General features: G+C 36.0%; 187 protein-coding genes, 1 other RNA gene and 1 pseudogene (1 of these 189 only partly in view). 82 read left to right on the forward strand and 107 right to left on the reverse strand.

Annotation, left to right across the window (positions count from 1 at the left end):
• Positions 1-50: 50 nt before the first annotated feature.
• On the forward strand, positions 51-620 hold the full coding sequence (locus APB85_RS12955) for a thioredoxin family protein (RefSeq protein ID WP_057481230.1): 570 nt from the start codon (positions 51-53) through the stop codon (positions 618-620).
• A 144-nt stretch (positions 621-764) separates the two neighbouring features.
• Positions 765-1,406, forward strand: coding sequence for a peroxiredoxin (locus tag APB85_RS12960; RefSeq protein ID WP_057481231.1), 642 nt, complete (start codon positions 765-767; stop codon positions 1,404-1,406).
• A 279-nt stretch (positions 1,407-1,685) separates the two neighbouring features.
• On the opposite strand, the gene APB85_RS12965 is transcribed toward APB85_RS12960, so the two are convergent.
• The 5 genes from APB85_RS12965 to APB85_RS12985 all read right to left on the reverse strand — a co-directional run bounded on the left by APB85_RS12965 (position 1,686) and on the right by APB85_RS12985 (position 10,549).
• Positions 1,686-2,618 carry a peptidylprolyl isomerase gene (locus tag APB85_RS12965; RefSeq protein WP_057481232.1) on the reverse strand — a complete coding sequence of 311 codons (933 nt, stop codon included), beginning with the start codon at positions 2,616-2,618 and terminating at the stop codon, positions 1,686-1,688.
• Positions 2,619-2,669: 51 nt separating this feature from the next.
• Positions 2,670-4,298 (reverse strand): amidohydrolase, encoded by a 1,629-nt coding sequence (locus APB85_RS12970; RefSeq protein ID WP_057481233.1) that lies wholly within the window; start codon positions 4,296-4,298, stop codon positions 2,670-2,672.
• A gap of 81 nt (positions 4,299-4,379) precedes the next feature.
• Positions 4,380-5,507, reverse strand: coding sequence for a hypothetical protein (locus APB85_RS12975; protein WP_057481234.1), 1,128 nt, complete (start codon positions 5,505-5,507; stop codon positions 4,380-4,382).
• A 265-nt stretch (positions 5,508-5,772) separates the two neighbouring features.
• The gene (locus APB85_RS12980) at positions 5,773-7,458 is read right to left on the reverse strand and encodes a TonB-dependent receptor domain-containing protein (RefSeq protein ID WP_317042965.1); all 1,686 of its coding nucleotides are present in this window, start codon (positions 7,456-7,458) and stop codon (positions 5,773-5,775) included.
• Between the two features lie 73 nt (positions 7,459-7,531).
• On the reverse strand, positions 7,532-10,549 hold the full coding sequence (locus APB85_RS12985; protein ID WP_057481236.1) for a tetratricopeptide repeat protein: 3,018 nt from the start codon (positions 10,547-10,549) through the stop codon (positions 7,532-7,534).
• Positions 10,550-10,709: 160 nt separating this feature from the next.
• Between APB85_RS12985 and APB85_RS12990 the strand changes: the two genes are divergently transcribed.
• Positions 10,710-11,393, forward strand: coding sequence for a cell division ATP-binding protein FtsE (locus APB85_RS12990; RefSeq protein ID WP_057481237.1), 684 nt, complete (start codon positions 10,710-10,712; stop codon positions 11,391-11,393).
• On the opposite strand, the gene APB85_RS12995 is transcribed toward APB85_RS12990, so the two are convergent.
• From APB85_RS12995 to APB85_RS13010, 3 genes are all read right to left on the reverse strand, one after another.
• Positions 11,390-11,650 (reverse strand): YgjV family protein, encoded by a 261-nt coding sequence (locus tag APB85_RS12995; protein WP_057481238.1) that lies wholly within the window; start codon positions 11,648-11,650, stop codon positions 11,390-11,392. The two genes, APB85_RS12990 and APB85_RS12995, sit on opposite strands and share 4 nt — an antisense overlap.
• A gap of 139 nt (positions 11,651-11,789) precedes the next feature.
• Complete coding sequence (typA, locus tag APB85_RS13000; RefSeq protein WP_057481239.1) at positions 11,790-13,589, reverse strand: translational GTPase TypA; 1,800 nt, start codon at positions 13,587-13,589, stop codon at positions 11,790-11,792.
• A gap of 383 nt (positions 13,590-13,972) precedes the next feature.
• The gene (locus tag APB85_RS13010) at positions 13,973-14,458 is read right to left on the reverse strand and encodes a DinB family protein (protein WP_057481241.1); all 486 of its coding nucleotides are present in this window, start codon (positions 14,456-14,458) and stop codon (positions 13,973-13,975) included.
• 144 nt (positions 14,459-14,602) lie between these two features.
• Here APB85_RS13010 and kdsA point away from each other — a divergent pair, with 144 nt between their 5' ends.
• The 5 genes from kdsA to APB85_RS13035 all read left to right on the forward strand — a co-directional run bounded on the left by kdsA (position 14,603) and on the right by APB85_RS13035 (position 20,498).
• On the forward strand, positions 14,603-15,421 hold the full coding sequence (kdsA, locus tag APB85_RS13015) for a 3-deoxy-8-phosphooctulonate synthase (RefSeq protein ID WP_057481242.1): 819 nt from the start codon (positions 14,603-14,605) through the stop codon (positions 15,419-15,421).
• Between the two features lie 79 nt (positions 15,422-15,500).
• Positions 15,501-16,643 carry a hypothetical protein gene (locus tag APB85_RS13020; RefSeq protein ID WP_057481243.1) on the forward strand — a complete coding sequence of 381 codons (1,143 nt, stop codon included), beginning with the start codon at positions 15,501-15,503 and terminating at the stop codon, positions 16,641-16,643.
• Between the two features lie 182 nt (positions 16,644-16,825).
• Positions 16,826-17,980 (forward strand): hypothetical protein, encoded by a 1,155-nt coding sequence (locus APB85_RS13025; protein WP_057481244.1) that lies wholly within the window; start codon positions 16,826-16,828, stop codon positions 17,978-17,980.
• A 23-nt stretch (positions 17,981-18,003) separates the two neighbouring features.
• A complete protein-coding gene (locus APB85_RS13030; protein WP_057481245.1) occupies positions 18,004-19,629 on the forward strand; it encodes a BCCT family transporter in 1,626 nt (541 codons plus the stop codon).
• An 11-nt stretch (positions 19,630-19,640) separates the two neighbouring features.
• Positions 19,641-20,498 (forward strand): universal stress protein, encoded by an 858-nt coding sequence (locus APB85_RS13035; RefSeq protein ID WP_057481246.1) that lies wholly within the window; start codon positions 19,641-19,643, stop codon positions 20,496-20,498.
• Positions 20,499-20,572: 74 nt separating this feature from the next.
• Here APB85_RS13035 and APB85_RS13040 read toward each other — a convergent pair whose 3' ends face one another.
• Positions 20,573-21,409 (reverse strand): endonuclease/exonuclease/phosphatase family protein, encoded by an 837-nt coding sequence (locus tag APB85_RS13040; RefSeq protein ID WP_057481247.1) that lies wholly within the window; start codon positions 21,407-21,409, stop codon positions 20,573-20,575.
• Between the two features lie 75 nt (positions 21,410-21,484).
• On the opposite strand from APB85_RS13040, the gene APB85_RS13045 reads away from it, so the two are divergent.
• From APB85_RS13045 to APB85_RS13055, 3 genes are read left to right on the forward strand one after another with little or no spacing between them, the layout of a single operon-like run.
• Positions 21,485-21,775: a hypothetical protein gene (locus APB85_RS13045; RefSeq protein WP_057481248.1), complete on the forward strand. Its 291-nt coding sequence runs from the start codon at positions 21,485-21,487 to the stop codon at positions 21,773-21,775.
• Between the two features lie 32 nt (positions 21,776-21,807).
• The gene (locus tag APB85_RS13050; protein WP_057481249.1) at positions 21,808-22,614 is read left to right on the forward strand and encodes an oxygenase MpaB family protein; all 807 of its coding nucleotides are present in this window, start codon (positions 21,808-21,810) and stop codon (positions 22,612-22,614) included.
• Complete coding sequence (locus tag APB85_RS13055) at positions 22,611-23,015, forward strand: ribosomal maturation YjgA family protein (RefSeq protein WP_229792184.1); 405 nt, start codon at positions 22,611-22,613, stop codon at positions 23,013-23,015. Before APB85_RS13050 ends, APB85_RS13055 begins: the two co-directional genes overlap by 4 nt.
• Here APB85_RS13055 and APB85_RS13060 read toward each other — a convergent pair.
• A complete protein-coding gene (locus tag APB85_RS13060; protein WP_057481268.1) occupies positions 22,997-24,202 on the reverse strand; it encodes an NAD(P)-dependent oxidoreductase in 1,206 nt (401 codons plus the stop codon). The genes APB85_RS13055 and APB85_RS13060 overlap by 19 nt on opposite strands.
• Before the next feature lie 134 nt (positions 24,203-24,336).
• On the opposite strand from APB85_RS13060, the gene ssrA reads away from it, so the two are divergent.
• Positions 24,337-24,739, forward strand: a transfer-messenger RNA (tmRNA) gene (ssrA, locus tag APB85_RS13065).
• Positions 24,740-24,987: 248 nt separating this feature from the next.
• Positions 24,988-26,247: a site-specific integrase gene (locus APB85_RS13070; protein WP_057481250.1), complete on the forward strand. Its 1,260-nt coding sequence runs from the start codon at positions 24,988-24,990 to the stop codon at positions 26,245-26,247.
• A 284-nt stretch (positions 26,248-26,531) separates the two neighbouring features.
• Here APB85_RS13070 and APB85_RS13080 read toward each other — a convergent pair whose 3' ends face one another.
• Positions 26,532-27,986, reverse strand: coding sequence for an alpha/beta hydrolase family protein (locus APB85_RS13080; RefSeq protein ID WP_057481252.1), 1,455 nt, complete (start codon positions 27,984-27,986; stop codon positions 26,532-26,534).
• A gap of 160 nt (positions 27,987-28,146) precedes the next feature.
• Positions 28,147-28,917 (reverse strand): LytR/AlgR family response regulator transcription factor, encoded by a 771-nt coding sequence (locus APB85_RS13085; RefSeq protein ID WP_057481253.1) that lies wholly within the window; start codon positions 28,915-28,917, stop codon positions 28,147-28,149.
• A gap of 89 nt (positions 28,918-29,006) precedes the next feature.
• Between APB85_RS13085 and APB85_RS13090 the strand changes: the two genes are divergently transcribed.
• Positions 29,007-29,402 carry a MotA/TolQ/ExbB proton channel family protein gene (locus tag APB85_RS13090; RefSeq protein ID WP_169929159.1) on the forward strand — a complete coding sequence of 132 codons (396 nt, stop codon included), beginning with the start codon at positions 29,007-29,009 and terminating at the stop codon, positions 29,400-29,402.
• Between the two features lie 156 nt (positions 29,403-29,558).
• Positions 29,559-30,863, forward strand: a complete 1,305-nt coding sequence (locus APB85_RS13095) for a Fic family protein (protein WP_057481255.1) — start codon at positions 29,559-29,561, stop codon at positions 30,861-30,863.
• A 222-nt stretch (positions 30,864-31,085) separates the two neighbouring features.
• Here APB85_RS13095 and APB85_RS13100 read toward each other — a convergent pair whose 3' ends face one another.
• The 9 genes from APB85_RS13100 to APB85_RS13145 form a co-directional block, all read right to left on the reverse strand.
• Positions 31,086-31,427 carry a hypothetical protein gene (locus tag APB85_RS13100; protein WP_057481256.1) on the reverse strand — a complete coding sequence of 114 codons (342 nt, stop codon included), beginning with the start codon at positions 31,425-31,427 and terminating at the stop codon, positions 31,086-31,088.
• A 411-nt stretch (positions 31,428-31,838) separates the two neighbouring features.
• Positions 31,839-32,636, reverse strand: coding sequence for a tetratricopeptide repeat protein (locus tag APB85_RS13105; protein ID WP_057481257.1), 798 nt, complete (start codon positions 32,634-32,636; stop codon positions 31,839-31,841).
• 3 nt (positions 32,637-32,639) lie between these two features.
• On the reverse strand, positions 32,640-33,113 hold the full coding sequence (locus tag APB85_RS13110) for a hypothetical protein (RefSeq protein WP_103294465.1): 474 nt from the start codon (positions 33,111-33,113) through the stop codon (positions 32,640-32,642).
• Positions 33,114-33,640: 527 nt separating this feature from the next.
• A complete protein-coding gene (locus APB85_RS13120; RefSeq protein WP_057481260.1) occupies positions 33,641-34,636 on the reverse strand; it encodes a S41 family peptidase in 996 nt (331 codons plus the stop codon).
• A gap of 276 nt (positions 34,637-34,912) precedes the next feature.
• On the reverse strand, positions 34,913-35,320 hold the full coding sequence (locus tag APB85_RS17685) for a two-component regulator propeller domain-containing protein (protein WP_083482181.1): 408 nt from the start codon (positions 35,318-35,320) through the stop codon (positions 34,913-34,915).
• A 15-nt stretch (positions 35,321-35,335) separates the two neighbouring features.
• The gene (locus APB85_RS13130; protein WP_057481261.1) at positions 35,336-35,698 is read right to left on the reverse strand and encodes a two-component regulator propeller domain-containing protein; all 363 of its coding nucleotides are present in this window, start codon (positions 35,696-35,698) and stop codon (positions 35,336-35,338) included.
• A 68-nt stretch (positions 35,699-35,766) separates the two neighbouring features.
• Positions 35,767-39,099 carry an FAD/NAD(P)-binding protein gene (locus tag APB85_RS13135; protein ID WP_083482180.1) on the reverse strand — a complete coding sequence of 1,111 codons (3,333 nt, stop codon included), beginning with the start codon at positions 39,097-39,099 and terminating at the stop codon, positions 35,767-35,769.
• Positions 39,039-40,046 (reverse strand): 2,3-diaminopropionate biosynthesis protein SbnA, encoded by a 1,008-nt coding sequence (sbnA, locus tag APB85_RS13140; protein WP_057481262.1) that lies wholly within the window; start codon positions 40,044-40,046, stop codon positions 39,039-39,041. The genes APB85_RS13135 and sbnA overlap by 61 nt, the downstream gene beginning before the upstream one ends.
• A gap of 655 nt (positions 40,047-40,701) precedes the next feature.
• Positions 40,702-40,890, reverse strand: coding sequence for a hypothetical protein (locus APB85_RS13145; protein ID WP_103294468.1), 189 nt, complete (start codon positions 40,888-40,890; stop codon positions 40,702-40,704).
• Between the two features lie 704 nt (positions 40,891-41,594).
• Here APB85_RS13145 and APB85_RS13155 point away from each other — a divergent pair.
• Complete coding sequence (locus tag APB85_RS13155; RefSeq protein ID WP_057481263.1) at positions 41,595-43,724, forward strand: catalase; 2,130 nt, start codon at positions 41,595-41,597, stop codon at positions 43,722-43,724.
• Positions 43,725-44,520: 796 nt separating this feature from the next.
• Positions 44,521-45,555, forward strand: a complete 1,035-nt coding sequence (locus APB85_RS13165; RefSeq protein WP_057481264.1) for a response regulator — start codon at positions 44,521-44,523, stop codon at positions 45,553-45,555.
• 289 nt (positions 45,556-45,844) lie between these two features.
• Here APB85_RS13165 and APB85_RS13170 read toward each other — a convergent pair whose 3' ends face one another.
• The 3 genes from APB85_RS13170 to APB85_RS13180 all read right to left on the reverse strand — a co-directional run bounded on the left by APB85_RS13170 (position 45,845) and on the right by APB85_RS13180 (position 54,661).
• Positions 45,845-46,735, reverse strand: coding sequence for an outer membrane beta-barrel protein (locus APB85_RS13170; RefSeq protein ID WP_057481265.1), 891 nt, complete (start codon positions 46,733-46,735; stop codon positions 45,845-45,847).
• A gap of 47 nt (positions 46,736-46,782) precedes the next feature.
• Positions 46,783-53,262 carry an HYR domain-containing protein gene (locus APB85_RS13175; protein ID WP_103294469.1) on the reverse strand — a complete coding sequence of 2,160 codons (6,480 nt, stop codon included), beginning with the start codon at positions 53,260-53,262 and terminating at the stop codon, positions 46,783-46,785.
• Positions 53,263-53,497: 235 nt separating this feature from the next.
• The gene (locus tag APB85_RS13180; RefSeq protein ID WP_057481892.1) at positions 53,498-54,661 is read right to left on the reverse strand and encodes a helix-turn-helix domain-containing protein; all 1,164 of its coding nucleotides are present in this window, start codon (positions 54,659-54,661) and stop codon (positions 53,498-53,500) included.
• Positions 54,662-55,868: 1,207 nt separating this feature from the next.
• Here APB85_RS13180 and ggt point away from each other — a divergent pair.
• Both ggt and APB85_RS13190 read left to right on the forward strand, forming a co-directional pair.
• Positions 55,869-57,569: a gamma-glutamyltransferase gene (gene ggt, locus APB85_RS13185; protein WP_057481893.1), complete on the forward strand. Its 1,701-nt coding sequence runs from the start codon at positions 55,869-55,871 to the stop codon at positions 57,567-57,569.
• A 101-nt stretch (positions 57,570-57,670) separates the two neighbouring features.
• Positions 57,671-60,541: a TonB-dependent receptor gene (locus tag APB85_RS13190; RefSeq protein ID WP_057482321.1), complete on the forward strand. Its 2,871-nt coding sequence runs from the start codon at positions 57,671-57,673 to the stop codon at positions 60,539-60,541.
• A gap of 157 nt (positions 60,542-60,698) precedes the next feature.
• On the opposite strand, the gene APB85_RS13195 is transcribed toward APB85_RS13190, so the two are convergent.
• The 4 genes from APB85_RS13195 to APB85_RS13210 all read right to left on the reverse strand — a co-directional run bounded on the left by APB85_RS13195 (position 60,699) and on the right by APB85_RS13210 (position 64,078).
• Positions 60,699-61,466 (reverse strand): DUF6090 family protein, encoded by a 768-nt coding sequence (locus APB85_RS13195; RefSeq protein WP_057481894.1) that lies wholly within the window; start codon positions 61,464-61,466, stop codon positions 60,699-60,701.
• A gap of 4 nt (positions 61,467-61,470) precedes the next feature.
• Positions 61,471-62,094, reverse strand: coding sequence for a DUF4386 domain-containing protein (locus tag APB85_RS13200; RefSeq protein WP_057481895.1), 624 nt, complete (start codon positions 62,092-62,094; stop codon positions 61,471-61,473).
• 113 nt (positions 62,095-62,207) lie between these two features.
• Positions 62,208-63,242 (reverse strand): serine hydrolase domain-containing protein, encoded by a 1,035-nt coding sequence (locus tag APB85_RS13205; protein WP_057481896.1) that lies wholly within the window; start codon positions 63,240-63,242, stop codon positions 62,208-62,210.
• A 71-nt stretch (positions 63,243-63,313) separates the two neighbouring features.
• Entirely contained in the window at positions 63,314-64,078 is a 765-nt protein-coding gene (locus APB85_RS13210; RefSeq protein WP_057481897.1) for a DUF6090 family protein, read from the reverse strand.
• Between the two features lie 1,871 nt (positions 64,079-65,949).
• Between APB85_RS13210 and APB85_RS17690 the strand changes: the two genes are divergently transcribed.
• Genes APB85_RS17690 through APB85_RS13215 form a run of 3 tightly spaced genes read left to right on the forward strand, consistent with a single transcriptional unit; the run spans position 65,950 to position 67,556 of the window.
• Positions 65,950-66,051 carry a BfmA/BtgA family mobilization protein gene (locus APB85_RS17690; RefSeq protein ID WP_373295146.1) on the forward strand — a complete coding sequence of 34 codons (102 nt, stop codon included), beginning with the start codon at positions 65,950-65,952 and terminating at the stop codon, positions 66,049-66,051.
• Between the two features lie 35 nt (positions 66,052-66,086).
• Entirely contained in the window at positions 66,087-66,248 is a 162-nt protein-coding gene (locus tag APB85_RS17695) for a hypothetical protein (protein ID WP_394365276.1), read from the forward strand.
• Between the two features lie 39 nt (positions 66,249-66,287).
• Entirely contained in the window at positions 66,288-67,556 is a 1,269-nt protein-coding gene (locus tag APB85_RS13215; protein WP_057481898.1) for a chloride channel protein, read from the forward strand.
• 39 nt (positions 67,557-67,595) lie between these two features.
• On the opposite strand, the gene APB85_RS13220 is transcribed toward APB85_RS13215, so the two are convergent.
• From APB85_RS13220 to APB85_RS13230, 3 genes are read right to left on the reverse strand one after another with little or no spacing between them, the layout of a single operon-like run.
• Positions 67,596-68,252, reverse strand: coding sequence for a hypothetical protein (locus APB85_RS13220; RefSeq protein WP_057481899.1), 657 nt, complete (start codon positions 68,250-68,252; stop codon positions 67,596-67,598).
• The gene (locus APB85_RS13225; RefSeq protein ID WP_057481900.1) at positions 68,236-68,943 is read right to left on the reverse strand and encodes a hypothetical protein; all 708 of its coding nucleotides are present in this window, start codon (positions 68,941-68,943) and stop codon (positions 68,236-68,238) included. Before APB85_RS13225 ends, APB85_RS13220 begins: the two co-directional genes overlap by 17 nt.
• Position 68,944: 1 nt before the next feature.
• Positions 68,945-69,223: a helix-turn-helix domain-containing protein gene (locus APB85_RS13230; protein WP_057481901.1), complete on the reverse strand. Its 279-nt coding sequence runs from the start codon at positions 69,221-69,223 to the stop codon at positions 68,945-68,947.
• Between the two features lie 507 nt (positions 69,224-69,730).
• Between APB85_RS13230 and APB85_RS13235 the strand changes: the two genes are divergently transcribed.
• Positions 69,731-69,967, forward strand: coding sequence for a hypothetical protein (locus APB85_RS13235; RefSeq protein ID WP_103294471.1), 237 nt, complete (start codon positions 69,731-69,733; stop codon positions 69,965-69,967).
• Between the two features lie 226 nt (positions 69,968-70,193).
• Here APB85_RS13235 and katG (APB85_RS13240) read toward each other — a convergent pair whose 3' ends face one another.
• A complete protein-coding gene (gene katG / locus APB85_RS13240; RefSeq protein WP_057481903.1) occupies positions 70,194-72,491 on the reverse strand; it encodes a catalase/peroxidase HPI in 2,298 nt (765 codons plus the stop codon).
• Positions 72,492-72,816: 325 nt separating this feature from the next.
• Here katG (APB85_RS13240) and APB85_RS13245 point away from each other — a divergent pair, with 325 nt between their 5' ends.
• The 13 genes and pseudogenes from APB85_RS13245 to APB85_RS13300 all read left to right on the forward strand — a co-directional run bounded on the left by APB85_RS13245 (position 72,817) and on the right by APB85_RS13300 (position 87,293).
• Positions 72,817-74,241 (forward strand): MATE family efflux transporter, encoded by a 1,425-nt coding sequence (locus APB85_RS13245; protein WP_057481904.1) that lies wholly within the window; start codon positions 72,817-72,819, stop codon positions 74,239-74,241.
• Between the two features lie 137 nt (positions 74,242-74,378).
• The gene (locus APB85_RS13250; RefSeq protein WP_057481905.1) at positions 74,379-74,606 is read left to right on the forward strand and encodes an ATP synthase subunit B family protein; all 228 of its coding nucleotides are present in this window, start codon (positions 74,379-74,381) and stop codon (positions 74,604-74,606) included.
• Between the two features lies 1 nt (position 74,607).
• Positions 74,608-75,096: a YqiA/YcfP family alpha/beta fold hydrolase gene (locus tag APB85_RS13255; RefSeq protein ID WP_057481906.1), complete on the forward strand. Its 489-nt coding sequence runs from the start codon at positions 74,608-74,610 to the stop codon at positions 75,094-75,096.
• Between the two features lie 160 nt (positions 75,097-75,256).
• Positions 75,257-76,153 (forward strand): helix-turn-helix transcriptional regulator, encoded by an 897-nt coding sequence (locus tag APB85_RS13260; protein WP_057481907.1) that lies wholly within the window; start codon positions 75,257-75,259, stop codon positions 76,151-76,153.
• 38 nt (positions 76,154-76,191) lie between these two features.
• Positions 76,192-76,857: a class I SAM-dependent methyltransferase gene (locus APB85_RS13265; RefSeq protein ID WP_057481908.1), complete on the forward strand. Its 666-nt coding sequence runs from the start codon at positions 76,192-76,194 to the stop codon at positions 76,855-76,857.
• Positions 76,858-77,076: 219 nt separating this feature from the next.
• Positions 77,077-77,457 carry a hypothetical protein gene (locus tag APB85_RS13270; protein ID WP_057481909.1) on the forward strand — a complete coding sequence of 127 codons (381 nt, stop codon included), beginning with the start codon at positions 77,077-77,079 and terminating at the stop codon, positions 77,455-77,457.
• Between the two features lie 81 nt (positions 77,458-77,538).
• Positions 77,539-77,952: a hypothetical protein gene (locus APB85_RS13275; RefSeq protein WP_057481910.1), complete on the forward strand. Its 414-nt coding sequence runs from the start codon at positions 77,539-77,541 to the stop codon at positions 77,950-77,952.
• Between the two features lie 188 nt (positions 77,953-78,140).
• Positions 78,141-80,672, forward strand: a complete 2,532-nt coding sequence (locus APB85_RS13280; protein WP_173636771.1) for a DEAD/DEAH box helicase family protein — start codon at positions 78,141-78,143, stop codon at positions 80,670-80,672.
• Between the two features lie 331 nt (positions 80,673-81,003).
• Positions 81,004-83,304, forward strand: a complete 2,301-nt coding sequence (locus APB85_RS13285) for an N-6 DNA methylase (RefSeq protein ID WP_201780897.1) — start codon at positions 81,004-81,006, stop codon at positions 83,302-83,304.
• Positions 83,304-84,041, forward strand: a complete 738-nt coding sequence (locus APB85_RS13290; RefSeq protein WP_057481912.1) for a hypothetical protein — start codon at positions 83,304-83,306, stop codon at positions 84,039-84,041. Before APB85_RS13285 ends, APB85_RS13290 begins: the two co-directional genes overlap by 1 nt.
• Before the next feature lie 16 nt (positions 84,042-84,057).
• Entirely contained in the window at positions 84,058-85,380 is a 1,323-nt protein-coding gene (locus APB85_RS13295) for a DUF262 domain-containing protein (RefSeq protein WP_057481913.1), read from the forward strand.
• Positions 85,380-85,961: pseudogene (locus APB85_RS17700) on the forward strand (DUF262 domain-containing protein); the annotation flags it as partial. The gene APB85_RS13295 and the pseudogene APB85_RS17700, both read left to right, overlap by 1 nt.
• A gap of 12 nt (positions 85,962-85,973) precedes the next feature.
• Complete coding sequence (locus APB85_RS13300) at positions 85,974-87,293, forward strand: HNH endonuclease family protein (RefSeq protein WP_233432783.1); 1,320 nt, start codon at positions 85,974-85,976, stop codon at positions 87,291-87,293.
• Here the strand turns inward: APB85_RS13300 and APB85_RS13305 are convergent, their stop codons facing one another.
• The 8 genes from APB85_RS13305 to APB85_RS13335 form a co-directional block, all read right to left on the reverse strand.
• Complete coding sequence (locus APB85_RS13305; RefSeq protein ID WP_057481915.1) at positions 87,294-87,857, reverse strand: GIY-YIG nuclease family protein; 564 nt, start codon at positions 87,855-87,857, stop codon at positions 87,294-87,296.
• Between the two features lies 1 nt (position 87,858).
• The gene (locus APB85_RS13310) at positions 87,859-88,164 is read right to left on the reverse strand and encodes a hypothetical protein (protein WP_057481916.1); all 306 of its coding nucleotides are present in this window, start codon (positions 88,162-88,164) and stop codon (positions 87,859-87,861) included.
• Between the two features lie 26 nt (positions 88,165-88,190).
• The gene (locus APB85_RS13315) at positions 88,191-89,708 is read right to left on the reverse strand and encodes a hypothetical protein (RefSeq protein ID WP_057481917.1); all 1,518 of its coding nucleotides are present in this window, start codon (positions 89,706-89,708) and stop codon (positions 88,191-88,193) included.
• 16 nt (positions 89,709-89,724) lie between these two features.
• A complete protein-coding gene (locus tag APB85_RS13320) occupies positions 89,725-91,704 on the reverse strand; it encodes a DUF2779 domain-containing protein (RefSeq protein ID WP_057481918.1) in 1,980 nt (659 codons plus the stop codon).
• A gap of 264 nt (positions 91,705-91,968) precedes the next feature.
• Positions 91,969-94,080 carry a tetratricopeptide repeat protein gene (locus APB85_RS13325; protein ID WP_057481919.1) on the reverse strand — a complete coding sequence of 704 codons (2,112 nt, stop codon included), beginning with the start codon at positions 94,078-94,080 and terminating at the stop codon, positions 91,969-91,971.
• Between the two features lie 435 nt (positions 94,081-94,515).
• The gene (locus APB85_RS17610) at positions 94,516-94,644 is read right to left on the reverse strand and encodes a hypothetical protein (protein WP_262506252.1); all 129 of its coding nucleotides are present in this window, start codon (positions 94,642-94,644) and stop codon (positions 94,516-94,518) included.
• Positions 94,645-94,697: 53 nt separating this feature from the next.
• A complete protein-coding gene (locus APB85_RS13330) occupies positions 94,698-95,081 on the reverse strand; it encodes a hypothetical protein (protein WP_057481920.1) in 384 nt (127 codons plus the stop codon).
• Complete coding sequence (locus APB85_RS13335) at positions 95,056-95,346, reverse strand: hypothetical protein (protein WP_057481921.1); 291 nt, start codon at positions 95,344-95,346, stop codon at positions 95,056-95,058. The genes APB85_RS13330 and APB85_RS13335 overlap by 26 nt, the downstream gene beginning before the upstream one ends.
• A gap of 617 nt (positions 95,347-95,963) precedes the next feature.
• Here APB85_RS13335 and APB85_RS13340 point away from each other — a divergent pair.
• The gene (locus tag APB85_RS13340) at positions 95,964-97,814 is read left to right on the forward strand and encodes an ATP-binding protein (protein WP_229792182.1); all 1,851 of its coding nucleotides are present in this window, start codon (positions 95,964-95,966) and stop codon (positions 97,812-97,814) included.
• Positions 97,815-97,823: 9 nt separating this feature from the next.
• The gene (locus tag APB85_RS13345) at positions 97,824-98,489 is read left to right on the forward strand and encodes a response regulator (protein WP_057481923.1); all 666 of its coding nucleotides are present in this window, start codon (positions 97,824-97,826) and stop codon (positions 98,487-98,489) included.
• Between the two features lie 291 nt (positions 98,490-98,780).
• Here APB85_RS13345 and APB85_RS13350 read toward each other — a convergent pair whose 3' ends face one another.
• The 6 genes from APB85_RS13350 to APB85_RS13370 all read right to left on the reverse strand — a co-directional run bounded on the left by APB85_RS13350 (position 98,781) and on the right by APB85_RS13370 (position 103,684).
• Positions 98,781-99,197 (reverse strand): hypothetical protein, encoded by a 417-nt coding sequence (locus APB85_RS13350; protein WP_057481924.1) that lies wholly within the window; start codon positions 99,195-99,197, stop codon positions 98,781-98,783.
• Between the two features lie 6 nt (positions 99,198-99,203).
• On the reverse strand, positions 99,204-99,617 hold the full coding sequence (locus APB85_RS13355; RefSeq protein WP_057481925.1) for a GreA/GreB family elongation factor: 414 nt from the start codon (positions 99,615-99,617) through the stop codon (positions 99,204-99,206).
• A gap of 17 nt (positions 99,618-99,634) precedes the next feature.
• Positions 99,635-100,915: a Glu/Leu/Phe/Val family dehydrogenase gene (locus tag APB85_RS13360; protein ID WP_057481926.1), complete on the reverse strand. Its 1,281-nt coding sequence runs from the start codon at positions 100,913-100,915 to the stop codon at positions 99,635-99,637.
• A gap of 12 nt (positions 100,916-100,927) precedes the next feature.
• Complete coding sequence (locus APB85_RS17370) at positions 100,928-101,092, reverse strand: hypothetical protein (RefSeq protein ID WP_160319248.1); 165 nt, start codon at positions 101,090-101,092, stop codon at positions 100,928-100,930.
• A 170-nt stretch (positions 101,093-101,262) separates the two neighbouring features.
• Positions 101,263-102,582 carry a sigma-54-dependent transcriptional regulator gene (locus APB85_RS13365; protein ID WP_057481927.1) on the reverse strand — a complete coding sequence of 440 codons (1,320 nt, stop codon included), beginning with the start codon at positions 102,580-102,582 and terminating at the stop codon, positions 101,263-101,265.
• Between the two features lies 1 nt (position 102,583).
• A complete protein-coding gene (locus tag APB85_RS13370; RefSeq protein ID WP_057481928.1) occupies positions 102,584-103,684 on the reverse strand; it encodes a sensor histidine kinase in 1,101 nt (366 codons plus the stop codon).
• Between the two features lie 315 nt (positions 103,685-103,999).
• On the opposite strand from APB85_RS13370, the gene APB85_RS13375 reads away from it, so the two are divergent.
• The 4 genes from APB85_RS13375 to APB85_RS13390 all read left to right on the forward strand — a co-directional run bounded on the left by APB85_RS13375 (position 104,000) and on the right by APB85_RS13390 (position 108,348).
• Entirely contained in the window at positions 104,000-104,938 is a 939-nt protein-coding gene (locus tag APB85_RS13375) for a sensor histidine kinase (RefSeq protein WP_083482205.1), read from the forward strand.
• Positions 104,931-105,608, forward strand: coding sequence for a response regulator (locus APB85_RS13380; protein WP_057481930.1), 678 nt, complete (start codon positions 104,931-104,933; stop codon positions 105,606-105,608). Before APB85_RS13375 ends, APB85_RS13380 begins: the two co-directional genes overlap by 8 nt.
• A gap of 582 nt (positions 105,609-106,190) precedes the next feature.
• The gene (locus APB85_RS13385) at positions 106,191-107,639 is read left to right on the forward strand and encodes a TrkH family potassium uptake protein (protein ID WP_262506257.1); all 1,449 of its coding nucleotides are present in this window, start codon (positions 106,191-106,193) and stop codon (positions 107,637-107,639) included.
• Positions 107,640-107,649: 10 nt separating this feature from the next.
• The gene (locus tag APB85_RS13390; protein ID WP_057481932.1) at positions 107,650-108,348 is read left to right on the forward strand and encodes a potassium channel family protein; all 699 of its coding nucleotides are present in this window, start codon (positions 107,650-107,652) and stop codon (positions 108,346-108,348) included.
• Positions 108,349-108,522: 174 nt separating this feature from the next.
• On the opposite strand, the gene APB85_RS13395 is transcribed toward APB85_RS13390, so the two are convergent.
• Complete coding sequence (locus APB85_RS13395; RefSeq protein ID WP_057481933.1) at positions 108,523-109,167, reverse strand: DsbA family oxidoreductase; 645 nt, start codon at positions 109,165-109,167, stop codon at positions 108,523-108,525.
• Positions 109,168-109,651: 484 nt separating this feature from the next.
• Between APB85_RS13395 and APB85_RS13400 the strand changes: the two genes are divergently transcribed.
• Positions 109,652-111,847: an APC family permease gene (locus APB85_RS13400; RefSeq protein WP_057481934.1), complete on the forward strand. Its 2,196-nt coding sequence runs from the start codon at positions 109,652-109,654 to the stop codon at positions 111,845-111,847.
• 228 nt (positions 111,848-112,075) lie between these two features.
• Here the strand turns inward: APB85_RS13400 and APB85_RS13405 are convergent, their stop codons facing one another.
• From APB85_RS13405 to APB85_RS13430, 6 genes are all read right to left on the reverse strand, one after another.
• On the reverse strand, positions 112,076-112,969 hold the full coding sequence (locus tag APB85_RS13405) for a carbohydrate kinase family protein (protein WP_057481935.1): 894 nt from the start codon (positions 112,967-112,969) through the stop codon (positions 112,076-112,078).
• Positions 112,970-113,128: 159 nt separating this feature from the next.
• Positions 113,129-114,871, reverse strand: coding sequence for a RagB/SusD family nutrient uptake outer membrane protein (locus APB85_RS13410; RefSeq protein ID WP_057481936.1), 1,743 nt, complete (start codon positions 114,869-114,871; stop codon positions 113,129-113,131).
• Positions 114,872-114,883: 12 nt separating this feature from the next.
• Positions 114,884-118,036, reverse strand: coding sequence for a SusC/RagA family TonB-linked outer membrane protein (locus APB85_RS13415; RefSeq protein ID WP_057481937.1), 3,153 nt, complete (start codon positions 118,034-118,036; stop codon positions 114,884-114,886).
• A 13-nt stretch (positions 118,037-118,049) separates the two neighbouring features.
• On the reverse strand, positions 118,050-119,645 hold the full coding sequence (locus tag APB85_RS13420; protein WP_057481938.1) for a glycoside hydrolase family 32 protein: 1,596 nt from the start codon (positions 119,643-119,645) through the stop codon (positions 118,050-118,052).
• A gap of 11 nt (positions 119,646-119,656) precedes the next feature.
• Complete coding sequence (locus APB85_RS13425; protein ID WP_057481939.1) at positions 119,657-120,997, reverse strand: sugar porter family MFS transporter; 1,341 nt, start codon at positions 120,995-120,997, stop codon at positions 119,657-119,659.
• Between the two features lie 243 nt (positions 120,998-121,240).
• Positions 121,241-123,970: a substrate-binding domain-containing protein gene (locus APB85_RS13430; protein WP_057481940.1), complete on the reverse strand. Its 2,730-nt coding sequence runs from the start codon at positions 123,968-123,970 to the stop codon at positions 121,241-121,243.
• A 431-nt stretch (positions 123,971-124,401) separates the two neighbouring features.
• Here APB85_RS13430 and APB85_RS13435 point away from each other — a divergent pair, with 431 nt between their 5' ends.
• From APB85_RS13435 to APB85_RS13450, 4 genes are read left to right on the forward strand one after another with little or no spacing between them, the layout of a single operon-like run.
• Positions 124,402-125,439: a patatin-like phospholipase family protein gene (locus tag APB85_RS13435; protein WP_057481941.1), complete on the forward strand. Its 1,038-nt coding sequence runs from the start codon at positions 124,402-124,404 to the stop codon at positions 125,437-125,439.
• A gap of 46 nt (positions 125,440-125,485) precedes the next feature.
• Positions 125,486-126,445 carry a hypothetical protein gene (locus APB85_RS13440; RefSeq protein WP_146035381.1) on the forward strand — a complete coding sequence of 320 codons (960 nt, stop codon included), beginning with the start codon at positions 125,486-125,488 and terminating at the stop codon, positions 126,443-126,445.
• Positions 126,445-127,293 carry a hypothetical protein gene (locus tag APB85_RS13445; RefSeq protein ID WP_146035382.1) on the forward strand — a complete coding sequence of 283 codons (849 nt, stop codon included), beginning with the start codon at positions 126,445-126,447 and terminating at the stop codon, positions 127,291-127,293. The genes APB85_RS13440 and APB85_RS13445 overlap by 1 nt, the downstream gene beginning before the upstream one ends.
• Before the next feature lie 44 nt (positions 127,294-127,337).
• On the forward strand, positions 127,338-128,855 hold the full coding sequence (locus APB85_RS13450) for an amidohydrolase family protein (RefSeq protein WP_146035383.1): 1,518 nt from the start codon (positions 127,338-127,340) through the stop codon (positions 128,853-128,855).
• 74 nt (positions 128,856-128,929) lie between these two features.
• On the opposite strand, the gene APB85_RS13455 is transcribed toward APB85_RS13450, so the two are convergent.
• From APB85_RS13455 to APB85_RS13505, 11 genes are all read right to left on the reverse strand, one after another.
• Positions 128,930-132,058 (reverse strand): efflux RND transporter permease subunit, encoded by a 3,129-nt coding sequence (locus tag APB85_RS13455; RefSeq protein ID WP_057481945.1) that lies wholly within the window; start codon positions 132,056-132,058, stop codon positions 128,930-128,932.
• Positions 132,059-132,063: 5 nt separating this feature from the next.
• On the reverse strand, positions 132,064-133,275 hold the full coding sequence (locus APB85_RS13460; protein ID WP_057481946.1) for an efflux RND transporter periplasmic adaptor subunit: 1,212 nt from the start codon (positions 133,273-133,275) through the stop codon (positions 132,064-132,066).
• A gap of 18 nt (positions 133,276-133,293) precedes the next feature.
• Complete coding sequence (locus APB85_RS13465) at positions 133,294-134,679, reverse strand: efflux transporter outer membrane subunit (protein ID WP_057481947.1); 1,386 nt, start codon at positions 134,677-134,679, stop codon at positions 133,294-133,296.
• 361 nt (positions 134,680-135,040) lie between these two features.
• A complete protein-coding gene (locus tag APB85_RS13470) occupies positions 135,041-137,209 on the reverse strand; it encodes a TonB-dependent receptor (protein ID WP_057481948.1) in 2,169 nt (722 codons plus the stop codon).
• 98 nt (positions 137,210-137,307) lie between these two features.
• Positions 137,308-137,568: a DUF6660 family protein gene (locus tag APB85_RS13475; protein WP_057481949.1), complete on the reverse strand. Its 261-nt coding sequence runs from the start codon at positions 137,566-137,568 to the stop codon at positions 137,308-137,310.
• A gap of 110 nt (positions 137,569-137,678) precedes the next feature.
• Entirely contained in the window at positions 137,679-138,383 is a 705-nt protein-coding gene (locus APB85_RS13480) for a TVP38/TMEM64 family protein (RefSeq protein ID WP_057481950.1), read from the reverse strand.
• A gap of 4 nt (positions 138,384-138,387) precedes the next feature.
• Positions 138,388-139,245 (reverse strand): SdiA-regulated domain-containing protein, encoded by an 858-nt coding sequence (locus APB85_RS13485; RefSeq protein WP_063870586.1) that lies wholly within the window; start codon positions 139,243-139,245, stop codon positions 138,388-138,390.
• A gap of 20 nt (positions 139,246-139,265) precedes the next feature.
• Positions 139,266-139,709, reverse strand: coding sequence for a PepSY-like domain-containing protein (locus tag APB85_RS13490; RefSeq protein WP_057481952.1), 444 nt, complete (start codon positions 139,707-139,709; stop codon positions 139,266-139,268).
• 98 nt (positions 139,710-139,807) lie between these two features.
• A complete protein-coding gene (locus APB85_RS13495; protein WP_057481953.1) occupies positions 139,808-141,076 on the reverse strand; it encodes a sensor histidine kinase in 1,269 nt (422 codons plus the stop codon).
• Positions 141,073-141,750: a response regulator transcription factor gene (locus tag APB85_RS13500; RefSeq protein ID WP_057481954.1), complete on the reverse strand. Its 678-nt coding sequence runs from the start codon at positions 141,748-141,750 to the stop codon at positions 141,073-141,075. Before APB85_RS13500 ends, APB85_RS13495 begins: the two co-directional genes overlap by 4 nt.
• A gap of 111 nt (positions 141,751-141,861) precedes the next feature.
• A complete protein-coding gene (locus tag APB85_RS13505) occupies positions 141,862-143,064 on the reverse strand; it encodes a porin (protein ID WP_057482323.1) in 1,203 nt (400 codons plus the stop codon).
• Positions 143,065-143,272: 208 nt separating this feature from the next.
• Between APB85_RS13505 and APB85_RS13510 the strand changes: the two genes are divergently transcribed.
• Complete coding sequence (locus APB85_RS13510; RefSeq protein WP_057481955.1) at positions 143,273-143,701, forward strand: PepSY-like domain-containing protein; 429 nt, start codon at positions 143,273-143,275, stop codon at positions 143,699-143,701.
• Between the two features lie 95 nt (positions 143,702-143,796).
• On the opposite strand, the gene APB85_RS13515 is transcribed toward APB85_RS13510, so the two are convergent.
• Positions 143,797-144,237, reverse strand: coding sequence for a universal stress protein (locus APB85_RS13515; protein WP_057481956.1), 441 nt, complete (start codon positions 144,235-144,237; stop codon positions 143,797-143,799).
• Positions 144,238-144,646: 409 nt separating this feature from the next.
• Here APB85_RS13515 and APB85_RS13520 point away from each other — a divergent pair, with 409 nt between their 5' ends.
• From APB85_RS13520 to APB85_RS17520, 8 genes are all read left to right on the forward strand, one after another.
• Entirely contained in the window at positions 144,647-145,393 is a 747-nt protein-coding gene (locus APB85_RS13520) for a LytR/AlgR family response regulator transcription factor (RefSeq protein WP_057481957.1), read from the forward strand.
• A 115-nt stretch (positions 145,394-145,508) separates the two neighbouring features.
• A complete protein-coding gene (locus APB85_RS13525) occupies positions 145,509-146,270 on the forward strand; it encodes a hypothetical protein (RefSeq protein ID WP_057481958.1) in 762 nt (253 codons plus the stop codon).
• A gap of 14 nt (positions 146,271-146,284) precedes the next feature.
• On the forward strand, positions 146,285-146,695 hold the full coding sequence (locus APB85_RS13530) for a hypothetical protein (RefSeq protein ID WP_057481959.1): 411 nt from the start codon (positions 146,285-146,287) through the stop codon (positions 146,693-146,695).
• Positions 146,696-146,711: 16 nt separating this feature from the next.
• Positions 146,712-147,230 carry a nuclear transport factor 2-like protein gene (locus APB85_RS13535; RefSeq protein WP_057481960.1) on the forward strand — a complete coding sequence of 173 codons (519 nt, stop codon included), beginning with the start codon at positions 146,712-146,714 and terminating at the stop codon, positions 147,228-147,230.
• Positions 147,231-147,261: 31 nt separating this feature from the next.
• A complete protein-coding gene (locus tag APB85_RS13540) occupies positions 147,262-148,206 on the forward strand; it encodes an NAD-dependent epimerase/dehydratase family protein (protein ID WP_308429987.1) in 945 nt (314 codons plus the stop codon).
• A 29-nt stretch (positions 148,207-148,235) separates the two neighbouring features.
• The gene (locus APB85_RS13545) at positions 148,236-149,018 is read left to right on the forward strand and encodes a hypothetical protein (protein WP_057481961.1); all 783 of its coding nucleotides are present in this window, start codon (positions 148,236-148,238) and stop codon (positions 149,016-149,018) included.
• A gap of 34 nt (positions 149,019-149,052) precedes the next feature.
• The gene (locus tag APB85_RS13550) at positions 149,053-149,457 is read left to right on the forward strand and encodes a RidA family protein (protein WP_057481962.1); all 405 of its coding nucleotides are present in this window, start codon (positions 149,053-149,055) and stop codon (positions 149,455-149,457) included.
• A gap of 20 nt (positions 149,458-149,477) precedes the next feature.
• Positions 149,478-150,335, forward strand: coding sequence for a nuclear transport factor 2 family protein (locus APB85_RS17520; RefSeq protein WP_229792180.1), 858 nt, complete (start codon positions 149,478-149,480; stop codon positions 150,333-150,335).
• Between the two features lie 153 nt (positions 150,336-150,488).
• Here the strand turns inward: APB85_RS17520 and APB85_RS13560 are convergent, their stop codons facing one another.
• Entirely contained in the window at positions 150,489-151,382 is an 894-nt protein-coding gene (locus APB85_RS13560) for a DUF808 domain-containing protein (protein ID WP_057481963.1), read from the reverse strand.
• Positions 151,383-151,583: 201 nt separating this feature from the next.
• Between APB85_RS13560 and APB85_RS13565 the strand changes: the two genes are divergently transcribed.
• The 7 genes from APB85_RS13565 to APB85_RS13600 all read left to right on the forward strand — a co-directional run bounded on the left by APB85_RS13565 (position 151,584) and on the right by APB85_RS13600 (position 161,015).
• On the forward strand, positions 151,584-152,219 hold the full coding sequence (locus APB85_RS13565; protein WP_057481964.1) for a hypothetical protein: 636 nt from the start codon (positions 151,584-151,586) through the stop codon (positions 152,217-152,219).
• Between the two features lie 206 nt (positions 152,220-152,425).
• A complete protein-coding gene (locus APB85_RS13570; protein WP_057481965.1) occupies positions 152,426-153,610 on the forward strand; it encodes a PepSY-associated TM helix domain-containing protein in 1,185 nt (394 codons plus the stop codon).
• Between the two features lie 239 nt (positions 153,611-153,849).
• Positions 153,850-154,299 carry a pyridoxamine 5'-phosphate oxidase family protein gene (locus APB85_RS13575; RefSeq protein ID WP_057481966.1) on the forward strand — a complete coding sequence of 150 codons (450 nt, stop codon included), beginning with the start codon at positions 153,850-153,852 and terminating at the stop codon, positions 154,297-154,299.
• Between the two features lie 323 nt (positions 154,300-154,622).
• Entirely contained in the window at positions 154,623-156,878 is a 2,256-nt protein-coding gene (katG, locus tag APB85_RS13580; protein WP_057481967.1) for a catalase/peroxidase HPI, read from the forward strand.
• A 275-nt stretch (positions 156,879-157,153) separates the two neighbouring features.
• Positions 157,154-157,651: a hypothetical protein gene (locus APB85_RS13585; protein WP_057481968.1), complete on the forward strand. Its 498-nt coding sequence runs from the start codon at positions 157,154-157,156 to the stop codon at positions 157,649-157,651.
• 1,010 nt (positions 157,652-158,661) lie between these two features.
• Positions 158,662-159,825 (forward strand): heparin lyase I family protein, encoded by a 1,164-nt coding sequence (locus tag APB85_RS13595; protein WP_057481970.1) that lies wholly within the window; start codon positions 158,662-158,664, stop codon positions 159,823-159,825.
• A gap of 335 nt (positions 159,826-160,160) precedes the next feature.
• Positions 160,161-161,015 (forward strand): polysaccharide lyase, encoded by an 855-nt coding sequence (locus APB85_RS13600; RefSeq protein ID WP_057481971.1) that lies wholly within the window; start codon positions 160,161-160,163, stop codon positions 161,013-161,015.
• 51 nt (positions 161,016-161,066) lie between these two features.
• On the opposite strand, the gene APB85_RS13605 is transcribed toward APB85_RS13600, so the two are convergent.
• The 18 genes from APB85_RS13605 to APB85_RS13690 form a co-directional block, all read right to left on the reverse strand.
• Positions 161,067-161,936: an aldo-keto reductase family protein gene (locus tag APB85_RS13605; protein WP_057481972.1), complete on the reverse strand. Its 870-nt coding sequence runs from the start codon at positions 161,934-161,936 to the stop codon at positions 161,067-161,069.
• A gap of 7 nt (positions 161,937-161,943) precedes the next feature.
• Positions 161,944-162,951, reverse strand: coding sequence for a Gfo/Idh/MocA family protein (locus tag APB85_RS13610; RefSeq protein WP_057481973.1), 1,008 nt, complete (start codon positions 162,949-162,951; stop codon positions 161,944-161,946).
• Between the two features lie 31 nt (positions 162,952-162,982).
• The gene (gene pssE, locus APB85_RS13615) at positions 162,983-163,462 is read right to left on the reverse strand and encodes a PssE/Cps14G family polysaccharide biosynthesis glycosyltransferase (protein WP_057481974.1); all 480 of its coding nucleotides are present in this window, start codon (positions 163,460-163,462) and stop codon (positions 162,983-162,985) included.
• A gap of 17 nt (positions 163,463-163,479) precedes the next feature.
• Positions 163,480-163,956, reverse strand: coding sequence for a PssD/Cps14F family polysaccharide biosynthesis glycosyltransferase (pssD, locus tag APB85_RS13620; protein WP_057481975.1), 477 nt, complete (start codon positions 163,954-163,956; stop codon positions 163,480-163,482).
• 69 nt (positions 163,957-164,025) lie between these two features.
• Complete coding sequence (gene asnB / locus APB85_RS13625) at positions 164,026-165,924, reverse strand: asparagine synthase (glutamine-hydrolyzing) (RefSeq protein ID WP_057481976.1); 1,899 nt, start codon at positions 165,922-165,924, stop codon at positions 164,026-164,028.
• Positions 165,884-167,044 (reverse strand): glycosyltransferase, encoded by a 1,161-nt coding sequence (locus APB85_RS13630; protein WP_057481977.1) that lies wholly within the window; start codon positions 167,042-167,044, stop codon positions 165,884-165,886. Before APB85_RS13630 ends, asnB begins: the two co-directional genes overlap by 41 nt.
• Positions 167,045-167,114: 70 nt before the next feature.
• Complete coding sequence (locus tag APB85_RS13635) at positions 167,115-168,011, reverse strand: polysaccharide deacetylase family protein (RefSeq protein WP_057481978.1); 897 nt, start codon at positions 168,009-168,011, stop codon at positions 167,115-167,117.
• Positions 168,012-168,043: 32 nt separating this feature from the next.
• A complete protein-coding gene (locus APB85_RS13640) occupies positions 168,044-169,117 on the reverse strand; it encodes a glycosyltransferase (protein WP_057481979.1) in 1,074 nt (357 codons plus the stop codon).
• A gap of 52 nt (positions 169,118-169,169) precedes the next feature.
• The gene (locus tag APB85_RS13645) at positions 169,170-170,132 is read right to left on the reverse strand and encodes a beta-1,6-N-acetylglucosaminyltransferase (protein ID WP_160319250.1); all 963 of its coding nucleotides are present in this window, start codon (positions 170,130-170,132) and stop codon (positions 169,170-169,172) included.
• Positions 170,133-170,426: 294 nt separating this feature from the next.
• Positions 170,427-171,476, reverse strand: a complete 1,050-nt coding sequence (locus tag APB85_RS13650; RefSeq protein WP_057481981.1) for a glycosyltransferase family 2 protein — start codon at positions 171,474-171,476, stop codon at positions 170,427-170,429.
• Positions 171,473-172,720: a hypothetical protein gene (locus APB85_RS13655; RefSeq protein ID WP_057481982.1), complete on the reverse strand. Its 1,248-nt coding sequence runs from the start codon at positions 172,718-172,720 to the stop codon at positions 171,473-171,475. The genes APB85_RS13650 and APB85_RS13655 overlap by 4 nt, the downstream gene beginning before the upstream one ends.
• The gene (locus APB85_RS13660) at positions 172,717-174,093 is read right to left on the reverse strand and encodes an oligosaccharide flippase family protein (protein ID WP_160319251.1); all 1,377 of its coding nucleotides are present in this window, start codon (positions 174,091-174,093) and stop codon (positions 172,717-172,719) included. Before APB85_RS13660 ends, APB85_RS13655 begins: the two co-directional genes overlap by 4 nt.
• Before the next feature lie 114 nt (positions 174,094-174,207).
• Positions 174,208-176,520, reverse strand: coding sequence for a GumC family protein (locus APB85_RS13665; protein ID WP_057481984.1), 2,313 nt, complete (start codon positions 176,518-176,520; stop codon positions 174,208-174,210).
• 15 nt (positions 176,521-176,535) lie between these two features.
• Positions 176,536-177,360 carry a polysaccharide biosynthesis/export family protein gene (locus APB85_RS13670; RefSeq protein WP_057481985.1) on the reverse strand — a complete coding sequence of 275 codons (825 nt, stop codon included), beginning with the start codon at positions 177,358-177,360 and terminating at the stop codon, positions 176,536-176,538.
• A gap of 40 nt (positions 177,361-177,400) precedes the next feature.
• A complete protein-coding gene (locus APB85_RS13675) occupies positions 177,401-178,747 on the reverse strand; it encodes an exopolysaccharide biosynthesis polyprenyl glycosylphosphotransferase (RefSeq protein ID WP_057481986.1) in 1,347 nt (448 codons plus the stop codon).
• A gap of 648 nt (positions 178,748-179,395) precedes the next feature.
• Entirely contained in the window at positions 179,396-180,082 is a 687-nt protein-coding gene (locus tag APB85_RS13680; RefSeq protein WP_057481987.1) for an MCP four helix bundle domain-containing protein, read from the reverse strand.
• A 135-nt stretch (positions 180,083-180,217) separates the two neighbouring features.
• Positions 180,218-180,907, reverse strand: a complete 690-nt coding sequence (locus APB85_RS13685) for an outer membrane beta-barrel protein (RefSeq protein ID WP_057481988.1) — start codon at positions 180,905-180,907, stop codon at positions 180,218-180,220.
• Positions 180,908-181,127: 220 nt separating this feature from the next.
• Positions 181,128-181,571 (reverse strand): Hsp20/alpha crystallin family protein, encoded by a 444-nt coding sequence (locus APB85_RS13690; RefSeq protein WP_057481989.1) that lies wholly within the window; start codon positions 181,569-181,571, stop codon positions 181,128-181,130.
• A 179-nt stretch (positions 181,572-181,750) separates the two neighbouring features.
• Between APB85_RS13690 and APB85_RS13695 the strand changes: the two genes are divergently transcribed.
• Together APB85_RS13695 and APB85_RS13700 are read left to right on the forward strand one after the other, a co-directional pair.
• Positions 181,751-183,040: a DUF2254 domain-containing protein gene (locus APB85_RS13695; protein ID WP_057481990.1), complete on the forward strand. Its 1,290-nt coding sequence runs from the start codon at positions 181,751-181,753 to the stop codon at positions 183,038-183,040.
• Between the two features lie 33 nt (positions 183,041-183,073).
• Positions 183,074-183,331: a DUF1456 family protein gene (locus APB85_RS13700; RefSeq protein ID WP_057481991.1), complete on the forward strand. Its 258-nt coding sequence runs from the start codon at positions 183,074-183,076 to the stop codon at positions 183,329-183,331.
• An 87-nt stretch (positions 183,332-183,418) separates the two neighbouring features.
• Here the strand turns inward: APB85_RS13700 and ettA are convergent, their stop codons facing one another.
• The 3 genes from ettA to APB85_RS13715 are packed head-to-tail and all read right to left on the reverse strand — an operon-like array spanning position 183,419 to position 185,836.
• Positions 183,419-185,110 carry an energy-dependent translational throttle protein EttA gene (ettA, locus tag APB85_RS13705; protein WP_057481992.1) on the reverse strand — a complete coding sequence of 564 codons (1,692 nt, stop codon included), beginning with the start codon at positions 185,108-185,110 and terminating at the stop codon, positions 183,419-183,421.
• A gap of 55 nt (positions 185,111-185,165) precedes the next feature.
• Positions 185,166-185,639, reverse strand: coding sequence for a DinB family protein (locus tag APB85_RS13710; RefSeq protein ID WP_057481993.1), 474 nt, complete (start codon positions 185,637-185,639; stop codon positions 185,166-185,168).
• 17 nt (positions 185,640-185,656) lie between these two features.
• The gene (locus APB85_RS13715) at positions 185,657-185,836 is read right to left on the reverse strand and encodes a CAL67264 family membrane protein (RefSeq protein ID WP_057481994.1); all 180 of its coding nucleotides are present in this window, start codon (positions 185,834-185,836) and stop codon (positions 185,657-185,659) included.
• 177 nt (positions 185,837-186,013) lie between these two features.
• Here APB85_RS13715 and APB85_RS13720 point away from each other — a divergent pair, with 177 nt between their 5' ends.
• The 3 genes from APB85_RS13720 to APB85_RS13730 all read left to right on the forward strand — a co-directional run bounded on the left by APB85_RS13720 (position 186,014) and on the right by APB85_RS13730 (position 189,962).
• Positions 186,014-187,657: an acyl-CoA carboxylase subunit beta gene (locus tag APB85_RS13720; RefSeq protein WP_057481995.1), complete on the forward strand. Its 1,644-nt coding sequence runs from the start codon at positions 186,014-186,016 to the stop codon at positions 187,655-187,657.
• Positions 187,658-187,671: 14 nt separating this feature from the next.
• On the forward strand, positions 187,672-189,309 hold the full coding sequence (locus APB85_RS13725; RefSeq protein ID WP_057481996.1) for a M1 family metallopeptidase: 1,638 nt from the start codon (positions 187,672-187,674) through the stop codon (positions 189,307-189,309).
• A 230-nt stretch (positions 189,310-189,539) separates the two neighbouring features.
• Positions 189,540-189,962 carry a DoxX family protein gene (locus APB85_RS13730; RefSeq protein WP_057481997.1) on the forward strand — a complete coding sequence of 141 codons (423 nt, stop codon included), beginning with the start codon at positions 189,540-189,542 and terminating at the stop codon, positions 189,960-189,962.
• A 62-nt stretch (positions 189,963-190,024) separates the two neighbouring features.
• On the opposite strand, the gene APB85_RS13735 is transcribed toward APB85_RS13730, so the two are convergent.
• The 7 genes from APB85_RS13735 to holA all read right to left on the reverse strand — a co-directional run bounded on the left by APB85_RS13735 (position 190,025) and on the right by holA (position 197,333).
• Complete coding sequence (locus APB85_RS13735) at positions 190,025-191,377, reverse strand: M24 family metallopeptidase (protein ID WP_057481998.1); 1,353 nt, start codon at positions 191,375-191,377, stop codon at positions 190,025-190,027.
• 11 nt (positions 191,378-191,388) lie between these two features.
• Positions 191,389-192,486 (reverse strand): AMP-binding protein, encoded by a 1,098-nt coding sequence (locus APB85_RS13740; protein ID WP_057481999.1) that lies wholly within the window; start codon positions 192,484-192,486, stop codon positions 191,389-191,391.
• Between the two features lie 61 nt (positions 192,487-192,547).
• A complete protein-coding gene (locus tag APB85_RS13745) occupies positions 192,548-193,489 on the reverse strand; it encodes a CPBP family intramembrane glutamic endopeptidase (RefSeq protein WP_057482000.1) in 942 nt (313 codons plus the stop codon).
• 3 nt (positions 193,490-193,492) lie between these two features.
• Positions 193,493-194,527 carry an o-succinylbenzoate synthase gene (locus APB85_RS13750; protein ID WP_057482001.1) on the reverse strand — a complete coding sequence of 345 codons (1,035 nt, stop codon included), beginning with the start codon at positions 194,525-194,527 and terminating at the stop codon, positions 193,493-193,495.
• Positions 194,528-194,554: 27 nt separating this feature from the next.
• A complete protein-coding gene (locus tag APB85_RS13755) occupies positions 194,555-195,235 on the reverse strand; it encodes a metal-dependent hydrolase (protein WP_057482002.1) in 681 nt (226 codons plus the stop codon).
• A gap of 189 nt (positions 195,236-195,424) precedes the next feature.
• Entirely contained in the window at positions 195,425-196,327 is a 903-nt protein-coding gene (locus APB85_RS13760) for a 1,4-dihydroxy-2-naphthoate polyprenyltransferase (protein WP_057482003.1), read from the reverse strand.
• Position 196,328: 1 nt separating this feature from the next.
• Positions 196,329-197,333, reverse strand: a complete 1,005-nt coding sequence (gene holA, locus APB85_RS13765) for a DNA polymerase III subunit delta (RefSeq protein WP_057482004.1) — start codon at positions 197,331-197,333, stop codon at positions 196,329-196,331.
• Between the two features lie 76 nt (positions 197,334-197,409).
• On the opposite strand from holA, the gene APB85_RS13770 reads away from it, so the two are divergent.
• The 3 genes from APB85_RS13770 to APB85_RS13780 all read left to right on the forward strand — a co-directional run bounded on the left by APB85_RS13770 (position 197,410) and on the right by APB85_RS13780 (position 199,794).
• Positions 197,410-197,877, forward strand: coding sequence for a type I restriction enzyme HsdR N-terminal domain-containing protein (locus APB85_RS13770; protein ID WP_057482005.1), 468 nt, complete (start codon positions 197,410-197,412; stop codon positions 197,875-197,877).
• Complete coding sequence (locus APB85_RS13775; protein ID WP_057482006.1) at positions 197,874-198,869, forward strand: glycosyltransferase family 2 protein; 996 nt, start codon at positions 197,874-197,876, stop codon at positions 198,867-198,869. The genes APB85_RS13770 and APB85_RS13775 overlap by 4 nt, the downstream gene beginning before the upstream one ends.
• A gap of 91 nt (positions 198,870-198,960) precedes the next feature.
• Entirely contained in the window at positions 198,961-199,794 is an 834-nt protein-coding gene (locus APB85_RS13780; protein WP_057482007.1) for an OmpA/MotB family protein, read from the forward strand.
• 73 nt (positions 199,795-199,867) lie between these two features.
• Here the strand turns inward: APB85_RS13780 and APB85_RS13785 are convergent, their stop codons facing one another.
• From APB85_RS13785 to APB85_RS13800, 4 genes are all read right to left on the reverse strand, one after another.
• Positions 199,868-200,704: an alpha/beta fold hydrolase gene (locus APB85_RS13785; RefSeq protein WP_057482008.1), complete on the reverse strand. Its 837-nt coding sequence runs from the start codon at positions 200,702-200,704 to the stop codon at positions 199,868-199,870.
• 99 nt (positions 200,705-200,803) lie between these two features.
• Positions 200,804-201,424, reverse strand: a complete 621-nt coding sequence (locus tag APB85_RS13790; RefSeq protein WP_057482009.1) for an L-threonylcarbamoyladenylate synthase — start codon at positions 201,422-201,424, stop codon at positions 200,804-200,806.
• 65 nt (positions 201,425-201,489) lie between these two features.
• Complete coding sequence (locus APB85_RS13795) at positions 201,490-201,702, reverse strand: hypervirulence associated TUDOR domain-containing protein (protein WP_057482010.1); 213 nt, start codon at positions 201,700-201,702, stop codon at positions 201,490-201,492.
• A 68-nt stretch (positions 201,703-201,770) separates the two neighbouring features.
• Positions 201,771-204,092: an ATP-dependent helicase gene (locus APB85_RS13800; RefSeq protein WP_057482011.1), complete on the reverse strand. Its 2,322-nt coding sequence runs from the start codon at positions 204,090-204,092 to the stop codon at positions 201,771-201,773.
• A gap of 161 nt (positions 204,093-204,253) precedes the next feature.
• On the opposite strand from APB85_RS13800, the gene APB85_RS13805 reads away from it, so the two are divergent.
• Genes APB85_RS13805 through APB85_RS13815 form a run of 3 tightly spaced genes read left to right on the forward strand, consistent with a single transcriptional unit; the run spans position 204,254 to position 207,677 of the window.
• Positions 204,254-205,534, forward strand: coding sequence for an amidohydrolase (locus tag APB85_RS13805; RefSeq protein WP_057482012.1), 1,281 nt, complete (start codon positions 204,254-204,256; stop codon positions 205,532-205,534).
• Between the two features lie 2 nt (positions 205,535-205,536).
• On the forward strand, positions 205,537-207,159 hold the full coding sequence (locus APB85_RS13810; RefSeq protein ID WP_057482013.1) for an FMN-binding glutamate synthase family protein: 1,623 nt from the start codon (positions 205,537-205,539) through the stop codon (positions 207,157-207,159).
• Positions 207,156-207,677, forward strand: coding sequence for a DUF7935 family protein (locus tag APB85_RS13815; protein ID WP_057482014.1), 522 nt, complete (start codon positions 207,156-207,158; stop codon positions 207,675-207,677). The genes APB85_RS13810 and APB85_RS13815 overlap by 4 nt, the downstream gene beginning before the upstream one ends.
• Here APB85_RS13815 and APB85_RS13820 read toward each other — a convergent pair.
• From APB85_RS13820 to APB85_RS13830, 3 genes are read right to left on the reverse strand one after another with little or no spacing between them, the layout of a single operon-like run.
• Entirely contained in the window at positions 207,674-208,597 is a 924-nt protein-coding gene (locus APB85_RS13820; protein WP_057482015.1) for a patatin-like phospholipase family protein, read from the reverse strand. The genes APB85_RS13815 and APB85_RS13820 overlap by 4 nt on opposite strands.
• Positions 208,597-209,499 carry a patatin-like phospholipase family protein gene (locus tag APB85_RS13825; protein ID WP_057482016.1) on the reverse strand — a complete coding sequence of 301 codons (903 nt, stop codon included), beginning with the start codon at positions 209,497-209,499 and terminating at the stop codon, positions 208,597-208,599. The genes APB85_RS13820 and APB85_RS13825 overlap by 1 nt, the downstream gene beginning before the upstream one ends.
• Before the next feature lie 3 nt (positions 209,500-209,502).
• Positions 209,503-211,617 carry a M1 family metallopeptidase gene (locus APB85_RS13830; protein WP_057482017.1) on the reverse strand — a complete coding sequence of 705 codons (2,115 nt, stop codon included), beginning with the start codon at positions 211,615-211,617 and terminating at the stop codon, positions 209,503-209,505.
• A gap of 121 nt (positions 211,618-211,738) precedes the next feature.
• On the opposite strand from APB85_RS13830, the gene recG reads away from it, so the two are divergent.
• The 3 genes from recG to pheT all read left to right on the forward strand — a co-directional run bounded on the left by recG (position 211,739) and on the right by pheT (position 217,651).
• A complete protein-coding gene (recG, locus tag APB85_RS13835) occupies positions 211,739-213,838 on the forward strand; it encodes an ATP-dependent DNA helicase RecG (RefSeq protein WP_057482018.1) in 2,100 nt (699 codons plus the stop codon).
• A gap of 225 nt (positions 213,839-214,063) precedes the next feature.
• A complete protein-coding gene (locus tag APB85_RS13840; protein ID WP_057482019.1) occupies positions 214,064-214,978 on the forward strand; it encodes a tetratricopeptide repeat protein in 915 nt (304 codons plus the stop codon).
• A 246-nt stretch (positions 214,979-215,224) separates the two neighbouring features.
• Positions 215,225-217,651, forward strand: coding sequence for a phenylalanine--tRNA ligase subunit beta (pheT, locus tag APB85_RS13845; RefSeq protein ID WP_057482020.1), 2,427 nt, complete (start codon positions 215,225-215,227; stop codon positions 217,649-217,651).
• Positions 217,652-217,814: 163 nt separating this feature from the next.
• On the opposite strand, the gene APB85_RS13850 is transcribed toward pheT, so the two are convergent.
• Positions 217,815-218,402, reverse strand: a complete 588-nt coding sequence (locus tag APB85_RS13850) for a DUF4136 domain-containing protein (RefSeq protein ID WP_083482207.1) — start codon at positions 218,400-218,402, stop codon at positions 217,815-217,817.
• Positions 218,403-218,532: 130 nt separating this feature from the next.
• A complete protein-coding gene (locus APB85_RS13855) occupies positions 218,533-219,087 on the reverse strand; it encodes a fasciclin domain-containing protein (RefSeq protein WP_057482021.1) in 555 nt (184 codons plus the stop codon).
• Between the two features lie 253 nt (positions 219,088-219,340).
• On the opposite strand from APB85_RS13855, the gene APB85_RS13860 reads away from it, so the two are divergent.
• The 3 genes from APB85_RS13860 (at position 219,341) to APB85_RS13870 (ending at position 220,576) form a co-directional block, all read left to right on the forward strand.
• The gene (locus APB85_RS13860; protein ID WP_229792179.1) at positions 219,341-220,069 is read left to right on the forward strand and encodes a hypothetical protein; all 729 of its coding nucleotides are present in this window, start codon (positions 219,341-219,343) and stop codon (positions 220,067-220,069) included.
• Between the two features lie 77 nt (positions 220,070-220,146).
• Positions 220,147-220,392, forward strand: a complete 246-nt coding sequence (locus tag APB85_RS13865; protein ID WP_057482023.1) for a putative signal transducing protein — start codon at positions 220,147-220,149, stop codon at positions 220,390-220,392.
• Positions 220,385-220,576, forward strand: a complete 192-nt coding sequence (locus APB85_RS13870; protein ID WP_057482024.1) for a hypothetical protein — start codon at positions 220,385-220,387, stop codon at positions 220,574-220,576. The genes APB85_RS13865 and APB85_RS13870 overlap by 8 nt, the downstream gene beginning before the upstream one ends.
• 85 nt (positions 220,577-220,661) lie before the next feature.
• Here APB85_RS13870 and APB85_RS13875 read toward each other — a convergent pair whose 3' ends face one another.
• Positions 220,662-221,672, reverse strand: a complete 1,011-nt coding sequence (locus tag APB85_RS13875) for a 3-oxoacyl-ACP synthase III family protein (RefSeq protein WP_057482025.1) — start codon at positions 221,670-221,672, stop codon at positions 220,662-220,664.
• Between the two features lie 139 nt (positions 221,673-221,811).
• Between APB85_RS13875 and APB85_RS13880 the strand changes: the two genes are divergently transcribed.
• Positions 221,812-224,271, forward strand: a complete 2,460-nt coding sequence (locus tag APB85_RS13880) for a S9 family peptidase (protein ID WP_057482026.1) — start codon at positions 221,812-221,814, stop codon at positions 224,269-224,271.
• 304 nt (positions 224,272-224,575) lie between these two features.
• Here the strand turns inward: APB85_RS13880 and APB85_RS13885 are convergent, their stop codons facing one another.
• Both APB85_RS13885 and APB85_RS13890 read right to left on the reverse strand, forming a co-directional pair.
• Entirely contained in the window at positions 224,576-225,886 is a 1,311-nt protein-coding gene (locus APB85_RS13885; protein ID WP_057482027.1) for an ABC1 kinase family protein, read from the reverse strand.
• 21 nt (positions 225,887-225,907) lie between these two features.
• Entirely contained in the window at positions 225,908-226,576 is a 669-nt protein-coding gene (locus APB85_RS13890; RefSeq protein WP_057482028.1) for a TetR family transcriptional regulator C-terminal domain-containing protein, read from the reverse strand.
• Between the two features lie 222 nt (positions 226,577-226,798).
• Here APB85_RS13890 and htpG point away from each other — a divergent pair, with 222 nt between their 5' ends.
• Positions 226,799-228,685 (forward strand): molecular chaperone HtpG, encoded by a 1,887-nt coding sequence (htpG, locus tag APB85_RS13895; RefSeq protein ID WP_057482029.1) that lies wholly within the window; start codon positions 226,799-226,801, stop codon positions 228,683-228,685.
• Positions 228,686-228,793: 108 nt separating this feature from the next.
• On the opposite strand, the gene APB85_RS13900 is transcribed toward htpG, so the two are convergent.
• Positions 228,794-230,686 carry the 3' portion of a tetratricopeptide repeat-containing hybrid sensor histidine kinase/response regulator gene (locus tag APB85_RS13900; protein WP_057482030.1) on the reverse strand. Its footprint extends 321 nt past the window's final position, so the window shows 1,893 of its 2,214 coding nt (coding positions 322-2,214); its start codon lies off the right edge, out of view; its stop codon occupies positions 228,794-228,796.

Consider the following 230,686-nt stretch of genomic DNA (forward strand, 5'->3'; position numbering starts at 1 on the left):
AGCCTCGGAGCATTTAATCCCGTTTATCGAGTAAATTTAAAAGAAAAATTATGGCCAGAACTGCTTCAAATATGATCGCTTTGGGTACACCGGCACCAGATTTCAACCTCGTAGATGTAATTACAAGCAATAGGTATTCTCTTAAAGATATTAGGGGCGCTAAGGGTACATTAATTATGTTTATTAGTAACCACTGCCCTTTTGTAAAACATGTAAACGAAGAAATAGTGCGGTTAGCTGGAGATTACCGGGTTTTAGGTTTCGGGTTTGCTGCAATTATGAGTAATGACGTGGAAAACTATCCTGCAGATCATCCAGATAATATGAACGAGGTTGCCAGAAAACATCAGTATTCTTTTCCCTATCTCTACGATGAATCTCAGGATGTTGCAAGAGCTTATAAGGCTTCCTGTACACCAGACTTCTACCTTTTTGATGATGATTTAAAACTAATCTATCGTGGCCAATTAGACGATTCCCGCCCGGGCAATGGAATCCCAGTAAACGGGCGACATTTGCGCGATGCTATGGATGCGGTACTTTCTAATAAAAAAGTTCCGGGAAATCAAAAACCCAGTATGGGCTGTAATATTAAATGGAAGTATGCGCCGGAACCTTAAATTTCCAACTTTGTTCAGTTTCAATTACTGAAAATCACAATCAGTTAATCTTATCACAAAGCAAGTAAATCCTATTGGTTTAATAGGTTTTACTGAATATTATTCTTTAATTTTATAGTACGAATCACTAAAAAAGATAATATTATGAGCGAGTTAAAATTAGGAGATAAAGCACCAAATTTTGATGCTGAAACTTCAGAAGGAAAAATCAATTTTTATGATTATTTAGGAGATAGCTGGGGGATTTTATTTTCGCATCCTGCCGATTATACACCGGTTTGCACCACCGAATTAGGAACGGTGGCAAAGTATAAAGATAAATTTGAAGCTCGTAACACTAAAGTGATGGCTTTAAGTGTAGACGGTGTAAAATCACATAAAGGCTGGATAGACGATATAAATGAAACCCAGAATACTACTGTAAATTTTCCAATTATTGCAGATGAAGATAAAAAGGTTTCTAATCTTTACGGAATGATTCATCCAAAAGCCGACGATACACTTACGGTACGTTCGGTGTATGTGATTGGGCCAGATAAAACCATCAAATTGATGATCACCTACCCGGCGAGTACAGGTAGAAATTTTGATGAACTATTAAGGGTTATAGATTCGTTACAACTTACTGCCTACCAAAAAGTAGCCACACCGGCTAACTGGAAGCAGGGAGAAGATGTAGTGATTAGCCCTTCGGTTTCTAATGAAGATGCAAAGAAGATGTTCCCAAAAGGTTTTAAAGAGGTAAAACCATATCTTAGAATGACTCCACAGCCGGATTCTAAGTAAAGATTATGAAAGAGTTTAGAAATGTTTTTCAAATCGTCATACTGAACTTGTTTCAGAGCCAGCTCCGAATTTTTTCGGAGATCTAAGATGTTGATAAACTATTCATGTTAGAATCCCGAAGTTAATGCGGTATAAAGTCTGAATAATCCCGAAGCCTCGGGACAACTTGACGAAAACAAGACTTTTTAGACTTGTTCTTTTAAAAAAATACCTCACAGGTTTTTCGAAACTTGTGAGGTATTTTTTATTCTTTGAGTTTCCCCTTTGGGGTTTGAGCTTTTATTTTACCGCAACCAATTCCACGTCAAAAACCAAAGCTGCATTTGGTGGAATTACAGCACCTGCACCACGTTCTCCATAGGCCAAATGTGAAGGAATCACGAAACGAGCCTGGTCTCCCACATTTAAAAGTAGAATACCTTCGTCCCATCCGCTAATTACGTGCCCTACTCCTACCGGAAATTCCAGCGGCTGATTTCTTTTATAAGAAGAGTCAAAAACGCTACCATCGGTTAGCATTCCTTTGTAATGCACAGAGACGGTTTGACCTTTTTCAGGTTTTGCTCCTTCTCCCTTTTTTTCAATTTTATATCGAAGTCCGCTTTCTGTGGTTTTAAAACCCTGGGAAAGTTTACCCAATAATTCTTCTTCCCTTTTCTTAGCGGCTTCTTCTCGTTTGGCTTTGGCGCCATCAAATTGTCTAAAAGACTCTACAGCATTAAAATTCTCAGCCTTTTCGCCAGATCTAATGATCTCTAGCTTTTCAATTTCATCGCCTTGCTTAATACTATCTACGACATCCTGCCCCTGAATCACGCTACCGAAAACGGTATGTTTTCCGTCTAACCAGGGAGTTTCTACATGGGTAATAAAAAACTGACTTCCATTGGTTCCGGGACCGGCATTCGCCATAGAAAGTTTTCCTGGAGCGTCGTGTTTTAGTTCCGGGTGAATTTCATCTTCAAATTTATAACCGGGACCTCCAACTCCTGTTCCCTGCGGGTCACCGCCCTGAACCATAAAGTTAGGAATCACCCTGTGAAATTTAAGTCCGTCGTAATAAGGTTTTCCCTGAGGAAAAGCCTCATTTTCAATTTCACCTTCGGCAAGCCCTACAAAGTTACCAACCGTTCCCGGTGCTTTTTCGTATTCCAGTTCTACTAAAATCTGGCCTTTAGTAGTATAAAATTTAGCGTATAATCCTTCGTTCATTTTCTTATATTTTTTTGAGAGGCAAAGATATCCATTTTTAGTCTAATGCTTTTAGTATACCTTTTCACCATTTACATATGTTTCTAAAACTTTAATTTCAGGAATCTCTGAATTCTCAACTTTCATAATATCCCTATCCAGAATAATGAAATCGGCAAATTTTCCTGGTTCAATACTTCCTTTTTCTTCTTCTTCAAAATTTGCATAAGCCGCCCAAATAGTCATTCCCTTTAAGGTTTCTTCTCTTGAAAGGGCTTGTTCTTTCATAAAACCATCTTCGGGAAAATTATCGGTATCCTGTCTTGCTACGGACGCATAAAAAGTAAGAAACGGACTCACCTCTTCTACAGGAAAATCGGTCCCAAGTGCAAGAATTCCGGCTTGATCTAATAACTTTTTGTAAGCATAAGCGCCCTTTATTCTTTCTTTACCTAAACGATCTTCGGCCCAGTACATATCGCTGGTCGCGTGTGTAGGCTGAACTGAAGGAAGAATATTCTTGCTGAAATATTTAAAATCTTCTTCATCTATTACCTGCGCATGTTCTACTCTCCACCTGCGATCTTTATCATTGGCTAAAAGTTCGTCATAAGTTTCTAAAACCATATAATTAGCCGAATCTCCAATAGCGTGTGTATTCAGCTGAAACTTAGATGCAGCTACACGTTCTGCTGTTTCCTTAAAATCTTCAACAGGCGAAAGCAAAGCCCCAAAATGGCCGGCACGATCGCTATATTCTTCTTTTAAAGCAGCACCTCTGGAACCAAGCGCTCCATCACCATAAAACTTTACCGAACGCACATTTAATCTTTCGGTTTTAATAGGATCTTTATCTAAATAGTAATCAAGATTCTCCTCTGTATTACTAATCATAGCATACAGCCTAATTTTAAGGCTTCCATCTTTATGAAGGCTATCCATAAGCTCTATGGTCTCTTTATTTATCCCAGCGTCTACAACTGTGGTTAATCCGTATTTAAAAGAGAGTTTTTGCGCATCCATTAAAGCGTTTACCTGCTCTTTGGTAGAGGGCGCTGGTTGGGCGTTGGCCACAAGTCCCATAGGATTATCTATAATAATACCGGTTAGCTCTCCATTTTCCTGTTCTATATCTCCTCCGCTAAAAGAAGTTTCGGTGGTGATTCCCGCTTTATCCAGGGCAGCCTGGTTGGCTAGAAGTGCGTGACCATCTATTCGGGTTACAGCAACCGGGGTGTCGGGAAATAATTGATCTAAAGTATCTTTATTAGGGAACTCTTTATTCTCCCAATCATTTTGATCCCATCCTCTACCGGTTATGAATTCCACATTTCGCTTATTTTGAAAATCAACAATGCGCTGTACTACCTCTTTAAAGCTCTTGGTCCCGGCAAGGTCTACACGTTGTTGTTGCAGGCCCAGTCTATAAAAATGAGCGTGACCGTCTATAAAACCCGGAAAAACACTTTTGCCACCGGCATCCAGTTTTTCTGAGACTTTATATTTTTTCTGAAGTTCTTCAGCAGTGCCTACCTCAAGAAATTTTCCATCTTTCGTTACAAAAGCTTCCGCAGTACTAAAGTCATCATCTACTGTATAAATTTCTGCATTATAAACCAATAGATCGGCTTCCTCTTTATTCTCAGAATTACAGGAAATTAAGGCGATACTTAAAAAGCAAAAAAGTACTATTTTTTTCATCTATTTATAATTTTAGATAAAAATAAAAAATGCGCCCGGTAAAGGCGCATTTTATTCAATTATTTAATTTTTTAAGCGATTTTAAAAGACCGAATTAATAATTTGATCACGTATACTTTTGTTGGCTGCAGCAGCAAGCGCTACCGAAACGAATAGGCCAATCATGGCGTAAGCAAAATCTTTAAAAATCATCTTACCGGCCTTCTTACGGTGTTTCTTACCTTTTTTATTTCTGGCCAAGCTTATCGCTATTTCCCTACCACCAATAATACCAAGGAATACCCAGGTAGTACTCATAGGTACTGTACTGATAAACAATTTATAGATAAGCAGAATTACATAAGTTAAATCTACTAAGGTTGCTGCACGAATATCTGAAATTCTGGATTTCTCACTAACTACTTCCTGAATTTTATCTCCCCTCAGGTAGAACAATAGTCCTAAACCTCCAAAAATGGTAAGTGCAAATACTACAAACTGAAAAGCATCCAGGCTACGAGGCAAGAATACGGCTATATTGGCACCATCCTGCATTACCCAAACTCCCCAGAGCGTACCGCTTACCACCCATTGAACGGCGGTCCAGCTATTGTTGAATTTTCTACTCTTAAAGTATTTTTTAATAAAATTATAGGAAAGGTACCATACCAAAAATGACAGTATGAAGGCCATAATATAGCCTGTCCAACTCTTCCATACCACCGAGGTAATCCCAGAGGTATCGGCACTAAAAACACTTAAAATAAGGAAAGTTGTAGAAACCGGCATCTTAAGCCTGGTTAGAATTAGCAAAACTAATGGTGCTATAATCTGAAAAAAGCTGAAAGACTCCGGGTGTGGATACGGCGAGGTTCCATCGGGCTTGAGAAGTCGTTGAAAGGTAACATCTCCATCAAAGTAGAACCAACTAAAGCTCACCACTCCAAGGAAAATAGTTCCTACATAGAGCCATAAAATCCACCAACGCTTAGACTTATTACTTTCAATAAAAGTCCCAAGAGACTGAATACTATCGTTCGCTACCGTTGCATAAGCAGCAAAGAAAAACCCAAGCCACATAGCGGCAGTTTTATTGCCAGTGAATATTCCGGCCATAATAATACCAACAATTACAATTGCAAGAAAAGCTTTTTCCTGAACCATAAAGTCCAGAATATTCAAATATGGACGGGACCGGTCACTCCGTTGAAACTTTTTACCTTTTGCCATTAAGTAGCTTTTTTAATTTTTTTAAATATTTTAAATATTAAGGTGTGGTAAATCTTCCTTAAAAATTGGATACAATATTAATTAGTTCTATTGTTAATTTTCAATTTTCAATGTTGTGTTATTGTTAAGGAATTTCCGAAAAAACAAACACGTAAAAAACTGATTACAAATACTTTATATCGTTTAAGCTAATAAATTGCGTTGATAATAATACAAAAAAGCACCTTAAAAAGGTGCTTTTTGAGATTTTGTATGGATTTATTTATTAAAAATCGAACTTATAAGTAGCTCCTGCAAGAACTTGTAATCCCTGAACTCTAAAATTAGTCCAACGTTCATAATCATTATTCAACAAGTTACTTCCTTTTGCAAATACAGAAAGCCTATCGTTAAAACGGTAACCTAAATGAGCATTTACATCAAAATAGCTATCTAGTGTAATGGTATTTAAGACTGGATCGTTTGAAGATACTATTCTTTCCTGGTCAAAGCGCTCTCCTATGTAAAATAAATTAGCACCGGTATACCATTGTTCGTTAATCTGGTAATCGGCATTCAACGATGCTTTAAGATCTGGAAGGTTCCAGGCTTCGGCTTCTCCATCAGTATTATAATCAAAGTATTCAGCATTTACTCCTAACCTGAAATTCTGGTTTACATCAACATTTATTTCACCGGCAATAGATAAGGTTTTTACATCGTCGTAAACAACTTCAAAAGAATTCCCATAGGCATAATTTTCGGTCATTATATCGTTTGCCCGGGGATTACGCTTAAACAAAGCTTTATTAAACTGGGACTGATATCCCGTTTTAAAATTATAAGAAACAGCATTACTTAATTTCCCTTTTGCACCAACATAAGCATTGTACTCATTATCTGTTGGCCTTATTTCTATACTTGGGGAAACATAAGGATTCTCCTGTATAAAATTATAATAGGTATTTTGTTGTAAACCACCTTCCAGACCTGCGTAAGGCGTAAAGTAATCACCACCCAGTCTATAACTTGCGGTTACTTTTGGATAGATGTAAAAATTGCCATCACTATTTTCAACATCCTGACTATAATAAAAAGCTACACCAAGATCTAAAGTAAGGTCATCTCTTAAAATTAATAAACTCGGGTTTATCCCGAAGTTCATAAAAGTATAATCGTAGTTTCCGAATCCAAGAAATTGCTCTCCCATTTGTCCCTGAACAATATCAGTATACACATTGGTGGTAATTAACTCATCTGCAATATTTACTTCAAAAGTACCGGTTGCATCAAAATGATTTTCTGAAGTTGAATAAGAATCGCCGGTATGCCTGAATTTTGCCCTGGCATTGTCGAAAAACGAATCGTAGAGCTCTATTTCTCCTCCTGCATAGACTGAAAAGTAATTCTGAGAAGGATCTATAGCATTAATTTCATCATTACTAAAGGTCTCATTTTGCGGCAAACCATACCAATTAAAGAGCTGATGTTGGGCACCAATTTCGGTTTTCCAATCTAAATCGCGGGTTTTAGAGTTATAACTTAGGTTAAGCTCGGTATCATAAAATTTATCATCTAATGCAATACCATCAATTCCTCCCTGGGATGAATTATGATCTAAATAAATTCCAAAATTATCGCTTCGGTTTACTTCCAGGTTGCTGTAAAATTCAGCTAATAAATTTCCGTAATTTCCGAAACCAAGACTTGCATAATTATCGTAAACCTTTACGCGTCTCTCTCTTTCAACAGTGGTAGCACGCCCTTTTGCCGGGGTAAAAGTGGAAGCCACCGGAACTGAAAAAATGCTATACTGTACAGGTCTTTTTTCGGTTCTAACAGAATCTGACTGGCTGGGGGTTTGCTTTATTTTGTTAGCGTCTTTTACCGTAGGTGTATATGGTTTTACCACAATCACGGTTTCACTATCTATAGGATCTTGAGCAAAAAGAACCCCGCCAATTAAAAACATACTTAAAAAAAGGCTCTTTTTTATTGAAAACATTTGCATATAGAAATTCTTAAATGTTAGGTTGAAAGTTGAATTAATTATTTGCTTCTACTGAAGAATTGGTTTTTGCAGCTTCTGTCTTTATTCTTGAAAGTTCCTGCTTGGCCTCCTGCACAATCTCAGGGTAATTTTGGAAGTTCTTAATTACATTTTCCAAAATATAAGTAGCCTGATACGTATCGTCTAACTCGTAGAAATTATCTGCCATTAAAACCAAACCTTTAGCTCCCCAGCGCTTATAGCCGGAAAAATCTTTAGCCAGAATTTGAACTGCAGCATTCGAAGCTTCGTAATTTCCGCTTTCATTTTTAAAATAAGCATCATAATATAAAGCTTCAGCGGCCAATTCTCCTTTAGCCGTTTTTTGTACTTCTGAATAAGCGCTTTTTGCTTTACTCATATTTCCTGAAGCAAAAGCCGCACGAGCTACAATTACACGAGCATCATTACGCGCTTCTGAATCTGACTCTGAGTTGGCTAAAACCTTATCGGCATAATTCGCCGCCTTAGCCGGTTGATCTAACTCGAGGTATGATTTCATCAAGTTAGACTGTGCGAAAATTGTATTCTGCTCAGAGCTGGCTTGTTTTTCAAGTTTCTCTAAGTAACCAACTGCTTCACGATAGTTTTCATTTTCCAGCAAGATTTCAGATAGTCTTGAAAGCGCCTGCTCGGTAAATTCATTTTTAGGCTTATCGGCTATAAAACGATAATTCGCTGCCGCTTTATCTTTATTTCCATCTCTGTAATATAACTGACCTAAATAAAAATTAGCGTTTATAGAATGGATTCCGTTAGGGAAACGTTGCAGATAATCTTCAAATCCGGTTATTGCGCGGTCATATTGATTGTTGAAATATTGATTTTCAGCAGATTCATAAGTAGTGTTGTCTAGATCGGCATCAGTAACTTCAACAAAATCTATATTTCGTACCCAGTTTGCGTACTCATCTGTACGGCCAAGATCTACATAAACCATCCTGGCAGTAGAAACGGCCTGCTTAGCTTCCGGTGTATTTGGGTAATCGTTAACTACTTTCTTCAATCTTTCTAAAGCACGATTTCCATTATCGGCATTGTAATGAATTAAGGCCTGGCGCAGCATTGCTTTAGGTACAAATGCGCTTTGTGGCACTTCTCTAATTAACCTATCGTAAGCAGATAAGGCTTCACCGGTATTATTGGCAGAAACATAGGTGTTCCCCAATTCGTACATAGCATCGTCTCTAAAAGAAGATCGCGAATATTGATTTATAAAGCTTTTAAGCTCAGAAATTTTAGTGTCTCTTCTATCTATAAAACCATAGCTCATCGCTTTTTGAAATGCAGCATAATCGTTATCACCACTTAGCGAAAGTGCTTTATCATAAGCTTCAATTGCCGGCCAATACTGGCTACTTACAAAATAGGTGTCACCAAGACGCAATAAAGCATCATTTCTACGAGCAACTTCGTTAGCGCTATTTTCAGAATAACGCTTAAAGAACTCTATGGCACGAGAATATTCATTCTTTTTAAAGTAAGCATACCCAAGATTATAATCCAGGTTATCCAATTCTTCTGTGCCTTTTGCGGCATTCATACCGGCAAATTCACGATATCCAATTATAGCATCATCAATTCGGTTAATATTATATTCACTTTCAGCTTTCCAAAAGGTGGCTTTTGCAGTTATTTCCTGATCTCTAGGTTCAGAAAGTGCTTTTTCAAAATTAGTGATGGCTTTTGCATAGTCTCCGTCTTCATAAAGCTGAAGCCCGTAATAGTAAGCTACTTTCTGGTAAGCTTGTTTATCGCTAAAGTTTCGGTTATTCTCCAGTAAACGCATCGCTTCTTCATAGTTACCTGAAGTAAGGAAAGAATCGATCAACAAACTCTCCATCGCCGCCCTGTTCTCAGAATCTGGATATTTTTCAATAAAATTAATCAAGACCTGCGATGGGCTTTCGTAACTATTTCCAATCTCATAACTCAGTTTAGCGTAATTCATATACGCATCTTCCTGAATTTCTGGATTAAAGTCCATCTCGCTGGCATTTTTAAAAGCGTTTAGAGCCTGCTGCTTTTGATTGGATTCTAAATAAGATTGCGCTAAATGATAATATGCATTTTGTGCAATTTGATTTTTCCCATCTATAATTTTATTGAATTCAGAGATCGCATTTTCATAATCTCCTTGCTTATAATAAGCGTAACCCAGTTGATAATAATCGGTATTGTTCCATCTTCCGCGTTCCCCATCGTATTCCTTCAAATAAGGCAAAGCTTCTTCATATTGTTCTAAGTTGAAATAACTCTCCCCTATTATCTTATTGAGTTGAGAACGCTCCAAGCGGTTCGCACTTTGTAATTGCTCCTTGGCCAGTTTAATAGCTTCCTCAAATTTACCTAACTTGAAGTTCATATCGGCCTGGAAGTAAGACAGGTCTTCACTATAGCGATCGTTACCTCTTACCGCTTCAAAATTTTCGTTAGCGGCTTCATAATCGTCGCCTTCATATGCCATATAACCGATGTAATATTTAGCCTGGGAACCAAATTCTTTCGAATCCCGAACTCTTTCTAAATACTTACGAGCCTGGTCGTATTGTTTTGCTCTAAAATAAGCGTATCCATTATTAAAATAAAAACGTTGGCGCTCTGCCCGGCTCATACTATTTTCATCAACTTTGTCATACCATTTGCGGGCTAATGAATATTTTCCGGTTTGAAAATAATAATCGGCTACATCACGATAAGCTGAATTGGTCTTGGTACTGGTAAGATATCTACTCACAAAACGCTCCATTAACCTGTCGGCGCCTGGCTGATTTAACCTTACAGCGGCATTGGCGATATAATAAGCGCAATCTCCTTCAATTTTCTCGTCTTCGGTTTGCTCTTTAACTTCATCAAATAAATTTTGAGCAGCTAAATATTGCTGATTATTATAAAGTTCGAGGGCTTTGTTAAATTCGGCGAGATCGTGCGTATAAGTGGCCGATCGCTGGGAAATTCCGTTAAAAGAAAAGAAAATTAAAACAACAAACAGTAAAATTTTGTTAGGTGTCATTTATAGATTTTTAAGTTGATGATTCAAAGATAATTTAAACCTTGCTTTAATAACGCCCATATAAAGTGATAATTATGTTAATGTAAAAAAAAGTAAACTCGCAGCTTTTGAAAAATGTATATTTACCAATATTTTTATCCCAAACTAAGCCTAAATATTTATGTCCAATACCGTCCTGGAATTAAAGAATGCTGCTATTTACCAGCGAGAAAGCCTTATTTTATCTGAAGTTGATGTAGAAGTAAATAAAGGTGACTTTGTATATCTTATTGGTAAAACCGGTACCGGAAAAAGTAGTTTTATGAAAACACTTTATGGCGATTTACCACTTACCGAAGGCGAAGGGACAATTGTAGATTATAATTTACGAACGCTCAAAGAAAAAGACATTCCTTTTTTAAGAAGAAAGCTAGGTGTGGTTTTCCAGGATTTTAAACTTTTAACCGACAGGAATATCAAAGACAACCTACTTTTTGTTTTAAAAGCTACCGGCTGGAAAGACCAAAAAGCAATGGAACATAAGATAGATGAAGTTTTAGATAAAGTAGGAATGAAATCTAAGGGCTTTAAATTTCCTTATCAACTCTCTGGTGGAGAGCAACAACGTGTTGCAATTGCACGTGCACTTTTAAATGATCCCGAACTTATTCTTGCCGATGAACCCACCGGAAACCTGGATCCACAAACATCGGTAGAAGTTATGGAAGTGCTTCAGGATATAAGCAAAAACGGAAAAACCATTTTAATGGCCACGCATGATTATGCTTTACTGCTAAAATATCCTTCAAAGACTCTAAAATGTGACGGGCAACGCGTTTTTGAAGTAGTTCAGAAATCAGTCTAAGGCTGAACTTCATCAGCTTTTACCCTGTGCGGCTTTCTATTGATAAAAAGATAGTAGAAATTAACGCATACAATTACTGCGTTGGTAATAATTACCGGCCAGGAATCTATTAAAACTCCGTAGGCAATAAAGAAGATACAGCCAAGGCTGTTTACGACTCTAAGCTTTATGATATTCTTCATAAAGAATGAAATCGCTACAAAAAAAGAGGAAAGGTAACCTATCCATTCGGTAAGACTAATTCCCAGGAATTCCATATAAAAAAGAAGAGTTTGTTTGAAAAGTTATTGAGCTCGTCATTCTGAACTCGTTTCAGAATCTAACATCTTAGACCCTGAAACAAGTTCAGGGTGACGGAGAAAACAACCTCCAAACAAACTCTTTTAAGTTGAGTGATTAAACTATTTTATTTCTTTTACGCTCGTTTTCTGTAAGATAGATTTTACGCAATCTTAAGTGGCTTGGAGTAACCTCAACATACTCATCTTTCTGAATATATTCTAAAGCTTCTTCCAAAGAGAACTTAAGCGCAGGAACAATCTTCGCTTTATCATCGGCACCAGAAGAACGTACGTTAGAAAGCTTTTTGGTTTTGGTAATATTCACTGCCATATCATCCTGACGTGAATTTTCACCAATAACCTGGCCTTCATAAATTTCCTCTCCCGGATCTACGAAAAACTTCCCTCTATCCTGAAGCTTATCTATAGAGTAAGGAATTGCTTTTCCGCGTTCCATAGAAATCAACGAACCGTTTTGACGTTGTGGAATTCCACCTTTCAACGGCTGATACTCTTTAAAACGGTGCGCCATAATCGCTTCACCTGCAGTAGCAGTAAGCAACTGGTTACGCAAACCTATAATTCCTCTGGAAGGAATCATAAACTGAATGATCATTCGTTCGCCACGGGTTTCCATACTTAGCATTTCTCCCTTTCTCATCGTCACCATTTCTACAGCTTTCCCTGAAACTTCTTCAGGTAAATCTATAGTTAGTTCTTCTACCGGTTCACTTTTCTCACCATCAATTTCTTTAATAATAACCTGAGGCTGACCGATTTGAAGTTCGTAACCTTCTCTTCTCATCGTCTCAATAAGAACAGAAAGGTGCATTACTCCACGTCCATAAACCAAAAATTTATCGGCACTATCAGTTTCCTGAACCCTAAGGGCAAGGTTTTTCTCTAATTCTTTGGTAAGTCTTTCTTTAATATGCCTTGAAGTCACAAACTTTCCGTCTTTTCCGAAGAAAGGAGAATCGTTAATTGTGAAAAGCATACTCATTGTAGGCTCATCGATTGCGATGGTTTTTAGACCTTCAGGATTTTCAATATCGGCAACAGTATCACCAATTTCAAATCCTTCCAGACCAACCAAAGCACAAATATCACCAGGTTGAACTTCTTCTACTTTTTTACGGCCCAAACCTTCAAAAGTAAATAGCTCTTTAATTTTTGTTTTCTTAATGCTACCGTCTCTCTTAACAAGCGAAACCTGCATTCCTTCTTTTAAATGCCCTCTTTGCACTCTTCCAATTGCAATTCTTCCTGTAAAAGAAGAGAAATCTAAAGAAGTAATAAGCATTTGAGGAGAACCTTCCTGAACTTTAGGCGAAGGAATATGTTCCAATACCATATCAAGAAGTGGTTCTATATTATCTGTTTTCTCATTAGGATCGTCGCTCATCCAATTGTTCAGGGCAGAACCATAAACCGTTGGAAAATCAAGCTGCCATTCTTCAGCACCCAACTCAAACATAAGGTCAAAAACCTTCTCGTGTACTTCATCTGGAGTACAGTTAGGCTTATCTACCTTATTTACTACAACACAAGGTTTTAACCCAAGATCTATAGCTTTTTGCAACACAAAACGTGTTTGCGGCATTGGGCCTTCAAAGGCATCTACTAAAAGTAAAACCCCATCGGCCATATTCAATACTCTTTCTACTTCACCACCAAAATCGGCGTGACCAGGAGTATCAATAATATTGATTTTGGTGTCTTTATAGACTACCGATACGTTTTTAGAAGTAATAGTAATACCACGTTCTCGTTCCTGATCGTTGTTATCCAGGATAAGATCTCCGGTGTTCTGGTTATCCCTGAACAAACGGCAGTGATACATAATCTTGTCTACCAGGGTAGTTTTACCGTGGTCTACGTGCGCGATAATCGCGATGTTTTTAATAGCTGTCATATAAGCGCCTCATTTTTAAGGCTGCAAATGTACGGCTATTTTTAAAGAAACAAGTATCTAATGCTACTTATTCAAAATAAAATATTCTAGACTAAACGCTCTGTAAATCAAAAGCTTAATTTCTGGGAAGCTATTTTATAAACTCAGGAGTTAGTTTTTAGCTTTTTGTAAATGAAAAAACCGAAATAAATTAATGCAATTGTTCCAAAACCTATTCCTAATAAAGGCTTTTCAGGTCTTTGGTAAATGAAGAAAATCGTAGCTGCGGTCATTATTAGCGCATTTACTAACAAACGCTTAGCGGTATAATAATTCCTAAACTGTTCTGTAATACTTCCCATAGCTTTATTTTTTTTTCAAAGCTATGAATTTAAAAGCAATCTTTAACTTTCATCGGCCGAGGGACCATAAGTGGCCGGTACCGGGATATCTAATAGCCGAAAGTAAACTCCTAACTGTGCCCTATGATGCGGCAACTGGTTAAACACCATCATTCTAAGCACACTATATTTTGGCATATCCATTAAAACCTTTTCGTTCTGGATCATTTTCCAGTTCTTTTCATATTCTTTATCTGGTTTTCGTAGAGCAGCTTCGGCTTCCGCAGTATTATTTCTTAAAACTTCAAGAATTTCTTCTACACTGGCAAAATCGGGAGCTTTATAACCGGCCATATCCATCTCATCCATTTCCATAGTTCCGGTGATCCAACTGGGAATTTCAGCAAGGTGATTAGCCAGTTGTCTAATACTCATAGACTTTTTATGGGGGCGCCAATTCATTTTATCAGCAGGAATCCGTTTTAGAAATTTTTCGGTAATCACTACTTCGTGTTGAAGCTCAGATATTAATATGTTTTGAAGTTCCATAATTTTAAAATTAAAATGGAAATTACAACAAAAAGGTCATCACTCCTTAAGTTTTAAAAACAAAAAGACCTCTGGAAAACACGTATTTTTGGAATTGTTCCTACCGCTTAATTCTATTATATTTGCGCAACCAATTCCTTTTTTATGAAACTTGACCGAATTCCACAGTTAAAATATACAGATTCCAACAACTTCTTTTTACTTGCCGGCCCTTGCGCTATAGAAGGCGAAGAAATGGCATTAAGAATTGCCGAAAAAGTTGTGGAAATCACCAACAAACTGGAAATCCCCTATGTTTTCAAGGGTTCTTTTAAAAAGGCTAACCGCAGCCGAATTGATAGTTTTACCGGAATTGGAGATGAAAAAGCTTTAAAAATTCTTCGAAAAGTTTCTGAAACTTTCGAAATTCCTACCATAACCGATATTCACGAAGTAAGCGATGCGAAATTAGCTGCTGAGTATGTAGATATTCTTCAAATACCCGCCTTTTTGGTTCGACAAACAGATCTGGTAGTCGCCGCTGCAGAAACCGGAAAAGTGGTCAATCTCAAAAAAGGACAATTTATGAGTCCTGAAAGTATGAAGCACGCAGTAACCAAAGTGACCGATTGCAATAACGAGCAAGTAATGGTTACCGATCGCGGCACCATGTTTGGCTACCAGGATATGATTGTAGATTTTAGAGGAATTCCTACAATGCGCGAATTTGCTCCTACCGTTTTAGATGTTACTCATTCCCTTCAGCAACCAAACCAAAGCAGCGGTGTTACCGGCGGAAGACCAGATATGATAGAAACCATTGCCCGAGCTGGTGTGGTTAATAATGTAGACGGCTTATTTATTGAAACTCATTTTGATCCTGCCAACGCAAAAAGCGACGGAGCGAACATGCTAGATCTTAAACATTTGGAAACTTTACTAAGCAATTTAGTGGCTATAAGAAAAACTGTAAATAAGTTATAAGTTTCCTAAAATTTATTTCGAGTAATTTATATAAAATTTTTTCAAAGTATTTTGCAGAATTAATCATTCTGTTTTAATCATGTTGAAAAATTACATATCCCTAATTCCCCTATTAGCTTTTTGCTCCATTTTTTGTAGTCCGAATTACGTTTTCGCCCAGGACGAGCCTGAAGTAAATATTGGGGGAGCTGTTCGTTTTAACTACAATCTATCCTCCTGGAAACCCGGACAGAAAGCCAGGGGTGGCGATTTTGGTTACGATGTATTTATCATTAACGCCGATGCCAAATTTAAGGGTATTTATCTCGAAGCCGAATACCGTTTATATTCTGATGCTTTTGGAGGCGGATTCTTAAAATACGGATTAGTTGGCTACGAGTTGGATGAAAAAAGACGCCTTGAATTAGGACTTGCCGAAGTTCCATTTGGGATCGAAAGATATAACTCTCATAACTGGTTTCTAAACCTTCCTTATTATGTTGGCCTGGAAGACGATTACGATATGGGCGTAGATTATATTTATAATGATGACCGTTTCCAGTATCACGTAGGATTTTTTAAGAATGCTGAAGAATTTGCCTTTGGAAGTAACACCCCATCTTCTCCGCACCGGTACTCCTATGATGTTGTAGGCAGGAATAAAGAGGTGAATCAGTTTAACACCAAGTTTATTTGGAAGCCATTATCAGATAATACCCATAAAATTGGGGCTTCGGGTCAGTACGGCGGCTTGTACAATATAGACACCGAAGAAACCGGAGACCATTATGCAGTTGCTTTGCACTATGAATACCAAAGTAATGACTGGTCTATAAAAGGACAGGCTACCAAATCTAAATTAAACCCAAAAAATGCACCAGGAGAATCTCGAGACATAGTTTCGATGGGGGCTTATGGAGTGCCTTACCAGGTAGCTGCAGATTTTGAAATCTATACCCTGGGAATAGCAAAAAAACTCACACTAGATACTAACTTGATTAAATACCTGGAGTTTTATGATGACTTTGGTTATATGAATAAAAGGAAGAAAGAGTTTGCCAATACTTTTATGAACGTCTTTGGAGTACTTATTAATTCTGGTCCAATATTTACGTATATAGATTACGCTGCTGGATACAACCATTCCTGGTTAGGAGGTGATTTTACAAATGAATTCGCTGCAGGGATGCAGGATGCCAAATGGGAAGCCAGGTTTAATATCAATATCGGCTATTATTTTTAGTAAAACTTCGATAGCTGCATTACTTTCAACAACATATTCCTCAAATAAAGCGAGGTAAACAATACTTATAGCCATCTTAACAATTGTTTTATTTGATTAAATAAAAGTTAATACAAGCTCAGTTTAAGATTTTTCGTTTTAATTTAAGTTAATTTGGCAATTAACCAAGCAATATTATCTTAATGAGAACCCAAAGGATTTCAGGGAATCACTTCTCTTTCAATTCATTTTTAGCTATTATCAGTTTTTTTATAATAGCTCCTTTAACTGCACAAGATGAGCCCGAAATTTCTGTGGGTGGTGCTCTTAGATACAATTATAATCTATCTTCCTGGAAAGATGGCCAAAAAAACCGTGGCGGCGATTTTGGTTATGATATTTTCAGAATAAATTTCGATGCAAAATACAAAGGGATTTATCTAAATGCTGAATATCGTTTATATTCTGATGCCTTTGGTGGTGGTGTGATGAAACAAGGTTGGATGGGTTATAAATTTAACGATCTGGACGAAATACAAATTGGACTAACTCAGGTTCCCTTTGGCATTCAGCAATATAATTCTCATAACTGGTTTTTTAACCTCACTTATTATGTAGGGCTTGAAGATGATCACGATATGGGAATAAAATATATTCATGCTGGTGAAAAATATGAATATCACCTGGCTTTCTTTAAAGGCGCTGAAGAATTAGCTTTTGGAAGTAATACTGAATCTTCTGCCAGCCGATACTCTTACGATGTTGTAGGTAGAAATAAAGAGATCAATCAGTTTAACGGCAAGTTCGTTTATAAGTTTGGCGAGAAAGCAGCAAATCGTTTAGGAGTTTCTGCCCAATATGGCGGTCTTTATAATTTAGATACTAAAGAAACCGGAGACCATTACGGCCTCGCTGCACACTACGAGATCACTCAAAACCGGTGGAACTTAAAAGCGCAGGTTTTAACAGCCGCGCATAACCCTATTAATGCGGAAGGCGAAACCAGGGAATCTTTAACTTTTGGCGCATACGGCTTCCCATATGAAGTTGCTGCCGATTTTAATTTATACTCTCTGGCAATTTCAAGAAATGTTCCCGTGAACCTGGGACCTGTTTCAAATTTGGAATTCTACAATGATTTTGGTTATATGCAAAAGCATAATAACAATTTTACCGATTCTTATATGAACGTTACAGGAGTTCTAGTTACCGCGGGGCAGGTTTATACTTATATAGATTATGCGGCCGGTTATAATCACTCCTGGTTGGGAGGTGATTTTGTAGATGATTTTGCAGAAGGTATTCCAGACGCAAAATGGGAAGCAAGGTTCAATATCAACATAGGATACTATTTTTAATTTAATTTCTGAAAACCAATTATATGGCAAAAAAAGTTACAAGAAGCGATGAGAAAAAGTCAATCTTTGGATTGGAAGTAAACGGACCCGTTTTCTTCATTTCCTCTTTTTTCATCATTTTAAGCATCGTCCTAACCCTGGTATTTGAAAAACAGGCAGAAACAGTATTTTCAGATATTCAAAACGCAGTGGCCAATAATGCCGACTGGTTTTTTATAATGTGCGTTAATATTTTTCTGGTGTTTCTAATCTATCTTGCTTTGGGACCATTCGGCAAGATGAGAATAGGTGGCCTAAAAGCCAAACCTGAATTTAAAACCCTCTCCTGGTTTGCGATGTTATTTAGTGCAGGGATGGGAATTGGGCTATTGTTCTTTAGCGTGGGAGAACCCATAATGCACTTTAACACACCTCCAACAGCTGAAGCGGGAACTGCTGCAGCAGCAAAGGAAGCTATGAATTTCACCTTTTTACACTGGGGTTTTCATGCCTGGGGAGTTTATGCATTAGTAGGCCTGGCGTTATCATATTTCACCTATACCCGTGGATTACCGCTAACCATCCGTTCTATTTTCTATCCTTTTTTAGGAGATAAGATTTATGGAAAAATTGGAGATGCCATAGATATTTTTGCAGTGTTAGCCACCTTATTTGGTTTAGCAACATCTCTGGGTTTTGGAGTGCAACAAATAGCTTCAGGTTTAGATCACGTCTTCAATGTCCCCAGCGGAATAACCACTCAGGTAATCTTAATTGCTGGAATTACCCTGGTAGCCACTATTTCAGTAGTATTAGGGGTAGATAAAGGGGTGAAAATCCTTAGTGAATGGAATATGCGTGTAGCTTTAGTACTACTTGTACTGGCACTTATCCTAGGCCCTACCATCTTTATTTTTAGATCTTTTGTAGAAAATACCGGAAGTTACTTATTTAATTTTATTGAAATTTCTTCCTGGAGTGAAACCTTTACCGGTGGATCCTGGCAAAACGACTGGACCGTATTTTACTGGGGCTGGTGGATTGGATGGTCTCCATTCGTAGGAATGTTCATTGCTCGTATTTCTAAAGGTAGAACTATTAGAGAGTTTATATTGGGCGTATTGCTTGTTCCTTCCCTGGTAACTTTTTTCTGGATGTCTGCCTTTGGTAGTGTAGCTATACAGGATGCAATGGGTGGTGATATGAGTATTGTAGATGCGGTAAACGATGATATTGCCACTGCGCTTTTTGTCTTTTTTGAAGATTATCCGCTATCTATGGTAATCAATGTGGTAGCAGTAATTCTTATTGCAGGATTCTTTATTACCTCTTCCGATTCCGGTTCACTGGTAATTGATAGTTTAACTTCAGGAGGAAAAATAGATGCACCAAAAGGGCAACGTATATTTTGGGCGGTAACTGAAGGAACAGTAGCCGCGGTATTACTTATTGGTGGTGGTTTACAGGCTTTACAAACGGCCACAATTGTTACCGGACTCCCTTTTGCCTTCATATTGCTTATTATGTGCTATTCCCTCTATAAAGGTTTAAAAGAAGATCATGTGGAACTGCAAGACAAGAAAGAGCAAAAAGAGATGGAAAACTACGAGGAAATCGTAAACGACATCGTTAAGAAAAGAAATATTTCAAAAAACACAGAAAACCAATAAAAATAGGCATTATGGAGAAATTCAATAATATTTTGGTTGCCTTAGACCTTTCAGACATAGACAATACCCTAATAGATTATGCCTCTTACCTGGCTGATACATTAAATTTAAAAAAGGTTTACTTCGTACATAACATCAAGACCTATGAAATTTCATCGCTTTTTGAAGAGCAATTGAAAGATATTAATTTAGATGAAGTTATAGGTGATGAGTTAAACGAAAAAGTAGAAAGTCGGTTTAAGGGAAAAGCAGAATGGGAAGTCTTAATTTCGGAAGATCCTTATACTGAATCCCTGATTAATTATATTACCAATAAATACTATATAGACCTGGTAGTTATGGGTAATAAGAAAAGACATAAGGGAACCGGGGTAGTAAGCAATAAGCTTCTTAGATTATTAAAATGTGATATTCTCTCTGTTCCAAGAGATTTTACACCGCAAATAAAGAATATTTGGGCTGGAACCGATTTTTCTCGGGAATCTCGAAAAATATTTAATGTAGCACAAATGTTACAAAAAGCAACTTCGGCACCAGTTACCGCAGCCTACGTTTATTCGGTACCTGTTCAATTTTCACCTTATGTGCCTAAAGAGGCCATGGCCCCTAAAATTGAAAAGCATGCGATACAAAAAAGCGAAAAATTTCTTAGTAAACTCGATTACGACGGGGAAGTTACACCGCTAATTATTCCGGGAAGAGATTCTAGTGTAGCCAGTAATTTATTGGAGCATGCCAAGAAAAATAAGGTAGACATTTTAATTGTTGCCGATAAAGGAGCTAACAATATATCGAACCTCCTGGTGGGAAGCGTAACCGAAGAATTATTTGGCGAGAAACCGGAAATTCCATTATGGATTTCTAAATAAGACCAATATTTTATTTAAAAAAAACCTGCCAGAAGACCGGCAGGTTTTTTTTGATTTTTTAGTCTTTATTGAGGTTAATTTAGCTGAATTCCCACCATAACGGGCAGATGATCTGAAGGATATTTCAAATCTTTTGAATCGCTTAAAACAGCATATTTTTTTACTTTAATATTATCTGAAACAAAAATATAATCGATTCTCCTGTTCACGGCTTCTTTAAAATTATAGCCGTTAAAAGTACCTTCGGGCCCAAAATCAAGTTCAGCAAGAGTTTTAGAATCGTTCATCTTTTTTGATAAAAACTGAATTGCACTGGTTTGCGGTTCCAGGTTTAGATCCCCCATCAATATTACTGGAAGGTTTTCTTTATTTAATGCTGAAATTTTTTCCCAAATAAGCTTTGCGCTGTTTTCCCTGGCTTTCTCTCCCACGTGATCAAAATGGGTGTTGAAAACCCAGAATATTTTTCCAGAATCTTTGTCTTTAAATTTGGCATAAGTACAAATACGCTCCATTGCCGCATCCCAACCTACCGAAATTTCAGCTGGAGTATCTGAAAGCCAAAATGTATCGTTTTCCAGTACTTCAAACTCTTTAGCATTATAAAAAATGGCGCTAAATTCGCCGGCTTCTTTTCCATCATCTCGCCCTACTCCAACGTATTTATAATTTTCCATTTCAGATTCAAAATGCTTTAACTGACTTATCAAAGCTTCCTGAACTCCCATAATTTCCGGCTCATAGAACTTTATCTGGTTGGTAATATGCTCCTTTCGTTTAGACCATGAGTTTTCACCATCATTCTCATTAGCATATTTAATATTGTAACTCATCACTTCCACTTCCTGGCTAAAAAGAGTAGTCCCGGTAAAGAAGAAAAGCAGTAAAAGGAAGGAAATTCGGTTAATCATAATTTTGATTTTTGATAAAGTTCGGAAAATTTGAAATTTCCAATTGTATAATTCACTAAATTAATAGAAAAAATTATGGAAGTAAAGCGCAAAAATTTTTTAGTTATTCCTCTTATCGTAGGTGCACTTTTACTAATTCCCTTTATCGCGATGCAGTTTAGCAGCGAAGTGGCTTGGACTGCTTCAGATTTTATTATTATGGGAATTTTACTCCTGGTTACGGGGCTGGGAATTGACCTTGTGTTGAGAAAGGTTTCCAGCAGCAAAAACCGACTTATCATGGGTGGAATTATTCTTGCAGTATTTTTTATGATTTGGGCAGAACTTGCTGTTGGAGTTTTTGGAACTCCATTTGCCGGAAGTTAAAAACTGCCAGAAGAATATTATAAAATCGATTAATGCAATATTTTGTAGACAAAAACTCTATAGTTCGCGAAATATGGGGAAAGGGAGATACCATACTCATTATTTTCGCCGGAGCTTCGGCTGAATTTGCGCTCAATAAAGCTGTAGACTGGCTTTATTATACCGGCCGTTTACCTGAAGACCCACTTGACAGGCTTTTCTCAACGGTTTCTTATGCCCGGGAAATTGTTTTTGCTGAAAAATCGTCGGCATTTAAGGCGATAGATCATATAAATTCTATTCACGCTTCGCTGGAAAATAAACGCGGAAAGAATATACCGGACTGGGCTTACCGGGACGTACTTTTTATGCTTATAGATTATTCCATCAGGTCTTTTGAAATCCTGGAACGCAAGCTAGAACTTTCTGAAAAAGGAGAAGTTTTTGATGTATTTTTTCGGGTAGGTAAAAAAATGAATTTAAAAGATCTACCAAAAAATTTCCATGAATTTGAAAAGATGCGGCAGGAACACCTGGAGCAAAACCTTAAGTACGGAGAATATACCAAAGACCTTTACCAACAATATCGCAAACACCTGGGGTTAATGCGTTACAGGTTATTACTGGAAACACAAAGCCTTATTACTCCCGTTAGCGTCCGTAACTATTTAAATTTGCGTAAGTTTTCTTTCCTAAAACTGGTAATTCCTATTTATAAAATTAGTAAAAGTCTAAAAATTGACGGATTTCTTAAATCGCTGATCCTACCTTCAGAATATCAAGAAGAGATCAAATCCTTAGACATTCAAAATACTTATACCACAAAAGAAAAATTAAGAATCCAAAGAATTAAAAATTGAGTATTATTACACTTAACCGAAATCGCAAAAGAAACTATCTCATTGGTTTTTTCTCCCTGTTAATTATTGAAATTCTTATCGCTAGCTTTATAAAAGATGATTTTATAAAACCATACCTTGGAGATTTCCTGGTGGTAATAATGCTTTATTGCTTCCTGATGGGAATAAGCCGATTCGCTATTTATAAGAGTCTATTTATTGTTCTTGTATTCTCCTTTACAATAGAATTTCTCCAACTCATTGATATCGCAAACCTACTGCAATACCAGCCACCTAAACCAATAATGATAATACTAGGTAACAGTTTTTCGGTTGGGGATTTGGTTGCTTACTTACTGGGACTTTTAAGCTGTCTTATCATAGAAATTCTCAAAAATAGAACCTATTCCCCATCAACATAACCCTGTAAATAAGCGAATTTAGGAGTTAACCTGCCATTTTGGGTCATTCGCGCTCGGGCTAAGACTCCATCTTTATCATTATTAAAGAAAGCCGGGATTACATGTTTCATAAACATTTCTCCAAAACCTTCGCTGGCATCTTTTGGTAATTCGCAAGGCAAATTATCTACCGCCATAACCAGGATACTCTCTTTCTCACGGAAATCTACTTCGGCTTCAGCCTGGGCATCGTAACCATAAAAAGGTTCAGCTATAGTTGAAGGCCTAATTGTACTGGCAATAGGCTCATTGATATCACAAGAAATATCTGCTATATATTTTATAGTAAAATCTTTAGATTTCGCATCTTCAGCAGTAAAAAATACCGGCGCTCCATCTCCGTAAAAATGTCCCGATATAAAGAAATCACTGCATTTAGCGAAACGTAGAAAGTTAGAGTCATACTTGCCGGGTTCTTTAAAAAACTCTTTCAAACTGCCCGCTGAGCCATCTCTCTTTTTATTATAATCAAGTACATCTATATTGCAATATACGGGCTCTTCCCCTTTAAATCTCAGAAAATCCTCCACGTCCAGCTCTTTGATCTTTAAATGATCTAAAATTTCTTTTGCACCCCGGGCCACCTTTCCTGCACCGGTCAGTAATATTTTAATCGGTGGAACTTTTATTCTATCGAGTTCTGCCAACATGGCATCAAGATCTGGCAGAGATTCTACTTTAGGTAAACTATATAAATTTTCTTTTAAACCAATTCCCCTAAATCCATTATAAGTTCCTACGAGACCGGCATATCGGCCAAAACCAATAAGCCTGTGATTCTTTTCATTTACAATTACCTCGTGGTCGTATAATTCGATATTATTTTTGAGAATTTCCCTCAGCAAATCGCGATTATAGGGTTGCTTTTTAATGGTATGGGAAAAGAAAAAATATTTTTTATTCGGAATTAGCGCCGGTAACGGAACTTCTTTAACCCCCAGTAAAACATCACAATCTGAAACATCTTCAGAAACTTCAAAACCGGCATCTTGATATTCTTTATCAGTAAATATTCGAATATCAGAACTTTGCACTTTAAAATTCGCTTCAGGAAACTTTTTTACGAGTTCTTTTAGTTTATTAGGCGAAAAAACTACGCGACGGTCTGGTGGCGTTTTTTCTTCTTTAATCAGTGCAAATTTTATCATTTCTGGTATGGGTTTTGTTCTTTTATGAATGCCTTTCAAAGGTATGAATTTAAAATTGTATCTTTGCAGACTCAGATCAGCTAAAAACTGACTGGATTTCCGCCTTTGCGGAAATAACAATGTTCTTTATTTATGGGGTCGACTTGGTTTTGACAGCGAGTCTAATTGAGTTGTAAGCACGTCGAGCGCTGGGATATAGCTCGTAAATCTCATATTTCACACTTTTTTAAACGGCGAAGATAACTACGCCTTGGCTGCATAATCCGAATCATAGTAGGATTGCTTAGTCCCTACAAGGTAGGGAGCCAAGATGTCCCGCGAAGGCCTTGATTTACGGCATTCGCATTAGGGGCACCGATAAAGTAAATATAGGAACTGTAGGACCTTGATGCAGTTCTAAAATCTAATTGAGGATACGGAAAAAGTTAGGTTGTTTTCGGCCAGACTTTTTCCCGACAATCTAAGCGGAAACTAAACGTGTAGAAAGCATCTGAATTGCTTGTTTGGACGAGGGTTCGAACCCCTCCGACTCCACTTATTACATTCCAAAATGTATCAAAAACCCCGAAATCCTAGGATTTACGGGGTTTTTTGTTTTTAAGAATATCAAAATAAACCAAATTATATCAAAAATTATGTGTGCAATTCGGCGACCAATAATCATGGGAAAAATTGCACACTGGAAACACCCAAAACACCTTTATATCAAATGTTTACAAAATATTAAAGTTTCTCAACCTATCATTTAATAGTGTACATTAATTGCTCAATTTAAACTCAAAATTATGGAAACTTATCATCACGTAACATTTTACACTAGAAAAAGCCGTAGTAATAAATCATCAGAGAGTGATATTTACCTCCGCGTTACAGTTAATTCCAAGCGGTCGGATATGAGTATCGGAAGGAAGGTTGACCCTCGAAAATGGAATGTAAATTCTGAAAAAATGATGGGAAGAAGCCAGGAGGCTCAGGAATTAAATAATTATATGGATGTTTTAAAAAATAAACTAAAACGAATCCAACAAACACTTTTAGAAAAGGATCAAAGAATTACAGCAACAACCTTGATAAGAGAACTTAAAGGAATTGGCAAAAACAAATCTAAAATGACCTTAGAGGTGTTTAGAGAGCATAATGAACAAATGGATCGCCTTTCCGGCAAAAGTATCTCTAAGAGCACCGCTAAGCGATATTGGACGTGTTATAACCACATGGAGCAATTCCTAAAGGAGGTTTATAAAGCTGAGGATTACCGAATGAAAGATATAGACCATCAGTTCATCACAAAATTTGAATATTTTTTAAAGACTACAAGAAAATGTAATCACAATTCCGCCTTGAAATACGTCAATAATTTTAAAAAGATCGTTCGCATTGCATTAGCTAATCAATGGATGGACAGGGATCCATTTTATAATTATAAGGTTCAATATGAAACCGTAGATCGGGAATTTCTAAATGAAGATGAAGTAAAAGCCCTGGTAGAGAAAGAACTTCATTTTGAGCGTTTAAGAATTGCAAGGGATATGTTCGTTTTCAGTTGTCATACTGGTTTGGCTTTTGGTGATTTGGAAAAACTCTCTGAAAAAGATATTACTAAAGGCATAGATGGTGGAAGATGGATAAGAACAAAAAGAAAGAAAACTAAATCAATAACCAGCGTTCCCCTACTACCAATAGCGGAAGAGATCATTGAGCGCTATAAAGATCATCCTGAAATAAAAGACAAGGACTTAATTCTTCCCGTTCCCAAAAATCAAAATTATAATGCTTTTTTAAAAGAGATTGCTGTATTATGCGGAATTAAAAAAAACCTTACCACGCACCTAGCTCGCCATACATTTGCAACCACTATTACATTAACTAATGGAGTGCCTATAGAATCTGTAAGTAAAATGCTAGGTCATAAAGATTTAAGAACAACCCAGCATTACGCAAAAATTGTGGATAGAAAAATTAGTGATGATATGAAAGCGTTGAGAAAGATATTGGAAGAAAAGGCAGCCAAAGATTCAAATAAAAACAACTCTAAGAAAGAATAATGAGAATCCTTATTTGAATTAAGAATCTAATCTTTGCAACGGGATTTCCAATATCTCATCTTCATCATCTTACAAGTGATCCTTGATCGTTATTTCTGGTTTGACTCCTTCAGGCTTTTTGCTTTTGTTCACTCTTACCATATAGCCCTTAAGGACCTTTACAGGAATCTTGGTATTTGGTAAATAAATATAAATAATGATGTGCAACTGATTCTTCAGCAATACTTCTTTTAAAATTACTAATTTCATCAAACTAAATCTTATCTAAAATATTCAGATCAGCTTTAATTATTTACAAGCTCCCCTTTGTAGATTTTAAGGTTCAGCAGTTCATATTCTGAAGCCAACAAATCAACATCTACTTCCTTATTCTTAAGATGCTTGTCAAAAAATGTTGTGATTAGCTTGCTTGTAATTTCAATGCCCTTCTCAGGTTCAATTTCCCCTGCTTCGCTAAGCATTTCTAAGGGAATCATAAACGGAATGTCCATAAAATTGCTATGGCCTGTGTTATATATCCTGGCTTCATAGAAAATAGATCGGCTTTTGTTAATATAGGCGTGTGCGTTAAGGTCTTCTTTATCTTCTGGCCAGTCTGCAGAAATATATAAGAAAGGATCTTCAAAAGCACTATCTACTATACGTCCCCACTGCACGCCATCAACATTAGCTCCGGCCTTAATCCTTTTATCAGTTAATAATGTTTCTCCGGCTGCACCTCCTCCCCTGGAATGACCAAAAACGCCAATATTATTTGTATCTAGCTTTGCTTTTAAAAATCCTGACGTGTTCCAGGAATCTATATAATCCACAACGCCTGTAAGATCTTTAGACCAACGCTCAAGCATTTCTCTCACAAAATAATTTTTCAACCCCTTTTTTACGATAGGATGTCGATCTTTAAAAGATAGATCATCCTTAAAAGCGGCGACCACCGGTTCCATATCTTCCCAGGTCCCCTGTTCAATTTCTTGAGCATATTCATAATTGAAATAAGTTTCAGATCCATCCGGAAAAGTACTTCCTGTACTTTCATAGTTGTGATTGACCGCGAATACCACGTAGCCCTGACTTACTACTTGTGACAATAATGCATAATAGCTATTGGCTTTAGAGTTATACCCATGTGAAAAAACGAGGACAGGAAATTCTCCCTCAGCAACGTTGGCATTTCTATATACGTGTGTATCTACTTTATCCAGATAGTTAAATGTCGAATTAGGAAGTCCATATTTCTGGGCAAACCCGTGTCTTCCGCCTTGATCAATATATGGATCGATTTCGCCTTCTCTATCGCTTGAAGGGTACCAGACTTTTACCATAAGCTTACGCTTGTCATCCTCCTCTTCTGTAATTACCTCTTCACGGTTTAGTTCTAATAAAATATCGCGAGTACCAACGGAATATGGACCTTCGGGTTCCGGTAGATCGAATACGGGTAGAAAAGAAGGAAGAAAGATTGCGATTATCAATAAAAGTGATAACCCAATACCTTTAGAAACCTTTATAAATGTTCTGGAACTTTTTTTTGATCCCCGTAAACCGGAGATAAAAGCAATTACCCAGAGCAAATAGGCTGGTAACATCTGCCATCGAAAACCTTCCACCAACAAGTGAACTAAAAGTAATAATATTAATACTCCAGAAATATATTTTTGTTCAATAGTTTTCTGAGAAAACAGATGGAATCCAAGGTAAATAGTTGAAATAGATAATAAGAGAATTTCAAATAACTGCATGATGTTTTTTTTATAATTGTAGGTTCACAATTTCGCTAATGCAGGTTATTCAAAGCAAGGTAGAATCCGTAGTAAAAACTGCATTCTACCGATAAAAGCCCGGTTTTATTAGGTTCCCTAGTTTAGAGAAAGAAATTACAACCCAATAATTAGATTTAGATCAGGACTTTGGCTGGAGGCTTTCCAAAATTTCGACAGCCTGTTTTTTATAAGTTCGACTGGTTGGTAGCGTGGTATTTAAAATGCTTATTTCGGTAGCGGTAAATGAAGTTACTTTCTCAGAATTTACCAGGAAAGACCGGTGTATTCTTATAAACCTATCCGGTAATTTATTATTTAGGCTAGTGATCTTTTCCCTGGTGATAAGCTCAGAATCTGCTGTAACTATTTTCACATAATCATTTAGGCTCTCGATATAAAAAAGTTCATCCAGCGGAATAAGATGATTTTTACGCTGTGCACGAACTAGTAAGTTCTCCTGTTGATTTTTTGTTTTATCAGATTCAAGACTGGCAACGAGTTCTTCTTTCTTCTGAAATCGTATTACGAGCCTTATAAAAGCTGTTAAAAATACAACGAGATATAGACTTATGCCAAGGGTGAAAATAGAGATACCTTCCAGATTTACCACTGCTTTATCCATTCCTGCAATGATCACAAACGAAAATAAAGAGACCAGCATTTCGCAATAGAGCGAAACCACCAGCATGTAAAAGAAATAAAGCGCAAATTTTTTATACCTGCCGCTTAAAAGATACTTCGGTACCAAAAACGAATTAAAAAAATAGGTGGTAATTATAAGAATCGGAAATAACAAAGCTGAGAAATAGAAGGCCAAAAGAGAACTCTGCCAGCTAAACCCGAAAATTAGTGTGAAAACCAGAAGAACTGAGCTCCAATAAAAAACCTGAATGATTAAGGACTTTTTCATTCTTTCAGATTACGAAACTCGCTATATTTGAGAAACAGAAAACAGCATAACTGCTTCTTCCGTAATTTAAAAATAAAGAAATGACCGAATTGTTCTTTAAAGGTGGCCCAATTTTTATGGGAATCCTGACCATTATCGTCCTTATAATTCTTATCATTTCGGTGGTTTTCTTTATCACGGTTTCATTCCGCAAAATAAATAATTCTGAACAAACCTTAAGAAAGATAAACACTGTAAAGTCTTTAGGCATTTTTGCACTGATTATTGGAATTCTTGGTCAGTTGATAGGTTTGTTCTCTGCTTTTAGAGCTATCAGATTTGGCGAAGTGGAGGCATCCCCAGAAATTTTTGTAGAAGGATTTAAAATTTCAATGATCCCTACTGTTTACGGTATTTTAATTTTTACTTTTTCTATAATACTCTGGTTTCTATTAAAAAGGGTTCTAAAATCATCTTGTAAGTCTTTTAAAATAAACCAAAACTAAAAGCTGTTGTGAAACATTATTCAGGAAGTTCCTGGTTTCATGTTACAATATGTTACTTTAATAGTGATTATTAACATGTAATAACATAACAATTGTTCATAACATGTTAGTTTATGTTACATTTATTGCTATTTTTAACATGTAGTAACATGTAAAATGAAATTAGAATCACCACCAAGTCCTGGGAAAATTGATTTCTCAGCATATATTGACATTTTAGGAAAAGAAGAATTAACCTCATTTTTCAAAGAAACTGATAAAAGATATTTTTATTGGTCAGAAATTAAGCATAGACCAGATATTCCTTTTGAAAACGCAGAAGAAGCTTGGAAAATGATTAAAGCACATAGGCTTATAACAGGTAAGAGAATAGCCTTTAGTGACCATAAGTTTTATTATAATATCACATCATTTATTCAAGAAGATTTACACAACTTTGACCTAAAGTTAATTGGAGGTTTATATAAAAACTCAATTACTTCTCAAGATCAAGCGGAATACTTCAAAAATAGTTTACTTGAAGAAGCGATTGCTTCCTCCCAGATAGAAGGTGCAGCTACAACTACTGATGTAGCAAAAGATATGATCAAAACTGGTAGAAGACCTCGTAATGAGTCGGAACAGATGATAATTAACAACTTCCGAGCTATTCAAGAGATAGAAAATAGATTGGAGGAAGAAATGTCTATCCAACTAATATTGGATATTCATGAGTTAATGACAATTCAAACTTCTGCGAATAAATATTCTGGAAAATTTAGAGATCATCCAATATATGTCAAAGACCATGTAGATGGGGAAATAGCATTTACTGCACCCAATCACAAAGAAGTAAAAGGTTTAATAGAAAGTCTAATCAAGTTCATTAATAATAATGAAGATTTTATCCATCCTATAATAAAAGCTTCTATATTACATTTTATAGTAGGTTATATTCATCCTTTTGGAGATGGAAATGGCAGAACTGCTAGAGCATTATTTTATTGGTTTTTAATTAAAAAAGGATATTCCCTCTTAAAACATATTTCAATATCTAGAGCAATTTTAGATTCAAGAACGAGCTATGACAAGGCATTTTTAAAAACAGAAAACGATGATAATGATCTAACATATTTTATTACATATTCAATGAAAAGTCTAAGAGTTGCTTTTCAAAATCTTGTCAAGTACAGAGATAAAAAGAGGGCTGAAAGGATCAGGGCTTCAGAAGTTATGTATGAAATGATGGATAAAGGTTTTAATAAACGACAATCAAATTTACTTGGATATCTTTTCATTAAACCAAATTCAACAATTACAATTCCCGAATACTCGAAAAAACACGATATAGTAAGACAAACAGCAAGTAGAGATTTAACCCAATTAGAGAAAAAGGGAGTTCTTTCAAAATATAAGGATGGGAAAAATTTAATCTATCAACTAAATGGTAAAAAGCATTTAAAACAAATTCTCGAAGAATAACGTTTTACAACAACGTTTAATCGCCAATAGCCGGTAGCGCTAGTAAGAAAATAATTATCTTGACCAACAAACCTATACTAAACCGACAAATCCGCGTCCATTACTCCACCAACTGGCGATAACCGCGACCGTTAGAGACATAAAAAAAGAATATCACTGGTAAGAAAATATAATGCAATTTTTTAAAAATCTATATAAAAAACTTTCAAAATTTAATAGAGTCTATTCTTCGTTAAAGAGATCAAACACCTCCTTGTTAAGGTCTGGAATATAATTACCAAGGGCCTTCAAGGCTCTTTCCTGAATTTTACCGAAACTCTCTGATTCTAAATCTCCCCCGGCAATCTCCCAATCCTCAAAGTAAAGAACCTGTGAGAGGTAAGTATCATCTTCACCATAGTACATAACTGTAACACGGGTGCAACTGAAAGCCAATTGTAAAGAATAGAATACGTTCTTAAAATAATCTGGAGTATGAATTTCAGGTAAATCCAGGGAAATCAAGTTTGTTTCCGGATCATAAGAAAGCCAAGTTGGTAAAAAAACTTTTCCCAGTTCAAGCATTAGAATTTAATTATAGACAAGTTCTATAAATGTAATATTTATTACTTAAAAGGTTCCTTTTTTAAGAGAAGCTTAAATATTTTGTTGCCAGTTGTTACCCTTAAAGAACCTTAATTTTTCTTTTTAATATTGAAGTCCTGATCAAGTTAATTATTTTCAATCAATCATCTAATGGAGATGAACTGTTTTTATGCTTTATATTTCCAGGTCTATCCTTTGTTACATTAATAAACCGGCCGTTTTCTAATCTATAAGCGCCTCCAAATTCAACAAACCAAAGCCTATTATCGCTAGCTCATATTTAGGTAGAACACTTGGCATCTCAGAAAAGAACGAAATTAGTTTCCATAAAAATAAAAAACCTTAAACGATCAATTGGACCCCATTTTTAATTTAAGTTAGTCTACGCCATTATGCTCCTGAACTTTTTAATTTTGCGATATCACTTTCATATACCTCATTTAAATATTCGTTATAAGGATCATTTCTTTTATAACTGTAATATTTCTCTGCTTTGTCTAAATGAAATTTACTTTTAGTTAAATCGCCAGTTTCTAAATAAATTTTAGCTAAGCCTAAATGAGCTTCTACAGTATATTTAGATTGGCTTAATGCTTTTTCAAACTGTATTTTTGCCTTCTCAAAATTCCCTAATTTATATTCTGAAAGCCCGGTGTAAACAAAAGCCTGAATATTAACCCAGCCTTCTCCTTGATTTTCTATACTTTTCACGAAGTGAGTTATGGCTTTATCATATTTTTTTAGTCCAAAATATGCCTCTCCCCTTAAAAAGTCAATTTCTTCACCCCAGGGTGAGTCTACGAAATTTGGAGTTAATGTATCTAACCGATTAAAATCCTTTAATGCTCCTTTAAAATCTCTTAAGAATCGAAGTTTCATATAACCTCTATAACCTAAATGCATTTTAGGATCTAGTGCTACAGCTTTATTAAGAAGTTGGAAACCTTCCTTATAAAACCCTCTTTTGTTATAAGGAACTGATTGTTCAAAATAAATTTCATCGTTTTCCGGATATTGGAATTTCAATATTTCAAACATTGATTGTGAAAGGTAATCTCCTTGCAAGTGGGAAGCAAAATCATATCTCTTCTCTTTATCCGAAAAGAATAGGAATGAAATCACAAATACCGAATAAGATGTAAAAAGAACAGTCAGAAGAATTTTCAATATTTTAAAGATTTTCTTCATTTTCTAAAATATATCTACAATTTTATCATTCTCTATTTTGAAATTTAAAATGTAATAACTGTCATAAGTATAACCGGATTTATTTCCGGCTGGATTCCAATTTTTAAGGTCTCTCAGCTCTTTCTCAATCTCTTGAATATTCTTAGAATTAACTTCAGTTTTTTGTAAATCCTCATTAGTTGCCTTTAACCTAAATCTTCCAATTTCTCCTTTACAGTTCACAACGAATCTATAAGTCAACAGCCCGGACTCCTTGAAATCTAAAGATTGCAACTCACTCAAAATTCTGTTTTTTATTGCTTTTTTCCCTCCAATATAGTCGGTATTCATTCCGTAATACTCAGCAACCTTATCTTCATTGCAAAGTTTAAAATTATTGTCATCTATTCTGTCATTCGCTTCTAACTCTCCAATTCTATGTGTTGCCTGATAATAACCCCAGGCTGTAATGCTCAATGCAAATAGAAAACTTATCAAAAGGAAAATGTTCGTTTTACTTTTCAATTTTATTTAATAGATGCTGCATAGTTATATACAACGATTACGGTTAAGATAAGTAGCGTGTAGGGAGGAGCTAACTTGTCGGCCTAACCAGGATTGATTTAGATTTCTAAAATAGAGAATTTTAGCTAAACCAAAATTATTTTCTTTAACCGATGCTGCACTCCAGCTAAGTTAATTTCTTTCTTTCTACAATTTTAAGTGTAGACCAAAATAAAAAGCCAAAAACGATAATTACAGGAATTGTTGTTATTGGAGCTAGATTTCGAGCTGTATCACTGGCGACTTTTTCCTGTATGATCTGTTGCTTTTCTGTTCTTTCATTTTCTTCAAAAAAGCCGTTTCATTAAGATCGTAATTTATTAATTGCTGTTCATAATACTTTTCCTGCCCAACAATAAATAAGTTATCCAAAAGATAGAGCGCCAAGGAAAATATTAAACTGGACTTGATATTATTTTTTATCAATTTCATTTAAGCTTATTTTTTGAAATGGACATCACTTAACCATTATTGACAGCGGTATTTTTGCTAAACCATTCTAAAATTTCATTCTTTAAGTCATCTGTTCCAGAAATCTTGAAATTAGGTTCCACTCCATTCCAATATTCTTTTTTTGTATAATCAGCCATCACGCCAGAAGTAAGTATTAAAATATCATTATTTTTTAGCGTAATAGTGCTATTTGACGTTGTGTATCCCGCGGTACTGTTGCCAAAAAATTTGACGTTTGGATTACTCATTAAGGCAATAGCTGCTGCTTCACCTGAACTTGCGGTATTTCCGTTTATTAAAACAGCAATTTTTAAATTCTTGTTTGTGAGTTTATAATCAAGAGGAGCATCTATAAATTTTTTAGTTTGATTCGATGCACCATTAAATATTTGATTTTCTTGCTTGCTCCATTCGTGCCATTTTTCTTCTATTAAGAAATAACCTAGAATTTCGTTTTCTAAAAATGGGGTTAGTGAAATGAGCATTGGCCACATATTCCCTCCATTATTCTTTCTTAAATCAATGACCCAACCTTTTAATTTTTTAGCATCTTGGTTTTTTATATTCTCCAGATTTTCAGTAATATATTCTGCGCCTTTTTTTAGAGTTTCGTCAAGACTTTTTCTGGAGTCAATAAATGGGAGAATATTGATATAACCAAGGTTCTCTTCATTTTCAAATGCTTCTATTTTTTTATAGCTATAAGCTTTCTTTCCCTTTGCAGATAAATAGGTCTCTGTAGATTGATCGTAATAACTTGAATGTTTTTCACCATTTAAAGTTAATGCAGTAATTACGGCAGAATCCTTAGAAAATACTGTGCTTTCCCAAACTTTCTTTTCAAAATTCTTCCAGTCTATTGAATCTTTATTAATGGAATTTCTTTCAAATTCTCTTATCATCTTTTTGATGGACTTCTCATCATTTTTTGAAAGCTCAGTATCTTGAGAATGAGAATTTTGGAAACTAAGTATAAGTATTGATAAAAGTAATATTCTTTTCATATAAGTAGTTAGTGTATAAAAATAAAGTAAATTGACAGGGTGAGCATGCAAAGTTATCGGCTAAAAATTCGTTTGTTGATCAAGTTAATTATTTTCAATCAATCATCTAATGGAGGTGAACTGTTTTGAAGCTTTTTATTTCCTTTACCAGGGTTCATTCTTTGTTACATTAAGAAACCGGCCGTTTTCTAATCTATATGCACCCCAAAATCCCACAAACCAAAGCCTATTATCGCTGTCTTTAAAAATCTTAAAAACTACCGGGCTCTTATTATTTTATGTTTTCTTATGTTCAATAATCTTTTCGCCATTATAGGTATATAAAAAATGTTGGTCTGCAACAAACCAAATATCACCATCTTTATCTTCTGCTAAACTGCCTATACCTTTTCCTGTTTCAATTTTACCTTTAGTAATATTTTCAGCCTTATTACCTGTTAAATTATAGAGTCCGTTTTTTGCTGAAACCCATAATTCACCATTTTTATCCTCGAATACTTCATTGACAAAATTTGTTTGAATTCCTGCTTTTTTAGAAACATTTATAAGAGAATCGCTGGCGTATGAAAACAGACCGGCATTTGAACTAAACCATAATGTACCGTTACTATCTTCGAATATGTTATGAACTATTTTTGTACTTGAAATACCTCGAGTAGAATCTACTTTACCTTCAGGAAGAATAAAATCATTGAACTCCTAACCGTTAAAAACACAAACACCATCTATGCTTCCAATCCAAATATCACCTTTTTTATCGGCAGCAATTGACCAAACATCATTACTAATTAATCCGTCAGATTGGTAATAATTTTTCATCTCTTCTCCATCCACACTGCTTACTCCATCCGTATGACCCAACCAAATTTTACCATCAATGCCTTCTGTAATATCTTTTATTGTTACACCTTTTCCCGATTCACTAATGATTTTATCGATATAGATTAATGAATCACTTTCAAGTTTAAATGCCCCGTTTAGAGTTGCAAACCATAAACTCCCGTGGCTGTCCTGAAACATTGTCCTTAGAACTTGATTTATCTGCCTGTTGGTATCAGACAAAATTGAGTATTCCCTGTTCTTTCTAAATTAATAGATTTTTTTTCGAACTATAATAAATTTTGCTCTTGTCATTTCATCGCATTGTCATCGATGAAGTCTGTAAGAGTAAAATCGCCCTGACTATTTAAAAATAGGTTTGTAGATAAATCAAACAAATGCGCCTCAGTTTCAAAAAAATGCATCATATAACCGGCGGTATTTACAAAGGCTACAAAATCTCCAATTTTTGGCAAAGTTGGCAAACTTATTTTTCTCTTAAGAAGCACATCTCTTTCTAAACAGTAAGCCCCGGTAAAGAAAACATCTACGGAAGTGTTAGACTCTTGGGAATCTTTATATATAATAAAAGGGTCTAGTAAAAAGTCTTTGCTTGAACTCATCATTTGTGTCATGTTCATTTCAAGTCCCACTAGCCATTGCCCTTTAGCATCCTGTTTCCTATGTGCAACCTTGGCAAGGGTTATTCCTGTTCGGTTTAGCAGAGATCGACCCGGTTCTATGCGCAGTTCTAATTGTAATTCTTTTAACTCTTGAGCATTTGTTTTTCCTGTCTGCAAATTGGAATAATCAAGAACTTCCTTTATGAAGGTCGTACCATTTACTTTATTGAAATAGGGATATGTCTTTAAACTGCCACGTAATTTTCCATCAACCATCTCATATCCCAAACCATCATTATTAAAAGTAAGCTGATTCCGATCATTCTGAACAGCATTCTTCAGTTTTGTTTCGAAATCTGTCCACTCCTGTTCACTTTCCAAATAATTCATTAGAATTCCACCTCCTATATCTATAAAAGAAATATCAAAAGCTTTCGCATTCAATGACCTAATAAGGTTTAAGCAATCAGACAAAGCTTTACCCCTTTGCTGCGTTGAGTAACCATCTAAATGAAAGTGCAGACCCTTTAATTTTAAATTTTGATAAGGTGAGCCCAAATTCAATTTTTTTGAGATAAACTGTTCCACTTTTTCAATATCAAAACCAAAACGGCTATAAAGCTTACTTTCTTCTACTATAAAACCACTTACGCGAATTCCTATAATTGCTTTTTTATTTAGCTGCTTGGCAATATTATTGGCTTGTTCCAATTCCTCGAAATTATCCAGTATTATCGGTATTTCGTTTTGGATAGCAAGACTATATTGTTCTTTGGTTTTTATGGCAGCCGTTAGTACTAAGTTATTGCCATTTCCGCCCAAAGCGATACTTTGTTCTAGTTCTCTTAGGCTTGCAGTATCTACGCCAATTCCCGACCCAAAAGCCTGCTTTACTAAGGATTTTGATTTATTGGCCTTTCTAGCATAAAAAATCTGATATTTTAGATCATACGATTCAAAAACTTCTTTATAAGAAGAAATCGTACTGGCAAATGTTGGTAGATGATGAATATTAATAGGTGAGGAAAATTTTCTGAATAATTCACTTAGCAATTTCTGGTTCTCAAATAATTGATGCATCCAGGGCGAAGTGATTGGGGTTAACCCGCCTTCAGGATTTCCTTTAACGTACTTTGTGTTATTTATCATTTTTTTCCTATTCTTTTGTTCTTGTTTTAATAGTAGGGCAGCAATATCTTGAGCCCAATGTGACGCAAAATTGTTACGTTCTCTAGAAAGCGTATCATTATCAAAGGTAACACCTTCGGTTGGAGTGCCATACATCGTGAAATTTTCCTGTATAAAACCACCGGGAGCATAAACTCTCCCTTTATTATCAATATCAAAACTGCCTGGATTATAAAAACCATCATTTTTATTAGTAAACGGTCTTATCAACCCCTCTTTCAAAAGATTTGCGTATAGCTCCGAATAACTTTGAGAGTTGTTCCTGGGAATACGAGCATTAATAAGATAATTAATATCTATACTAAGTTGTCTATTCTGCAATTTATAATGGATTTGGTCCTTCCCCGTTAAACTCGAAATTTTGGGATTACGAACAAAACTAAAATCAATTATTTCAGCTTCGGACAATGCTAATATCTTTTTCATATTTTTAATCGGGGGCCCGTAAGCGATACGATTAAAGAAACCAAAAAAAGAGGTATCAAAAAGTTGATGAGAATTAGCATCCAAACCGGCAAAACTATATAACTTATTAAAAATAGGACTAATTTTCCGCCAAATACCGGCTGCTGCCATAATCGGACTTTTCTCAGTGCCTTTTTCAGCTTCTTGAATTAGAAATTTAATATAAGTATGCATTTCAGCATGTGGTATAATTTCCTGGTCGGAAAAAGGATCTGTGAGGATTTTCCAAAAAAACCTTTTTTCCGAAAAATGAGTATTATGGAATTGTTCTATTTGTTCATCAATGATTGCTGCATTTGAATCAAACTTCAATTCTTGCTCATAATTTCTGAAAAGTATTTTGTAGTAGCTAAACCTGAATTCCTTCTTGATTATAGGAAGTATATCTTCCTGGAAAGAAAGATTTGGAATGGTTTGAAGATTTCGAACAACTTCATCGCTAAAGAAGTAAAGTTGACTGCCATCATCGTCATTAACACCACGTGGAAACATCGGCAATCCGGTTCGTGAAAACGGAAAAATTTTATAGGGCTCCCGGCCGGATACTTTATAGGATAAGTTTCCTTTTTTATCTCTATCAAAAATCCCTCCCCGGCCTTCAGTAAGAGCGAGTATAGCGTCAATAGCGGTTAATCCAAATCCTTTTACAGCAATATTTGATTGCTTCTCTATATGTTTGAGTTTTTGAGAAATAGGATAGATAAACTCAATAATATTACTTGGGTTACTGGCAGGTTGAAAATGGGAACCACTGCCTACATGTCCGGTTGTGAGTATTAAATTATCAAAAGCTAATGAAAAATCAAGTCCCTCTTTATTACCCTCTAAGTTGAATCGTGTGTTGTCCTTAGTTATTTTCTGTACAGTTGCTAAATGAGGTATTATATTTACATTGGATGGAGCATTTCTCTTCAGTATTTTGAATGACTCCATCAAATAATTACCCACCATCGATCTACTGGCAAATTCTTTTGAAAAATCTTCAATAGGTTTATCGGTTTTTTCAGAGAGCCATTTGCAAAAATTCGAAGGTTTTGGAAAAATTGCATCCGGTTTACCTCTGTACCAGCTATCAATATTTTCGTTCGCATAGTTCATAATTAAATAAGGTGGCTGGTCACTACGATATACATTGCCAGCCCCAAAAAAATGATTCTGATTAAAAATATGAATAGCTATGGGAGTTTTGATGCTTGACGTTTTTAGATGAGCCAAAAGTCTTTCCAATGCATATAATCCTTTCGGTCCAAAACCTACAATGCCTATGGTAAATTGAGCTTTGAAGGCTAAATGACTGTATTCTTTACTTACCATCCAATTATAGACTTTTCGCTGAATTGATATTCGGGAAATTCCTTCTTTATCCAATCCAGATTATAAATGGTATCCAAATAGCGATCTCCACGATCACTGAGTAGAAAAACACAACTGGCCGAAGGTTCCAAATGCTTTATGTAATCTTTAATAGCTGTAACAACTCCACCCGTAGAACCGCCACAAAGTATGCCTTCTGACTTTAGAAGGGACCAACACCCCTCTATACAATCCGTATCGCTTACTTCCACATGATCCCATATTTTTGCGATATCCAAAAACTGGGAGTTAACGCCTGCGCCGTGTCCCGGAATGAGGCGTTTTTTTGATTTACCTCCAAAAAGAACACTTCCTTTTGCATCTACGGCAACAAGTTTAGTTTTTAGATTATTTTCAGTAATAAAATCGGCATAACCCATTAGTGTACCGCAGGTACTGGTAGCTACAAACAGATAATCTACCTTATAATTTAAGCTGTCCATTATTTCAACAATAGTTTGCTGATGGGCCAATGGGTTATTGATATTTCCATATTGATCGGTCCAAAAACTATTTGGATGTTGCCTAAGCAGCTCTTGAACCCTTTGTAAACGCGCGGCTAGAAAACCACCGTTAGGTAGCGGTTTGCGCACCAAATCTACAGTAGCCCCATAGGCCCTCAAAAGCTTTTCAGTATGAAGATTAATTTTTGGGTCTACCACTACAATAAGCTTAAGGTTATAGTGAATACAGGCCTGAGCCAAACCCAACGCCATATTGCCCGAACTTGATTCCACAATTATATCGCCTTCTTTAACCAAACCGGTTTCTAGTGCTTTCTTTAAAATAAATGCCGAAGTCCGGTCCTTTAAACTTCCTGCCGGATTGGAACTTTCTAATTTAGCATAAATATTCACTCTACTTTGTGGATAAAGTTTCTGAATATTCACTAGCGGTGTTTGACCAATTGAATCAACAATATTATTTGAAATTTTGGATTTAAATTCTGTTTCTGCCCGCATAAAAAACTATCTATAAATAACAACTAAAGTACTTTTACTTTATCACTAATCGGCGATTTAAATCCATTAAAATTAACACTAAGCAAACCTAAATTGTTCTTATTAATGCAATGATCTAATATATTATAATCTTATTACTAATTATTAACCTAAACTATCGGTATTCATAAAATGGTGAAATAATATATCAATCTTTTTAAGTGAATTATTATAAACTTCCTGTCAAAAAATTGTTCTTAATTAAACCAGGGATTTAAACTTGTAAATCTAGTTGAAACTATTATTACTTGTAAATTCTTTTTAATTCATACATAGGTTACAGCTTCTTAAGTGAAAAAACGTCGAGAATAGAATAATTTAGACCTAATAGAATTTGTAAAAGTATATTAATATTTCTTTTGATCTGGTCTTCAAATTCGCAGCTATCATACCTTATTACTATGGTTTGAATCGGTTTTTAGTTAAAATGAAGTATCCTAGAAAGTTCAACAAAAATTATCCAATAACACCGGAAACATGAGATATATTGCGTAGCAGTTAATTTTTCTAGCCTTAATCGATGAACTCTTAAAATTAAATAACAGATTTAAATATTCTACTATTAGCTTAAATACGGCTTTATTCGAGTTTGATTTTAAGAATTTTTCCTTCATATTCAATGATGAATGGTGGAAAATAACCGGATATTCTGAGTATAATCACAATTTAGATTTTTGGGAACGTGAAGAATTAAGTTTTTGTCCTTTATTTCAGGATGATCTTTATAACGCTCAATAATCTCTTCCGCTGTTGGTAGTAGGGAAAACTGGTAATATATTGATTTTTTGTGGTTTTTTGTTTTCATGATTTCATTCGATATGGCTTAATATTACCCTGTTTATTGAATGATTCGGTGAATACTTTCTTTCCAACAATTTAGAAGAACATTAGCATTGATTTTCCTTTCGCCTTTATTGATAAAGCTTAACTGAAACCTTTTCAAGGAGCTGGATCTTTTCCCCTTTGATTGGTGATCATAAAAATTCCCAGTTCGTATTTCGGAACAATAAATAAAAAACACTGTGATTTCGGAACTCCTCCGTGGTGTGGATAATATTTCCCCCAACTTAGAATTTGAAGCATCAACCTCCCAGAAATAAACCCTTTTCTTTGAATTTTAACTCGAATTAGAATAGACCAAATCCATTAGGAAAGTTGATACCGGATATATAGCCCCTTCCAAATCTGGATGGAATTTTCACTAAATATTCTCCAAACTTTTGTTCATAAAGATTTTGAAATTTCCGGTGATAATCCTGAAATACTATTGATAGCAACAATCCTTTTACTTGCTCTAGTATTTATGTTTTACTTCGGATAAGTTTTAGCGAATACTATTTTATTAACACATTCCCTTAAATTAGGATGCATATAGTTAAACTTTTATTAATATACCCAATATCGTTAATGGTTATCTGAAAACCGCACAAGAACTGGAATTTATAATTGGAAATTTATTAAATTAAAGGTTGAAATTAACCAATTAAATTATTTAGAAAAAATAATAACATGGAAAGAAATAAGGCTAAAAATTCAAAAAAAAATGATCTGTCGAAAAACCTTAAGAATGATGATGGAAAAATAATGACTACCAACCAGGGGGTTAAGGTAAACGATACCAATAATTCGTTGAAAGCAGGTGAAAGGGGCGCTTCCCTGCTGGAAGATTTTATTTTGAGAGAAAAGATCACTCATTTTGATCATGAACGGATCCCGGAAAGGATCGTGCACGCACGTGGGAGCGGGGCGCATGGACATTTTGAGCTGTATGAAAGCATGGAGAGTTTTACCAAGGCTCCATTATTTACTGATACCAGTAGAAAAACACCTGTATTTGTGCGATTCTCTACCGTGGCTGGGTCCAAAGGATCTGCAGATCTGGCAAGAGATGTGCGGGGTTTTGCTACCAAGTTTTATACAGATGAAGGGATCTTTGACCTTGTAGGGAATAACATGCCTATCTTCTTTATTCAGGATGCCATGAAGTTTCCAGATCTTATCCATTCTGTAAAACCCGAACCAGATCGCGAAATTCCCCAGGCAGCATCGGCTCACGATACTTTCTATGACTTCGTTTCTCATACTACAGAAACTCTTCATAATCATATCTGGGTAATGAGCGACAGGGCGATCCCCAGGAGCTACCGAATGATGGAAGGTTTTGGGATCCATACTTTTCGTTTAGTTAATGCTGAAGGGAAATCACATTTTGTAAAATTTCACTGGAAGCCACTTTTAGGAACTCACTCTATTACATGGGATGAAGCCGTGAAAATCCATGGTGCAGATACAGATTTTCACCGTAGAGACCTCTGGGAAGCGATCGATGCCGGGCAGTACCCGGAATGGGAACTTGGGTTTCAAATAGTGCCTGAAGAAGACGAGCATAAGTTCGATTTTGATATCCTTGATCCAACCAAGCTTATTCCGGAGGAAATGGTGCCTGTACAACGTGTTGGCAAAATGACCCTGAACCGTAATCCTGATAACTTCTTTGCTGAAACTGAACAGGTGGCATTCCACCCTGGACATGTAGTTCCGGGAATCGATTTTACAAACGACCCACTTTTACAGGGACGTTTATTTTCATATACCGATACACAATTGTCAAGACTGGGAAGCCCTAACTTTCATGAGATCCCCATTAACCGTCCTATAAATGAAACTCATAATAATCAGCGGGACGCGCATATGCGAATGACCATTAATAAGGGAAAAACAGCTTATTTCCCTAATTCCATCGGAGGAGGCTGCCCGCATCTTGCGAAAATGGCCGAGGGAGGGTTCACCTCTTATGAAGAGCGCATCGATGCTAAGAAAGTGAGAGCACGAAGTGAAAGTTTCAATGATCATTATTCGCAACCTGCCTTATTCTATCGAAGTCTTACTGACTGGGAGAAGGATCATGTTGCCGATGCGTATACCTTTGAACTAGGTAAATGTACTTATGATCATATTAAGGAAAGAATGCTGTACATCATTAATAATATTGATGAAGACCTCGCTTCCAAAGTAGCCGAAGGGCTGGGAATGGAGATTCCGAAGAAGATAGATGGCCCTGTAAACCAGGCAATAGGTGCCGATGACGATGTGAAGAAGCATCAGCCAGGGAAAAAGCAGAATTACTTGAATAAATCTGAAGCTTTAAGTTTAACTCATCTACAATCGGATAGCATTGCTACCCGTAAAATTGCATTCCTGGTAGGTGACGGTTTTGATGGGGAAAGTATGTCCAAAATGAAAAAGGCCCTGGAAGATAAAGGAGCTATGGTACAAATAGTAGCCCCTCACGGTGGAACGGTGAAATGTGATAAGGGAAAAGATCATAAAGTTGATGCTGCTATCCTTACCACAGAAAGTGTGCTTTATGATGCATTATATGTACCGGGCGGCAGTAACAGTGTAGAAGCCTTGAAAAAGGCCCCTAAAGCCCCTAAGATAGTTAATGAAACACTGAAGCATTGCAAAGCTATTGCTGCCGATTCGGGTGCAATGGAATTCCTTAAGAATACCTACCTGGAGGACTTTAAGGATGACAAGGCTGTGCTCATTGATGAGACACCTGCCAAATTCATTAAACAGATTGCCGCCCATAGAAACTGGGACAGGCAGAAAAAGGTAATGGAAATCCCTGTTTAATTTTTTTGAAACTTAAAATTAATAGGTCGCTGGCGGGAATCGTTAGCGGCCTTTATTTATTTACTTAGAAATATAATTGAATTATCAATTGGAATTATGCTTGTCCTTTATTTAATATATGGGACCTTTTTTATGACTGTTTTCAGTTACATACGTGGATATTATCACAGATCAAAAGTTTAAAAAACTGGAGTTATTAAATTAATTTATAAAAATCAGCCTTCTATCTAGAGCCGGTTTTTAAATACAACTTACCGGATAAGTTTAGAAAAAAACAAACGGTAAATTTGGTGTATGTGTTGTTAAAATTTCCCTTTTCTAAATACAGAAGAATGATATTAAAGCTCAATGGAAAAGGTGGGAGCGCGAATTAAAACTAAAGTTATCGCATCGGTTTATTAATAATCCAAACTAATTTAGGAAGCTACTCAATCTAAATTAGATTCTGTTTTAATCTATCCACTGTCAATTCTTTAAATGGGCAAATATTTGAATTTAATTTGCTTGTCTTTCAAACCTTTCTTCTCAAAACTATATCTCATTCAGAATTATATAAACAAAAAATAAGTAATATTAGACATTTCTTAATTTTTAATTAAATTTAACCGTCCGAATTAACTAGCCTTTTGGCGAATATCAGTAAGTTATAAACCCTACGTAAATGAATACTTCTCTCATTCCTTAAAGTGATTCAAATAAATACTAAAGGTCTAATAATCATCGAATTTTGTTCTCAATTAGTATAGTTTTCAGAAACACTATACTAGTTAATAATTTTTTTGCAATAAGTAAAAATATGTATAACGATCAATACCAATACAAAATTCTTATAATTGAAGATAATGAAGGAGATTATTTAATCATCTCCGAATATTTAAAGGATATTTTCCAGTCTTATACATTAACCAGATTAGCAACCTACACTGAGCTTCAGAATATTTCAAACCCTCAGGAATATGATGTGTTGCTATTAGATCTTACTTTACCTGATAAAAAAAGAGGTGAATTAGTGAAACTTGTTTTAGACCAATTTCCACTTACTCCTATTCTAGCCTTAACCGGTCATACTGAGATAGAATTTGCCAAAGAGTCTCTGGCTTTAGGTATTGCAGATTATTTAATAAAGGAAAACACTTCTCCTGATTTACTATATAAAAGCATTGTGTATAGCCTAGAAAGATTTAAGAATATAGCTGCTCTTGCTAAATCAGAGCAACTATATATAGATCTTTTTAATTTTAACCCACAGCCGACCTGGGTTTATGATATTGAAACATTGAAATTTTTGGATGTCAATAGTTTGGCTATTGAAAGTTATGGATATTCAAAAAAAGAGTTCCTTAATATGACTCTAACAGATATACGTCCTATAGAGGAACAAAAACGTTTACAAGTCTCTGTTAAACTATTAAAATATAATGGTGAGGGATTGAAAAATAGAATTTTTACCCATATTAAAAAAAATAATGAGAGAATAAGGGTTAAGATTGAAAGTAAAATAATAGACTATAGAGGTAAAAAGGCAGTTTTAGTGGTAGCTAGCGATATTACTGAACACCTAAACTATCTTGAAATTATCGAAAAACAAAATGAAGAATTAAGACATACTGCCTGGTTACAGTCCCATGTAGTACGATCTCCCGTAGCCAATATTCTCGGAATAGCAAATCAATTAAACGACGATTCATTATCAAGGCAAGAAGAAAAATTATTTCTAGAGGCTTTACTAAAAAATACGGAAGAACTGGATGGCAGTATACGAAAAGTAGTGGAAAGATCTGAAAAAATTATTAATGAAGACATTACCTTTAATATGCTAGGTGTCAATTAAAATTAAGCTCACATTTACTTTTTAAATTTTATTGAAGAGAAAAATTTTACTTAAAAGAACGCTTATAAATTTTGCAATGACAGGTAATTATTTACCAAGCAATCAATATAGAATCCCTTTTTAATAATTGCCTTTACCCTGTTAAAATTCTTGGGAAAGCCCTTGCTCAGAAATTTTTATACTATCTCGAAATCACCAAACATATTAAGGCTTCAGAAATAATAAATACAACTAAAATTTAAAAACTCAAGCCCTTCCCAAAAAGAGCTTGAGTTAGTTTTTCAATTTCTTAAAATTGAAATGCATACTGTATTTTAATACCAAAAGCCAGAGTTCTTACTTCGTCCCGATCCTTTAATGCATTGATATCCCTTCGAGAAGATAACAAACTGCCAAAGCCAAAATCTGTCGGGTTTTGAGCATTGTAATCAATAAGCCTTGCTCTTGAAGCGTCAGGCTTAATATCATTTAGTCCGTAATCAAGAAAAAGTCCCATATAAAGCGCCTGGCTGTTCTCTAATATCAATTTTACCCCACTTTCCAGATGTGCTACAAAGTTTGTTTTCAGCTCCAATTCAGACTCAGCATTTTTTACAGCACCAAACTCCCCAAATCCAGCAAATTCAGGACTGGTAAGTTCCACGTCATATTGAGAGTAAAAACCACTGGTTTCAAGCGAAGTAGCCGAGCTTTGATATTGTGAATTTAACACTAAACCTGCTTTTACTCCAGCAGCACCATAAAATCGAACCGTACCAGAAGATTCATATTGTACCTGGAGCGGAATATTTAAAAAATATACCTCTTGGTTTTCTGAAAAATTAGTAGCTCTATATCTAAATTCGAACTCATCTGCTTCAGCGTCTTGAGTCAAAAAAGAACCTTGCACAGTGGGCAGAAAGATCGATCCTTCCATATACTGTAATTCGGCACCTGTGCCAAGACTCCAGTTTTCAGTTATGTAATAAGCATACTTCGCTCCCAGGCCAAAACCATTTTCCATTTCGCTGTCCTGCCCCAAAGCTTCAAACTTTAGTTTGGAAAAAGATCCCTGCAGGTAAAAGGAAACTTCATTTTTAGATTGCGCTAAAGCCTGCCCTTGTACACTGATTAGTGCAAGAATGAATGCCAATCCTGAAATAGCACTCTTCGTGGCTGCTTTTATATTATTAGTTTTCATAGATATATTTAATCATTAAAGTAAATTTCAACAAACACAAAGTGACCTTATTTTATAATGAATTTGAGTGATTTACGAATATTTTTAGTTTCAATTTTAAGAATATACACTCCCATTTCAAGATTGTAAGGTAAAGCTATGCTTGTACTCTTGTTATTCGATTTCATTTGCTTAATAAGCATTCCATTAAGATTGTGTATCGAAAGGTTCATGCTCTCGAGTTCATCCTTAGGGAAATCTGCTAAAAGCTCCATAGTCCCACCAGAACTTACCGGGTTTGGTGCTAAAGCAACATTTAAAGAACTCCTTAACTGAATCGCGGAGGTACAAGTTCTTAAAAACTCTCCATCTTCGGTTTCCAATACTACATAGTAAGAACTATCAGCATCCAACTGGTCATCGGTATTATCACCTGCAGAATAATATTGACCATTGCCAATCACAGAACCATCTTTATACCAACGATAACCTACAAAATTGTACCCACCATTAGTTTCCGGGTTATTATTAACCAGTAACACATTATTAAACTTCTGAATCACAATATCCTCGAAATTGAAATTCTTCTCTACGGTTATATGATATGTCTTGGTTGAATTTCCATCTTCAGAAGTTACTATTACGGTCTCCTTATAGATTCCAGGTGCCGGTGTACTCATTGTAAAGGTATTATCGTGATCTATTGTTGAGCCTTGATTCTGTTCAAGTTCAATTTGAACCTCATTTTCAGAATTTCCGCAACCAATGAGATAGTAGATATCTACACTAGGATTAGCATAAGTAGTTCCATTAATAACCGCATTAACTAATCGAGCTTCACTGCCATTAATATTAAGCGTTCTAACAACAGAGGTAGCAGCTTCATAATTTTGATTTCCTGGCTGGGTAGCCGTAATGGTGATTTGCCCCCCGCCTAGAATTCTTACAAATCCTCGAGGACCAACTGTAGCTGCAGGATCTTCTGTCTCATAGGTATACGAATACATTACCGGTAAGCCGGAAGTTGAAGTTGCATCTAATTGTAAATATTCATCTGTTAATTGATCTAAAGCTTCAATTTCATTAAAAGTGATGCTTTGCGATGCTTTTTCAATTAGCATATTGGCAGTTAGTACCAGATCTTCATATCCAGGCCTGCTCACTGTAGCAGTAACAGTGTAAGTACCTGCATTAGTTTTCCCGTTATTAGTATACGATACCGTAGCATCTTCGGGAAGACCGGCTACAAAAATATTGTGCTCGCTTCCATTATAAACAAAGGGCTCGGTATTACCTTCAAAAGTTACCCCCGTAATCTCAACCTTCTCAATTACTAAAGACACTTCTTTTGTAGTCGCAAGGTAATTCTCAGTTTCTACGGAAGTTATATTAATCTCATAAGTTCCAGGCTCAGTAAAACCTTCCTGAGGAGAATAACTCAACTCAGTTTCCGAGTGATTTAAACTTGCAATAACGTGCTTTTGAGTACCATCATAAGTAAACATTTGTGTAGCATCTGCCGTAATCATTGTCTCTGCTTTTAAAATAGTAAGGGTAGCAGTCAACTCAGTATTCGGGCAAGTTTCGAATTCTGAAGAAAGATTTGCTGTTACTGTATAAACCCCTGCATTTACAGCTCCGTTTTCAGTTCCTGTTTCAGAAGAAATAGTGTAATCAACAGAAGCACCTGCAGGAAGATTTTTTACTTCCAAGGTATGTTCACTTCCATCATACACAAAACTTGCATCCTCAAAAGTTACCGCATTTAACGGTGAGGGCTCTACAATCACTTTTTGCGTTTGCATAGCGGTATTTCCGTTTCCATCATCAAAATTCCAGGTAATCGTATAAGATCCAGGTTGATTAAAAGTTAACGGATCTAAAGTTGTCGCAGTCAATACTCCGCAATTATCTGTAGCTGTTGGAGCAGTAATCCTTCCGGCTACAACTTCACATTTCACTATTACATCATCAAGTTCAGCAACATCAGGAACAGGAGCTACATTATCTTCTACGATTACCGTAGCAGTTGCTGAAGATTCATTCCCATTTACATCAATTACCGTTAGGGTAACTGTTACAGGATTATCGACATCAGTACAGCTAAATTCAGTAATATCCAAACTTATCGTGTCGATCTCACAATTATCGGAAGAACCCTTATTGATATCTTCAGGAGTAATTGTTGCTTCGCCGTTTTCATTTAATTGCACGGTGATATTTTGCGTCACAACAGTTGGGTCTACATTATCTTCTACCGTTACCGTAGCGGTTGATGAAGATTCATTCCCATTTACGTCAATTACCGTTAGGGTAACTGTTACAGGATTATCGACATCAGCACAGTCAAAGCTGGTAATATCCAAACTCATCGTATCGATCTCACAATTATCGGAAGAGCCGTTATCGATATCTTCCGGAGTAATTGAAGCCATTCCATTAGCATCAAGCTGAACCGTGATAGGTTGAGTTTCAACTACAGGAGCTACGTTGTCTTCTACGGTTACCAAAGCAGTTGATGAAGATTCATTACCATTTATATCAATTACTGTTAGAGTAACTGTTACAGGAATATCGACATCTACGCAGCTAAATTCTGTGATATTCAAACTCATCGTATCGATCTCACAATTATCGGAAGAGCCGTTATCGATATCTTCCGGAGTAATAGAAACCACTCCATTAGCATCAAGCTGAACCGTGATAGATTGCGTTTTAACTATAGGAGCTACATTGTCTTCCACAATTACCGTAGCGGTTGCTGAAGATTCATTCCCATTTACATCAATTACCGTTAGGGTAATGGTTACAGGATTATCCACATCAGCACAGTCAAAGCTGGTAATATCCAAACTCATCGTGTCGATCTCACAGTTATCTAAAGAGCCGTTATCGATATCTTCCGGAGTAATTGAAGCCACTCCATTAGCATCAAGCTGAACCGTGATAGGTTGAGTTTCCACAATAGGAGCTACCTTGTCTTCTACGGTTACCAAAGCAGTTGATGAAGATTCATTCCCATTTACATCAATTACCGTTAGGGTAACGGTTACAGGATTATCGACATCAGCACAGTCAAAGCTGGTAATATCCAAACTCATCGTGTCGATCTCACAGTTATCGGAAGAACCATTATCGATATCTTCAGGAGTAATTGAAGCCACTCCATTGGCATCAAGCTGAACCGTGATAGGTTGAGTTTCCACTATAGGTTCTACATTGTCTTCTACGGTTACCGTTGCAGTTGCTGAAGATTCATTCCCGTTTACGTCTATTACCGTTAAAGTAACAGTTACCGGATTATCTACATCAGCACAGTCAAAGCTGGTAATATCTAAACTCATCGTGTCGAGCTCACAATTATCGGAAGAACCGTTATCGATATCTTCAGGAGTGATTGAAGCTACTCCATTGGCATCAAGCTGAACTGTGATAGGTTGAGTTTCTACTACAGGAGCTACATTGTCTTCTACGGTTACCGTTGCAGTTGCTGAAGATTTATTCCCGTTTACATCGGCTACTGTTAAAGTAACTGTTACAGGATTATCTACATCAGCACAGTCAAAGCTGGTAATATCTAAACTCATCGCGTCGATCTCACAATTATCGGAAGAACCGTTATCGATATCTGACGGAGTAATTGAAGCTACTCCATTGGCATCAAGCTGAACCGTGATAGGTTGAGTTTCTACTACAGGAACTACATTGTCTTCTACGGTTACCGTTGCAGTTGCTGAAGATTCATTCCCGTTTACATCTATTACCGTTAAAGTAACAGTTACCGGATTATCTACATCAGCACAGTCAAAGCTGGTAATATCTAAACTCATCGTGTCGAGCTCACAATTATCGGAAGAACCGTTATCGATATCTTCAGGAGTAATTGAAGCTACTCCATTGGCATCAAGCTGAACCGTGATAGGTTGAGTTTCTACTACAGGAGCTATTTCATCTATTACAGTAACGGTTACGATGGTAAAACTTGTGTTTCCTGAAGGATCCTCAGCGAACAAGGTTACATTATTTTCACCTACCTGCTCACAATGAAAAGTGCTAAAGCCAACAGCTAAATCAAAATCACAATTGTCATAGGTGCCATTATCAACCATATCAGGGGTTAAAAATGCCATTCCATTTTCATTCAAGCGCAACTCTATATCTTTTCCTTTTACTACAGGAGCTTCATCATCTAAAGCGGTGAAGTTAAAAGTTTCAGTTGACGATACGTTTTTAGAATCAGTAACTGTAATAGTAATTCCTGTAGTTGCCTGGATTCCTTCAAGAGGAACTATGGTTACATCATAATTAGTTCCATTATGTGCAACACTAATATTTGCATCAGTCACTAAGCTTTGATTATCTGAAGTAGCTGTTACATTTAGGTTTTGATGGGTGTCTTCAGCATCTGTTATGTCAACAGTAAAACTGTATGATTCTGAAGGACAGTTCTCTATATCTTCAATTTCAGAAATTTGAGGAGCGGTATTTAATTCAATAATTTTTGTCCCTGAAAATTCAAAGCAAGATTCATCTCCTGATAGACCACCGTATTCTACAATGTAACCCATAGAACTATTACCTCCATTCAAGTCATTCCATAAGCCTCCATTTTGATAATATATCTGAAGAGCATGCTCAGAGCCCCCAGAATTGTTCGGCTCTCCATTATTCCAATTTTCAAATTGACCATTTACGCTTTGAGAACCATTTGAAAATTGAGTTGCGGCTTCGGGTCCGGTAATCCAATACCATTTTCCTTCCGCTTCCATTTGATTATTATAAACGGTATTTCCTGTTGCCAAATTTATTTCAGAAAAACTATCTGATCCTCCTATCCAACCATCACCCGATAGTTTAGTGCGAATAAATTCATTTTCGGTAGCTGAAGTAGCCGTTGCTAAATAGCCCTGAAGACCATTTAGTGTTTTTGTTGCAGCATCAGCCTTGGCCTGACTCCAGGTAAATGATCCGCTTACATATTCATAATAATGATCATTATCTGAGTTAGACACTCCTCCGCCAATATTAAATATGATTTCTCTTTGAAGCGTACTGCTGTTAGTAGTGCTGAACTGGACATTCTGAAAAATGTCCTGTAGTTCCTGAGGAGCTATTGTTCCAGAAATGGTTAAAACTCCGGTTGAGGAATTATAACTACTAGTTACACCAGGGGGCAAAGTAAAACCTGTTGGTAACCCCAACACATCTCCGAACTGAAAGTTATTATTCACAGAAATAATTGCTCCATCAACATTATCCGTTAAATTGATTTGTAAGCTTGCATCCACTACAGCAAAATCCTGTGATGTAGAAAATATAGTATTTCCATCACTTGGCTGCACAAGAGGATCTGGTTCTTCTATCGCGATACTAGCGTTTTTGGTAGTCTTATTTCCAGAAGCATCTTCTACTGTCACAGCTATTTGCAGATTTCCTATATCAGCGCAACTAAAGCTAAAATTAGCCGGTGAAATAGTATAACTACAGTTATCGCCTACAGAAGTAATAAAATCTGATACAGGAACCGTCAGGCCATTAATAGAAGTAAGTTTCTTTGTTAAATTTTCTAAGCTTAAAGTTGGAAACTCATTGTCTGTAACTGTAACTGTAAAAGAGTTTGATGTGCTATTCGTTCCATCGGAAACCTTGTAAGTTACTAAAGTTTCACCCACTGGGAAAGTAGCACCACTTGCTAAACCGTTCTCTAAAGTAATGGTAGGATTAGCTTCGCAATTATCGGTAGCTTGAGGAGTATTGTAATTCACCACTGCCCCGCACACCCCAGAGTCCACATCCGCCATAATATTGGTTGGGAAACTTGTAAAGGTTGGAGCATCATTGTCGCTAACATTAACCTGAAAAGTATTAGTACTTGTATTGTTACTTGGTTGTCCAGTATTGTCAGTAGCTGTTACTGTAACTGTAGTACTTCCCAGACCAAATTGGTAAGTTTGAGGATCAATACTTACTCCAGAGATAGCATAAGTTACTGTTGGATTATCATCGCAGTTATCAATGACAGAAACATTAGAAAAAGAACCTGCTATATATTTACAGTCACTCTGGTTTGTACCTACATTCAAATCATTGGCAGTAATAGTAGGAGCCGATTGATCTTGAAATGTTTGTGTTACGGAATAACCATATAAGCCGGGACATTCCGCGGCAGTTTCAGCTGGTGGTGCGCCAACAAATTCTATTGTAACCTCTTCATTACATTTAGCTGGATAAAAATCATAATACACCCAGTCGTTATAATTATTTGCAGAACTACAAGTAGCATGGTCGTTAGGTGAACCTTGTAACGGTAAAGAACCAAATCCTGTATTATTATAGTAGCCAGAAGCAGAGATGTTTTCCTGTCCATTACCCTGGTCCACAATTATATAAAAACTACTTAATTGACTTTGGCTTACATCGCTATGCCAATGTTCCAGCCAAAAACGTATGGTACCGTCATCCCTAAGTTCCCAGAAGGTTTGAGTAGCGTGGGCATATCCCATAACGCTAATTTGCATGAAAGCAATAAATAGTAAAAGTCTTTTCATAAAAGAGTAAATTAAGGATAGTTATAAATTATAATTGACCAATTATGTGGTTTAAATTGATTTTATAGCAGTCCTTTTAAAGCACTAAAAAGCTTCTACAATTGAATTTAGCCCCACTTAATTCGTGAAGCAAAAAAAAAACTAAAAAAAAGTTAAAGCGTCTAAAATCAGAAGGAATGAGTGCTCAAATTCGATTTGGATACGTGTTATTTTAAGAAAAAAAGGGGTGAGAAAATTATTTGCACACTAAAGCGTATTCGCTTGGACTAACATCTAAATTGCTTTTAAAGATCTTACTAAAAGAAGTTCTACTGGTAAAACCACACTCTTGAGCTAAGGCCTCTATGGTATTGTTCTGGAGATAACCATTAGCAATTAGATTTCTGGCGTGATCCATTCGTAAACTATTTTTATAGGCCGTAAAACTCATTTCATATTGTTGCTTGAGAAAGTAAGAAATATGATGAGAAGGCATATTCAATTCCCTCGCACATTCTGTAAGGCTAAAATTTTGATTTAGGTAAGCCTTACTATTTTTTAAGTTTTCTAATTTTAAGTTTACTTCTTGTTCATCAAGACCAAATTTTAGGACCTCAGTTTCATTTCTTGTTTTAACTTCTTCAACAGGTTTTACTTTTTGCTGTGGGTAACCATAAAGAATACTTGGAAAATAAATTGGAATTATACCAATTAGAAAGAGTGCTATATAGAGAAAGAAAGTAATGATACCACCATTTTCGCCTAATAATATTAAGGAACCAAAAATATTAACGAGCATCATTTTTTCCAGCGCATAAATAATAGCAAGCACCGCCATTATCATTAGAATCCCCCAGAAAATCAACAGCCATTTATTGAGAATACTCTTTAATTCATCATTGTCTCCGTTTTTAATGAAGAATTTTATCTCAGGAAAAAGCACTATTAATACCCCTAATTGCCAAAGGTGTCGCATGAGCAAATGTTGATCCAGGCTTAGCAGCCAGTATTGTACATTAAGCCTGGTTTCGGGGGTAGTAATAGCTTCGGAAATAATGTTATTATAGAAAGCTTCCGGTTGAAGATATACATAAGCAACGTCAATAAGCCCTATTAAGAATGGAATAAAAAGAATTAATTCGGCCTTATTCCATTTTAACTGATCTGTTAATACAACCTTGAAATAATAATAAATTGGAATAAAAATCAGGTGATATAAAAGCAAGGGCCAAAGAAAGAACCATTTAAAATGCTGTAAATAGCCGCCATCTATAATATAAGCTTGCAGGGCATAAACCGATAACACAAAATAAAAACCACCTAAAATACTAGTTGCCAGAGTATTGGTAGATTTTTTAAAAAATAACGTAGTAGATAAAACGAAACCGAAAATGGCCGCGAGAAACAATATTAAAATCATTAAATTTTAAATTAATTTTTCGGTATTAAGATCCAATTATCTTTATATATAGAATAAAGTTTTACAGGATGATCGTGATACCTGCCGGTCAAATTATTTTTTAGGATTTATTTAACAACAAATATAAAAAGATATCTAATATGTTGAGAGTGCTTTGAAGAAATAATTATAACAAATGAAATTATAGAATATTCAGTTCTCTAAAATTTCGGCACTAGCTGATTAATATATAATTATCAAACTGAAATACTTGATAGCTTTTAGATTCCAAATTGTGATTACATTGATTTCTTATAAAACCCCGAATTTTGAAACAATTTTTAGGTATAATTTTTAAACATCTGTTTATTGAACATCAAATCAACTTACACTAAATTAATAAATAGTTTGACCAAAAAAACGTTGGAAGCTTAATTACCCAAGCCATTGTATAATGGCATTCGGTTTATTGTATTTTCTCACCTTGCTAGTGATAGTACACATTGGTAGCCAGAGAAAAACTGCATACTTTTTTTATCACTTTCAAAGTTTATTTTCCAAGGCATTCCCCAAGTTTCCGATTAACTGTAACTGATTTCGTAGCTTTCTCATAGTTAAAAAATTTAGATACCTGCTTTTCTTTGCAGGTTGTTTAAACATTGATTTACTTATTCAATCCGGAGCGCTTTTCTTTTTTGATGCTGATACATTTTCAATATTTAGAATTAGGGAAGGTTTATAAAAACGGAGGGACGACTGGCTTATGCAACCTGGACTAACTTCTAAATATTAGTATTTTGCATTACAAAAGGTAGGGATAGCTACAGCTAAAGGGGAATTAGTGAATTGAATAAGAGTTCTTAGAAGTTATGTTCACCTATTTTCAGGGAAGTCTTTCAAATTAAACCAATACAGAATATAGTGGCGATGTGTTATTACTAATAATAAAACATTTTCATTCCTATCCAATCAATCACGTTGAGCAAAAGAAAGTATGAGAAATAGATATATCTTTAATTAAGATTAAATCATATTATAAATGGTTTATTAAAAATAAATCAATCTTTTAGTTGGAGAAAAATAATAAATACCTGCTTTATTTTCCCTAAGCTATACAGGTTTAAAATTTTAATTCAATACTAAACTCGTGGTCCTTAGTTATGGTTAAGGCTTGCGTTTTTAAAGAAGTCGATTACTTTTGTTTGTCTTACTTAAAATTCAATATTCTATGAAAGCATACTTTCTAATCTTTTTTTCCCTTCTTATATTTTCATGTAAGAAATCAGAAAAACCAATAAATGATACGAATACAAACCTGGGGCCAACGGCCGATAGCGCCATGGTGGTTTCTGCCCGTGAAGAAGCTTCTTCCATAGGGCTTTCTATTTTGCAAAAAGGTGGTAATGCCTTTGATGCTATGGTGGCTACCGAGATGGCTTTAGCGGTTTCCTATCCTTTTGCCGGAAATTTAGGAGGCGGCGGCTTTATGGTTTATAGAAAAGCAGATGGTGAAACCGGTTCCTTAGATTACCGGGAGAAAGCGCCGCTACTGGCAACTAAAACCATGTATCAGGATGAAGAAGGAAATGTGATACCAGAAAAAAGTATATATGGGTCTCTTGCAGTAGGCGTTCCCGGCACTGTGGCCGGTATTTTTGCAACTCACGAAAAATTTGGTTCCATGCCGATAGAAGAAATTTTAGAACCGGTTATTGCTTTGGCTAAAAGAGGTTTTGTGGTTACCGAAAATCAAAAAAATACCCTGGCAAATTACAGGGAGCAGTTTCTAAAGGAAAATAAAGATACTATCATTTTTGCAAAAACATATCAGGCCGGTGATACTATTAAAAATCTTCAGCTGGCTAAGACCTTAGAGCGTATTATGCAAAATGGGAAAGAAGAATTTTACGGGGGAGAAACCGGACAGAAAATGATAGCATATCTTCAGGAAAGAGGCGGTATTATGAGTATGAAAGACCTAAAGGAATATCAAACTCATTGGCGTGATCCTATAGAAGTAAACTATAAAGACTTAACGATTATTTCTATGCCTCCGCCATCAAGTGGTGGAATTGTATTAGGTCAAATCTTAAAGATGCTGGAACCTTATCCTTTAGATGAATTTGGCCATAATTCGGTTGAAAGCATACAGGTTTTAACTGAAGCTGAGCGAAGAGCTTATGCTGATAGAAGCTTTTACCTGGGCGATCCAGATTTTGTAGATATTCCCGCTGACACTTTACTAAGTGACGCTTACCTTTCTTCCCGAATGGATGATTTTAGTTTTGATCAGGCCACTCCCTCTTCCAGTATAAGTTATGGCGAACTTCCCGGTTATGAAAGTGATGAAACCACGCATTATTCCATAGTAGACCAATTTGGAAATGCCATTGCGGTAACCACCACTTTAAATGGAGCTTATGGATCTAAAATGTATATAGAAGAACTTGGTTTCTTTCTGAATAATGAAATGAACGATTTCAGCTCTAAACCTGGGGTACCTAATATGTTTGGGCTTATTGGTGCAGAGGCTAATTCTATAGAACCTGGAAAGAAAATGCTAAGTTCTATGACTCCTACCATCGTAGAGAAAAATGGTGAATTATGGATCACGCTCGGATCACCGGGGGGTTCTACCATTATTACTTCTGTTTTACAAACCATTCTGAATGTAAAAGAATTTGGGATGAGTATGCAGGAAGCGGTAGATGCCCCTCGTTTTCACCACCAATGGTTACCTGATGAAATTCTTTTTGAACCTAAAGGTTTTGAAGCGCACATCCTGGATTCCTTAGAACAAAAAGGGTATCATATAAACGAAGGAGAATCCAGGATTATTGGAAAAGTAGACGCTATAAAAGTTCTGCCTAATGGTCGTTTAGAAGGCGGTGCTGATAAAAGAGGAGACGATTCTGCTAAAGGTTATTGAGCGAAAACGATTGAAAGTGTTAAAATACAGAATTGTAATTCATTGTTAATCAGTTTTTAAGGCTAATTACATACCTTTATTAACTAAAATATTGAATTATGATGAAAAATTACTTCCTAATCTGTTTTCTATTTCTGGGAACACTTGCTTTTTCACAAGAACAGGAAATTAGCGGAACAGTTGTAGATGATCAATCCCAACCTTTACCGGGCGTATCGGTTGCGATTAAAGGAACTAACCAGGGAACTGTTACCGATTTTGATGGAAAGTATTCCATTGATGCTTCCCTTGGGCAAACATTAGTTTTTACTTTTGTAGGTTTTGATGCCCGGGAAGTAAAAATAGACCAAACGACCATAGATGTTCAAATGGTTGCCGGTACCGCTTTGGGAGAAGTGGTTTTAGTGGGTTCCAGAAGCCGAAGCCGAACCGTAACAGAATCTGCTGTACCGGTAGATGTGCTGGATATTCAGGAAATACAAACTGCAGTACCGCAGGTTAATCTTAACCAAATGCTTAATTATGTAGCCCCTTCATTTTCTTCCAATACACAAACTATTGCTGATGGAACAGACCATATTGACCCTGCTTCTTTAAGAGGTCTTGGTCCAGACCAGGTATTAGTGCTCATAAATGGCAAAAGGCGGCATAATTCTTCTTTAATAAATGTAAATGGATCTTTTGGTCGTGGAAGTGTAGGAACCGATCTAAATGCAATTCCCGCTGCGGCTATTCAACGGATTGAAGTTTTAAGAGATGGTGCAGCTGCACAATATGGATCTGATGCCATTGCCGGGGTTATTAACATAGTTTTGAACGAAGAAGTCGGAGAGCTAAACCTGAATGTAACTTCAGGAGCAAATTTCTCGAAAAACGCTAACAAACAAACAGGTGGAATAGATGGCGAAACTGTAAACGTTGCAGCAAGTTATGGAATTGATCTTGGTGATAATGGAGGGTTTGTAAATTTCTCAGGGGACTTTGATTATCGAGAGCCTTATAACCGAATGGCCGAATGGGAAGGTTCCATTTTTAATGCATATAACGCCATAGAACGCGTAGGATTAAATAATGGTGCAGATATTTCTAATTTAAGCAATAGCCAAATTCAGCAATTTGCACAGCAGGTTACTTATTTTGATTCTGAATTTCAAAATCAGATCGCTACAGCGGAAGACAGGTCTACCTTACAGGATCTACTTGGTATGGATGTAACCGAAGCCGAATTGGATGCACGTGGGCAGCAGCGAAGTGACTATAATATGCGGGTTGGACAATCGGCTCTTCGGGGCGGACGTTTTTTTGCTAACCTTTCGCTTCCGCTAGATGAAAATGGAACCGAACTATATTCTTTTGCTGGAATTAGTTCAAGAAGAGGAGAATCTGCAGGATTCTACCGGTTACCTAATCAAAGCCGAACCTATACTCCTATTTATATTGATGGATTTCTTCCGCGTATAAATTCAAAAATCAAAGATCAATCCCTGGCAGTTGGGATTAAGGGAATGGTTGGTGACTGGAGTGTTGATTTCAGTAATACTTTCGGAAAAAACAGGTTTGATTATTTAATTTCAAATACCTCCAATGCTTCTTTAGAAGGAGCTTCTGCAACCAGCTTCGATGCCGGAGGATTTTCATTTGCCCAGAACACCACCAACCTCGATGTTTCTCAATTTTATGAAAATGTATTTGAAGGTCTTAACATAGCTTTTGGTGCAGAACATCGCTGGGAAAAATATGAGATCACGGCAGGAGAAAGAGCCTCTTATGAGCAGTATACCGAAGACGGCCAGGTAATCACAAGTGCCGATCAAATTCCAGCACAGGATTTCTTCGGAAATTCAAGGGCAGGAGGTTCTCAGGTTTTTCCGGGATTTAGTCCGCAAAACGAAGTTTCCCGGGAACGAAGCAGTGTCGCAGGTTATTTTGATATAGAAGCCGATTTCACCGATAAATTTCTATTAACTTTTGCTTCCCGATTTGAGAACTATTCAGATTTTGGTTCTACTTTAAATTTTAAGCTGGCCTCCCGCTACAAACTTAGTGAGAATGTAAATATTAGAGCTGCGGCTAACACTGGTTTTAGAGCTCCTTCCCTACACCAACTTAATTTTAATTCTACCTCTACCATTTTTAATGATGAAGGTGTTCCGGTAGAAGTGGGAACATTCTCTAACGATAGCCGTGCAGCACAATTGTTGGGCATCCCAGAATTAAAAGAAGAAACTTCCAGGAGTGTAAGTGTTGGGATAACCGCAAAAATCCCTGAAGCAAACCTCTCTTTTACCGTAGATGGTTATTTTGTAGCTATAGATGATAGGGTTGTTTATACTGGCCAGTTTAGGGGTCCCGGGACAGGTACAGAATTAGACCAGTTGCTATCCCAGGCTAATGCCACAGCAGCTGCATTTTTTGCAAACGCTATAGATACAGAATCAAAAGGGATAGATGCGGTAATTACCCATAATACTGTTCTGGGTGAAAACCTTCGTTTGAAATCAGATCTTGCTGCTACTTTTTCTAAAACACAACAAGTTGGAGATATCCAGGCTTCTCCAGAATTGGAGCGAGCAGGTTTAGTAGATACGTATTTCCCAGAAGACAGCCGTATATATTTAGAAGAAGCGGTGCCAAGAACAAAACTTAACTTAAGCAATAGTCTTATCGCCGGAAAATTCAATTTTTTCCTTAGAAATGTTTACTTCGGAAAAGTGACTGAAGCGGTTTCAGACCCAACCCGTCAACAGGTTTTTGATGGCAAAGTGATAACCGATCTTTCTGTAGGGTTTAAAGCAACTGATGCCTTAACCTTAACACTTGGATCTAATAACATCTTTGATATCTACCCTGAAGCAGCAGATCCTGCTTTTGACAACCGTAGCAGCGGAAGGTTCGATTGGTCTCGAAGCGCACAGCAGTTTGGTTTTTCAGGAAGGTTTCTATTCGCCAGGTTAAGTATTAACCTTCAATAAATGAGACTTTAAAAAAATCTAACACTCCATATATGGGAGTGTTAGGTTTTTTTTATAACTGGAATAATAGCATCTAAAATAATCTATATTTTGATTCTAAGAATACAATCCTATACTGGGCATACGAATTAAAACAGAATATTACCAGAATTGATTTTCATTCTTTTATTTCTTTTCTGATCAAATGTAAAATAGATTCCAGGTCTTGCATCGTAGGTAAGTAATGTGCCCGCTCGGTCGCGTAACTTGTGAAAATAAACATCAGAATATTGTTTTCAAATGCTGTAGAGTTTAATAAATGTAAATTGCTAATCTCATTTTCACTTTGAGGTAAACCGATCTGATCATACACGCTTGTTTGTTCTAAAATTGTTCTAAGACTGCTCTTATCTGTTCTGAACATGTCCAGGACCTTTTCCCTTTGAACACTTAATTCCTTCTCCTGTCTTGAAATATCTTCCATGGTAGACAGCCAGTTAGTTAGTTGCCTCCTTAATTCAGTATTCGAAAGGTTCTTAAGATTACCGGAATTGATCATTTCATTCAGGAGTGAATTATTTGGATTAAATGCGATATCATTAGAGAAAGTATTATACAAAAGATTTGAAAACACTACTTCAGTTGGAGTTTCATTTTTATAGGTTATGTATTGCAATATTTTCCTGGAATTATTAGCATTGCTTTTATTTACTGCGATCAATTCTTTTAACTTCATTCTACTGGTTTCAAATTCTTGTTCTAAACCAAGTAAATATGTGTGTTCATAATTTTTGTTTATTCGGTTTTGATTAGCATTATTGATCGCCAGCGCTATCAAAATCCCAATTACCACCAGGATGATCTCTCCCAGGGCATAGAATAAGTATTTGGTGAACTTTTTCTCTGACAATAAATTCAACCTGATCTTTCTGAAAAATCTTATCATCCTTTTAAATTTCAGTGGAATTCTTACCTCCTTTTAATATGAGCCAAATGGCAAACGACATTTCGCCAATAATACTGGGAATAGCGACCAGTATTAAAAATGTGGATTGATAATCGCTATAATTAGAAATTAAAAAATGTGCAGTAGTATCAAGCATATACATTATTCCTGCAAGCGTAAGAAAAATTGCAATAATCAATGGTTTCTTGATAATTATGCCTAAAAGGATCAGGTGTATTCCGAAAAAGAATAAACCAATTAGCCAGATGGTATTAAAAATATCAACTTGTCTTAAAATTTCAGTTTCTGTGGTAGATTTTAGTGCAATTGGAAGCGCAAATATGGCTACACCCATAATGGCAGCATGCATCATCCTGAAAAATATACTTAAACCGGTCCAGAGATTTCTTTGATATAACTTGTAAAGCCCCCAGGCAACTACGACGTCAAATACAACAGTGATCAGGAATGCCAGTATGCCAAATCTGACTATTAAAGCGCTATTCTGAACGGTTTCAAGAGGCGATTCAATGATAGCTTCAAGAACAAAAAAATTGGCGAATATGGCAGCAAAAAAAATTATCCAATAACTTAAACCGGTAATTATTGATAATCTTCTTGCTTCCATTTCAACATATTAAATTTTAAAAATTCCCTAAGTCTAGCATTGAGAAAAGAAATTAAACTATTGCAGTATAGCATCTTACCTAATAAAATTAATATATTTTTTTAAATTTTCGACTATTCTTTTTTCTTCACTATTTTCACAATTCTATTATAAATAATTTCCGCTAAATTCCAGTCATATCCATTGAAATTAGTTGTATTATTAAATTGTATAACAACTGTATCAATATCTTCGTGGTATTCCGCTATACTTTGATAACCAGGGATTAGTCCTGTATGATTGTAAACGTAAACAGAGGAATAAATTTCCTGTTCTCCTTCCTTAAACACCGAACCATCGTTTAATGATCTTATAAAAATACCCACATCCTCTGCTGTTGCCAGCATTAGACCTGTATCTTCAAACTTAAAATCTTGATCAATTCCAACATAATAGCCACTCATAACCTTATCGATATCCACTTCTTGAAGCGAACCAAAAGTGTTTTTTAATCCTAGAGGTATCAAAATTTCTTCTTTGATAAATTGTTGATTTGAGTATCCCAGTGTTTTATCAATTAGATCTTCGATCAACATATAGTTAGTATTGGAGTATCCATAATCTTCTCCAGGTTCAAAATTAGCCGGTAAATCTAATGCGTATTCAAGTGTTTCCTGTCTACTTTCTGGAGGTTCTATCCAGAAGTCGGGATGATCTACAAAATTTGGAATACCACTCCTATGTTGCAACATCATTCTCAAAGTTATTTCTTCTGAATTTTCAATTCTTCCTGCAAGTTCTGGAAAGTAATCAGCGAGTGTTTTATCCAAAGACAAACGTTCTGCTTTGACTAATTTTGCGGTAGCCACAGCAACATAGAGCTTGGTAATGCTAGCGATTTTAAACAAGGCTTGCGGATAGGCAGGTATTTTCTCCTCTCGATTGTGCCAGCCTGCCGCATAAAATTCCGGAGGTTTTCCTGCATGGTCCACATACACGATCATTCCATCAAATCCATGATCAATTCCTTCTTCCAGTTGCTCCTGTACTGTATTAGGAAGCGGTAAAATCCAGGCTTTTACTAAAATCCAGGGAACAAACCATAAAGAGGATATACTTGCAACTATTAATACTATTCTAAGTATTCGTTTTACTCTTTTTTTAGCCATGCCATTCGATAATTACTCCTTAAACTTTGCTATGATTTACTAAATAGGTTTTCGAATGCAAAATAAGAAAGTTAATCCTTGGTTTGTGCATCTATTTCATTTAGTACCCCCTGACCTACTTTTTTTAGTTGACTATACTGATAAACCATAGTTTCTAACTGAAAGGCGGCTAAGCTAATAACATTTCGGTAAGGAGCAGATGCAGTATATTCTGAAAAGACCTGGTAATACTCAGATTGGGGTGTAGCTCTTATTTTGAGGGAGTCCTGGGGAAGGAAAGCTGAAGCCAGAATTAAAGAGGTATCGAATTGGGTAGAAAGATAGGTCTCCTGATTTACTACGTAGTCGTTATAACTTTTTTCATTCTCCGCTATGTCCTCTATAATACTGTGGTAGTTGATCAAAAGAGAATCTAAAGGGGTATTATTGATCTTTCCAAAATAGGCTGAATTTTTTAATGCTTCATATCCGCCGGTATTAGGTTTGAAGTAATAATCTGCAAAGGCAACGCCGCAAGACATCAATAAAAGTAAGTCCTCATCTTCTGTTTTATCTAATATGCGTATTCGAGCCTTTTTACATTGTGTGGCTGTTTGTGTTCTATACTTAGATAATGTATCTAGAATGCGCAGATCTTCCAAGGTATGAACTTTTATTTTGCCTAAATACTCATTTAAGGCCAGGTTATCTTTCCTGGTCTGGTTCCAATTGTTGATTTGTAAGGCAATTAAGATCCCAATAACAAGAAGTACTATTTCGCCAATCGCATAAAGAAAATACTTGCTATACTTATTTTTTGTAAGTAGTCTTTGGCGAATATTTCTAAAGATTTTCATTACCAATAAATTAATGGTTAGTATAAATTTAAGACTTCTTTTTGATTTAGGCTTAGAATCATCTACCTAATATACTGACAATTAAAGCATAGACCTATGAATTTAAAAAATCGTATTCCTAGAATATACTCATCAAGAAGGAATTGGAATGAACGTTTAAATTTTAAAGATTTTTAAGTTTAGATATTCCTATATGTTCTTCAAAGTAAATTCCTATATATAGGACATTCACGTAAAAATTGGTTAAGTAAACTATCGCATATATGATAATATCCGTTCAGCGCATTTCCACTACATTTCGCAAAAGCTTCATTTCGGTAAAGACGTTTCACTACTATGGTCCTGGACACCTTCGCAAATTTCAACTTTTATTGCGCTAGTTCGATGAAAAATCGGAACACTCCATTAAAGTTCGAAATTTTTCGAGGAAGTCCGCCAGATTGAATTTCTTAATATAATTCTATTTTCTGCTCCTTGCCTATTCTTCCAATTGCCTATCCGAAGAACTACCGGACATCACTTACGCTATTTTAAGATTAATATCAACCATTAATTTAAGCTCATTTCTTAAATTAATACAGAAGTAAAAACGACTATAGCCTCTACATTAATCAAAAGAATACCGTCAAATTTAAAGCAGTTGAATCTTTTCTATATTAATAGGCAATTAGCAAAAACCTGCATTTCCCATATTGGTAAATTTCTCTCCACCTGGTACAATTCGCCCCACTTAAAAAAAATCGTAAATTATTATATAAGAATTTAAATAACTGTAAATAAGAAACATACACTCTTACTTAATAAGTATCTTTAAATACAGGTATATAATTTGGACTTAGCATTATACGTTTTCCATAAGAGTTATTATGCAATTAAAAATATATAAAATACTGGCTCTATGCATCCTGCTTGCACTGGGCTCATCTTTATACCTGCACAAGAATTTTTACTATTCGATTTGGCTAGACAATCAGCTTACTATATTATTCCTACTCTTTACTTTTATATTTACCCTAGTATTGATTACAAAAATTAAAAATTTCTAAGCATCCAGGTTTTTAAGTGTGTAAATAAAATTCATATTTTAAGGGTTACCATACCCATCATTCTTTACATTCTGCTTCCTGCTCCTTCTCTACTCTTCCATTTCCTTATATATAATATTCCCGGCCTTTACTGCCTTTACCTTTTTCTGTAATGCAAAATACCAAGATTTAAAAGTTAGTCCGGACTGCATAAAGCCGGTTGCTTTGCTCCCTTTTTATAAGTCCTCCCTAATTCTAAACCTTGAAAATGGATCAGCATCAGAAAAAGGTAACAGTGAAGGCTCTGCGGGAAGTAAATCTAATATCGACAAAATGAAATCATACAAAATCCATAAAAAGGAATCGGAATTAAAAAATCGAAAAAGGAAAACGCTCAGGATACAATAAGTAAATCACTTCAAAAAAGCTCAAAAAGCAATTATGAAGTAATAAAATATAAAATCGAGCTAAACCATAGTTTATATAAATCTCAATTATTTGATTATTTTTCTATATTAAACTTTAAAGATTTTCTTTTCAAATCATAAAAAACAGAATTCAGTTTTTAACATTTAAAAGGCTATTAAATTCATTTTAATAGTCAACTTTTTTGTCCCTGCGGGACGAAAAGGTAGAGCAAGAGGGTAACGGGCAGAGCCCCGTTAAGAACTACCTTTTAAAATACAAATAACTGTTTATTAGTTACTTAAACAATTTTATTCAAGGGTTCAATTTAAAAAGAAGTTGTTTTATTACTAAAAACCTTTGAAAACCATTGAGAAATGGCAGAAATATTACTAAAAAATGGATGAAGAATATAGAAAAGACTAGTTCGAGACTCTTAAGATCAAGACTTCCGTAGCCAAAAAATTTAGACAGTTCAGCAGGTCTTTATCTAAATCTCAATCAATGACACTATTATCGATGGTTGATTTTTTTTTGAAATGAATAGTATTTCGTCCACTGAAATGATGGGTCTAAAAATGGAGACTCTGGAAAACCTTATCAAAAAAAGAATTAATGCAGTGTTCGCAATAACCAGGGATATGGAAAAGAATAAAGTAAACCCCACTTTAGCTGTTTTAGAATCTCTAATATTCCATTCACAAATATTTAAAATATTAGCTTTGCAAAGCAAAAATTAATTGTCTTAAGTAAATATTACATTATAGGTTCCTGAAAAGATGAATTTAAAACAGAAGAAAAAATTATTAAAGTATTTAAATATTTTAGACCATCCTGTCCGATTCAATCCTTTCGTTTTCAGTCGAGCTTTTTTACTATGGGCTTTACTTGGATTGATTGGTGGTGTAATAGCTGGAGTTTATTGGGTTGGACTTGAATTTCTAACTCATCAATTAGCATTTTTTAATGGTTGGCAGGTAATTCCTGTAATGGCCATTAGTGGACTTTTAGCCGGGTTGATAATTCATTTCATAGGAGACCCAGGAGAAATACATTTGATTGTAAATAATATTCGATTTAATAAGGGAAAACTTGACCCAAAAAATAATCCTTCAATGGTGCTTTCCTCCCTTTTGTGTGTTGCATCAGGTGGAAGTCTGGGACCAGAAGCACCTTTGGTACAAGTTACAGGGTCAACAGGTACCTGGTTAGGAAAATTATTTCGGCTCAAGGGCGAAGAACTAAGGTCTTTAAGTATCGCAGGAATGGCTTCAGGGTTTACTGCTTTATTTGGAGCACCTTTAGGCGGTAGTTTATTTTCTTTAGAAATACTTCATCACAAGCACGCAGTAGAATATTACAAAGCCATAATTCCTGCATTTGTAGCAAGTTGTTTTAGTTATTTGGTTTTTGCCTTAATTATTCATTTGGGTCTTGGTCCTATTTGGGATCTATCTGCTTATCAATACTCAGGAATTTTTGATTTCGCTTATGCAGTTTTATTCGCAGTAATTGGGGCTGCTTTTGGATGGGCGTTTATTTTTTGCACCAAATTTTTCAAATCACTTTTTGAAAAAAAACCACTTCCTATCTATATCAAAACATTAATTGGCGGGATCTTACTTGGTATCATAGCCTTTTATTTACCACTAACAAGATACTTTGGACATCATGAGATCAACGAGTTACTTACAGGAAATTTCTCATTAAGTTTATTGTTTGCAATTTTAGTTTTTAAGATCATAGCTATTTCAATAACCGTTACCTCGGGATGGAGAGGTGGATTCATTATTCCACTATTTTTTGTTGGTACAACTTTAGGAATAATTATCCATCATCTATTTCCGTCTATTAACCTGTCTTTAGCGATTGTAAGTTGTATGGCGGCAATAAATGCTTGTGTAACTCGAACACCAATGAGTACAACCATTTTACTGGCTACCTTAACAGGCTTTGGTCATATTATCCCAATCTTATTTGCAAGTCTCACAGGTTATTTTTTAGCTCCTAGAATACCTTTTATAGGTTCACAATTGGGAAAGGAGTAATTAGGTTCTGAAGGTACATACTGAAAATTAACTATCAAGCTATTTTCTTTTATCGGCAGTTTTTTCATCAAAAGTGACCAAATTAAAAAGCTGGCGCATTCTGCTTTTTACCCTCGATCCATAGCGCTCTTCAAGTTCATCGGAATCTAAATTTGTTGTAGCGTGAGTTCTTATTTTATGACTAAGAAACAATTCATATCGGGAAAGTAGAATTTCTCCCATCACATTGCAATCCTGACCATAGAACCTTCCTGCCGGTTCAACACCAAGGTCATCAAAGCATAAATAACTGCTATTTCCATAATCTTCAATTGTTTTAAACCCTAAATGGTGAAAAGCAAAAGCAATATTTCTGCAGGGAATAACCTGATATTCTTTTTGGTGGGGCACCAGGTATCGTAACAGCTTAAGAAAGCTTGTTTTTCCACAACCCACAGGCCCGGTTAGTAAAATTCCTTTTGCAGGATCAAGATCGAATTCCTGGCATTTTTCCTTATCCGCAATGATGTAATTACAAAGTTTGAAAAGTAATTTTTCATCTTTTCTGTACAGCTGAAATTCTTTTCCAAAGAGCATCTTGCCTTTTACCTGGAGATATTCTAGCATCAGTGGAAAATCATAAAATACTTCTTTTCCTCTAAATTTTCCAATCTTATAAACCACTCCGCCTTCTATTATTTCACAAGGGTTTTCCATAGTTCTTTTCTTTTTTAATTTTTAAATAATCAGGATTTTTCATTTTTAAATTCTGCTGAATCTCTTTAGATTTTTTCATCCACCGATGTGCTAAAGTCTGCCAGTTTACTACTGGGGTATCGCGATTAATTTTCCAACCTACAGCTTCGTAGTGTAGATAGAATTTAGAAGCTTCATTATCTGGCCAACCTTTTTCTTTAAAATATTTTAAAACTTCAAATTCACTTTTTGGCCAATAAGTTTTATTCTGTTTAATATGTTTAATATTGTTTATTTCATATACCGAAGCTATTTCGCTACTCTTACCGGACTCTTCTGCAACCTGTTCTAAAAAAGTTTCAAACTTATCCAGATCATCTACACTACAAATTGAATGCTCATCTTCTGCTTGTTCCTCACTAGTCCAAAAAATGGACATCTTAACCTGGCTACCCTTTAAGGGGTTTTTAGAAGGCAAGTACAAAATGTAATTCCAATCACTTAATTCTCTAATGCATTTATGGTAAGTTGAAAGCGAACCAACCTTTGAAGCTTCCATAATTTCCTGCCTTTGTATATAGAATTGTTTACAAAACCTAAATACATTCCAATACTGGAATAAAGCATAGTAAATACTTACGTGTGAGGGATTTAACCGTTTGTCTTCATTAAATCGATAGAAAACCTCGGTAAGATGTTTTATGTAATTCATATTAATCACTGTTATCTATCTTATACTTCTCCATTAATCGTTGCACGTCTTCCCAGTCATAAAAGACGGTACCCCCTATTTTTGTGTAAGGAAGATTCCCATTTATTCGGATATTCTGTAAAGTTCCCCAACTAATATCTAGCAGTTTTCTCACTTCAGAAGATTTCAAATACCTTTTATGGATTCCGGTTGAATGCTCTCTCAGTAATTTTTTAAGCTCCTCAAATAACTCTAGCTTAAAATTCATTAGATCATCGGTGGTAATTATTTCTTTTGGCATTTTTAAAATGGTTTTAGTTTAAAATCCCACCGATGGTTATACTTTTTACACGGCGGGATTTTGTTGATTTGACTTCTAATACAAATTTGAGTAGCTTTAAGAAAATAATTTCACTAGTTCCACCTGACTACGAGAAAATTTAACACCATTCCTAAATGGACGTAAATGAGGCTGAAATTGAGGAGTTTGGACAATTTTGAAGAGAAAAAATTTTAAAAAGGGAATAGAAATTGCATTTTCGGAGTTACGTTCACCTACCGAAAATTATAGCTCATTTTCACGGTTCACTTTTTGTTAAAAATTTCAGGTAATTTTCGTCCAGAAATTGGGTGAAACTAGCTTTCCTACCCTTATTATATAGCAATTACCCAGCTTGATTAAAGACTACTCAAATAGGGAAATTATATTTACGACGCCATATTTTATAGCTCATTAGGATAAAACAAATAAGAAGACGCCATATTTTGTCGCCAGTTAGATATATTATTGCAGTACAAAATAAAAGCGATGCGAACATTAGAAATAAAACTTTCCGAAGAACAATACCAACATATTCAGGAAGAGATCCAATATGGCGGCAGGAAAAACCTTGAAGAAGAAACGATGGGAGGCTATGAAATTACGCTTCACGTTGGTGTGCCTAATATCTATACTTATCTGGAGATGAATTATATTAATAAAATAGATCTGGGCGAAGTGGAGTGGAGTTTTAAAAATCTTAATAAACAATCTTCCGATAACTAAAGGATAGAAAGAAAAGGCAGCTGCTAGAAACCTCGATTTCAAACCTAATGTATTGGAGTCCAATTATATTAAAGTGCTTATTGATATTTCTATACTAACAGGAATAAACGCTTAATAATCCTTTTTATGGCCTATCGCCTAACCTGGAGAATAAGTTCTTAACTGATATAAAAAACCCGATACTATCATTGATAATATCGGGTTTTGAATATAAGCTGAATGAAGTTTAATCGTCTTTAACGTCGTATCTATCCAGCATCATCACTTTATCCCATGCTTTCACAAAATCTTTAATAAATCGTTCTTTTCCATCATCAGCGCCGTATACTTCGGCGATATTTCGCAGTTGTGCATTAGAACCAAAAATCAGGTCGCAACGGGTCGCTGTATATTTAATATTTCCGGTCTCTCGATCTCTAATGTCAAAAAGCATTTCCCTGTCGTTCTGAGGAACCCATTCATAGTCCATACTTAAAAGAACCTTGAAGAAATCGGTGCTTAAAGTTCCAGGACGATCAGTAAAAACTCCGTGTTTGGAGTGATCAAAATTTTGATCCAAAACTCTAAGGCCGGCAGTTAGAACAGTCCATTCCGGTGCATTTAGCGTAAGTAGCTGTGCGCGATCCAGGAAGATTCTTTCAGCAGGTATGTTGTAACCCACTTTATCATTGTGATAATTTTTAAAACCATCTGAAACTGGTTTCAGCCAGTCAAAACTTTCCACGTCGGTCTGCTCTGCAATGGCATCTGTACGGCCTGGAGTAAAAGGTACATTTACGTCGAAGCCACCATCTTTGGATGCCTTTTCGATAGCTGCACAACCGCCAAGCACTACAAGGTCTGCCAGGGAAACCCTTTTGTTTCCAGACTGGTTTCCGTTGAAATCATCTTTGATCGATCTTAGCGTTGACAAAACTTTATTGAGTTCATCAGGTCTGTTTAGATCCCAATTATTTTGTGGCTCCAACGCGATACGAGCACCATTGGCTCCTCCACGCTTATCTGAATCACGATAAATAGCTGCAGAAGACCAGGCTGCTGAAACCAATGCCGAAACCGAGAGGCCGCTGTCCAGAATATTTTGTTTTAGGCTGGTGATTTCTGCTTCCTCAATAAGATCGAAATCTCTTTTTGGTACCGGATCCTGCCATATTAAATCCTCTTCTGGAACTTCCGGCCCCAGGTAACGATCTTTTGGACCCATGTCTCTATGAGTCAATTTATACCAGGCTTTTGAAAAGGCGTTGGTGAAATACTCAAAGTCATTCAGGAATTTTTGACAGATTTCATTATAAGCAGGATCTACTTTTAGAGCAATATCTGAGGTCATCATCATCAAGTCGTTCATCTTTCCTTCCTCATGAGCATCCGGTGTTTTGGGAGCATTTGGATCCTTGGGAGTCCATTGAATTGCTCCGGCAGGACTTTCAGTCTTTTCCCATTCAAATTTGAAAAGATTTATGAGGTAATTATTATCCCAGCTTGTAGGGTCGGGCGTCCAGGAACCTTCAATTCCGTTGGTCATGGTGTATTTTCCAAAGCCGGTTCCTTCAGAATTTTGCCAGCCCATACCCATAGCCTGCATTGGTGCTGCTTCTGGAGCAGGACCAATTTTATCTGCGCTCGCCATTCCATGGCTTTTTCCGAAGGCATGTCCACCTGCGATCAATGCAACGGTTTCCTCATCGTTCATCGCCATACGCTTAAAAGATTCACGAATGGCCATTGCAGAGTCCTTAGGTTCGCCGTTTCCGCCGGGACCTTCAGGATTTACATAGATCAGAGCCTGGTGTGTTGCGGCCAATGGGTTCTCCAGGTCACGGTTCGGATCTGATGGTTCTCCTTTCCAGCGTAAATTCTGGGTTACCATCTCCTCAGGGTGCCCGTCATAATACTCCCCAACTTTAGATTCTTTAAAAGGCTTACCGTTCCAGAATTCAGGTCCCCAATAAGTGCTGCGATCGGGCTCCCAGGCATCACGACGCCCACCTCCAAAACCGAATGTTGGGAAATTCATGATCTCCAAAGCACAGTTTCCGGTAAGTACAATAAGATCTGCCCAGGAAAGAGAAGCTCCGTATTTTTGTTTTATAGGCCAAAGTAGTCTTCTGGATTTATCGATATTTCCGTTGTCCCACCAGGAATTAATAGGACCGAAACGTTGCAGTGCCTGCCCTGCTCCTCCACGACCATCTGCAATACGATAAGTCCCGGCAGAATGCCAGGCCATTCGAATCATTTGAGGGCCATAGTTATTATAATCTGCCGGCCACCAGTCTTTGGAGTCCACCAGCATTGCTTTTATATCTTTCTTTAATTCCTGAAGATCAATTTTATTGAAAGCTTCCTTATAATTTTCATCGCTCAACGGGTTTGCTACCGGTTGTTCCTGGTGAAGTAACTCTACCTGTAATCGGTTAGGCCACCAGTCGTCAAGTTGCGGTGATTTTCCCATCGCTCCGCCAACTCTGGTTCCTCTAAAAGGACACTGAGCCAGGTTTTCTGGATTATCCATGTTTTTCATAATAATAAGTATTCTTGGATTAAATAATAATTTTAATGTCGATTGGCTATTATCTTTCCCGGTAACAAATTTTCAGTTCTAGCCTTGTAACCTGACCTAATGATCCAATACCGAAGAGCTATAGTGATCTTTTAAATAGATATTGAAAAAAGGAAGAAAAATGTAGTCGTAATTATCGTTTGATTTTAAAAAGTAGAATTTAGGCAGATACTGACTAAATATAGGGTCTACAACCGTTAATTTTTTTTTAAAACATATGATTACACTAAAGACATTTTGAATTATCTTTCCCATTAAACCACGGTTTTATCTAATCCGCTGAGAAATGGAAGAAAGTTCTCAATCAATACCGGTAAAGTCGCCTAAAAGGAATTTGTGGAAAGCACTTTTAGAAGCTATTAAAGGTACAGAGGTCGATTATACTACAATCAGTCTGAATCGTGCTATATTTCTTTTAGCCGTTCCTATGATTCTTGAACTGGTTATGGAATCAACCTTTGCACTGGTTGACATTTATTTTGTTGGTAAGCTGGGAGCCTCAGCTGTGGCCTCTGTAGGTCTTACTGAAACCTATTTGTTTCTGTTATATTCTATTGGAATGGGACTCGCTATGGCAGTAACAGCAATCATTGCCAGGCGAATTGGTGAGAAGAAAGGAGAAAATGCAGCTGAATCTGCCGTGCAATCCATCATCCTTGCCATTCTATTCGCTATACCATTTTCCATAGCGGGGATTTTTTATGCTGAAGAACTTTTAGGCCTAATGGGAGCAGACGATTGGACTCTTACTAATGGCATTTCCTATTTTCAATGGATGTTAGGAGGGAATGTAGTAATAATGTTGCTATTTGTTATTAATGCGGTTTTTCGCGGGGCGGGAGATGCAGCTATAGCCATGTGGGTATTGGGAATCGCCAATGGAATAAATATCGTTCTGGATCCTTTGCTGATCTTTGGATGGGGACCAATTCCTTCTATGGGATTGGAAGGTGCAGCCATCGCAACCAATATTGGTCGCAGCCTGGGGGTACTCGTGCAGCTATGGATATTATTCCGAGGAGGAAAACACATTAAGGTGAAACTTTCACAATTGTATTGGAATACCAAAGCTATGCTCATTATTTTAAAAACATCAATGGGCGGCATAGGTCAAATGATCATAGGGATGACTTCCTGGATATTTTTAATGCGGATCCTGGCAGATATAGGAAGCGAAGCTGTGGCAGGAGCCACCATTGCACTTAGAATAATGTTATTTTGTATGATGCCTGCCTGGGGACTTTCTAATGCAGCCACTACCCTTGTAGGTCAAAACCTGGGCGCGAAAGATCCTCAACGAGCAGAATCCAGCATCTGGAAAATCGGTAAATATAATATGATCTTCTTGCTCCTGGTGTCAATTGTATTCTTCTTCTTTAATGAAAGGCTTATTGGATATTTTTCAGATACTCCCGAAGTAATTAAAGTAGGAGGAAAATGGTTGGAGATCCTTTCCTATTCCTTTTTCATTTATGGTTGGTGGATGGTAACCACCCAGGCATTTAATGGCTCTGGAGATACCACCACTCCAACAAAAATTAATTTTGTGTTTTTTTGGTTGATCCAGATTCCACTGGCTTATTTCCTCGCAATAAATCAGGATTGGGGATACTCTGGTGTATTTTGGGCTGTGTTTTTTTCAGAAACAAGCGCGGCTATCTTTACACTTTGGCTTTTTACCCGGGGAAAATGGAAAACTCAAAAAGTATAAACTTAGATTTTAATCGGCGCTATCCAATTATTTATTCCTTCCAGGCTTTTCGAACATTTTCAAAAGCCAAAATTTATTTATAGGCGTCATATTTTGTCGTGCCAGTTTGTTTAATTTGCTATATCAAAAATGAAAGAGTGAGTAGATCTAAACGCAAAACGCCAATTCTTACCAATGGTAAGGCTCCGTCTGAAAAAGATGAAAAGCAAAAAGCCAATCGCAAATTACGAAGAATCGTAAAAGAAAAATTAGCAGTTTTAGAAGAAGAGCTTCCGCAGAAAAAAGAAGTTTCCGATCGCTGGAATTGGGAAAAAGACGGTAAATCTTACCGAGCAGATCTAACCAAGAAAGAAAAAACCAAGTAAAATGAATATACTTTACCTCCACGGACTCCATAGTAAATTAAGTGACGAAAAAAGAGAAGTACTGAAACAATACGGCCAGGTTTTAGCACCTGATATAGATTATTCAGAAAAACATTTTCAACCCGATCTTATCCTAAAGGAATTCCCGAATACAGAATTCAATGTGGTAATGGGAAGTAGTATGGGTGCGTTAAATGCCTATGCTATTTCAGAAATCGTAGGCCGGTCGGCTTTATTGTTTAATCCGCCTTTAATTAAATATGAGGAAAGAGGAGCCAGCCATAAATTCACCCACGGATTATCCTCAAAACATATTTTACTGGGTGGAAGTGATGATGTAGTAGATGCCGCTAAAACCCTAAACTTTTTAGGACAAAACCTGCAAAAATCAGAACTGAATATCAAAGTTCTACCGGAATTAGGTCATCGTATCCCTATAGATGTTTTCACTGATCAGGTTAAAGAATTCTTTAAAGATGTTTGTGCTTAATTAAAAACGTCATGCCGAACTCGTTTCGGCATCTAACATAAAAGTATCCATGCTCAACTTAGACCCTGAAACCTGTTCAGGGTGACGATTAAGCTGAGCTAGGAATATTCAAAATTAAATAACCTAAACTGCGATTTACCGTTCTATTAAACAAAAAACTATGTCTTTACGCCAAACTATAAAACGCCATTATAAAATTATCTCTCTGCTTAGGTTACGCCCTATGAGTTATGAGGATGTTCAGGATGAAATGGCTGATGATCCCTGTTCTGTTGAGGAAAAGCTACTAACTTCTCAACGTACTTTTCAACGAGACCTGGAGGATATAGAATCTATACATAACATTGTAATAAAATGTAATCGAAGTACTAATAAATATTACATCAACGAGGATGTTGAGGAAACGCATTCTCAAAGATTACGGGAAAATTTTGACCTTTTAAATGCCATTAGACTTTCCAAGAGTTTTGGAAACCAACTTATTTTTGAGGAAAGAAAACCCCTGGGCACACATCATTTAGCGGGTTTATTACACGCCAGTCAGAATTTTTTAGAAGTAAAGTTTGAATATCACAAATTCTGGGATACATCAATTAGTAATCGCAGGGTTAAGCCTATTGCGCTTAAAGAAGCCCGGAACCGTTGGTACCTGATTGCTGAAGATACCAAAGATGATATTATTAAAAACTTTTCGCTCGATCGAATTAAAAACCTGGAAATTACCAAAGACAAGTTTAAGCCAATTGAATACCAGGCGTACGAAGAATTCAAGGATAGCTTCGGAATAATAAACGGCACAAATGAAGAGCCGCTTAAGGTTATCCTATCGTTTACCCCCAGGGAAGGCAGGTATGTAGAATCACTTCCACTACACCATAGTCAGCAGTTAATTTTGAGTAACGAGGAGGAGATCAGGTTTAGTTATTTTATTCGTCCTACCTACGATTTTAGAATGGAAATACTCTCTTATGGCGACCAAATAAAAGTAATAGAACCGGAAAGTCTAAAATCGGAAATCAAAAAAGAATTAAAGTCTTGTTTAGGCAACTATGAATAGCTGCTTATCTAATAGAGAAGTCAACTGAATCCAACATAATGACCAAGAAGAATCAACTAAAAAAGCCCTGGCCAACTAAAGATGCTATGGCTCAGATATATGAAAACAACCTTTGGGGCGGTAATCAATCAGAATTTTTCTCTGGAGATGGCTCGCATAATCCCGAGTTGATAAATCCATATTTAGAAACTTTGACCTCTTTTCTTACTGCTTTTAAAACTCCTCCGGTGGTTTGTGATCTGGGTTGTGGTGATTTTAATATTGGTAAAGAATTGGTTAAGCTTTCCAAAGAGTATATTGCCATAGACATAGTTCCAGAGCTTATAGCGCATAACAAGAAAACATTTAAAACAGAAAATTTAGAATTTCATTCTTTGGATATCGCAGAAGATGAATTGCCTGCCGCAGACTGTGTCATTCTAAGACAGGTTTTGCAACATTTATCGAATGCCGAAATTAAAAGTGTGGTAGAAAAGTTATATGATTATAAATATGTTATTCTAACCGAGCATTTACCGGAAGGGAACTTTGAACCCAATCAAGATATTATTTCCGGACAGGGAATCAGATTAAAAAAGCAAAGTGGTGTAAACCTTTTAGCGCCGCCATTTAATTTTAAGGCTGAGGAGGAAAAACAGTTATTAGCAATTAAGTCAACCAGATTTAAAGGAGTTCTAGTAACTACGCTTTATAAAGTATTTTAAACCCTTCTTAAATTTAGATGATTAGTAGTCAGTCCAAAGAGAAGTCAAGGGATAAGCACAGATTTCACTTGAATCCACGAGTGAAACCATAGGAATACATACGTTTTTCAACACTGGAAAAAATGAACAATTATAAATTATTATCTATTAAATTTTAAAATGATTATCAAATGAATTGTATATATTTTTCTCATCAGCTGTGTAATCAATGCTAACGTTTTGGCTCAGGCAGTAAAAGAAGAAAATAAATATGGAGAGAAGCTTTATTTTGTTGAGGGCAATACGCTAAAGCAAAAGGATAAATATGGCGAGGACCTATTTTACTGGAATAGCGAAGAAATTAAACTGAAGAATAAATACGGCAAAAGCCTTTATTTTTTGGATGGTAACACGGTAAAACTGGAAAATAAATATGGGGATCGCTTATATGAGTTTGATGGATATTATATCCGGTACCGTGATAAGTACGGTCCTAAAATCTGGTATTTAGATGGTAGAGTATTAAAACGAAAAGATAAATACGGCGAACCGGTTTATTATTTTGAAGGCATCCCTGATAAATGGGTACTGGTAGCTCTGCTGGATCTTGCCAGGGAATGATTTGAAAATTTTAATTTACGAGCTTACGACACCGGTTGTCTTTAACGTATTCCATATTAGCCGCAATAAATAAAGACAATTATGGAAGCTATACCCTTCTTCAGCGGACTATCAAAAACACAATCATTTGAAAAACTTTCAGAATTCACTATCAAAGAAGCGCTACTGGCTTGTGTGTTATCGGATTTTGATCCCGATTCTTTTATAATAGAAAATCACGATAATCGCTGCCTTACTTTTAATAATGAAAAATATCTTTTCTTTATATTGATCGAAGAAGACCATGAAATTCTTGCTGAAATCAAAGAGGCCATGGAAACCATTAAACATTTACATACTGCTATTATTCAAATAGAACTCGACCTTGATCTTTCAGATTATAAAAGGTATTATCGTTTAAGTATAAACAATATTATTAATGGCGGAATCCAAAGAGAAATTCCAGAGAAAAACCTCTTTTTCACCTTATTAAAAGATTTATACGGTAAAAACTGAAAATGAACTATAATTTTTCACAGTAAAAACTCAGCGATTCTCTTTAAATAGCTTTTAAAGCTTTAAGATTTTATTTAGATTTACCAATCCTATTTTAAATCAAGCCCCCTACTCCTTGATTTTATGTGGCTTTCAACCAACCACCGATTTAAAATGAAATTATTATTTCACAAAACATGTCTTTGTCAATGAAGAACGAAGCGCATGCAAGAATAAAAATCAACAAACTGCTTGAAGAAGCAGGTTGGCGATTTTTTGATAATGGCAAGGGGAAGGCTAATATCCTTCTGGAAAACCGTGTGAAGATTACCCAGGAATTGATGGATGCCTGGGGGAATGATTATGAAGAAACCACAGATGGTTCCTTAGATTTTCTGCTTCTCGATTCTAACGATAAGCCAATTTGTGTTCTGGAAGCAAAGAAAGAAAGCCTTCATCCACTTACCGCTAAGGAACAGGCAAGGAAATATGCCAGGTCTGTCGACTCTCGGTTTATAATATTATCTAACGGAATTATTCACTTTCTCTGGGATCTGAAAAAAGGAAATCCTAAACCTATTTATCAATTTCCTTCTGCTGATGAGATTGGAGCAATTAAGGAATGGAAACCAGATAGGAAGGCTTTAGCACAGGAAAGAATTTCAGAAGATTATATTGCCAAAGTGCAGATGCCCGATTATGCACAGAGGCCAGAATGGAAAGGTTCGGTTAAGGATAGTAAGGATTTTATCTGGACGAATGGTCTACGATTTCTAAGAAAATATCAGATTAAAGCAGTCGAAAAACTCCAGGAATCAGTAAAGAAGGGTAATGATCGCTTCCTTTTTGAAATGGCTACAGGTACGGGTAAAACACTTACTTCAGCGGCTGTAATCCGATTGTTTTTAAGAACCGAAAATGCAAGAAGAGTACTTTTTCTTGTTGATAGGTTAGAACTTGAAGATCAGGCTTGGAAAGCATTTACAAATTACTTAAAACCTGATTACAGTACATTCATTTACAAAGAACATAAAAGTGATTGGAGAAAAGCCGACATAATCGTTACTACAATTCAATCACTAATGTTCAATGATAAATACCGTTATTATTTTAAACCTACTGATTTTGACTTATTAATTTCAGATGAATCACATCGATCCATTTCTGGAAATGCACGCGCTGTTTTTGAATATTTTCATGGATATAAATTAGGTCTTACAGCAACTCCAAAGGACTATCTAAAAGGGGTTAATATCGATAAAACTCGAGAGAATGATCCACGTGAGGTAGAACGGAGATTGCTTCGAGATACCTACTCAACTTTTGGGTGTGAAGGTGGAGACCCAACTTTTCGATATTCTCTATTGGACGGAGTAAAAGATGGATATTTAATTAATCCGAAGGTTCTTGATGCCAGAACAGAAATTACAACCCAACTTTTAACTGATGAAGGTTATGCAGTTACTATAACTAATGAGGAGGGTGAAGAGGAAGAAGAAGTTTTTGTTTCCAGAGACTTCGAAAAGAAATTCTTTTCAGAAAAAACAAATAGTAGTTTTTGTCAGAGCTTTCTGGATAACGCACTTCGTGATCCCATTACCAAAGAGATCGGTAAATCTATTTTGTTCGCAGTAAGCCAGAACCACGCTAGAAAGATCACCGAAATTCTGAATGAGTTTGCGGAACAACTTTTTCCTGGTAAATATAATTCTGATTTTGCAGTACAGGTAACTTCTCAGGTCGCAGATGCACAGCAAATGACCATAAATTTCACCAATAATAATCTTAACGGAAAAACCGGTTGGTTAGAAGGTTATAAATCATCCAAAACAAGGGTTTGCGTAACGGTAGGGATGATGACTACTGGTTATGATTGTCCAGATCTTCTGAATATCTGTATGATGAGGCCTATTTTTAGTCCTGCAGATTTTGTTCAGATTAAAGGAAGAGGAACCCGAAAGCATACGTTTGAGTTTATTGGTAAAAACGACCTGGGGGAAGAAGAAAAAATTCAATTTGAAAAAGAGATTTTCAAGCTGTTTGATTTCTTTGCGAACTGTGAATATTTTGAAGAGAAATTCGATTATGATGAAAAACTAAACCTTCCAAAACCAAAGAAAGGGAATGATGGAGGCGAAGGTGATCCAAGGAATTTAGAGAAATATACGAGTTACAAACCTGATCCATTACTCACGGTTAACGAGCAGACAATAGGCTACGAGGGAATGAAAATTGATCGTATGCTCTTTAAAAAGTTTGAGGATCGAATAGTAATGGATGACATTATAAAAAAGAATGTTGAACTAGGGAACTGGGAGCAAGTGGTCACACACATCCAGCAGGAGATTTTTGATAAACCAGATGAATATTTTGATCTGGAAAAGCTTAGAAAAGCGGCAAAAATAGACCGAAAGGTTTCTATAAGGGAAGTCGTGGAAAAAATATTTGGAATTATTCCAAAATTTAAATCTAAGGATGAATTACTTGAAGAAGAGTTTACCAAATTTATGTCTCTTTATCCACCTGGGGAGGATGTGAACATCAGAGCTTTAAAATACTTTTTTAAAGCCTATATAGTAGATCAGGATATTCGTAAGATTATCAATGCAAAGGATTTTCACGCCTTACAAACCAACCCTACATTAACCATAGCTCAATTTAAAAAGGTTGATGCCAAATACCGCGAAGTAATTCCGGGTTATATAAAAGATTATATCAATTTAAAGCAGTTCGCTGCCTGATAAAGATTATATGTTAGATAGTACTACTCGCAAGAGGATTGACGATTGTCGTGATATTTTAGTAGGAAAATTACCGGACCCCAAAGCACAAATTGAACAGATTACCATAGGCTTGATATACAAGTTTATGGACGATATGGATAAAGAAGCGATTGAATTAGGAGGAAAGCCTAAATTCTTTTCTAATTTCAAACTTCCAGATCCTGAGCATCCGGAAGATCGCTCAAAGGATAAACTTGTTCAATTTGAACAATACAGATGGGATAATTTATTCAATAGCAAAGTGACGGCTGCAGAGATGCTGCGACTGTATTCTGAAGCTATTGAGAATATGGAAAAGAACCCGAACATACCTCAGTTGTTTCGAGATATTTTCAATAACGCCTATTTGCCTTACCGCGATCCCGAAACTCTTAAGATGTTTTTAAAAACGATTGGGGAGTTTGAATACACTCATAGTGAAAAGCTGGGAGATGCGTTCGAATATTTATTGCAGGTGATGGGTTCTCAGGGAGATGCAGGTCAATTTAGAACTCCGAGGCATATTATTGATTTCCTGGTTGCAATTGTAGATCCGGGAAAGAATGATACTATACTCGATCCAGCCTGTGGTACGGCAGGATTTCTAATTTCTGCCTACAAACATATCCTATTAAAGAATGCAAAGGCTAATGAAAAAGGGCTTGACATTTATAGTTATAATAATAAAAATGATAAACCACCTTTTAATAATCTCGGAGATAATCTAACACCAGACCAGAAGAAGAAGCTTGTGCAGAATTTTGCTGGCTACGATATCTCGCCTGATATGGTGAGGCTGAGTTTGGTGAATTTATATCTCCACGGGTTCCCTGAACCACATGTTCATGAATATGATACCCTGAGTAGTGAAGCGAGATGGAATGAAAATTTTGATGTGATCCTGGCGAATCCTCCCTTTATGAGTCCTAAAGGAGGGATTAGACCACACAAGAAATTTACGATTAGTAGTAAGCGAAGTGAGGTACTTTTTGTTGATTATATAGCGGAACATCTCAATCCAAAAGGTCGAGCCGGAATTATTGTTCCTGAAGGGGTTATTTTTCAGAGCGGAACAGCCTATAAGGATCTGCGTAAAATGTTAATCGAAAACCAACTTTATGCAGTTGTTAGTTTACCTGCCGGAGTTTTTAATCCCTATAGTGGAGTAAAAACCTCCATTCTCTTATTGGATGCTGAAATAGCTAAAAAAAGTAACGAAGTTCTTTTTATCAAGATCAAAAATGACGGTTATAATCTTGGTGCACAAAGAACTGCTATGAAAGGAGGTCAGTTAGAAGAAGCTATTATTACCGCTAAAGCTTTTAAAAATTTAATTTCAAAAGGAGAGGATTTTGCAAATACTTCCTTCGCTCATTCAGTATATAAAAAGGAAATTGCTAAAAGTGGGGAGTATAATTTAAATGGAGATAGATATAAAAATATTGATGCTGTAAATTCTAAGTTCGAATTTGTCAAACTTTCAGAAATATGTGATGTCCGAGATGGAACTCACGACAGTCCAAAATATGTTGAAAATGGATATCCATTAATTACTTCTAAAAATATTAAAGATGGGTATATTGATTTTTCAAATGTTAATAATATATCTGAAGAGGACCTTAATAGAGTAAATAAAAGGTCTTTTGTTGACGATGGAGATATTATTATGCCAATGATAGGTACTATAGGTAACCCTATAGTTGTGAAAAAGGAACAGGAATTTGCAATAAAAAATTTGGCTCTTATAAAATTTGAAGAAAGATCAAGAATCAATAATCACTATTTAAAGGCAGTTCTTGCATCAGATTATTTTAGTGAAAATTATAAAAATTTCTCGTCAGGTTCAACTCAAAAATTTATCTCTTTAACTTTCATAAGAAACCTTGAAATTCCCCTACCACCTCTACCCATTCAGGAGGAAATTGTAGCTGAAATTGAAGGCTATCAAAAGATTATTGATGGGGCTAAAGCGGTAGTAGAAAACTATAAACCAAAAATTGAAATTGATCCGAAGTGGGAGATGGTGGAATTTAAAGATGCACCTCTGGAAATTATCGACGGTGATCGAGGAAAAAACTATCCAAAAAAATCAGATTTTAATAGTGAAGGGTTCTGCTTATTCCTAAGTACAAAAAATGTTAGAGATAACGGTTTTTTATTTGAAGATCTATCATTTATCTCTGAGGAAAAAGATAAGGCATTAAGAAAGGGAAAGCTTGATAGAGAGGACGTTTTACTTACTACAAGGGGGACAGTTGGAAATACGGCGTACTATGATAGTTCAGTAGCCTATAATAACATTCGAATAAATTCCGGAATGCTGATATTTAGAACCGAACAGAATAAATTATTACCTGAGTACTTATATTATTTTTTCCAATCTGAAAATTGTAAGTCTCAGTTCAAGAAAATAATATCCGGTGCTGCTCAACCTCAATTACCAATAAGAAGCCTGAAAAATGCATATATACCAATACCGACTCCAGAGATCCAAATTAAAATCGTAAATAAAATAAAAAAAGAACTAACCTTAGTGGATGCTAATCATGAGCTCATTGAGATTTTTAAGCAAAAAATAAAAGATAGAATTGCTAAAATTTGGGGGGAATAATGGAAGAAGCTTACGAAATATTAGATTATTTGCCCATTCGGTTTAAGGAAGCTACTGAAGAAGAATATATTAAATTTCTGTGGGAAGCTTTTGAGAGTAATTATCAAAATGAGAAATACCAGTTTTCATTTATGGCTTACCATATGCTCTTTATGAGCTCTGTCTATTTCAATGTCTGGCAAATAAAATCTATTAGAGAAGACGATTTTCATAAAATTCGGTTAGGTTTTAATGAAGATTTCGGAAATGCTACCAGCCCCTTTAATTTCAGCAAAGAGAATGAATCAAGAGTTCTTGATCTCTTAAGATATACCTGTGCTTCCCATTCAGATGTCAAATCTTTAATTGGACAGTATAAAAAGCTTGTAAAAGAGAGGAATGGAGTTGCACACGCAAATGGGTCAATTCCTTTCAGGACTAGCTCATATTTAGAGACAAGAGTTAGTGACATAATTCGATATACTGCAGAAATTCAATCTTACAGTAAGCCAATTATTCAGGAATGTTTTAAGAAGTTTTTAATTGAAAGTCAGGATGAAGAGACAAGGCCATATGTTGATATTTCGGAACAAATTAATGAGGTTTTAATACATGAACATTATTTGTCTCAAAAGGACCTGGAATTTTGTCTGGAGTATGATATTTCAAATTTAGCTGATGAACCCAATTATATTGAAATAGAGAAAATTTTTCAAGAACTCCAAACTCAGTATTCACCTGAAGATCTCGAAGTTTAATCCAAGCCTTTTACTAATGTCAAAAATTTGCCCTCCAGAAATTATATCTGTAAAGAATTTAGTTACCACTAAGATTGAAATTCCAGGCTATCAACGCCCATATAAATGGCGATTGAAAAATGTGGATGATTTACTTAATGATATTATATTTTTTAGTTCAAAAAAACCTTCTTACAGGTTAGGTACGGTAATTATCGATAGGTCAAATGATATTGACGAAATTGTTGATGGTCAACAGAGACTATTAACCTTAGTACTTATTTCGAAAGCCTTAGAGGAAAAATCAATGCTAGAAGAATCAGATAAGTTTGAAATTCCTCTATTAAAAGAAGACTTTACACATTCTATTTCCAGAATGAACCTCTTAAGAAATTACCAACATATTTTGACAAGAATTGGAGATTTCAAACCAGAGGTAATAAAATTTTTCCTTTACCAATGTGAGTTGGTGAAGGTTTCTATAGGTAGTATAAGAGAGGCATTTCAATTCTTTGATTCTCAAAATTCAAGAGGAAAAGCTTTGTATCCTCATAATTTGCTAAAAGCATTTCATTTAAGAGAAATGGAGGACGCAAGCGACGATGAGAAAATTAATGCTGTTCAGAATTGGGATGCAACGGAATCTTTAAAACTAAAAAATTTGTTTGGAAGCTATCTATATAAAGTTCGAAAGTGGTCTAAAGGTAAAGCAGCAATGGACTTAACAAATGATGAATTAGATATTTTTAAAGGTATTAAACTGAGTCAGGCGGAGCAATTCCCTTATGCCAGAAGTTTTGAAATGAATAATACTTTTCTAAACAATTATGATAAATTTTCTGAAGATTCTAATCCCCCTGCATATCCACAACAATTAGATGGGGTTATTATAAATGGAAAACGATTTTTTGAATTTACTAATCAGACCCTGGCTAATATTGAGTTTATTACGAACTATGATAGTGAGTTCTGGAATGCAATTTATTCTAATCAAACTTCTAATATTCTTAAATTTTTAAGAGGTAATGGTGGCCAAAATAGAAAGGGAGATCAATATTGTAAATTGTTATTTGAAAATACCATACTATATTATTATAGCAAGTTTCACAACCATCAATTAGAAAAGATACTACCTATAATTTTCTTATGGTCCTTCAGAGAAAGATTAAACCTGAAAGCCGTGAGGTATGAAACTATCAATAATCATGCGAATCACTACAATAGTCTTTTCCACACTATAAAGGAAGCGCTTGATCCTTCTGAATTACTTTTATACCAATTAAAACCAGTAAAATTTAATTTTGAGAATGTCTACGGATTAGATGTAATATTTGAGAAATATAATAAGTTAAAATCATAATGAACCAACCTGTTTTTGTTCCCATAGGAGAGCTTTTCCAAGATTGTAAATATTCCATTCCTTTATACCAAAGAGAATATGCCTGGACAATAGAACATATTTCTCAACTACTTTCAGATATAGCAAGTAATGCAGAGAAAAACTTTGAGACAAACTACTATCTAGGCACGCTAGTTTTATTTGATGAAGGTGAAAACTTTCAAGCTATAGACGGACAGCAACGGCTTACAACCTTATTCCTGTTACTGTGTCATTTAAAAACACGGGAAAGTAGAAATTTCACTCAGGATTCTATTTGCTTCGATTCGAGAGACCGATCAACCAGAACCTTAAGGGCAATATTTAATGGGGATAATGATATTGATCACGCAGAACCAAATATTCTCGCAGGTTGGGAATCTATTCAACAGCAGTTCGAAAACATTTGTAAGGAGTTTTCTCTTTCGACTGATAAGTTCATTGACTATCTTGAAGATAAGGTTCAATTGTTAAAAGTTTTTGTTCCTGAGCATACTGATTTAAATCATTATTTTGAAATCATGAATGTGCGAGGTGAGCAGTTAGAAAAGCACGAGGTATTGAAATCGAGGTTGATGGAAAGGTTAGAGACTGAACAGGATCGAAATCTATTCTCGAAGGTGTGGGATTCATGCAGTGATATGAATAAATATTTGCAGCTTTCCCTGGTTAAAACTAATAAGGATATTGAAAAAGTTTTTGGTGAGAATTGGAATGAACTGCCTTCAAAATATGAAGAGTTATTTGATAAATATGCAGACTTTCAGGAGGAATTGGATTCTGAAAAGAAGAATAAAGAGAAGAAAGATGATCTTTCTTTGGAAGAATTATTAAAAGCCAAGGTGGCTGTGGATCCAGAAAAGTCCAAAAATCAGGAAGAATGGAGTAGTTTAACCTCAGTAATAAATTTTCCTAATTTTTTATTGCAGGTTCTCAGTGTTTTTTGTCCCGAAACGGATATTGCTTTGGATGATAAAAGGTTGCTAGAACAGTTTGAACCTTTTTATTCAGGTAAGATGGATAAATTCCCACTCCCGGAAGTTTTTGTGAAGGAGTTTTGTTATGCCCTTTTCAAATCGAAATTTCTTTTTGATAAATATATAATAAGGAATAGAGAAGAAAATAATGAAACTGAGTGGCTATTAAGAGAAATCAGACCCTACAGTAAAGGTTACAATTGGGTTGAGACATTTGGTGCTAATAAGAATGATAATATTCAGGAGAATATAATTATGTTACAATCAATGTTTCATGTTTCCTTTCCTACCCGGAATTATAAAAACTGGTTTACTGCAGTACTAAATTATTTATACAAGAATGAAAATAGAGGCAAAATAAAAGGTGATGAATTCAAAACCCATTTAATGAAAATGAGTGATTCATTCTATTTTGATCGTGATGGTGCAGAACCTCTGCCGTATCGTAAAATAATTTTTGAAAATAATTGCGAGGCAGAAAAGGACTCTGTTAATGAAGAATCATTTATAATGGGGGTTGATACAAAGAATTTTGTGTTCAACAGGTTGGATTATAAGTTATGGGAAAAAAGAGATGAATTAACATGGCCTGAGAATTCGATTAAAATAATCAACAACTTTAAATTTACCTTTAGGAGTTCTGTGGAACATTTTTATCCAAGAAATCCGAACACAGGTCTGAAAGCAACTTATAATGTTGATAAATTTGGAAACCTCTGTTTGATTGATAGAGGGAAAAATTCTCAATTAAGTAATAATGAACCTTTGGCAAAAGTAAGCTTCTATAAAAACACTTCTAACGTTGATAGCCTAAAACTGCATTTAATGATGGCTGATGCGGATAAATGGGCAGAAGAGAAAATTGTGGAGTGTCATGAAAATGCTATGAAAGAAATGCTGAACTCCCCATCTGTTTAATTAATGTTTACCAATCCAGGGTTTCATTTTTTCTCTTAACTCCCTTTCTAGATGCTTTAATAAGAATTGTTTGATGTCTTTTGGACTATCCTTCAAATCTTCAGGTAGCTCCCAAAAAGAATATTTTATGTTTTGAGGTGTGAAAAACTTTCTATCCTTGAGCTTTAATCCATAGGTTGTAATTTCGCCTTTGTGATTTATATGTTCATTTATTCTGCTACCTAAATTTTCAGCTTTACCAATATAAAATGGATACCAGTTTTCGGTGTTGATCTCATCGTAAAAGGAAAATTTTGATTTTATAATCCTGGGATAATTACTATAACCATCAAAATTCCAATCTGCTGATAACTCTTCAAGAGAATAGGCTTTTAAAGGCTTGATGTAAAATACATAAATACCAAACCTCTTGAATAGCCTTCTATATTTTGTGCCACTAATAAATTCAGCATTTAACCTGAAATCATTAATAATAGCGCTGTAAATATTCGCATCATTAAACCTTTTTCTGGTCTTTGTCCACAAAGATTTAAATTCTGAATTAAAATTAATTATCTCATTCATATTAATCTAATCCAAAGAAATCATCAACATCAAACCCTTCCCTGCTGTCTTCATCAGGAAACATCATATTTAAGGTTGCATCTCTACGCTCATCTGGTGTTTCCCATTCTTTATTAAGCCTGTCAAACCGATTCTGCAAAATTTCGAGTTCCTGTAATTTTTTATCGTCAAATTCACCTTCCCAAGCATTACCAAACATATCCTGAATTTGATAATATAAATCCTGTAGTTTTTCGTCATCATCATAGTCGAAATCCTCTAAAAGATTTTCCATTTCCTCAATTCGAGCTTCTATAAGTTTTTTCATTTTTTAATTTGTTTAACCGATGAATATTAGCCAGCCTTCATATATAATTTAGGCTCTGGACCTCTGTTATCTATAAGTACTTCAGATTCTCTGGAGAAACTGTTTAATGCCTCTAAGTTTAAAGAATGAACCGTCTCTATACTCTTTTTATTAATGTCACCAAGAAGGTCGAATTGTTCCTGAGCGGTCTGAATCAAAGACTGAATATCTGCCTTGTCAATATTACTTTCTGATTTTAATTCTGTAAATCTGGTAAGTATGATTTTCTGAAAGTTTTTCACTTCTTTATCTAAGGAGCTATGTAGTAAATCTTCTTTTTTAAAACTGCTTAATTCAGCTTTCAGTTCTCCTATTTTAGCTATCCTGTCACCTGATAAGTCCTTTACAGCGAGATTCATTTTTAATTCAATCAGTCTTGAAATTTGGTAAAGTTCTTCTGCAGTGATAGCAGACTTAAAGGTGTAGAAAGGAGCCAAATCATCTATCTTATTATTAATCTTTTTCACTTTACCTTTTGAATTTGAAAGCACCTTCCCCACAGAACCACTAACGGATTTCCAACGACGGCCAATGCTGGATGTTGAAACTTTATCTACAGCGCCATTTACTCCTCCCTTCAAACTAATAAGAGCTTTTTCTAAATTGTTTGCGTCACTCAAATCTAATTCTCCTTGTTCTAATTCAAAATTTTCTGGTCGCACAAATTGGATAAGTGAGTTAATAGCTTCTTTGCTAGCAATGAAATATTCATTTCTGATAACCTGTAAGTCGTATGATATTTGTTTCAGGTTTACAAAATCTTCTATAGTAAAAGCTGATTTGTTACTGTATTTCTGCAATTGATGAAAGGCATATTTCATTTTAGCCTCTCTTTCAATATGATGCATTCTTTCAAGGTTATCTAGTTTATCTAGTACTTTATTTAATTGGGTGGTAATACCATTAAAATAATACTGGCCTGTCAGGATACTGGCAAACTGAATTGCCAGCAGAGGATTGAAGGCAGATCCGCCTGCCTGGGTGAACCCAGCATGTTGTTGAAATTGGCCATTTCCACCTCGGGTAATAGAACCAAAAGTACCATTTTGATATCTTATTAATTTATCAGGACTAACAGTTGCTTGAAATAGACCTTTTGTAGATTGGGTCGCAGCTCCCCCTATGGAGGCTCCGGTAGATGCTAAGCTTGACATCATCGAAGAAAGCTGGTATTGTCCCTCTTGCGAATGTCCAATTTCAAAGAAGTCTTTTGAAATTAATTCACTTTCCTTAAGTGAAAAGCTAATTTGGTTATTTTCATTTTTACCTCCTAAACTAAATTTACGAATGATAGGCAATTTAATTTCATGTCCCTCTTCTTCATTTTCAGGGTTTTGAGCATTTAGATATTTTATCTCTGTTTTCGTTGGATTGGCTTTGAGATATGATATTTCTGCTATTAGTTTCTCATTTTGCGCAGTTAAAAGTTTTTGGTTCTCTAGGTTTTCGAGATTGTTTTCTCTTAATTTATCGATTCCTAAAATAGATTGTATCCAATTTTTCATGTGTGATTAAGATTGATTAATTCGGAATGTTTAATTCTTTTTTACATTTTTCTCTAAAGTACTCATAGATCATCACCATTGCCAGAGTATCTAGTTCACAATACCTGAGTAAACTTTCCCTGATCGCTTTTCTTTCAATTCTAGGTACATCCTTAAACTGTAATTTTTGGTAGGCGAAGAGAGCGGCTCCTCCATCCTTGATTTCAGTAAGGCTTTCCGAAACTTTTTCTAATTGTTCATTATCCCAGCCATCAAAGACCGAGGGTAATGCCTTATATGGGCTAACCGGCTTTCCGTTCTCGAACTTCAGAAATACATGATCATCTGTAAAATTCCTGCTGGTGAGATTTAAATTGGCTATTGGCTGCTGGTATTTTTTCTGCAGGAATTCACTGGAATGCAGAACCGCTGGGAGAATTGCTTTGATTGAGTTTGATCCGCCGGTCACAGGATCGTAATAATAATTTACCACGGTCTTTTGAAGATCTATCATATCCCTATCACCACACCATATTTTTGCATTTTTACCAGTGTTGTGGCTAATAGTTTCTATAAAATCCAATAACTCCTGTTTGTCCGGTTCATCAGAGGTGAGTAACTGATTATAGACCACATTTACTATGGTGTTCTCATGATTATGATACCTGAAAATACTGCCATCATTCTGTGATAAGGAATTCTTTAACGCCCTAATAAAATCGAAATTTGGAAAAGCTCCAATTTCAGTATTCAGGTACTCGCTGAAATGCTCTACCGTTCCATCTTCGTAAACAGTATGATGGCTAAATTGGAATGCCAGCTGCTCATATGGATGCATTCCGGCTACAAATGGAATTGCCACCGCAGTAGTTTCAAAATCGATAAAATTCAGCGGATATTTCCAGGAACCCAGTTCTTCCCGCAGGTTATCAATATCAAAATAAGGAGAATCATCCTGTTCCTGATGTTTTTCTACCTGGAGCCACTGTCGCTCAGACCGGCTTAACTTTCCTGCTGCCGGCCGAATATCAATATCATTTTCGGTTAACTCATCCATGAAGTAACGACCCTCTTCAATAGCCTGTTTTGCCGGATTATACCAGACATCATAAACTTTGGGCTGATCGATCCTTTCCTTTGATATCTGTAATTGCTCCTGCCAGCATTCATGAAAACCGCTTTTGAAGCCATTGGAATGATTCTCTGTGATAAACTCACAGCCTTTACAATGCGGGCCTATCTCAGTAAACAGTTTAGAATCCTCCCGGTAATGCACTCTGAAATGTTCTACAGTTTCTTGAAAAGAGCGGGTATCATCCACCGGATTCTGATTCAGGATCAGATCTATCTCTTCATCAACATTGATGTCAAATAAAATAGGATTACCCAGATCTGCTTTGGTAAGCCCTTCTTTTTTCTCGATACCTGTGCGCAAATCTGAGTTGGAAATAACTTTAAAGCATTGATGCAGTCCATCTACAGTGGTTACGGCATCTTTATCGGCAAGTTTAAGATAGGAAGATATGTCCCATTCAGGATAGCAACACTGAATAACATATTTTTGAAAAGCAATATCATATAAGTAAAGGTCCCAGCCACCGCCCAGTTTCCCATTTGATTTAATAAAGGATTGATGATCTACACTCCTGATGGACTTGGCTTTTACCTCAATAAGTTTGATATTATTTCCTTTTTTCACAAGTATATCTACCCTTACAAAAAGGTTATCGACCAGGAATGCAGGTTCAAAGATTGTTATATTTTCCTGTTCAAGAAGTTTTCGTGTTTTTTCAGCCAGCAGGTCGTAATTATAATCATCTCCAATAATGGCAATGCCATCGGGATAATCCATTCTTGCGAGTTCTTCAACCTGAAACCCACCTTGTGCAAGTGCCTCCAGGAATGAATCGGAATCGCTCTTATTTTTATACTCTTCCTTACGGGTATAATAAAGTTTGGTAGGACAATCTAGGGCCAGTTTAAAACGGGATTTAGTTAGATATCTTGGAGACGGCATGTTAAATAGTTTATAGATAACTCTTAAAAATAATAAGTCCAAAAGCTAGAACCTGTCGTTTTGAAGAAAAATATTAGTCATCACTAACAATTAAAAATGAAACATCCCTCTAGAACTTCTTCGAAATAGTAAATCGGACTTATATAAATCTTAAGATTCAAATCTTCCAAAAAACATTTAACTATTAAATATTATTTCAATAGTGGTATAATGCAAACAAGATTGGGTAGTGAAGGCCTAGAAGATTTTTTAATAATATATAGGTTAATTAATAAAGATTTTATCTATTTCTATTTGTTTGTCTTTATCTACGCCAAATTTCAGGGCGTATCGATCTAAAATTTTCCTTTCAATGTTACTTATTCCACCGTCTTCTAAAAATTCCTTTATTTCTTGAATATAATTCAACTCATTTTCAGCATAACCTGTTGTCAGTATTTCATTTTCGATAATTAACGCATCTTCTTCGGATATACCATACCTTTTTATTTTTCGGTTCAAAATATTCCTTTCCATATCATCTATGATTCCATCATCCTCAATCATAACCAACACATCTTCTCTATACTTTTTCAAATTTGTATCGATCTCCTTATTATTATTGTTTTCGTCAATTAAAAGTTTAGATTCAATGTTTTTATTTGGCTGCAAATTCTCGACATCCTCAAATTCAACAGTTAGGATCCATTCATGTGTGTTTTTCGAAGATGTAGCAATTTCGTTCTCACCATTATAGGTAACTCCAATTTTGGGCAATAATAATTTTAATTCAGCATCAATTTGTTTCAACTCATGAGAAGAAATATTTTCACTCTGAGAACTAGAAATTATTTCATTATGTGCCATAATGTTACCATTTAATCTTTGATCAACTAATCTTTGCCAATTTAGGTCAGAATGGTACCAGATTAAATTTGTTGGAACAAAAGGGGCTTTGACTGGTTTGAAAACTTGTTTCTTTGAAATTTTTAATTTTCCATCAATCAAGGTGTTTTCGGTATTCTCTCCTTTATAGTTAACATGAGCGCTGTTAATTTTATAGTCAATTTTGGCGTCTACTTCGGTACTGGATGTCGCCTTTTGATCTGAAGAGTTACTTTTAGAACTAGAAATTTCTAAACTTTTAGCGCCCAGGCATTGGAGGAGATAACTAAATTCATTTATTCTGTCGAGAAAAAGTTCTTCACTATAATCCTTTAAAGGTAGATAAAGGTTTTGCTTATGAGGGTGGCAGGTATATATCTCGTTAAGATGCGGATGTCCTATAGGAAATTTGATATTTAATGGAAGGTCATTTTTCTTTAAAATAACAATTTCATTCGATTTTGTAGAGTGGATATCTTCTCCAATAAAAATTAATTTGCGTTGATTATACGAAATATCTGAAAAGACTTGCTTGAGTTTACTATAGGATTCCTCTTTTAGAATAAAAGCGTCTTTTTTATACTTCGCTTCCTCATAATTCTCTTCGCTTTTAGCTAAATAATTTATTGCCGGTAAAAAGTTATTTGTTTTCATTAAAATTTCACCCTTCAGTTCATAAGAATATGGAGGCGCCTCGTCATTATCAGGATATTTTTCAATGTATCTATCAATTACTTTTAAAGCTTCTTCAAATTCTTCCAAATTGATTAAGGATAAGGTCCTATTTATATAGTAAAATATAGTGTTTTCATAGGATATGTCTTCAACTTCATATGTGTTTCTAAAATCATCCAAGGTATTTAAGGCTTCCTTAAAATTATTATTTTCAATCAGATCTATAATTTTTGTTTTTGATTCATTATGTTCATTGATGGAAGCAAAACTGATTTGTTTTTTATAATCTACAATTTCATTGAAAAGATCATTTAAAATTCTACAAGTTTCTAAATCATCTGTACAAAATTCGCCCGTGTATATATCTGAATGATGAGTTTCATTCTTATAATAAAACCTAAAAAAACATTCTTCATCGTCCGAATACATAAGCTCTACAAGATCGATATCTTCCCATAATATAATTGCCTGTTGGTAATCTGTCTTTCCGTTACTTTCATTCTCTATAGTTGATGAATTAATAATACCTTCCTCAACTATTAGAAGTGATTCATAAAAATTTAGATTTTTGCTTTCCCAGAAATTTGATTGATCGTCTGAAAAACTAAAGACGAAAGCAAGCAATAAATTGTTTTCGGCTTCTATTAAATTTTCTTCCTCTTCAAATGCAGCATTAGTCTCAATTAGTAATTTATTGTAAGCATTTCTACCTATAATCCGTTTTTCATCGTATGATAGTAGCTGTCCTTCTTCTTCTAGATACACATCACCGAAAAAATTAAGCTTGTTTGAGCATAAACTAAAGGTATACTTGATAATATTGGAAATCTCACTCATTTGTTTAATTAATATAATAATCAATTATTCATTTCTAAAATACTTCTCTTTATTAAATCTAAGAATTAGGCTAATGCATTATATATTCAATTAGTAAATGTGTGGATCCTGGAAGTTATCGTAGGAAAATTCAACTCTCATTCAAAAACTGAATATAATTATTCATTAATTCCTAAATCTTCATTGGCGCAACAGGGTTTGCTGAGTGGATTTTAAAACATAATCCATCAAAGTGCATTTTTTATTTCTGTTTGAACACATTTGGATGTAAATAGCAATAAGGTGTGGTTACTTAAAGGCATTATGGAATCTGATCTTTTTATCATAAAATGTGGAATCAGGAGGACCATATTTTTCTTTTAGTAACTTCTCTTTTCGTATTTTTTTGATATCCAGAGTAACCATTACTCGATTTATTTTATATAAAATTAAACACTAATTCTCCTCGTCTTCTTCTATACATCCCCATTCATATCCGCAATTATTACACTCGTAACAAACCCCATTAAAGAAATAATCATCGTGATTACATACTTCACCGTCTGGATCAATTTTCTGTTGCATATTCAATATTTTTAAAATTATTATTTTATTTAGTTACTCTTATATTATACTTCCTACGTTGTAATATTACCTTTAAACCTATATATTCTCTTAGCAACTTTTCTGTTCTCGCCACCCAATTCTATATTGGGATTTTTTTCATTGAAATTACCTACTACCTTTCCACTATTATCATCCTCGTAAATTTCTTCTATTTCAACATCAACGGCATTTGCAATACGATGAGCAATGGCAAGTTCCTGACTTACTTTGGCGTTTAATTCATTCATTTCTGCCTCTGCTCTTTTTTTATTTAGTTCCGCTTGTATTTTAAGGATATTTCCCCCTTCTAATATGGTTTCGGATATAACTTGAGATTTTTTTATATTATCAAAAATCATTGAATGAATTGGAAATAGGGATTTAATAACCTTATTTGTATTTTTTTCTTGTTTCATGGTTTGTGTTCATATTGATTAAAAAAGGGAATAGAGCAGATTGCGTGAATTCTTCCATAATTTCACCATGCCAGTTGAAGTATCCTCCTCCGGGATTATACCCGATCAAAAGGATCTTTGGTCGCTCCAAAAGCGGACTGAACAGCAATTGACAGCCTTTATATAAAGATTGGATTTCAGGATTTTCTTTTGCTAACCCTACGATTTGTTGATGCAAAAGAAGAGCTCCTTCAGAAATTTCTGAATAGGTTGAAGCAGGCTTCATGTTCTGGTTTCGTTATTTGGGGATTTTGAGGGTAGGGACTTAAAATCTTGTTAAAGATAAAATTAATTTTAAGGATTTATTACGGAAATCCGCATTTTTTATTGAATTTATTCCGATACCATTGAATATTAATTAATTACTATTATTTTTTTAATATACTCATCAATTCCTAAAAAGGCATTACAGAAACTAACCCTCACAGCAAAAAATCCGGCTCCTTGTTATTCTTATAGTTCATAGTAATATTACTTTCGGTTTTGTAATCAGAATAAGATTCCGCTTCGTCCTTTAATTTTCCTTTACCCCTACATATTGGAAAAGTCACAGACTGAAGCGGATCTATTCTTAACATTAAACAACACGAAGCTATTAACTTCGCTACTTATATTTTCAAAGATGAAAGGAAAGGACGCCAAACTATGACGTGAGAGAATTAATGCTGAAAAAAAATACTACTATAAACCTGCAAAACACCAGCCGACGCTAATTAATATAATAAGCCAGGCCGTTATTTTTTAGCGGCTTTTATTTAATTTCGCTTTATGGACCTACGCCCCCTCCTTCATTTTTATAGCATTTTATGTTTCTTCCTGCTTTGCTCCTGCACCAATGAAAAGATGTCTTCTGAGTCTTATGAACAAACCAAGACAGATTCTTCATTTACCTATTTTGAAAAGGGAAAAAATTCCAAAGAAATCAGGGGAAAAATCTCTAATTTCAATAAGGCACTTCAAAGCATCGCGGATAAAAACGACACCCTTTACCCTCTCCTCTTAGACTATAAAATATATTATCATCAGCGTTTAAAGGAATATGATAGCGCGCTTATTTTTGCAGATAGTCTTGAGCGATTGGCTACTTTCAAAAAAGATACAGAGTGGCTCGCTCTTGCGCTTTACCGAAAAGCAGTTATTAACCGTGATTTAGATGATCAGGAAAAAGTTTTTCTATATGCTTTTGAGGCACGTAAAAGCTATCTTCAATTAGGGGATGGTGCAAAAGCAGCACGTAGAAGCCTGGAAATGGCAATAGCTCAAAGTAGGATGCAGGATTATACTGGAAGCCAGGAATCAGCTACTGAAGCTTTACGCCATCTTAATAAAGAAAAAGATCTTCAGTATCTAAGCAGTGCGCATAACATTATAGCGATTGCATATCGAAATCAGGGCTTTTATAAAGATGCCCTTAAGGAATATGAAAATGCCCTTCGTTACGCCTCTAATTTAGATGATAGTTTAACCTATAAAAACAACATTGGATTAGTATATCGGGACTTAGAAAATTACGAGAAAGCAATTTCAATTTTTAAGGAAAGCTATTCCAAGGTTTCTGAGAATGACTACAGTTCTAAAGCAAGATATTTAAACAATCTGGAATTTACGAAATGGTTAGAAAATAATGATAAGGATGTTTCTCCAGGATTGCTAAAAGCTCTGGAATGGAGAAAATCTTCAAATGATAATACTGGAATTGTATCAAGTTATGAGAATTTAGCGAAGTATTACGAAAAGACTAATAAAAATTTAGCTCTTGAATATTCTGAAAAATGGTTGAATGCCGCTAAGGAAAATAACAATCTCCAGGCTCAAATAGATGCATTAAAACAACTTCTCGTAATTACTCCTGGCGACAAGGATTATATTTCAGACTATATTCAGCTTAGCGATAGTTTAAAGAAGATAAACTTACAGGCCAAAAATACCTTTGCCAAAATAAAATTTGATGAGGAACGAAAACAACAGCAGATTTCCGGCTTAGAGGCTTCGGCGGCTGTACAGGCCTTAGAAAACCAGAAGATTAGAACTCGGAATTACATCTTGATATTTATCGCAATACTTGCAATTACATTAGCAATTTTCATCGTTTATTATCTAAGAGAAAAACATAGAAAAGAGAAGATTCGCGAGACCCATAAAACAGAAACCAGGATCTCTAAGAAGATCCACGATGAGCTGGCCAATGATGTTTATAATGTGATGAGTAGCCTGGAAGCAATTGCGCCTACAGCAACGATGGACAGAATTGAACATATTTATAACCGCACCCGAAATATTTCCAGGGAAAACAATGAAATTAATACCGGGGAGGGATATCTCGATCAGCTAGTGTCATCGCTATCTTCTAATTGTCCCAGAGATGCCAGACTTATTTTAAGCGGGGAAAAAACCATTGCCTGGAATGATTTGAATACCGAAAAGAAACTCGTTATTTACAGGGCTTTGCAGGAAATCATGGTCAATATGAATAAACACAGCAAAGCAAGTTTGGTGGCAATTATATTTTCTTCTGAAAAGAATCTATTAAAAATTCAATATTCCGATAACGGGATTGGTGTTAAAAATGAAAGCCTTAAATCAGGAAATGGCGTTCAAAATATGGAAAACCGTATTTTTTCTATAAATGGAAAACTTAAATTTGATACCGAACAAGAAAGTGGTTTAAAAATACTCATCCAAATTCCATTATAGATTAAGGCTATGTTTAAAAAGGTATTAGTTGCAGAAGATATGGACAGCATTAACCACGCTGTAGCATCTATTTTAAATGAATTGAATATTCCGGAAATAACTCACGCGCAATACTGTGACAAGGCATGGCTTTTGGCAAAAAAAGCCTCACAAGATGACGAACCTTTCGATTTACTTGTTTGCGATCTCTCATTTAAAGAAGATCATTGGGATGAAAAGATCAAATCAGGTAAAGAATTGATCGCTCTTTTAAAATCTGAATATCCCGATCTTAAAGTTCTTGTGAATTCTATAGAAGATCATCCCCAAACGGTAAGAGAATTATGGGAATCTGGTAATATAGACGGCTATGTTTGTAAAGATCGCAGAGGATTAAAAGAACTAAAAATAGCGATCGAAAAACTATGGGAAGGGCAAACTTATAACTCCCCAGCAATAGAGAAGGCTTTAAACCAAAATAATTTATTAGTTCTAAACGATTTTGAGATCAATATTGTAAAATTTCTTTCCAACGGACTTACCCAGGATCAAATGCAAGAGGAATTAAAAACTCTGAATATAAAGCCCAGCAGTAAAAGTGCGATTGAAAAAAGACTAAAAGATTTGAGAGAAGAGTTTAACGCCAACACGAATCCTCATTTGGTATCCATAATGAAAGATCTTCAACTGATTTAAGTTTTAATATTTTGGCCATATTGAGTTGAATTTATTTTAAAAAAGAATGGTATATTTTAACTTGAAAATGTCTAGAAAACATGAGTCGAAACGTTAAAGTTTGTTAAAGCGAGACCAATTCGGTGACCAATAAATTTCACCCCTTTGGGAGGACCTGTAAACACTATAAAGTTGAAATTCCGGTCGTCCCCTCCGAAAGCACTTTAAACAATAACCCCTGAATTTTATTACAAAAAAAGGGCGGTTAAAACCGCCCCAAATTAGTCAACCAAACACAGTCTAATTTAAAAACTAGTTGAAACTAACTTTTAAGAATTTAAAGATTAAAGCTTTAAGCTGTCGAAAATCTTTAAAATGTTTGCGAAGCGTAGTTTTAAAAACCAGGTGATCTTTTAAGTAAAAGTTTTCACATTGCACATCGTCACATTCTTTTAAGCCTTCCAGTTTATTTTTGTAATCGAAGAAAGTGCTTAAGTGAAACTCATTTGCTTTATTTATTAGCTCAAGTTGCTTCTTTAAATAAGAGGCATCTTCTTTATTTATCGCTACACTTACAGTTTCCTTCAAGCCCGATCCCAGAATATTGCTAAAGAAATCAATTTCCTCACTAATAATAACAAGGCGGTCTTCCCAGTCTTCTGATTCCGATTGGATACTTAAAATTTGTATTTCTTCATCATTATGATGTTCCTGAAATTTTTCCATCATCTTCCTTTATTTTTGCATTTTTACTTCCCTCTTCATTTGCTCCACTTTTATAATATTGATAAGGTTTTTGCCCGTAGGAAATTCCCATTCTACCTCATCTCCCTGCGCATAACCAAATAAAGCCAGGCCCATAGGAGCAAGTATAGAAATCTTATTTTCTTTGATATTGCTATGATCTGGAGTGACAATCTGGTATGTTCTATTTACACCAAAGGGAGTAGCGATTTCAACTTTAGAGTTGAATCTCACCACATCTTCAGGCATATTTTTTTCACTCACAATTTTAGCTAAATCAAGCTCGTTCTTTAGTTTTTCTATGGAGGCACGATAACTATTATCTTTATAATATTGCGCCATGGAAACTATACGCTTTAAAAGCTCATATTCTACCTCTTCAATTATAATGACATCATATTTCATTTCTTCACCACAATTAATTAAGGAAAAATACCGCGCTGGTTATAAGCAGTCTCTATCCTGGAAATAGCCAGAATATAAGCCGCTGTTCTCCAGTCGGTGTTTCGTTCTTCAACTTCTTTTTCAACTTTTTTAAATACCTGAAGTAATTTTTTCTCTAATTTCTGCATCACTTCATCAAGCTCCCATAATTCACCATTTCTATTTTGCAGCCATTCAAAATAACTACCTATTACTCCTCCTGAATTACATAAAATATCAGGGATCACGGTGATTCCCTTTTCTAAAAGAATCGCTTCACCTTCTTCGTTTGTAGGACCGTTAGCTCCTTCAGCAACTATAGTGGCCTTTATTGTATAAGCATTATCGCCTGTAATCTGGTTACCAAGAGCGGCAGGAATTAAAATATCGCATTCCAAACCGAAGAATTCTGCAGGATCCATCTCGTTTGCTTCAGTAAAGCCCTGGATAGAACCTTTTCGTGGACTCGAATGTTCAAATAATTTTTCTACTGAAATTCCTTCTTCATTAAATAAGGTGGCGTGCGCATCCTGTACCGCAATCATTTTGGCACCATCTTCTATCAAGAACTTTGAAGCCCAATAGCCTACATTTCCAAATCCCTGTACTATAAATGTTTTGTCTTTTAAAGATTCTCCCCGAGATTTCACAAGTTCCTTGGTGGTTAAATACACTCCAAAACCGGTAGCGCGGTCGCGGCCTTCCAAACCACCTGAACCCACAGGTTTTCCGGTTACTACGTGCTGATTTTGCGAACGTTCTGAAGTAGAAATTGTAGACATATAAGTATCTGCAATCCAGGCCATGGTTTGCGCATTGGTATTTACATCTGGTGCAGGAATATCGTGTTCCGGACCTATATTTTCGCCTAAGGCATAGGTGAATCTACGGGTAATTCGTTCCAGTTCTGCATCAGAATAATTTCGGGGATCTATCTGGATTCCTCCTTTTGCGCCGCCATAAGGCAAACCGGCCAAAGAGGTTTTCCAGGTCATCCACATGGCAAGGGCTTTGGCAGCATCTACATCTACCGTTGGGTGGTAACGTAAACCGCCTTTATATGGTCCCAGGGCATTATTATGTTGCACCCGGTAACCGGTAAAAATCTCTACTTTCCCATTATCCATTTTCACCGGAAAATGTACCACTATCTCGTTATTGGTAATTTCAAGTATTTTCTTAATATTCGGGTTTAGATCAATGATTTCGGCCGTTTTATTAAACTGTTTAATAACCGTATCATACATACTTTGTTTGGGCATTGACTTTGTCGCTATCATTCTTTTAAAATTTTATTGAAAATGTTCACAATACATTTTTCGGTTGTCTTTCCAGGAGCAGTGGTGCCTTAAATCGCAATTAAAACAAAGCGTTTTAAAAAGTTCACTACCTGCGTGCTGTAGCTCCTTTTCGCTCTCCTCCATAACTGATGGTCTTTCCATTTCAACTATATTCATAGAATCTGTATTTTGGAAGACCTTAAAGCTAAAGCTGTGCCCTAAAAATTAAAAAATGAGTAGGATAATTTTAATCGATTGATTATCAATGAAAAGAAAATAAAAATAGCATTCTTCTTATTTTCTCTACTGAAAAGAAATTACCCGGATGGGAGATAATTACCCGGAGCTTATTTAATCTTTTCGCGTAAGGTTTTACGGTCTATTTGAAGGATTTCTGCAGCTTTAGATTTATTTTGATCTACCGCGGCAAGAACTTTTAGAATATGCTTTTTTTCGACTTCCTTTAAAGCAACTAATTCTTCGTCTACAGCGGGAACCTGGTATTTTATTGAAGGAGGTAAATCTTGCGGAAGAATTTCGTTTTCACTCATAATTATGGCCCGTTGAATTACGTTCTCTAATTCCCGAATATTCCCCGGCCAATTATAACGTTTTAAAATTTCAACAGTTTTATCAGATAACTTTAAACCACTCTTTCCGTAATCTCGCTGGTATTTATCCAGAAAAGTTTTGGCAAGTGCTAAAATATCCTCTTTTCGTTCCCGCAAAGGCGGTGTTAAAATATCTACCACATTTAAACGATAATAAAGATCTTCCCTAAAAGTTCCTTTTTCCACCATTTCGCGTAAATCACTGTTAGTTGCGGCAATTACCCGAACCTGGATTTTTTCTGAATTTCTGGCACCCAGTTTTCGAACTTCTTTTTCCTGAAGTACACGTAATAATCTAACCTGAACCGCCAGTGAAGCCGTACCAATTTCATCTAAAAAAATAGTACCGCCATTTGCCGCCTGAAAGTAACCTTCACGGGTTTCTGAAGCACCGGTATAAGCTCCTTTGGTGGAGCCAAATAATTCTGATTCCAGTAAATTCTCTGGAATAGCACCACAATTCACCGCGATAAAAGGATTTTGGGCAAAAGATCCTTTATAGTGAATTGCCCGCGCCACCAGTTCTTTCCCGGTACCGCTCTCCCCTCTTATTAAAATTGTAGCCCGATTATTTTTCACTCTCTCTATAATATCTACCAATTCTTCAAATTTTGCTGAAGAGCCAACCATCCCGCCGTAATTGGATCTAATTTCGTTTGTAGAGGAGTTTTTTTTCGCTGATGTTCGGTTAACTAAAGATTTTTTAACTGAAGTAAGTAACTCGGTTTTTGTAAAAGGTTTTGGCAAATAATCCAACGCGCCAGATTTTATTGCTGTAAGTGCATTATCTATAGAAGGATAACCGGTAATTACAAGTTTTGGAATTTCAGGATAATGATCGTCTACGTATTTCACTAATTCCATCCCGTTCATTTCCGGCATTTGTAGATCGGTAATTAATAAATCTATACTGCTGTGCTTTAAAATATCTATAGCTTCCATCACCGACCCTGCCTTGTAAGTATGGTAATTCTCCTGTTTTAGGTGACGATCCAGTACTTCCAGCATATCGTAATCATCATCTACGATTAGTAAGTTTTCTTTGCGTATAGACATCTTAGAAGTTTAATGGTAATTTAATTTTAAAGATACTCCCTTTTGGGCTGTTTGGGGCAATACTAATTTCTCCTTTATGACTTTTAATAATGCCGTGGACCACACTTAAACCAAGCCCGGAGCCCTCTCCCAGCGGCTTAGTAGTATAAAAAGGTTCAAAAATTTTATCTTTTACTTCAGGATCAATTCCTTTTCCTTCATCGGCAATTTCAATAGTATAATGCATTTGGTCGCTATAAACCGAAATAAGAATTTGCGAATTTTCGGGTGAATAATAAATCGCATTAATTACCAAGTTAAAAAAGACCTGGGTTAGTTGTATGGGGTCCACCTGTGCCTTTAAAGCAGGATCCTGAATATTAAATTTAAACCGAATTTTCGCTTTCTTAAAATTAGGCTTTAAAAGCGAAAGTGCCTGGGTAATTACCGGTTCCACTTCAATTTTTTTAATGTCTTGCGGCATATCACAGGAGAAAAACATCAGTTTTTTTACTACCTCCCTGGAATAAATCGCTGAATTAATAATCTTTTGTGCATCCCGCTTTGTTTGTTTTTCAGAAGTTTTTTCTTCAATAAATTCGGCGAACCCCAGGATGTTACCAAGCGGAGTATTTAGCTCGTGAGCTATTCCCGCGGTTATTTCTCCTAATATAGCTAAACGGTCATTTCTTGCGGCTATTAGTTTGAGATGTTCTTCCTGAATTTTAATATTTTGACGTTCAAAAAAAAGGGCGATCTCATAGGCTATCTTATCCAAAAGTCTTTGTTCTTCTACCAGAAAATGCGCTTTAGATAAATCTGAAGCCGGGTAATGCACTTTAATAAAGCCTACTTCATTTTCAGAAATTTTAATTATACTTTTCTGGGAATAAGCTTTTTTTGGAATTGGGTTGGAGCTTAAATGATAAGATTCACATTGTATCTCTACAGTAGCCAACTCTGGAAAACGCCAGGCATTTTTAAGAATTTGCAGAATAGATTTCAAAGTAGCTTCATAAGAACCATCAAATTCTCTTAAGGCAGACGAAACCTGGTAAAGACAGGAGAGTTCTTTAATTCGCTCTTGCAACTTTTCTTCTATCGAAATACTTTGGGCATCCATCTCTAAAGGCTTCTTTTAGCAAATATAGATAGAAAGAGTTGTTAAAGATAAAAATGCCGATGAACAATTAAAACCTCATCTAATTTCCGGTTTCAGAAAACTAAAATCAAAAATATATAATCAAAGATATTTAGTGATATTCTCATTGTATATTTGAATATTAAACCCTGAATAATTGTACTTGTTTAAAAATATAAATGAAAATAGGAGCCTTCAATTTCTTATTGGAATAGGAGCTGTTCTTTTGATCTCTTTTATTTTTATCTCTTTATTGACTTTATTGGTTATCACGTAGTGGCACTAGTCTTACTTTTAATGGTTTCTATTTTAGCCATGTTTTTTAAGATTCTTCCAGTGGTGATCGTGGCAGAGTTGAGTGCCTTAACCTGGAATTTTTTATTTATTCAACCTCAATTAACCTTTAAAATAAACACCCCTGAAGATGCACTTCTGTTTTTAATGTATTTTGTGATCGCTGTCATGAATGCGGTATTTACAACCAAAATAAGAAAGGCAGAAGCCCAGGCCAGGAAAAGAAAGGAAAAAGAAAAAACTATCCATTTATATAATACGCTGGTTAATTCGCTCTCGCACGAATTAAAAACACCCATTGCTGCCATAATTGGATCTGTAGACACGCTGAAGGAAAATACGCAAAAGCTTTCTGCAGAAAACACCATGGATCTCTACAATGAAATTGAAATTGCCGGAAATAGACTAAATGGGCAGGTAAAAAACCTCCTCAATATGAGTCGTTTAGAAAGTGGAGCTATTAGCTTACAACTTAATTGGTATGATATAAATGAGATTATTTATAATTTGATTGACCATAACCAAATAGGCGACAATAAGCATAGAATAATCTATCATTCTAAAGACCTGCCCCTTTTTCAATTTGATGGAACTTTAATTGAACAGATATTACATAATATTATTCATAATGCTATTCAATATACTCCTGAAGGATCCACGATTAAAATTGATGCCACAGCAACAGATCTAGCTTGTATTATTAAAATTTCAGATAATGGGAACGGATTTCCAGAGGAATATATAGAACGGGTTTTTGAAAAATTTTATCGATTACCAAAATCGGTTACCGGAGGAACTGGCCTTGGCCTTTCTATAGCCCAGGGATTTGCCCAGGCTCATAATGGCAAAATTGAATTACGAAATAAAGTAGAAGGTGGTGCAGAATTCACTATTACCATTCCTGCAAAAATGACCGACCCAAAACATTATCAAAATGAATAATGCAGAAATTCTTATTATAGATGATGAGCCACAAATTAGAAAATTGCTCAAAATTACCCTGGAAAGCAACGATTATAAAGTGGTTTTAGCCGAAACAGGTAAAGAAGGTGTTCATCTTGTAGCAAATCATACTCCCGATCTTGTTATTTTAGACCTGGGTCTCCCCGACAAAAGCGGCCATTTAGTTTTAAAAGATCTTAGAGAATGGTATGATAAGTCTATCATCATACTTTCTGTACAGGACGACGAGGCAGATATCATTAAAGCTCTTGATAATGGAGCATCAGATTATCTTACCAAACCATTTAGAACCGGTGAGCTTTTAGCCAGGATTAGAGCTTCCCTGAGAATTAGTTTGAATACCGATTCCCAGCCAAATTTGGTTACAGGCGATTTGGAAATAGATCTAAGCTCAAGAATAGTAAAGAGAGATGAGCATATTATAAAATTAACTGCTACCGAATATAATTTAATCGCCCTTTTAGCAAAAAACCAGGGTAGAGTATTAACCCATCAATTTTTATTAAAAGAAGTTTGGGGCCTGGGTTCTCAAAACGAAACCCAATATCTCAGGGTTTTTGTTGCACAACTTCGAAAAAAACTTGAAAAGAATCCTAATAACCCTAAACACTTAATTACAGAAAGTGGTGTAGGTTATCGTTTTGTCTAATCTTTATAAAATCTTTATTCCCTTGGCGTATATTTTATATTCTACTTATAACCTTAAAACTAACTTTGCAGTACAACTTAATAAGAGTACTGTGGCGAAACCTCAGAAAAAATCAGAAACCAGGAACAACCAATCCTATTTCCATCTTAAATGGCCAGCAATTATAATTGGAGTCTTAGTGGTAATTCTAATAATATTATTTGATCACTGTACCCGTCAGGGAACTATATAACAAAAGATAGGATGTCATCATTTTTCAAGAATATTTTGCCAAAAATATATCAGGAATATAACCTGAATAAAGTCTCAGGGATTTTTAGCATATTTGGAATTATCCTTCTCATTTTCGATTTGGGTTTTACCCACCTGGCAAGCGAAAAACTTTTTTTAAAGAACCTTTATTATGTGGTTATAAGTGTTGGGTTTTTAATTGTGTTAATTAGAAGTCTAATACCCAAACAGACAATCCCTAAAAAAGTACTTTTTTTCGACTGGACGCTCAGTATTATCTTTGGGTTACTCATTCTAATTAAAACAGATTTTATAATAGAAAATTTTAGTTTTCTACAGGTTTTTAATCACATGGGGTGGATTTACTTAGTACTCTGCCTCTTTTTTATCCGAGAAGTTTCTTCTTTTAAAGTAAACTTTAAGAAAGAATATTTGAATCCGGCTCAATTGTTTGTTGGCAGTTTTCTTTTAATAATTTTTTTGGGCACCTTATTACTGCTACTTCCCAAAGCAACACACTCAGGGATAGGTTTAATAGATGCTCTCTTTACTTCTACCAGCGCTGTTTGTGTTACAGGATTGATTGTAGTTGATACCGGAAGTTACTTTACCACATTCGGGCAAACAGTGATTATGATCTTAATTCAGTTAGGCGGTCTCGGAATTATGACCTTTGCCAGTTATTTTAGCTACTTTTTTAGGGGTAATACTTCTTATGCCAATCAGCTTATGTTAAAGGATATCAGCAATTCAGAGAAAATAGGTGAAGTTTTTGTAGTCTTAAAAAAAATATTGCTTTTAACCTTTAGTATTGAAGCAGTAGGAGCCTTTTTTATTTACCTCAATTTAGATAAAGCTTTAATAAACTCAGTATCTGAGCGTATTTTCTTTTCTGTTTTTCATAGTATTTCGGGTTTCTGTAATGCAGGCTTCTCTACCCTGGAAAATAGTTTATATGAACCTGGATTTCAATTTAACTATCCGCTACACCTAATTATTGCCTGTTTATTTATTTTGGGTGGTATTGGATTTCCTATTCTATTAAACCTTTATAAATATTTGAGGTATTATTTTATTCAAAAATTAAAGAAGTTTAAAGATCCTAAACAAGTTACTTATATCCCCTGGGTTTTAAATCTTAACTCGAGAATTGTTCTATTTACTACCATTATTCTTTTAGTGGTGGGCACGGGATTTTTCTATATGTTTGAATACAATAATACGCTAAGCGGGCATAGTGAATTTGGTAAAATTGTTACGGCATTTTTTGGGGCTGCAACTCCAAGAACAGCAGGTTTCAATTCTATTGACACCTCGGCTTTAAATTTTTCAACTTTAATGCTGATTTTTCTTTTAATGTGGATTGGTGCCTCTCCAGCTTCTACAGGAGGGGGAATAAAAACAAGTACATTTGCCCTGGCTACTCTAAATTTTTTCAGTCTTGCTAAAGGAAAAGATAGAATAGAGGTATATAAAAGAGAGGTATCTAATATCTCTATAAGAAGGGCTTTTGCTATTATTTCTCTATCTCTTTTAGTCATTGGAATTTCTTTATCGCTTATATCATTTTTTGAACCAGCTCAAGCGATTATACCTATTACTTTTGAAGCTTTTTCAGCATATAGTACGGTAGGTTTAAGTATGGGAATCACTGCCGGTTTAAGTTCAAGTTCTAAACTGGTAATAATCGCTACCATGTTTATAGGCCGGGTTAGCATGCTTACCTTACTTATAGCCATATTGCGCAATATTAAACACCTTAACTATCGTTACCCTTCAGAAGAGATATTAATCAACTAAAGCAAACTACATGAAATATATTATTATAGGTTTAGGCAATTTTGGTGCTTCCCTGGCAGAGAAATTAACTTCCATGGGAAACGAGGTGATTGGCGTAGATAGTAACCTGGATAAAGTGGAAGCCATTAAAGAAAAAATTACCCACGCTATAAGTCTTGATGCTACCGATATTAATGCGGTAACTAACTTACCGCTGGAAGATACTGATATAGTAATTGTTGGTATTGGAGAGGATAAAGGTGCTAATATCATGACAACCGCATTAATGAAACAACTTAAAGTTAAGAGGTTGATTAGTCGGGCCGTGGCTCCTTTACAGGAAACAGTTTTAGAAGCAATGGGTGTGGAAGAAATAATTCATCCTGAAGAGGAAACTGCAGAACGCTGGGCTAAAAAGCTTAACCTGGAAGGCGTAGTTGACTCATTTGAAGTTACAGGAGATTACAGCATTGTAGAAAGTGAGATCCCCAAAAAATTTGATGGCAAAACATTAGAGGAAATTGGTTTAAAGGAAGATTATAATGTTATTGTGCTTACTACCATTAAATATATGAAAGGTAGAAATGAAATAGGAGCCGCTAAACAGGTATCTGATGTTCAGGGTGTAGCTACAAGGAACACTAAATTACATTATGGAGATATTATGGTTTTATACGGGAATAACCGGGATATAAAAAAGCTGTTAAAAGAGGTTAGGAAAAACTCTTAGTCCCCCAAACTATTGGTATCCAGAACAGTTTTTTTAATTTTAAGTTTTGAAAATTCTGAAAAAAATCAGCCCGTTTATAAAAAAGGACCTTAAAAAATATTTGAGGTCCTTTTTTCTTTAGAGCCATTGTTTCAGTTGATACAGTTCAACTAAAAATTTCCTGTATTTCTTCTTTTAATTAGTTTCAAGTTCTTCCCAGGCCTTTTGCAGAGTTTGTAAAAAAACTTCTGAAGGCTGAGCTCCCGAAATAGCAAATTTATCATCAAAAACAAAAAAGGGAACTCCTCTTACTCCTATATTTCGTGCTTCCATTTCGTCTTGTTTCACCTCATAGCTAAAGGCATCAGAGGCCAGCATATCTTTCACTTCATTAGAATTTATTCCAACTGAAGTAGCGATTTCTTCTATTACTTTGGGGTCATCTATATTTTTACCTTCTGTAAAATGGGCTTTAAATAAAGCTTCTTCAGCCTCATTATCCACTTCTTTTGACTTGGCCAATTGAATAAGTCTATGCGCCATAAAAGAGTTTGCCAATACAGAACCTTCCAGGTTAAAATCCAGGCCTACTTCTTCGGCCATTTGCGTGGCACCTTTAAACATGTCGCGCGCCTGGCTTTCGCTTATATTCTTTACTTTCATAAAATATTCAAGCGTATTTAAATTGGGATCTGTTTTTAGAGTAGAATCCAACTGATAACTTTTCCACTCTATTTCTACTTGATCTTTTCCTGAAAAATCAACAAGGGCATTTTCAAATTTTTTCTTGCCTATATAACAAAACGGACACCTTACATCTGACCATATTTTTACTTTCATCTTTTCTTTTTATGATGTTTGACGTAAATTTTTAAACTATCTTTCAAGAAAGATAGTAGTTTTGACCTCTATTTTATATCTGGAGATATTATTTCTGAAATGCCAACTCGCTTTAATACCTGGTTCAGAAATAAAAGTCAGTAGTTTTATTAAATTCAATCAGCACCATCATAAATAATTTCAAGCAATTACACAGGAAGGCATTCTACCTAATCTTTACTTCCTTTCTTATATTTTCCTGTAAGAATTCTGAAAAGTCGACGAGCAATATAAATACACGTGATCTACGGCCGATAGCGATTAAAAGTAGCCGTACTAAGAATATTCCTCAAAAACTGAAATTTACAAAGTCCTTGGAATTGGAATAAGTATTATATCCGCTTTGTATTTATTAGAATACTTAAAAGAAATAATTTTATTTCTTTTTTTTATTTCCGTCTCTCCAACTCCTTTTCTATATTGTACATACCTAATTCACTGCAACTTGGGAAATAAAAATAAAAAGACGGTAAGCCCCGTAAAATCTTCCGGGCTAAGCACTTTTGCAGGTGTTTTCACACCATCTATTCTTACTATTCTTGGGGTTATAATGTACCTCCGATTTGGTTGGGTAGTGGGTAATGTTGGGTTATTAGGCAGTCTTATTATTGTAAGCCTTGCGACCTCTATCACTTTCCTAACCTCCCTTTCCCTAGCAGCTATAGCCACAGATCAACAAGTAAAGATAGGCGGAGCTTATTATATGATAAGCCGTTCTCTTGGTATTGAAAGTGGTGGCGCTGTTGGAATTTCTCTCTATCTGGCCCAGGCCCTGTCTGTTTCCATGTATACAGTAGGTTTTGCTGAAAGTATCGTGGAAGTGTTTCCAGTATTAAATGAGAAGCTAATTGCAGTATCTGCTATTCTTTTTGTTGCAGGGGTAGCTCTGGTTTCGGCTAAAGCAGCCAGTAGGGTGCAATATTTTATTCTTATCGCAATTGGTATCTCCCTTATTTCCCTAATCTTCGGAAGTCCCATAGAATCTACAGAAATCGAATTATGGGGCGCATCTCCAGAAAATTCGGTTCCGTTTTGGGTGGTATTTGCAGTTTTTTTTCCTGCAGTAACGGGTATTGACGTGGGCGTTAACATGTCTGGGGACCTAAAAGATGCAGGAAAATCAATTCCAAAGGGCACTTTTCTCGCTGTAGGTGTAGGTTATGTGGTATATATGGTGTTACCTGTGATTCTTGCTACGCGAGCTGATGCTATTAGCCTTGTAGAAGACCCCATGATTATGCGAAGAATCGCATTTTGGGGCGATGCCATTCTAATAGGAGTTTGGGGTGCAACCCTATCAAGCGCTCTTGGTAGCACTATGGCAGCACCACGGGTGTTGCAAGCCCTGGCGCGTGATGGTGTTTTACCTCGTTCCATGGCCCGACTGGGAAAGGGAAGTGGCAAAGAAAACCTTCCCCGAATGGGCACTATTTTTACACTTATTTTCACAATAACTGCTGTACTCCTGGGAGACTTAAATATAATAGCTCCTATACTAACCATGTTCTTTCTGACTGCCTATGGAGTATTAAACATCTCTGCTGGAGTTGAAAATATATTAAAATCTCCTTCCTTTAGACCTCGGTTTAAAGTTCACTGGTTTTTTTCCCTTCTAGGTGCAGCCGGTTGTATTAGTGCTATGATACTTATTAATCCATTGGCCACATTTATTGCCGCTATATTTGTATTTGGGATTTTCTTTTGGATTAAACGCAGAAACCTTGAAAAAACCTGGGGAGGAGTAGGACGAGGAATTCGATTAAGCCTCATTCGCTCTAGCCTTATGCAGCTTGGAGAAGTATCAGACCCCAAGAATTGGCGTCCTCATTTCCTGGTTTTATCGGGGGCTCCTATGAACCGCTGGCACCTAATCGCAATGGCTAATAGTTTTGTTCAGGAAAAAGCTATCATGACCGTAGCAACCATTCTTACCGAAAAGGATATTCATAAGAAAAGATTAATCGAACTGGAGAGACATACCAGGGAATTTCTTTCTAAAAAAGGGATTTATAGTCTGGTACGTATCGTACCAGCAGCCAATCCATATATTGGAGCTAAAACAATGGTAGACCATTATGGATTAGGAAGCCTCGCACCTAATACTATTATTCTGGGTGATACCCAGGAAGAAAGCCATTTGCCAGATTACTGCGATATGATCCATTATTTCTACAGGTCACAACGCAATATAATGATCTTTGATATGGAGGATGATTATGAGGCAAATCCCAAACAAAAAATTGATCTCTGGTGGGGAGGGTTAAAGCTAAACGGGGCTCTTATGATTGTAATGGCGCATTTGTTACAAAGAAGTGTGCAATGGTCAGACGCAGACCTAACCATCAAAATGGTTGTGCGCAACGAAGCTGCCAAAATAAGAACTGAAAAAAATCTGATCGAAATGATCGAGAAAATGCGCTCTAATGCCAGTTATAAGTTTATTATAGCCGGTGATAGAAATTTTCCAGAAATTCTTGCCGAATCGAGCCGTAAAGCCGATCTGGTCTTTCTAGGTTTAAAAGAGCCTGATGACGAATATGTAGATTACTATAAAAAGCTAAAGGCAAATACTTCCAGCCTTAAAAATAAAATATTTGTATTAGCTGGTGAAGATATTTCCTTTGAGGATGTACTTTTTTAAAAGATACTTTCTGGCAAATTAAGTCTTCTAATCCCTAAGCTCAGGAAATTCACTAAAATAGATTTTAATTGATGCTGCTTTCCTCTTTTGAATAATTTCTTCTGCGAAACATCTTTTTAATTCATAGGTATTTCATTAAACCCTTTACTGAAACCTAACACACTTTTTCTGGAAATCCAGATTTTTAATTTTATATCCAAATTATAGAGGTGCTCGCTTTACTTGCTCTCATTTCCCCTTCAAAAATTTATTGATTTTATCAATTTTTATTTCAGGATTTGCACCTTCTTCTCCTGCTACCAGTGCCCCCATTGCGCAGGCAAAATCGAGTGTACTTTGCGGATCTTCTTCTTTTAACAAGCCAGCAATCAAACTGGCCAGGAAGGAATCTCCTGCACCAACTGTATCTTTTACTTTAACTTTAAATCCGCTATTGTAAAATCGTTTTCCTCCTTTTAACAACACTGCGCCATGTCTACCCTTGGTAACACAAATAGTGGGAGTGTTTGTTTCTTCGGAAAGATATTGTAGGTTTTGTTCTAAAGAATTGTAAGGAGAGCCAATCATTTCGGCAATTTCAAATAGTTCGTCGTCATTAAATTTTATAAAATCTGCCTGGCTCAAAAGTTTTACCAATACTTCCTTTTCATAAAACGGAGGACGTAAATTTATATCGAAAACACAGTATTTTGCTTCAGGCAAGAGATTAAATAATGTATTTCGGCTTACCTCATCGCGGCAAACCAAACTTCCAAATATAAAAGCATCAGCTTTCTTTACGGCAGTTTTTATAGCTTCTGAAATTTCAATTTTATCCCAGGCCACCGGGTGTGAGATCTCATAAGTAGCAGAACCACCTGCAGATAATGTTACATTTACCACCCCGGTAGAATGGTCAGTATCTTTGGCAATATTTTCGGTTTTAATATTTTTAGATTTGAGATAAGAGAGTAGGTTCTCTCCTTTTTCATCGTCCCCTACTTTGCTAATCATTTCGGTTGAAATTCCTAATCCCGAAAGTCTGGAAGCTACATTTAGGGGTGCACCTCCAATTCTTTCACTCTCCGGAAAAACATCGTATAATATTTCGCCGAAACATATAGCTTGAGGGTAATTTGACATATTGTAAATTTTATGCTTTAAAATAATAAAATAGAAAAATTGCTCCTATAAAAAAAATACAATTAACTGTATAGAGTGTACTTTACTACTATTAGCGGTTTAATTTTTAGCGTAAATATATACAGGCAGTCTCAACTGCCTGTATATAAAACTTTAACTCTAATAGCCGGGATTCTGAACATACAATCCACCTGTAAAATCTATTTCACGCTGAGGGATTGGATAATATTCGTCCCTTCCTGCTGTAAAAACAGCGTTTGCAAGGAAATCTCTTTTTGTTTTTTCTTCGTCGAGATAGGCGTTTAGAGTTTCTGCAGCTTCTCCCCATCTTACAAGATCAAAAAACCTTGGTCCTTCCATCCCAAATTCCAGTCTTCTTTCAAATTTTAGAGCTTTCCAGGCAAATTCTTTACTAGGGAAAGAGTCGTATAATTCCACATTATAAATATTAGATGCCCCTGCTTCTACAGGTCTTGTACTACTGGCCGCTGCTCTTTCTCTTATTTCATTAATCAATGGAAGCGCTTCTTCATATCTATCTAATTGAATTAAAGCTTCTGCCTTAAATAAAAGCACATCTGCATAGCGTATGAAAATCACATTTCTTGAAGTTCCCACAAAAGGACCTTCCTTAACATAGCAAGAACAATCTGGCGCTTGCTGTTCTTTCATATTGCCGAAAAACCCATAAACTCCGGGGTCTCTTGCCCAGGTAAAATTATAGATCATATCTCCCTCTGAATTTACCGTATTTCTATATTTAAAAGGTCTCCCTGGTATCCCTACGGTATGGTCAAGTCTTGGATCTACAGATAGACCAGAATTTACTTCAACTGTACCATCTTCCTGTACATCGTTCAGAATATCTGAATTATTAAAAGTGTCCAATAATGGTAATCCTTCATTATTCGTCCGGAAAGCATTTACCATGTTTTGGCTGGCAAGGTGAAACCCACAACATCCGTAAAGACCGGTACCGTGTGGTGAATTTAGCCCGGTCACAAAACTTACCCTTCCTACTCTAGTACCATCATCAATAGAGAATTGAGCAGCCCATATAGACTCAGGACCATTCTCATATTCTACAAGAAAATTATTCCCATAATCTGGTTCAAGGCTTCCTGTAACCTCATCGGCATATTGAATTACTTCTTCAAGCATAGCTTGATTAATATTCACAACCTGGTGTGTTTCATTTTGTTCGTAGGCCTGATATAGTTTAACCTTAGCCAGGTATGCTGCTGCTGCGCTTTTATCTGCTCGTCCAACCTCATCCTGCGCCTGTGGAAGGTTATCGTATGCGAACTTAAAGTCATCGGCTATTTTGTTCCATAGCTCCTGGTTAGGAATATCGTTACTTGTTTCGGCTATTTCTTCCTGGGAAAGTTCTTCTGTGATGTAAGGTATCTTTTTAAAAATACGCTTTAGCATGAAATGAGAATGTGCTCGCAAAAATCTAAGTTCAGCCTGTCTTATGGTCTTTATTTGATATTCTTCTTCCGGAATATCATTGATTACTGACAATGCAAAATTAGCTCTTGAGATTGCTTTATAGTAATTGGTCCAGGTACGCGGCGCCATTAATTCTCCCTGATCTGGAACTGTTAAATAATACTGTTCATATCTATCTACTTCACCAACGTCTCCACGACCTCCTCCTCCTTTATAGGAATCGTCAGAACGTACACTACCATATACCCACATATTGGTTAGCGGACCTATCATATCATCATTGGCAATACTTGCATAAGCAGCGATCACAAGTGATTCGGCATTATCAGCCGTTTTAACGTTTTCGCTGGAAAGAACCCCTTCAGGTTCATATTCCAGAAAGTCTTCGGAACAGGAAACTAAAGTAAAAGCAAGTAATAATCCTGTTAGTATAAATTTTATATTTTTCATGATTCTATTTAATTAGAAATTGATATTAAGACCTACAGAAACTACGGTAGGTACAGGTATTCTATTCACATCTGTTCTTTCAGGGTCTGAGCCTATGTAATCTTCTGGAGTAAACCAGAAAAGGTTCTCACCTTGCAGGTAAATCCTAAAATTCTGTAATGGTGCTAATTTTTCAATCAAACCATCAGAAAGGGTGTACCCAAGCTGCATGTTTCTAATTTTGAAATATGAATTATTTCTGAACAGATAATCTGAGGTTCTTAGATCATTAAAGGCAAGTGATAAAGATGGAATAGTGCTCCCGGTATTATTAGGTGTCCAGGCATCTAAAACGCCCATACCTGCATTCTCTCTTCCCTGCACAAAGTTGTTCCAAAAGATATAAGGATCCTGACCAATTCTACCCGTTACCCCTGAACCAAATACTGAAAAATCCCAATTTCTATAACCAAGATCTATACGTATCCCGTACTCAAGATCTGGTAAAGTTGTTCCAATAAAGTCACGATCATCGGTATCTATAACCCCGTCGTTATTAAGATCTTTAAATTTTAAACTTCCTGGCCTGGCTCCAACCTGTTCTGGTGAATTGGCAATATCTTCTTCACTTTGAAAAAGACCATCGGTTTCATATCCAAAAATTGAAAATTGAGAATGTCCCAAAATTGAGTTTTCTGCGGTTCCCGGGAAAGCCGGTCGTACTTCTTCAGGAAGAAAGGTAATCTCGTCTTTGAAAGATGAGAAATTTGTTGAAACAGAAAATGTTAATCCGTTTTCCAGGGTATTGCTATAGTTTAAAGCAAACTCCCATCCTCTGGTTTGTGTAGAAGCACCATTTAGCACCCTTTGTTGACCTTCACCTAATACAGATGGAATTGGTGGAGTAGTCAATATATCTACTGTTTCCCTGGTAAAGTAATCGAAGGAGCCTGAAAGTGAATTATTGAAAAGTCCAAAATCAACACCAAAATTCCATTCTTTAGTGGTTTCCCATTTAAGATCGGGATTTTCGGCCTGCACAGATACAAAGCCCGAAGGTAAATTCCCTGTTCCATTGCCATTAATATCATAAGCTGTACCTATATTATAATACTGCTCAAAAAAGCCTCCCGTAAACTGTGAAAGTGTAGGGCCATACCTGGATTCGTATAGACCAAATCTAGCCAAATCCCCAATAGATTGATTTCCTACTTCACCATAACCTGCTCTCAATTTAAGATTAGTAATCGTCTCATTGTTCTTCAGGAATTTTTCATTACTTATTCTCCAACCCGCAGTAACAGCAGGGAAAACTCCATATCGATTGTTCTCCCCAAATCTTGAAGATCCATCCCTACGCACTGTAACCGAAGCTAAGTATCTATTATCAAATGAATAATTAAGTTTACCAAATTGTGATAATAATCTATTTCCAGAAGAACTTCCATTTGAGGTTCTTGCTCCGGTGGCAGCGTCAAGAACAAAATAAGACTCTTGTTCTACTGCAAAATCATCTGCCCTGGCAATAACCGAGTCAAAGTCATTTTTAACAGATTCCAAACCTAGTAAAACCCCAAACTCGTGATTATCTAACTCCAGTTTATAATTAAGAGTATTTGTAAAAACTACGCTTGTGTATTTGTTTGTATCAAATGTTAGCCTATTATTACTTCTGGTAATAAAGCCATTGTTTACACGTGGTTCAATATCTTTCCTTTTAAAATCACTAAAATCTATTCCCAGGCTAGTCCTAAAAGTTAGATTTTCCATTAGGTCTACTTCTGCATAAATATTTCCGAAGAAATTATTTTTTTCAGCATTATCCCAACGGTTTAAATACTGCATTAATAACGGATTATTCCTATCTGAATACCCAGCACCTAACGGCCCTGCAAAATCTCCATTTGCATCGTAAACCGGAATGGTAGGAGCTAAAGAAATTGCAAGACCAGGGGTGGGAGCTCCCCCAACATCCTGCGCAGCAAGGGTTTCATCTGAAGTAGAAAATTGAGTGTTTACCCCAAACCTCACTTTATCATCAAAAAGCTTAGTATTAGCATTTATTTTAGCCGTGTACCTTTCGTAATTGGTATGCTTTAATATCCCGGTATTTTTTAAATGACCAAGGTTTACAAAAAATGAAGACTTCTCTGAATTTGCAGATACGGTAAGTTCATTATTATAAACATATCCAACCTCATATAATTCATCCTGCCAGTCTGTATCTCCAACGGGTACATTTTCGTCTCCTCCAACAAAAGGCTGAACGCTAACTCCGTTTAATATTGGATTATCATAATCCATATTCCAATCAAAATTATAGATCTCTCCATATCCAGAAGCAGGATCGGCACCATCATTTACTGAAGCTCTCCAGAGGGCCTGGCCCCGCTGTACAGCATTTAACATATCATAACGTTGTTGCTTTTCAGATTGCACAGAAAAGTTAGAATTATAACTTACGCTTACTTTCTCTGCAGATCCAGAGCTATTTTTAGTAGTTACAACAATTACCCCGTTACCAGCTCTTGCTCCATAAAGAGAAGAAGCCGATGCATCTTTTAGCACCTGTATAGATTCAATGGCATCTGGATTTAAAGATGAAAATACTTCCTGGCGCTGGGTGGGAACCCCGTCTATAACATAAAGGGGATCGTTATTGCCAAGAGTAGTAACCCCCCGAATAAGTACTCGGCTACTTGCCCCGGTTGGATCTCCAGATTTTTCAACAAATAACCCAGGAACACGACCCTGAAGAGCCTGCATTGCATTACCCGAACTTCGGCTTTGACCTTCAATAGGTGCAACATCTACTACGGTTATTGCGCCGGTAACATCTACTTTTCGTTCCCGAGAGTAACCTGTTAATACTACCTGATCCAGTAAAGCAGCATCGGCTTCCATTACTACATCAATAGTTGTTCTGCCATCTACCGGCACTTCTGTTTGTTTATAACCTACAAAAGTAAATACCAGTGTCGCATCTGGAGAGACTCCATCAATACTATAATTTCCATCAAAATCTGTTGAGGTTCCTGTTGATGTTCCTTTTACTGAAACCGTGGCTCCCAATAAGGGCATTCCTTCTTCAGCAGTAGTTACATTTCCTGTTACCTGTATCTCTTGTGCTGTGATCAAATTAGCACACAGCAAGAGAAACAGAAAAAAGCTTAGTTTTAGTTTCATAATTAGGTTTTTATTAAAATTTTAGTTGGTAGGCTTCTATTTCATCCAGGCTTAATTCACCATTCTCTGGTATTATAGATAGTTGTTCCCAGGGATAATTAGGAAAAACTATTTCTGTTATTACAGTTTTTCCGTCATCATAGAATAGTTCTATTGAAGTTTTATCCAGAATAATAACTCCGTCTAGTTCTTTATCTTCTGAAATACGTGGTGCTACGGAAATCTTATTCGCAAAATCTTCAGAAAACTCTGTTTGTCCCGCCCCAGATCTATCTAAATAGAATTCCTTTTTAGGATGGTTATATCCAAAAATAAGTTCATCTCCCTGGCTATTGGAAAGTTTAAATTTGTAATTAGATTGCTGAAGATCAGAAATTTTAAACCTTATTTCAGCACTGGTTAGATCAATTTTAGAAGAATCTATTAGTTTAGTCTCTTCTTCAATTTTTATATCCTTTTCCTGATAGCTTATCCCTCTATAATTTTTAAGCTCTTTTACCGGCATGGAAGAAATAGTATAAGCATCATTTTCTTTCTCTAACCTCAATTCGCGGGCAATGGTCATAGCACTTCTCCAGGTTTCTGTTGGCACCTCCTGTGCATATAACCAGTTAGACATCCACCCCATAAACAGCGTTCTCCCATTTTCTTTAGGGATATTGGCCCAGGTTACTCCTGCATAATTATCTTTTCCAAAGTCGATCCAATAAGAATGATCTTCACCTACTCCTTTCATAGACTCATCTAAAGTGAAAGTTTTTCCATCAAAATCGCCTACGAAGTATTGTGTACCTGAACCTCCATTGAATCCGCCGGGATTTAAACTTTGAATCAGCACCCACTTTTTCTCATCTGTTCCTTTCACGTTCATTTGTATAAAGTCTGGACATTCCCAAACCCCACCGTGAGCACCTAACCCACGGCCGAATTCAGAAGCTAACTCCCAATCCTTTAAATTTTGAGAAGTATAAAACATGGTTTTGTCATCGGCAGAAAGAACCATAATCCATTGATCATGAACCTCATCACGTGTTATTTTTGGATCACGGAAATCACGAATTTCCGGATTCTCAATCACAGGATTTCCTTCATATTTCGTGAAAGTTTTTCCTTCATCCAGACTATAGGCAATAGCCTGGGACTGATAATCTATTTCTCCATCTTTTTCACCTTTAGGATCGTGATAGGTAAACATGGCAATTATAGGAGTCTTCCCTTCCTCCCCGAAACCGGAGGTGTTATTGTGGTCTACTACTGCACTACCGGAAAAAATATATCCTTTCTCATCTGGATATAACGCTATTGGTTGCTCTTTCCAGGTGATCATATCGGTACTTATCGCATGGCCCCAGTGCATAGGTCCCCATACATTATCATCTGGGTAATGCTGAAAATAAAGATGGAAATATCCATTATGGTAGAACATCCCATTAGGATCGTTCATCCACCCAGATTCTGGTGTAAAGTGAAAGTTTGGTCGGAAATCGGTATCACTTTGAGCCGTAACTTCCGAAGTTTCCTCATTAGACTCTTTTTTGTTGTCCTTACAGGAAAATAGTAGCATCGCGCTAAGAAGACAAGAAGAAAGAAATATAAATTTATTTTTCATAATTGATAATTTTATTGTTGAAAAGCTTGATTGTTAGTACTCGGAGATAATTCTTCACCCAGTTCTTCCAGGGTTTTACCTTTAGTTTCAGGCATCATAAAAATCACGAAGATTAGTTGTAGTACCATCATAAAGGCGAAAAAGGCAAAAACATAACCAGGACCAATTGTGGTAAAAAGTACCGGTACTAAAGAAGGTACGATTGCCGCCAGCACCCAGTGCGTAGAAGATCCAAATGCCTGTCCCGATGCTCTTAAGTGATTAGGGAATATTTCAGAGATAAATACCCAAATTACCGCGCCCTGGCCAATGGCGTGCGCCGCAATAAAAAGGAAAAGAAATATAGGAACCCAAAGTCCGCCCCAATTCAAAAAGAAAGCTGCGGCAACCAGGGACAAGGAAATGATATACCCTATTGAACCTACGAACATAAGTTTTTTTCTTCCTACCCGATCTATTAGGAAAACTCCCAAAAGCGTAAAAAGTAGATTAACCACACCGATTCCAATACTACTTAGAAGAGCTGTATTAGCTTCTAATCCGGCTGATTCAAAAATTCGGGGAGCGTAATACAGGAATGCGTTTATTCCGGAAAGCTGATTAAAAAATGCTACTAAAAAAGCCAGAATTAAAGGGAAACGATATTTCTTCATAAAGATATTCTCTCCCATAATTTGGTTTTCAGATTGCTTTTTAATCTCCAGCATTCTTTTTTCGAGATCGGCTTCAGGATTAATATCCTCAAGTATTTTAGCCGCTTCTTCGGTTCTGGATTTAGAAATAAGCCAACGCGGACTTTTAGGAATAAATACCACAAAAATGATATAAATGAATGCCGGGATAGCTTCTACCCCAACCATCCAACGCCAGGGTTGAGCCCCGGTATCGCGAAGTAAATAGTTAGAGAGATAAGCGATTAAAATCCCTAAAACGATATTAAATTGATACAGCGATACTAACCTACCCCTGTCTTTAGGCGGGGCAATTTCTGATACATAAGTAGGAGCTGCAATGGTTGAGGCTCCAACACCTAATCCTCCTAAGAACCGAAAAATTGCAAAAGTTATAGGATCGTTTGCAAATGCTGAACCCAGTGCCGAAACAAGGTAAAGTATACCTATTACTAATAGCGTGTTCTTTCTACCAAACTTATTGGTGGGGATTCCTCCAAAAATGGCACCTACTACGGTTCCCCAAAGTGCCATCGCCATAACAATAGACCCGTGAAAAGCATCTGAGGTTCCCCATAGTTCCTGTAGCTGTTTATCGGCTCCGGAAATAACAACGGTGTCAAATCCGAAAAGAAAACCTGCTAAAGCAGCACTAATTGACCAGGCAAAAATTTTACTCATATCGTAATTTCTTAAGTGTGAAACTAAGCTATGTTTAAAATTCCCTACCGTATTTTAGGAATCCTTAAAATGATTATAAAATTGTTAATTAAAACAAAATAAATCTAAAAACACCTGTTATACAGTGCTTTAAAGAATATTTGCAGAATTCACGAAACCGTTATAGTTTTAATTTTGATACAAAAAGTTGAATTTTGTTACCTAAACAAAAGGGATATTCGAAATCGTTTTAGTAAAATGTAACTAACTTCTAAACTGTTTTGGGCTAGTACCATATTTATTCTTAAAGGATGTAGAAAAATAGCCGGGAGAAGCGTAACCAACTTCATAAGCAATTTCAGAAATATTTAAATTGGTTTCCTGCAACAGGCTTTTAGCTTTACTAAGTCTTTGAGCATTGATATAATCACTTATACTTATACCCATAATAGCTTTGACCTTTCGGTAAAGCTGTACTCTGGAAATCCCCAGTTGATGTGCCAGGTCTTCTACATTAAAACCGGTTTGTTTTAGGTTCTTTTCTATAAGAGAATTAAGTTCCTTTAAGAAAGCCTGTTCTGAATCTTCAAATTTATTGTCTTTAACCTGATCTATTTTGTTGGTATAATAATAACGTAATTTTTCCCTGTTAAATAAAGCCGATCTTAAAGACTCTTTTAGAATTTCAAAGTTAAAAGGTTTGGTAATATAGGAGTCGGCACCAGCTTTTAAAGCTTTTAAACGAGATTCTTCATCGCTTAACGCAGTAAGAATTAAAGTAGGAATGTGAGAGGTACGCAGATCGCTTTTAAGTTCTTTACAGATTTCAAATCCGCTTTTTTCTGGAAGATTTAGATCACAAATAATTACATCTGGAATAATTTCAAGAGCTTTTTCCAGGGCATCGGTACCATCAGAGAGTTCTACTTTGTAATCTACCAGTAATTTTTTCTTCAGAAGATAAGAAAGATCTGTATTATCTTCAATAATTAAAATTGTTTCAGCATTTTCATCTATAGACTGGGAAAGCTCTTCGGGAATGTAGTTGCTTTCCAGTTCCTTTGCAGATACTTCTTTCTCAATTTCTAAAGTGTCCTCCACAAATTCGTATGCAGCCAGATGATCTTTACCCTTCAGCAATTCTATTTTAAACTCTGTTCCCTGGTGGGAGGAAACCGAAATCTTGCCTTTATGAAGCTCTACAAACTGCCTGGTAATATATAACCCAAGTCCCGAGCTGGGTTTGGCATTATTCCCCGCCTGCCTAAAAGGATCAAATATCTTATTGAAATCTTCTTTAGGAATTCCTATTCCTGAATCTTTAAATCGAACCTCTACTTTATCTTCCCCGATTTCTTCTATGCTAATATTAATTTGACCGTTTTTTGGCGTGAATTTAAAAGCATTGGAAAGCATATTAAAAAACACCTTATCCATCATATCCCTATCAATATAAACCATCACTTCCTTAATGTTGGATTCGAGCTTTAAATCAATAGATTTCTTTAAGGCTTCAGATTTAAAATCTTCGTAGATATTTTCTATAAATTCATATAAATTGGTTTTTAAAGGTTTGAGCCTAAAACTACCACTCTCTAACTTTCTAAAATCCAAAAGCTCGTTAATAAGCCTTAATAATCTACCCGAATTTTTGCTGATAAGGCTGGTTTCATAAGCAAAATCTTTAAGTTGTTTATTAGGGTTTTGACCTAAGCTTTCTATAGCGCTGGTAATTAATGTAAGCGGAGTTTTAAATTCATGAGACAGCGCGGTAAAGAAATTGATCTTTACTTCGTTGGAAACCTCTAGCTGTTCCGCAAATTTTTCAATTTGGTTACGCTGGGTAATTATCTTCCTGTTATTTAGCTCCAATCTTCGCTTACGCTTTTTTAATTTAAATACCAGGTAAACAGCCCAAAGTCCCAGTAGGAGAAGCAGGATAAACAGAACAACCATAATCTTTAAAAGATAATTTTGCGAGTTATAGGTAGCCAACTGCTCTTTTATTACTGACTGTTGCTGTTCGATATCATTTTGCTGCTGGTTCATTTTATTGAACTGGTTCTGCATGATATCTACATTCACTTTATCAATAACCACCGTATTTAAAATATTGTTCTTTTCAATATTGTCCCCGGCCAGTAATTGGGTAGCAAGCTTAATCGCTTCTGCCCCACCGGTTGGATATAACACCGTGGCAGCAAGGATATTTTCTTTCACCAATTGTATACCGCCACTTGGCCCAAAAAGGCCATCTACACCAATAATTTGAATACTATCTGTTAGGTTTTCACTTCGCGCTACTTCCCAGGCACCCATGGCCATACGGTCGTTATGGGCAAAAATGAAATCTGGAGCTTCTATAGAATCTAAAAGAGATTGAAGATCCTTATTCACCGAAGTTTTCTCCCAATCTCCGGCTATGGTACCTACAACCTCAATATTCTCCTGCTTTGAAATCACTTTGCGAAACCCCCGGCTACGTTCATAGGCAGGAGAAGATGCTTGTAAACCCGTGATCTCGATAAGCTTTAGCTCCTTTCCAGGGGTGGAATTGGAAATTATATAATTAGCGGCATTTTCACCAATTTCAACATTGTTTGCTCCTACATAAGCGGTATAGTTACTTCCTTCAATTTTACGATCTATAACTATGGTGGGAATACCCGCATTCATAGCTTTCTCAATTACCGGAGTAATAGGAACTGATTGAATGGGCGATACAATTAAAACATCTACTCTTTTTTCAATAAAATCTTCTACCTGGGCAATTTGTCTCTCAACATCGTTATGAGCATCTTTAATTTCAAGATTAAGATTAGGATGCATTGAAGCTTCTACTTTCATGGCCCTATTCATTTCTTTACGCCAGTTATCGGTAGTCATGGCTTGTACAAAGCCTATTGTATAAATATCCTCTTGCTCTCTATCTAGCCCACACGAGATCGTAGCTAAAGAAAAAATAATTAATACTATACAATATAGATTCTTCATAAACCGTCACTATAATTAAATATTAAACAGATGCTAAATATAGCTTTCACTTTCTTCAATAATGATACAAATTTCTTTTAATTCAATCCTTGCCAGAGCCTTATTCATTTAAAATGATTTAATAATATTTACGTTCAACCGCTTTCAAAGGAAATCAATTCTACAGGTTTGGCTAGAAATGTTTTCTGAATGTATCTTCTGATTTATGAAATGAGGCTTTCTGGATTTTTTAATAATAAAATATGAGCGCGATGGATAGTTTCTAAATTCTACAAAACAACAAACCTATATTATTCTGATTTTTAGCGTTTTATTTATCTGAATTTAAGATATTTTTGATAGATTTAAATCAGCTTTACATACTCCTACCGCAAAAAGCGATTCCCCATCAGCTCTAAAAATTAAAAAGTACTTGAAACTGAAATTACTTTATGAAAAAAATCAGAATTTTATCAATAGATGGTGGCGGAATTAGAGGAATATTACCGGGAACAATTTTGACCTATCTGGAAGATGAACTAAAAAAGAAAACCAACAATCCTCATGCTTCCATTTCAGAATATTTCGATTTTTTTGCCGGTACCAGTACAGGTGGAATTCTTACGCTTATTTATCTTATTCCAGATGAAAATGGCATCAATAAATACAGTGCAAGAGATGCTTTAAAGATCTATTTGGAAAAAGGCGAAGAAATTTTCAATGTTCCCCTCAAGAATAAAATTGAAAGTCTGGGCGGGATTATAGATGAGAAATACCCTGAAGCCGCCCTGGAAAAGAATTTAGAATACTACTTCAATAAAAGTACTTTATCTGAAAGCCTTAAACCCTGCCTGGTTCCCAGCTATGATATTAGAAACCGCAGGGCTCACTTTTTTACGAGCATAGAAGCTAAACGAAGTAAGTTGTATGATTTTTATATAAAGGATGTAGCCAGATCAGCTTCTGCAGCGCCTAAATATTTTGAAGCAACCCGTATAAAATCTATTTATGGTACGCCATATTCATTAATCGACGGCGGCGTTTTTGCAAATAACCCCACGCTCTGTGCCTATGCAGAAGCAAGGAATATCGCTTTCTCTAAAGAATTGAAAAATCCCGACAAACCCGATAAACCCAGCGCAAAAGATATGTTGATATTTTCAATAGGAACGGGAGATGTTAAAGAGCCCTATACTTATGAAGAATATAGCGATGCGGGCATGTTAAAGTGGATAAAACCATTGATCGATATTATGATGAGCGGAAATTCAGAAACCGTAGATTATCAATTGAAGAAAATTTATGAAACGCTGCAACCTGGAGATTCTCTGGACTATCGTATTCAGCCGGAACTGATCCATGCAGATAGCGCTATGGACAATGCCAGGAAAGAAAACATATTGGCGCTGCACGAAGATGGTCTAAATACGGTTACCGAAAATAAGGAGGAACTAGACCTTATTGTAGATAAGCTAATACGGGAGCACTAATAGCTTTTGTACGAGGACTTATTGAATAAAATAAACACCAAAGCATATGGCTCGTATTTTTTGGTTACAAATAGCATTAATGTTGGGAATTTCCAACACGGCCAGCGCCCAGGTGGTTTCGCATTATCCTGCCGAGCTGCCTACTTTTCAATATGGATTTTCCGCAAAACTAAATTTTGAAGTACAGCGATTTTCGAATTTTAGGTTGAGCCTGGTGGCTGGCGCCGGAAAAAGATTCAATGAAATAGAATTTTTACAACCCACCATTCATACAGAAGTTCAACTTTACCGGGGCGGAATGGGGAGCTCGCTTTCAGTATTTCAACAGCGAAAATTAAATATCGATTACATAGTATCGTTTCTAATGATTGGCGGGATTAAAAGCAGAACAGCTATAGATTTGGAAAAACGCTTCAACCCCATTAATTTTTTCAACGATAATTCGGCTACTCCCCTGCAAAATCCGTTTTATAACTCAATCTCTTTAGGCACCAACTATATCTTTTTTTCAGATTCTTTCAAAAAGGCTCAGTACATAGGTTTTTTGAATCTCAATATTCAGCGAACCTACCAGTTTAGCTATTATAACGACGGTACACCTTTCCATTTTATAGGGCTTGGGGATGGCTATGACCGTTATTTTACCGGCGGTGGATTCTTTGCCTATTATGGTGAACTTTTAGACGATATTAACCTCATCGAATTCTCTTTTAATAAGTTCACTGGCTACCAGCAAGATGCTTTCGAGCTGGCCAATCACTTGCAAATCGATTTTCTGCCTTATAAAGATTATAGAAATTATTATTACAACCAGAGCAGATTTAGGTTAAAAATTGGCAGTAATAAACACGGTTTTTCTGCTATGTTTTCGGGTTATGATATACAAACCAGGGACGGGCAGGATCTTATCCATTACCTAATTCATTCCGCCTACCATCCCAATCCTGACCGTAATTGGAGACCGGCCATTGGCATTAGTTATAATTATATCAACGAGCAGTTTTAATGAAAAAAGTCTTATCATATATAGCGATTTTGATGTTCTTTCCCAGTTGTGGTTTATTCAACCTGCGCTGTAATTGGTTCGACCTGTGCTACCGGGTAAAAAATGAACAGGATGCAAGTTTCCCCAACAATATAAAAAGCAGTTTTGATCTTAGTCATTACGATATTTATGTTTTTAACCTGTGTGAATCTTATACGAATGAGGATCCTGATGGCAACTATGAACTCCTGCAATACCCGGTTTTTGAAAATTGCAGGGTAAATACTTCAGAAAAGATTATTGAACAAAATATCCTTTTACTTCCCAGGCAACTGGAGAATGATACCGTACTCTATATTACTTCATTTTCGCATAAAAACTTATATAAAGACAAGGGCGTTTTTAATTGTTCAGAATTTAAGGATACTTTTTTTGTAGAGGATACCGATTTTATTTTCATCGGAAAAAAGACTAAAGATCATACGTTGGAATTCAAAGACAAATCTGGCAAAATTGCAAGATGGTATTATCAAAAAGATGCGAATTCCCTGAAAGTAAACCAGGTTAGTTTACCAATATCACCTTCAAATCCAGAATCACCAATTAGATTGAGTTCCGCCTTTTCTGCCCAAATGATCTTTTATAAAGAAGATTTCCATTTAGAATATGGAAAGGCTGCTTACCCAGAATGTTTTACGGATATAAAAAGACCAAAACCATTCAAAAAAGTCAAAAATTTCAAGGGAAAGATCGACAAAATTTACCTGACCGATAAACACCTCTTTTTTATGTCTAAAATGAATGGTTTTAAAGAATACTATCAATTTAAAGATAAAAGAATACGGTTTGATCGTTCCGGCCAAAACTAAAGAATGTATCTAAACACTTAAATCAACTTCAAAAAACTATTATTATGAAATCACATTTTTTTGTTGACATCCACTGCCACCCTTCCATGAAACCTTACGCGAGATCTTTTGCACACACTCCTGGCCTACAATCCAGGAACCCGCGGCATAAACATTCTATGTGGTTTCACGATGCGCCTTCACTTTTCGATAAATTAAAGAATTACATCGCTACCCTTACCAACTTCGTACAAAGTGACGGTACCAGTTTAAAACGAGGACGGGTAGCTGTGGTTTGTCTCTCTTTTTATCCTCAAGAAAAACCCTTTTTCGTGAACAAACTGGGGAAAGGAATTGTTTCAGATGTACTCAGCAAACTTGCTACGGAATTTGGGCAGGAAAGGATAGATCATATTCAGGATTTAAAAAGCTATTGGGAAGATCTTCGACTTGAAATGAAATTCCTAAAACAGGAAAGTGGCCATGAAGTTACTATCGATGGTGAGAAAGTAAGCTATTCGATCACCAATAGCTACGCTGAAATTGAAATGGCCGAAAGAAATGAGGAACTGGGAGAAACCAGAATCATCTTTGTTCCAACCATTGAAGGAGCACATGTTTTTGACCAGGTAATGAATCCTAACGAAGCCTGGAATAAATATCCCGATGGGGTGAGCAAAAAAGAACTGAAAAGGCTTATTAAAAGAGTAAAAGAATTGCGTAGGGAAGAAAATGGCTTAATACGACCTGTATTTATAACAATCGCCCACCACTTCTGGAACGGCCTCTGTGGACACTCCCGAAGTTTGGGAGGTTTGGTAAAGTGCGTAATAGATCAACAAAACGCTTTAGGGGAAGGACTTACTGAAGCCGGAAAACTTGCCATTACCGCCATGCTGGAAAAAGAAAATGACCAAGATGGGAATCCCGTACCACCTATATATGTGGACATAAAACATATGAGCCGCAAATCACGTTTAGAATACTTTAATTTGCTAGAAGATTTTGAAGGGCAAAACATTCCTATTCTGGTAAGTCATGGTGGAGTTACCGGTCTTTCCGAGCCCGGCGGCATCAATCAAACACCGGCAGCACAACAGGGCCTGTTTATGACCGATGATATTAATTTTTACGATGATGAAATTGTAAAAATCGGGCTTTCAAATGGGCTATTCGGCATTCAACTGGATGAGCGGAGAATCGCTTCTAAACTGGTTTTGCGAGAAGCTCGTGGAAATATAAAAAGACGTGATATTCTTTATGGCTGGTCTAAATTAGTATGGTACCAGATTAGGCATATCGCCGAAGTTTTAGACTTAAACGGCCAATACGCCTGGGGTATCCAGGCTTTAGGCACCGATTTCGACGGGATAATTGATCCTATTAATGGTTACTGGACTTCACAGGAATTAAACAAGCTTGACGATTACCTGCTTATGCACGTCTACAATTATATTAAAGAAGTGAAAGAACCTTGTCCGCTCCTACAGGCCAGAAACAAATCTGTTTCCCCTGAACATATTGTAGAACGCGTAATGACCAGCAATGCCCTGAATGTTTTATCGAAGATGATGGGTAGTTAACAGAATATTTTTCATCAAACTCTACTATATATCATTCAATAATATTGAGCAAAGACAAAATGATTTAAAGTTATTTATGCTTTTGTTACTTCTGCTTTTCGCTTTACGATTCGGCCTTCCTTAATTAGCAGGCTAACATCTTCTAAAACAAGGTAAAGGCAGGGAACAATTACCAGGATAATTGAGGTTGCAAAAACGATCCCAAAGCCTAGTGAAATAGCCATAGGAATGAGGTATTCTGCCTGGCTGGACGTTTCCAGTATAATTGGGGTAAGCCCTCCAAATGTAGTTAATGTAGTAAGCATAATCGGCCGGAAACGCCTTAATCCGGCTTCATGAATAGCTTCATAAACAGATGAGGTTTCTCGTTGTTTATTAGCATAATCGATCATGATCAAAGAATCATTTACCACCACTCCAGATAGAGCTATAACGCCCATTAAACTAACCACCGAAAGATCATACCCCAGTAGAATATGTCCTATTACGGCTCCAACAATCCCAAATGGAATTGCAGAAAGTACAATAATAGGTTGTGAATAACTGCTAAAGGCAATAGCTAAAAGCGCGTAAATGATTAGCATGGCCATAGAAAAACCACTCCAAAGAGAGTTGGTAGATTCACGCATATCTGCCTGGCTACCTTCAAAGCTCCAGGTAAGCCCGGGATAATCCGCCCTAAGCTGCGGTAAAACTTCATTCTGAACCGAAGCTAAAACCTGGGTCACCGCATTAGCTGGTTCTACGTCCATTCCTACATTTACCACTCTACGGCCATCACGCCTATTTATGCTGGTGAATGCTTCTCGCTGCTCCACTTCTACCACATCCAGCAGCGGAACTTCTACGCCGTTGGGAGTACGAACAAGAAAGCTTTCCAGATTATCAATATCCCTTCTTTCTTCCAAAGGAAGTTTTACGCGTACTTCAATTTCGTTAGTACTTCTAAGCTGCCGCATAGCAAGAGCTCCAAAAAAGGCATCCCGAACCTGCCTGCCTACTTCGTTAGACGTTAAGCCAAGATTTCTCCCTTCTGGCAAAAGTTTGAAATCGTACTGTATTTTTCCTTTATCATAATTATCGTTGAGGTCTCGGGTATTTTCGAAAGCTTCCATTTGTTCCAGAAAAGTCTTACTTGCTTTCTCCAATACATTAATATCGGCGTGACTAAGATCTACGCTAATATCCTGTTGGTAACCTCCGGGGCCACGTTCAGCTTCAAAAGTGATCTGGTCTACTCCTGCTATATCCCCAATATTATCCCGCCATAGCGCAATAAGCTCACGTGCAGACATATCCCTTTCATCGGGAGGAAGCATTACAATTTCCACATCAATAAAATTCTGTCCTCGTACGTTGGTTTTCACCCCTTCTGCTACTTCGTAAAGGTTATGTTCCTCAAACATCCTACGAGTAGATTCGGTTATTTCTTCGGCTACCCGGGCAGCCTGTTCGGGAGTGGTACTTACCGGTAGTCTTACCCCTGCTTCTATCTCATCGGCTGCCACCTCGGGCATCATAATCATTCCCATATGATCGCTATAACCATAGCCTCCAACGATTAAAAGGAGCGCTATTGCCGCACTTAAAGTGATATAACGATATTTGAGACAAAGGTCCAGTAAGGGTCGGTAATATTTATCGATAATCCGTTCATAACCTTTAGCAAAAGATTCCTGTAATTTTTCTAGCCTGGCGGTCCATCCCTTTGTTTTCTTCTCTTTAAGATGACCAAGGTGTGAGGGAAGGATAAATAGGGCTTCTAGAAGTGAAACAGCTAAAATAACGATCACCACGGCCGGTAGGGGCCACCAGAATTTTCCTGTTTCCCCTGGCATAAAAAGCAGGGGCACAAAAGCAATAATTGTGGTGAGAATACTAAAGATAACCGGTTTGGAAACATCTTTGGTTCCCGCAATGGCCGCATCTATCGCACTTAATCCTTTTTGCCTGTATTCGTGAATGTTTTCTCCTACCACAATAGCATCATCTACCACAATACCCAAAACCACCAGGAAACCAAACATGGAGATCATATTAATACTAAGCCCAAAAAGCGGGAGAAATATAATCCCACCAATAAAAGAAATAGCCATCCCCATCATCACCCAAAATGCCAGGCGATATTCAAGAAACAATGCAAGGATTACCAGGACGATCACTATAGCCATAATTCCGTTTTCGGTAAGCAGGGATAACCTCTCACGGTAATCTTCAGCACTATTACTGTCTATACGGAATTGAACTCCGGGAGGTAGCTGAAAATCTTCCATGATCTCAAGAACAGTTTCTTCAATATCCAGTGGAGATTGATCCCCAATGCGGTAAATACTAAGATCTACAGAAGGGCTTTGATTGAATTGCCCGTGGAACCCGGTCTCTTCGAAACCATCTGTAATGGTAGCAATATCCTGCAGGCTAACTCGTGCGCCCGAAGGTGAAGAAACTATGGTAATATTTCCAAATTCTTTTGCCCATTGTTTGCGTTCCTTCATTCGCAGTAAAATTTCACCCGAATGCGTTTCTACTGCGCCCGCCGGAACATCTTCACTGGATTGGGCTACAATATTAGCCACCTGCCCCAGCGTTAGGTTATATTGTCTAAGATTGTGCCTTGGAATTTCAATATGCGTCACATAATCTGGTACATTCCCTATCTCTACCTGTGTAATCTGCGGATCGCCGAGTAGACGATTCCGAAGTCTTTCTGCTAAGATCCGTAGCGTCCAGATGTCGCTTTCACCGTAAATAGCTATTTCCATAACATCCCGTTGGCGAGCCTGGAGGTTTACCTGTGGGCGCTCAATATCATCGGGGAAGGTTTGGATACGCCTTACTCCCTGGTCTATATCCTGAAAAGCCTGCATCCTATCTGTACCGGCAACCAATTCAATAAGTATGTTTCCTGAACCTTCATTAGCGGTAGAAGTGATCTCTTTTATTCCCTGAATGCCACGAATAGCTTCCTCTACCGGAAGTAAAATTCCCTGTTCCACTTCGGCAGGAGCGGCTCCCGGATAAACCACATTTACTTCTACATAATCCAGCTGAAACTGGGGAAATACTTCCTTCTGAATATTAAACATGGTCCAGATCCCACCACCTATTAAAATGATCATTAACAGGTTTGCAGCGATAGAGTTTCTGGCCATAAAGGCTATAGCTCCTTCCTTCCGTACTTTTTTATCCTCCGGCTTCTCCATGGCTATTATTCGTCTATATTTTGTTGCTGGGTATCATTGTTTTTAGAAGACGTTTCTGGTGCTTTTGTTCTCAGTTTAGCTCCTTCAGAAACCACACTTAGATTGGTAGTAATTATATTTTCTCCCTGTTCAAGTCCCTTACTAATGTATGCGTATTTAGCATCTGTTAGAATAATCTCCACTTCCCTGATAGACAATTCCCCGTCCTCATTTACCCAAACTGTCTGGTTAGTTCTTAGGTAATCACGATTCAACCGCACCACGTTCTCGATTTCCCGAGCCTGTACTTCTGCCTCAACAAAACCTCCTATTATAAGTTCTCGTTGAATATTGGTAGTATCTTCTCGCGCCAGCGGATCATTTACTCTTACAAGCACACGCGCAAGTCTTGTTTGGTCATCTAATGCTCCTACTTGTTTATCCAGATAACCTATTCGATAGATATCTTTTGGCCAACCAGAATTTCTAATCTGTACTGTAGATCCTTTCTCTTCACCAGACTTTGGAAAAGATAACCATTGGAGTTTATCTACAGGAACTGTAAGGTTAACCCAATATTGTTCGCTACCCACTAACCGACCCAGCTGGTCGCCGGGGGTGACTTGTGATCCTACGGTCACATTCTGACTTAAAATGTGGGCATCAAAAGGCGCTCTTATTGTGGTTCGTGATAATTCCAGTTCAGCCTGTGCTACCGCCGCTTCAGCAGCCTTTACCCGGGCTTTTATGGCATCTAATTGTGGTTGGCGAAGTACAAGGGAACGTTGATTTGCTGAAAGAGAGTCTACACCGGCTAATTCCAGGTCCTGTTCTGCCACTTCCTGTCGTCCCATTTCCATATTTAGATCGGTTTTAGCCTGTAAAAGATCGCTTTTTCGTAACTCCAGGGTATTTCTAAAATCTGAAGGATCAATCTGCAATAATACAGCCCCTTTTTTAACAAAACCACCTGGAATAAATTCCGGAGACCTGCAAATTACCTGGCCACTCACCTGCGGACTCAGCATCACATCCTCAACCGGTTGAACCGTACCGGTAGCTTCAATAACAGGCTTAAAATCTCCCTGTTCAGCTTTTACAACATCTATGAGCATAGCTGTTTTTTTCGTAGCACCTTCAGAACTTGCCGTAGGTTCGGTAGAAAAAATAAAATAAGTAACGATAACTGCGAGAAGCAGGATACCGAAACAGATAATCAATATTTTTTTTGTGCTCATATTTGCCTTTCTCTTTATTTAAAATTCTTCGGAATCTGTTCGTTCTGTTTCAAATCCACCGGCAAGGGTGCGGTATAAAGTGATTCTATGCTCCAGGAGCGTTTGCCGGGCCTCCAGAATATCTCTTTGTAACTGCTGCTCCTGGTCTAGCGAAAGGAGTACGTCCAGATATTCGCTAAGGCCGTTTAGAAATTCTATTCTTAATTGTTTATTCGTTTTTTGGGCCAAATCCAGCCTGCGTTTCAGAACCTCAATTCTTTCTTTCTGTTTTTGTTCCTGGATAAGTGCATCTTCTACTTCTCTAAATGAATTCAGCACCGTTTGCCCGTATAAAAAGAGTTGTTGATTTTTTAAAGCCTCGGTACGATCAACTTCTGCCCTATTGCGACCGCCGTATAATAAAGGAGCTACAAGATTTCCGGCCAGGGTATATGCCCAGTCCTGGAAGAGGTTGCCATAATTATTAGATCTGGATTGGGCGATTATATCAAATGAGATACGAGGATATTTATTTCTTATGGCCACGGCCATTTCCCGGTCTGCCGCCAGGACCTGGTTGTACGCCTGCTTAACATCTGGACGCCGCCTAATAAGCTCCAGCGGAAGTCCGGTCTCGGGAAGAGGAGGTAATTCTGGTAGGTTGCTTTCCGCACTAATAGATAAATTTTGCGGAGGACGTCCCAGCAGCACCGCCAATTGATTTTTTTGAAGTCGCAATTGGGTTTCAAAGAAAATCTTTTGATCTCGTGTACTCTCCAATAACTGCTGCTGGCGCAAAATGTCTACTGCTCGAATTTGTCCGCTTGTAAATCTTGCGCGAATAAGTCTTATAATTTCTTCATTGGTTTCAATTTGGCGGTTGGTTAAACCCAGTTGCTTTTTAAGGGTTAATAGCTGAAACCAGGTGGCACTTATTTCTGCTGAAAGAGTCATAGCTGCAGCCTGATAGTCATAGAAAGAGGCTTCTGCTCTAAATTCTTCGGCTTCTATGCCGGCACGTATTCTTCCCCATAAATCTACTTCATAAGCGGCGGCAAGCCCTGCCTGAAAGTTTTCTCCACCCGCAAAATCAGGTTCAGGACGGCTTACGGCACTTCTGGCAACCAGTTCAATATCTGGCCACAAAGAAGATTTTTCCCGCCGTAAAATGGCCTGTGCTGCCATAAATTGTTCCCAGGTGGCGGCAAGGTTGAGATTTTCTGTAAGAGCACTATCAATTAAATTATTTAGTTCAGGATCGTTAAATGAAGTCCACCATTTTTCGGGGATGGCTTCAGTCCCGGTAAAGGAAAAATCTTCAACTTGCTCAATAGGTGCTTCTACATTTTGGAGCTTTGGAGCGCAGCTAAATACACAAAAGCCTACCACGGCCAGCCATAAAAGGAATGGTGACCGAAAAGCCAATAAACCGGCTTTAGCTTTAATTAATAATTGAGTTAAAATAATACCTACTTCAATAGAAGCAGTTGCTATTGTGACAGATAGGATGTCGCTTTAGTTTCTTCTGCTCCAGGTTCGTAATTCTTTAAACACAGCTTCTTCTAAGTTACTATTTTTTTGGAAGTTAGCAACCAGGGCTTTATTTCAAAGAAAAATTATGTTTTGTAAGTATCAAAAAACAACTCATTATTCGAAACCTAATAACCAAGGCTTTAGCACTATTTTATAAAGAATTTTTAAAAGTAATGAGATAGGTTGCTATATGGTATAAAACAAAAACGGAGCCTGTAAAAGCTCCGTTCTCATTATTAAATCAATTAAAAATTTAGAAAAACAATTTTATTCCTCCGTTTACCACAAAACCATCTACAGGAGCATAAATATCCCTGAATTGTGGATTGGAAATAGAACCTGTATAAATAGAATCAAAACGAGTTTGACGGGTGTCGGTAAAGTTTTCAAAATTCAGGAAAATCGAAAAATCTTCCCATAATTTTTCCATCATCAAACCAAAAATCCAATAGTCCTGTCCCGTAGCACCACTGCTTAACTGCTGCGGACTAAAATAATAACCTTCCAGACCAATTTTTAGCTTTTCGTGCAGTTCATACATCAATACGTTATTTAAGCGATGTTTGGAAACTAAAGGCATTTCAAAAGTATTCCCGTTTTCTGTACGATTTACATCGGCAAATGTATAGCCAGTGAATAATTTAAAATCTTTATATCCAAATTTTAAATTCGCTTCTATTCCCTTACTTTCAATAAATCCATCGGGTTGTAGGTATTCAAAAATTCCTTCAGAAGTATTTTCGAGAATTATGGGCTTATCGATTTTTGTATAGAAGAAAAGTGTATTGCTCGTAAATTCTATGGTTTCAAAAAGCTCTGTACGGTAATTAATATCAAAATTTCCGCCAATAGAATTTTCAGCTTCGGTAGAACTCACATCAATAGGCATTACATTCCTAAATTGAAGTCGCTCGGCATCTTCAGTAAATACAGAAGGAGTTTTGTAGCCCATTCCGCCCCCAATCCTGGTGGTTATGGCATCACTAATAGTGAACATCGCTGAAATTCTGGGTAATACAAACCATCCATATTCATTCTGATAATCGGTTCTAAGGCCTGTTTCCAGCTGAAACCAATCGGTAGCTGTCCAGTTGTTCTGTATAAAAGCTCCATAAGTAAGATGTTCATAATCCACAACGGGCGCATCGGTAAGCACATCTTGTTCAAAGCGATCTACCCATAAATTTAAACCCCCAACCCATTCCATTTTATCAGTTCCGAAGACTACGGAAGCCTCATTATAGGAAGCAAATTGGTTTCCAGCAAAAATGTAATCTCCGGTTTCTATTTCCCGATCAAAAAAGCTAAAACTATTTTTTAGATTAAAACGATTATTGTCATTCCAGGAATGTTCAAAACCCGATTGCAAGGTAGTTCTCGCGGTATTATTCCTTTCAAAAAAGGGATCTTCAACTTCTTCTCCTTCCAAGTAATCTATATTTCCACCGGTACGTTCTTCTACAGTAGTGTTTACCCCAATATCTAGCTTAGTATCTTCTGTAAATTCATAAAAAATCCTGGGATTTATAGTATAACGATTGTATTCAGGAATGGCAGTCAAACCAATATCTGCGGGATCGTATGGCGAACCAATATTATAGGACGCAAAGACGGTTGTACCTAGCTTTCCGTAGGTATCAGAATAAAATCCGCTTAAATCCAATCCTAAAGCAGAAGTCGCATTCAACATAAAATTGAGCTCTCTTTCTTCTCCCGGGGTTTTAGAAATAAGATTCACCAGGCCGGCTATAGCGCCTCCACCATAAAGTGTAGAAGAGGAACCTTTAATCACCTCAACTTGTTGCAAGTCTAGCGGAACAATTTGCAGCAAACTAAGGCCTCCTGAAAATCCGGAGTATAAAGGATAGCCGTCTTTTAGCAACTGGGTATATTTCCCGTCTAAACCTTGAATTCTAATACTTGAATTACCCGAAATCGCAGAAGTTTGTTGTGTTTGAATTCCGGTAGTCTCATTGAGCAACATCCTGATATCGCCGGGTTTCATATTCCCTTTTTCGGTAAGCTCCTCTCCAGAGATCACTTCTACGCGAGTCGGTAAATCGGCTATGCTGCGCCTGGATCGGGTAGATTGAATAATCACTTCATCCATCTCTTCCCCGCCGGGTTGAAGAAAAATTTCGAGAGTGTCTTGAGTTGTCCTCGGGAAATTCAGGGTAACTTCTTCTATAGAAAAGCCCACAAAACTGAAAACGATCTTTTGTGTTCCGTCTGGGATTCCGCTTAAAGTTACTTCTCCGTCAATATTTGCTGTAGCTCCAATATTAGTACCCGCCACAACGGCATTTGCACCAAGTAAAGGCATATTGTCTTCAGCATTTTTAATTACTGCGTCCAGGGAATTTTGAGCCACAGCATTAAACGCGATCAGGAAGATCGCAAGTTTAAATAAGATCTTAATCATTTTAAAAATTTAGGTTATTATAGAATTTCTGTTCTTAAGAAATAATAACCTGTTTTGGCGGTTGCCAAACCCTCTCGGCGTATTCTGCTTCTACACTTTTAAATGAAAGTCCGAATATTTGAGAATACTATGGGCTGTGGCTCTGAGACAGTTACAACCTCTTCCGCGCCGGGAATAAAGCCGGTACAAGTGCCGCAGTTAATAAATGGAGAACATAAACCACATTCCTTATTTTCCTGGTCGTTTTCATGTTCAGCTATTTTTTCTACAGCAGTAGGCTCGCAATTATCGTCTATACAACAAGGGTATAACGAAATAAGCAAACAAAAAATTCCTAAAATAACCACCAGGACTTTCATACTGCAAAAGTATGGATTTTAAGAAAAGAAAAATGGGCTTTATAAAGTGAATTTATTTTAAATGTAGAACTGGCTCTCCCCGCTTCGTATTCTCTAATTTCAACAATTTTTCACCCTTTCCGTTTCCGTTTATCCCAATAAACATATAGGATAAAAAGCGCCAAACTGACCAGGGAACCCCATAACAAACCTGACTTCAGTTGTTCGGTACTATCTCCAATTATGGCGATAAAAATAGTAAGCGGTGCTATTCCTACCAGGGTTGCACCTATAAATTTCCAGTAACCTATTTTTAAAATTCCGCCAACAAAACTAATCGCGTCATTACTTAAAAATGGGTTTATTCTTGTAACAATCACCGCCCAGAAACCATAATCATCTAAAAAATCGCTTATTTTATTCTCGGTTTTTGGTCCCAGAAGTTTTTGAACGATCACCGGACCAAAATAGCGACCAATAAAATATCCCACGGAAGAAGCACAAAATATGGCTACAAAAACAATTAAACTACCACCAACGGGACCATAGGCTAATATTGAAACTATCATTAATGCTATTGAAGGGATGACCAAAAGAAACATTTGGGCAATCATAGCTATTATGAGTACCAGTGGGCCTATCCAACCAAAATCTGAAACCCAGGCTTCTATTTTTTGTTTGTCGTTACTGGTTAGAACTTCCCAGGCTTTATTGAAAAACTCATTTAAAGAAGGCACAAAAAAGTAACCTCCTACCAGAACCACAATTACAATTAAAGAAAATATTAAAGGTGCTTTACTCTTTTTTACGCTGGCATTCTCTACTTTTTCTTGCATAGAATTATTTAAAAATTACTTCCAGGATATTTGCTTTCCCACCTTTGCCTTCATTAGAAATAAATATTCTTCCATTTTTACTAAAGGTAAGCCCTTCAGCCTGCGCAAAATCATCTTCACGCAGCGCATAGCGTTTCTTCAGCTTCATATCACTATCGGCAATTACTAATTGCGGAGCCCTACCATCCAGAATATAAAAACTGTTATTCACGGGATGTATAGCCAGAGCAGAAGGCTCTAACTTTTTATGGAGCTTGGTCTTTCTGTCCTTTAGCAAGCTATCTTCCATATATAGGCGGTAACCAGGTTTTTTCTGTAATTCTTTACGGTTTAATGAAAACTGGTAAATACCCTTGTAAGTATCGTCTTTGGGTTCTTTATCTTTTATTGCCAGTAACAAACGCTCATTACTTTTATCCCAGGCCAGACTCTCCAGGTTTTGATCTTCAGTTAAAAAATTGCTATAAGATTTTGTTTTCGGGTTATTAGATAAGTAATCTCTAACTTCAAAAATTTCCCCATCACTTCTAAGAATGTAGGCGGTATTTTCTACAATACGTATATCTTCATAATCTCCCGGGCCGGCAAATTTTATTTTTTGTTCCAGCCTTGAAGTCTCCAGGTTGAAGATAAAAATGACCCCATCTTCATCCTGGATACAGGCAAGTTTATTGGCTCCTATCCAATCTATCCCAGATACTTCATCGAGCACTTCAGGTAACTGCCACTTTGTAACAATTTCATATTCTACTGGCTTGTCCTGAAGTTCATCTATGGTTACAAACTCGTTATAACCAAAGAGTATTATACCTGCAAGACTTAGTACTCCTACTACGATTAAAGTTGCTATTTTATTTACCATTTTCATTCTATTTTTGATAATTACCAGGTAGTGATTTCAGTAGTAACCTGCCCGGATTCTTCAAAAATAATCTTGTTATCATTAGGCTCTGCATCAAACTCAACCTGGTAATAACTTGTTTCTGAAATTTGAATTAGCTCAATTTCATCAATATTTGTCTTATCATAATCTGCAGTAATGGAGGCCTGAACTGCTTCTGGAAGTGCTTCATAAGAAATATCGTATTTATACTTTAAAATTGTCCCATCTGAACTTAAAATAGCTTCGTAATCTACTTTTTCAATTTCAAATTCTGCTTCATATAAATCGGCTTTTTTCTCCCATTCCACGCCGGTGGCGTTAGAGAACTGTTCTGTAAACCCATTGAGCACAACAGATGGAATATCAGCATTTCGAATATCATCATCTTCACAAGCGGTAAAAACCATAGCCATAGCCAGGACCAAAAAAACTGTCTTTTTCATCTTTATTGTTTTTTAATTTTAAACAAAGGTGAAATACAAAACTGGAATAAACCTGGAATTTTTAAGCAGAAGTGTTCTTTTCAAAGGATCCCCGAACTTTATTTGGGAAAATTTAGCTGAAAATTGTGTTTATCACTATAGAAATATTTAAGCTGCAAATTATATTTTTTGGCAATGGTTTGCGCTATAGCTAATCCAATGCCGTTGGAATTTTTAGAGCCTGAATTTTTCTGGAATCGGGAAAATACTTTATCAGAATCCAGCGAAGCCTGATTAGAAGAATTGCTGATGCTGAAGCTATTTTCAGAAATTAAAATTTCAATAGCGCTCTCCTTTTGCCCGTGAACTATCGCATTTTTAAGCAAATTAGAAAGTAAAATTTTTGCAAGCCCTCTATTCATCGTGTGTTTTAATACTGAAGTACTTTCAATATTAATTTTAATGCTTTTATGAGCAGCCAGATCTTCATAATCCCGCTTTAATTCTTCAATTAAATCATTAAAAACCACATCTTCTTCATCGGGAAATTGCTGATTTTCTATCTTAGAAAGTAAGAGTAAAGAATTATTCATTCGGGTTAATCCTTCCAAATTATTGAGGACCGAAGCTACTAATTCTATTTGTTGATTATTGAGATCTTCATTCTCTACAAGCAATTCCAGTTTATTGATACTAATCGCTAAAGGAGTCTGTAATTCGTGTGCCGCATTTTCAATAAATTGTTTCTGACTATTGTAACTTGAAACAGATTTTTCAAGCATTTGTTCTATGCGCGTATTGAGTAAATTAAACTCTTCAATATTTGAGGAAACCGTATTGATTTTTTGATCTTTTTCCAGCCTAAAATTTTTAAGTTGCTGCAGTAGTCCATAAAAAGGATTCCATATTTTTTTAAGGATTAGGTTATTAAGCAGCACGATGCTTAAAATCAAACCTACGTAAAGTAAAACTAGAGAAAACAACAAGTCCTCTATCAAATCGTCTTCCTCTACCATAGAGGTAATGATTTTCAGTTTGTAGAATTCATCGTCTTTTTTAAACACGGTTTCCAGTAATCTAACGGGCTCATAATCCTTTTCATTTTGCATGTACATAAGCGTATCCCGATAAGAATCCCGGAAATTCATCGCCACTTTATTGCTAATTGGCCTAATTGTATAACTGCCGTCTTCAAAATTTAAACGCTGAATAATTTCAGGATCACTTTTAGCTCGGTTAATAACCAGCATCTTCTGGTTATCTAGCCCATCATCAAGACTATCATAGATCTCATCTAACATTTCCAGATAAAAAATTACGGCCCATATTCCAAGAAGTACTAGTAATATGGCAGCAAAATAACTGGTAGTATAATTTAATAATTTCATCTTTCTACCAATTTATAGCCAATCCCGTAAACCGCTTTAATTTCTATATCGGCATCAGCAGCTTTTAGTTTTTTACGGAGATTTTTAATTTGGGAATAGATGAATTCAAAACTATCGGCCTGGTCTATATGATCGCCCCAAACGTGTTCCGCCAAGGCTGATTTATTAACCAGCCTGTTTTGATTTGAAGTAAAAAACAATAGTATTTCAAACTCCTTTCGGTTTAGATTAAGGGGTTTTTCATCTATACTAACTTCGTGCTCATCAAGATTTATAGAGAGGTTGCCAATGGTAATTTTATTATTTCCTTTAAATTGCCGCCTTCTAAGTACTGCTTTTACGCGGGCATTCAATTCAGACATGTGAAAGGGTTTCGCCAAATAATCGTCGGCACCAAGGTTGAGTCCTTCAAGTTTATCGTCCAGAGAATTCCTCGCTGAAACAATAATTACCCCATCTTCTATATTATTTTTTTTGAGATCCTCTAAGAGACTAAATCCGCTTCCATCTTTTAGATTGATATCCAGTAAAATGCAATCGTAGGAATACACCCCTATTTTATTTTGAGCTTCATATACACTATCGGCAGTTTCTACTACAAAATTCTCCTTCTCCAGAAAATCTTTCATATTCTGTAGCATATCCAGCTCATCTTCAATAATTAAAATTTTCATATGCTTAAGTCATTAACCAGTTTCCCCAGGAAAAATAAAAAGTATCAAACTGCTTTTAAAACCTCTTCCACGCCTGAATAGTTATGCCAAAAGCTCTAAAAAGATTAATTATTATAGATGGAAATCTATTTGCAGCCTGTACATAATATGGTTCATTTCGGGTTCTGGATTATCGTTAAAACTTATATCTGTTTGCACTTTCAGCTTGTGATTTGATATATATTTAGAAACTCCGAGTGTATATTGATTTTGATTTGGAAACCGAGAGCCCGCAATATCCTCCTGAACATTAGTAAATCTTCCAACAAATTCAATATTATTATCTAATAAATAACCTCCCTGCAGATTAATAGAATTCCCTGTATTTACAATTGCCCCGGTAGGCATTCCATCTTCTTCTCTTGCAATAGGGTTTTCTGCATCTCTATGAGCAAATTCTCCAAGTATTGATAAGGCTTTATACTTAAACATAAAATCGGCGAAGAAAGTTGAAATATCGGTTTGATGAAATCCATTTTCAGTAAACATATATTCTCCCATATTAGACCGCGTCTTTACTGCATCATCATTATAATCATAGGTAACCCCAACAGATAATTTAGGAGTCTGATACCTTTCTAATGCAGCTTCCCGATAATCTTTAAATTCCCCAAATGGTAAAACTTCTAAACGACCGGTATACTGATGTCCTCCCAAGTTACCTGTCACTACATTTCTTCCTTCCCCCTGGGAGAGCGCAAAGATTTCTTTCAATATTACACTCCCCCCAAGATTAGTTTTATGATGCAACTGTATTCCAAGATCCCGGTCTATATTAAAGCGACTATTTAATAGGGATCTGTCCACTAATTGAAGGTCGCCTGAAGAAACCACACGCTCACGGTTCCCGGGTAATTTTGCCTGTCCTGCCCATAAAACAAAATTTTCATAAAAATTCCATTTTAAAACAGCGTCAAAGATATACATAGGAGCGCCTTCGGTAAATTCTGATGCCCCGGCAATATCGCGGTTAGACAAGCCCAACTCTATTTTATACTCTAATTTTGGAGAGTAAGCAAAACCACCAAATTTTAGCCTGGCACGGCGAATTAAAATATTTGAACTTTCAGATTCAAAACCTTCAAATTCAGAATCTCTCCAATCGGTTGCATATAAAGCTTGAAAACGAGCTCCAAACTTGATACTGAAGGAACTATCTTTTGCTACCGAATTAATTATCCCATTCCCAAAAGTACTCTCTGTAATATCCTGGGCACTACCCTGGAAGCCAGCTGCTAGCAAAAAGAAAATAAGAAAGAAATATTGAATTTTCATTAATTTTTTAATCGGTTTAATGATTTGAAACATATAAAAAACTGGAATAAATTATAAATTTCAAATTTGACACTTTTTTATCAATTCTCCATATAGAACAAATATGAATAACAAAACTGGAGAAAAATGGGAATTTTTTTCCAGATCTTTTCCTAATTCTTTCCAGTTTTGGATGTTTATTTCGCATAGAATTTAAAAAACGATTTTTATGAAAAAAGTAATTTTATCAGGATTTTTCGCATTGTGTGCCTTTGGAATGTTTGCACAAGCAGATACAAAGAATTTACCAGCTACCGCTAAGGATTTTATTCAACAGAATTTTTCTTCAAATACTGTGGAAGGGGTTGAAGAAAATAGCAAATGGCAAATCTGGGCAGACGATAAATATGAAGTAAAACTCTCTAACGGAATAGAGTTAGACTTTGACGAGAACGGAAATATAATCGAAATAGACAGTCAAAAAGATGCTATCCCAATGTCGGCATTACCTTCAGCTATCGCTACTTACTTAAAGGAAAATTATCCAGATTCTCAAGTAATTGGATGGGAGAAAGAAAAAAAGAGCCAGGAAGTTGAATTATTAGACGGCACAGAGCTGGAATTTGACGGACAGGGAAATTTTAGAAAAATAGATTAAGATCTTCCTAAACTGAGATTTTATTTAACGCCTATCTTAATTCAAAACGCCCTCAAAAAATGATTTATTTTTTGAGGGCGTTTTACTTTATTAGATTATATTAAAGGAATTGCCAATAACGGAATTTTTAAGTCGTCTATAAGGTCCTTTTTCTTGTTTGCTGCAAAAAGGCCATAAAGCAGATTTTTCTTTTTATGTCCTGCTACAACGAGGTCTATATTACGTTCATCTACAATTTTTTTAATTGATTTAGCAACCTCGCCACTAATTACAAGTCCCTCGATATCTATGCTATACTTTTCCTTTACTTCTTCCACCCATTTTTGTATCTCCACACTGGCGTTCTTACGTTCTTTAGCTCTTTTCTCATAAACATATTGTGGTCCTGCTTCGCGCGCTAAAAAATCATCGGGATCTGCCTCGGTAACGTGCATGATCCAAATTTTTGCATCGGTAAGTTTTGCGATGTTTATGGCGTGCGTCATTAGCTGTTCTGCATCCTGCCGTCTGTCTATAGCTACAAGTAAGTTCTTCATAGATTGAGATTTTGTTAATTAAAATTAAGTAAAAGATATGCATTTATCAACCAAACTCTAACTTTTATAATAATCATTCTTTCAAGATAAACTCAATCGTGTTTGCGAACCTCAAAAAAATCCTAAACAAAACCTTAAACTCAAACTTATAAGTATTTAAAACATAATCATTTATGCGAAGATCATTTTAGAATAACACTTATACTAAGAGAAATTTTCATTAAATTAGTAGGATTAGAATCCTTTTGTAAGAAGTTTATTTATAAGGTATTCTATGTTCTGTTCTGCCCTGAGGACTTTTTTAATCTACACAATGAGTTTTCCAAAATGGAAAACTTCCCCCCAATCCAATTTTTAAAACATAATATCTCTCATAAGACGCTTATGAGGAATTAAATACAAATTCCCAATGGCCCAACCAGTGCAGATATTAATAGTTGAGGATGAAATGATTATTGCGGCAAACATTTCGCTGCAACTAACAGAGATGGGCTATGAAGTTTCAGGTATTATCCCACGGGGTGAAGATGCTTTGACGCATATAAAGAATAACCTTCCCGATATTGTTTTACTTGATATTCAGCTAAAAGGGGAACTTGATGGAATTGAAACTGCTCACAAAATGTTGGAAATTCAGAGCAACCTGGCTATTATTTATCTTACTGCCAACGCTGATGAAGCCAATTTTAACAGGGCTAAATCAACCCATCCTTATGCTTTTATCTCCAAACCATTTAAGAAACTAGATTTACAGCGAAGTATTGAGCTAACCATAAGTCAGCTACAATGTAATATAGCGATTGAGAAAAATGGCTCTAAAACAGAAAACTCAACCTTTATTTTAAAGGAATGTCTATTTATACGCCACCAGGAAACTATGGTGAAAGTAGATATTAAAGCCATTAGGTATATAGAAGCCGATCGTAACTATTGCCGGATATTTTCTACCGAAAAAGAATATCTTTTAGTTACAACCCTAAAAGAAATGGATAAAAAATTGCCACAAAGGCATTTTTTCAGAATCCATAGATCCTACATTATCAACCTCTCCAGGATAGACGAAATAGCCGGAACACACGTGGTTATTGCTAAAAAAGCAATTCCCATGGCTAAAGGCATGCGACCGGAACTTTTAAAAAAGCTACAAACTATTTAGCCTTCGATAAAAATAATGTCGATTGGGACATTATTTAAGACCGTTCATCCTAATTCATTTGTTTTCAGAATATTACTTAGGTAAGTTGTAGTATAATATTTAAAATCAGAGAATTATGAAAACTGTAAAACTTATCAGCCTGCTCCTCACAATTGTATTATTGCAAACCACCAACCTCTTTGCTCAGAATACCAATCAGGCTTTCTGGGTACATGAAGACCAGGTAAAACCTTCTATGCTAAAAGAATATGAAGCGGTTACCAAGGATTTTATTAAAGCCTGCGAGGAACACGATCTTAAAGATGCAGACTGGGCCACAGCCCGTATTGATGGCGGAACCTATTTAACGATTGCTCCTATTAATAGTATGGCCGATTTTGACAAAAATCCCATGGCGCCTTTAGCGGAAAAAATGGGAGAAGAAAACTTCAGGGCTATATTTAATCGATTTGATAAATGCTACGATACGCATCGCAATTATATGGTGCATTTAATAGACGATATGTCTTATATGCCCAATGGCCTTACTACCAATACAGAGGGAGAAAATTACAGGAAATGGCATTTCTTTTACGTAACACCACAAAATGTTGCTAACCTTAGAAACAAAATGAAGGAAGTAAAATCTCTTTACGAAGAAAAAGGGGCTAAACAACATTTCAGAATTTATCGCAATGGTTTTGGAAGTACAGGAGATTATTACCTCGTGGTAATTTCAGCAAAAGATGCGCAATCCTATGCCAAAACTTCTGAAGAAACAGATAAACTGCTGGGAGAAGAGGGCGAAAAATTGTTTGAAGACCTCATGCAATATGTACATAAATATGAATCTAAAACAGGCAGTATGCGCCCAGATTTAGCATATACCGCAAATTAATTAAAAGAGCAGCTATGAAAACTTTACACCTCTATTTCATCTCATTACTTATTGGCTTGTTTACTTCAAACTATTTGATTGGCCAGGAGAATATTGATCAGGATTTGGTAAAACAGTTATATGAAGTTTTGCAAAATAAAAATGCTACGTCAAATGAAATTAAAGCTATAACAAACAATATAGACTGGGATGAGATAGAAAGTGTAAAGAGAACAAACTACAATATTACGCTTAACGGGATTATAGAAAATAAATGGCAAAACATTCTATTTAAGAATCTCAATTTTGATTTATCAGATAAAAATAAGGTTTTGGTAACCGGAATAGTGAAGGGTCGCAAAGCATCAGAATGTGAATACATCTATACGAGATTTAAACACTCCTGGTCTTTAAAGAATGGTAAAATAATAGGTTTCCTAGAATAATTAAAAATATAAAGTCATGAAAGAGTTAATGTCATTAGGAGTTGCAATAGTCATATTTATAGCTTTTAACCAGCAACAAACACGCTACACCCAGCAATCACCCGAAATAGAGACTTACAAACAAGTACTCAAAGATTATGAAAACAGGAATTGGGAAGCTATGATAGCACATTATAGTGATACCGCTAAAATAATGAACAATGTAACGGAAGAAGAAGGAAAAAACCTGACGCAATTCTTAGCTGAAAACAAGAAAGATGCGTCTCAATTTTCTAGCTGGGATTTTGTAGACGATGCTTCAGAATATGAAATGATCGTGAACGATAAGGGCGAAACCTGGGTGAACTTTTGGGGACTTTGGGAGGGTACTTTTAAAACGAATAATAAAGTATATCAAATTCCCACTCATATAACAGCCCAGTTTGTTAACGGGAAAATTGTAAGAGAATTTGGTTACTGGGATATTTCCAAAATAATAAAGGATACCCAGCAGGCAGATGAATTAAGTTCTTCAGAAGAAAGAACAGGGAATTAACTGTTAATACAGTAACCACTTATTAAAAGCTATGATGATGAAAACGGTAGGAATTATAGGCGGTTCGGGCTTTATTGGAAGCTATATAACCAGGAAGTTTTTGGAAGAAGGCTACGAGGTAAAAGTCTCGGTAACCAATATCCATAAGAGCGAGAAATATCAGCATCTTTTTGATCGTCAAAATTCAGAAAACCTCAACATCAGCGCCTTTAAGTTGGAAGATCTGGATCCCTTAAAAGATTTTATAAAAGATTGCGAGATCGTAATTCATAGTGGTACTCCCTTTCAACTTGATGTAAAAGACCCACAAACTGAACTTTTTGATCCTACTATAAAAGGAACCCAAAATTTTCTTGAAGCAATAAGCGAAGATTCGAATATTGAAAAAGTAGTTTTTATTGCATCTGTTGCAGCCTGGAATACCAATTTCCCTATGCCGGCGGGTGGCAAAAGCTTTTCCGATACTTTTGATGAAAAAGAGGATAGGTACACTAGTGAAGATAGCCATCCGTACTCTCAAGCCAAATTTATTGCCAACCAGATCGTTGAGAAATTCATTGCAGATAATCCAGAACTTCCATTTGAAATTTGTTCTGTTTCGCCCGTAATGGTGATGGGCAAATCTTTATCTAATAGGGAAGACTCCACCTCTACCGGTTTGCAATTTCTTATAAAAAACAAATTAGCGCCAGATGATTTTATTCAAAGGCTCTACGATAATAATGTTCCTTTTGCAGTGGTAGATGTTGAAGACGTGGCAAATGCCACCTACCAGGCGGCCACGAAAAAGGGCTTGCACTGCAAAGATTACCTTTTAACGAGTGAAACCTATAAAGTATGGGATATTCATCAAATGTTGAATCATAAAGAACCCAAAGAAAAAGCTCAAATCGTCTATAAAAACGATCTCGCAAAAACCGATTTAGGAATTCAGTTCAGGCCTGTAAGAGAAACCCTGGAGAGTTACTCTAAATGAGATCTTATCGAATTAAAAATATATTAATCATGAAAAAGTTCCTAATAATTATGGCGTTGATGCTGGTTAGCAATACCGGAATAGCCCAGGACAAACTTTATTTGATTTTCGAATTTATGAAAGTAGATAATGAGCAGGAACAAGCCTATATGGAAACCGAGGCATTCTGGGAAAAAATTCACGTAGAACGGGTTAAAAACGGAGATATTCTGGGTTGGGATCTTTGGAGCTTAAAGCCCGGTGGCGAAGATCAGGGCTATCAATACCTAACCGTAAGTATCTATAACGATCCCCTAAAAATGATGAGTAATGCCGGGAATTTTGAAGCCGCTTTAAACGCAGCTTATCCAGACATGCCAGAAGATGAACTAAATGAAAAATTCTATAACACCGCAAAATCAAGAGACCTGGCAAAGCGTATATATCTCGAACAAATAGCGGTTACCAAAGGTGATTTTGATATGCCCCTGGGAACAGTTGCAGCAATTAATTTAATGAAAGTTTCACAGGAAAATTACAGCATTTTTGAGCAAAATGAATCAGAACTTTTTCAGCCCATGCATCAAAAAGAAGTGGATGATGGCTTCAGAGCAAATTGGGATTTATTGCGTTATATGCTGCCTTCGGGAAGTGATGTTTATGCAACCCATATCACCGTGGATATGTATAAGAATTACGAACAACTTTTTAGCTCCTGGGCTAACCAGAGACCGGCTTTATCTGAAGAACAAATGGGAAAAATTCAGGAAGCCCTGACGATGCGTGATTTAAAATATAGATATATGGCTACGCTTCGAAGAAAGGTGCGGTAAAATGAATATATCTTTTATTCAATGAAGTTTAATTATGGAAAAGTCAAACCAAAAGCCTGAGTATTTTTTGCTCAGGCCAGAAGTAGAAAAATCCTATGGCTATTCACATGCCGTAAAAATTGGAAATAGTATAAAAATTTCCGGTGCCGTGAGTATGGATAACGAAGGGAATCCTACCGCTGTAGGAGATTTTGAACAACAAATGAAAAACTGTTATTCCGATTTGGAGAAAGTGCTGAAACATTATAACTCCAGCTTTGAGGATGTGGTTGTAGAAAACATATTTACCACCAATATGCCGAAATTTCTGGAATTTGCAGGCTATAGGAGCGAAATTTACAAAACGCATTTCCCCACCGGATCCTGGCTTGGCGTAAAAGAACTGGCGCTCCCCGAATTTTTGATTGAAATAGAACTGGAAGTTCATTTAGAACAATAAAAACTTTAAAAAATTAAATCATGAAAATTCTTAAAAACAAGGCCGTTTTGTTAATAGCATTTTTAGTGACCATTACCACTTTTAGCCAGGAATACGAGGAAAGTCAAAAAATAAATTATAAAACCGGCAACCCGGCTAATTGGCCCGCTAACCTGGACGCCGTGAGAGCCGCACCCAATAACCATAAAATCTTATTGGAGAATGACCAGGTAAGGGTACTTGAAGTTTATTTGGCTCCAGAAGAAAAAGAACCGCTTCACCATCACAAATGGCCTAGCGTTTTATACATTCAGGAAGCCGGTGATTTTGTTGATTATGATAGCAGCGATAAAGTTATTTTTGATACCCAAAAACTTCCAGAACCATTAAGCTTTCCGCTCACCATGGCCAAAGAACCGGAAGCACCGCATTCTGTCGTGAATCTTAGCAAGACAAAGCCAATAAGACTCATTCGTGTAGAGATGAAACCTGAAAATAACAACCAAAATATAAGAATTATTGATGGCCTTTATAAAGCTTTTGCCGAAGGTGATATTCCTTCTGTCATGGAAGCGATGGATAAAGAAATTATATGGAACGAAGCCGAAGGTAATGCTTATGCCGATGGTAATCCATATATAGGTCCGGAAGCTATTTTAAACGGAGTATTTGCAAGAGTTGGAGCTGAACACGAATATTTTAAACTTGAAGACATCGAACTACATGAAATGAGCAATAATAAAGTATTAGCTACTTTGCGCTATGATGCTAAATTTAAAGAAACCGGTAAAACTTATAACGCACAAGTTGCTCACCTATGGACTTTAAAAGATGGAAAAATTAGTGCCTTCCAGCAATATGTAGATACCAAAAAATTAAATGATGCGATGGGTAACTAGTAAGCTATATCTAGGTAAGGTCACGAGACATTTAGAGTGGTAAAAATATTTAGATTTCGAGGTATCCAATGATTATAGAGTAGAAAATCAAAAAAGCCTATTTACTTTATTTCATTCGATATTAAATACCAGAAAAGCAATTTATATAAATTATTACTGGCCGGAATTAGTGGAAAATTGCTTATAAATTTTAACAGCAGAATTTATAACTAGGAAAACAATAAAACCAACTACCAGACCTGTTAATAGTTCCAGAATAATACCGGGAACCGGTATACTTTCTATAAAATCGTGATAAAAATGTAAATTATGTACAAAAATACCTCCGGAAACTAAAAGTAAAGCGATAGTTCCAATAATAGACAATCCTTTAATCACCTTGGGTAATGCATTCACCAGGAAGTGCCCAACTTTATCTGAAAAACTATTCTCTTCATCATTTAAATTGATAAGCTTCGCGCCAAATTCGTCCATTCTCACGATTAAAGCAACAATTCCATAAACTCCAACAGTGGCCACAATGGCGATAATTGTAACTACCAATATTTTGGTTAGCAAAACTTCTTCCCCAACAGCACCAAGCGCAATTATGATAATCTCTACAGAAAGTATAAAATCGGTTAAAATCGCCGACTTTATCTTTTCCTTCTCCCTACTTAAGACTTCTTCTTCAGAAAGTTTTTCTAGTTTAGGTTTTTCCTTTTTGTGCTTATGCGGAAAAAGGTATTCATGAATTTTTTCAGCCCCTTCATAAGCCAGGTAGAGTCCGCCAATAATTAATATAATAGTAATAGCAGCAGGCAAAAATGCACTTAGCAGAAAAGCCAGCGGCAAAATAATTAGCTTGTTTAAAAAAGACCCCTTAGTAATTGCCCAAAGAACCGGCAATTCCCTGGAAGACATAAACCCTGATGCTTTTTCGGCGTTAACGGCGAGATCATCTCCCAGCAAACCGGCAGTTTTCTTTCCTGCCACTTTACTCATTACCGCTACATCGTCCATTAAGGTTGCTATATCATCTAAAAGGGCAAAAATTCCTGAAGCCATAGTTTTTTATTTAAAGAGCCAAGATAAGTGTAATTGCTAAACTGAAATTAAAATAATTTCGTAAAATTTCTTCCAAATTAGCATAACTACTACTTTAGATGCTACATCCTTTTTGCAACTTTTATAAATTTTCTACGTCATTATTAAAAACAAGGTTCTACTACTCTAAAATTTCAGCATAAAATCATATAACAAATGCTTATGTCTAAACTCGTGTTTTTCTCCAGCCTCTTAGTAATAGCTATCCTCTCTTATCTAATTTCATCTTTTGAATTTCTTTTAATAGCAATTATTGCGCTCACTTTTATCTTCCTGGTATTTGCCGGGTTAATCCATCTTTTAAAAAAGCTAAATGCGAAATACTTCAAAATCCCATCATTAATTTTAGTGATTTGCATCTTTGGTATAGGTGTTTCTCTCTTTAGACCTTATGAAAAAGCTGTGACCGAAACAGGAACGCTAAGTGAAAAACTAAAATATGCTTACGAAACTGATCAAAAAGATAGAAAGCAACTCAGGTCATTTCTCACCTACTTTAGTGATTTAGAAAATAGAGATGATATAAGATTAGCCCAAGTAAAGGAACTTCGGAGAGAAGACACGATTAGAAAAGCTTTAGATAAATTCTATGCTGGTTTTATATATCACCACAGCGATAACAGTAGCGACTATAAAATAGCTTCCAAACTGGCATCGGAGGCTGCCGAAAGTGCTTCGCTAAAAGATAATTATCAGGTGCAATGGTTAAGAAAAGCAACGTATGATCGTTACTTACTATCTATAGGGAAACAAGAAAAGTACAACACTCAAAATAGTTTTAGTATTGATTTTGAATAAATTAAATAGGACCAAGCATTTAAACTCATCACTCCAAATTCCTGAAACATATTCATTATTTAAATAAATTCTAAATAAAATTTGTGCTTTTAGCAGTAAGATTTTATTTTCGCTTTATGTTTATTTAGACCTATTACAAATAAAATTCTTAAAAAGGTCTAATAGAAAAATAAATATCTGGCTCTGGCCAGGTTTAAATATTGGCGATGGGAAAGAATAAACCAACTAAGAAGTTCAGGAAGTATATACGCACAGTACATTTATATTTAGGGCTGGCTACGGGCTTAGTTGTATTTATTGTATCCATTACCGGTTGCTTATGGGTGTTTCAGGAAGAAATTAAAGCCTTAACATCTAATGTTCCAGAAGTTGTCCCTCAAAATAATCCAGAGATAGATCCCCTGGAAGTAAAAAATATAGCGCAAAATGTTTTTCCCGGAAAACACGTTCATGGAACATTATACCAGGGAGGCACCAGCCCAATAGAAGTAATCTTTTATGAAGAAAAACCAGAGTTCTACAAATCGGTTTTTGTACATCCGTGGAGCGGCGAAATTTTACATATAGAAGATCATCTTTCAGGATTTTTTCACTTTGTTTTAGATGGGCATATGCATTTGTGGCTACCAGCAGAAATAGGTAGTGAGATCGTTGCCTGGAGCACATTTATATTCTTTCTAATGCTAGTTTCGGGCATTATTTTATGGTGGCCCAAAAACAAAAAAGTCAGGAAGCAACGTACCTGGTTTCAATGGAAAGAAAGCACTAAATGGAAACGAAAAAATTATGACCTTCATCAAATTATAGGTTTTTATGCTAGTTTTATCGCAGTGATATTCATTTTCACGGGACTAATAATGACTTTTGACAGTTTTGCTGCGGGCTTTTATAAAACCATTGGCGGAGAAAAAGAAGTAGTATTTTCTGTTCCTGAAAACCCGGCGGGAAGTTTTAAAAGTACAGGGGATGGGAATGAACCTATTAGGCAATTAATGCCTTTTCTAAAAGATAAATTTCCCGATGCTAAAGATTATGAAATTCACTATCCTTATGATGAAAACCATAGTATTTACGTAGAAGTAAGTAATAGTGACGGAATCTACTATGATTCAGATTATAGATTTTATGACCAAAACGATCTGGCTGAAGTTCCCTCTGAAACTATTTACGGTGTTTACAAAGAAGCCGGTGTAGCCGAAAAAATACTAAGAATGAATTATGATATTCACGTTGGTGCCATCGCGGGATTACCGGGTAAGATTCTTGCTTTTCTAATTAGCCTACTTTGCAGCTCACTTCCGATTACCGGCTTCCTGGTCTGGTATGGAAAGAAGGTAAAAGCCAAAACTCCTAAAAGAAAAGATAGAAGAGCACTCGCTACTTCCAATTAAAAAATCCGGTTTTTATAGCTTCTATTTTTCAAACTTCAACGCCTAAAATTTCGATTATCAAATAAACTAATTCGGAGCATGCTCACGCAACATTATCATGGAAAAATATAATTTGATTTCGAGGCAAGCCTCGGTGTATTCAATCTCGATTATCGAGTAAAATAAATTTTGATGATACTTGTCATATTTTATTTAGAGATAGCGAGTTAACTTACAGGGTCTTTTTAAGTTCAAGCATTATGGAAACCATGACCTCGACCGATAGTACTCAAATCCTTGCCGAAAATTATATTGGGAGGCTGGGATATTTCTCTAGAGAAAGAGTAGAAATTATTCCTATAACTTATTATTTTGACCCAGAACATAACAGTGTTTTGAGTTATTCGGGACAGGGAAATAAAATTGAAGCGATGCGTAAAAACCCCTTGGTTTCCTTTCAGGTAGATGAAATTACTAATTTAGAGAAATGGAAATCGGTTCTTATATATGGCAGGTTTGAAGAATTAACCGGAATCGATGCCAAACACATGCTTCGTATATTTTCTCAAGGAGTGAAAAAAGTGATCAAAAATAAAGAACACTCCTACCCTGATTTTATACAGAATTTTTCCAGCAAAGAAGAAAGCTCTGATACTCCAATAGTTTTTCGTATTAATATAGATGAGCTTGCAGGGCGAGAAAGAGTGTAGACGGCCTGGAAAAATACCCATCGTAATAAACAGCATTTGTTTTCACACTCAATTAGAAGCCAGGGTTAAAGCTATATCATACTACAACTCGGTGACCATATAAGATCCTCATATTAGATATCCTACTAAAACTTAAGATTCTATATTCGTTTAAAATCTATCTTATAATAGTTTTATAAGTCAGATTTTAAGACTTGTAATCCCTTAGATTCATTTCCAATAGTTTTTGCCTAATCACTATAGTTATTTAGTATAAAAATTAAAAACCTATAAGAAAAAATTATAGTATTTTTAAATTGTTAAACTATTAAAACTCTTTAATTATGGAACACAATCAATCAAAGAATCCTGATAATCATAAAGTATGGGACGTAAACGAATCCAGTAGATGCCCATTTATGGGAGGAGCAGTTGAGAAAACTGCAGGTATGGGAACTACCAATAGAGACTGGTGGCCAAATTCTTTAAACCTGAAAATTTTGAAGCAGCATTCTAATTTATCTAATCCAATGGATGAGGATTTTAACTATGCTGAGGCTTTTAAAAGCCTTGATCTTGCTGCAGTAAAGAAAGACTTAAATGACCTTATGACTGATAGCCAGGAATGGTGGCCGGCAGATTATGGTCACTATGGTCCATTTTTTATACGAATGGCCTGGCATAGTGCAGGTACTTATCGTATTGGTGATGGTCGTGGCGGCGCAGGTTCTGGTTCGCAAAGATTTGCTCCTTTAAACTCCTGGCCAGATAATGCCAACCTGGATAAAGCACGTTTACTTCTTTGGCCAATTAAGGAAAAATACGGTAATAAAATATCCTGGGCAGATCTTATGATTCTTGCCGGAAACGTTTCTCTTGAATCCATGGGACTCAAAACTTTTGGTTTTGCCGGTGGGCGTGAAGATATTTGGGAACCTGAAGAAGATATCTATTGGGGTTCTGAAGGAGAATGGTTAGGAAATAAAGAACGATACCAAAAAGAAGATGACCTTGAAAATCCATTAGGAGCTTCGCATATGGGTCTTATTTATGTAAACCCAGAAGGACCCAATGGAGAACCTGATCCTATTGGTGCTGCCAAAGATATTCGGGAAACTTTTGGTCGTATGGCAATGAACGATTACGAAACAGTGGCACTAATTGCCGGTGGACATACCTTTGGAAAAACCCATGGCGCTGCCGATGCCAATGAATATGTTGGTGCAGAACCTGCGGGAGCAGGAATCGAAGAAATGGGACTCGGTTGGAAGAACAGTTTTGGAAGCGGAAATGCAGAGAATACAATTACCAGTGGTATTGAAGGTGCCTGGACACAAACACCTACAAAATGGAGCAATAATTTTTTTGAAAACCTATTTGGATTTGACTGGGAATGTCATAAAGGTCCCGGAGGTGCTTACCAATGGAGACCAAAAGATGGTGCCGGTGCAGGAACTGTACCAGATGCGCACGATCCTTCAAAAAAACACGCACCATTTATGCTAACTACAGACCTGGCTTTAAAAGAAGATCCTGAGTATTTAAAAATTTCAAAACATTTTCACGAAAACCCAGAGGAATTTGCAGATGCTTTTTCCAGGGCATGGTATAAACTAACGCATCGTGATATGGGGCCTATTTCCAGATATTTGGGGCCAGAAGTACCATCGGAAGAACTTATTTGGCAAGATCCTGTTCCTAAAGTAGACCACGAATTAGTAAATGAGAATGATGTTAAGGAACTAAAGAAAAAGATTCTCAATTCTGGATTAAGTGTTTCACAATTAGTTTCTACCGCCTGGGCTTCGGCCTCAACGTTTAGAGGTTCAGATAAACGTGGAGGCGCTAACGGTGCGCGTATTCGTTTAGAACCACAAAGGCACTGGGAAGTTAATAATCCTCCTCAACTTCAGGAAGTATTAACCAGGTTGGAAAATATTCAAAGAGAATTCAATGAAGCACAGGCAGGAAATAAAAAAGTTTCCCTTGCAGATCTTATTGTACTTGGAGGTTGCGTTGCAATTAAGAAAGCCGCTGCAGATGCTGGCCATGAAATTGGCGTGGCATTTATACCGGGACGTACAGATGCTACGGCAGAGCAAACAGATGCTGAAGCTTTTGAACCTCTTGAACCAAATGCAGATGGTTTCCGAAATTATGCGAGGAATAGAGACAATATATCGGCTTCAGCCGAAGAAATGCTGGTAGATAAGGCACAATTACTCACCTTAACTCCACCAGAAATGACAGTATTAGTTGGTGGAATGCGGGTTTTGGATACCAACTTTGACGGATCTAAACGTGGTGTCTTCACAGATAGACCAGGACAACTTACCAACGATTTCTTTAAGAATATCCTTGATATGAGAACTACCTGGAAAGCTACTTCGGATGCTCAAACCGAATTTGAAGGTAGAGATCGCTCCACTAATAAAGTAAAATGGACAGGAAGTAGAGTCGATCTTATTTTTGGATCGAACTCAGAGCTTAGAGCTTTAGCTGAAGTTTATGGAACCAGAAATTCAGAAGAAAAATTTGTAAAAGATTTTGTGAAAGCCTGGGAGAAAGTAATGAACCTCGATAGGTTTGATCTGAAATAATTTTAAATAAAAAATTAATAGTTTAAAAAGCAGCCCTATTTTCTGGCTGCTTTTTTTATAGATAAAAAACAAGACAACAAGCTGATTAAAAATGTTTTCAATTTGCCTTTTGCTCAACTATTCATTAGTAATTGTATGAATTACGAAACACTTTCTTCAAAATAAAAATCACGATGAACAGTTTTGAAAAAAAATTCGTAATTTCATTAATAATTAAAAATAAATTAATATTGTTATTTTTTTGTATATTCTTAGTTGAAAAGAGATAAAAAACAATGAAATTCGACCCCCAAATTGTAGAGAAATCTACTCCCTACTCTTCTTTACTTAATGATGATAATTTGCTTCTGCAAACTCAAAAGGAGGACTCACCCCTAGATTTAACGAAATCTGATAGTAGAAACAAAAGTAATTTTAGTAATCTAACTGCATTTTGGAAAAGATTGGTTTCTAAGCCCAAAAGTTTACCTCAATCCTCAAATTCAAGTATAAGTAGTATTCTAGAGGATGAGAAGAAGATATCCCCTAATCAAATTATAAAAACCGTTCTCTCCAGGAAATTAGAATTGCCCCTTGATTCGACAAAACTTTCTATCGCTCTGGAAAAATGTAATAAAATTTTCCATGAAGATTATCCCTTTGATTTTATCCTTGAGTATGAAGGGAGGCGATTAGGTATGATATTGCTCGACCGATGTTATAACGCCAAAAATGAAGAGAAACTTATTTATAGGTTTAATTCTAATTTAAAGAGTTTCGAAGGTTTGTTTTGATCTTTAACACCGGTATTTTTTATTTCTTCTTTAAAGGAACAAACTCCCTTTGCGGTAAAGTGTTTTTTCAAAACTAATGGGATACTTTTAAATTTTGTGTGGATATTATGCACGGTTAAGTCCAAAAATCTACACAATTATACTTAATTCTTCTCCCTAATTCACTAATAGGGCAATTAAAAATTATTCGCATTAAGCCTATATTTACTACGTCTCCATTTATATAAGATAAGGCTTAATCTTCTTGGCATAATATTGACTATAACTTACCACATCAATCCATAAGTATTCTCCTACAATTTTTATAAAAAATTGATTTTTAGGACTTAAGAATGCTCTTAGACGATTGAAATAATTGTTTTATCGATTTTAATAATTAGTTTCGCGGCAAAATTATTGGCCAGAAAAAATATAGTTGAATGCCTCTATCCCTACACTCATATGAAATTATTTTTTCCAGTACTTTTTGTATTAACGTCTCTGCCATGCCAAAGTCAGAAGATACTAATGCAAAGCTTCAAAAATAGAAATCTAACCTCCTCAATTAATTTGTCCGGAAGTTATAGCTCTAATCTAGAAGGAAGATTCTCCTATTCCAAGAGCCAGGTTTATTCATCTTACAGGGATATGTATCAGGCTATAAAAGGTTTTTTAAGCAAAACCAGATGGTCTCAGGTACTCAACTTTTCTAAAGCCCTTGCAGGACTAAGAAAAATTTCATCTATAAAAATTAATTGCTTTGGCAAAATGCCTACCGCGGCTTATGGAGCAGATTCAAAAAAATGCCGATTCGTTATCCATAATTACGACATCACACAGACTAAAATTTATACATCTTAAATCTAATATTATATTCTAATGAAAACATTTGATTACATATTACTTTTTACAAAATCTCCCCGTTCACCGAACAAAAACTTTACTCTTTTAGCAGGAAATTTTAATACAAACAATGCAGTTTTAACTGCCTATAATTAACAAAAGAAAGAATTAAATCTAAATTATAAATAATGAAAAAATTCCATTTTATATTACTTTTAGCAATATTCGCTTGTTCTCCAGATAACGATGAGGCTATTGTAGAGCAACAATCTACATCTTCTGACACTCCGGAATCTATGAATTTAGAATCTGGGCCAGCTTTAAATAGAGATTCAGGTAATTTAATTTACAAAGAAACCTTTGAAAATCCTGAACTTTATAATAACCCACAAGCAGGTGATTTTTACCTTGAACACGCTGAAAACCATAGCTTCAGCATCGAGGAAAATATTGTAAAAGAAGGCTCGCAAGCAGGTAGATTTGAAATTAAAAAAAGTGATTCTAAAATTTGGGGCGGCCATAGAACTGAAATGTCCCAGGCACAAAATACAGCACGTGCAGAAGGATGGTATGGTTTTTCACAATATTTCCCGGCATCCTATACCTCAGGCTCTACAGGCGAGGTAATTGGGCAATGGCATGACCAGGCAGATGACGGGGAACATGTAGATAGAAGTCCTTCAAATACATTACTTACCGGTGATGGTAGAATTAAATGGATGGCCAGATGGGATGCTGATAAGATTATGGACAGTGGTTACTCTGATGGCCTGGAATATATCGATCTGGGAGCTATTCCAAAAAACGAATGGATTGATTGGGTAGTGCATATCAAATACTCTCACACCAATACCGGAATATTAGAAGTATGGATGAATGGTGAAAAGGTTATCGACAGGCAAAATATGCCTAATTCTTATAATGATGATGCGTATCCATATTTTAAATTTGGTGTTTACAAATGGAACTGGGGAAGCGATTCTTCTCAAAAAGTAATTTATTATGATGAAGTTAGAATCGGTACGGAAAATAGTAGTTATGATGAGGTGAAACCTAGAGGTTCGGAAGAAGTAGCCCCACCAGAATCTAAGATTAACATGATGGTAAACAGCTATACTGTGAGTTGTGTTGGAGAAATGGAAGGCACCTGCCTGCTTGTTCAAGAAGGTGATATGATAGGTACAGATAACTGGGAAAATTTCTACTTTTCTAATAGTATTGAAGGTTTCTCTTATGAACCCGGTTTTGTATACGGACTCGAAGTGAAAAAAACAGAATTGGAAAACCCTCCTTTAGGTGGTTCTTCTATTAAATACGAGCTCGTAGAAATAGTATCTAAAGAAGCACAATAGCCACATAATTATTCAACTTATTATAATGGTTCGAAAAACCGGTACTATAAAAATTAGTACCGGTTTTTTTGGCCCTAAATACTTCTAATTGATTTACTCAAAAAACATTTATAATATTAAGATCGATAAAAATTTGGAGCTGAGATTTTTGATTTTTAACTGGAATTGAAAAACCTCTAGTTACCAAAGACTAACTTCTATGATGAAGCTGGGTTTATTATCGCAAACAGTATTTCCGGTGAGGTAGAATAAACTAGTGCTCGACATTTTAAAATATCATAGTTTATATTTTTAGGATCAAAAGAATTCATAGCAATTCTTATATTTATATTATAATGAAATATATCCTTTTCATATTACTTTTTTCATCTTCTGCTTTCTCTGGAAACTATAATCATGTTTTAGGAGAAATACAGTCCCTAACTATTCTTAATCATTTTCCTGAAAAACGAAATACCGATAATTTAATTTTAGTAGAAACTTTTGAAAATCCCAATCTAAAGGATGATCCACAAAGCGGTGATTTTTATTTAGAACATGCTGTAGATCATAGCTTCCAACTAGAAAAAAGTATAAAAAGAGAGGGAACAACAGCAGGCCGGTTCGAGATTAATAAGAGTGATCCTAAAATTTGGGGCGGCCATAGAACTGAAATGTCCCAGGCACAAAATACAGCACGTGCAGAAGGATGGTATGGTTTTTCACAATATTTCCCGGCCTCCTATACCTCAGGCTCTACAGGAGAGGTAATTGGGCAATGGCATGACCAGGCAGATAAAGGAGAACATGTAGATAGAAGTCCTTCAAATACATTACTTACTAGTGATGGTAGAATTAAATGGATGGTCAGATGGGATGCTGATAAAATTATGGACAGTGGTTACTCTGATGGCCTGGAATATATCGATCTGGGAGCTATTCCAAATAACGAATGGATTGATTGGGTAGTACATATCAAATACTCCCACACCAATACCGGGATACTCGAAGTATGGATGAATGGTGAAAAGGTGATTGATAGGCAAAATATGCCTAATTCTTATAATGATGATGCATATCCATATTTTAAATTTGGTATTTATAAATGGAATTGGGGAAGCGATTCTTCTCAAAAAGTAATTTATTATGATGAAGTTAGAATCGGGAATGAAAACAGCTGTTATGATGAGGTAAAACTCGGTGCATATTAAATTAAATCATCAGGTTTTAATCAAAATATCTGGAAGCTTTTTCATTAGAAATCAGGTGATTTTCTCTTTATCAAAGCTTCTAATATTATAAACTGTATTTTCAATATTAGCCTTTGATGAAGCTCCAAAAAGAATAGATTCTACATTCGGCAATTTGGAGACATATTCTAAAGCTTCTTTTGGAGGAATTGCTCCACCACCTAAAACTTGCATTGCAATAGCTCTCAATTTTCGTGTTTTCAGCGTTTTTTCGTACAAATCCTTTCCTCCAGACATTCTGAAATTCACCTTATTCATCGAAAAGCAAATAATAGGATTATTTATTCCGGCGCCTTCAAGTGTGTCTAATAGCTTAGGCATATTCATGGTTATGAATCCAGGTTCAGCATCATACTTTTTGATGATATAATCGTGAAAACCTTTCAATACCTCTACCATTCCCAGTCCCAGGAGTAAATCGGTAATCACATTCTGAAGAAAAATCACCGGTGTATTAATTCCTTTAAACATTTTCATTTCAGCATCTATAAGAAGCTCCATAATCTTTAGAAAGTCTTTAGATACAACTGCCATTCCTCCTTTAAACATGGTGCCAAAAAGGTTTCCGGGAACATATTGTTTAATTGTACCTTGTATTCCCAACTCGGTTACTGCATTTGCATATTTATGAGCATAAGGCATGCAGGGATAGATTTTGAAGTTTTTATATTTGTTGGGATTTGCTCTTATCACATCACATATTCTCGCTATCCTATCGTGAGTAGTACACATAAAGGTGTTAATACCGGCTTCAATAGCATAATCTAAAGTTCTTATAATAGCTTCATCACTTTTAAATTTAATAGACTGAGCCATAGATTTTGCGTCGGAGATATGATTAACCGCAAAAAACTGATTGTCTCCGTATAGTATTCTTTCCATCCTGTTTTTACTTTTGATTCTTTATTATTGAAATAGCTCTATCGGTAAGCCAGGCACTTTGAAAATTGTTTATGTTATTCGGAACATTTCCGATAACGGCATTTATAAAATAATCAACCTGTGCCGAGTACTCTTCCCCTCTTAAATAAAAATCTACCTGCGGAGTTAGATCTGTTACATATTTCACGTTCCAGCCTTTAGAATAACCTTCAGGACAATGATCATCTTTAAAGTATACTTTCAATTCATTGGCGTCTGAAATAATTTTACCCTTTTCTCCATTTATGGTGATTGATGTAGACATTTTCCTATAGGTCTCATCACTCCAATTTACAGAAAGCATCCCGGTAGTTTTATTAGAAAGCTCCAGGATAGAATATACAGCGTCATCTACTTTTTTAGAATAGATAGATTTTAGAATACTGCCTTTAGTAGCCGTAATTGGCGAAAGAATATCATTAATAAGATCTATTACGTGAGATGCATAATCCATTAAACATCCACCACCTTCAGAAGGATTAGAACGCCAGGTTCCTTCTTTCTTCTTTGTGATCACAGGACCGTAAGCCTCTCCCATAAAATGATTAACTTCTCCTATAGCACCTGTTTTCACCAACTTTTTCACTTCTCTAAAAGTGCCTACAAATTTGTTATGATATCCTACCTGATTCACTAAATTCCTCTCCGATGCTATCGAAGTCAGTTCGACACCCTGTTCCTCTGTAAGACAGAATGGTTTTTCAACAAAAACATGGATATTCTGTGCTAAAAGTTCCTTTACAAAATCAAAATGAAATTTAGTAGGAGTCGCCACAAATACCGCGTCTGGTTTTTCCTTTTCTATCATTTTAAGATAATCAGTATAACATTTGAACTTACTATATTTTTCTAGTGCACTAAGAACAATTTTAGACGTATCACATACACCAACTACCTCTACATCTGGATGGGCTCCTAAAATTGATAAATGAGATATTCCCATTTTTCCAGCACCTATTAAGCCGACTTTTACCATAAGTTTTAAAATATTTGAAATTAAAAATGTTCTATAAGGAATTGATATATCCTTCTAAATGATCGATTATATTTTGTTTAGTAGAAACATAAGGTGATGGCTTAAAGTCATCGATTTTGCTTAATACCTCTTCTAAAGCTATATCCTCGGTCCAGGGCAGTATATAATTTAGCTTGGTAAACTCATGAAGAATTTCTTCCTGATGATCATCCACCACTTCTCCATATTTAGCTAGTCTGGGAATAGCTATTATTTTTTTATTCAGTTTCATCCCTTTAATAAGAGAGCCAGTACCAGCCTGGGTAATTACTACACGTGCTTGCTTATACAGTTCAGTTAGCTCATCTGGAGAAATAAAAGATCGCATTTTCATATATTCCGAATCGAATTGAGTATGCCCACTTTGAACAATCACTTCCTCAGTTATCAGGCCTTTCTTGCAAAGTTTTTCAATTTCAATAAGAGGTCTTTTAAATGCCGTTGGAAAGGTTCCTAGCAATACTATAATCATGATTAATGTATTAATAGTTAATAAATACCGCCCAGATAGATAGCTTTCTTATAAAACTTTTGTACACCAGGCCACTGTACAATAAACCTATCAGCGAACGGATAAATTATATCTGCAGAAAAGGCCCTTGAATTTATCCTGGCATAGCTAAGAATCCAGATAATCTTTGCTCCTGATATTTTACCTAACAGGCACATAGGAATTGCAGTATGGCTGCCGGTAGTTATAATGGCTTTGGGAAAATGCTGAATTAAAATTTTTAGGGATAGAAAAGCATTCACTACCAGGCTATAGATAAAAGATAAATTTCTTTTTTGCCCTTTGGATCTACCTTTCAGATATTTAATATTATACTTTTCTTTTAATGGAAGCGTAGCTGGAGATTCTTCTGTAACAATAAGATAATCATAGGTTAAAAACATGTCTTTTAACTCTAAAATTTGGGCAAGATGGCCTCCATCAGAACAAATAAGGATGATTTTCTTCTTTTTCATTAGGCTTCAGTATTTCTATAAACGCTTTTAATAAATATTCTTCTGAAAAAAAATTTCAGATTTGAAACATTATCTGGAGATATAATTTGCATTCTCTAATACTACATCACTAAAATTTTCGGAATAAAAATTTTGATACCAATATTCTAAAGACAATAAAATGAATAAATGCTTTTCATAATCTCGCTTTTTATTCTTGTGAAGGTCTATCATATTTTTAATAAAAGCGAGATTAAAATATTCCCGGCTTAAGGAGTTAGGTTTTTCAATCAGTTCTATCAGCGTATTGCCCAGTTCTTGTTTAAACCATATTCCTATTGGTGTTTCAAAAGCTTTTTTCTTTCTATTAATGATATTACCTGGTAAAAATTTTGCTGCCGCTTTGCGTTGAACGTATTTTGTAATTTTGCCATTCAATTTATATTTTACAGGAAGACTCTCTATAAAAGCAACAAGATCCATATCTAAGAATGGCACCCTATTTTCAATGGAATGAGCCATAGTTATTTTATCGTTAAAAAGCAGTAAACTATCAGGCAATAAACTTCGCGTATCCAGGTATAAGAGACGATTTAAAGAATTTGCTTTAGGATCTGAATTTGCCAAGATTTTATCGAATAGTTCTCTTTGTTCTGAAAAAGCAATGGTGGCTATTTCTGGTTTAAAAAGTTTTTGTTTTAATTCGGGAGTGAATAGTGAAAAAATAGCAACAAACCGATCTACCTCATTTTTGAATCTGGAGGAATAGATGCCTCTTTCCAAAGCTATATTAGCGGGAAAAAGTTTTTGTATTGCATTTAAAGGTAACATATTAAGTATTTTACCATAATCACCAATAATTTTTTCGCCACGGTATCTTTTATAACCCGCCATTGGCTCATCTGCCCCCTGACCACTCATCACCACCTTTACATGTTCATGAGCTAATTTTGAAACATGGTATAAAGGTGGAATTGTAGCTGCCGCAATGGGTTCTTCTGTATGATAGTAAGACATTGAAAAAGTTTCCAGAAACTGCTCAATGTTCATGAAGATATCATAATGGTCAGATTTAATGAATTTTGCCGTCTCTCGAGCATCATCGAGTTCATTAAAATTACCTTTTCCCTGAAAACCTACGGTAAAGGTTTTTAACTGCTTATCTGTATGTTTAGCTAACATATGGGCCACCATTGCAGAATCTAGTCCGCCACTTAAAAGCACTCCTATGGGTACGTCACTTAAAGCCTGCCTCTTAATGGCCTGTTCAAATAAAAAACTATATTGGTCTACGGCTTCAGCTTCACTTATATTATGATTTATTTTTTGTTTTCTGGGCCAAAAATCTATTTGGGTACTATTTAAGTTATTATCCAGTACCAAATAACTGGCAGCTTCCAGTTTTTTAATGCCTTTAAAAATGGTCTTTGGTGCAGGATTATAACGAAACGCCAAAAAAGTATTTAGAGCATCAAGGTCAATAGCTTTCTCATACGCAGGGTTTTCCTTTATTATTTTAAGTTCTGAAGCAAACAGCAAGGTTTTTCCTTTTTGATAGTAGTACAATGGTTTCACTCCAAACATATCCCTGGCCAAATACATTTTCTCCTCCTTTTTATCAAGTAGTGCCAACGCAAAAATTCCATTGAAATCACGAACACTGTCGATTCCGAATTTCATTAAATAATAAAGAATAGTTTCTGTATCTGAGGTTCCCTTGAAATCTACAGATGTCAATTTTTTACGGAGTTCGAGATGATTATAGATCTCCCCATTGAAAATCAATGTATATTGACCACAACTTGATTTCATGGGTTGATTCCCGGTAGGACTCAAGTCTAGAATAGATAACCTGGTATGTCCTAAATAAACGGAATTGCCCCCCATATTTTCAACAACAAAATATTGAAAATCAGGTCCTCTATGCTTTATAAGGTTTAAGGATTCTTTAGTTAGTTCGGCATTTATGGCCCCTGCTATTCCACACATAGTCGTTATTTTTAAAAATTAATGATTTATAAATTTCTTCCAAATCCATGGCCTTTTTGTGTAGGTCTAAAAATTCTTGAGCATAGATTTTAGCCTGTTCTCCAACTTGTTTTCTAAGATTATAATCATAAAGCTTGATAAGGAGCTGGGACATTTCACGGTCATCTTTTTCTTCAATTAAGAAACCTGTTTTTTTATCGTTAATAACAAATGGTATCCCTCCGTGGCGGGTAGATATTACCGGTAATCCACTTGCCATCGCTTCTACAATAGCACCTGGAATACCTTCCTTGTCGTTTTGTTTTGTTAATACACTTGGATGAACAAATACATTTGCATGCTGTATTAATGACTTCAAAATCTCGTTATGCTTTAAGTAGCCGTGAAATGTAAGGTTTTCCGTTAGTCCAAGATCGTAAGCCATTTGGGTAAGGGGTTTCAAAAGTTTTCCACCACCAACTATATCATAATGAAATTTAAGAGTAGGTGCTTCATTTTTAATTCGGGATAATGCGCGTAATACAGTTTCATGGCCTTTTACTTCTAGAAGACTTGCTATGGTTAAAATTTTCATTTCTCCAGAAAGCATTTCATAATTTCTGACCGAATCAAATTTTTGGGTATCAATGCCATGATAATGAACCTTAATCTTACTTTCTGGGAATCCTATGTTTATTAAGTCATTTTTCATTTCCTCTGTCATTGCTAAAAATAAATCGTATTCTTCAATAATAGGTTTATAGAAATGTTTATAGAAGTATTTGAATTTGACTGGTATTACAGATACATCGTAACCGTAGCAGGAACAAATTTTAGGGATTTTCAAATTCTTTGTGACTTCCCGAAATACACAGGCATCTGTAATAAAATGCGCATGAACTACGTCTGGTCTTATATAATCCAACTGCTTTTTAAAATAAGCAACCTGATTATTCCTTAAAATTTTATCTGATAAAAAGGGAATACTACCAGGATGGTAGACTTCGGCTATGGTAGGCAATGAATTCAAAAAATCTACCGTAAAGACCGAATGCTTATAATTAGGCAGGGCATTTATCTGATTCACAATAAAAGTTTCAGTGTTGCCGGGAAATTTGCGTTCTAGATGTAATACGTTCAAAGCTTTTCCTTTTTATGTTAATTCGTTGTTCTGATTAGAAATTATAAATTTCAGAATGCTTTATTTTTTATTAAGATCCTTTAAAAAATTGTTGCCATATTCCTGTCATCCTGCAAATTGCCTCCTGCTTCGATACATCTTCATAAATACAGAATCGAGGTAACTGATATATTTTTTTAAGACTTTCTCTAGTTAAGTAATTGGGTTCTGTGGTATAAGCTGAAAAAAAATCTAATTGTTTTAAATATTCGATTTCTCTTTTTGAATAATCACCATTTGGATAAGCGAAAGAATGTACCTTAATATTTAGCCAGGATTCAATTTGATCCTTTGATTCCTTTATTTCTAAGTAAGCTTCTTCGTCTTCACAATTAGTCAAAATCGGGTGGTACACCGTATGTGCACCTATATTAATATGTGCTGAGTTTGCTGCTTTTTTAAGTTGCTTGAGAGTCAATGCCTGTCTTTCTAAAGTAACCTGGGTTTTGATTTTCGTCAATATCTTTTCGCGCTCTTTGTTTGGCAAGCTTTTTAATTCTGCAATAGAGGGAAAACCCATTCTCAATTCCTGAGCTTTCGCTACATATGGCCACCAATAATTCCCCTGTTCGATGGCATGGGTTGCAATAAAGATGGTAACCGGAACCTTATGTTTCTCTGCTATTGCAATAACATTCTTTTCATTGCTTAGCCAACCATCATCTACCGTTAAGATAACTCCCCCTTGTGGAAAAGGAATACTATTGTTAGCTATTGCTAGAATATCTTCTTCTGAAAGGAAATGAAAACCATGCTTCTTTAGCCATTTAATACAAAATTCAAATAGTACTCCTTCTGGAGAATGAAAGTATATAGATAGTATAAAATCCCCGCGCAATGCTTTCTTTTTTACTCGTCTGGTAAGCCCAAGGAGTATAAATAAAAAAGAAATGATCTTGGCATTGATATTTCTGATTTTATTCTTCACTGCATCTTAAAATAATATATGCGAAAAGCACATTAGTCAATTGAAGTATTTATTAAAGGAATAAAATGAGACTCAACTACCGATTTCCAGGTGTGTTTATTATATGCATTTCGTATTCGACTGCTATCAAATGCCGACTTTTGCTCTTCAAGACGGTTAAGGCCCTCACAAAATGAATCAGGATTATCTTCAGTTATAACCCCGGACCAGGGCTCAATTATTTTCTCATTTTCGCTTGTTCTAGTAGCAATTACAGGTAATCCCGAAATCAAATATTCAAAAAGTTTAGTTGGAGTTTGATGATCATAATAAGAGAACATAGGAACATAACATACCCCAACATTGGCACTTTTAAAATAAGGACTCAATTTGTTTTGGGGTAAATAGCCCAATACCTTTATATTTTCAGATAAATTATTTGTTTTTACATAATCCTGAATTTCTTCCAATTCATTGTTGGGGCCATCACCAATAATCCTAAAAATAGTTCGCTTTCCTTCTATTTGTTGTTTCTGAAGATATTTGTGAAATCCTTTCACGCAATCAATCATATTCCTGTTATCTAAAGTCCCTACATATAATAACTCCAGTTCTTCAAAAGATTTGATTTCAGTATTGAAACATTCGCCTCCCAGAGGAAGCATCTTATAATTTTTTCTTCCCAAACGTGCGGCTAAGCCTTCACTTATAACGGCAACATTTAAAAAAAATGAAACTTCAAATTTTAATATTGCATCATATATAAAACGTTTCGATGCATTAGACATAACCCCAAAGGTATCTATGTACATTAGAAAATTGGATCGTGGGTTTAAAAGTTTGATCAAAGAGATCCCTCTCACGTATGTTGAAAATATTAGGTCGTAACCAAGTGAAATTTCCTCGTGAAATGCTTTTAGCAAACTCACGTTTCTTTTTAAAAGATTAGCCTCTCTGCTAACGTATTTAACTTTAACGGCTGGTAACTCTATTTTGGGTAAATTATAATCCCAACCTAAGTAGGTAATATCGAAGATTGAAGTTGAATATTGGCAATATTTAAGTAAAGTGGTAGAATATCCAAATTGATCTGAAGCCATTATAAGTACCTTCTTTTTATTTCTCACAGTAAGTTCAGCTTTTTTAAATATTACAGGTTTCTAAAGCCTTAAATTATGATCAATAGGATTGAAAGTTGATTTTCCTATCAAGTTCATCTAGAATAAAGCTTCCTAATCTGGTGTCAAATTTCCTGGCAAATAGGTAATGGTCATTCAAAGTCAATAATTCTTGCAAATCTTCTTTAGTGTGGAATAGAACAGGACCACTATCATCGTCTCTTTTCCTTTCCCAGTTGGTGTAAGTAGTACTTTCTGCAATTTCACGAGGTTGCTTTATTAGATTGACAATACTTTGAAATAAAATCTCATCGGCTACATGAGTATACTCATGATAGTCTAAAAATTCAGGATGTTCATTTATGTATTTCAGTAATTCACCTACCGTTTCAATAGGAAGGGCCCAAAAAGCTGAGCCTCCAACCGGCTCAATGTAAGATGGGTGCAATCTCCTGGATTTAAAGAAGGTTTGTATAACTTTAGCTAAACCCAGCTGTTTAATTAAATAAAAAGATTTTTTAAAATTCCTGAAAGTAAAACACCGCTTATCAGCTAATGGAAAAATTCCGGTAAAAACGCGTTGGTTATTAGGAAAATGAAAATTGTAACGCTCTAATCTAGTTCTCCATTCCGGCCAAATATCAGCCATTTTGTATATAGAAATAAAATTTTTGCCATAATGATTTTTTAAATAATTATAGATATAATTATTATCCTTAAGCGGATAATCCTGGCCGGATAGAGATAGACAATAAGCATTTGTTTTTACTTTTTCATAAGCTTTTTTTAATAAAGTGATTAGAACCTTACATCCGTTAATATCGCTCCAGGGAGTAAACAGTCGGTCTTCATTTTGGAGAAAATAAACATTGCTTAAACCAGACAAACCTTTAGAGAAAGCCGAAATATCGACTGCTTTATCTATATGAATAAAAAAATTGACATTCCTGGAATCCAGTCGCATTACTAATCGGTACAACTGTTCAGGATTCTTATGGGCAAGTATTAAATAATTGATAACCAAGTCAGGTAATTTTATTATTTATATATATTTATTTAGAGTGCATGGCACTACTTTCTGTAATATTTGAAACCCTTATTTTTTTGGTGATTGGCGCAATAAATGATTGTTCAATTATTTATGCCTATCTCGTCTTCTCTTTTTTAATAGACTGGAAACAAAAAGAAGTAAGCTAGTATGAATCATCTATTCACTAGAAAATTCTACATTGAAATTAAATTCTGAGTAAAAAAGTAGGTGAATACATTTGTATCTATAGGTTTAATACTCTGCTTCCATCGAACATTTTAAGATTTTTTAAGTCAGCTTAAATTCAAACTTATCGTATTTCAAAGCACATCTAACTGCCAACTTAGAATAGTCTTTAGGATTTATTATCCATTTATTTTTTAAAGATTTTCGAACAAAAAACCACAAAGTTTTTAAACCAAAAGAAGAGGCTTTTTTAGAGAGAAAAAAGAATTGTTCTGTAATAATATGATTGAATACTTTCCTGTTGTATTCTCTTTTTAAATCATTTTTAAGCTTTAAACTCTCTAACCAATAATAGCAAGCTTCATATTCAGAAAATTTAGAAAGAATCTTACTTGAACAAATGTCGTGATGAAGGCGCAGTTGCTCTTCAGTTGCTATAATATCTAAGCTGGCTAATGCTTTTTTATAAACTGTTTTTAAAATATTAAAAGTCTGCTCTTCCTGGTCTTCAAAAGTTTTCATAATACTCGTTTCAGAATCTCTATACCGGTATAAAATCTCCTGTATATTAGAAAATTTCAAATGCCTCGAGCAATTAAATATAAAATCGTAATCCTCACTTATTTTAAGGCTTTCATTATATCTCAATCCATACTTTCTTATTTCGGCTAATCTCAACATCGCGGTAGCATTTGGAATACTGGCCGGTTTAAATAAAAGCGCTGCTCTAATCTTTTCTGGATTGCTATAAGCTTTTGTTACATAATGAGTTTTAGAGTCTTTGAACCTCGAAAGCCAGGTCCCACATCCTCCAAAATCCGGATTATGTTGCAGAAAATATATTTGCTTTTCAAACCTTGTAGGTTCATTGAGATCGTCGCTGTCTGTCCAGGCAATAAATTCACCACGGGCTTCTTGCAAAGCTAGATTGCGGCAATGAGCTATCCCTTTATTCTTTTCAAGATCAATCAGCCTAATTCGTGGGTCTGTATAAGAAGAAATTATTTCTAAGGTATGGTCTAATGACCCATCATTAATTATTAATAATTCAAAATCTTCAAATGTTTGATTAAGAACACTATTAATAGCTTCCCCAATATGCTTCTCTGCATTATATGTAGGCATGGCTACTGTTAAAATAGGATTGCTCATTCGGAAACAAGTATTTCTCTGTCTAATTCTTTCTCAGACTCTTGCAGTTGGAGGTTATTCTCCTCTTGCTCTAAATAGACAGCTTGGTACATATAAAGCACATACACTGTAATAATTAAATAATGATAGTGGTAAGTGGTATACCAGGTTAAACTGGTTAGTAGCATAAACCACAAATAATATTTTAAATATTGAAATTGCTCTGGAAGCGGAATTATAAAACTTTTTATAAAAATAAGGAAGTAGGCCAAAATTGCCAGCACGCCAAACATCACATAAACTGCTATTATCCCCACATCAGATAAGAAGTATTCCTGGCTTACTCCTAAACTATCTACATAAAGACCAAAATTAGAAACTCCAAAATATGGCGCTCCGTTTCCTAGAAGTTGAGTCACCAAATTGGGCGAGAAGTCGCTTAAAAAATACTCTCCAGCCAGAACACGAATATAGTTGGTGCCTAACCTGGCATCACTCCGTGTAGAATCAATTAGTCCCTCAATAATTGGATGATCAACATTCTGTAGGAATATTATAAGTGCAAGAAAAGAACCGAAGATTAGTACTTTTTTGGAGAGACTTATAGACCTTATAGCGTGATATAGATAGATTAAGAGTATTCCAGCTATAAATTGTCTGGTTACCTGCATTACAGGGATTACAATCCCAGCTATAGTTAAGAGAAGCCAAAACCACCTATTTTTTTCCTGGGATGTTAATTTATTAATTGCGATAAAACTGGTTAAAACAAAAACTCCTCCTCCCGGAAATATAATTCTCATAATTCCACGAGATACGAGAAATTCCTCTCCCCATAAAGGCTTTCCAAAAAATACCGTTGGACTATTTATGAACTCAAAAGCATATAAGAAAATATATAGTACTCCATAAATTACAATTATTTTTTCCAGAAGATCTACTGGAAACCTACTATGCAGTAGATAAAAAAAGAACAAGAAAATTAAATAAGGTGCTATTGCTATTAGGCTATCTAATAAACTTTGATCCCAGTATAATCCTGCCATAATTATAGAAATAAACATAGACACCAATAATAGTTGTACGGGAAAGACAAAACCTTTATTGGGTGGAAGTACATAGGGTACAGATATTATTACAGTAATAATTAGTGTTAAGAACAACAAATAATTAAGAATACTGTCGTTTAAAAAACGTGCATCAAAAAATTTAAATGATATTATTACCAGCAGGAAAACAAAGGCTATTTCAAGTTGTCTTCTCATTTAACAAATAAAGGCTTATAAAGTTTAAAAGAATAAGGGAGTAAAAGGCCTAAAACAGCCAGGCATATTATTAGTTTATAAATTAGCGAAATATCTGCAGTTAGGTAAAAGGAAATTATAAATAGACTTATTGCGAGCAACCAAATATGAAGGTCGTATTTGATCTTTATATTCAGGGATTTTTTAAAAGTAAGCCATACATAAATCAAACATGCTCCATAAGAAATCACATAGCCGTAAGAAATACCAAGGGCTCCATATTTACTGCTATAAAAAAGTACAGGTGTACAAATTAGAAAGTAAACAATACTAAATCTTAAAATAAGTTTTTCGCGATTTGCCGCACCTAACACTACTCCCACCAAACTATCTACCGATGTGAAGAACAAATACCACACCTGCATCTGGCAAACCTTTATAGCTGGTGTATAATCATCTGGAAATAATAAAATGACTATCTCTTTAGAAAAAAGAGTAAATATAAAACAGATGAGCATAGACGCCATCATATACACTCCAAAGCCAATGGATAAATAACGATAAAATTTCTCCCTATTTTTGCTCCACATTGCCGATAAATTTGGAAATATGGCACTTAAAGACATTCCTACTACCAGGGAAATTGGACCTAATAATCTTTCTGAGAGATTAAAGTATCCTATTTGAATATTATTGGAGTTTATGTCTAAAAAATTGTTTGCAAGACTGGTTAAAGGCAATAAAATAAGGATCATTGCAAAATAAGGCCAACTTTCTTTAATAATTTGTTTAGAAGAAACCCTAAAGCTCTGAATCTTTCCTTTAAATAATTTATAATACTTAATGAAAGCTAAATAAAGTATTCCCTTTATTAGTGTAATTGAAATATAAAGTAAAAAAATGTAGGTAATACTTATGCCTTTCTCTAGCACAAAGAACACAATCACAAACCATATTACACTGTAAGTAAGATTAATAACCGCCGAGGGCAGCATTTTTTGATTACCGTGAAATATGAGTTCAAATAAATTCGCAAAGCAGCTAAAAAGCGAGAAAATAAAAATTAAAAAAAGATTGTTGAAAGATAAGCTTCCGAAGTAATGATTGTAAACATAGTAGATAAGAGAGAGGGCTATAATGGCTAGCACCCTTAAAATTGCCCCATTCCACAATAAATCATTAGTATGCGATGGGTCTCGGGCAATTGTTCTTATAACAATATTTCTATTTCCTAAATCTCCAATTCTTAACAAGAGCATACCTTGAGCTATTAGGAATGTAAAAAGGCCATAATCATCAGGATTTAAAATACTGGTGATTTTAAGAACCGTAACCAGACTTATTAGTTGAGCTATGATAGTGCCTATGGTTAGATAGGAAAAATTTTTAAACACTATATTACCCAGGATTTTTTTTATCATTTGATAAAACCAAAAATCAACCTTCTAGCTATTATTCTTTAAAGGTTTCTTTAATTAGAAATATTCATTATATACTATTGTTTTAAATCATTGTTTAGCATATGAAGCCATTCTATGTTTTAGATCATAGCCATAGCCGTAATCGGTCTTTATCATCCCACGGTTTTTTAACCCATTAAAAACAATAGAAACATTTTTAAGCGATTGTAAACCCGCAGATTCATCAAGTCTTTTAAGTGACTCCTTAGAAGTATGACCGTGTCTTATAATTAATAAAGTTTTCTCACTAAACTCGGCAATGAGATTTACCTCGGCTAAAATATTTACCGGAGCTGCATCAATTACAACATACTCAAAATCATCAGATAGAGAATCCATTAGGAACTCTAATTTTCCATTCAATAAAATCTCAGTATAATCATCTCCTTTAGCTCCTGTAGCTATTACAAATAAATTTGAATTCACTCCAGAGGGATGTATAATTTCATCGTAAGTTACTTCTCCCTTTAGTAAGCCAATAATTCCATTAGAGCCAGAAAGATTAAATAAATCTGAGGTTTTATGTTTTCTGAAATCCATGTCTACCAGAACCACCTTCTTCCCGGTTTGGGCCAAACTAAAAGCAAGATTAGAACTCACAAAGCTCTTTCCTTCACCTGAAATTCCTGAGGTTACTAATATTCTTTTATTCTCAATATCGCGCCTATATAATCCAAGCCTGGCGCCTAATTGCCTAAACTGTTCAATTAACACAAAGTCCTGTGGTTTAGTAAACCTCCTATTCTTTGAGTTTTTTGAGTGAAACACCTCAGCTATTACAGGGATACTGGTATACTCCTCAATATCTGATCTATATAAAACCTTCCCGCTTAGAATCTCCTTTCCTTTTACGTAGCCAGTACCAACACCCACAGCAAGTAAAATAGCAATTAGGTATGTAAAAAGTGGCTTAGGACTTACCGGATCAATTGAGGCCTCAGCTTTATCGATCATCGCACTATTTTCATTTGTAGGAACATTTGCCAGGGCTGCTTCTTCTCTCTTTTGAAGAAGATATGAGAACAAATTATTCTTAATTGTCTTTCGCCTATTTATTTCCAGGAGTGTTCGTTCCTTTCCAGGGATATTACGCAGAGTCGAATTGAACCTCCTATTATTAGAATTTAAATTAGCTAACCTTGACTGTAAATTCTGCTTCTGGCTTTTTACATTCTCTAATATACTTGGTCTAATTTTAGAAATTTGATTAGAAATAGAAGTTAGAACCGGATTGTTCTCTGCCGTGGTTCTCTTCAATCTTTCATACTCTACCTCAAGATTATATAGCTTCTCTATAAGCTGTGATAAAATTGGATCGCTAATACCAAGAGTTGAAGGAACCATACCTCCTGCGCTACCTTTAGATATTACATAATTTTCCACGTTGTTTAATACCGCTAGCTGAAGTTCAAGTTCTGAAATTTGTTTGTCATTTTCCCCTACATCTTGTAGGTATAATCTCCCCTGTTCACTTAAATCAACAACGCCCTGATTAGACTTATATTCCTGAATGTTATATTCAAGTTCATCTAATTCCGCTTCCACATTTTCAATCCTCTCATCAATAAAGGTCATCGTACTTGCAGCAAGCTCATTTTGATCTTTAATTATCTTTCGATTATATTCCAGAATTAATCGGTTTAAAATGTTTTCAGCTCTTTCAGGCACCGCATCCCTAATAGTTAAATTAACTACAGATGAAAGCTTATTAGAAGTACTTATATCTAATTCGTCAATCAATTCAGAAGAAATCATTTTAGGGTTCAATAAATAAAAGAACAATGGATTACTTGCTTTTTTATTTACATGATCATTTTTTACAAACATGATTGTTTGTCCCGCTGAAAACTCAAACCACTCATTTAGTGAATATTCCTTACCTGAAAAAATAACCTTTTCATCGTTAGCATTATATTTAAAAAAATGCTTTTCTGGTTCGTCCTCAGAGAGACTAATTTTATTGGGATCTTCAACTATCACCTTAATTGGACTTGAAGTATAAGCTGAAATAGTTTTTATCCCGGCATCTTCATAAATGGGAGCATAAAGATTTAAGTCCCTAACTACTGCCTTCATTAAATCTCTGGACTTTAGAACTTCAATTTCATTTTCTACAATTTTCTTTGAATCAAAAGGATTTATACTTTCCATTATCTTAGAATCATCTACTCCTTTTTCCTCATCTTTTATCATAATTGAAGCTGAAGCCTCATAAATAGGGGTAGCATATTTTAAATATCCCCAGGCCGCTAAAATACAAACCACAACAAGTACTAAGAATAGAGGCCAAAAAGGAAAAAATGTTTTTATGATATACCTGAAAAGATTATCCTCTTTTCCGGTTTTAGAATTATACTTCATGTCTTTACTATTTAATTACAGGAACCTGTCAAAGGCGATGACAGCTAGAGAAAGAGAACTAATAATAATAGGCAACCATTGATTGACCCTGCTTGTAGAAGCTACTTTAGATTTATTAGCTTCAACATAGATAATATCATTAGACTTAAGGTTATAATATGGAGAGGTAAATATTTCGTCTGAAGTTAGATCAAGCCTAACCAGCTTTTTTACATTATCTTCTTCCCTAATTAATAGAATGTTATCGCGTTTGGCGTATACCGTAAGATCACCGGCTAAGCCCAAAGCCTCCAATAATGTTACCTTCTCGCTGGGAATTGTTAATACCGAAGGATCTTTTACTTCTCCCAATACTGAAACCCTGTAGTTTAGATATCTAATATCTACTATTGGTTCTAATAAAAGCTTGCGGTCTACTAATTCTTTAGTAATTTCTTCCCTTAATTCTTGTTTGGTTTTCCCGGCTGCCTTTAAGGTCCCTAAGAATGGAAATCGAATGAAGCCCTCATGGTCTACCAAATATCCCGAAGCTTGAGTAGTAGTTCCGGTAGCTGTTGAAGTTTGAGTTAAAGAAACATTAGAAGCGTTAAAAACTTCGGTAGCTTCTGGGTTTGGACTGCTAACAGAAATACTTAGCAAATCATTTTCCTTAATTACCGATTCCATGTTTTCAAATCTCGACTTAAATTCAGAATCGGAAATATCATTAAAATAAGTTGCTTTCTTTACATTAACGCAAGCGCTTAAAGAGATCACTGAGATAAAGATCAGTATTTTTAATCGAAAATTTTTAAAGCTTCCCCTTGAAGGAAGGAATAAAGGTTTTTTAAAATTTTTCATAGGAGGTGACTAATTTTATTATTAAAATGATTAGCAAAAATCAATAAGCTTTTTCTTCGCCATAAAAGCAGTTATAAATTGTTTGGTAAATAATTTTTAGATCTAGTAAGGCTGTCCATTTTTCCAGGTAAAAAATATCCATGCGTGTTCTGTTTATAATGTCTGATTTTCTAATTATTTCGCCGCGATAACCTCTTACCTGAGCCAGCCCGGTTATTCCCGGTTTAGCGAAATGCCTTACCAGATATTTATCTACATTATTTTCATATTCCATTGTATGAAGCTCCATGTGCGGTCTGGGTCCTACCACGCTCATATCGCCAAGAAAAACGTTTATAAACTGTGGTAACTCATCTATACTGGTCTTTCTAAGAAATTTACCAATTGTGGTTACTCTTAAATCATTACGGGTGCACATTCTACTATTCGCTTCTGGATTAACTGCCATAGATCTAAACTTGTAACACCAGAAGATCTTTTTGTCCTTCCCGTGTCTTAACTGCCTAAATATCACCGGCCCCTTAGATTCAAAAAGATTTAAAACAAAAATTAGCGGTATTAACCAGGATAATATCAACAGAATAACCAATGAGGAGAAACCAATATCAAAAATACGTTTGCTATACTTTGCATAGTTTTTATCAAGAGGAGATTTTCTTAGATTAAGAATGGGTAGATTTTCAAAGATTTCAAATTCCATTGAACTGGAATAAATATCCTTATTATCAGGAATCAACTTTAATTTAGTTAGATGATTATCTGAAAAAGCCCTAATTCTTAGAAGCTCCGATTTAGTAAACTGACTAACTGAACAATAAATTTCATCTACCTCCTGATCGGTAATAAAACGGAAACAATCTTCAAAATCACCGAGATATTTCCCTGTTATATGCTTTGCCTTCTTGCTTTGAAAATAACCAAGATATCTATAACCATAATCTGGGTCATTAAAAATACGTTCCAGGCGAATTAAGTTTCTATCATTACCTAAAATCACTACTTTCAAAGAATTACCACCTCCCTGGCGATAAAATTTTCTAAATTCGAAAAATGCCCATCTATAGAAAAGTAGAAGTACTAAGAGTGTGGATAAAACTAAAATTTGTCTTTGAGGATCAAAGTCAATTTTCACAAAGGCTAAGACGCTAAAATATGAAAGTACAAAAACGAAAAAGTGCCTTAGGAATTTATGAAATTTGTGCCTAAACTTCTCTTTCCTATCAATGCTGTAAAAATTAAGTCCAATCCCAATTAACAACCAGGATATATTAATACTTATAGCTACAGTTTCTGTATATGTCTCTGGTGTGAGCACATACAAGCTCAGATTGATAATCACTAAATGAATGACTACGGATAACGGAATAATAAAATAGGACCCCTTCACAATTCAAATTTTAGATTAATAATTTAAATTACCTGGGTTAGAATCTTTCGTGAAAAATAAAACCAGGAAAAAAATTGTAGGTCTTAAATATTGATTTGGGCGGGGGATGAAACTTGCTTTAATAATTATAAAACGTCATGACTTCGTCACTGTGAGTCCCATATTCTTTTACGGAAATTCACATATTTAAACGGGTTACTTAAAGAGTCAAACAAAAATAGAAGTGGGGTCTTCTGTATTTTTAAAATCAAAAATTTTAAGATAAGGGTATACTAACCTTACCATTTTCCTGGGGTAGTTACTATTAGGGCATTCAAAAATTAAATGGTGAATGGGGGGCGAAATAGAAGGTGGGGCGTCTAATCCTGTAGTAAATCTACATATAAATTATACGTATAAAACATTTTTTCGATATAATACCAAAAATTTTGTTAATCCGCTGTGATATCAACACTCGAAAAAGAATAAAATAAACAATATCATATTTAAAATTGGAGGAAATCTTCTATTTGATAGATAAAAATCAATTTTTGTGCAAAAAAAAGAAAGTCCTTTAATGAAAAAAGACTAAGGTTGCAATACTCAAAAAAAACAATTAGTTCTTCAAATTAAAGAATTTTCTTACAAATACTTCTATAAGAGCGTCGGTTAGTTCAGCTCAAATTTTTGTTCAGACCGTCGAAGTAATTGCTCTAAACCAAGCAGTCGTAAGACAAAAATACCTATAAGAATGGTAAGGGCAATTTTAAAATAATACAGTAGTGAAGTCAATCCAGAGCTTGATTTATAATGAGCCATGAGCTGCTCTCCAACTTCGGGCTGAATACTTGCTATATTATGTAAATCGAGATTTAGAGTTCTAAAATAGTGGTTTGCATTTTTATCGATAAGGTAACTAGCGGTGTTAAAATCTTCTTCTTGCAAATTCTTGAGGATTGTAGTTTCCAACAACAGATATTCCTTATAATGCTTATTAAATTCTTTAAAATATAATTCCTCCCTATCTACTAAATAGGTTTTCCCGTAATCTTTTAAAACTTCATCAATTTGGCCGTTATAAGCCTTAATTTCTTTTAAATTTAATTCAGCAATTAACTGTCCGTCATCTTTTATATTCTCGAAAAGCATTCTCTTTTTGTGTAATAATTCTGCAAGCTCATACATTTGGGAAGCTGGCAGCAATCGATCCTGATAAAGCGAAGAAAAGTCCTGGTCTATGCTTTTTAAGCTCCTTTTTTCAATGAATTCTGTAATTAACAATAAAACGAAAAAAGCAGTTAATATAAAAATAAGACGTTTGCGTTTTTCAGGCTTTAGGGAATAGAGCTCTTTCATTTCAATAGAATTTAACCGTGCAAATATACCCTTCAATTTAATGATTTCAAGCCGTTTATTTTAGAATAACGCATAAAAAAAAGCTCTAATTGAAAAATTATCAATTAGAGCTATATGTTATTTAATTGTAAATTTTTAGAAATAACAACCTCTTCCTCTTCTTCGACCTGTATTAGATTCGCTATCGCCAATTTTAAAACTAAGGCTAACTAGAAATTGGTTCACCCTTAAATCATCATATTCTGTAAGGTTAATTCCATATTGGCCATTATCAAAATCTAGCCCTTGTGTTTCTTGACTGGCCATAGATCTATCATATCTTAAACCCAATTCAAATCTACCTAAACTCACTTTTGCTCCTGCTTGTATAGCTAGTGGAGTATTTTGAACAATTATAGTTTGGTTTATTGGCTGAGTGCCTTCAATATTGGCGTTCATTATATTTTGATAAGCAGGCCCAGCATAAACATCTACTGGACCCCAAATATTATAACCGAAAAGCAAAGGAATACTTAATTTTTCAACTGAATAAGCTGAATTTTGTAATGGAAATTCAAATTCCATTTCCATAGAATTATATATTACTTCGGGACGCACAAAAAATTTTCCGAAATTCAATTCAAAAAATACACCTGCATGAAAACCTACCTTAGGTTTTCCTTCAACAATTCCATCAAAAAAACCTGCACCTCCAGAGGTACTACCATCAATTTCTCCAGTCATAGAGTAGTTGGCACCACCCTTTATTCCAAAACTATATTCCTGAGCCTGGGCGAAAGACAAAGAGAAAATGCTAATAAAAATCAGTAGAAAATATTTGTTCATAAAAATAGATTTAGTAGGTCTGTTCTTGCGGGTAAATATATCAATTATCTAAAATAATCATAGAGTTCCCGGTTTCTTTTTAACGCATAAAAATTCAATAGCGTATATATCTTTTGGGAAATATGTTCTACCTCTATATTTAAATAGGTATTAGGGGTGTTTTATATAAAAAAGCGCCGCTGTTAGCGACGCTCTTAATTAATCAAACCAAAGATGTCAACTAAGAAATTTCAATCATTCGTTTAGCCTGCACCTTAGCTTCTTCCCTTTTTGGAAGCAAAATTTCCAAAACTCCATTGTTATATTGAGCAGAAATTTTTTCACTATCTACAGAATCAGGCAAACTAAAGGCTCTTTTAAAGGTGCTATAACTAAACTCCTTCCTGGTGTACCTACCATTCCTTTCGGTTGATTCATTCTCTTTTTTGTCTTCAGAAGAAATTGTTAGTACATCATTTTCCAGCTCGATATTAAAATCTTCTTTAGTCTTCCCTGGCGCTGCAACTTCAACGCTAAAACTTTCCTCGGTTTCCTGAATATTTACCGCCGGAATACTGGTTCCAATGCTATTAACATTTGTAGTTCCTCCTAACCAATCTGTTTTAAACATATCGTCAAAAACCGAAGGCTGCCAATTGGCTTCATTTCTATTAATTAAACTCATAACTTTTATTTTTAAAGGTTTCACTTTATTGTTTTCTCAAATCATATTAGCAATTTAAGTTCCAATCAAAATAATTATGCCTTTTTGACGTATTTAATGAATTTTATGGTGTCATTTTGTCAAAAATCTAAAAATATCACATCTTTAAACGGATTTGAGTAACTTTCGCTAAAAATTGAATGAAACATTTTTTTAACCGTATCTATATCCTGCTTTCTAACCTGCAAAGTAAAATTGCTTTCTACCCCAGTCTTTTCGCGATTTTTGGATTCCTTACTGCTTTTTTGCTGATTTATCTGGAGAACCAGGGAATTTCCGAATATCTCATTAAGAAAGCCCCTATGCTAATGGTGAATGATGGCAGTACGGCTCTTAGTATATTAACTGCCTGTATTACCGGCCTTATCTCTATGATGGTTTTTAGTTTTTCTATGGTGATGGTACTTTTAAATCAAGCTGCCAGTAATTACTCCCCAAGATTATTACCCGGACTTATTTCTGATAAAATTCACCAGGTTATTTTAGGGGTTTATATGGCCACAATTCTCTACTGTATCTTTGTGATGGTGTCTATTAAACCAGAGGCAGACAATTACCAAACACCAAGTTTCTCGGTATTTATAGGTATTATTTTTACCGTAATTTGTATTGGAGCTTTTATCTATTTTATTCATAATATCTCGCAGAGTATCCAAATTAATAATATCCTGGATCGCATCTTCCGCCAGGCAAAAAAGCGTTTAAATTTTCTGTTGGAAACCGAAGAAAACGATAAACAAAATTTTCCTGATACCAAAAATTGGCATCAATATCACTCCAAAAAGAGTGGATATTTTCAAAATTTATCGTCAGATAACCTTTTGGATATTTGTATCGAGCAAGAAACTCAAATCGAAATATTGCCTGTAAAGGGAGTTTTTATCTTAAATGGTATTCCGCTTTTTAAGTCAAAAAAGGAGCTTGATGACGAAACTTTAAAAAAAGTACTCTCAAACTTTAGCCTTGCCAGAGGAGAATTAGTTAACACCAATTACGTCCTGGCTTTTAAACAAATAACCGAAGTAATTGTGAAATCTATGTCTCCCGGAATTAATGATCCCGGCACCGCTTTAAACGCACTTGATTATTTAACCGAACTTCTGGCTCTTAGAATGCAGAAGCAAGATGAACAGTATTTAAAGAATGATGACGATATAATTATAAAAATGAAAAGTGTTAGTTTCGGGGAACTGCTCTATCAGGTTTTAGCACCGATTAGGGGCTACTGTAAACATGATATAATTATCGTACAGAAATTAGGCTGGATGTTTAAATACCTAAAAACACAGAAATCTGTTAATGAAGAGTATTATAAAATAATGGACAATGAAGCCAAAAATATTATTTCTGATGCAAAATCTGTTATAGACAATAAGGCTGATCTTGAAAAAATAAATACTATTCAGAAACAATTAAACCTGGAATTCTAAAAAGAATAACTCTGGAAAAACTACTTTTGCCTTATGGGATTAACAAACAACGATATTTTTAAAAAATTAAGAGTCGCTCATAAATTACGAGATGACGATATTGTAAAAATTTGCGCTTTGGTAGATTTTAAAGTAACCAAAAGCGAATTAGGAGCAATTTTTAGAGCTGAAGATCACCCGAAATACGTAGAGTGTGGCGATCAATTTCTTCGAAATTTTCTAAACGGACTCATTATTCATCTTCGAGGCCCGATGCCGGAAAAGAAGAATCCAAAACCCAAGAAAGACTAATTGCTAAAAAGCAAAAAACCTCAAAGATTATCAATCCTTGAGGTTTTTATTTTTTACTTCACCCTAAACTTGTTTCAGGGTCTAAGTTTATCTTACCAATTTCTTATACTTAATACGTTTCGGCATAATATCTCCACCTAAACGTTTTTTCTTGTTCTCTTCATAGTCAGAGAAACTTCCTTCGAAGAAATAAACCTGAGAATCTCCTTCAAAAGCAAGTATGTGAGTACAAATTCTATCCAGGAACCAACGGTCGTGAGAAATAACCACAGCACAGCCGGCAAAATTTTCTAAACCTTCTTCCAGCGCTCTAAGCGTGTTTACATCCAAATCGTTTGTAGGCTCATCCAACAGCAAGACATTCCCTTCTTCTTTTAGAGTCATCGCTAAATGCAGTCGGTTTCTCTCACCACCAGAAAGCATATTTACTTTCTTATTCTGCTCGCTTCCGCTAAAGTTAAATCGGCTTAAATATGCTCGGGAATTTACCTGGCGGCCGCCCATCATTATCATTTCCTGTTCATCACTAAAATTTTGCCAGATGGTTTTTTCAGGATCAATATTAGAGTGCGCCTGGTCTACATAAGCGATCTTAGCCGTTTCACCTACTTCAAAGCTTCCCTTATCGGGCTCTTCTTCTCCCATAATCATTTTAAAAATCGTGGTTTTACCGGCACCGTTTGGACCAATAACTCCTACAATTCCAGCCTGCGGAAGTTTAAAGTTTAGATCTTCATATAAAAGTTTATCGCCAAAAGCTTTACTAACCCCATTAGCCTCAATTACATTATTACCAAGTCTTGGGCCATTTGGAATATATATTTCCAGTTGCTCATCCATCTGCTTCTGGTCCTGGCTCATTAACTTATCATAATTTTTAAGCCTGGCCTTTTGTTTACTTTGGCGACCTTTAGGATTCATTTTTGCCCATTCTAGCTCGCGCTCCAATGTCTTTTGGCGTTTGCTGGCCTGTTTTTGTTCCTGTGCCATTCGTTTAGACTTCTGGTCTAACCAGGAAGAATAATTCCCTTTCCAAGGAATACCTTCCCCTCTATCCAGTTCTAAAATCCAACCGGCCACGTTATCAAGGAAATAACGGTCGTGCGTTACAGCGATTACTGTCCCTTTATACTGGGCTAAATGATGCTCTAACCAATGCACAGATTCAGCATCTAAGTGGTTAGTTGGCTCATCCAGAAGTAAAATATCCGGTTCCTGAAGTAAAAGTCTACAAAGAGCTACACGCCTTCTTTCCCCTCCGGAAAGTACCGATATCTTTTTATCGGCATCAGGAGTTCTTAGAGCGTCCATCGCGATTTCCAACTTAGTATCAAGTTCCCAGGCGTTAGAAGAATCAATTTTATCCTGAAGTGCAGCTTGTTTATCCATAAGCTTCTGCATCTTATCGGCATCCTCGTATACTTCAGGTAAACCAAATTGATCGTTTATTTTATTGTATTCATCAAGAATTGCTACGGTCTCAGCAACTCCTTCTTTTACAACTTCCAAAACGGTTTTATCTTCATCCAATTTTGGCTCCTGTTCAAGGTAACCAATAGAATATCCCGGAGAAAAAACCACATCTCCCTGGTAATTTTTATCTTCTCCTGCTATAATTCGAAGCAAGGTAGATTTACCAGAGCCGTTTAAACCAAGAATTCCAATTTTTGCACCATAGAAAAAACTAAGGTATATATTCTTCAAAACCGGGGTGTTCGCATTTTTAAAGGTCTTTGTCACCCCAGACATTGAAAAAATCACTTTTTTATCGTCTGCCATATATTATTTTTTTAAGCTGTTTAAGTTTGCAAATATCTAAAATTAAAATCACCCACTATTTATAAAGTCCCAGAAGACGCAAAATAATGAGCATCTGCCCGGTGTGGTAAGCTGTATGTTCTATAATTAGTAGCGTTTCGCGTAGTAACGTATGATTTTCAGAATTTCTAACCGAGATATTAAGATCGTTTTTAGGATCCATCAGGAAGTTTTCAAGAATATCTCGATCATCAAAATAATCTTTTTTGAGCTTTTCCCAGGTTTCCCTGTTTTGAGGCGCAGATTCATCAGGCCAGTAATCCTCCGGCCAATTAGAGGTTTTATAATCACCCGAAATCGAGTATTCTAAAATATCTTTTTGAGAAAAAACAATATGGTAAAAAAGTTCATAGAAAGAATAGGGTAAATTATAGGGACGCTCTCCCAGTTTCTCAAACGGAATTTTATCTATAAAAATTTCTAAGGAAGTAAAAGCCTCTCCTCCTTTTAAATGTTTTACCAGTTGCTCCTTTTCACCTTTTTCATTCATAATTAATATTTTTTGTTTTAAATCCTGCCTTTTAGTGCATTAAAAGCCCAGGAAATAGCAAAAAATCCAATTCCTACCACTGAGAATCCAATTGCATATTCACGATATTTAAGAACACCCAATAAAATTATTGCGGCACCAATTATAAACAAAGCAAAAGAAGCCCATGCGAAAATGGTATTTTTATTCATTCCCATAATAAAAGGTTTTATACAAATATCGGATATTTTAGCCTTCTAAACCACAACTGAAATTCACTCTATTTTGTATTTTAGCCAAAAGACAGCTTTAATTTCAATAATTACTGAAATTTTCATAAAAATTATCCCTTAATAAAGGATATTTTGAATTTCAGAATTTAAAAATTACAATATATGAATATGAAATTCAATAAAAATGAAGACCATAACAAACTTTTGGTTTCTTCATTAAATCATAAACTCAAACGCGTAAAACTTGGCGGCGGTGAAAAACGCATCGAAAAACACCACGCCAAAGGCAAAATGACTGCCCGCGAGCGTATTGATTTTCTTCTTGACGAGAAGTCAAATTCTATAGAAATTGGCGCTTTTGCAGGTGAAGGAATGTACGAAGAACATGGTGGCTGCCCTTCGGGAGGTGTTGTTGTCAAGATAGGTTATGTTTCGGGGAAGCAATGTATTGTGGTTGCTAATGATGCTACCGTAAAAGCAGGGGCCTGGTTTCCCATTACCGGAAAGAAAAACCTACGCGCCCAGGAAATAGCGATTGAAAACAGGTTGCCAATTATCTACCTTGTTGATAGCGCCGGAGTGTATTTACCAATGCAGGATGAAATTTTCCCAGATAAAGAACACTTCGGAAGAATTTTTAGAAATAACGCAGTAATGAGCAGTATGGGAATTACCCAAATTGCGGCCGTTATGGGTAGCTGTGTAGCCGGTGGTGCTTACCTTCCTATTATGAGTGATGAAGCACTTATCGTAGAAAAAACCGGGAGTATTTTCCTTGCCGGAAGCTACCTGGTAAAAGCTGCAATTGGCGAATCTATAGATAATGAAACGCTTGGTGGCGCAACCACACATTCTGAAATTAGCGGGGTGACCGATTATAAAGCGAAAGATGATAAAGACGCGCTTACCCGTATTAAGAATATTATGGATAAAATGGGCGACTTCGATAAAGCCGGATTTAGCCATAAAAAAGCCGTAAAGCCTAAGGAGAAGCAGGAAGATATTTACGGGATTCTCCCGAAAAAACGTAGCGACCAATACGATGTTAGGGAAATTATTTCCCGCCTGGTTGATGGTTCAGAGTTTGAAGAATATAAAGAAGGCTATGGGCAAACCATTATTACCGGCTACGCCAGGATAGATGGTTGGGCCGTGGGTATTGTGGCTAATCAGCGTAAAATTGTAAAAACTACGGCGTCGAAAACAAAACCTACTGAAATGCAATTTGGCGGTGTGATCTATTCTGATTCAGCCGATAAAGCCACTCGTTTTATTGCAAACTGCAACCAGAAAAAAATTCCGTTGGTTTTTCTTCAGGATGTTACCGGGTTTATGGTAGGCAGCAAAAGCGAGCACGGCGGTATTATTAAAGACGGTGCTAAAATGGTTAGCGCGGTTAGTAATTCGGTAGTACCTAAATTTACCATCATTATGGGGAATTCTTATGGTGCCGGAAATTACGCGATGTGCGGAAAAGCCTACGATCCAAGACTTATCGCAGCCTGGCCAAGTGCAGAACTTGCAGTAATGGGTGGCACACAAGCCGCCAAAGTTTTAGCACAAATTGAAACCGCTGCAATGGAGAAAAAAGGTGAGAAGGTTGATGAGGAAAAAGAAAAAGAAGTTTTTGAGGCGATAAAATCACGTTATGATGAACAGACTTCTCCATATTACGCTGCTGCACGTTTATGGACAGACGCGGTAATAGACCCTTTAGACACCAGGAAATGGATTTCCATGGGAATTGAAGCCGCAAACCACGCGCCTATTGAAAAAGATTTTAATTTAGGAGTGATCCAAACATAATTTCAGATTTAAATATGAAAAAATTAATTTTAGCCTTAGTTGTCTTAATTTCTGCCGCTAATATTTCCTGCGCCCAGGTTTTAAGCAACAAAAAAGGCAATTATACCGAAGCCGATTCATTAAGAGGCTCACTAAGACCTGAGCGCGCTTTCGATGTTCAGAAATATCATTTAAAGCTTAAAGTTGAACCCGAAAAGCAGTTTATTTCTGGTTCAAATACGATTAGTTTTATTGCTGACGATGATCTTTCTACCATTCAAATAGATCTTTTTGAAAACATGAAGGTGGATTCTATCCTTCAGAATAATCAAACTTTAGCTTACAATAGAAAGCACAATGCGGTTTTTATCGATTTGAAAGAAACAGTAAGAGCCAATGAGAAAGGAGAAATTCAATTTTATTATTCCGGAAAACCTATCGTAGCAAAAAATGCACCCTGGGATGGCGGTTTTGTGTGGGATACAGATAAAAACGGAGATCCGTGGATTGGTGTTGCCGTTCAGGGAACAGGCGCCAGCCTTTGGTACCCAAATAAAGACCATCAAAGTGACGAGCCGGAAGAAGTTCAGCTAGATATCGCAGTTCCAAACGGACTTATGAATGTTTCTAACGGGCAATTTTTAGGTAAAAAAGATCTGGGCAACGGCTTTACTCAGTGGAGCTGGAAAACAGTGAATCCCATTAATAATTACAACGTAATGATCAATATCGCGAATTATGAGCATTTTTCAGATTCCTATGGTGATCTGGATCTTGATTACTATGTTTTGCCTTACAACCTGGAAAAAGCTAAAGAGCAATTCAAGGAAGTTAAACCAATGATGGATTGCTTTTACGAAAAATTCGGGGAATATCCTTTTGTGGAAGACGGCTTTAAACTTATTGAAACTCCTTACCTTGGGATGGAACACCAGAGCGCGGTAGCCTATGGAAATGAATACGAAATGGGTTATTTAGGCAATGACCTTTCCGGAACCGGTATTGGCTTAAAATGGGATTACATCATTATTCACGAATCGGGTCACGAATGGTATGGGAACAGTATTACCGCAAAAGATATTGCCGATATGTGGATTCACGAAGGCTTTACTTCCTACTCGGAAGCTGTCTATGTGGAATGCCGCTGGGGTAAAGAAGAAGCGCTGGAATATCTTAAAGGAACACGCCGTGGCCTTGGTAATAATGCAACAATTATTGGTGATTACGGTGTGAATAGCGAAGGCTCTGGGGATATGTATTTTAAAGGTGCCAATTTGCTAAATACCATTCGTAGCATTTATGATAACGATGAATTATGGTGGAAAACCTTAAAAGATTACACCGAAACTTATAAACACCAGATCATCGATACCGAGACCACTGAGAATTTCTTTAATGAATCTACAGGGGTAGACCTGGAACCTATTTTTGATCAATATCTAAGACATACTGATCTACCGAAATTGCAGTTCAGAAAAAAAGAAGGAAAAACCCAGGCAAGATGGATAGCTGATGTTGAAGATTTTAAAATGCCGGTAGATATTTTTATCGACGGAAAAGAAATTAGAATCACGCCAACAGATGAATGGGGCGATTTAAAGGAGAACATAGCCCTTAATAAAATTGAAGTAAACGACCTGGAATTTTACATTAAAACCAGTTACAAGAAGTAAAATTTAATTTAGAATTTTAAAAAAGGCTGTCTTATACAGCCTTTTTTTATGCTTACAAACGAACTCTCAGAGCAATCTCACAAGGTACCCATTAAAACCTTTATTTACTTTTCAAAGCTCGCCCCATAGCATTTAAATCTCGATTTTCGATTAAAAGAATAACGAATAATTAAAACAATAATACATTTATTTTCAGTAACTTATAGTTCACAAACTTTAACACTAAAGTTATGATAAGCGTAAAATCCCTCAATAAGTGGGCGAATGCGCACACTTATTATTTCATTGATGTTTTAAGGATTGCTTTAGGTGTTTTCCTGTTTATAAAAGGAATCAACTTTATTTCCCAAACAGAAACACTTATAGAACTCATAAAGCCACTTGAAGGTTATGGAGGTACCATGCTAACCGTTCATTATGTAGCCTTTGCCCATTTAATTGGCGGAGTACTTATAGCTGTGGGTTTACTTACCCGTTGGGCTATTCTCGTTCAACTCCCAATTATTATTGGCGCGATCTTAATAAATTTTATAGGAGTTATGCAACCGGGCCGGTTATTTGAAGCCAGTATCATACTAATTTTAAGCCTATTCTTTTTATTCTATGGCTCTGGAAAACATTCCACAGATTATTATATGAAAATGCAACAATAGACAGGAAAAAGGAGAGAAATTTTTAATTTGAGTTAGGAATTCACTTAAATGAAATTCAACCTTTATTTATGTGAAATCAGCAAAAGTTCTTCCTGCCTGCCATTTACATAGCGAAAATCCTCGGCTCCCCAAAAACCGGACTCTTCCAACATGATTCTAACCTCCTGGTCCCATTCAGGCAAAAAGACACTGGTTTTAAGTTCAATAGCATATACAGTATTTTCCTGTAAGGGATAATCCCCACTTCCCGGCACGCCTTCCTGCGAATCCCACATACCAATGGTAGTACCTGAAGAATGGCCATAAAGACCTAGAGGATGCGTATAGATCATAGGTTTTAAACCTTTTCTTTTAGCTTGCTCTAAACTTTCTAAAAGAATTTTATTTCCGGTTTTTCCGGTTTCGAAATTTCCGGTTAAAATATCCTGTAACTGGTTGCCTTTATCAAATGCTTCCGAAAGAAATTTTGGAGCTTCACTTTCTCCCGCTTTCAAAACATAAGCCATTTGCTGGCAATCGGTATTTAGTCCCAAATAAGAAATACCAAAATCGCAATGAATAAGATCTCCAGGCATAATCACTTTTCTTTCTTTAGCTGAAGAAAAGGCACTCACGTGATCTTGCAGGGCATCTTCATCTCGCTGAATTGCAACCGTTGGATGAAACCAGGTTTCAAGGCCAAGATCAGTTACTTTTTGACGCATCCACCAAACTACATCTTCAGTACTAGTTTCTCCGGGCACAATCACCTTATTACTAAATGCTTCCCGAATAATAGTTTTAGTAATCTGCACCAATTCTGGGTAGATTTCCATTTCTTTTTCACTTCGGGTTTCTATCCAGCCTATTGCAAGATCTTCTGCCGAAACGATTTTTGAATGAAATTCCTGAGGAAGAGCTTCCATAAATTCATCATAATCGGTTTTTACCAGGCCATCGGCAATACCATCTATTTCAGAATAATTCAGTCCAATTTTCTCTGGGTTTCGGTCTTTTATTATCTGCACCAAAGCTTTCCATTGTTCGGGTTGCTTTTCAGGATTCCAGGCAGAGCTTATATTTTTTCCAACATCATATCGCGCTACTGCCAAACGTTCTAAACTATCCTGTTCTTTATTTCTGTAAAAGACAAGAATTGTTCGCCGGCGGGCATTTAACCAGGTAGGCGGCAGCATAGTTTTTAAAACGGGATCTTCATTATATTCTCGCGCGATTACCAGCCACATATCAATTTCGGTGCGATCCATTAGTTTGGAAAGAAGATTATCAAACCTATCCTGTTGTATTTCTTCTATAAGTTGTGCGCGTTCGCGTTCTGGTAATATTTGTGCTGAAACTGGAAAACAAAAAGCTAGTAAAAATATTAGTAGGATAGAATTGCATATCCCGCCCCTAAATTCTATTAATTTTCTCATAAAATAAAAGCTTAGTTTACCTTGCTTGTAAAAGTATTTTCCCTGTGAATTTTCCCGGTATGGGTTTCTTCAAATTTTTCTATGAAATAGATCTTTTTAGGGCGCTCGTATTTTTCAAGGCTTTTTAACTGGTTAATCTCCTTTTCCAATTTCTGAAGAAAATCTTCTGAAAATTCATTCTCAACAAACAGTACCAATTTTTCACCCAGGGCATCATCTGGCATACCTATAACAAATAACCGCTGATCTATAATTTTGGAAAGCTTATTTTCTATTTGTTCAGGGTGCAGTTTAATGCCACCAGAATTGATCACATTATCTAATCTACCCTTCCATTGAAATTTTTTATAGGTAAGAATTTCAACCACATCATTGGTGGTAATAATTTCATCTGAAAGTTTGGGCGCTTTAATCACTAAACAGCCTCTTTCGTCCTGGGAAATATTAATATTTGGCAGTACCTTAAATACTCGTGATTTTTTCTTGTTTTTTGATGGATTTAGCCTTTTGGCCGCGATGTGGGTAACGGTTTCCGTCATTCCATAAGTTTCATAAACTTTGGTGCTAACTTCCTTCACCATTTTTTGCAGACGTGGTGAAACGGCTCCGCCGCCAACAATAAGTTTTTTTATAAGGTGCAGGCGACCAACAGAATTATCCAGTTGGAACGGCGTCATTGCACAAAAATCGTAACGTTTGAAGACCTGGTCTAAAGGATTGGAAGATGGTGGCACCATATCTAATTGCCAACCTAAAACCATAGCGCGAACCAGCATCATTTTTCCGGCAATATAGGTTGCCGGCAAGCATAGCAAAGCAGTCGTTTTTTCTGGTAAATCAAAGAAACGAGAAGTAGCAATGGCCGAATTGATCATATGCTCCTTTTTGATCCTAATAACTTTTGGTGTACCTGTAGAACCAGAGGTTTTTACCTCAACATACTTAGAAGGCTTGATCCACTCCAATAAGAAACTTCCTACTTTTTCTTCAAAAGCTTCACCTTCTTTTATAAAACTATAGGCCACAAGATGTAACTCTGCATTAGTAAAATGCCGCTTGTTCAGTCTGAAATCAGGGTGGGTTTCCCTTACTTTATACTTATCTGCCATATTTAAAACCAAATATGTTACATTACTTTGTATTGAAAGTTAGGAAATTGTAATGATTAATTTAACTTTCTTCTGAAAGTTTTATGGTTTCAGGCTTTTCTACTCTTCCGAAGAGTTTATTTTTCCAATCGCTCCAACCATATTTTTTAGCCATAATAAAAAGAAAAAGCGGATAAATTATAAATACCGGCACCAAAACATCAATCCCCGCGGTTGGATCTGAAATATCCTTAAAAATAGATTCGGTTTGGAAGGCAGTCCAATCGGCAGTAACGAGCAGAGCTGCAGTAAGGTTGTTACCGGCATGAAAGCCTAAAGCCAGTTCCATACCTTCATCCATTAATGTCATTATTCCCAGCAAAAACCCGGTACCAATATAATAGATCATGATCAAGTTCCCCATTTGGGTTACTTCGGGGTTAAAGAAATGTAATCCCCCAAAACATACTGAAGTAATTATTAAAGGCACCCAACGATTTTTAACAAGTGTGCCAAGCCCCTGCATAAAATATCCGCGGAATAAATATTCTTCAAAACTGGTTTGCAGCGGAATCATTATAATGGCGATTCCTACCAAAATAGCAAAGGGAACCGGCTGAAAGTTTACCAGGAAATCTTCAGGATTCACCGAATACTCTATTAATGTAACAATAATGGTAAAAGCAGCTACAAGACCAAAACCAAACCACACACGCCCCCAGTCAACCTTTTTTCGGCTGGTGGTAATTGATTTTACGGGTTGATTATGCAATAATTTTACAACTAGTAAAAGAACACCAAGACCTGCAGCGAAAGTGAGCAAGATTAGAAAAAATGTAAAATTAGAATCTAAAACCTGCATAAGTTCTCCTTCAGTCATTTCCGCTATTTCCATTCCTCGCTCTAAAAAAACGGCTATACCTAGAGGAATTTGTCCTATAACAACTCCAACGAAAACCAATAAAGTTCCAATAACATATCGCCAAAAATCATAGCGATATTTAAAAGCTTCAGCTATATACATTTACTAAAAATTAAATTCCCAGCTTTTAGCCGGATTATATTGAATATTTCCTTTCGCCACTTCTAACGGACTCTCTATATTGTTAGTATACAAACTTCCGGTACCCAGTCCCTGCGGCATTTTACTGTATTTAGTATAAGTAAATTGCGAAATTGCGCTGAGCCCTACGTTGCTTTCCAACGCACTGGTAATCCACCAACCAATATGTTGTTCTTCCGCAAGCTCAATCCACTCTTGTGTACCTTTAAAACCGCCAATTAAACTGGGCTTTAGAATAATATACTGTGACTTTATTGTTTGTAGTAATTCTTTCTTCTTAGTTACATCAAAAACTCCTATAAGTTCTTCATCCAGAGCAATAGGAAGCGGTGTTCTTTCACACAAACCTCTCATTTGTTCCCATTGGCCCTGTTTTATAGGTTGCTCTATACTGTGTAACTGATATTCACTTAAGCGCTTCAATTTTTCTAAAGCTTCAGTAGGTTTAAAAGCTCCATTTGCATCTACGCGTAATTCTATTTCTTCGGAAGAAAATTCGGTTCTAATATATTTTAAAAGCTCTAATTCGGTCTCAAAATCTATGGCTCCAATCTTCATCTTAATACAATCGAAACCGGCTTCAATTTTCTCCTGAATTTGAGATTTCATAAAAGACTTTTCTCCCATCCATATCAAGCCATTAATTGGTATTGCAGCCTTTCCATCAGTGAATTCAGAAGGAAATATTTCGAAAGGATTTTTAGCTTTTAAAGATCTAAAAGCCATTTCTACTCCAATTTGAATGCTCGGAAATTCTTTTAATTCTTCCCAAAGCATGGTTTCGCCCAGATTGATATTGTTGCAAACCCACTGCAATTTTTCTTCATAATCTGGCCTGTCGTCTATACTTAGACTTCTAAGAATTCCGCATTCGCCATAACCAACCTTATCACCATCGGTAATTTTTAGAAACCAGGTCTCTTTAGTAGTAAGAACGCCCCGCGAAGTTCCGCTGGGGCGTTTAAAATTTAGGATATACTTTTTATAATCTGCCTGCATATATTTTATTATTTGTACAAGCCGAAACTAAAGTTCCAGACTTTCTCCAATTTCAAGAAGCATAAGGTCTTTCCCTTCATCAAAAAACTTCCTTTTAGCTTCTTCGTGATCTATTTCAATGTAACCAAAGGTATCATAATGGCAACCTAAAACTTTATCGCATTCCACAAAATCACTGGCAATTATTGCATCTTCTACACCCATGGTAAAATTGTCTCCAATGGGAAGAATTGCCAAATCTAAAGTAGTGTGATGCGGAATTAATTTCATATCCATAGTAAGGGCGGTATCGCCGGCAATATAGATATTCTTATGCTCGCCTTCTATCACAAAACCACCGGGTTGCCCACCGTATTTACCATCTGGAAAAGAACTGGTATGTATGGCATTTACGTATTTCACTTTCCCGAATTCGAATTCCCAGTTTCCACCGTGATTCATAGGATGTACTTCTATGCCTTTTTCTTCATAATGATTAGCGATCTCAAAATTACTTACGATTACCGCTCCGGTATTTTTCGCAATTTCTTCAGCATCTAAAGTATGGTCCTGGTGTGCGTGGGTTAGCAAAATATAATCGGCCTTTAAATCTTTGATATCGATTTTGTCTTTAGCAAGATCATTTCCGGTTATAAATGGATCAACCAAAACGTTGATATCTCCTATTTTAATTCCCAAACAACTCTGTCCGTAAAAAGTGATTTTCATAACTTAATTTTTATGGTTTGCCCTAATTTAAGAATTCGATAAAAAAAGCCTCAAATTACCGAATATATAATTTTGTTAAACTTACTCGATAAACGAGATTAAATGCTCTGTCCCGAAGCATCGGGATGCCTCCAAATCAAATGATATTTTCTAATAATAATTCTTCTTGAACTTGCTCCAAGTGGTTTACTACCAGATCTGCCCCAGCCCAAAAAGAACTGCCGTGGCAAAGGTAGAAAGTGCTAAAACCTTTAATTCAGGATCCAGAAGTGTAGCATTTTCATTTTCTACCACTCTTTTAAGATGCAGGATTAAAGGAATAAAAGCCGGGAGATAAAGAAAATCATTTATACTTTTCAGGTTAAGCACCGTAAATAAAACCAAACAAAGTATGGCTCCCAGAATGAGTGCAAAATGATAGTTTTTTGCTCTTTTGGCGCCAAGTTTTACCACTAAGGTAATTTTACCCGCTTTTTCGTCAGAAGCGCGGTCTCTCATATTATTGAGATTCAAAACACCCATACTTAAAAACCCGATACTAAATGCCGGAAGCAATACGAGCCAATTCCATTGATGTGCGTATAAAAAATAAGAACCGTATACCGCAACTAATCCAAAGAAGATAAAAACAAAGACATCTCCAAGCCCACGATACCCGTAAGCCGATTTACCGACTGTATATTTTATAGCAGCAGCAATTGCAGCTATTCCAAGAAGAAAGAAAAATAGCGCATAACCCAAATTTTCTTTTCCAAAAGCCACATAAATAAGGAGAATAGCAAAAAGCAAGGTGACAATGGCAGTAATTATAATTCCCTGAAGCATTTCCTTCTGGGTAATTAGCCCGCTTTGTAAAGCTCGTTGTGGGCCTACCCTATCTTCGTTATCTGTTCCCTTAACACCATCACCATAATCGTTGGCAAAATTAGAAAGCACCTGTAAGCCTAAAGTGGTGGCTAGTGCGAGACTAAAAATAATAATATTAAACACACCTTCACTAACCGCAATGGTGGTTCCCACAATAATACCCGAGATTGATAAAGGTAAAGTTCTTAACCGGGCAGCACTAATCCATGAATTTATTTTACCCATTTTAGTTTAAGATCTTAACCATTAATTCCTTGAGCAAATCGCCATGAGAAATATTAACCGCTCCCACACCTTTTCCTTTAACATCGCTTTCGTGCAACAAACCAATTACCTGGCTCACTTTTTTCATCGGATAATTTTTAGCTGCTACTACATAATCGCCCACAAAATAGGGATGCACTTTAAGCTGTTTGGCAACGTTAGCCTTAGATTTATCTGGCAGCCCGTGATATTGCATAATTTGTGAGAAATAAGAAAACAATAGCGAAATGGTAACTACCATTGGATTATCCTTTGGGTTCTGGGCAAAATAATTCACAATGCGGTGTGCCTTTAAAGAATCCCGCATTCCTATGGCTTTTCGCAATTCAAAATTATTGAAGTCTTTACTTATTCCTATATTTTGTTCAATAAGCTCTGGAGTAATTTGAGTACCCTCTGGAGTGATAAGCTGAAGTTTATTTAATTCGTTATCAATTTTTCCAAGATCAATTCCTAAAAATTCTACAAGCATTTGTGCTGCTTTAGGAGAGATAGTATAGTTCCTTGCCTTCAGTGTTTTCATGATCCAGTCGGCCACCTGGTTTTCATATAGGCGCTTGCTTTCAAACAAAATCCCGCTTTTCTTCAGAACTTTAGAAAGTTTCTTACGTTTATCAAGGCTTTTATATTTGTAACAAAAAACCAAAGTGGTGGTAGGCTGCGGATTTTCGGCATAATCTACCAGTTTTTCTATGCTTCTGGATAGATCCTGTGCTTCTTTAACAATAATCACCTGTCTTTCGGCCATCATAGGGTAGCGCTTGGCATTGCTCACAATTTCGTCTATACTGGTGTCGCGACCATACATAATGATCTGGTTAAAACCTTTTTCTTCTTCCGCCAGTAAATTTTGCGCAATAAAATCTGAGATCCTGTCTATATAATAAGGTTCTTCGCCCATTAAAAAGTAAAGCGGCGATACACTACCTTTTTGAATATTATTTACAATCTCTTTTGCTTCTTCCATTAAGGTGAAGGATTTTTGAATTTTAAAATTAAACTGAAGCTTGCTGCGCTGTGGTTTTCTTTTTTACTTTTGGCCTATGTTAGCGCTTAATTTTCCAAAATATTCGTTCCGGTTCAAAAATAGTGAAAATAAAATAGCCGTTTTTGATGAACTCCGGAAAAAATTTGTGGTTTTAACTCCCGAAGAATGGGTGAGACAACACGTGGTGAAATTCCTTACTTTAGATAAGAATTATCCTAAAAACCATATTAATGTTGAGAAACAACTGAAACTGGGAAAGCTTACTAAGCGTTATGATGCGGTAGTTTTTTATCCCGACGGAAAAATAAAAGTGGTGGTAGAATGTAAAGCCCCGCATATAAAAATAACCCAGGAAGTTTTTGACCAGATCGCCAGGTATAATTTGAGTCTAAAAGCCGATTATTTAATGCTCACCAACGGATTGCAGCATTATTTTTGCAAACTGGATTACAAAGAAGAAAAGTATCATTTTCTCCCTGAAATCCCCGATTATATTTCTTCTAAAACTTCTGAAAGATCATGAGTACGGCAGTAGTAATTTTAAACTGGAATGGCCGCAATTTACTGGAGCAGTTTTTACCTTCGGTAATTCGTTTTTCTGAAGGAGCCAATATTTACGTAGCCGATAATGCTTCTACCGATGATTCGGTAGTATTTGTACAGGAAAATTTTCCGCAGGTAAAAATTATTCAGAATAAAGAGAACGGCGGATTCGCCAAAGGGTACAACGATGCGCTTTCCGGTTTAACCGAAGATATTTTTGTTTTGTTAAACAGCGACGTAGAAGTTTCCAAAAACTGGTTAGAACCAATACTGGAAATTTTTAAAAATCAACCTAAAACAGCTGCGGTTCAACCTAAAATTCTCGATTATAAAAGAAAAAACTACTTTGAATATGCCGGGGCTGCAGGCGGATATATAGACAAATATGGCTACCCGTTTTGTCGTGGAAGGATTTTTGAAACTTTAGAGGTAGACCACGGGCAGTATAATAATGATGTTCCTATTTTTTGGGCCAGCGGTGCCTGTATGGTGATAAGGAAAAACGTTTATTGGGAAGCCGGCGCATTAGATGAGGATTTTTTTGCTCACCAGGAAGAAATAGATTTATGCTGGCGCATTCATAATTTAGGCTATCAAATAAAATCTTGTGGCATTTCCACCGTTTACCATGTGGGTGGCGCTACATTAGATAGTATGAATCCAAGAAAGACTTTTTTCAATTTTAGAAATAGCTTGTATATGCTTTTAAAAAATGTGCCCGCACCAAATGTTTATAGTATTTTATTTATTAGAATGATCCTTGACGGAGTTGCGGGAATTAAATTTATTGCAGAAGGTAAATTCTCACATTTATATGCTATTCTTCAAGCACATACCGCATTTTATGGTAACTTCAAAAAAATTCAATCAAAGCGAAAAAGAGTTCCAAAAAACATGAAGTATTTTCAGTTAAAATCTATTATTTGGTCTTATTTTTGCTTAAGCAAAAAACAATTTTCTAAATTAAAATAAAAGGATTCAAACTTATGCTAAAGCTTCTTTTTCCGCTTTACATTTTTTTGATACTTTTGAAACATCTAACATTAATAACAATTACAAGATTATGAAACGAATTATGCTTTTATCGGCTACCGCCGTTCTTTTGTTTTCCTCTTGCGTATCTAATAAAAAATATGCTGAGCTTGAAGAACAACAAAAACAAACCCAGGATGAGTTAAACACTGCAACCATTAAACTAAATGCGTGTTTAGAGGATAAACAAAACCTGAATCAGCAAATTTCAAGACTTAACAATACCAACGCGGCATTGCTAAACAACGTAGGTGACCTTGCTACTCTTTCTAAGAAAGAAGCTGAAAACCTTGAGCGTTCTCTTGAAAGCATCAAAGAAAAGGATTTGGCTATTCAATCTATGCGTGATGCAATTAGCAAAAAAGACTCTGTAACTTTAGCGCTTGTAACTAGCTTAAAAGGTGCTTTGGGTAATATGGCTGATGAAGACATCGAAATTAATGTTGAAAAAGGTGTAGTTTACGTTTCTATTTCAGATAAACTTTTATTTGACAGTGGAAGATACAATGTAACCGATCGTGCTAAAGAAGTACTTGGTAAAGTTGCTACTGTAGTTAAAAACAAGCCGGACATCGAATTTATGGTAGAAGGACATACTGATGATAAAGCTATCAAAACTTCAATGTTTGAAGATAACTGGGATCTTAGTGTGAAAAGAGCTACTTCTGTAGTTAGAATTCTTCAGGATGAGTTTGGTGTAGAGCCAGCTAGAATGACTGCCGCTGGTAGAAGTTACTATGTGCCTGTTGCAACTAACGAAACTGCTGAAGGTCGTGCTAAAAACAGAAGAACAAGAATTGTAGTTCTTCCTAAGCTTGACCAATTCTACGGAATGATCGAAGAAGGAATGAAATCTGCTAAATAAGCTTTTTGATTCTTTTAAATATAGAAAAACCCCGCAATTGCGGGGTTTTTTATTTTCTATTAAGATGATAATACTATTTCTTTAAAAAGCGCAATAAGATCTCCTTAAACTCTTTTTTGTGCGTCATTATCAATCCATGTGGTGCGCCTTTAATTACTTCAAAAGTATTATCCTTAACCAGGTCTTTACTTTTCTTACCGGCAATATCTATCGGCACAATTTCATCATCATCTCCGTGGACTATAAGCGTTGGTACATCAAACTGCTTTAGATCTTCTCTAAAATCTGTCAATCCAAAAGAATCTACACAATCCAATGTTGCTTTTGAGGAAGCTCTACAGGCAATACTCCAATCGTAATGTTTTTGATCTTTACTAACACGATCTTTATTTTTATCGTAATTGTAAAACTTATCGCCAAATCCAGCTAAGAAACCTGCGCGGTCTTTTCTAATCTCCTTTTTAAATCCTTCAAAAACTTCTTTTTCAAGTCCATCAGGATTATTATCGGTTTTCAACATAAAAGGAGGTACTGCAGAGATTAATGCTGCTTTAGATACATTGGCGGTTCCATATTTTCCTATAAAACGGGCAACTTCTCCTCCACCCATAGAGAAACCTACAATAATTGTATCTGAAAGTCCCAGTGCGGTAATAACATCGTTTAAATCAGAGGCTAAAGTATCATAATCGTAGCCTTCCCAGGGTTTATCACTATCACCAAATCCGCGGCGATCGTAACTTATGCATCTAAACCCGGCATCTACGATTTTCTCTACCTGATATTCCCACATTTTATGACTTAAAGGCCAGCCGTGAATTAATATAACCGGTTGCCCTTCGCCATAATCTTCATAAAATAGTTTTATCTTATTTCCGTGCTCTTCGTTCTTAGTTTCAATATAATTCATTGTATGTTTTTTTTTAAGTTATGGACTATAACTCGCTATAAAAAAGTAAAGCCTGCATTTAGCAGGCTTTTAACGTGTTATCAAAAATTTTATTTAAAACTATAAATTTTCGGCACTTCCTTTTCCTTCTCTAATTACTTCTGGTTGCGTCGTAGTTAGATCTACCACCGTTGAGGGTATATTATCTCCATAACCCCCGTCAATAACAATATCTACTAAATGGTCCCACTTTTCTTTAATCAATTCCGGATCGGTGGTATATTCCAGTACTTCATCTTCATCATAAATTGAAGTAGAAACAATAGGATTTCCTAAAGTGGCCACAATACTTTTACAAATAGCATTATCCGGGACTCTAATCCCAACTGTTTTTTTCTTTTTAAAGACATTTGGGAGATTATTATTTCCGGGAAGAATAAAAGTAAAGGGCCCGGGTAGATTTCTCTTTAGTATTTTAAAGGTGGCAGAATCTATCTGCTTCACATAATCTGAAAGATTGCTAAGATCTTCGCAAACAAACGAGAAATTAGCCTTTTCAAGTTTTACACCTTTAATTTGCGCAATTTTTTCTAATGCCGAGGTATTGGTTATATCGCAGCCTAAACCATAAACAGTGTCTGTAGGGTAAATTATAAGTCCGCCGTTTCTTAAAGTTTCTACTACTTTATTAATATGTTTCTGACTTGGGTTTTCGTCATAAATTCTAAGTAATTCAGCCATAGTTATAAATTTTAATACCCGAGAATTTACAAATTTTCGAGCAGATATTTTTTAAATTGGTTCAATTAATCCGATTTAGAAACTTCACTTTCCAGCTTCAGCACTTTACTACCATCTTCCTGCTCTATAAAAAGCGCTTTATTCCCTTCTTCTCCTTTTCGGGTAATTTCGCTTCCATCTATGGTTTTTGTAACTTCTTCAGCATAAGTTTTGGTTACTTTGCCTTTTGCTTCTCCATTACCCCATTTCCACTTGACATTACTTCCTTCTTTAATCATATTTTTTCTTTTGAAGATAAAAAGAAAGCCGCGTGAAGCGGCTTTAAATAACAGAAGTTTAACGAGATTTAGGAGATCAATTTCAATTTAGCGAACCTTAGCAGTAACTTTTTAATTCCTCCGTTCTCAAAATCTATTTCAGCTTTTTTATCCTGCCCAACACCATCTATAGCCAGAACTTTTCCTTTGCCAAAACGCATATGCTCCACCACATTCCCGGCTTCCAGCTTTATAGAATTTGAAGCTTTTTCAGGCTCCGGGCTGGCAGGTTTTAATTTTCTAAGTTTTCTTAATTGAGATTCGCTTGGTTTGTGTGCAGGCGGCGGAGTTCCTTTTTTAGGTTTGGTTTGTCGCAGTTTACTTTTATCAACCTCATCACCAAAAATATCGGTATCAATTAGGGGCTTGTATTTATAATCATCTTGCGGAATCATATAATTCACATACTGCTCATCTACTTCTTCTATAAACCTACTCGGTTCTGCATCTACTAATTTTCCCCAACGGTAACGGGACTGGGTATAAGTTAAATAAGCCTGTTTTTCGGCACGGGTAAGCGCCACATAGAATAATCGGCGTTCTTCTTCCAGCTCGCTTCGGGTATTCATACTCATTCCTGAAGGAAAAAGATCTTCTTCCAGGCCAACAATATATACATAGGGAAACTCCAAACCTTTTGCCAGGTGAATAGTCATTAAGGCAACACGATCATCATCTCCGGTATCTTTGTCCATATCTGTAGCTAGCGCTACATCCTCAAGGAATTCAGCCAGAGAACCATCGGCATCTGCCAGTTCCTTTTGGCCTTCCACAAAATCCTTGATCCCGTTTAATAATTCTTCGATATTTTCAATCCTGGCAATTCCTTCGGGAGTACCATCTTTCTTTAATTCCTGAACTAAACCTGTTTTTTTGGTTACAGTATCGGCTACGGTAAATGCATCGGCGTTTTCAGCAAGAATCGTGAAACTCTTGATCATGTTCACGAAATTATCCAGCTTGGTACGCGTACTCTTATTGATCTTTAGATCCAGATGATCTATATTTTCAATAATTTCAAAAATGGTCTTCCCATATTGATTTCCGGCTATGCTCAATTTATCCATTGTAGTTTGCCCAATTCCACGGGCAGGATAATTGATCACGCGCTTAAGTGCTTCTTCATCTTTCGGGTTTATCAACAAACGTAAATAAGAAAGCACATCTTTAATCTCCTTTCGCTGGTAGAATGAAAGTCCGCCGTAAATTCTATACGGAATTTCTTTTTTTCGAAGCGCATCTTCCATCGCCCTACTCTGGGCGTTGGTTCGGTAAAGAATCGCAAAATCGCCATTACTCATTTGGTTTTGCATTCTATTTTCAAAAATAGAACCTGCAACAAAACGACCTTCTTCCCCATCGGTTAGCAAGCGATTTACTACAATTTTTGGCCCTTCATCATTGGCCGTCCAAACTACTTTTTCAAGCTTGGTTTTATTCTTTTCAATTATCGAGTTAGCAGCATTCACAATGTTCTTGGTAGAACGGTAATTTTGCTCCAGCCGGTACATTTGCACATTCTCATAATCTTTCTGGAAATTCAGAATGTTATTAATATTCGCTCCGCGGAAAGCATAAATACTCTGCGCATCATCTCCCACCACGCATATATTCTGAAACTTATCGGAAAGTGCTTTTACAATTAAGTATTGCGAATGGTTTGTATCCTGGTACTCATCTACCAAAATATACCGGAAACGATTCTGGTATTTCTGAAGCACTTCTGGAAATCTGTTTAAAAGCTCGTTTGTTTTCAGCAGCAAATCATCAAAATCCATTGCGCCGGCTTTAAAACACCGCTCTACATATTCCTGGTAGATTTCCCCTAAACGTGGTTTTTTAGACATCGCATCAGCTTCCTTCAATTCCGGATTTTGGAAATAAGCTTTTACAGTTATCAAACTGTTTTTATAAGAAGAAATCCTGCTATAAACCTGCTTGTATTTATAAACGTCTTTATCCAGACGCATATCTTTTATAATCGCTCTAATTACACTTTGCGAATCCTGTGTATCGTAAATCGTAAAATTTGAAGGATAGCCCAATTTATCGGCTTCAAAACGCAAAATTTTGGCAAAAATAGAGTGAAAAGTACCCATCCAAAGGTTTTTCGCTTCACTGTTACCTACAATCTTAGCGATACGGGTTTTCATTTCCCGTGCAGCTTTATTGGTAAAAGTTAAAGACAAAATATTAAAAGGATCTACACCCTGGCTCATAAGATAAGCAATACGGTAAGTAAGCACCCTTGTTTTTCCAGATCCTGCTCCTGCAATCACAATCATTGCGCCATCCTTTTGCAGTACAGGTGCACGTTGTGCGTCATTTAATTCGGCTAAATAAGCTTCCAATCTCTTCAGTTTTTTAGATGCGTGAAATTAACCAAAATGAGACAATTTATAAACCCGAAATCCACTTTGTTTTAAACAAACTAAGATTGACTGGGAGCCATTGCTTAAGTTTTTAATATCTTTAAAATTCTACAAACCAGCTTCAACGCGAAACAAAACCTATGAGAAGAATTATTTTCAGCCTGCTTGGGCTTTTCAGTTTTACTTTAACCGCCCAGGAAATTGATTCAGAGATCAATACTTCTGCAGAAGAAATAGAAGAACAGGTAATCGAGTGGCGAAGAGATTTTCACCAGTATCCCGAACTTTCCAACCGGGAAACCGAAACCGCTAAAAAAATTGCAGCTCATTTACAAAGTCTGGGAATTGAAACTACTACCGGAATCGCAAAAACCGGCGTGGTAGGAATTTTAAAAGGTGATAATGAAGGAAAAACGGTGGCCTTAAGAGCAGATATTGATGCGCTCCCGGTAACCGAAAGAAATGATCTCCCATTTAAATCTGAAGTAAGAACAGAATTTTTAGGTTCTGAAACCGGGGTAATGCACGCCTGTGGACACGATACACATATCGCGATTATGATGGGTGTCGCTGAAGTGCTTTCAAAAAATAAGGATAAAATAAATGGCACGGTAAAATTTATATTCCAACCCGCCGAGGAAGGTCCGCCGCCGGGTGAAGAAGGCGGTGCCTCTCTCATGATCAAGGAAGGTGTGCTAAAAAATCCTGATGTAGATGCGATTTTCGGGCTTCATATTAACTCGGAAACACCGGTAGAAACCATTCGTTATAAACCAGAAGGCACGATGGCCGCGGTAGAACGTTTTGTAATAAACGTAAAGGGAAAACAAACTCATGGTTCTGCACCCTGGAGCGGTACCGATCCCATTTTAATTTCAGCAAAAATCATAGATGGTTTACAAACCATCATTAGCCGGGAATCTAAACTGGTAGATGCCGCAGCAGTAATTACTGTTGGAAAAATAACAAGTGGCGTACGATTTAATATTATTCCTGAAACCGCTGAAATGATTGGAACCATAAGAACCCTGGATCCAGATATGAAAAAATTAATTTTAAAAAGAATGAACGAAATGGTTCCGGCCATTGCTAAAGCTTATGGCGGGGAGGCTACCGTAGAAATTCAAAATAATACTGCGATTACCTACAATGATCCTGAATTAACCAGCAAAATGCTGCCTACGTTACAGGCTGTAGCAGGAGAAGAAAATGTAGTTTTAGCTAAAGCCACCACCGGCGGGGAAGATTTTTCTTTCTTTCAGGAGGAAGTACCCGGTTTTTATTATTTTCTTGGCGGAAAACCATTAGATTCTACCGAACCGGCACCTCATCACACTCCCGACTTTTATATAGATGAAAGCGGAATGTTGCTGGGTGTAAAAACTATGTCTCAACTGGCTATAGATTACCTAAATCAATAATTATGGAAAATGTATTTGATGTTTTAGCTTCAATTGAATGGTGGAGATGGATCTTAATTGTTATTGTTTTTATCGCGATTAAAGACATTTTCTTCAACAGGGAACATACCATTAAACACAATTTCCCTGTGGTGGGACATCTGCGTTATTTTCTGGAAGGGATTGGCCCTGAATTACGCCAGTATATTGTTGCCAGTAATAGAGACGAATTACCCTTTAACCGTATAGAACGGGGCTGGATATACGCTTCGGCGAAAAATGAGAATAATTACGAAGGTTTTGGAACCGATCAGGATATATTTTCTACGCATTATATTTTCATAAATAATGCGATGATTCCGTTTAAACTAAAAGAAGATCATCCCAATACATTAGATCCTAATTTTATTGCCTGCGGAAAAGTAATGGGATTATACAACGAACGGAAGCGCCCATTTAGACCTGCATCAATCATCAATGTGTCAGCAATGAGCTTTGGATCGCTTTCAGCAAAAGCAATTGCTTCTTTAAACGAAGGTTGCAAGGAAGCTGGGGCATATCACAATACAGGCGAAGGCGGACTTTCGAAATACCACCAAAGAGGCGCCGATGTGATTTTTCATTTTGGTACCGGTTATTTTGGAGTGCGTGACAACGATGGTAACTTTTCTATGGAAGAAATGGTAAAACTAGTAAAAGAAAATCCACAGATAAGAGCTATTGAAATTAAACTTTCCCAGGGCGCCAAACCGGGAAAAGGAGGTGTTTTACCTGCTTCAAAAATCACTAAAGAAATTTCTGAAATTAGAAATGTTCCTTTAGGAAAAGACGTGCTTTCCCCGCCCAATCATTCTGCATTTAGTGATATTCCTGAGTTAGTTGATTTTGTTGAAGATATTGCTGAAGCAACAGGCCTACCTGTTGGAATCAAATCGGCGGTAGGAAAATTAGACCAGTGGGAAGAGCTGGCAAAATTTATGGCTAAAACCAAACGTGGACCGGATTTTATCACCATAGATGGTGGCGAAGGTGGTACCGGTGCTGCCCCGCCAAGTTTCGCCGATCACGTTTCCCTACCCTGGATATATGCGTTTACCGATGTTTATCAAATCTTTTTAAACCACGGAATTACCGATAGAATTGTATTTATTGGAAGCGGAAAACTTGGTTTTCCGGCACAGGCGGCTATGGCTTTTGCGCTTGGTGTTGATTGCATAAATGTAGCCCGGGAGGCAATGATGAGCATTGGTTGCATCCAGGCCCAAGCCTGCCACAATAATACCTGCCCCACCGGCGTTGCTACACAAAACAAATGGCTACAGGCGGGAATTAATATTAAGGACAAATCAAAAAGGGTAAATTATTACTTTACAAAGTTTAGAAAAGAACTACTGGAAATTACCCACGCCTGTGGTTACGAGCATCCCTCTCAATTTACTATGGACGATGTGGAGATAAATCTAAGCGATAAGAACCTGGCAAAAACCCTGGCGACCACTTTTTCTTATCACAAAGAAAAAGTACCTTTCGACGGAATTAAAGCACATTTAGAGTGCCCGCATTTGGGTGGAAAATACAAACAAAAAGAAGTTGAAACCAAAGAGGCAGAAACCGAAGAAACTACGCCTCACAATAAAGACAAATGAATCAGATAGAACTTTCACAATTATTATTGGCTATTTTACCCGCACTTATTGTTGGAATGGTAGCCTTTTATTTTTTTAGTTCCTACAACAAAAACGAAGAGAACAGGAGAAATTTCTTATTACATCGTGAAACCCAAAAAACAGCGCTTCCGCTTAAATTACAAGCATACGAGAGAATGACGCTATTTTTAGAACGAATTTCACCCGGTAAAATCTTATTCAGGGTAAAGCCAAATTCTGATGACAAAAAAGCTTACGAGCGTTTATTGATCAATACTATAGAACAGGAATTTGAACATAACCTGGCCCAACAAATTTATCTTTCTACAGAATCCTGGGATTATATAAAAACGGCTAAAAACGCTACCATAGGGATCATTAGGAAAGCCAATCAACAGGAAAGTGTAACCGATGCCGATAAATTAAGGGAAGTGATCTTAAAAAATCTCATAGAGAAACAATCCCCAACCGAAGCTGCTATTGCTTATCTAAAAAATGAAGTGAAACGCTTTATTTAAAACAAGCCGAAAAAACCTTTTCTTTTAGTAGCCAGGTATTGTAAATGTTTTTCTTTTGCATGATCGTAACCTTGCTGCCACCATTCGCCCATTAATTTCTTATTAAAAACGAGGGAGTTTTCTGTGAGCTTTGTAGGGGTATAATAGGTGTTTAATTTCACTTTTTTATTTAGAGCGGCAAGCTTCCCCTCCACGATATCGTGATATTCTACTTGGTCCAGTAAAAATCCAAAAAGGTTGATCATTAAAGAAAATGGATTTTTACCTAAAACCTTATTGTATTCCATATTTTCGGCTTCAAGGATAATAGCGTCAACCTCTGTAGCGCCCCGCTTTATTGCTTCCCGAATTGGTACTACGCAACCCAGCCCTCCATCGGCATATTCAAATCCGTCTTTTTTGGCTAAACTCATAAAAGGAATGTAATTACAGCTAATCCAAATCCAGTCACAAAAATCTTCATAAGTAAAATCGTTAATCGATTTATACTCTACGCGATTTTTAGACAAATTAGAAACGGTAACCACTACATCTTCCACCTGGTTTTTAAGATGATCGAAATTTTCCTCAGAAAAATTACGCTTTATATGTTTTCGTAGGTTTTGACTTTCTCCAAACGTTCTTTTCTTCCGAACAAACTGCCAGAACATATTAAAGTAATTAATCGTCACATACTCCCTACCTTCCTTTCGTTTTACTACAAAAGGATTAACATTAAAAATTTTACGCTGATTTACATTGGTGTAGATATCATAGACCTTGTCTATATTTCCCATAGCAAGGTGCGGAATTAAAAGACTTCCGGTAGAAGTGCCCAGAAATAAATCGTACTTCTTGCCTTCTTCCTGAATTAAATATTGGGCAACGCCGCCTGCAAAAGCGCCTTTACTGCCCCCGCCCGATATTACCAGTGCACGCATTAAGGTTCAATTTGGTTCATTTCCTCGCTTTTTTCTCTAGCATAAGTATAGCCAGTTTTCCACCAGGATTTCATTTGTTTCTCATCAAAAATAAGGGAATTGGTAGTTAATACCGTAGGTGTGTAGTAAAAATTTATGGTCGTATTTTTATTGGCTGCGGCAAATTTCCCAATTTGAATATTCTGTTTCTCTATTCTATCTAGCATAAACCGAAACAAATTAGTGATCAATCCAAAAACGTTTTTAGAAGGCATTCTATTATAAAAAGTAGCTTCGGTTTGCAAAATAACAGCATCTATATGGGTTGCTCCTCTTTTAATAGCTTCTTCAATAGGCACCATAGTTCCAAGTCCACCATCGGCATATTCGCAACCATCTTTTTGCACCAGGCTCATAAATGGTGTGTAATTACATGAAATCCAGATCCATTCACAAAATTCATCGTAGTCAAAATCTTTAATCGATTTATATTCTACAGTATTAAGGGAAATATTAGAAACAGTAACCACAATATCCTTTTTACTGGATTTTAAGCTTAAAAATTCATCTTCGGTTAAGGTACTTTGAATAAGCTTTTTCAAGTTTTTGCTTTCGCCAAAAGTTTTTTTCCCCTGAATAAAATTACGAACTACATTAATGTGATTTATACTTATTTGATCGTAACCGTGACGCCGCTTTATAAGAAAAGGCCGATTGCTAAAAATACTTTCTTGATTTACCGAGGTGTAAATTTCCTTTATCTTTTCGCACTTATTCAAAGCCAGGTGAGAAATTAGCAAACTACCCGTAGAAGTTCCCAGGTAAAGCTCGTAATCCCGCTTTAATTCTTCAATTAAATATTGGGCAACACCGCCGGCAAAAGCGCCTTTGCTTCCTCCACCAGATATTACTAATGCCCGCATTAATTAAAGTTTAGTTTGCAAATACTCTTGCTCTTTTTGAGAAAGACGATCATCTAAAGCTAAGAATTTTTGCCGATATTCTTCCTTCTTTAGCAACTCGGCCAACAATTGCCTGCTATAATCCCTAAACCTATACGCATGATGCTGTGTTCCCTGCATTAGATCCAGTAAGTTCTGAGTAGAAAAACTATTTATTTGGTATAAATAACCAAAAGCGTTTTCCCTTACTTCTATAGGATAGTAGGTTGATGTGTAACCCGAAAGCTCCTTGTAAATTTCCTGTTGTTTTTCAGGCTCATAGTCTGGGGTTATAAGGTTTAAGGTTAACCAGAGCATTCGTACGTTTTTATTGGTGAATCCGGTAATTCCTTTTGTTTTATCCAAATAAGTGGAAACCTCCTGCGGAAAATTCATCCATAATTTTAGCAGCGCTACTTCTTTTGTGAGATAAGATTCATCCTCAAGCAAAGATTCAAAATCGTCTTTAAGCTGCTTCGGAATTCTTTCCATGCTGGTAGCAATAGCCTGCCGAACATAAATGTTATTGGTTTCAAATGCTTTTTTATAAAGCTTTATTGCTGTTTCTGAAGTTTCTCCTGCCAATTGGTAAACCACTTCCTGCCCGGTATAATCATTTACCGGAAAATCTAAAGCGGCACTTAAAACCTCTTCTTTTTTCTCCAAAGGAGTTTCTCTTAGCGCAAGTATTTCTAAATGCTTTTTTATAAATTCAGAATTTTTCAAAGAATTTAAAGCCGCAAATCCCTGAAAAGCGGTTTGATTTAACCACTTCGCCATAAAATCAGACAAATCTACGTTGGCAGCTGCTTCAACTTCGGCAATAAAATTACTAGTAGTGGCTGTTTTAAGTTTATATTGTTCCAGGTAATTCTTTACCGCGGTGTTAAAGGCTTCTTCACCCACTTTTTCTCTCAAAATATGCAAAGCCCAGGCTCCTTTTTGATAATAGGTAAGCGAACTCGCGTTAGCTTTAGTTACCTTTTCGCCTTTTCCCTGATCGCTTAATTCTTTTAATTGCTCGGCAGATTGGTAGAGCTTCCAGTAATAATAATCGTCTCCAAAAATTTCCCGTTCTGCCAGTAATGCATAAAAAGTGGCAAAACCTTCGTGTAACCAATGATCGTTCGCTGTCTCTGCAGTTACCAAATTTCCAAACCATTGATGGGCCATTTCGTGCGCATTTACACTTACATAATTTCGATCTTTAAAAGCTATAGAATCGGTGATAAAGGCGTGGTCAAAAATAGTTGCAGCAATATTTTCCATCCCAGAATATAGAAAATCGCGCACCGGTGCCTGTTTATAATTTTGCCACGGATAAGCCACACCGATTTCACCTTCCAGGAAATCAAAAATCTGTTTGGTATGGCGATAAGTAGGCTCTAATTTATCTTCCTCAGAAACCGGCATATAAAATTGCAATTCAACTCCTGAATTAGATTCGGTTGCCTCCATTAAATAATTTCCCGCAGCAAATGCCAGCAAATAACTACTCATAGGCCGCTTCATATCAAAACTCCAATTTTTTAGAGAATCGGTTATAGAAGTCGTGGTGAGTTTACCATTCGCCATCACTTCCAGGTTTTCAGGAAATTGATACGAAATATCAAATTCAACTTTTTCGCGTTGATCGTCAAAAGACGGTAACCAATTGGAAGTGTACCTTCCCTGCCCTTGCGTCCAGACTTGCTTTGGTGCATCTATAGAATCAGGAAGTTCCCAGTTGATAAAATAAACTGCTTTCTTTGGCGCTACTGAATATTTCAGTTGAAGGGAATTGTTTTCCGAAGGTGATAATTCATTCTTTATCCAAATGCGCTGCCCGGTGTTTCTAAAAGCTACCGATTTTTCGTTCAGCAGAATTTTATCAAAATTCATATTCCTGGCATCTACATAAAACGAATCAATGTTTTTTAGAATCTGAAAATTATATTTGATTGTACCAGAAACCCGTTTTTCCTTTGGAAAAACCCTAACTTCAGCTTCAGCTTTTTTAAAATCTATACTATTGATCTGATCTAGCGAATCAGCTAATGGCGCCTGGCTGTAAGTATTCCAACAAAAGAAACAAAGAAGGGCAATAAGGGGATATTTCATAACATAAAAACTACGAACGGCAAATTACGAAAACTTCATAAAATTCTGGCTTCAGAAAAATTCAGGTTTATTTTTTTAGGAAATTCAACCTAAAAAACCTGATTTTAATATCTTCGTTTTCATGAACGCTAATATTCTGCAAACGCCCATAGATTACCTAAAAGGGGTCGGCCCAAACCGCGCCGATCTACTGCGGAAAGAACTTGGCATTCATACCTACCAGGATCTGGTAAATTTCTTCCCAAATCGGTATCTGGACAAAACCCGGTTTTACAAAATAAACGAATTACAACGAAATTCAGCCGAAGTTCAGGTAGTGGGAAAAATCACCCACATAAGAAGCGTAGATCAAAAACGTGGAAAGCGGCTGGTAGCAGATTTTATAGACGATACGGGAAAAATGGAACTTGTTTGGTTTCGTGGTCAAAAATGGATCCGGGAGAATTTAAAGATCAACACACCTTATGTGATCTTTGGAAAGATCAATTGGTTTAACGGTCTCTTTAGTATGCCGCATCCCGAAATGGAATTGGTGGAAGAATATAAAAAACAACTGCGCACTGCAATGCAGCCTATTTATCCTTCTACCGAAAAACTGGCAAAATCTGGCATTACCAACCGGGTAATCAATAAACTGATGCAGCAGCTTTTTATTGAAACCAAAGGGAAATTCTACGATACGCTTTCTGAAGAAATCACTACAGAATTAAAACTTATTCCAAAGGCAGAAGCGGTATTCAATATTCATTTTCCGCAGAGCCAGGAATTGTTGGCCAAAGCTCAGTTTCGATTAAAGTTTGAAGAACTATTTTATATTCAATTACAATTACTGATTAAAAATATGCTGCAAAAGCAAAAAATAAAAGGTTTTGTTTTTGAAGAAATTGGGCAAAATTTTAGTGAATTCTATAGCAATCATCTCCCTTTCGAACTTACCGGTGCGCAAAAGAGAGTGATCAAAGAAATTAGAGCCGATCTTGGCAGCGGCGCGCAAATGAACCGTTTGCTGCAGGGCGATGTAGGTTCTGGAAAAACCATTGTCGCACTAATGTCTATGTTTATTGCATTAGATAACGGTTTCCAGGCGTGCCTGATGGCGCCCACCGAAATTCTTGCAATTCAGCATTATAACGGCCTGGTAGAACTTTGCAAAGATCTGGACACCAGTATTTATCTACTTACCGGTTCTTCAAAAACTAAAGCCCGGCGCGAAATTCACGAAAAGCTTGAAAATGGTGAAATAGACATCCTCATTGGTACTCATGCTTTGCTGGAAGACAAGGTGAAATTCAAAAATTTAGGCCTGGCTGTTATAGATGAACAACATCGTTTTGGGGTGGCACAACGGGCAAGATTATGGCGAAAAAACCAGATGCCGCCACATATTTTAGTGATGACGGCTACACCAATTCCGCGAACCCTGGCAATGAGCCTTTACGGCGATTTAGACATTTCGGTAATAGATGAATTACCGCCGGGCAGAAAACCTATTAAAACCGTACACCGCTACGATAGCAACCGACTTAAAGTTTTCGCTTTTATTAAAGATGAAATAAAAAAAGGGAGGCAGGTTTACGTGGTTTATCCATTGATCCAGGAATCGGAAAAAATGGACTATAAAGATTTAATGGATGGGTATGAAAGTATTGCCCGCGAATTTCCAAATGAACAAATTTCTATAGTTCACGGCCAGATGAAATCTGACGCTAAAGATTATGAAATGGATCGTTTTGTTAGAGGCGAAACTCAAATTATGGTCGCCACTACCGTAATTGAAGTTGGAGTAAATGTTCCAAATGCCAGTGTGATGATTATTGAAAGTGCAGAGCGATTTGGCCTTTCTCAACTTCACCAGCTTAGAGGCCGTGTAGGCCGCGGTGCCGAGCAGAGCTTTTGTATTTTAATGACCGGTCACAAATTATCTAACGATAGCAAAACCCGTCTGGAAACCATGACCGCCACTAACGATGGTTTTGAGATTGCTGAAGTAGATTTAAAATTACGAGGGCCGGGTGATATTATGGGCACGCAGCAAAGCGGTGTTTTAAATTTAAAAATCGCCGATATTGTAAAGGATAACGAAATCCTAAAATTGGCGCGCCATCATGCGATGAGAATTTTAAAAGAGGATCCCAGCCTTTCCCTCGAAAAAAATAAAGTACTGCGTTTCACCTATGCGCAACTGGCAAAACATAAAAATATCTGGAATTACATTAGTTAAATTCTAATTTAAGGCGTAAAAAGTCTACGTATTTTCCCTCGATTTTTACCAAAATAGAAATCTCTATTCAAACCTGGCTACATCCTACTTTCCTAGTAAAACTAAGGCTTTCCAACCAAATAAAACCAAATAAACACCTGATTTACAGTAACAAACAATAATTTATGAGAGTTTTTGAGCCACATTATTCCGTAAATTTAGGTAATAATCAAAACGTCAAACATTATGAAAGAGGGAATAGTTTTAAGAAGGTTGATAAGCTTGATGCTTATTTTATGTGGCGGATTGCTGTTTGCTCAGGAAGACAGTGAAATGGCACTTGAAGAGAAATTATATGAAGAATATAAAAGTAACGGGCTTGATAAAGCTATGCAAATGTATAAAAAGCATAAAACTGCAGAATATGAAGGCTTGCAAGAACCCTTAAATCTCCTCGGTTATAAGTTGATGATGGAAGATAACGACCTGAAAACCGCAGAGCAGGTTTTTCAAGCACAAATTGAAGAATATCCCGAAGAAGCCAATCCTTATGATTCTTATGGCGATCTATTATTGGAAAAAGGAGAAAATGAGAAGGCTAAAGAGAATTTTAAGAAAGCAGCAAAATTAGCGGAAAATATAGAAGATGAAGCAGAAAAAACCGAAATGAAACAAGCCTCGCTTTCTAAATTAGCCCGTTTAGAAAACAAGCATCGAAAATTAGATTTTCTAGCCGGAGATTGGGAAATAACACAAACCGGTTACAGAGATGGTAAGGCGATAAACATACCTAAAAGTAAACAAAACGTCACTTACTTACCTGGAGAATCGGTTTTAAGAATAACTCATACTAAGGAGGATAATGCGGCTTGCTGTGAAAGAATAGTAGCTTATGACGCCATGGATGGCACTTTCCAAATGGCTTATGTTAACGCAATCAATCCTAATGGCATTCAGGTTTCTGATCTTACTATAACCGAAACAGGGGACGGTGAATTTGAATTTATGGAAGACTACATGCAAAACAATAAGAAAAAACAAGCTAAACACGTAATCCTCCAAAAAGATAAAGATCATGTAGAATGGAATGTCTATCTACCAAAAGAAGGCAGCCAGGACTGGGAACTCGTAAATAAAATGGAGTTTAAAAGAGAAGCTTAATTATTAGTTTAAGTTTAATTAGCGTTTGAAAGGAGCAACTTAGGTTGCTCCTTTTTTTATGAATTTCCCTGAAATTAATCCATTAAAGACCCCGGCCAGTATTCTTTAGATTTTAATCAAAAAATCATTTTTTTAATCGAAGAAACTTACAAAGGATATAAATCTCGATTATCGAGTAAAATTAAAATTTGAAATTATGCCAAAACTATTCGTAATACTATCTTTGCGAACTGAAAATATTGAGACATGAAAATTTCATATAACTGGCTTAAACAATTCATTAAACTTCCTGAAGCTCCAGAAGCAACCGGAGAACTACTTACTGATCTTGGACTTGAGGTGGAAGGCCTGGACAGTTTTCAGAGTATTAAAGGTGGTCTTGAAGGGATTGTAGTTGGCCATGTGCTAGAATGTAAAAGTCATCCTAATGCCGATAAATTACAACTTACCAATGTAGATCTGGGCAATGGCGAGCAGGTGCAAATCGTTTGTGGCGCGCCTAATATTGCAGCAGGACAAAAGGTTCCGGTTGCCACAATTGGCACTACCCTTTTCGGCGAAAATGGAGAGGCATGGCCAATTAAAAAAGGCAAGATTAGAGGTGAAGCCAGTTTTGGAATGATTTGTTCTGAAAAAGAACTTGGGCTTGGCCAAAGCCATGAAGGAATTATGGTGATGAAAGATGACCTTATTCCAGGAACTCCCGTAGCTGAAATTTTTGAGGTAGAAAACGACCAGGTTTTTGAAATAGGACTAACACCAAACCGTGCCGATGCCATGAGCCATTGGGGCGTTGCCAGAGATCTTAAAGCCGGTTATACCCAACAAGGGAAAAATCTGGAACTTATCACTCCTTCGGTTAGTAGTTTTCATGTAGATAATAGAAGTCTTAAGATCCAGATACAAGTTGAAGATTCGGCGCTTGCTCCCAGATATTGCGGAGTAACGATCTCAGGGCTTAAGGTTGAAGAATCTCCAAAATGGCTTCAGAATAGATTAAAAGCAATAGGCCTTGGCCCAAAGAATAACGTGGTAGATGCTACTAATTACGTAATGCACGAGCTTGGGCAACCGCTACACGCATTTGATGCCGGAAAAATTGCCGGTAATGAAATCAATGTAAAAACATTAGAAAAAGGGACAAAATTTACCACCTTAGATGATGTAGAACGTGAACTCCACGAAGAAGATCTTATGATCTGTGACGCCGAAAAACCACTGTGTATTGCCGGTGTATTTGGTGGAGCCACAAGCGGAGTTACCTCAGCTACCACACAAATTTTCCTGGAAAGCGCTTATTTTAATCCAGTAAGTGTTAGAAAAACCGCAAAAAGACACGCTTTGAACACCGATGCTTCTTTTAGATTTGAACGGGGAATTGATCCTAATATTACGGAATATGCTTTAAAACGTGCTGTGCTTTTAATTACTGAAATTGCCGGCGGCGAAGTAACAAGTGATATTGATGATCTTTACCCGAAGAAAATTGAAGACTTCCAGGTTTTTCTAACTTTCGATAAAGTAAATAAACTTATTGGCGAAAACCTTCAGCAAGAAACCATTAAATCTATCCTTGCTTCTCTTGAAATTCGTGTAAATAATGTTACCGAAACCGGGATGGGCCTTACTATTCCATCTTACCGAGTAGATGTGCAGCGCGAAGCCGACGTAATTGAAGAGATTTTAAGAGTTTATGGTTATAACAATATTAAGTTTGGTGAAAAGCTAAATGCCTCAGTAGCCAATTCTTCTAAATTTGAAGATTACCGACTTCAAAATTTAATCGCCAACCAGTTAGTAGGGCAAGGTTTTTACGAAACTATGGCTAACTCACTTACCACACCTGCCTATACCGAATTGAGTGAGCAATTGAATGCCTCCCAAAATGTAAAAATGCTGAATCCTTTAAGTCAGGATTTATCAGTTTTACGCCAATCTATGTTGTATTCTGGTTTGGAATCTGTGAGTTATAATATTAACAGGAAACGCAGCGATTTAAAATTATTTGAATTCGGAAAAACCTATCACGATTTTAACGGTAGCCGGGTTGAGAACAAACATCTTTCTATTTTTATTAGTGGAAACCGAAATGCAGAACGCTGGAATTCAACTTCAGAAAGAACAGATTTCTTTTTATTGAAAGGTATTATCGAATCTATTTTTCAAAGGTTGGGTATTGAAAATTTAAAACCTTCCGCAGTAAAATCTGATGTATTTTCTGAAGGACTTATATTTTCTTCTGCAAAAAGTAATTTGGTTTCATTTGGGGTAATTCGTAAAAAGGTATTGAAGCATTTTGATATTGAACAGGAGGTATTGTATGCCGATTTTAACTGGGATGCTTTATTAGAAGTTACCAAAGCCAGAAAGACCAGCTTTAGCGCTATTCCTAAATATCCAGCGGTTAGACGTGATTTTGCCCTTCTATTAAACAATAACGTTTCTTATGAAGAAATTGAGCAAATCGCTCTAAAAACAGAGAAAAAACTTCTTAAAGAAGTAGACCTTTTTGATGTTTACCAGGGAAGTAATCTTCCGGAAGGAAAGAAAAGTTACGCGGTAAGTTTTAAGTTTCAGGATGAAAATAAAACCCTTACCGATAAGCAGGTAGATAAAATGATGAAAAAGCTTCAGCACAGGTTTGAAGAAGAACTTCAGGCAGAATTGAGGTAATTATATACAAAATTGGCTGTTTAAACTTTAATCTTTACGTCAATCTGAATTTATTTCAGGTTCTAACTTGAACTAAGTTTCAATTTAGCTTAGACTCTGAAACAAGTTCAGAGTGACGTTAGGAGTATTTAAACAGCCAATTTTTATTTTCTGCTAAAGAGAATTATGGAAATTCTTTAAAAATCTCATCTACATAATCTCTTATATCTCTTTCTAATCTTTTTGAACCAATTTCTTCATCGGCAGTTCCACGCCATAAGATTTCGTTTGTTCTTCTATCTATAAGATCTATAACAATAGATTTTTCTTTATAAGGAAGTTGTTTAACCTTATCTGCTGCCGTAATTCGCTGAACGGTGAAATAGTTGTCATAAGTATAATCTTCATAGTATGGCCCTATATAAAGCCCGGGGCGATAGTATGAAAAATTGGTATAAACAGGATCTGCATTTACATCTGCTATTCTTTCATCAAACATTGCGTGAACATACACTAGCACATCTGGCCGGCTATTATCTATAGCATAACCTTCGCTAGACATATTATTGTTTATAGTAGATATAATCACTTCGTGAATGCGATTATTATCATAACCCGTATCCTTAATAGTATCCTTATTAGGTAAATAAGAATACGTATTGTACTTCTTTATTTTTTTTGCAGAGTCTTTAGAAATATTGCTTCCAGAACCACAAGACATCATAAAGGCTCCCGCCATAATTAATGTGATAAGTAATTTTACTTTCTTCATAAATTTTAATTTTCATTCAAAATAAGCCTTCCTCGAGAACTAGAAAAAGGATATAACTTTTTTGATATTTAATTAACAAATAAGAGCGGCCATTTAGGCCGCTCTTTAATTCTTCTTTTTCAATAGCAATTTATTTCCCTGGCAATACTACTGTATCTATAACATGAATAACTCCATTTGACTGGTTGACATCTGCTGTAGTTACTGTAGCTACATTACCTGAAGCATCTTTAAGCTTTACTTTGCCATCTTCCATCATGGCATAAAGTTTTCCACCTTGCACGGTTTCAAAAGTAGCTTTTCCATCACCTTCTTCAATTGCGGCAACAACATCTTTTGCTCCAAAATCACCTGCAATTACGTGGTAAGTAAGCACAGCTTGCAATTGTTCTTTATTCTCTGGCTTTAAAAGGCTTTCTACGGTTCCTGCTGGCAGTTTTTCGAAAGCTGCGTTAGTTGGTGCAAATACTGTAAAAGGACCTTCACTTTGAAGAGTTTCAACTAAACCCGCAGCTTTCACTGCAGCTACCAAAGTGGTGTGATCATTAGATTGCGAGGCATTTTCTACAATGTTTTTGTTAGGATACATTTCTGCACCACCAACCATAGTAGATCCGTTCTGGGCCATTAAAGTCCCGCCAATGAATAGGAAACAAAAAATTCCTAATAGTTTTAAATTTCTCATAACAATAATTTTTAAATGGTTTATTAAATAAACGAGATTAAGGCTGCTTCGGTTTTAATTATTATTCGATTTAGCATTTACTTAGCTACTCGTATATTTTAATTTTTGTCTAATTTAATTTTAATTATGTTAAACAGTATTTAAAAATATCCAATTAGGATAGATTTAACATCAAGAGGATCAGAATTAAAAATAGGATTGCAAGAATCATCTTAATTACTTAATTTAGTGACAGATGCTAAAGAAAAAGAAAATGAAGTTGAATTTAAACTTGCCCCGCACTAATCTAGAAGTGCAGTTGCATAAGTCTCGCGAAAAAAGAATTTCTACTGAAAAAATTTTAAAACAAGTACAGGAGATATTTGAAAATGAAGCAAGAAAGGAAGATGAAATTCTTAATGAAATTCATCACGGAGATGCCGGAATTAATAATTTTAACCTGGATCTATTAGAAAGCAATAGAATTTTTCACCTCTCAGATATTGAAAAGCTCTGTATTGATTATCGCCTGCGTTTCTTAGACAGTACTTATTTTAAAGGGGAAATTCCTTACGAAGCCCTCTGTAAAATTAAAGCCCTGGAAAAGGAACAACAAAAATCTTTAAAAGGGTTTAAAATCGTTGCGCCTTCTAAACTTTTTAAACTTGAAAATGCCGATGACCCTTTACTTTTCGCTCCTATGGGGAACGATTATTTTTACCTAATTCACAAATGGGGTAATGATTTGCATCCTTTAAGAAAGTTAATGATGTGGCCATTTAAGCATTTAGAAAATTTTATTGCTTTGCTGCTGGTTCTTAGCTTTCTAGTTGCTCTATTAATTCCCGACGGACTTTTCTCACCACAACAAACCACCACGCAGTTTTTAATGATTTTTTTCTTTGCATTCAAATGGGTTGCCGGCCTTTCTATTTTCTACGGATTTAAAAAAGGAAAGAATTTTAGTTCGGCTATTTGGCGAAGCAAATACTATAATGCCTAGAACGTTAAACTCTGTATAAAATGGCCATTAAGCTATATTATACTTCGTATTTTAGATAGTGCTAAAAACTATACATTATGAGTTCAGACGAATCTTACGAGCGTGTTTATACGGGTTCTGATACCAACGTTCAATACCTACAGGAACTTTTTGGTAAAGCAGGAATTTCCTCCCGCGTTAGAAACGATTTTGATTCAGGATTACGCGCCGGATTTGGCGGTGGTCTACCGGGACAGGTTCAGCTGTTTGTGGTAAAAAATCATTACGATGAAGCCTTAAAAATCGCAAAAACAACCTTCCCAAAAGATTATAAAGATGAGTAACCTCAAAGGAGGAAAACGTAACAAATGGTATTTAATACTGGGAATTATTTTTCTTGTATACGGTACCTACCGGCTCTACACCCACTTAACTGCAGAAAAAACCGATAACTTTGGATCTGTTTTGGCAGTAGGTTTTATTGTCTTTGGGATCTATGATCTATTTAGATACTTTAGAAAAGTCTAGAAAATAAAATGCATTAAACATATAAAAATAAAGAAAGGTCATTCTATAAAAGAAATGACCTTTTTTTATTGAAGTTCAGTTATTATTACCAGCTTATCACGGCACTAGCCCACGTAAATCCGCTACCAAATGCGGCTAATACCACAACATCTTCATCTTTAATCTTTCCTTTCTCCCAGGCTTCGCATAAAGCAATAGGAATAGACGCTGCAGTAGTGTTTCCATATTTCTGAATATTGTTAAAAATCTGGTCGTCACTTAATCCAAATTTTTGCTGCACAAATTGTGAAATTCTTAAATTGGCTTGATGCGGAATCAACATATCAATATCCTTAACTTCAAGTCCGTTGGCTTTTAAGCCTTCCATGATTACTTCAGAAAAACGCTGAATCGCATTTTTAAAAACAAATTGACCATTCATATAAGGATAATAAGGAATATCATCTCCCTGCGGGTTTTCAGCAATAATTTCAGGAACCCAGTGCTCTGTACTTGGTCCTTTTAGAGAAAGTTCTAAAGCGTGTTTTCCTTCAGAATGTAAATGAGTAGATAGAATTCCCTCACCATTATGATCGCTTCTTGTTAAAACCACTGCTCCTGCCCCATCACCAAAAATAACCGAAACCGAACGCCCACGGCTCGTAAAATCAAGTCCGCCACTGTGATTCTCACTACCAATAACCAGTACATTTTTATACATCCCGGTTTTTATAAATTGATCGGCAGTAGAAAGGCCGTAGATAAATCCGCTGCATTGGTTTCTAACATCCAAAGCAGGACAGGTATTTATATCTAACATTTCCTGAACCTGCACTCCGCAACCAGGAAAATAATAATCTGGACTAAGGGTTGCAAAAACGATCAGGTCAATATCATCTTTATCAATTTTAGCGCGCTCAATAGCAATTTTGGCAGCTTTCACACCCATAATAGCGGTAGAATTACCATCTCCTTTTTTAATGTGCCGCCTTTCTTTGATACCGGTTCTCTCCTGAATCCATTCATCGCTGGTATCCATTATTTTGGCCAAATCATCATTAGTAACAACATTCTCTGGCACATAACTCCCAACTCCGGCTATTTTAGATTGATACATATTCTATTGTTTAGTATATTTAGACCTTATTCAATTTAAATTTAAGCATTTAATAAAAAACGGGGTCGCAATATAGTAAAGATTAACATTACTGCGATTATAGCCCCTTTTTATTTTCATTTCCAAAAACCACATTATTATGAGAAAAATTTTTTTAAGTCTTTTCAGTTTAATGCTGAGTTTTCCTGCTCTCTTTGCACAGGAAGATCTAACCTACCAAAAACCACCCGAGGAAATCCTTGAACTGGTAGATGTACCACTAGCTCCTTCTACAATTTTAGATAGCGATGGTGAAATGATGGTATTCCTATATCGCGACCAATACAAATCTATTGCTGAACTTAGTGAAGAAGAACTAAGACTTGGCGGATTAAGAATTAACCCGGTAACAAACATTAGTAGTCGCGCCAGGTATTATAATAACCTGGAGGTTAAACCTATTGATGCCGAAACTCCAACCCAGGTAAAAGGTTTACCCGAAAATGCCCGCCTGGCAAATTTTAACTGGTCTCCAGATGAAACAAAAATAGCTTTTACCCATACTACAAATAACGGGGTAGAGCTTTGGGTTATGGATTTGGAAAATGGCCAGGCCAAAAAGTTGACCGAAGCCAAGCTTAACGCGAATATGCGCGATGTGATTAACTGGTTTAAAGATAATTCATCGGTATTAGTTAAAATGCTTCCTGAAGATCGTAAAGCTCTAATCAATACCGAAACTGCTATTCCTACAGGACCTACAGTTTCAGTAAGTGATGGGAAAGAAGCCCAAAATCGTACCTACCAGGATTTACTTAAAAATCCTAACGACGAATATAATTTTGAACAATTAGCTCGGTCAGAATTAGTAAAAGTAAATTTAGACGGTACTTCAGAGAAATGGATGGACGCTAAAATGTACAACAGCGTTTCATTCTCTCCAAACGGAGAATATGTGATGGTGAATCACCTCAAAAAGCCTTTTTCTTATTTGGTTCCCTATTACAGGTTCCCTTCAGAAACAAATATTTACTCCATTGATGGAGATTTGGTAAACCAGGTAAACGATGAGCCTTTATTGGAAGATCTACCCAAAGGTTTTATGTCTACTCAAACAGGTAGAAGAAATGTACAATGGCGCAGCGACAAACCGGCCACGCTGGTTTACGTAAAAGCTTTAGATGAAGGAGATCCTGAAATTGAAGTTGATTTTAGAGATGAAGTTTTTGTTTTAGAAGCTCCATTTAGCGGGGAAGGAAATTCTATCCTGAAAACCCAGGATCGTTTTTCTGGAATTACCTGGGGAGATGATGAAATTGCTATTGCCTATGATTATTGGTGGAATACACGTAATACAAAAACCTATGTTTTTAATCCATCTGATGCTTCAGAAGAGCCGGAAGTGATCTTTGACAGGAATTATCAGGATCGTTACAGCGACCCTGGAAGTTTTGTGACCACAAAAAATGATTTTGGCCAGAGCATTTTAAAACTGGATGGTGAAGATGCTTTTCTGCTTGGTGACGGTTATAGCGAGGAAGGACAATTTCCTTTTGTAGATAAAATTGACCTGGAAGATGGCGAAACCGAACGCCTATACCAATCTGAATACAACGACAAGAAAGAGACTCTTGTAGAGGCTTTAGATATTGAAGATGGAGAAATCCTGGTAAGGATAGAATCGGCTACCGAATATCCTAATTATTATATTAGAGACATAAACGATAAAGAAGACCTAACACAAATCACTTCTTTTGAAAATCCTTTTAAAAGTCTTGAAAACGTAAGTAAAGAAGTAATTACTTACGAGCGCGAAGATGGGTTGGAACTAAACGGAACACTTTATTTACCTGCCGGTTTTGACAAAGAAAACCCTGAAGAACATCCTATGATCGTTTGGGCTTACCCAAGAGAATACAAGGATAAAAATTCGGCTTCACAGAATACTTCAAACGCAAACGACTTCACTTATCCTTATTATGGCTCGCCAATCTATTGGGTAAACCGAGGTTATGTAGTATTAGACGATGCTTCTTTCCCAATTATTGGAGAAGGTGAAGAAGAACCAAATGACAGCTTTAGAAAACAACTGGTTGCAAATGGAAAAGCAGCAATTGATGCTGTTGCCGAAATGGGTTATATAGATCGTAATCGTGTTGCAGTTGGTGGCCATAGTTATGGCGCTTTTATGACGGCAAACCTGTTATCCCATTCTAATCTTTTTGCGGCCGGGATTGCCAGAAGTGGTGCTTATAACAGAACCCTAACTCCTTTCGGTTTCCAGAGTGAAGAGAGAAGCTATTGGGAAGCTCCGGAGGTTTATTATAATATGTCTCCTTTTATGCACGCCGATAAAATGAAAACCCCGCTTTTATTGATTCACGGGGAAGCAGATAATAATTCGGGAACTTACCCTATGCAAAGTGAGCGTTATTTTAACGCCTTGAAAGGACTGGGCGCTACTGCACGTTTGGTAATGTTGCCAAAGGAAAGTCATGGTTACAGCGCCAAAGAATCTGTTCTACATGTACTTTGGGAGCAAGACCAGTGGCTAGAACAATACGTGAAGAATAAAGAAAAGGCAGGAAATATTGAAACTGCAGAGGAAATGAAAGATTAAAATTTAGGTTTTATACCTAAATTAGGCTGTTTGAGAAGCTCTTCTTCCGTCAAGCTGAACTTGTTTCAGCTTCTAACATCATAGATCCTGAAACAGGTTCAGGATGACGATTTTAAGTCTTCTCAAACAGCCTTTTTTAATTCAGTGTTTATGAGAAAATTTTTCGGAAATCCTGGTTGAAAATTCCTATTTGAAACGGAAGAATTTAGCATCTCATTTAGCGACCAAAAATAGGAAAAGCGCTGTTACCATAGGGACGGTAACAACGCTCTTCCACAACCTAACCAATAAATAAAACCAACAATTATGACATATAATCGCGGAACCTATTAACTTCTATCTTTGCTTTGAGATCGTGCAGTAAATTATATAATCCAAAAAATGTGCGGTTTATATAAAGAAAGTGTTTACTTCCTCTATTTCCATTCATTTTTCGCAATTCGGTATCCTTACTATATTTTTCGCTGAGTGCTGTAATTGAATTCCAAAAGCTTTCGTCTGCAAAATCAAAAGTCTCTTCGTGAAATGGACCTGTGAATAAGCTCAGCATCTCATAAAACAACTCTGAAAAATATTTGATCTCTCGCTCAGAATCATCTTCTCGTAAAATTTCTAATTGAAAAAGTTTCTCGTTGAAAAATTCAGGATTATCAATATTTTCTTTTTTTGCCAGTTCAAAGTAAGGCACATAGAAATCATCTGGCACCTGCTTGATACAACCAAAATCTATAGCAATTAGATTAGCTTCTTTATCAATAAGGAAATTTCCCGGGTGAGGATCGGCGTGCACTTCTTTTAGACCGTGCATTTGGTACATATAAAAATCCCAAAGTGCCTGCCCAACCTTATTCGCTTTTTCCTGGTCTGTATTTTCCTTTGCAAATTCACTTAAATGTTTCCCATTCATCCAATCCATCGTGATTATTCGCTCACTGGATAGATCTTCGTAATATTTAGGAAATTTAAGATTAGGAATATGTGCACAGGCTTCAGAAATTTCTTTACTCTGTTTTACTTCTAGAATGTAATCAGTTTCCTCGAGCAATTTTCCTTCAACTTCTTTAAAATACTTTGCGGAATCCTTACCCTGAAGATTAAACATTCGGGTAGCAATAGGTTTAACCATTGCAAGATCTGAACTTATACTATCTGCAACGCCGGGATATTGAATTTTCACAGCAAGTTTTTTCCCATCTTTTTCGGCTTTGTGAACCTGGCCAATGCTGGCAGCATTCACAGATTCGCTCGCAAATTTATCGTATAATTCTTCAGGGTAAGCTCCGTTATATTTTTTAAATGTTTTTCTAACTAAAGGAGCAGAGAGCGGCGGCACACTAAATTGCGCCAAACTAAATTTCTCTACATAGGCATTTGGCAAAAGGCTTTTTTCCATAGAAAGCATTTGCGCGACTTTAAGAGCACTTCCTTTTAAGCTTTTCAGGCTATCATAAATATCATCGGCATTATCCTTATCTAATTCGTCTCTTGTAAAGTCAGAATTAAAAGCTTTTTTGCTGTAATATTTAAGGTAATTGCCTCCTAACTTCACTCCGGTTTGCATCAGTTTTGAAGTTCGGCCAATTTTGCCGGTTGGTATGTTATCTATTGTTTTCATGGTAATTTGAGGTAGACTTTCTTAAGCCATTTTTTCTTTCCATAGGAATTTTCCTAAATCTATAACCCTTTCTAGAGGGGTATTGTCGAACACATCAAAAACAGTGTTTACTGACTTTTCTATCGCAACATCAGTGCTTTCAAATTGAGCAGAATTGTCATCCATCCAAAATTTCATTAGGAACATTAGTTGTACCCAGGCTGCTTCAGAAAATATTTTTTCTGATTGCTGTAAAGCCTGAACTCCTTTATCTGCATTACCGTCCTGGATTAGATCTCTGGCAAAGGATTTTACTCTTTTCCTTAATCCTTTTAATTGCTGAAGATTTTTAAGTTGACTTTCATGCTCCTTCAATGAAAAGAGCACATAACTTCTATTTGCAGTCAGCATTTCAAAGAAGGTGTAATAGAAGGTGAGCATCTTTTCACGGTTGGTGAAAGTCTCAAACTCAGGACTTTTATGAAGCACGGTGATAGTGTGCTCGTAGAATCTTTCCCAAATTCCTTTCTGCAATCCTTCAAAACTTCCATAGAAATTGTAGAATTCCTCTTCCTTGATCTTATTCTCCTTACAAAATTTATAAACCGTTTTAGGACGCTTCTCTTCTTCCAATACATAATCCATATATATTGAAATAAGCTTGTCATTATCTAAAACTTTCTTCGTTGTATTTTTTTTAGCTGTAGCCATAATTGTTATTTCTTTTTCAAAGATACACTTTTGTTTAAGTTTTAATTCATAATATTAAACAAAAAGTTTGTTAAATATATTCTTTGGTTAAATTGTGTTTCAGAAAGTTAGACGCTATGCTGCGTTTCACATTACAGCTTATGTCAGTTTGTCAGCGGAGTTTTAATGGTATTTTTTTTGACTATAAAAAGGCAACGTAAAATATTATTAAAACAAACATATATGGCAACCGGAAAAATTAATGTTTCTGTAGAGAACATTTTCCCACTGATAAAGAAGTTTCTTTACAGTGACCACGAAATCTTTTTAAGGGAGTTAATCTCTAATGCGACTGATGCAACCTTAAAATTAAAACACCTTACCGATATTGGCGAAACCGATGTAAAATATGGTAACCCGGTAATTGAGGTAAAGATTGACAAAGAGGGCAAAAAACTTCACGTTATAGACCAGGGTGTTGGAATGACGAAAGAAGAAGTTGAAAAATATATTAATGAAGTAGCTTTCTCTGGTGCTGAAGAATTCCTTGAAAAATATAAAGACTCTGCTAAAGACAGCGGAATTATTGGTCATTTTGGTCTAGGGTTCTATTCTGCCTTTATGGTGGCAAACAAAGTAGAGATCCTTACCAAATCTTACAAAGATGACCAGGCTGCACATTGGGTTTGTGAAGGTACTACTGATTTCACACTGGAAGACGCCGATAAAAAAGAGCGAGGAACCGAAATCATACTTCATATAAATGAAGAAGATGAAGAGTTCTTAGAAGAAAACAGGATTCAGGAATTATTGGTAAAGTATAACAAGTTTATGCCTATCCCAATTAAGTTTGGTACAAAGGAAGAAACTTTACCATTACCAGAAGATGCTCCTGAAGATGCTGAGGCTGAAACCAAAACGGTAGATAACATCATCAACAATCCTTCTCCAGCCTGGACTAAACAGCCAACCGATTTAGAAGACCAGGATTATAAAGATTTTTACCGCGAATTGTATCCAATGCAATTTGAGGATCCATTATTCCACATCCACCTTAATGTAGACTACCCGTTTAATCTTACCGGAATTCTTTATTTCCCTAAGATGACGCAGGATATGAACATTCAGAAGGATAAAATTCAGCTTTATCAAAACCAGGTTTTTGTAACCGATAATGTTGAAGGAATTGTTCCGGAATTCTTAACCATGCTTCGCGGGGTTATAGATTCTCCAGATATTCCGTTGAACGTTTCCCGTTCTTATCTTCAGGCAGATGGTGCCGTTAAAAAGATTTCCAGCTACATTACCCGTAAAGTAGCAGATAAATTGAAATCTCTTTTCAATAATAATCGTGAAGATTTTGAGCAAAAATGGAACGATATTAAGATCGTTATCGAATACGGAATGCTTTCTGAAGATAAATTCTACGAAAAAGCGCAGAAGTTTGCACTTTACCCAACCGTAGATAACGAGTATTATACTTTTGATGAACTTCAGGAGAAATTAAAAGATAACCAAACCGATAAGAATGGAAATCTAGTAGTGCTTTATGCTTCTAACCAGGATGAGCAACACAGTTATATTGATGCGGCTAAAGCCAAAGGTTATAAGGTATTGTTATTAGATTCTCCAATTATTTCTCACCTACTTCAAAAGATGGAAGGCGAAAAAGAGAAAATCTCTTTTGTTCGTGTAGACTCAGATCAGGTAGATAACCTTATCAAAAAAGACGAAGAGAAGATTTCAAAACTTTCTGAAGAAGAAAAAGAGAAACTTAAGGCAGACTTTGAAAAAGTAATTCCGAAGGAAAAATATACCGTTCAAATGGAAGCGATGGATAGCGACGCAGCGCCATTGCTAATCACGCAACCAGAATTTATGCGCCGAATGAAGGAAATGCAGCAAACCGGTGGCGGCGGAATGTTTGGAATGGGAAATATGCCAGAAATGTATAACCTAGTGGTAAATACCAATCACCCGTTAATTTCCGAAATCCTAAATACCAAAACCGAGAAGAAACAGGAACGCTTAATTAAGCATTCTCTAGATCTTGCGAGATTATCTCAAAACCTGCTTAAAGGAGAAGAGCTTACTAATTTCGTAAAACGTAGTTTCGATATGGTAAAGTAATTTCTTCCTAGGAGGAAAATTTTGAGAAGGCCTGGAAACTTAACTTTCCAGGCCTTTTTATTTTATATAAACTAGAAGTTTGAAAAAGATAGATAGAGAACAAAAAGTTTAGTTCTTAGAGATAGATTCAACCCCTGCACTTAAATTCCGCTTAATAATTTGATAAAATCTTTCTACATCGTAGGGTTTCACAATAATATCATTCATCCCAGAGGCGTAAATCTCGTTTCTAACCTCTTCGATTTCTACCGCGGTTAATGCCACTACCGGTACGTGTTTATTGAAGTTCCTAATACGTTTAGTAGTTTCCATTCCATTAATTCCCGGCATATTCAAATCCATTAGAATAAGGTCAAAATTTTCAGAAGATGCTTTTTCTATAGCTTCCACTCCATTGGAAGCCACTATGCATTCAAAATTTTGTTTTTCCAAAATTCTCCTGGTAACCACCTGGTTGATTCTATTATCATCTACCACAAGAATTTTTTGTTTTTCCTTTAAATTATCTAAATAAACCTCGTGGGCAAAACCGGCTTTTTTAGTAGGAGACTGATCCTCTTTAAGACTAAGACTAAAACAAAACAACGAGCCCTCGCCTTCTTTGCTTTTTAAATGAATTTGGGAATCAAACAATTCAAGCAAACGTTTAACAATAGGCAAACCAAGCCCCGTTCCCTGATAATTATAATTAGAAGATTTAAGTTGAGAAAATTCCTCAAAAATTACTTTCTGTTTACTTTTTGGAATCCCTATGCCATCATCTTTTACTTCAAAATAAACTACGGACCTGTCTTCCACCCGGGCCTGTAACTTAACACTTATAAAAACATTACCATTTTCGGTAAATTTTACCGCGTTCCCCACGAGGTTCATAAGTATTTGAGACAAGCGTACAGGATCACCAATTAGGTCTTCCGGTATTTTTTCGTCTATATGATAATGCACCTTGTTTTTATTCTGAAGACGGGTAAACTCGAAAGTATTTACAATACTTAACACCAGCTCCCTAATATTAAACGGAATATTCTCCAGCTTTACCTGGTTAGACTCCATTTTATTCATTTGTAGCACATCATTGATAAGTGCCAAAAGATAATCGGCTGAAAATTTTAATGATTTTAGATCGCTTTCATGTTTTTTCAGGCTTTTATCATCTAATAATAAGGAAGCAAGCCCTACTACACCATATAGTGGCGTTCGCAACTCGTGACTTACAGTGGAAAGGAATTCCGTTTTCAGTTTAGAAAGACGTTCTGCATTATCCCGGGAATCCCTTAGCTGGTTGTTCTTTTCCTTTAGCTGGTGAATAAGCTTTTTTCTATCCTGGTTAATTTTATTCAAGATTAAAAGAATGATAATTAGAATAAGAGAAGCAACTACCATAATGAGAATTTTTTCGGTAGATTTTGCGATTAATTCATCCTGATAAGCCTGCTCTTTCTTTGATATCTCCAGGTTTCGGCGATATTCATTTACATCAAACCGGGCATTGGCGGCTTCGATTTGTGCCAGTTTATCTTTTTCGAAAAGCTGAGCATTATAATTATCATATTTTTCAAGGCTTTTGTAAGCCGCTTCAAATTCCCCTTTTTCAAACAACATTGCGGCGTAATCTTTACAAATTAAAGAGGCAGGCAACACCAAAGAATCTTTTTCTGCCAGTTTTAAACCCTGGGTAAAATAATATTCAGCAGAATCGAGTGCATTCGTTTTATGGTGATATTTCCCTAATAACATATAAAGTTGAGAACGGGCATTATTATTTTCTTTACCCTCTAAAAGTTTGAGAGATTCATTAAGGTAAGGGTACGCCTGCGAATATTTCTTCTCATCCATATAAGTCCAGGCAATATTAACAGTGGGAATTAATTTTTCTTCCGGAACTTTTAAACTATCTGCCAGGCCAATTACCTTGTTATAATATGCAATCCCTTTTTCCTCATTACCCTTTTCTTCAGAATATATATTTCCTAAATTATTATAGATATAAATTAGTAAAGT

The organism is Salegentibacter mishustinae, assembly GCF_002900095.1.
Classification (GTDB): Bacteria; Bacteroidota; Bacteroidia; order Flavobacteriales; family Flavobacteriaceae; genus Salegentibacter; species Salegentibacter mishustinae.

Bases quoted from the DNA above. Each gene is read 5' to 3' on its own strand.
- APB85_RS13585 (WP_057481968.1), top strand. From the start codon at position 157,154: ATGAAATTCGACCCCCAAATTGTAGAGAAATCTACTCCCTACTCTTCT.
- katG (WP_057481903.1), bottom strand. From the start codon at position 72,491: ATGAAAAACATGGATAATCCAGAAAACCTGGCTCAGTGTCCTTTTAGA.
- APB85_RS13440 (WP_146035381.1), top strand. From the start codon at position 125,486: ATGGCTCGTATTTTTTGGTTACAAATAGCATTAATGTTGGGAATTTCC.
- APB85_RS13195 (WP_057481894.1), bottom strand. From the start codon at position 61,466: ATGATAAGATTTTTCAGAAAGATCAGGTTGAATTTATTGTCAGAGAAA.
- APB85_RS13365 (WP_057481927.1), bottom strand. From the start codon at position 102,582: ATGTCTATACGCAAAGAAAACTTACTAATCGTAGATGATGATTACGAT.
- APB85_RS13410 (WP_057481936.1), bottom strand. From the start codon at position 114,871: ATGAAAAATATAAAATTTATACTAACAGGATTATTACTTGCTTTTACT.
- APB85_RS13340 (WP_229792182.1), top strand. From the start codon at position 95,964: ATGTCTTCTGAGTCTTATGAACAAACCAAGACAGATTCTTCATTTACC.
- APB85_RS13550 (WP_057481962.1), top strand. From the start codon at position 149,053: ATGGAAAAGTCAAACCAAAAGCCTGAGTATTTTTTGCTCAGGCCAGAA.
- typA (WP_057481239.1), bottom strand. From the start codon at position 13,589: ATGACAGCTATTAAAAACATCGCGATTATCGCGCACGTAGACCACGGT.
- APB85_RS13780 (WP_057482007.1), top strand. From the start codon at position 198,961: ATGAAACGAATTATGCTTTTATCGGCTACCGCCGTTCTTTTGTTTTCC.
- APB85_RS13305 (WP_057481915.1), bottom strand. From the start codon at position 87,857: ATGAATGAGATAATTAATTTTAATTCAGAATTTAAATCTTTGTGGACA.
- APB85_RS13505 (WP_057482323.1), bottom strand. From the start codon at position 143,064: ATGAAAATTCAATATTTCTTTCTTATTTTCTTTTTGCTAGCAGCTGGC.
- APB85_RS13435 (WP_057481941.1), top strand. From the start codon at position 124,402: ATGAAAAAAATCAGAATTTTATCAATAGATGGTGGCGGAATTAGAGGA.
- APB85_RS13330 (WP_057481920.1), bottom strand. From the start codon at position 95,081: ATGAAACAAGAAAAAAATACAAATAAGGTTATTAAATCCCTATTTCCA.
- APB85_RS13860 (WP_229792179.1), top strand. From the start codon at position 219,341: ATGAAGTTGAATTTAAACTTGCCCCGCACTAATCTAGAAGTGCAGTTG.
- APB85_RS13540 (WP_308429987.1), top strand. From the start codon at position 147,262: ATGATGATGAAAACGGTAGGAATTATAGGCGGTTCGGGCTTTATTGGA.
- APB85_RS13665 (WP_057481984.1), bottom strand. From the start codon at position 176,520: ATGAAGTATAATTCTAAAACCGGAAAAGAGGATAATCTTTTCAGGTAT.
- ggt (WP_057481893.1), top strand. From the start codon at position 55,869: ATGAAAGCATACTTTCTAATCTTTTTTTCCCTTCTTATATTTTCATGT.
- APB85_RS13295 (WP_057481913.1), top strand. From the start codon at position 84,058: ATGTCAAAAATTTGCCCTCCAGAAATTATATCTGTAAAGAATTTAGTT.
- APB85_RS13880 (WP_057482026.1), top strand. From the start codon at position 221,812: ATGAGAAAAATTTTTTTAAGTCTTTTCAGTTTAATGCTGAGTTTTCCT.
- APB85_RS13875 (WP_057482025.1), bottom strand. From the start codon at position 221,672: ATGTATCAATCTAAAATAGCCGGAGTTGGGAGTTATGTGCCAGAGAAT.
- APB85_RS17695 (WP_394365276.1), top strand. From the start codon at position 66,087: ATGGAGACTCTGGAAAACCTTATCAAAAAAAGAATTAATGCAGTGTTC.
- APB85_RS13825 (WP_057482016.1), bottom strand. From the start codon at position 209,499: ATGCGGGCATTAGTAATATCTGGTGGAGGAAGCAAAGGCGCTTTTGCC.
- APB85_RS13285 (WP_201780897.1), top strand. From the start codon at position 81,004: ATGGAAAAGAACCCGAACATACCTCAGTTGTTTCGAGATATTTTCAAT.
- pheT (WP_057482020.1), top strand. From the start codon at position 215,225: ATGAAAATTTCATATAACTGGCTTAAACAATTCATTAAACTTCCTGAA.
- APB85_RS13360 (WP_057481926.1), bottom strand. From the start codon at position 100,915: ATGATAGCGACAAAGTCAATGCCCAAACAAAGTATGTATGATACGGTT.
- APB85_RS13745 (WP_057482000.1), bottom strand. From the start codon at position 193,489: ATGTATATAGCTGAAGCTTTTAAATATCGCTATGATTTTTGGCGATAT.
- APB85_RS13670 (WP_057481985.1), bottom strand. From the start codon at position 177,360: ATGAAAAATTTTAAAAAACCTTTATTCCTTCCTTCAAGGGGAAGCTTT.
- APB85_RS13760 (WP_057482003.1), bottom strand. From the start codon at position 196,327: ATGGGTAAAATAAATTCATGGATTAGTGCTGCCCGGTTAAGAACTTTA.
- APB85_RS13560 (WP_057481963.1), bottom strand. From the start codon at position 151,382: ATGGCTTCAGGAATTTTTGCCCTTTTAGATGATATAGCAACCTTAATG.
- APB85_RS13020 (WP_057481243.1), top strand. From the start codon at position 15,501: ATGTTGAAAAATTACATATCCCTAATTCCCCTATTAGCTTTTTGCTCC.
- APB85_RS13795 (WP_057482010.1), bottom strand. From the start codon at position 201,702: ATGATTAAAGAAGGAAGTAATGTCAAGTGGAAATGGGGTAATGGAGAA.
- APB85_RS13085 (WP_057481253.1), bottom strand. From the start codon at position 28,917: ATGAAAAAGTCCTTAATCATTCAGGTTTTTTATTGGAGCTCAGTTCTT.
- APB85_RS13480 (WP_057481950.1), bottom strand. From the start codon at position 138,383: ATGCAAGAAAAAGTAGAGAATGCCAGCGTAAAAAAGAGTAAAGCACCT.
- APB85_RS13320 (WP_057481918.1), bottom strand. From the start codon at position 91,704: ATGCCGTCTCCAAGATATCTAACTAAATCCCGTTTTAAACTGGCCCTA.
- APB85_RS13100 (WP_057481256.1), bottom strand. From the start codon at position 31,427: ATGCTTGAACTGGGAAAAGTTTTTTTACCAACTTGGCTTTCTTATGAT.
- APB85_RS13755 (WP_057482002.1), bottom strand. From the start codon at position 195,235: ATGAAAATCACTTTTTACGGACAGAGTTGTTTGGGAATTAAAATAGGA.
- APB85_RS13370 (WP_057481928.1), bottom strand. From the start codon at position 103,684: ATGGATGCCCAAAGTATTTCGATAGAAGAAAAGTTGCAAGAGCGAATT.
- APB85_RS13495 (WP_057481953.1), bottom strand. From the start codon at position 141,076: ATGAAATTATTAAATTATACTACCAGTTATTTTGCTGCCATATTACTA.
- APB85_RS13030 (WP_057481245.1), top strand. From the start codon at position 18,004: ATGGCAAAAAAAGTTACAAGAAGCGATGAGAAAAAGTCAATCTTTGGA.
- APB85_RS13260 (WP_057481907.1), top strand. From the start codon at position 75,257: ATGTCTTTACGCCAAACTATAAAACGCCATTATAAAATTATCTCTCTG.
- APB85_RS12975 (WP_057481234.1), bottom strand. From the start codon at position 5,507: ATGGCAAAAGGTAAAAAGTTTCAACGGAGTGACCGGTCCCGTCCATAT.
- APB85_RS13415 (WP_057481937.1), bottom strand. From the start codon at position 118,036: ATGAAACTAAAACTAAGCTTTTTTCTGTTTCTCTTGCTGTGTGCTAAT.
- APB85_RS13595 (WP_057481970.1), top strand. From the start codon at position 158,662: ATGAAAAAATTCCATTTTATATTACTTTTAGCAATATTCGCTTGTTCT.
- APB85_RS13525 (WP_057481958.1), top strand. From the start codon at position 145,509: ATGAAAACTGTAAAACTTATCAGCCTGCTCCTCACAATTGTATTATTG.
- APB85_RS13375 (WP_083482205.1), top strand. From the start codon at position 104,000: ATGGTTTCTATTTTAGCCATGTTTTTTAAGATTCTTCCAGTGGTGATC.
- APB85_RS13420 (WP_057481938.1), bottom strand. From the start codon at position 119,645: ATGAAAAATAAATTTATATTTCTTTCTTCTTGTCTTCTTAGCGCGATG.
- APB85_RS13445 (WP_146035382.1), top strand. From the start codon at position 126,445: ATGAAAAAAGTCTTATCATATATAGCGATTTTGATGTTCTTTCCCAGT.
- APB85_RS13245 (WP_057481904.1), top strand. From the start codon at position 72,817: ATGGAAGAAAGTTCTCAATCAATACCGGTAAAGTCGCCTAAAAGGAAT.
- APB85_RS13865 (WP_057482023.1), top strand. From the start codon at position 220,147: ATGAGTTCAGACGAATCTTACGAGCGTGTTTATACGGGTTCTGATACC.
- APB85_RS13425 (WP_057481939.1), bottom strand. From the start codon at position 120,997: ATGAGTAAAATTTTTGCCTGGTCAATTAGTGCTGCTTTAGCAGGTTTT.
- APB85_RS13035 (WP_057481246.1), top strand. From the start codon at position 19,641: ATGGAGAAATTCAATAATATTTTGGTTGCCTTAGACCTTTCAGACATA.
- APB85_RS13575 (WP_057481966.1), top strand. From the start codon at position 153,850: ATGGAAACCATGACCTCGACCGATAGTACTCAAATCCTTGCCGAAAAT.
- APB85_RS13850 (WP_083482207.1), bottom strand. From the start codon at position 218,402: ATGAAGAAAGTAAAATTACTTATCACATTAATTATGGCGGGAGCCTTT.
- APB85_RS13080 (WP_057481252.1), bottom strand. From the start codon at position 27,986: ATGCAGTTATTTGAAATTCTCTTATTATCTATTTCAACTATTTACCTT.
- APB85_RS12955 (WP_057481230.1), top strand. From the start codon at position 51: ATGGCCAGAACTGCTTCAAATATGATCGCTTTGGGTACACCGGCACCA.
- APB85_RS13565 (WP_057481964.1), top strand. From the start codon at position 151,584: ATGTCTAAACTCGTGTTTTTCTCCAGCCTCTTAGTAATAGCTATCCTC.
- APB85_RS13815 (WP_057482014.1), top strand. From the start codon at position 207,156: ATGAATCAGATAGAACTTTCACAATTATTATTGGCTATTTTACCCGCA.
- APB85_RS17370 (WP_160319248.1), bottom strand. From the start codon at position 101,092: ATGAATATAGTTGAAATGGAAAGACCATCAGTTATGGAGGAGAGCGAA.
- APB85_RS13395 (WP_057481933.1), bottom strand. From the start codon at position 109,167: ATGAAAGTAAAAATATGGTCAGATGTAAGGTGTCCGTTTTGTTATATA.
- APB85_RS13290 (WP_057481912.1), top strand. From the start codon at position 83,304: ATGGAAGAAGCTTACGAAATATTAGATTATTTGCCCATTCGGTTTAAG.
- APB85_RS13175 (WP_103294469.1), bottom strand. From the start codon at position 53,262: ATGAAAAGACTTTTACTATTTATTGCTTTCATGCAAATTAGCGTTATG.
- APB85_RS13145 (WP_103294468.1), bottom strand. From the start codon at position 40,890: ATGAAAACAAAAAACCACAAAAAATCAATATATTACCAGTTTTCCCTA.
- APB85_RS12980 (WP_317042965.1), bottom strand. From the start codon at position 7,458: ATGTTTTTAATTGGCGGGGTTCTTTTTGCTCAAGATCCTATAGATAGT.
- APB85_RS13180 (WP_057481892.1), bottom strand. From the start codon at position 54,661: ATGATTTTAATATTGTTTCTCGCGGCCATTTTCGGTTTCGTTTTATCT.
- APB85_RS13740 (WP_057481999.1), bottom strand. From the start codon at position 192,486: ATGGCAGATAAGTATAAAGTAAGGGAAACCCACCCTGATTTCAGACTG.
- APB85_RS13200 (WP_057481895.1), bottom strand. From the start codon at position 62,094: ATGGAAGCAAGAAGATTATCAATAATTACCGGTTTAAGTTATTGGATA.
- APB85_RS13310 (WP_057481916.1), bottom strand. From the start codon at position 88,164: ATGAAAAAACTTATAGAAGCTCGAATTGAGGAAATGGAAAATCTTTTA.
- APB85_RS13805 (WP_057482012.1), top strand. From the start codon at position 204,254: ATGAGAAGAATTATTTTCAGCCTGCTTGGGCTTTTCAGTTTTACTTTA.
- APB85_RS13870 (WP_057482024.1), top strand. From the start codon at position 220,385: ATGAGTAACCTCAAAGGAGGAAAACGTAACAAATGGTATTTAATACTG.
- APB85_RS13205 (WP_057481896.1), bottom strand. From the start codon at position 63,242: ATGGCTAAAAAAAGAGTAAAACGAATACTTAGAATAGTATTAATAGTT.
- APB85_RS13690 (WP_057481989.1), bottom strand. From the start codon at position 181,571: ATGAGTTTAATTAATAGAAATGAAGCCAATTGGCAGCCTTCGGTTTTT.
- pssD (WP_057481975.1), bottom strand. From the start codon at position 163,956: ATGAAAAAGAAGAAAATCATCCTTATTTGTTCTGATGGAGGCCATCTT.
- APB85_RS12985 (WP_057481236.1), bottom strand. From the start codon at position 10,549: ATGACACCTAACAAAATTTTACTGTTTGTTGTTTTAATTTTCTTTTCT.
- APB85_RS13720 (WP_057481995.1), top strand. From the start codon at position 186,014: ATGAATATGAAATTCAATAAAAATGAAGACCATAACAAACTTTTGGTT.
- APB85_RS13810 (WP_057482013.1), top strand. From the start codon at position 205,537: ATGGAAAATGTATTTGATGTTTTAGCTTCAATTGAATGGTGGAGATGG.
- APB85_RS13210 (WP_057481897.1), bottom strand. From the start codon at position 64,078: ATGAAAATCTTTAGAAATATTCGCCAAAGACTACTTACAAAAAATAAG.
- APB85_RS13490 (WP_057481952.1), bottom strand. From the start codon at position 139,709: ATGAAAAAGACAGTTTTTTTGGTCCTGGCTATGGCTATGGTTTTTACC.
- APB85_RS13390 (WP_057481932.1), top strand. From the start codon at position 107,650: ATGAAATATATTATTATAGGTTTAGGCAATTTTGGTGCTTCCCTGGCA.
- APB85_RS13650 (WP_057481981.1), bottom strand. From the start codon at position 171,476: ATGAGCAATCCTATTTTAACAGTAGCCATGCCTACATATAATGCAGAG.
- APB85_RS13460 (WP_057481946.1), bottom strand. From the start codon at position 133,275: ATGAGCACAAAAAAAATATTGATTATCTGTTTCGGTATCCTGCTTCTC.
- APB85_RS13040 (WP_057481247.1), bottom strand. From the start codon at position 21,409: ATGATTAACCGAATTTCCTTCCTTTTACTGCTTTTCTTCTTTACCGGG.
- APB85_RS12990 (WP_057481237.1), top strand. From the start codon at position 10,710: ATGTCCAATACCGTCCTGGAATTAAAGAATGCTGCTATTTACCAGCGA.
- APB85_RS13070 (WP_057481250.1), top strand. From the start codon at position 24,988: ATGGAAACTTATCATCACGTAACATTTTACACTAGAAAAAGCCGTAGT.
- APB85_RS13695 (WP_057481990.1), top strand. From the start codon at position 181,751: ATGAAACATTTTTTTAACCGTATCTATATCCTGCTTTCTAACCTGCAA.
- APB85_RS13600 (WP_057481971.1), top strand. From the start codon at position 160,161: ATGAAATATATCCTTTTCATATTACTTTTTTCATCTTCTGCTTTCTCT.
- APB85_RS13470 (WP_057481948.1), bottom strand. From the start codon at position 137,209: ATGATTAAGATCTTATTTAAACTTGCGATCTTCCTGATCGCGTTTAAT.
- APB85_RS13890 (WP_057482028.1), bottom strand. From the start codon at position 226,576: ATGGCTACAGCTAAAAAAAATACAACGAAGAAAGTTTTAGATAATGAC.
- APB85_RS13025 (WP_057481244.1), top strand. From the start codon at position 16,826: ATGAGAACCCAAAGGATTTCAGGGAATCACTTCTCTTTCAATTCATTT.
- APB85_RS13105 (WP_057481257.1), bottom strand. From the start codon at position 32,636: ATGAAGAAAATCTTTAAAATATTGAAAATTCTTCTGACTGTTCTTTTT.
- APB85_RS13485 (WP_063870586.1), bottom strand. From the start codon at position 139,245: ATGGTAAATAAAATAGCAACTTTAATCGTAGTAGGAGTACTAAGTCTT.
- APB85_RS13350 (WP_057481924.1), bottom strand. From the start codon at position 99,197: ATGATGGAAAAATTTCAGGAACATCATAATGATGAAGAAATACAAATT.
- APB85_RS13405 (WP_057481935.1), bottom strand. From the start codon at position 112,969: ATGTCAAATTACCCTCAAGCTATATGTTTCGGCGAAATATTATACGAT.
- APB85_RS13545 (WP_057481961.1), top strand. From the start codon at position 148,236: ATGAAAAAGTTCCTAATAATTATGGCGTTGATGCTGGTTAGCAATACC.
- APB85_RS13230 (WP_057481901.1), bottom strand. From the start codon at position 69,223: ATGCCAAAAGAAATAATTACCACCGATGATCTAATGAATTTTAAGCTA.
- APB85_RS13855 (WP_057482021.1), bottom strand. From the start codon at position 219,087: ATGAGAAATTTAAAACTATTAGGAATTTTTTGTTTCCTATTCATTGGC.
- asnB (WP_057481976.1), bottom strand. From the start codon at position 165,924: ATGTGTGGAATAGCAGGGGCCATAAATGCCGAACTAACTAAAGAATCC.
- APB85_RS12965 (WP_057481232.1), bottom strand. From the start codon at position 2,618: ATGAACGAAGGATTATACGCTAAATTTTATACTACTAAAGGCCAGATT.
- APB85_RS13685 (WP_057481988.1), bottom strand. From the start codon at position 180,907: ATGAACAAATATTTTCTACTGATTTTTATTAGCATTTTCTCTTTGTCT.
- APB85_RS13840 (WP_057482019.1), top strand. From the start codon at position 214,064: ATGAAAGAGGGAATAGTTTTAAGAAGGTTGATAAGCTTGATGCTTATT.
- APB85_RS13170 (WP_057481265.1), bottom strand. From the start codon at position 46,735: ATGAAAACTAATAATATAAAAGCAGCCACGAAGAGTGCTATTTCAGGA.
- APB85_RS13355 (WP_057481925.1), bottom strand. From the start codon at position 99,617: ATGAAATATGATGTCATTATAATTGAAGAGGTAGAATATGAGCTTTTA.
- APB85_RS13060 (WP_057481268.1), bottom strand. From the start codon at position 24,202: ATGATAAAATTTGCACTGATTAAAGAAGAAAAAACGCCACCAGACCGT.
- APB85_RS13510 (WP_057481955.1), top strand. From the start codon at position 143,273: ATGAAAAAAGTAATTTTATCAGGATTTTTCGCATTGTGTGCCTTTGGA.
- APB85_RS17520 (WP_229792180.1), top strand. From the start codon at position 149,478: ATGAAAATTCTTAAAAACAAGGCCGTTTTGTTAATAGCATTTTTAGTG.
- APB85_RS13725 (WP_057481996.1), top strand. From the start codon at position 187,672: ATGAAAAAATTAATTTTAGCCTTAGTTGTCTTAATTTCTGCCGCTAAT.
- APB85_RS13500 (WP_057481954.1), bottom strand. From the start codon at position 141,750: ATGAAAATTTTAATTATTGAAGATGAGCTGGATATGCTACAGAATATG.
- APB85_RS13610 (WP_057481973.1), bottom strand. From the start codon at position 162,951: ATGGTAAAAGTCGGCTTAATAGGTGCTGGAAAAATGGGAATATCTCAT.
- APB85_RS13235 (WP_103294471.1), top strand. From the start codon at position 69,731: ATGCGAACATTAGAAATAAAACTTTCCGAAGAACAATACCAACATATT.
- APB85_RS13535 (WP_057481960.1), top strand. From the start codon at position 146,712: ATGAAAGAGTTAATGTCATTAGGAGTTGCAATAGTCATATTTATAGCT.
- APB85_RS13710 (WP_057481993.1), bottom strand. From the start codon at position 185,639: ATGAATGAAAAAGGTGAAAAGGAGCAACTGGTAAAACATTTAAAAGGA.
- APB85_RS13820 (WP_057482015.1), bottom strand. From the start codon at position 208,597: ATGCGTGCACTGGTAATATCGGGCGGGGGCAGTAAAGGCGCTTTTGCA.
- APB85_RS13220 (WP_057481899.1), bottom strand. From the start codon at position 68,252: ATGGAAAACCCTTGTGAAATAATAGAAGGCGGAGTGGTTTATAAGATT.
- APB85_RS13155 (WP_057481263.1), top strand. From the start codon at position 41,595: ATGGAAAGAAATAAGGCTAAAAATTCAAAAAAAAATGATCTGTCGAAA.
- APB85_RS13530 (WP_057481959.1), top strand. From the start codon at position 146,285: ATGAAAACTTTACACCTCTATTTCATCTCATTACTTATTGGCTTGTTT.
- APB85_RS13275 (WP_057481910.1), top strand. From the start codon at position 77,539: ATGGAAGCTATACCCTTCTTCAGCGGACTATCAAAAACACAATCATTT.
- APB85_RS13380 (WP_057481930.1), top strand. From the start codon at position 104,931: ATGAATAATGCAGAAATTCTTATTATAGATGATGAGCCACAAATTAGA.
- APB85_RS13570 (WP_057481965.1), top strand. From the start codon at position 152,426: ATGGGAAAGAATAAACCAACTAAGAAGTTCAGGAAGTATATACGCACA.
- APB85_RS13885 (WP_057482027.1), bottom strand. From the start codon at position 225,886: ATGAAAACAATAGATAACATACCAACCGGCAAAATTGGCCGAACTTCA.
- katG (WP_057481967.1), top strand. From the start codon at position 154,623: ATGGAACACAATCAATCAAAGAATCCTGATAATCATAAAGTATGGGAC.
- APB85_RS13750 (WP_057482001.1), bottom strand. From the start codon at position 194,527: ATGCAGGCAGATTATAAAAAGTATATCCTAAATTTTAAACGCCCCAGC.
- APB85_RS13010 (WP_057481241.1), bottom strand. From the start codon at position 14,458: ATGGAACTTCAAAACATATTAATATCTGAGCTTCAACACGAAGTAGTG.
- ettA (WP_057481992.1), bottom strand. From the start codon at position 185,110: ATGGCAGACGATAAAAAAGTGATTTTTTCAATGTCTGGGGTGACAAAG.
- APB85_RS13095 (WP_057481255.1), top strand. From the start codon at position 29,559: ATGAAATTAGAATCACCACCAAGTCCTGGGAAAATTGATTTCTCAGCA.
- APB85_RS12995 (WP_057481238.1), bottom strand. From the start codon at position 11,650: ATGGAATTCCTGGGAATTAGTCTTACCGAATGGATAGGTTACCTTTCC.
- APB85_RS13315 (WP_057481917.1), bottom strand. From the start codon at position 89,708: ATGAAAAATTGGATACAATCTATTTTAGGAATCGATAAATTAAGAGAA.
- APB85_RS13520 (WP_057481957.1), top strand. From the start codon at position 144,647: ATGGCCCAACCAGTGCAGATATTAATAGTTGAGGATGAAATGATTATT.
- APB85_RS13120 (WP_057481260.1), bottom strand. From the start codon at position 34,636: ATGAAAAGAATATTACTTTTATCAATACTTATACTTAGTTTCCAAAAT.
- APB85_RS13680 (WP_057481987.1), bottom strand. From the start codon at position 180,082: ATGAAAGAGCTCTATTCCCTAAAGCCTGAAAAACGCAAACGTCTTATT.
- APB85_RS13385 (WP_262506257.1), top strand. From the start codon at position 106,191: ATGGGGTGGATTTACTTAGTACTCTGCCTCTTTTTTATCCGAGAAGTT.
- APB85_RS13475 (WP_057481949.1), bottom strand. From the start codon at position 137,568: ATGAAAGTCCTGGTGGTTATTTTAGGAATTTTTTGTTTGCTTATTTCG.
- APB85_RS13715 (WP_057481994.1), bottom strand. From the start codon at position 185,836: ATGGGAATGAATAAAAATACCATTTTCGCATGGGCTTCTTTTGCTTTG.
- APB85_RS13300 (WP_233432783.1), top strand. From the start codon at position 85,974: ATGGAAAGGTTAGAGACTGAACAGGATCGAAATCTATTCTCGAAGGTG.
- APB85_RS12960 (WP_057481231.1), top strand. From the start codon at position 765: ATGAGCGAGTTAAAATTAGGAGATAAAGCACCAAATTTTGATGCTGAA.
- APB85_RS13045 (WP_057481248.1), top strand. From the start codon at position 21,485: ATGGAAGTAAAGCGCAAAAATTTTTTAGTTATTCCTCTTATCGTAGGT.
- APB85_RS13735 (WP_057481998.1), bottom strand. From the start codon at position 191,377: ATGAGAAAATTAATAGAATTTAGGGGCGGGATATGCAATTCTATCCTA.
- APB85_RS13280 (WP_173636771.1), top strand. From the start codon at position 78,141: ATGAAGAACGAAGCGCATGCAAGAATAAAAATCAACAAACTGCTTGAA.
- kdsA (WP_057481242.1), top strand. From the start codon at position 14,603: ATGAAACTTGACCGAATTCCACAGTTAAAATATACAGATTCCAACAAC.
- APB85_RS13345 (WP_057481923.1), top strand. From the start codon at position 97,824: ATGTTTAAAAAGGTATTAGTTGCAGAAGATATGGACAGCATTAACCAC.
- APB85_RS13165 (WP_057481264.1), top strand. From the start codon at position 44,521: ATGTATAACGATCAATACCAATACAAAATTCTTATAATTGAAGATAAT.
- APB85_RS13785 (WP_057482008.1), bottom strand. From the start codon at position 200,704: ATGAATTATATTGAAACTAAGAACGAAGAGCACGGAAATAAGATAAAA.
- APB85_RS13775 (WP_057482006.1), top strand. From the start codon at position 197,874: ATGAGTACGGCAGTAGTAATTTTAAACTGGAATGGCCGCAATTTACTG.
- APB85_RS13605 (WP_057481972.1), bottom strand. From the start codon at position 161,936: ATGGAAAGAATACTATACGGAGACAATCAGTTTTTTGCGGTTAATCAT.
- APB85_RS13700 (WP_057481991.1), top strand. From the start codon at position 183,074: ATGGGATTAACAAACAACGATATTTTTAAAAAATTAAGAGTCGCTCAT.
- APB85_RS13515 (WP_057481956.1), bottom strand. From the start codon at position 144,237: ATGAAGAACTTACTTGTAGCTATAGACAGACGGCAGGATGCAGAACAG.
- sbnA (WP_057481262.1), bottom strand. From the start codon at position 40,046: ATGCGGGCAGAAACAGAATTTAAATCCAAAATTTCAAATAATATTGTT.
- APB85_RS13830 (WP_057482017.1), bottom strand. From the start codon at position 211,617: ATGAAATATCCCCTTATTGCCCTTCTTTGTTTCTTTTGTTGGAATACT.
- APB85_RS13225 (WP_057481900.1), bottom strand. From the start codon at position 68,943: ATGAATTACATAAAACATCTTACCGAGGTTTTCTATCGATTTAATGAA.
- APB85_RS13730 (WP_057481997.1), top strand. From the start codon at position 189,540: ATGATAAGCGTAAAATCCCTCAATAAGTGGGCGAATGCGCACACTTAT.
- APB85_RS13215 (WP_057481898.1), top strand. From the start codon at position 66,288: ATGAATTTAAAACAGAAGAAAAAATTATTAAAGTATTTAAATATTTTA.
- APB85_RS12970 (WP_057481233.1), bottom strand. From the start codon at position 4,298: ATGAAAAAAATAGTACTTTTTTGCTTTTTAAGTATCGCCTTAATTTCC.
- APB85_RS13450 (WP_146035383.1), top strand. From the start codon at position 127,338: ATGAAATCACATTTTTTTGTTGACATCCACTGCCACCCTTCCATGAAA.
- APB85_RS13655 (WP_057481982.1), bottom strand. From the start codon at position 172,720: ATGAGAAGACAACTTGAAATAGCCTTTGTTTTCCTGCTGGTAATAATA.
- APB85_RS13790 (WP_057482009.1), bottom strand. From the start codon at position 201,424: ATGGCTGAATTACTTAGAATTTATGACGAAAACCCAAGTCAGAAACAT.
- holA (WP_057482004.1), bottom strand. From the start codon at position 197,333: ATGGAAGAAGCAAAAGAGATTGTAAATAATATTCAAAAAGGTAGTGTA.
- APB85_RS13325 (WP_057481919.1), bottom strand. From the start codon at position 94,080: ATGAGTGAGATTTCCAATATTATCAAGTATACCTTTAGTTTATGCTCA.
- htpG (WP_057482029.1), top strand. From the start codon at position 226,799: ATGGCAACCGGAAAAATTAATGTTTCTGTAGAGAACATTTTCCCACTG.
- APB85_RS13255 (WP_057481906.1), top strand. From the start codon at position 74,608: ATGAATATACTTTACCTCCACGGACTCCATAGTAAATTAAGTGACGAA.
- pssE (WP_057481974.1), bottom strand. From the start codon at position 163,462: ATGATTATAGTATTGCTAGGAACCTTTCCAACGGCATTTAAAAGACCT.
- APB85_RS13770 (WP_057482005.1), top strand. From the start codon at position 197,410: ATGTTAGCGCTTAATTTTCCAAAATATTCGTTCCGGTTCAAAAATAGT.
- APB85_RS13265 (WP_057481908.1), top strand. From the start codon at position 76,192: ATGACCAAGAAGAATCAACTAAAAAAGCCCTGGCCAACTAAAGATGCT.
- APB85_RS13455 (WP_057481945.1), bottom strand. From the start codon at position 132,058: ATGGAGAAGCCGGAGGATAAAAAAGTACGGAAGGAAGGAGCTATAGCC.
- APB85_RS13190 (WP_057482321.1), top strand. From the start codon at position 57,671: ATGAAAAATTACTTCCTAATCTGTTTTCTATTTCTGGGAACACTTGCT.
- recG (WP_057482018.1), top strand. From the start codon at position 211,739: ATGAACGCTAATATTCTGCAAACGCCCATAGATTACCTAAAAGGGGTC.
- APB85_RS13335 (WP_057481921.1), bottom strand. From the start codon at position 95,346: ATGAAGCCTGCTTCAACCTATTCAGAAATTTCTGAAGGAGCTCTTCTT.
- APB85_RS13430 (WP_057481940.1), bottom strand. From the start codon at position 123,970: ATGAAGAATCTATATTGTATAGTATTAATTATTTTTTCTTTAGCTACG.
- APB85_RS17610 (WP_262506252.1), bottom strand. From the start codon at position 94,644: ATGCAACAGAAAATTGATCCAGACGGTGAAGTATGTAATCACGATGAT.
- APB85_RS13050 (WP_057481249.1), top strand. From the start codon at position 21,808: ATGCAATATTTTGTAGACAAAAACTCTATAGTTCGCGAAATATGGGGA.